Source organism: Massilia brevitalea, assembly GCF_030711405.1.
Lineage (GTDB): Bacteria > Pseudomonadota > Gammaproteobacteria > Burkholderiales > Burkholderiaceae_D > Telluria > Telluria brevitalea.
On sequence record NZ_JAULSI010000001.1, the window covers coordinates 57,672 to 240,469 of the forward strand.

At 66.0% G+C, this 182,798-nt stretch carries 144 protein-coding genes and 2 tRNA genes (1 of these 146 only partly in view); 78 read left to right on the forward strand and 68 right to left on the reverse strand.

Annotation, left to right across the window (positions count from 1 at the left end):
- Together QWL29_RS00190 and QWL29_RS00195 are read right to left on the reverse strand one after the other, a co-directional pair.
- Positions 1-606 carry the beginning of a CHASE2 domain-containing protein gene (locus QWL29_RS00190; protein ID WP_305820869.1) on the reverse strand. Its footprint begins 1,173 nt before the window's first position, so the window shows 606 of its 1,779 coding nt (coding positions 1-606); its start codon is at positions 604-606; the stop codon falls past the left edge of the window.
- Complete coding sequence (locus tag QWL29_RS00195; RefSeq protein WP_305820870.1) at positions 600-1,235, reverse strand: Crp/Fnr family transcriptional regulator; 636 nt, start codon at positions 1,233-1,235, stop codon at positions 600-602. Before QWL29_RS00195 ends, QWL29_RS00190 begins: the two co-directional genes overlap by 7 nt.
- Positions 1,236-1,431: 196 nt before the next feature.
- Here QWL29_RS00195 and QWL29_RS00200 point away from each other — a divergent pair, with 196 nt between their 5' ends.
- The 5 genes from QWL29_RS00200 (at position 1,432) to QWL29_RS00220 (ending at position 8,835) form a co-directional block, all read left to right on the forward strand.
- On the forward strand, positions 1,432-2,262 hold the full coding sequence (locus tag QWL29_RS00200; RefSeq protein WP_305820871.1) for a hypothetical protein: 831 nt from the start codon (positions 1,432-1,434) through the stop codon (positions 2,260-2,262).
- 74 nt (positions 2,263-2,336) lie between these two features.
- Complete coding sequence (locus QWL29_RS00205) at positions 2,337-2,792, forward strand: hypothetical protein (protein WP_305820872.1); 456 nt, start codon at positions 2,337-2,339, stop codon at positions 2,790-2,792.
- 213 nt (positions 2,793-3,005) lie between these two features.
- Entirely contained in the window at positions 3,006-4,757 is a 1,752-nt protein-coding gene (locus QWL29_RS00210) for an ABC transporter ATP-binding protein (protein ID WP_305820873.1), read from the forward strand.
- Positions 4,747-6,555 carry an ABC transporter ATP-binding protein gene (locus QWL29_RS00215; RefSeq protein WP_305820874.1) on the forward strand — a complete coding sequence of 603 codons (1,809 nt, stop codon included), beginning with the start codon at positions 4,747-4,749 and terminating at the stop codon, positions 6,553-6,555. Before QWL29_RS00210 ends, QWL29_RS00215 begins: the two co-directional genes overlap by 11 nt.
- 267 nt (positions 6,556-6,822) lie before the next feature.
- Positions 6,823-8,835: a tetratricopeptide repeat-containing diguanylate cyclase gene (locus QWL29_RS00220; RefSeq protein WP_305820875.1), complete on the forward strand. Its 2,013-nt coding sequence runs from the start codon at positions 6,823-6,825 to the stop codon at positions 8,833-8,835.
- 222 nt (positions 8,836-9,057) lie between these two features.
- On the opposite strand, the gene QWL29_RS00225 is transcribed toward QWL29_RS00220, so the two are convergent.
- The 6 genes from QWL29_RS00225 to QWL29_RS00250 form a co-directional block, all read right to left on the reverse strand.
- Positions 9,058-9,411 carry a hypothetical protein gene (locus QWL29_RS00225; protein ID WP_305820876.1) on the reverse strand — a complete coding sequence of 118 codons (354 nt, stop codon included), beginning with the start codon at positions 9,409-9,411 and terminating at the stop codon, positions 9,058-9,060.
- 79 nt (positions 9,412-9,490) lie between these two features.
- Complete coding sequence (locus QWL29_RS00230) at positions 9,491-10,264, reverse strand: hypothetical protein (RefSeq protein WP_305820877.1); 774 nt, start codon at positions 10,262-10,264, stop codon at positions 9,491-9,493.
- A 74-nt stretch (positions 10,265-10,338) separates the two neighbouring features.
- A complete protein-coding gene (locus QWL29_RS00235) occupies positions 10,339-13,977 on the reverse strand; it encodes a tubulin-like doman-containing protein (RefSeq protein ID WP_305820878.1) in 3,639 nt (1,212 codons plus the stop codon).
- A 13-nt stretch (positions 13,978-13,990) separates the two neighbouring features.
- Positions 13,991-14,440 (reverse strand): hypothetical protein, encoded by a 450-nt coding sequence (locus QWL29_RS00240; RefSeq protein ID WP_305820879.1) that lies wholly within the window; start codon positions 14,438-14,440, stop codon positions 13,991-13,993.
- A 27-nt stretch (positions 14,441-14,467) separates the two neighbouring features.
- Positions 14,468-15,952: a hypothetical protein gene (locus tag QWL29_RS00245; RefSeq protein WP_305820880.1), complete on the reverse strand. Its 1,485-nt coding sequence runs from the start codon at positions 15,950-15,952 to the stop codon at positions 14,468-14,470.
- Entirely contained in the window at positions 15,949-17,442 is a 1,494-nt protein-coding gene (locus tag QWL29_RS00250) for a hypothetical protein (RefSeq protein WP_305820881.1), read from the reverse strand. The genes QWL29_RS00245 and QWL29_RS00250 overlap by 4 nt, the downstream gene beginning before the upstream one ends.
- Positions 17,443-17,641: 199 nt before the next feature.
- On the opposite strand from QWL29_RS00250, the gene QWL29_RS00255 reads away from it, so the two are divergent.
- The 3 genes from QWL29_RS00255 to QWL29_RS00265 are packed head-to-tail and all read left to right on the forward strand — an operon-like array spanning position 17,642 to position 20,820.
- On the forward strand, positions 17,642-18,730 hold the full coding sequence (locus tag QWL29_RS00255; protein ID WP_305820882.1) for a M29 family metallopeptidase: 1,089 nt from the start codon (positions 17,642-17,644) through the stop codon (positions 18,728-18,730).
- Between the two features lie 24 nt (positions 18,731-18,754).
- Positions 18,755-19,945 (forward strand): GAF domain-containing sensor histidine kinase, encoded by a 1,191-nt coding sequence (locus QWL29_RS00260; RefSeq protein ID WP_305820883.1) that lies wholly within the window; start codon positions 18,755-18,757, stop codon positions 19,943-19,945.
- Between the two features lie 35 nt (positions 19,946-19,980).
- On the forward strand, positions 19,981-20,820 hold the full coding sequence (locus tag QWL29_RS00265; RefSeq protein WP_305820884.1) for a phytanoyl-CoA dioxygenase family protein: 840 nt from the start codon (positions 19,981-19,983) through the stop codon (positions 20,818-20,820).
- 203 nt (positions 20,821-21,023) lie between these two features.
- Here QWL29_RS00265 and QWL29_RS00270 read toward each other — a convergent pair whose 3' ends face one another.
- The gene (locus QWL29_RS00270) at positions 21,024-22,274 is read right to left on the reverse strand and encodes a Gfo/Idh/MocA family protein (protein WP_305820885.1); all 1,251 of its coding nucleotides are present in this window, start codon (positions 22,272-22,274) and stop codon (positions 21,024-21,026) included.
- A 212-nt stretch (positions 22,275-22,486) separates the two neighbouring features.
- On the opposite strand from QWL29_RS00270, the gene QWL29_RS00275 reads away from it, so the two are divergent.
- The gene (locus tag QWL29_RS00275) at positions 22,487-23,305 is read left to right on the forward strand and encodes an alpha/beta fold hydrolase (RefSeq protein WP_305820886.1); all 819 of its coding nucleotides are present in this window, start codon (positions 22,487-22,489) and stop codon (positions 23,303-23,305) included.
- A gap of 9 nt (positions 23,306-23,314) precedes the next feature.
- On the opposite strand, the gene QWL29_RS00280 is transcribed toward QWL29_RS00275, so the two are convergent.
- From QWL29_RS00280 to QWL29_RS00290, 3 genes are read right to left on the reverse strand one after another with little or no spacing between them, the layout of a single operon-like run.
- A complete protein-coding gene (locus QWL29_RS00280) occupies positions 23,315-24,649 on the reverse strand; it encodes a VWA domain-containing protein (RefSeq protein ID WP_305820887.1) in 1,335 nt (444 codons plus the stop codon).
- Between the two features lies 1 nt (position 24,650).
- Positions 24,651-25,265, reverse strand: coding sequence for a TadE/TadG family type IV pilus assembly protein (locus tag QWL29_RS00285; protein WP_305820888.1), 615 nt, complete (start codon positions 25,263-25,265; stop codon positions 24,651-24,653).
- The gene (locus tag QWL29_RS00290) at positions 25,262-25,720 is read right to left on the reverse strand and encodes a TadE/TadG family type IV pilus assembly protein (protein ID WP_305820889.1); all 459 of its coding nucleotides are present in this window, start codon (positions 25,718-25,720) and stop codon (positions 25,262-25,264) included. Before QWL29_RS00290 ends, QWL29_RS00285 begins: the two co-directional genes overlap by 4 nt.
- A gap of 135 nt (positions 25,721-25,855) precedes the next feature.
- Between QWL29_RS00290 and QWL29_RS00295 the strand changes: the two genes are divergently transcribed.
- The 17 genes from QWL29_RS00295 (at position 25,856) to QWL29_RS00375 (ending at position 44,567) form a co-directional block, all read left to right on the forward strand.
- Positions 25,856-27,565, forward strand: a complete 1,710-nt coding sequence (locus tag QWL29_RS00295; RefSeq protein ID WP_305820890.1) for a sensor histidine kinase — start codon at positions 25,856-25,858, stop codon at positions 27,563-27,565.
- Between the two features lie 20 nt (positions 27,566-27,585).
- Positions 27,586-28,239, forward strand: a complete 654-nt coding sequence (locus tag QWL29_RS00300; RefSeq protein WP_305820891.1) for a response regulator — start codon at positions 27,586-27,588, stop codon at positions 28,237-28,239.
- A gap of 178 nt (positions 28,240-28,417) precedes the next feature.
- Entirely contained in the window at positions 28,418-28,555 is a 138-nt protein-coding gene (locus QWL29_RS00305) for a hypothetical protein (protein WP_305820892.1), read from the forward strand.
- A 33-nt stretch (positions 28,556-28,588) separates the two neighbouring features.
- Entirely contained in the window at positions 28,589-28,762 is a 174-nt protein-coding gene (locus tag QWL29_RS00310) for a Flp family type IVb pilin (RefSeq protein ID WP_229437149.1), read from the forward strand.
- A 109-nt stretch (positions 28,763-28,871) separates the two neighbouring features.
- On the forward strand, positions 28,872-29,444 hold the full coding sequence (locus QWL29_RS00315; RefSeq protein WP_305820893.1) for a prepilin peptidase: 573 nt from the start codon (positions 28,872-28,874) through the stop codon (positions 29,442-29,444).
- A complete protein-coding gene (locus QWL29_RS00320; protein WP_305820894.1) occupies positions 29,441-30,814 on the forward strand; it encodes a DUF8689 domain-containing protein in 1,374 nt (457 codons plus the stop codon). The genes QWL29_RS00315 and QWL29_RS00320 overlap by 4 nt, the downstream gene beginning before the upstream one ends.
- Entirely contained in the window at positions 30,814-31,665 is an 852-nt protein-coding gene (cpaB, locus tag QWL29_RS00325) for a Flp pilus assembly protein CpaB (protein WP_305820895.1), read from the forward strand. The genes QWL29_RS00320 and cpaB overlap by 1 nt, the downstream gene beginning before the upstream one ends.
- A gap of 8 nt (positions 31,666-31,673) precedes the next feature.
- Positions 31,674-33,137, forward strand: a complete 1,464-nt coding sequence (locus QWL29_RS00330) for a type II and III secretion system protein family protein (RefSeq protein WP_305820896.1) — start codon at positions 31,674-31,676, stop codon at positions 33,135-33,137.
- Entirely contained in the window at positions 33,134-33,397 is a 264-nt protein-coding gene (locus QWL29_RS00335) for a hypothetical protein (protein WP_305820897.1), read from the forward strand. The genes QWL29_RS00330 and QWL29_RS00335 overlap by 4 nt, the downstream gene beginning before the upstream one ends.
- Positions 33,398-33,406: 9 nt before the next feature.
- Complete coding sequence (locus tag QWL29_RS00340) at positions 33,407-34,600, forward strand: CpaE/TadZ family protein (protein WP_305820898.1); 1,194 nt, start codon at positions 33,407-33,409, stop codon at positions 34,598-34,600.
- On the forward strand, positions 34,597-35,940 hold the full coding sequence (locus QWL29_RS00345) for a TadA family conjugal transfer-associated ATPase (RefSeq protein ID WP_305820899.1): 1,344 nt from the start codon (positions 34,597-34,599) through the stop codon (positions 35,938-35,940). Before QWL29_RS00340 ends, QWL29_RS00345 begins: the two co-directional genes overlap by 4 nt.
- A gap of 16 nt (positions 35,941-35,956) precedes the next feature.
- On the forward strand, positions 35,957-36,931 hold the full coding sequence (locus QWL29_RS00350; protein WP_305820900.1) for a type II secretion system F family protein: 975 nt from the start codon (positions 35,957-35,959) through the stop codon (positions 36,929-36,931).
- 19 nt (positions 36,932-36,950) lie between these two features.
- On the forward strand, positions 36,951-37,898 hold the full coding sequence (locus tag QWL29_RS00355) for a type II secretion system F family protein (protein WP_305820901.1): 948 nt from the start codon (positions 36,951-36,953) through the stop codon (positions 37,896-37,898).
- A gap of 247 nt (positions 37,899-38,145) precedes the next feature.
- Positions 38,146-40,545: a M1 family metallopeptidase gene (locus QWL29_RS00360; RefSeq protein WP_305820902.1), complete on the forward strand. Its 2,400-nt coding sequence runs from the start codon at positions 38,146-38,148 to the stop codon at positions 40,543-40,545.
- 291 nt (positions 40,546-40,836) lie between these two features.
- On the forward strand, positions 40,837-43,230 hold the full coding sequence (locus QWL29_RS00365) for a M1 family metallopeptidase (RefSeq protein ID WP_305820903.1): 2,394 nt from the start codon (positions 40,837-40,839) through the stop codon (positions 43,228-43,230).
- Positions 43,227-43,718, forward strand: coding sequence for a DUF6702 family protein (locus QWL29_RS00370; RefSeq protein WP_308634658.1), 492 nt, complete (start codon positions 43,227-43,229; stop codon positions 43,716-43,718). Before QWL29_RS00365 ends, QWL29_RS00370 begins: the two co-directional genes overlap by 4 nt.
- 108 nt (positions 43,719-43,826) lie before the next feature.
- Positions 43,827-44,567: a 2OG-Fe dioxygenase family protein gene (locus QWL29_RS00375; RefSeq protein WP_305820904.1), complete on the forward strand. Its 741-nt coding sequence runs from the start codon at positions 43,827-43,829 to the stop codon at positions 44,565-44,567.
- A gap of 733 nt (positions 44,568-45,300) precedes the next feature.
- Here QWL29_RS00375 and QWL29_RS00380 read toward each other — a convergent pair.
- Complete coding sequence (locus QWL29_RS00380; protein WP_305820905.1) at positions 45,301-45,657, reverse strand: flagellar biosynthesis protein FlhF; 357 nt, start codon at positions 45,655-45,657, stop codon at positions 45,301-45,303.
- Positions 45,658-45,792: 135 nt separating this feature from the next.
- Between QWL29_RS00380 and QWL29_RS00385 the strand changes: the two genes are divergently transcribed.
- Together QWL29_RS00385 and QWL29_RS00390 are read left to right on the forward strand one after the other, a co-directional pair.
- Positions 45,793-47,010 (forward strand): efflux RND transporter periplasmic adaptor subunit, encoded by a 1,218-nt coding sequence (locus QWL29_RS00385; RefSeq protein WP_305820906.1) that lies wholly within the window; start codon positions 45,793-45,795, stop codon positions 47,008-47,010.
- 10 nt (positions 47,011-47,020) lie between these two features.
- Positions 47,021-50,149 carry an efflux RND transporter permease subunit gene (locus tag QWL29_RS00390; protein ID WP_305820907.1) on the forward strand — a complete coding sequence of 1,043 codons (3,129 nt, stop codon included), beginning with the start codon at positions 47,021-47,023 and terminating at the stop codon, positions 50,147-50,149.
- Between the two features lie 206 nt (positions 50,150-50,355).
- Here QWL29_RS00390 and QWL29_RS00395 read toward each other — a convergent pair whose 3' ends face one another.
- The 3 genes from QWL29_RS00395 to QWL29_RS00405 all read right to left on the reverse strand — a co-directional run bounded on the left by QWL29_RS00395 (position 50,356) and on the right by QWL29_RS00405 (position 53,916).
- Positions 50,356-51,291 (reverse strand): hypothetical protein, encoded by a 936-nt coding sequence (locus tag QWL29_RS00395; RefSeq protein WP_305820908.1) that lies wholly within the window; start codon positions 51,289-51,291, stop codon positions 50,356-50,358.
- Between the two features lie 125 nt (positions 51,292-51,416).
- Positions 51,417-52,250, reverse strand: coding sequence for an ElaB/YgaM/YqjD family protein (locus QWL29_RS00400; protein WP_305820909.1), 834 nt, complete (start codon positions 52,248-52,250; stop codon positions 51,417-51,419).
- 463 nt (positions 52,251-52,713) lie between these two features.
- Positions 52,714-53,916, reverse strand: a complete 1,203-nt coding sequence (locus tag QWL29_RS00405) for a hypothetical protein (RefSeq protein WP_305820910.1) — start codon at positions 53,914-53,916, stop codon at positions 52,714-52,716.
- Positions 53,917-54,533: 617 nt separating this feature from the next.
- On the opposite strand from QWL29_RS00405, the gene QWL29_RS00410 reads away from it, so the two are divergent.
- The gene (locus QWL29_RS00410; protein WP_305820911.1) at positions 54,534-56,513 is read left to right on the forward strand and encodes a BCCT family transporter; all 1,980 of its coding nucleotides are present in this window, start codon (positions 54,534-54,536) and stop codon (positions 56,511-56,513) included.
- Between the two features lie 145 nt (positions 56,514-56,658).
- On the opposite strand, the gene QWL29_RS00415 is transcribed toward QWL29_RS00410, so the two are convergent.
- The 3 genes from QWL29_RS00415 to pepN all read right to left on the reverse strand — a co-directional run bounded on the left by QWL29_RS00415 (position 56,659) and on the right by pepN (position 60,508).
- Positions 56,659-56,734 (reverse strand) — tRNA-Thr (locus QWL29_RS00415).
- Positions 56,735-56,832: 98 nt separating this feature from the next.
- The gene (locus QWL29_RS00420) at positions 56,833-57,837 is read right to left on the reverse strand and encodes a class 1 fructose-bisphosphatase (protein ID WP_305820912.1); all 1,005 of its coding nucleotides are present in this window, start codon (positions 57,835-57,837) and stop codon (positions 56,833-56,835) included.
- A gap of 25 nt (positions 57,838-57,862) precedes the next feature.
- On the reverse strand, positions 57,863-60,508 hold the full coding sequence (pepN, locus tag QWL29_RS00425) for an aminopeptidase N (protein ID WP_305820913.1): 2,646 nt from the start codon (positions 60,506-60,508) through the stop codon (positions 57,863-57,865).
- 198 nt (positions 60,509-60,706) lie between these two features.
- Between pepN and QWL29_RS00430 the strand changes: the two genes are divergently transcribed.
- On the forward strand, positions 60,707-61,342 hold the full coding sequence (locus QWL29_RS00430; protein WP_305820914.1) for a DUF4136 domain-containing protein: 636 nt from the start codon (positions 60,707-60,709) through the stop codon (positions 61,340-61,342).
- Between the two features lie 376 nt (positions 61,343-61,718).
- Here QWL29_RS00430 and QWL29_RS00435 read toward each other — a convergent pair whose 3' ends face one another.
- The 4 genes from QWL29_RS00435 to QWL29_RS00450 are packed head-to-tail and all read right to left on the reverse strand — an operon-like array spanning position 61,719 to position 64,173.
- The gene (locus tag QWL29_RS00435; RefSeq protein WP_305820915.1) at positions 61,719-61,862 is read right to left on the reverse strand and encodes a hypothetical protein; all 144 of its coding nucleotides are present in this window, start codon (positions 61,860-61,862) and stop codon (positions 61,719-61,721) included.
- Positions 61,859-62,833 (reverse strand): quinone oxidoreductase family protein, encoded by a 975-nt coding sequence (locus QWL29_RS00440; protein WP_305821007.1) that lies wholly within the window; start codon positions 62,831-62,833, stop codon positions 61,859-61,861. The genes QWL29_RS00435 and QWL29_RS00440 overlap by 4 nt, the downstream gene beginning before the upstream one ends.
- 28 nt (positions 62,834-62,861) lie before the next feature.
- The gene (locus QWL29_RS00445; RefSeq protein WP_305820916.1) at positions 62,862-63,242 is read right to left on the reverse strand and encodes a methylglyoxal synthase; all 381 of its coding nucleotides are present in this window, start codon (positions 63,240-63,242) and stop codon (positions 62,862-62,864) included.
- Positions 63,243-63,252: 10 nt separating this feature from the next.
- Entirely contained in the window at positions 63,253-64,173 is a 921-nt protein-coding gene (locus QWL29_RS00450; protein ID WP_305820917.1) for a DMT family transporter, read from the reverse strand.
- Between the two features lie 209 nt (positions 64,174-64,382).
- On the opposite strand from QWL29_RS00450, the gene QWL29_RS00455 reads away from it, so the two are divergent.
- From QWL29_RS00455 to QWL29_RS00500, 10 genes are all read left to right on the forward strand, one after another.
- Positions 64,383-65,171: a DUF2182 domain-containing protein gene (locus QWL29_RS00455; RefSeq protein WP_305820918.1), complete on the forward strand. Its 789-nt coding sequence runs from the start codon at positions 64,383-64,385 to the stop codon at positions 65,169-65,171.
- Positions 65,172-65,282: 111 nt separating this feature from the next.
- Complete coding sequence (locus QWL29_RS00460) at positions 65,283-66,008, forward strand: YebC/PmpR family DNA-binding transcriptional regulator (RefSeq protein ID WP_305820919.1); 726 nt, start codon at positions 65,283-65,285, stop codon at positions 66,006-66,008.
- 19 nt (positions 66,009-66,027) lie between these two features.
- Positions 66,028-67,293 carry a phosphoribosylamine--glycine ligase gene (gene purD, locus QWL29_RS00465; RefSeq protein WP_305820920.1) on the forward strand — a complete coding sequence of 422 codons (1,266 nt, stop codon included), beginning with the start codon at positions 66,028-66,030 and terminating at the stop codon, positions 67,291-67,293.
- 291 nt (positions 67,294-67,584) lie between these two features.
- Positions 67,585-68,496: an oxygen-dependent coproporphyrinogen oxidase gene (hemF, locus tag QWL29_RS00470; RefSeq protein ID WP_305820921.1), complete on the forward strand. Its 912-nt coding sequence runs from the start codon at positions 67,585-67,587 to the stop codon at positions 68,494-68,496.
- Positions 68,493-69,164 carry a nicotinate-nucleotide adenylyltransferase gene (locus QWL29_RS00475; protein WP_305820922.1) on the forward strand — a complete coding sequence of 224 codons (672 nt, stop codon included), beginning with the start codon at positions 68,493-68,495 and terminating at the stop codon, positions 69,162-69,164. Before hemF ends, QWL29_RS00475 begins: the two co-directional genes overlap by 4 nt.
- Positions 69,164-69,877, forward strand: coding sequence for a ribosome silencing factor (gene rsfS / locus QWL29_RS00480; protein ID WP_305820923.1), 714 nt, complete (start codon positions 69,164-69,166; stop codon positions 69,875-69,877). The genes QWL29_RS00475 and rsfS overlap by 1 nt, the downstream gene beginning before the upstream one ends.
- A 6-nt stretch (positions 69,878-69,883) precedes the next feature.
- A complete protein-coding gene (gene rlmH, locus QWL29_RS00485; protein WP_229437182.1) occupies positions 69,884-70,354 on the forward strand; it encodes a 23S rRNA (pseudouridine(1915)-N(3))-methyltransferase RlmH in 471 nt (156 codons plus the stop codon).
- 10 nt (positions 70,355-70,364) lie between these two features.
- Positions 70,365-70,982 (forward strand): Maf family protein, encoded by a 618-nt coding sequence (locus QWL29_RS00490; protein WP_305820924.1) that lies wholly within the window; start codon positions 70,365-70,367, stop codon positions 70,980-70,982.
- A 285-nt stretch (positions 70,983-71,267) separates the two neighbouring features.
- Complete coding sequence (rng, locus tag QWL29_RS00495) at positions 71,268-72,731, forward strand: ribonuclease G (protein ID WP_305820925.1); 1,464 nt, start codon at positions 71,268-71,270, stop codon at positions 72,729-72,731.
- 7 nt (positions 72,732-72,738) lie between these two features.
- The gene (locus QWL29_RS00500; protein ID WP_305820926.1) at positions 72,739-73,359 is read left to right on the forward strand and encodes an HD domain-containing protein; all 621 of its coding nucleotides are present in this window, start codon (positions 72,739-72,741) and stop codon (positions 73,357-73,359) included.
- A 6-nt stretch (positions 73,360-73,365) separates the two neighbouring features.
- Here QWL29_RS00500 and QWL29_RS00505 read toward each other — a convergent pair whose 3' ends face one another.
- From QWL29_RS00505 to QWL29_RS00530, 6 genes are all read right to left on the reverse strand, one after another.
- Positions 73,366-74,058: an energy-coupling factor ABC transporter ATP-binding protein gene (locus QWL29_RS00505; RefSeq protein ID WP_305820927.1), complete on the reverse strand. Its 693-nt coding sequence runs from the start codon at positions 74,056-74,058 to the stop codon at positions 73,366-73,368.
- Complete coding sequence (locus tag QWL29_RS00510; RefSeq protein ID WP_305820928.1) at positions 74,055-74,762, reverse strand: ABC transporter permease; 708 nt, start codon at positions 74,760-74,762, stop codon at positions 74,055-74,057. The genes QWL29_RS00505 and QWL29_RS00510 overlap by 4 nt, the downstream gene beginning before the upstream one ends.
- A 22-nt stretch (positions 74,763-74,784) precedes the next feature.
- A complete protein-coding gene (locus tag QWL29_RS00515; RefSeq protein ID WP_305820929.1) occupies positions 74,785-75,651 on the reverse strand; it encodes a formate dehydrogenase accessory sulfurtransferase FdhD in 867 nt (288 codons plus the stop codon).
- Complete coding sequence (gene fdhF, locus QWL29_RS00520; protein ID WP_305820930.1) at positions 75,648-78,449, reverse strand: formate dehydrogenase subunit alpha; 2,802 nt, start codon at positions 78,447-78,449, stop codon at positions 75,648-75,650. The genes QWL29_RS00515 and fdhF overlap by 4 nt, the downstream gene beginning before the upstream one ends.
- Positions 78,446-80,161: an NADH-ubiquinone oxidoreductase-F iron-sulfur binding region domain-containing protein gene (locus QWL29_RS00525; RefSeq protein WP_305820931.1), complete on the reverse strand. Its 1,716-nt coding sequence runs from the start codon at positions 80,159-80,161 to the stop codon at positions 78,446-78,448. The genes fdhF and QWL29_RS00525 overlap by 4 nt, the downstream gene beginning before the upstream one ends.
- A 126-nt stretch (positions 80,162-80,287) precedes the next feature.
- The gene (locus tag QWL29_RS00530) at positions 80,288-80,524 is read right to left on the reverse strand and encodes a hypothetical protein (protein ID WP_305820932.1); all 237 of its coding nucleotides are present in this window, start codon (positions 80,522-80,524) and stop codon (positions 80,288-80,290) included.
- 256 nt (positions 80,525-80,780) lie between these two features.
- On the opposite strand from QWL29_RS00530, the gene QWL29_RS00535 reads away from it, so the two are divergent.
- Positions 80,781-83,042, forward strand: a complete 2,262-nt coding sequence (locus QWL29_RS00535) for a family 1 glycosylhydrolase (RefSeq protein ID WP_305820933.1) — start codon at positions 80,781-80,783, stop codon at positions 83,040-83,042.
- A 157-nt stretch (positions 83,043-83,199) separates the two neighbouring features.
- Positions 83,200-83,931, forward strand: coding sequence for a glycosyltransferase family 25 protein (locus QWL29_RS00540; protein WP_305820934.1), 732 nt, complete (start codon positions 83,200-83,202; stop codon positions 83,929-83,931).
- 249 nt (positions 83,932-84,180) lie between these two features.
- Here the strand turns inward: QWL29_RS00540 and msbA are convergent, their stop codons facing one another.
- Together msbA and QWL29_RS00550 are read right to left on the reverse strand one after the other, a co-directional pair.
- The gene (gene msbA / locus QWL29_RS00545; RefSeq protein ID WP_305820935.1) at positions 84,181-85,911 is read right to left on the reverse strand and encodes a lipid A export permease/ATP-binding protein MsbA; all 1,731 of its coding nucleotides are present in this window, start codon (positions 85,909-85,911) and stop codon (positions 84,181-84,183) included.
- Positions 85,901-87,139, reverse strand: coding sequence for an O-antigen ligase family protein (locus tag QWL29_RS00550; RefSeq protein ID WP_305820936.1), 1,239 nt, complete (start codon positions 87,137-87,139; stop codon positions 85,901-85,903). The genes msbA and QWL29_RS00550 overlap by 11 nt, the downstream gene beginning before the upstream one ends.
- Between QWL29_RS00550 and QWL29_RS00555 the strand changes: the two genes are divergently transcribed.
- On the forward strand, positions 87,090-88,382 hold the full coding sequence (locus QWL29_RS00555; RefSeq protein ID WP_502572774.1) for a glycosyltransferase family 2 protein: 1,293 nt from the start codon (positions 87,090-87,092) through the stop codon (positions 88,380-88,382). The two genes, QWL29_RS00550 and QWL29_RS00555, sit on opposite strands and share 50 nt — an antisense overlap.
- Before the next feature lie 311 nt (positions 88,383-88,693).
- Here the strand turns inward: QWL29_RS00555 and dnaE are convergent, their stop codons facing one another.
- Positions 88,694-92,191, reverse strand: coding sequence for a DNA polymerase III subunit alpha (gene dnaE, locus QWL29_RS00560; RefSeq protein WP_305820938.1), 3,498 nt, complete (start codon positions 92,189-92,191; stop codon positions 88,694-88,696).
- A 158-nt stretch (positions 92,192-92,349) separates the two neighbouring features.
- Positions 92,350-93,102, reverse strand: a complete 753-nt coding sequence (locus QWL29_RS00565; protein ID WP_305820939.1) for a PEP-CTERM sorting domain-containing protein — start codon at positions 93,100-93,102, stop codon at positions 92,350-92,352.
- A gap of 272 nt (positions 93,103-93,374) precedes the next feature.
- Between QWL29_RS00565 and QWL29_RS00570 the strand changes: the two genes are divergently transcribed.
- The 14 genes from QWL29_RS00570 to QWL29_RS00635 all read left to right on the forward strand — a co-directional run bounded on the left by QWL29_RS00570 (position 93,375) and on the right by QWL29_RS00635 (position 112,481).
- Complete coding sequence (locus tag QWL29_RS00570) at positions 93,375-95,546, forward strand: glycosyltransferase family 4 protein (protein WP_305820940.1); 2,172 nt, start codon at positions 93,375-93,377, stop codon at positions 95,544-95,546.
- Between the two features lie 87 nt (positions 95,547-95,633).
- The gene (locus tag QWL29_RS00575) at positions 95,634-96,527 is read left to right on the forward strand and encodes a sulfurtransferase (protein ID WP_305820941.1); all 894 of its coding nucleotides are present in this window, start codon (positions 95,634-95,636) and stop codon (positions 96,525-96,527) included.
- Positions 96,491-96,811, forward strand: a complete 321-nt coding sequence (locus QWL29_RS00580; protein ID WP_305820942.1) for a hypothetical protein — start codon at positions 96,491-96,493, stop codon at positions 96,809-96,811. Before QWL29_RS00575 ends, QWL29_RS00580 begins: the two co-directional genes overlap by 37 nt.
- An 8-nt stretch (positions 96,812-96,819) precedes the next feature.
- A complete protein-coding gene (locus QWL29_RS00585; protein ID WP_305820943.1) occupies positions 96,820-99,744 on the forward strand; it encodes a glycosyltransferase in 2,925 nt (974 codons plus the stop codon).
- Between the two features lie 30 nt (positions 99,745-99,774).
- The gene (locus tag QWL29_RS00590; protein ID WP_305820944.1) at positions 99,775-100,803 is read left to right on the forward strand and encodes a hypothetical protein; all 1,029 of its coding nucleotides are present in this window, start codon (positions 99,775-99,777) and stop codon (positions 100,801-100,803) included.
- Positions 100,794-103,844: a glycosyltransferase family 4 protein gene (locus QWL29_RS00595; RefSeq protein ID WP_305820945.1), complete on the forward strand. Its 3,051-nt coding sequence runs from the start codon at positions 100,794-100,796 to the stop codon at positions 103,842-103,844. The genes QWL29_RS00590 and QWL29_RS00595 overlap by 10 nt, the downstream gene beginning before the upstream one ends.
- Before the next feature lie 133 nt (positions 103,845-103,977).
- Positions 103,978-104,751: an ABC transporter permease gene (locus QWL29_RS00600; protein WP_305820946.1), complete on the forward strand. Its 774-nt coding sequence runs from the start codon at positions 103,978-103,980 to the stop codon at positions 104,749-104,751.
- Between the two features lie 9 nt (positions 104,752-104,760).
- Positions 104,761-105,504, forward strand: coding sequence for an ABC transporter ATP-binding protein (locus QWL29_RS00605; protein ID WP_305820947.1), 744 nt, complete (start codon positions 104,761-104,763; stop codon positions 105,502-105,504).
- A 1-nt stretch (position 105,505) separates the two neighbouring features.
- The gene (locus QWL29_RS00610; RefSeq protein ID WP_305820948.1) at positions 105,506-107,350 is read left to right on the forward strand and encodes an FkbM family methyltransferase; all 1,845 of its coding nucleotides are present in this window, start codon (positions 105,506-105,508) and stop codon (positions 107,348-107,350) included.
- Positions 107,347-107,973, forward strand: a complete 627-nt coding sequence (locus QWL29_RS00615) for an acetyltransferase (RefSeq protein WP_305820949.1) — start codon at positions 107,347-107,349, stop codon at positions 107,971-107,973. Before QWL29_RS00610 ends, QWL29_RS00615 begins: the two co-directional genes overlap by 4 nt.
- A 38-nt stretch (positions 107,974-108,011) precedes the next feature.
- Entirely contained in the window at positions 108,012-109,118 is a 1,107-nt protein-coding gene (locus QWL29_RS00620) for a DegT/DnrJ/EryC1/StrS family aminotransferase (RefSeq protein WP_305820950.1), read from the forward strand.
- Positions 109,115-110,149, forward strand: a complete 1,035-nt coding sequence (locus QWL29_RS00625) for a glycosyltransferase family 4 protein (protein ID WP_305820951.1) — start codon at positions 109,115-109,117, stop codon at positions 110,147-110,149. The genes QWL29_RS00620 and QWL29_RS00625 overlap by 4 nt, the downstream gene beginning before the upstream one ends.
- Complete coding sequence (locus QWL29_RS00630; protein WP_305820952.1) at positions 110,146-111,183, forward strand: glycosyltransferase family 4 protein; 1,038 nt, start codon at positions 110,146-110,148, stop codon at positions 111,181-111,183. Before QWL29_RS00625 ends, QWL29_RS00630 begins: the two co-directional genes overlap by 4 nt.
- Positions 111,180-112,481, forward strand: coding sequence for a glycosyltransferase (locus QWL29_RS00635; protein ID WP_305820953.1), 1,302 nt, complete (start codon positions 111,180-111,182; stop codon positions 112,479-112,481). Before QWL29_RS00630 ends, QWL29_RS00635 begins: the two co-directional genes overlap by 4 nt.
- Before the next feature lie 435 nt (positions 112,482-112,916).
- On the opposite strand, the gene QWL29_RS00640 is transcribed toward QWL29_RS00635, so the two are convergent.
- The 10 genes from QWL29_RS00640 to QWL29_RS00685 form a co-directional block, all read right to left on the reverse strand.
- Complete coding sequence (locus tag QWL29_RS00640) at positions 112,917-115,103, reverse strand: glucosyltransferase domain-containing protein (RefSeq protein WP_305820954.1); 2,187 nt, start codon at positions 115,101-115,103, stop codon at positions 112,917-112,919.
- A complete protein-coding gene (locus QWL29_RS00645) occupies positions 115,103-115,540 on the reverse strand; it encodes a GtrA family protein (protein WP_305820955.1) in 438 nt (145 codons plus the stop codon). The genes QWL29_RS00640 and QWL29_RS00645 overlap by 1 nt, the downstream gene beginning before the upstream one ends.
- Positions 115,537-116,310, reverse strand: a complete 774-nt coding sequence (gene rfbF / locus QWL29_RS00650) for a glucose-1-phosphate cytidylyltransferase (protein WP_305820956.1) — start codon at positions 116,308-116,310, stop codon at positions 115,537-115,539. The genes QWL29_RS00645 and rfbF overlap by 4 nt, the downstream gene beginning before the upstream one ends.
- Positions 116,311-116,320: 10 nt before the next feature.
- Positions 116,321-117,304: a glycosyltransferase family 2 protein gene (locus QWL29_RS00655; protein WP_305820957.1), complete on the reverse strand. Its 984-nt coding sequence runs from the start codon at positions 117,302-117,304 to the stop codon at positions 116,321-116,323.
- Positions 117,291-118,136, reverse strand: a complete 846-nt coding sequence (locus QWL29_RS00660) for an NAD-dependent epimerase/dehydratase family protein (protein ID WP_305820958.1) — start codon at positions 118,134-118,136, stop codon at positions 117,291-117,293. The genes QWL29_RS00655 and QWL29_RS00660 overlap by 14 nt, the downstream gene beginning before the upstream one ends.
- A complete protein-coding gene (gene rfbG, locus QWL29_RS00665) occupies positions 118,133-119,215 on the reverse strand; it encodes a CDP-glucose 4,6-dehydratase (RefSeq protein WP_305820959.1) in 1,083 nt (360 codons plus the stop codon). The genes QWL29_RS00660 and rfbG overlap by 4 nt, the downstream gene beginning before the upstream one ends.
- 80 nt (positions 119,216-119,295) lie before the next feature.
- Entirely contained in the window at positions 119,296-119,682 is a 387-nt protein-coding gene (locus tag QWL29_RS00670) for a GtrA family protein (protein ID WP_305821008.1), read from the reverse strand.
- Positions 119,683-119,693: 11 nt separating this feature from the next.
- Entirely contained in the window at positions 119,694-120,980 is a 1,287-nt protein-coding gene (locus QWL29_RS00675; RefSeq protein WP_305820960.1) for an NAD(P)/FAD-dependent oxidoreductase, read from the reverse strand.
- Positions 120,981-121,922, reverse strand: a complete 942-nt coding sequence (locus QWL29_RS00680) for an NAD-dependent epimerase/dehydratase family protein (protein ID WP_305820961.1) — start codon at positions 121,920-121,922, stop codon at positions 120,981-120,983. It lies immediately after the preceding gene.
- Between the two features lie 4 nt (positions 121,923-121,926).
- Positions 121,927-122,574 carry a hypothetical protein gene (locus QWL29_RS00685; protein WP_305820962.1) on the reverse strand — a complete coding sequence of 216 codons (648 nt, stop codon included), beginning with the start codon at positions 122,572-122,574 and terminating at the stop codon, positions 121,927-121,929.
- 77 nt (positions 122,575-122,651) lie between these two features.
- On the opposite strand from QWL29_RS00685, the gene QWL29_RS00690 reads away from it, so the two are divergent.
- The 4 genes from QWL29_RS00690 to rfbA all read left to right on the forward strand — a co-directional run bounded on the left by QWL29_RS00690 (position 122,652) and on the right by rfbA (position 126,192).
- The gene (locus QWL29_RS00690) at positions 122,652-123,482 is read left to right on the forward strand and encodes a PAS domain-containing protein (RefSeq protein ID WP_305820963.1); all 831 of its coding nucleotides are present in this window, start codon (positions 122,652-122,654) and stop codon (positions 123,480-123,482) included.
- Complete coding sequence (locus QWL29_RS00695; protein WP_305821009.1) at positions 123,428-124,120, forward strand: response regulator; 693 nt, start codon at positions 123,428-123,430, stop codon at positions 124,118-124,120. The genes QWL29_RS00690 and QWL29_RS00695 overlap by 55 nt, the downstream gene beginning before the upstream one ends.
- Before the next feature lie 141 nt (positions 124,121-124,261).
- Positions 124,262-125,305: a dTDP-glucose 4,6-dehydratase gene (gene rfbB / locus QWL29_RS00700; RefSeq protein WP_305820964.1), complete on the forward strand. Its 1,044-nt coding sequence runs from the start codon at positions 124,262-124,264 to the stop codon at positions 125,303-125,305.
- Positions 125,302-126,192, forward strand: a complete 891-nt coding sequence (gene rfbA / locus QWL29_RS00705; RefSeq protein WP_305820965.1) for a glucose-1-phosphate thymidylyltransferase RfbA — start codon at positions 125,302-125,304, stop codon at positions 126,190-126,192. The genes rfbB and rfbA overlap by 4 nt, the downstream gene beginning before the upstream one ends.
- 46 nt (positions 126,193-126,238) lie before the next feature.
- On the opposite strand, the gene QWL29_RS00710 is transcribed toward rfbA, so the two are convergent.
- A complete protein-coding gene (locus QWL29_RS00710) occupies positions 126,239-127,714 on the reverse strand; it encodes a DEAD/DEAH box helicase (RefSeq protein ID WP_305820966.1) in 1,476 nt (491 codons plus the stop codon).
- Positions 127,715-128,085: 371 nt separating this feature from the next.
- Between QWL29_RS00710 and QWL29_RS00715 the strand changes: the two genes are divergently transcribed.
- Complete coding sequence (locus tag QWL29_RS00715) at positions 128,086-128,622, forward strand: hypothetical protein (protein ID WP_305820967.1); 537 nt, start codon at positions 128,086-128,088, stop codon at positions 128,620-128,622.
- Positions 128,623-128,650: 28 nt separating this feature from the next.
- Here QWL29_RS00715 and QWL29_RS00720 read toward each other — a convergent pair whose 3' ends face one another.
- The 3 genes from QWL29_RS00720 to QWL29_RS00730 form a co-directional block, all read right to left on the reverse strand.
- The gene (locus tag QWL29_RS00720) at positions 128,651-129,388 is read right to left on the reverse strand and encodes an anti-sigma factor family protein (protein WP_305820968.1); all 738 of its coding nucleotides are present in this window, start codon (positions 129,386-129,388) and stop codon (positions 128,651-128,653) included.
- A gap of 7 nt (positions 129,389-129,395) precedes the next feature.
- A complete protein-coding gene (locus QWL29_RS00725; protein ID WP_305820969.1) occupies positions 129,396-130,016 on the reverse strand; it encodes an LON peptidase substrate-binding domain-containing protein in 621 nt (206 codons plus the stop codon).
- Positions 130,017-130,105: 89 nt separating this feature from the next.
- On the reverse strand, positions 130,106-130,570 hold the full coding sequence (locus QWL29_RS00730) for a cupredoxin domain-containing protein (RefSeq protein WP_305820970.1): 465 nt from the start codon (positions 130,568-130,570) through the stop codon (positions 130,106-130,108).
- 213 nt (positions 130,571-130,783) lie between these two features.
- On the opposite strand from QWL29_RS00730, the gene QWL29_RS00735 reads away from it, so the two are divergent.
- Positions 130,784-133,081 (forward strand): CHASE domain-containing protein, encoded by a 2,298-nt coding sequence (locus QWL29_RS00735; protein WP_305820971.1) that lies wholly within the window; start codon positions 130,784-130,786, stop codon positions 133,079-133,081.
- 40 nt (positions 133,082-133,121) lie between these two features.
- On the opposite strand, the gene QWL29_RS00740 is transcribed toward QWL29_RS00735, so the two are convergent.
- Positions 133,122-134,093, reverse strand: coding sequence for a homocysteine S-methyltransferase family protein (locus tag QWL29_RS00740; protein WP_305820972.1), 972 nt, complete (start codon positions 134,091-134,093; stop codon positions 133,122-133,124).
- Between the two features lie 371 nt (positions 134,094-134,464).
- Here QWL29_RS00740 and QWL29_RS00745 point away from each other — a divergent pair, with 371 nt between their 5' ends.
- The gene (locus QWL29_RS00745) at positions 134,465-135,748 is read left to right on the forward strand and encodes a cytochrome P450 (RefSeq protein ID WP_305820973.1); all 1,284 of its coding nucleotides are present in this window, start codon (positions 134,465-134,467) and stop codon (positions 135,746-135,748) included.
- Between the two features lie 28 nt (positions 135,749-135,776).
- Here the strand turns inward: QWL29_RS00745 and QWL29_RS00750 are convergent, their stop codons facing one another.
- Positions 135,777-137,669, reverse strand: coding sequence for a diguanylate cyclase domain-containing protein (locus QWL29_RS00750; RefSeq protein WP_305820974.1), 1,893 nt, complete (start codon positions 137,667-137,669; stop codon positions 135,777-135,779).
- Positions 137,670-137,900: 231 nt separating this feature from the next.
- On the opposite strand from QWL29_RS00750, the gene QWL29_RS00755 reads away from it, so the two are divergent.
- Positions 137,901-138,269: a YbaN family protein gene (locus QWL29_RS00755; RefSeq protein ID WP_305820975.1), complete on the forward strand. Its 369-nt coding sequence runs from the start codon at positions 137,901-137,903 to the stop codon at positions 138,267-138,269.
- 1 nt (position 138,270) lies between these two features.
- Here the strand turns inward: QWL29_RS00755 and QWL29_RS00760 are convergent, their stop codons facing one another.
- Positions 138,271-138,648, reverse strand: coding sequence for a hypothetical protein (locus QWL29_RS00760; protein WP_305820976.1), 378 nt, complete (start codon positions 138,646-138,648; stop codon positions 138,271-138,273).
- A gap of 105 nt (positions 138,649-138,753) precedes the next feature.
- Here QWL29_RS00760 and QWL29_RS00765 point away from each other — a divergent pair, with 105 nt between their 5' ends.
- Positions 138,754-139,740 carry a ribonuclease Z gene (locus tag QWL29_RS00765; RefSeq protein ID WP_305820977.1) on the forward strand — a complete coding sequence of 329 codons (987 nt, stop codon included), beginning with the start codon at positions 138,754-138,756 and terminating at the stop codon, positions 139,738-139,740.
- Here QWL29_RS00765 and QWL29_RS00770 read toward each other — a convergent pair.
- A complete protein-coding gene (locus tag QWL29_RS00770) occupies positions 139,737-141,875 on the reverse strand; it encodes a putative bifunctional diguanylate cyclase/phosphodiesterase (protein WP_305820978.1) in 2,139 nt (712 codons plus the stop codon). The two genes, QWL29_RS00765 and QWL29_RS00770, sit on opposite strands and share 4 nt — an antisense overlap.
- A 149-nt stretch (positions 141,876-142,024) precedes the next feature.
- Positions 142,025-144,922, reverse strand: coding sequence for a trypsin-like peptidase domain-containing protein (locus tag QWL29_RS00775; protein ID WP_305820979.1), 2,898 nt, complete (start codon positions 144,920-144,922; stop codon positions 142,025-142,027).
- A gap of 394 nt (positions 144,923-145,316) precedes the next feature.
- On the opposite strand from QWL29_RS00775, the gene QWL29_RS00780 reads away from it, so the two are divergent.
- Genes QWL29_RS00780 through QWL29_RS00790 form a run of 3 tightly spaced genes read left to right on the forward strand, consistent with a single transcriptional unit; the run spans position 145,317 to position 151,853 of the window.
- Positions 145,317-150,551: an RHS repeat-associated core domain-containing protein gene (locus QWL29_RS00780; RefSeq protein ID WP_305820980.1), complete on the forward strand. Its 5,235-nt coding sequence runs from the start codon at positions 145,317-145,319 to the stop codon at positions 150,549-150,551.
- The gene (locus tag QWL29_RS00785) at positions 150,548-151,183 is read left to right on the forward strand and encodes a hypothetical protein (protein WP_305820981.1); all 636 of its coding nucleotides are present in this window, start codon (positions 150,548-150,550) and stop codon (positions 151,181-151,183) included. Before QWL29_RS00780 ends, QWL29_RS00785 begins: the two co-directional genes overlap by 4 nt.
- A 55-nt stretch (positions 151,184-151,238) precedes the next feature.
- Positions 151,239-151,853, forward strand: coding sequence for a hypothetical protein (locus tag QWL29_RS00790; RefSeq protein ID WP_305820982.1), 615 nt, complete (start codon positions 151,239-151,241; stop codon positions 151,851-151,853).
- Positions 151,854-151,933: 80 nt separating this feature from the next.
- On the opposite strand, the gene QWL29_RS00795 is transcribed toward QWL29_RS00790, so the two are convergent.
- The 7 genes from QWL29_RS00795 to ybiB form a co-directional block, all read right to left on the reverse strand.
- Positions 151,934-152,012 (reverse strand) — tRNA-Ile (locus tag QWL29_RS00795).
- Between the two features lie 131 nt (positions 152,013-152,143).
- Positions 152,144-154,372, reverse strand: coding sequence for an RNA polymerase sigma factor RpoD (rpoD, locus tag QWL29_RS00800; protein WP_305820983.1), 2,229 nt, complete (start codon positions 154,370-154,372; stop codon positions 152,144-152,146).
- Positions 154,373-154,639: 267 nt separating this feature from the next.
- A complete protein-coding gene (gene dnaG / locus QWL29_RS00805; protein WP_305820984.1) occupies positions 154,640-156,436 on the reverse strand; it encodes a DNA primase in 1,797 nt (598 codons plus the stop codon).
- Positions 156,437-156,537: 101 nt separating this feature from the next.
- Positions 156,538-156,987 carry a GatB/YqeY domain-containing protein gene (locus tag QWL29_RS00810; RefSeq protein ID WP_305820985.1) on the reverse strand — a complete coding sequence of 150 codons (450 nt, stop codon included), beginning with the start codon at positions 156,985-156,987 and terminating at the stop codon, positions 156,538-156,540.
- A 130-nt stretch (positions 156,988-157,117) separates the two neighbouring features.
- Positions 157,118-157,330 carry a 30S ribosomal protein S21 gene (rpsU, locus tag QWL29_RS00815; RefSeq protein WP_005665410.1) on the reverse strand — a complete coding sequence of 71 codons (213 nt, stop codon included), beginning with the start codon at positions 157,328-157,330 and terminating at the stop codon, positions 157,118-157,120.
- A 331-nt stretch (positions 157,331-157,661) separates the two neighbouring features.
- A complete protein-coding gene (locus QWL29_RS00820) occupies positions 157,662-158,870 on the reverse strand; it encodes a BaiN/RdsA family NAD(P)/FAD-dependent oxidoreductase (protein ID WP_305820986.1) in 1,209 nt (402 codons plus the stop codon).
- Positions 158,871-158,998: 128 nt separating this feature from the next.
- Entirely contained in the window at positions 158,999-159,958 is a 960-nt protein-coding gene (gene ybiB, locus QWL29_RS00825) for a DNA-binding protein YbiB (RefSeq protein ID WP_305820987.1), read from the reverse strand.
- Between the two features lie 109 nt (positions 159,959-160,067).
- Between ybiB and QWL29_RS00830 the strand changes: the two genes are divergently transcribed.
- From QWL29_RS00830 to QWL29_RS00840, 3 genes are all read left to right on the forward strand, one after another.
- Positions 160,068-161,129 carry a 3-deoxy-7-phosphoheptulonate synthase gene (locus tag QWL29_RS00830; RefSeq protein ID WP_305820988.1) on the forward strand — a complete coding sequence of 354 codons (1,062 nt, stop codon included), beginning with the start codon at positions 160,068-160,070 and terminating at the stop codon, positions 161,127-161,129.
- Between the two features lie 228 nt (positions 161,130-161,357).
- A complete protein-coding gene (gene tsaD, locus QWL29_RS00835) occupies positions 161,358-162,398 on the forward strand; it encodes a tRNA (adenosine(37)-N6)-threonylcarbamoyltransferase complex transferase subunit TsaD (RefSeq protein WP_305820989.1) in 1,041 nt (346 codons plus the stop codon).
- Between the two features lie 120 nt (positions 162,399-162,518).
- A complete protein-coding gene (locus QWL29_RS00840) occupies positions 162,519-163,361 on the forward strand; it encodes an endonuclease/exonuclease/phosphatase family protein (RefSeq protein WP_305820990.1) in 843 nt (280 codons plus the stop codon).
- A 229-nt stretch (positions 163,362-163,590) separates the two neighbouring features.
- On the opposite strand, the gene QWL29_RS00845 is transcribed toward QWL29_RS00840, so the two are convergent.
- From QWL29_RS00845 to QWL29_RS00855, 3 genes are all read right to left on the reverse strand, one after another.
- Positions 163,591-164,253: a DsbA family oxidoreductase gene (locus QWL29_RS00845; RefSeq protein WP_305820991.1), complete on the reverse strand. Its 663-nt coding sequence runs from the start codon at positions 164,251-164,253 to the stop codon at positions 163,591-163,593.
- 89 nt (positions 164,254-164,342) lie between these two features.
- Positions 164,343-164,963, reverse strand: coding sequence for a glycerol-3-phosphate 1-O-acyltransferase PlsY (plsY, locus tag QWL29_RS00850; RefSeq protein ID WP_305820992.1), 621 nt, complete (start codon positions 164,961-164,963; stop codon positions 164,343-164,345).
- 69 nt (positions 164,964-165,032) lie between these two features.
- Positions 165,033-165,524: an aminoacyl-tRNA deacylase gene (locus QWL29_RS00855; protein WP_305820993.1), complete on the reverse strand. Its 492-nt coding sequence runs from the start codon at positions 165,522-165,524 to the stop codon at positions 165,033-165,035.
- Between the two features lie 39 nt (positions 165,525-165,563).
- Here QWL29_RS00855 and QWL29_RS00860 point away from each other — a divergent pair, with 39 nt between their 5' ends.
- The 3 genes from QWL29_RS00860 (at position 165,564) to QWL29_RS00870 (ending at position 171,578) form a co-directional block, all read left to right on the forward strand.
- Positions 165,564-166,550 carry an endonuclease/exonuclease/phosphatase family protein gene (locus QWL29_RS00860; protein ID WP_305820994.1) on the forward strand — a complete coding sequence of 329 codons (987 nt, stop codon included), beginning with the start codon at positions 165,564-165,566 and terminating at the stop codon, positions 166,548-166,550.
- Between the two features lie 681 nt (positions 166,551-167,231).
- Positions 167,232-168,455 (forward strand): efflux RND transporter periplasmic adaptor subunit, encoded by a 1,224-nt coding sequence (locus QWL29_RS00865; RefSeq protein WP_305820995.1) that lies wholly within the window; start codon positions 167,232-167,234, stop codon positions 168,453-168,455.
- Positions 168,456-168,458: 3 nt separating this feature from the next.
- Entirely contained in the window at positions 168,459-171,578 is a 3,120-nt protein-coding gene (locus QWL29_RS00870) for an efflux RND transporter permease subunit (protein WP_305820996.1), read from the forward strand.
- A 250-nt stretch (positions 171,579-171,828) separates the two neighbouring features.
- On the opposite strand, the gene QWL29_RS00875 is transcribed toward QWL29_RS00870, so the two are convergent.
- From QWL29_RS00875 to QWL29_RS00885, 3 genes are all read right to left on the reverse strand, one after another.
- On the reverse strand, positions 171,829-172,008 hold the full coding sequence (locus QWL29_RS00875) for a hypothetical protein (RefSeq protein WP_305820997.1): 180 nt from the start codon (positions 172,006-172,008) through the stop codon (positions 171,829-171,831).
- 92 nt (positions 172,009-172,100) lie between these two features.
- Positions 172,101-173,003 carry a site-specific tyrosine recombinase XerD gene (gene xerD, locus QWL29_RS00880; protein WP_305820998.1) on the reverse strand — a complete coding sequence of 301 codons (903 nt, stop codon included), beginning with the start codon at positions 173,001-173,003 and terminating at the stop codon, positions 172,101-172,103.
- Positions 172,976-173,500 (reverse strand): methylated-DNA--[protein]-cysteine S-methyltransferase, encoded by a 525-nt coding sequence (locus QWL29_RS00885; protein ID WP_305820999.1) that lies wholly within the window; start codon positions 173,498-173,500, stop codon positions 172,976-172,978. Before QWL29_RS00885 ends, xerD begins: the two co-directional genes overlap by 28 nt.
- A gap of 124 nt (positions 173,501-173,624) precedes the next feature.
- Between QWL29_RS00885 and QWL29_RS00890 the strand changes: the two genes are divergently transcribed.
- Entirely contained in the window at positions 173,625-176,522 is a 2,898-nt protein-coding gene (locus tag QWL29_RS00890; protein ID WP_305821000.1) for an EAL domain-containing protein, read from the forward strand.
- Between the two features lie 485 nt (positions 176,523-177,007).
- Here the strand turns inward: QWL29_RS00890 and QWL29_RS00895 are convergent, their stop codons facing one another.
- The 3 genes from QWL29_RS00895 to QWL29_RS00905 all read right to left on the reverse strand — a co-directional run bounded on the left by QWL29_RS00895 (position 177,008) and on the right by QWL29_RS00905 (position 179,932).
- A complete protein-coding gene (locus tag QWL29_RS00895; protein ID WP_305821001.1) occupies positions 177,008-178,288 on the reverse strand; it encodes a TRAP transporter large permease in 1,281 nt (426 codons plus the stop codon).
- Positions 178,285-178,854, reverse strand: coding sequence for a TRAP transporter small permease (locus QWL29_RS00900; RefSeq protein ID WP_305821002.1), 570 nt, complete (start codon positions 178,852-178,854; stop codon positions 178,285-178,287). Before QWL29_RS00900 ends, QWL29_RS00895 begins: the two co-directional genes overlap by 4 nt.
- An 85-nt stretch (positions 178,855-178,939) precedes the next feature.
- A complete protein-coding gene (locus QWL29_RS00905) occupies positions 178,940-179,932 on the reverse strand; it encodes a TRAP transporter substrate-binding protein (protein WP_305821003.1) in 993 nt (330 codons plus the stop codon).
- 117 nt (positions 179,933-180,049) lie between these two features.
- Between QWL29_RS00905 and QWL29_RS00910 the strand changes: the two genes are divergently transcribed.
- Together QWL29_RS00910 and QWL29_RS00915 are read left to right on the forward strand one after the other, a co-directional pair.
- On the forward strand, positions 180,050-182,065 hold the full coding sequence (locus QWL29_RS00910; protein WP_305821004.1) for a PAS domain-containing sensor histidine kinase: 2,016 nt from the start codon (positions 180,050-180,052) through the stop codon (positions 182,063-182,065).
- Between the two features lie 19 nt (positions 182,066-182,084).
- Positions 182,085-182,666, forward strand: coding sequence for a response regulator transcription factor (locus QWL29_RS00915; protein WP_305821005.1), 582 nt, complete (start codon positions 182,085-182,087; stop codon positions 182,664-182,666).
- Positions 182,667-182,798: the final 132 nt, after the last annotated feature.

Below are 182,798 nucleotides of genomic sequence, written 5' to 3' on the forward strand. Positions count from 1 at the left end.
GCCCGGTTCCGCCTGCTGCCCAAGGCTGGCGGCCAGCCGCGGCGCCAGCAGCAGATCGCTGCGCAGCTCGGCGCTACCTATGCGGCGCAGGACGCCGTCGCGGTCGGCAGGCACCAGCAGCAGGCCAAGGCCGCCCGCTCCCGCCATCGCGGCATACAGGCCGGCTGCATCGCCGCGCGGGCTGCCGGCGCCGGCGTGGCCGAGCACGAGCGGCGCGGCGGCGCGCAGCCGGCCGATGGCCAGGGCCAGGCGCTGCGCGCCGCCCGGCACCAACTGGGCAAACGAAGCGGCAGGAAAGACCAGGTCGACGCCGACCCCGGCGGCCCCGCCGCGGCGCAGGCCATCCAGGCCCAGGGCGAACTCGTCGAGCATGAGCGCGAACGGCTTGCCGCTGGCGTCGATCGAGGCCTGGTCGACGCCGACGATGGCGACCTCGGCCCGGGCCGCTTCTGGCGTCACCTGCCGCAGCAGGCGGAACGAGGCATCCAGCCATTGCAATTGCAGGCGCTCGGCCGGCGCACAGCGGGCAAGCGTCATGCAGGCGCAGGCGATGGCAAGGGGAGCCAGCCAGCGCGCCAGCGCCGGGCGCGCCCTGCCGGCTACCATTTCGCCGGCAGGGTCCGCAGCAGCGTGACCTGCCTGGCCTCGTGGCGCAGGTATTCGCCCTTGACCAATTCCTTGAACAGCTTCGACACCATGTCGCGCGAGGCCCCGATACGGTCGGCGATGTCCTGCTGGCTGAGCGGCTCGGGCACGATGCGCACGCCGTCCCGCGCCACCGCCAGGTCGTCGAGCAGGGCGGCCAGGCGCTGGTAGGCCGTCTGCAGTGCAAGGCGCCGCGCGAAGGTGGTGGTCTGGCGGCTGCGCGCGATCAGCGTCTTGATGAGTTCCATCGCAAAGTCCGGGTCGGCGGCGATCCTGGCCCGCATTGCCGAGATCGGCACGACCGCGCACTGGACATCGGTGACGGCTTCGGCCGATGCGCTGCGCGGCTGTCCATCGAGGGCCATTTCGCCAAGAATCGCGCCGTCTTCAAACATCCCGAAAACGAATTCCTTGCCATCCATGTCGCTGGTGAACACCTTGACCCGGCCGGACAGGATCACGTAGATCGAGGTTCCGGCCTCGCCTTCGGTAATGAAACGGGTGCGCTTCGCAAACCTGCGCACGACGCCGGCGGCGGCGAGCTGGCGCATCGGCAAGGGCAAGTGTTCGGTATTGCTGGGGAAAGTCATGGATGGCCCTGTGATTTCAAACTTGATTATATTTCACGTATTTCCAGATTGCAATTTTCAAGTTTTTGCCAGCGAATATTCGACAAATACGACCCCGCCCCGTCACGGGTCAGGCAAAGGCTTTTTTCCCAGAATGGCGGTACGCCCTGGCTGCAGCACTCGGCCACGCCGACCTACCCCGAACCAAGGAAAACGAATGAAAACTCTTTCGCCCCAGCGCATCTTGTTGCCCGCCCTTCTCACCCTCCCGCTCGCATTGGGCCTTGCCGGCTGTGGCGCCGGCGCCGAGGATGCCTCCCAACCCGTACCCGCACTGGAGACCGGCGCCGATAGCCCGGGCCTGGTGGACTACTGCCGGATCGATACCTCGCGCCCCGGCGGCGGCACGGACCCAAGGAATGGCTGGGTCAACGGCACCGAACGGCTCGGCGGCGGCGACGTCAACCAGGCGGCCACCCTGGTCTCGCACGACGGCAGCGACACCATCTGGGATACCCAGGTTGTATTACGGGTGCCGCTGTTCGATTCGCGCACCATGCCGGCCCAATCGGCGTCGCCGCCCCAGTTCAGTCAGACCCTGGCAATGGGCGCGACCTTCCCCACCCTGCTTCCGAAGGGCGCGCTCGGCTGCGTGACCCAACTGACGAAGTTCCGCTACACGCCGCCACCCAACCTGAACGCCGTTCCCGGATGGGCCAATTCCGGCCTGGAGCTTGCCTGGCAACCGTATTCGTTCAGCTGGAAAAGCTACTGGGACCCGGTCCTGCCCACCGGCAGCCTGCCCGGCGTGCCGGTCGACGGTTTCGAGTTCATCGCCAATTTCACCCCGCGCGAGGGCCTGGCCGTCTTCAACCTCGACAAGACGCGATTCGCCACGACGCAAGGCCTGTCGGTCTGCTTCCTGGCGCCTGGGACGACCACCTGGGACTGCGGCACGCCTGCCTTGTCGGACCTCGGTACTGTCTGGCAGCTCACAAGAAACGGCATGAAGCCTGGCGCCTACTTGCTGGTAGCAACCGCGCAGTAACACGCCGGTCACCGCAGCTTTTCCTTGCATCGCCAGATAAATATTTCTAAAATTCAACTTTCTAAGAGGCCAATATGAACAAGTTTTTCCGCACCCTGTGCATCGCCGCCCTCGCGGCTCCCCTGGCAAGCCTGGCAGCGAACGTCACCAGCGATACCTGGACCCTCGTTCACACCGACGAGAGCGGAAAAAAATATTTCATCATCGAGAAGACCGCCTTTACCCGCGGTGAGCTCAGGAGAATCGACTTCCAGGTGGAGCATCCGAACCTGGTCCCGCTGGAAGCCTTCACTCGTCCCGACAAAAGCCTGAAACACGTCAAGACCTTCACCTATGGCGTCTGGTTCGATTGCAAGAAGCACATGGTGCGGATGTTTAACTTCGCTGCGTACGACAAGGACGATCGCTGGGTCGACAGCTACTACACCGACAAGCAAACAATGGGGCCGGTCAGCAAATCGGGAACCGCCTATCCAGCCATGGTGGCCGGCTGCGCGCTCGCCATCCCGCCCGAGCGCCAGAACCAGTAATCGTCTACTCAGGCAATGCCCAGGCGCCTGATACAGCCTTTAGGGCAAGGCGCAGCGTCGAAGACAGTACGTGAGTACGGCGAGACGGTGCAACGCAGCCATGAAGGCTGTATCAGGCGCCTGGCAGGCGCGCTGCGCCGCTCCGGCAAAGAAAGTAGACTAGCGGGCTTCGGCCCGCTTTCTTTTTCGCGGGCGGCAATGCAAGGAATTCCCATGAGTTTAGCGAGTTTGGTGACCGGCTTCGTACGCCGCCACTGGAAAGCCTACGCGGCATCCGCGGTAATGCTGGTAGGCGTGGCGGTGTGCAGCATCCTGGTGCCGCGCAAGGTCGGCGCCATGATCGACGGCCTGTCCGCCCACACGCTGTCGCGCCACGACCTGATGATCGGCATCGCCGAGCTGCTGGCGCTGGGCGTGGCGATCTACGTGCTGCGCGTGAGCTGGCGCATCCGCCTGTATTCGGCGGCCTACCGCCTCGGCGTGGAGCTGCGCATGCGCCTGTACGCGCGCTTATCAAGCCAGGGTCCGGCGTTTTACCAGAAGCAGCGCACCGGCGACCTGATGGCGCTCGGCACCAACGACATCGACGCCATCGAGATGGCCGCCGGCGAAGCCATGCTGGCAGGTTTCGACGGCACCCTGACCCTGGTGATGGTGCTGGGCGTGATGCTGCTCGGCGTCGACTACCGCCTGGCCCTGATCGCCCTGCTGCCCTTCCCGCTGATGGGCCTGGCCTTCTGGTATATCTCGCGCCACATCCACACCGCCGAAACCGATTCGCTCAAGCGTTTCTCGGACCTGAACGACCACGTGCAGGAATCGCTGTCGGGCGTGCGCACCCTGCGCGCCCTGGGCCTGGAAGCACGCAGCGCAGCGCAGTTCGGCGAACTGGCCGGCAAAGCCTCCGCCGCCAGCATGAGCGCCCAGAAATGGGAAGCGGCCTACGAGCCGGCCGTCGGCCTGACCCTCACCGCGGCCAGCACGCTGACCCTCGGCCTGGGCGGCTACCTGGTCTGGCAGAACCAGCTGACCATCGGCGCCCTGACCAGCTTCACCATGTACCTCGGCCAGCTGATCTGGCCGATGTTCGCGGCCGGCTGGGTGCTGTCGCTGATCGAACGTGGCCGCGCGGGTCTCGCGCGCCTGCAGCCGATGCTCGATGCGCCACTGTCGGTGGTCGACGAAGGCCGCCTCGGGGCCATCCAGGATGGCCCGCTGGTGCTGCGCGATGTGAGCTTCACCTATTCGAACGCCTCCCAACCAGCACTGGATAAAGTGTCGGTGGCCCTGCGTCCCGGCATGACCCTGGGCCTGGTCGGCCCCACCGGCGCCGGCAAGTCGACCCTGCTGCGCGTGCTGCTGCGCCAGGCCGAGCCCCAGCACGGCACGGTCACCTGGGGCGGCCACCCGCTGCCCGACTACAAACTGGCGGCGCTGCGCGCGGCCACCAGCTGGGTGCCGCAGGAATCCTTCCTGTTCTCGGCCAGCATCGCCGAGAACATCGCCCTGGCGCGCCCCGGCGCCAGCCGCCTGGAAGTCGAGGAAGCGGCCCGGATGGCGGCGATCCACGACGACATCCTGCGCTTCCCGCAGGGCTACGACACGCCGGTGGGCGAAAAGGGCATCACCCTCTCGGGCGGCCAGCGCCAGCGCGTGGCGATTGCCCGCTCGCTGCTGGCCGACAGCTCGCTGCTGCTGCTCGACGACGCCCTGTCGGCGGTGGACACCGGCACCGAGACCAACATCCTCGAACACCTGGACGAACTGCGCGCCTCGCGCCCGGAACTGACCGCCATCATCGCCAGCCACCGGCTGTCCGCCGTGGTGAATGCCGATCTGATCGTGGTGCTGAAGAACGGCCGCGTCGCCGAATCCGGCAACCACGACACCCTCTTGACACTGGACGGCTGGTATGCCAGCCAGTGGCGCTATCAACAACTGGAGGCCAGCATCGATGCAAGCTGACAAAACCAAGGAATCCAGGCACGCCGGCCGCGCCGAAGCAAAGCGCGCCGCAGCCCTGCTGCGCCGCGCCGCCTGGCCCGATATCCGGCACCTGAAATGGGCGACCTTCTGGCTGGTCATCGCGGCCGCGCTGGAAGTGGTCGGCCCGATCCTGGGCAAGGCCCTGATCGACGACCACCTGGTGCCGCGCCACGCCGACTGGACCCGCATGTCCCTGCTGCTGGGCGGCGTGCTGGTCACCGGCTGGCTCTCGACCTGGCTGCGCTACCTGCAGCTGGTGCGCCTGTCCGGCCTGGCGATGCGCTCGGTGCAGCGCCTGCGCGAATGGGTGTACGGCCACGTGCTGCGCCTGCCGATGGCTTTTTTCGATCGCGCGATCACCGGCCAGCTGGTCAGCCGCGTGACCAACGACACCGAGGCGGTGAAGAAGCTCTATATCCAGGTGCTGTTCTCGATCCTCGACAGCACCATCGTTTTGCTCGGCACCACGGTGGCCATGGCCTGGCTCGACTGGCGCCTGATGATCATCGTGCTGGCCCTGCTGCCGGCGGTGATCGTGATCGTCTGGCTGTACCAGCGTTTGTCGGGGCCGGCGGTAACGCGTGCGCGCGCCCTGCGCAGCGACATCAACGGGCAGATGGCCGAATCGATCGGCGGCATGAGCGTGCTCCAGGCGAGCAATGCGGCGGGCCGCTTCGGCGAACGCTTCGCGCATACCAACGACGGCCACTACCAGGCGCGCATCGCCGAGATCCGCGTGAATGCCTTCCTGCTGCGCCCCGCGCTCGATTTGCTGAACGTGGCGCTGCTGGCGGTGGTGATCTTCGCCTTCGGGCGGCGCGAGATCGGCGCCGTCGAGGTGGGGATTTTGTATGCGTTCATCAGCTACATCGCACGCGTGGTCGAACCCCTCATCCAGATCACGATGCAGTTCAGCGGACTGCAGCAGGCAGTGGTGGCGAGCGCGCGCGTGGAGGCGCTGCTGGCCGAAGCCGGGGCCGCGGAGCACGCGGCCGGCCGCACCGGCGGCACGCGCATGATGGCATCGAAGGACGCGCCGGCGGTGCGCGTGAAAAACCTGAGCTTTGCCTACGTGCCGGGCCAGAACGTCCTGCACGACATCTCGCTCGACATCCCGCAGGGCGCCTTCTACGGCATCGTCGGCCATACCGGCAGCGGCAAGTCGACCCTGCTGTCGCTGCTGCTGCGCTACTACAGCGCCAACCGGGAAAACGGCGAAGGCAAAATCGAGATCTGCGGCGAGCCGATTGCCGGCATCGACAACGAACGCTTCCGCAACGAGGTCGGCCTGGTGCCGCAAGACCCCTTCATCCTGGCGGCGTCGGCGCGCGAGAACATCGACATGGGGCGCGGCCTGGCGGTCGAGAAGATCGAGGCGGCGGCGCGCGCTGCCCACGCGCACGACTTCATCGCGGCGCTGGAAGATGGTTACGAGACCTCGCTGGGCGAAGGCGGCTCGCGCCTGTCCTCGGGCCAGAAGCAGCTGATCGCGATTGCGCGCGCCCTGGCCGGCGAGCCGCGCATCCTGCTGCTCGACGAAGCCACCTCGCGCATCGACAGCGCCACCGAGCAGGTCGTGCAGCAGGCGCTGGAGGAAGTGCGCGGCCGGGTGACCATCATCGCGATTGCGCACCGCCTGTCGACCATCCGCGACGCCGACCGCATCGTGGTGCTGAACCACGGACGCATCACGGAATCCGGCCCGCACGAGGAGCTGATGGGGATCGAGGGTGGCCTGTACCAGCGCTTGTACCTGTTGCAGCAACTGGCGGTGTAGGCGGTGCGACTGCCTGGCGCGAGCGGGACGTGACTCTTTGTTTCCATGCTGCACTGCCGAATATGCAGCCGCCAATATTGACGTTTTGGCGTCGCATTTTTACGATAGCGGCATAAAAAATTGCTATTGCCACTTAGCAACACGACTATAATCGTCGATGGCGCTCGCAATCACTGCGGGCGCGACGACCAGATCGAGGAAGCTATGCCGGCAGTTTGGGAGACGAAAAAGCCATCGCAGCGTTTGTGCGCACTGCTCGCATCGCTGGTGCTGACATCTCCTTTGGCGCTTGCCGACGCGCCCAAGGCACTGGGCCTGGAAGCGCGCCTGGCCGAGATCCGCGAAATCAACCGCTTCATCCCGGAACGCGCCCTGCCGATGCTGCTCAAGATCGAGGGCGAAGCGCGCGCCGGTTCGGTGGCCGACAAGGCCGACATGCTGGCCGAGCTGTGCGTGGCCTACCAGAAGGTGGGACGCAACGACCAGGCGCTGGCCACCTGCGATGAACTCATCGCATTCGGCCGCCGCGAAAAGAACGACGCCGCCATCGCCAAGGGCCTGGTACGCAAGGGCTACATCAAGTACGCCCAGAACGAACTCGCGCTGTCGCATGCGCTGATCTGGGAGGCCGAGCGCCATGCGCTGTCCACCGACGACGTCGAGGTGCGCGTGCGCGTGGGCGTGTCGGCGTCCGAAGCCTTTGCCGAGGACGGCAACTTCCCGCGCGCGCTGGAAAAGATGCAGGCCGTGCTGGCCTATACGCGCCAGCATGGCGAGCCGGTGCACATGGTGATCGTGCTGAACGCGCTGACCCGCCTGTACGTGCAGATGCGCGAATTCGACAAGGCGTCCGAATCCCTGGCCGAAGCCTATGTGGCGGCCGAGAAGATCAATTCGCCGGGCCGCATGGCCACCCTGAAGGGCACCGAATACGGCCTGGCCATGGACACCGGCCAGATGCAGCGCGCGCTGAAGGCGCAGCTGGCGGCGCTGTCGCTGGAGCGCAGCATTGGTGCGCAGTCGATGGTGGCGCGCTCGCTGGTGAACCTGTCCGACTATTACCTGAAGCTGCACGACTACCGCAACGCCCTCGCCTACGGCACGCAGGCGCTGGATGCGGCGCTCGCCATCAGGGACGAGACCGCGGGCGCCACCGCACGCGTGAACATCGGCCAGGCCTACCTGGCCAGCGGCCGCATCGCCGAGGGCAAGCGCGCTTTCGAGGAAGGCCTGGCGATCTACGAACAGAACGGCGACAAGCCGGAGCTGCAGAGCGTGCTGGCCGAATACGGCGGCGCCCTCGAGCGCGCCGGCGATTATCCGGGCGCCATCAACGCTTACCACCGCGAGCGCACGCTGTCGAACGAGCTGTTCGAAAAGCGCCGCCAGAAGGCCATGCTCGAGCTGCAGGAAAAGTACGACGCCGACAAGCGCCAGCGCCAGATCGAACTGCTGGAGCGCGAAAACCAGGTGAAGTCGGCCGAGATCGACAACCGCCGCCTGCAGCAGCGCATCTGGGGCTTGCTGATCATGGTGTTCGCGCTGGTGACGGTGATCGTCGCCATGCTGTACCGCAAGGTGCGCCATGCGAACGCCCAGCTGCACGAAAAGAACCAGGAACTCAAGCAGCAGAGCGTGCGCGACCCGCTGACGGGCCTGTACAACCGCCGTCACTTCCAGGACTTCATGCGCACCCACCAGCAGCTGGAAAAGCGCGGCGTCGGCACCTCGGGCGACGAGATGGTGAGCGCGCTGTTCCTGATGGACGTCGACCACTTCAAGCACATCAACGACACCTGGGGCCATGGCGCCGGCGACGCGGTGCTGATCAAGATCGCGGCCAGCCTGCGCGAGATCCTGCGCGAGACCGACATGATCGTGCGCTGGGGCGGCGAGGAATTCCTGGCCTTCTTGCCGGCGATCCCGCGCAGCGGCCTGGACGAAGTAGCGCGCCGCCTGCTGGAAGGCATTGCCGAGACCCGCATCGAGTACGGCGGCGAGACCTTGAGCGCCCAGGTGTCGATCGGCTTCGCGCCCTACCCGCTGGCCCCCGCCGGCCAGCCGCTGCCGTGGGAACGCGCGGTGAACCTGGTCGACATGGCGCTGTACATGGCCAAGGGCCACGGCCGCAACCGCGCATATGGCCTGCGCGGCTTCAGCGGCACGACGCAGACCTCGATGGAAGAGATCGAGCAGAACCTCGAGCAGGCCTGGCGCGCGGGGTTCGTGGAGATGTCGATCGTGACGGCGGGGTGGCAGGATTTGCGCGCGAGCGCGTGATCGGGGTTGGGGTTTCGGGGTTTCGGGGTTTCGGGGTTTCGGGGTTTCCGATGTTGGGTTCGTAGGGTGGGCACCTGTGCCCACGCGGTCTCACCGGGTGATTTGACGCGACGTCAAACAACACCCGGGTGATCGAACGTCAACGATGCTCCGCCCGGCATTTCGACATGGACGTGCCGTACCGCGTGGGCACAGGTGCCCACCCTACGAACGGCAAATCGTTTACCGCGCCGATTCCTGCATTTTTTCGCCGGCGCGCTCGACCTTTTCGCCGACCACCGTGCCGGCTTTCTGCAACCCGCGCCCGGCTTCATCGGTCGCATCCTTGATCTTTTCGCGCGCCTCCTCGGTGCGTTCGGCCAGGCGATCGCGCGCTTCGTCGGCGCGTTCGGCTACGCGCCTGGCTGCCTCGTCCGCCTTTTCCAGCGGCGCCCGCAACTCGCGCGCCACCTTGTCGCCGGCGTCGTCGATGGCCTTGCCGGCTTTCTGCGCCGGGCCGGCGTCGTTCTCATCGCGCGGCGAGCAGCCGGCCAGGGCCAGCACCAGCAGCGCACCCAACATGGTCATGGTCTTCATGATCCCTCCTGTGTTCGCGTTTCAGCCAGCATACACCTTGCCGGAATTGCATGGCTCACGGATGAGCAGCATGGCAACATCACCGGCCGTCGGCACGCGGATGCTCGGGGCTGCGCTCCTCGATCCTGTCGTGCAGGGCACGCGCATTGTCGTCGTCGCCCCAGCGCTTGGTGAACGCACGCAGGCGCTGGCGCGCCTTGTCGAACGAGGATGCCGCCAGCGCCGATTCGACCGCCGTCTTCGCTTCGCGCCAGGCCTTGTCGCGCTGGCGCTTGCGGGTGCAGTCGGCGGCGGCGTCGTTCAGCACCTGCTGCACGTGCTGCAGCTGGTCCGGCGTGGCGCGGGTCTTGCGCAGCGCGATCAGTTCATTCTGGGCTTCGCGCGGCTTGCAGGACGTGGCCAGGCCGATTGCCTTGTCCATCTGCGCCTCGACGCGGCGCTTGCCCGGGTTGGCGACCAGCCAGACCACCCACAGCAGGGCCAGGGCCAGCAGCCACCAGCGCAGGCGCACGGGCTTGCGCTGCGACGGTTGCGAGGCGGATGCGCGCACGCCGGGCGCCGGTTTGGCGCCCGGCGGGATCGGCTGCTTTGGCTCCGTACGCGACGTTGGTGCAGGCGTGGAAGTGGATGCGGGCGTGGTGTTCGGCGGCGGCACGGGCGCCGCGGCAGGACTGGCCGCCGTCCGGTCCTCCGCACGCGGCGCGACGGTGCTGGCGGCAGCGGCAACAGGCACGCCATCCTGCACCGGTTTCTCAAGCTGCACGCCCTGCGCGGACGGCTCGGCATGCGCCGCCGCGTCCCCGCGCTCGATACCCTCCTGCTGCGCCGTGCCGCAATACGGACAAAAGTTCACCCGGCGCGGCAAGCTGCGGCCGCACGAGGGTGCAATACAACGATAAAGCGATGCTTCTGCCACAGGCGCCCTTTCTACTGCGGATCCGGAACGCCGTCGTCCGGATCGGGAATGGCGTTCGCCTGCGAAGGGTCGATGCCAGGAATGTCGGCCACGGTCTGCCACTTGCCGAAGCGCGTGTCCTGCGCCATGTTCCAGGCGCGCGTGGCCAGGTCGACCTCGCCGCGTGCGAGCTGCTGCGCAATCTCCTCGACCGCGAACGGCCCGCGCTGGGCGCCCGCCACGAACAGCTTGTAGCGCGGCCCGGCCGCCATGGCCTGCATCGGTACCGGCGCCGCAGCGTGCGTACGCCGCTCGGCCGCCTGCACCGCGCGCGCATCGCTGGCCAGGAACTCGGCCTTGATCACGCGCTTGTCCACGGGACGCTCAACTTCCCAGTTATAGGCGTCGGATGCCGAATCCGGTACCGCCTCGGTCCACTCAGGCAGCGTGGCCAGCGCGGCGTCGATGGCGGCGCTGGTCAGCGATGGATCGGCGGTTGCGGCACGCTGGAACCAGGCGTCATACAGGCGCTTCGCCGTGATGTTCGGCAGCGAAGGCGACGGCAGCTGGGCTCCGGTCTCGTCGACCTCCAGGCGCGGCTCGTACACACGCAGCTGGTAATGGCGCATCAGCGCGGCCAGCAGCACCAGCTGGTGCGGCCCCACCGCCGCCAGGCGCTTGCGCACGGCGGCGATCACCTGCTCGCGGTAATACGGCGGCAGCCCGTTCGAGCGGATCGCGAACTCGTTCCCGATCTGCAGCCACTCGCCGGACCCCGGCTCGACCTCGAACAGATACTGGCCGCGCGGCTGGAAGCTGGCCTCGCGGTCGCCCAGATCGGCTTTTCTCCGGATGACGCCGAGCGCAATCGCCTGCAGGAACCATTCGTAGTCGTCGGCCAGGCGGTTCAGCTCATCCATCGACGGCGAAATCGGATGGCGGAAGCGCGTCGAATCGAAATGCAAATGGGTCGGGATCTTCGGGTTCTCGATCTGGTACGAAGCGCGCCAGGTCGGCACGCCGCGCAGCACCGTCATCGGAATGCCGGACAGTTCGATGTAGCAAACCGCCCGCCCGGCCACACCCGTGTTCACGATCGACACCAGGTCGCCGTGGAAGAAACCGGTCGGCACGGCAGCGCGGATTTCAGCCTCCATGCGGCGCCAGGCGCCCACATCGCCCACTCCAATAAAACATTTAAATTGGTCCGAATTCGGAGTGAATTCGGCCGAGAAGCGCGCGTTCACCCAGGGCATGGCACTGCGTATCCATTCGGCGAAGACGCGCTGGCGTTCCTGCGGCGTCATCGCATTCAAACGGTCCAGCAGCGGATCGGAAGGCTCGGCGCCGAGCTCGCTGCTGGAGAGCTGCGTCTGCGCGCGGCGGAACAGCTTCAGCAGCAAATCGGACCGCATGCGCTCGTCGCCCAGCTGCGGGAACAGCCTGCCCGAGCCGCCGAATTCAAGCAGCACTTCCTCGCTCCACGTGCTGACATCGCTCGTGAGACGCACCGGCGCCGGCTGCACATCGCCGGCCAGCTTGATGTAGGTGGCGTGCTCGTGGCGCGCATCGCTGCGCAGCTGGGCAATGCGGTTGTCGACCGCGTACAAAATCTCCTGCACGTGGCGCCGTCCTTCCTGGAACTCGCCGGCGATGCCGCTCCACTGCGCATTGCCCTGCTCGTCGGTCGATTGCGGGTCGCCCAGCCAGGCCGACATGTTGCGCATGACTTCGATCGACTGCCCGGCCGATACTGCCAGCAAGTGGAAGCGCAAATAATCGGCGATGTCGCGCTTCAGGTGGGCCATGACTTCGCGCGCCTGCGCATCCTTGCCGAACAGGCGGCCGGCGGCCTGGCCCAGGTTGTTCAGCGATTCCTCGACCTGGCGCGTGCGCAGCGCGTCGCGGATGTCGCGGTAGCGGCGGCCATTCTTTTCCGCGCTGATCAGATCGCGCTGCAGCAGGCGCGCCTTGACCTGCTCCAGCAGCGACAGCACGAATTCCAGGCCGCCCTGCTTGCGGTCGTCGAGCAGCGCATACAGGCGCTCGCGCACGCGCGTCTTCAGGCGCCCGGTCAACTCTCCCGTGTGGCGCTTGATACGGTCTTCGCTGGTCTCGGCGGTGGCGCCGGCTTCGCGGATGGCGTCGCGTTCCAGCTGCGGCAGCAGCTCGGCCACCTTTTCGCGCCACAGCTTGATGTCGTAGCCGGCCATGATGCGGTCGATCTCGAGCTGCACCTTGCTCTCCACGCGTTCCAGCAGCGAGCGCCCATCCTTGTCCATCAACAGCTGTTCTGTGAGCGCGTATTCCTGGAAGGGCGTGACGTCCACCGTTCCCTTTTTAAAATCAGGGAATTCGCTGAAGGGACGTTCGCGCATCTCCATCTGCTCGCGCATGAAGCTGTCGCGCTCCGCATCGCCGGCGCGCCGCGCCAAGACGCCGTCGCGCCCCACCAGGCCAAAGAACTCCTTCACCATCAGCGCCGCCAGCTCATAGGCGCGGATGTCTTCGCGCAGGCTTTGCTGGGTGTCGAGCACCGCCTGGCCAAAGGCCGAATACACTTTTGAATACGACAGGCGCATGTCGCCGAAGCGCGCTTCGGGCACGCGCGGGTTGTAGGGGCCGAGCTTGTGCTGCTGCTGGTTCACCGCCACCGAGCGCTTGCGATTGGCGAAATCGGCCGAGGCGAAATCCTCGAACAGGGTGTCGGCCACCATCTGGTAGACGTCCTTCACGTCCTGGGTCGCCTTGTTGGCGAGATTCGCGGTGTCGACGAAGTACACGTCGTCGAAGGGCGCGCCCTTGCCCTGGATGCTGTCCGGGTCCATCCACGACACGCGCGCGTTCATGTCGCGCATGGTGGTTTCCAGCTCCATCATGGTGGCGTACGCGTTCGCCTCGGTGCGCTCCTTGTTCGCCTTTGCAAAACCCGAGGGCATGAACATCACCAGGTCGACCTGGCTGTCGGACACTTCCTGGCGTGCGATGGCTTTCGCCATCCAGCCCAGGTCGATGGCGCTGCCGGCGCCGGTGCCGCCGGCGTTCGAGCCGATGACGACGATGCGGAATTTCGAGGTGTCGACCTGCAGGCCGAGGCGCTGGTAGTTTTCCTTGCGCTCGATGCCGGCATTACTGCTCAAGAAGTTCAGCGCGCCCTTGATGCGGCCGCGCAGCTTGGGATACTTGTCGAACAGGTAGAGGCGCGCCACCGAGCGGATCTGCCCTGCCCCTTTCGACGGGTCGATGCCGAGCGTGCGCAGTTTTTTCGGACGCAGCGGCATCCAGCTTTCGATCAGCGGAAAGCGCGCCAGGCTGTCGTCGGACTCGTGGTACTGCGGCAAATCGAGCGGCTCGACCAGCCGTTCTTCGTCGCTCAGGCGCACCAGTTCGTACCAGGGGTCGGTGCGCTGCGACTTGCCCTCGTCGATGATGGCGTTGTTGTCGAGGTCGAAGTGCAGGAAGCGCGCGACCGGGAAGTCGGCAATCGACTCCACGCGGGTCGGATGCTGCTTGTTCCAGACCGCGGACAGGATGCGGCGGCGGATGCGCATCATGACTTCCATGCCGGTGCCGCCGGCGCCGATGAAGAGGGTCGGGCGCAGGTCGACCTTGAGTTCGGCCCGCGGTTCGAACTTCCTGTTCATGCTTGCTGGGGTGGGGATCTCTGCCATGTGTGTGTCCGTTTCAGCGGCGGCCGATGAAGAGAGCGGCGACCAGCGCCACCGCGCCCACCACCACCAGCGGCGCGGTCACGCCCCAGGTGAGATAACGGCTGGCGTTGATGATGGCCAGCACGGCGGCGGCCGACAGGAAAGCCAGGCCAACGAACAGCAGCCAGCCGGCGCTGCCCGCCGTCGACGGCGCCACGCGGCGCACGACCATATGGTGCACGTAGGCGTTGCGGACAAAGAAGTACACGACCAGCAGTACCACGAACACGGCTGCGCCAATCGACAAGTCGCGTGTGGAGGTGTCGGTGACGGCGGGCGGCAACGGGCCGGGCACGACCTCCACCGGGCCGCCGGCGGTTTCCGGCGTCGTCTGGGGCAGCGCCGGGTCGGGTGCGTTCTTCTCTTCGGGCAGCTTGAAGCCGGGATCGGCCTGGCCGCCGGAGGGAGTTGGGGTCGTTTGCATGGTGGGTTCCTTTTTCTGGGCTCAGGTTCAGCGTCCCAGCCGCACCTGCGCACCTTCGCGCAGGTCCGTCAGCTGGTGGCCGAACAGGGTTGTCTTCAGGCGCGCAACTTCATTGCCCGCCTTGTCGTAAATCGCTTGGTCGGCGCCGGCGCGCGCATGCATGGTGCGCAGTTCGTCCTCGACGGTCACGTAGGCGCGCTGCGGCCGCATCCAGGCGTAAGCTGCGGCGCCGGCTGCCGCCAGCAGGGCCAGCACGCCGCCGCCCACGGCCAGCAGCGGCGCCATCCCGTAGTGCACGCGCACCTCGATCGGCAGCACGGCGGTGGACGCCTGCACCTGGGCCGGCGGCGTGAAGATGTCGGGCAGCGGGTCGCCCGGAAACAGCGCCGCCATGCGCTCGCGGAAGGCGCCGGACAGGTTCAGCTTCTGGTCCGCCAGGTGCACTTCGATGGTCCCGGGCAGGACGTAGGCCGAGCCGGCGGAGCGGATGGCTTCCATCGACCACTGGCTGGGCAGCCGGGCCACCGGCAGCTGCAGGGTCGAGGCCAGCGGCTGCGGCTTGCCGGGAACCAGGGCGTTCACGCGTGCGCTGCCCAGCATGACCGGCTTGTCCTCGCCGCCCAGCTTCGAGCGCGCACTCAGGGTGGCGCTGGCGATGGTATAGGGGTACATCGTGTTCTCGATGTTCCAACTGATCTTTGCGGAGGGCGATACCGCGCCCGAGGCGACGTCGGCGCGCAGCACGCCGCCCTGCCCCATCGAGAAGCTGACGCCCGGCGCATCTTCCACCTTGCGCGGCACCAGGCGCACGGTGTTGCGGTCCAGCGGTTTCAGGCGCGCGGGCGGCTCGGTGATGATCTTCGCGATGCTGCCAGTGGCCAGCAGCCGTTCCAATGCCTGCGCACCTTGCGGGCCAATCGCAAAGGCGTACACCATCAAGCCATTCGCGCGGTAATGCTCGCCCTGCACCTGCATGCGCAAGGGGAAGGCCAGCGCGGTGCGGATCGCGCCGCCACGGTGGATGAGTTCATAGAACTCGCGGTTGCGCTGGGCCGTGGCCTGGTCGTTGTTCGGGCTGTTGCGGTTGTTCGTGACCAGCCAGACGATGCCGTCCTTGCCGCCCAAAGCTTGCGTCATGGCGGCGCTCACGGCTTCGCCGAGGTCGGTATCGGCCAGGGCGCCGCCGGGTTTGCGGGCAGTATCCAGGCCGGCCAGCGCCTTTGTCACCTGGGCGCGCGTGCCCTCGCCTACCTTAGTGGACACCAGCGCTTTCGGCGACGGCGCACCCGGCAGCGACTGGTTGAACGCGGCCAGCACCAGCGCATCGCCGGGCTGCGCCACCGCCAGCGCCAGTTCCGTCACCAGCGGCTTGAAGCGCGATTGCGGGTCGGCGTAGAAGGGTTCCATCCAGCCCGAGTTCTGGACCAGGAAGACCTGCGGCGTGGCGGACGCCGGCAGCGCGCCGCACAGCAGCGCAAGCAGGGCGGCAATTCGCATCAGGAGGCCGCTCACGACAGCTCTTCCAGGCGCCAGCCGCGCATCGCATTCCAGTCGGGATGGTGCAGCCACAGCGCGCCGTCGTACACGAAAGGCACGCATTCGAGCGGACGCGTGAGGCGCGCCACTTCGTCGAGAATCACGTTGCGCTTGCCGATCCATTCGACCGTGGTGCGGGCGATGGTGCGCGCCGCCGTCCCTGCACCCAGCGCTTCCTCGGCGCGGCCGGTGTACTTGTGGAAGCGCAGCACCAGGCCGCTCGGCTGGCTGCGGTTGTTATTAAAGCTGCGCAGCAGCGGCAGGACCAGGGTGTCATCCTCGTGTACGTCTTCCACGTGCTCGGCCGACCAGGGTTCGTCCAGCACCGCGTGGCCGCGGCGGAACAGCAGGTTGGCGAAGCCGAGGCGCGCGCCGTCGATGGCTTCGAGCTGCGGCTGCCCGGTATCCAGTTCGAGGAAGGAGTATGCCTGGCCGTCGTGCCCGATCTGCCACAGGCGGCCGTCGCGGCTTTGCGTGGGGCCGCCGAATTCCAGCTTCGGCGACCAGCCGCCGGGCCAGGGCATCCAGCGCGGCGCCTCGCCCGGCCGCCATGTCAGTTGCCCGCCCTCGTGCAGCCAGAACAGGCGGTTGTCGTAGCCGATCGGACGCATCCAGCCACTCGTTGGCGCGTCGTCGCAGGAAAGGATTTCGCCGTTGGCGACGTCGCTGCCCGTGGCCAGCAATTGCAGCGCGCCGTCCGCGACGAACAGGCAGCCGACCTGCCGGCGCATCGCGCCCGGCGCGGCGGCCAGCGCGCCGGCGAACAGGGGTTCGAGGCGGTAGCTTTCGTTGACCGGGTTGATCCACAGGCGCGCGAGACCGGCGTCCGTCGGCACCACGCCGACTTCGCCGCGCGCCGGGTTCAGGGCCGGCAGCCAGCCGTACTGGCCGGCGCTGAAACGCAGCTCGCTGGCCGTATTCTCGGCCGCCATCACGTGCCACAACTGCGCCAATGGGTCCCAGTACTGCAGCACGCCGCGCGCCGGCGCGATTGCCAGCAGGCGCTGTTCGGGGAAGCCCCAGGTTCCAGCGACGAAGACGCAATGGGCGTTCGGCGGCACCGGCATCGACAACTCGGCGCGGCCGATGGCAGGTGCGGCCGGGCGTTCTTCCAGGCTGTCGCCCAGCGCCAGCGAGGTCACCGGCAAGCCATGCGGCACGTGGCGCGGCAAGGCCTGGTCGCCGGATGCGCCCCACCAGTCGGGCTGAGGGAGGACGCGGCCCGCCAGCTTGTGCAGCGCCTGGCCGCAGGTCGGGCAGAAAGCGAAACCTTCCGGATAGATTGGCGCGCAGGCGCAGGATGCCGGCAGCGAGGCGCCAAGCAGATGGGCGAGATCGGGCAGCCGGCCGCGCGCATGCGCCTGCCAGTCGACGCGACCCAGGCCCTCGGTGGCCTCGAGCGCGAACTGTCCGCTCTTCTCGTCCTCCAGCCAGATGCTGGACGGCGTTTCCCATCTGTATGTCATTGCGCTCCGCCGTCGAATGAATATGTATGTGATTCGGTGTTGATTTCTGTCTAAATCATAACGCTGCCATAGCCGCGGCGGCGCGCCATTCGGCCGGTAGCGCGAGGCGGCACTCCAAGGATCAACATATGCGCTGTTGGTGGGAACTTTGGCGTGGACCGTATAATGAAAAGTCCGAAATACCCTCACGCCGCACGCCATGACTTCCCTGCCCGCTCCTGCCGATATCGATACGCCCGACCTGCCCGCACACGCCATCGATGCCGCCGCCACGCACCTGCGCGACATCCTCGGCTTCGCCATCGAGCACGGCCCGGCGCAGCGCGCGCTGGTGGTCTACGACGAACGCACTCCCCTGTCGCGCGCCCTGGTTGCGGCCTACCGGCGCAACCTGCCGGACGCCGACTTCATCGACTTCGACAGCACGCTGCCGGACGATGTACTCGCCCGCTTCCGCGCGCTGGCGGCGAAGGACTTGGTGGTGCTGGTGCAGTCGACCAATTTCAGGCTGGAGGCCTTCCGTATCCGCGTCGAGCTGTTCAAGCTGGGCCTGAAGGTGATCGAGCACGTGCACCTGTCGCGCATGCCGGGGCCGCAGTCCGAGCACTACATCGAAGCGCTGGCCTACGAGCCGGATTACTTTCGCGGCGTGGGCCGTGGCCTGAAGGCGAAGATCGACAAGGCGCCGCTGGGCCGCGTGGTTGGCGGCGGCGAGGAGCTGGTGTTTGCGTCCCCGTTCGAGCCGGCCAAATTGAACATCGGCGACTACAGCGAGATGCATAACGTCGGCGGCCAGTTCCCGATCGGCGAAGTCTTCACCGAGGCGCTCGACCTGGAAGCGGTGAACGGCCGCGCGCAGATCCACGTGTTCGGCGATACCAACTACCGCTCGAACCGCCCCGACACGCCGGTGACCATCATCGTGGAAAAGGGCCGCGTGGTCGGCACCGAGAACGCGACCCCGGCCTTCCAGCAGGTGCTCGACAACATCCGCATGGAGGAAGGCGAAGTCTGGGTGCGCGAACTCGGCTTCGGCATGAACCGCGCCTTTACGCGCGAGCGCCGCGTGGACGACATCGGCACCTACGAGCGCATGTGCGGCATCCACCTGTCGCTGGGCGCCAAGCACGGCGTGTATCCGAAGCCGGGCTTCAAGCGCAAGGATGCGCGCTACCACATCGACGTGTTCGTGGTCACCGATGCGGTGTATTTGGGAGACGATCGGGTATATGCCGATGGCGCCTGGACCGTCGCCACGCAGTCCGACAGTGATAAAATCCCCGGCTGATACCTTGACCCTCCGGGGAAGCGCATGGCAATAGACCTCCTGAAGCGAGTGGACGAAATCCAGGCCATCGGCGCCGTGCCGAAGATCCTGGAAACCGTGGCCGCCATGACCGGCCTGGGCTTCGTCTGCATCGCCCACGTCACCGACGACGCCTGGGTCACCTGCGCAGTGCTCGACAGGCTGGCGTTCGGCCTGAAACCGGGCGACGAGCTCGATGTCACGACCACGCTGTGCGAGGAAGTGCGCGACACCGCCCGTTCGGTGATCATCGACCACGTGGCCGAGAGCACGCAGTACGCCGGCCACCACACGCCGCGCATCTACGGCTTCCAGAGCTATTTTTCGATTCCCGTGTTCCGCGCCGACGGCCGCTACTTCGGCACCCTGTGCGGCCTCGACCCGAAACCGATCAAGCTGTCGGACCCGGTCACCGTCTCGACCCTGCACCTGTTCGCCGAACTGATCTCGAAGCAGCTCGACGCCGAGAACCGCCAGCAAGCGGCCCGCTCGGACCTCTCGTCCGAACGCGAAACCGCCGAGCTGCGCGAGCAGTTCATCGCGGTGCTGGGCCACGACCTGCGCACCCCGCTCGGCTCGATCGCGCTGGGCGCCGATCTGCTGGCCCTGAAGGTGGCCGACCCGGCCCTGCTGCCGGTCGTCGAACGCATCCGCCGCAGCGCGCGGCGCATGGCCTCGCTGGTCGACGACGTCATGGACTTCACGCGCGGGCGCATGGGCAGCGGCATCCGCCTGAACCTGCGCCGCCACGACAGCGTGCACCTGACGCTGGAACAGGTGATCGACGAAATGCGCGGCCTGCACCCCGAGCGCGTGATCGCCGCCTCCATCCCCGACCTGCTGTGCCTGGATTGCGACCCCGAGCGCCTGGCCCAGCTGCTGTCGAACCTGCTCGCGAACGCACTGGTCCATGGGAATGCCGGCACGCCGGTGCATATCGACGCGCGCCAGCAAGATGGCAAGTTCGTGCTGTCGGTGTCGAACGAAGGCCAGGACCTGGCGCCGGAAATCATCGGCCAGCTGTTCAAGCCCTACTGGCGCGCCGCCTCGCGTTCGGGCAGCGAAGGACTCGGCCTGGGCCTGTACATCGTCGACCAGATCGCGCGTGCGCACGGCGGCAAGATCGACGTGACCTCCAGCGCCGGCCGCACCGCCTTCACGTTCACGCTCGATAACGTGCGGCCAGTGTCGACTTGAATACGCGCCTGCGCCCAACCAACCCTGTAACTACCATGCTGACACCCGAACAGCGCGCCGGCTTCGAGCGCGACGGCTTCATCGTCCTTCCCAACTTCAAATCGCAGGGCGAGATCGCCGCCCTGCGCCGCCGCGCCGAGGAAATCGTCGACGCCTTCGACCCGACCGAATCGCGCGCCATCTTCACCACGCGCGACCAGGAACGCGCCAGCGACGACTGGTTCCTAGGCTCGGACAATACGGTGCGCTGCTTCTTCGAAGAGGAAGCCTTTGGTTCGGACGGCCAGCTGCGCCAGGCCAAGGCACTGTCGATCAACAAGATCGGCCATGCCATGCACGACCTCGACCCGGTGTTCGAGCGCTTTACGCACGACCCGAAACTGGCGGCCGTGGCGCGCGACCTGGGCCTGGCAAAGCCGCAGGTTTACCAGTCCATGTACATTTTCAAGCAACCGGGCATCGGCGGCGAAGTGCGCTGGCACCAGGACGCGACCTTCTTCGACTCCACCCCGATCAGCGTCACCACCTTCTGGTTCGCGCTGGAAGACGCGACCGTCGACAACGGCTGCCTGTGGGCCGAACCCGGCGGCCACCGCGGCCCGCTGCGCGAGCGCTTCCTGCGCGACGGCGACCGCATCCACATGGAAAAGCTGGACAGCACGCCATGGCCGGACGACAGCACGGCCGTGCCGCTGGAGGCCAAGGCCGGCACCCTGGTCTGCTTCCACGGCCTGCTGCCGCACTACAGCGCGCCGAACCGCTCGCCCGTGTCGCGCCATGCGTTCACGCTGCATGCGACCGATGCAAATACCGAATACTCATCGCGCAACTGGATCCAGCGCGATGCCGGTTTTCCGGTGCGTGGGTTCGATTAGCCTGGAACGCCAAGAACCGTAGGGTGGGCACTTGTGCCCACGCGGTACGGGCGTCTCTGACATACGGCAGCCCCGCCGCTTGTACGATCGGTCAGAGATTTCGATAAAGGCATGTGCCTGTAACGCGTGGGCACGAGTGCCCACCCTACGAACTCCAGCGTTTGCGGCTCCGGCAATGCAGCGCAGCGCGACCTGCCAAAACCCTAGCCCTCCTGCGGCTCCGGCCCCCGCGTCTTGCCCGGCGGCGGCGACAGCTTCACCGCCCGCCCGCTCTTCGCCGACGCATAGATCGCCTCGATGATCCGCTGGTCCTGCAGCCCTTCCTCACCCGGCGTATGCGGCTGCTTGTCCTGCCGCACGCACTGGGCGAAGTGGTCCAGCTCCTTGGCGAACTGGTTCTCTTCCTCGACCTGGATTTCCGACGTCTGTTCCTGGCCCCCCTCCTTGCCGCCTTCCACGCGCGAGATGCGCAGCTTGTTGCCGTTGTAGGCATAGGCCGGATTCATCTCCGCAAACGCAGTCGAGCCGTTCAGGCGGAACATCTGCGACTTGTGCGAGGCGTAGCCGGTGCTGCAGCTGGCCACGAAGCCGCTCGGGAAGCGCAGCACGAACTGGCAGGATTCCTCGACTTCCTTGAAGCGCGCATCGCCCGGCGTCGACCAGGTATGGCCGATCACTTCCACCGGCTCCTCGCCGCTCAGGAAGCGCGCCTCGTTGATGCAGTACAGGCCCACGTCGGGGAGCGCGCCGCCGCCGGCCAGGGCGCGCTTCAGGCGCCAGTGCTGGGGGTCGCCCATGTTCTGCGAATTGCACGACACGAACTCGCGCAGCTCGCCCAGCTTCTTCTCGCGGATCATCTTCACCAGCGTGCGCTCGACCGGCGCGTACTGGCGGCGGTAGGCGATCATCAGCCTGCGCTTGGCCTGTTTGCAGGCGTCGATCATGCTCTGGCATTCGGCCACGGTATTGGCCATCGGTTTTTCGCACAGCACGTGCTTGCCGGCGCGCGCGGCGCGGATCGTGTACTCGGCGTGCATGTTGTTCGGCAGCGCGATGTAGACGCCCTGCACTTCCGGCATTGTCGCGAGTTTGTCATACTCGCGGTAGTCGAGCACCGCGCTTTCCGGGATGTTGTACTGGCGCGCGATCTTGAGCGCCTTGGCGCGGTCGCCGCTCACCAATGCCACCGGTTTCGTATGCTTGCTCTGCGCGAAAGCCGGCAGCACCTCGTTCACCGAAATGCGCCCCACGCCGACAATCGCAATGCCGACCCGCTCGTTCATCGGGTCGCCCGGCGGCTCGGTCTTTTCTGGCTTTTCGCTTTTTGCTTCGATCGGCGGGAAGGTGACACGGTCCTTTTCGGCCGCGGCGGCCCCCATGGCGGGGGCGGACAGGGCGGCGATCGTGCCCACGTAGCGCAGGAAGTCCCGGCGCGGCGCTTGGTCGTGCTTCATTCGGTGGATCCTTTCGGCAAGGTCGAGCTGGCTGGAAGTGGATGCCATGCTCGCACAGCCGTTTATATGCCAGCGCTACATTGCCTGTACGCTAGATTCCAGCAATCGCGCTGGTAATCCGTCGCCCCTGCTTGCCATTCGTCGCAAGCGGGGTGACCGGCGCCCGGCCCGGGACGAGGATGAGGTTTTCCATCTCCGCCAAGGACAACGCCATGACGCACTCCACCGCCCGCCTGCCCCTCATTGCCGCGTTCTGCGCCCTCGCCTTCCTGGCGCCGGCGCCAGATGCCGCCGTCGAACTCGCGCGTGTCGACACCGTCGAGGGCCACAAGCTGGAAACGCTCACCATCCGCAACCCGTCTGCCAAGGCAACCGTGGTCTTCGAAAACGGTTCGCGCGCCACCCTCGCCGGCTGGGACAAGGTGCTCGATGGCGTCAAGGGCAGCGCCACCGTGTTCGCCTACAACCGCCCCGGCTACGCCAACAGCGAGGCGACCAGCGCCCCGCGCGACGGCGCCACCATCGTCGAGCAGCTGCGCGCCACCCTGAAGCGCAAGGGCTTGCAGCCGCCCTACGTGCTGGTCGGCCATTCGCTGGGCGGCCTGTACATGCAGCTGTTCGCGCGCCGTTATCCGGACGAGGTGCAGGGTCTGGTGCTGGTCGATGCGCTGTATCCGCGCGTGGTGAAGAAGCCGCAGGAGTTCCCGTTATATTCACGCGCCGGCAAATGGCTGTTCTTCTCGCGCACCGTGGCCGACGAGATCGACCATATCTGGGAAACCGGCGAGATGGTGGCCGCGCTGCCGCGCATCGACGACAAGCCGATCATCCGCCTGGTCAACAAGCCGGTGTCGTCGACCGCGATTGCCGTCGATTTCGGCGCCTTCAACTTCGACGACGACACCCGCGCCTTTGTGAAGGCCCTGTATCCGAAGGCGAAGACGGTGGTGGCCGACGCCTCGCACCAGATGCAGGTAACGCACCCGGAAATCGTCGCTGCCGCCATCCGCGAAATCGTGGCGGCGCACTGACCCCGGCTTTTATTTCGAGATGCGCAGGATCGCCGAGGCCAGGCGCGAGAAGCAGGGCGTCAGGTCGGCGCCGGTGGCGGCGTAGCAGTACATGCCGACCGGCTTGTCCGGGTCGTAGCAACGCGCGGGGGCGTCGGCCACGTTGGCCATGCACTTGAGGACGTTCTCGCCGACTTCCTTGTCGAAGCCGGTCTTGCTCTTGAGCTGCCCCATGCCGAGCGTGAACACATAGATGCCTTCGTCGCGCGCCCTGGCTGCCACGGCTTCGGGCAGGTTGCGCGCGGCGCGGGTGATGTTTCTCCACGCCTCCGTGTCGCTGGCCAGGCTGGCAGTCACCTCGCGCGGCCCGGCCGTCACGATCGGAAATTCCTTCTTGTTGTCGTGCGCATCGTACCAGTCGGGCAAACCCTTGACCGTGGTCTTGATCTTGTTGTTGCTCACGGCATTGCAACCACCGCCAATCGACGTGTTTTCCCTGTCGAGCGCGTACAGGCCGCTGGGCGCCGCATCGTTGTGGGCAAGCACGCCGGGGCGGGGACAATCAGCAGGGTTGTTGAACTTCAGGGCGGAACCAAACGCCGTCGGTGCACCATCCGAGAAGAACACGATCACGCGCAGGCTGGAGCGCGCAAGCAGCGGAATCTTGTTCAGCTCATTGCGTGCATGCCACATGCCCTCGACCGATGCCGTGTTGCCGTTGAACTGGAAGCCGTCGATATTGGCCAGCATGGCGCTGCGGTCGAAGCCGCGTCCCTCGGCATCGATCGGGTTGTCGACTTCGGCGCCGGAGGCGAAATGGATCAGCCCCACCCGGTCCTGGGTCACGTTGAACTTGTTCAGGAAGCTTTTCGCCGACGCCCGCACGGCGGCGGCCGAACCCGACAAGGAGCCCGAGGTATCGACCACGAACGCCATGTCCAGGTCCTTGCGGATGGTCTGTGCATACGCCACCGGGTTGAGCGCCGTGAAGCCCATCAGCTGCATCACCGACACCGGCATCGGCGCTTCGGCATGCACGTCGACGGTCACCTGGCCCTTGTCGAAGGAAACGTCGGTGGAGAGCAGCGCCGGCCGCGACATCAGGTAATTTTCCGGAATGTTCGCGGCGAAGAAAGTGGCAGCGGCGGTCTTGGCGCTGGCAGTCTGCTCGGTCTGGTTCTTGCCGGCCGGGACAGCACGCGCACCGGCCAGGGCGGCGGCATCGACGGCGGCGTTCAGGCGCGCCTTGACCAGGTAGGCCAGGCCGCCGTCGACCACCAGCCCGACAAGGGCCAGCAGGACCAGCATCGCCAGGACGACCATGATGAGAACGGCGCCGCGCTGGCGCTGGTAGGGTGGATGCATGTCAGAAAATCGTCATCGAATACAGGTCGGGCCCGATGGTGGGCAGGCTCAGGGAGTCCATTGCGAACGAGGTCATGAACATATCGAAGCGATAAAAAGTTTCGACCACGTAGACCACTTCGCCGTCGCCCAGCTTGCCGTCCATGATGGTCGAGGCGGGACGGTTCTTGCTGTTGATGCCGCTGCACACCCCGGCGTTCCAGGCCGGGCAGGCGTAGATCCGGCTGGCCGGGGCGTAGCCGCTGGCGCGGTAGCCGAGGTTGCGCGCGGCGTCGTCCCAGCGGTACTGGTCGACCACCACGCTGCGCGACGTGCCGCCGCCGGCCACGCCCATGATGCGCGTGATGTACACCATGCCCTGCTGCTTCACGTTCAGCGGCGGTGCGCTGGCCATGAGTGCATAGATGATGTCCTGGCTTCCGGTCTCGAGCTGGGTGCCGCCGCGCGCCACCAGGTTCGCGCCTTCGCGCCCGATGTTGACGACGATGATGTTGGCCTGCAGCGCGCGGGCGGCGTCGATCATGCCGAACAGCAGCAGCAGCAGCAGCGGCAGCACCAGGGCGAATTCGACGGCGGCCACGCCGCGCTGGCGCAGCAAAGGAAAACGGCGCGTCATGGGAAGTACTCGTTGCGCATGGTGGCGGCCACCGCGAAATGGTATTTGCCACCGCTGAAAAAGCTCGACAGCAACGGCGTGGTCACGACCCAGTTGCAATCGAGCTGCAGCACGATGATGCTGCCCGGTGCGCCGAACATGCCGCTGGTATAGGCGGTGCTGGCATACGACTTGCCGTTCACCGAGATGACCGGCGCCAGCTTGTCGTAGAAGCCCAGCGAGTTATCCTTGATGCTGGCGATGACGGCGGCGTAGCGCTGCTGGCTGCCGGTGTTCGGATCGAGGTTGCGCTGGCCGGTAATCGCATAGCGCGCGCCCTCGCGCACGGCATACTGCATCGTCAGGGTGGCGAAGAACATCATGCTGAATTCAACCAGGGCCAGCAGGATCAGCAAGAACACGGGCGCCACGATCGCCATTTCGACGACTGTGGCGCCAGATTGACGGCGGGGCACCGATAATTTCATTTTTGGCACGGCTTTAGTAGGCTTTTGATTGGGCATGCGCTAAGCTTCTGGATTCTACAGGGCAAGAATTGCTTGCCGTACATTTCTTCTTGCGATTTTTCGCCGCTGTCGGTACAGAACAACATGGGTTGGTTTCAAAGCATTGTTTCTTTCGGCGACCGGGTACCAGATCGTTCCGCGCAACATGCCGCCGCGTCGCCGCAACGTCCGGTCTCGCCCGACGCCGAAGCCTGGATGGTATTCGGCATGCGCCTGCTGCTGGCGCTGTCGGCGCTGCTGACCCTGCACATCGGGGCCGACAGCGTCATCCTGGCCGGCCGCTGGTCGTGGCTGATCTTCGTGGCGTATGTCCTGCACAGCCTGATTTTGCTGGTGGTGGCGCGCTCGCGCGCCGGCTTCTGGCATGGGCCGGTGATCTACTGGGTCGATATCGGCTGGTACGGGATGATGGTGTACGCCAGCGGCGGCGCGCCCAGTCCCTTCTTTTCGTTCTTCTTCTTTGCCATCCTGGCGGCGTCGTTCCGCCACGGCTTCGACGCCGGCGCGCGCCTGACCCTGGGCGCGGTCGCCCTGGTGCTGGCAGCGGTACTAGCCACGCAGGGCCTGCGCACGCTGCACCTGCTGCTGCTGCGCACCACCTTCCTGCTGGCGCTCGGCTACATGATCGCGTTCTGGGGCGGGCTGTCGGTCGACCAGCGGCGGCGCCTGGCGCTGCTGCGCGACGTCAGCCGCCTGTCGAACCCGCGCTTCGGGGTCCAGCACACGCTCGATTCGCTGATGGCGAAGATCCTGCGTTTCTACGGCGGCAGCACCTGCGTACTGCTGATGCAGGACCCGAAAGGGGGCTGGACGCTGCATACCGTGCACCACCCGCGCAGCGGCCGCGCCCTCAGCCGCATGCACACCGACGAGGCCGCGTTGCAGCCGCTGCTGGCGCTGGGCGACGGCGCCACCATCCTGTACCGCGGCAGCGGCCGCCGCTGGCTGCCGGGCGCTGCCTGCGCCGAGCAGCTCGGGCCGGAACTGGCGTGGGAGGCCATCGATCCGGCAGGCTGCAGCCAGGTGGCGGACCTGCTCGATACCGACGCCTTCGTCAGCGCCACCCTGCCGCTGCGCAAAGGCAGCGGGCGCATCTTCGTCACCTCGGCGCCGGGGCTGCGGCGCGGCGACGCGACCTTCCTGAACCACATCGCGCAGCAGGCCTTCCCCGTTATCGAGACCATCGACCTGCTCGACCGGCTGGCCTCGGAGGCCGCCTTCCGCGAGCGCCAGACGATCGCGCGCGACCTGCACGACAGCACCATCCAGCCTTACATCGGCCTGCGCCATGCGGTGGCGGCGATCCGCCAGCAGGCCGGCGACGGCAGCAGCGTCGCGCCCGACCTGGAACGCCTGATGGAGATGTGCAGCGGCGTCATCGGCGACATGCGCGAATTCGCCCAGCGCTTTCGCAACGGCCGCCAGGAAGAGCCGGAACTGCAAATTGCGCTGCGGCGCCAGTTGAACCAGGTGCGCGCCTTCTACGACGTGCATGTTACCCTCGACGCCGAGGACGCGCCCGGCATCAATGATCGCCTCGCGGCCGAAGTGTTCCAGATCGTGGCCGAAGGCGTCAACAACATCTGCAAGCACACGCGTGCGCGTAACGGCCGCGTGCGGATCGGCCACGACGACGGCCTGCTGCTGATCGACATCAGCAATCCGGCCGATGGCGCGGGCGGCGCCGGTTTCGCGCCGCGCTCGATCGCCGAGCGCGTGGCGGCCATGGGCGGCACGCTCGCCGTCGACGCCGGCGCGCAGCAGACCGTGCTGCGCGTGCGCGTCCCGATCTGAACAACGTAAACGGAGAAAGAATGGGTATCCGCATCCTGCTGGTGGATGATCACAAGACCATGCTGTGGGGCCTGGAACGCCTGGTGCAGGCCGAGGGCGCGGCGCTGGAACTGGCCGGCAGCGCCGGCGATCCGGCCCAGGCGCTGGCGCTGTGCGCCGAACTGAAGCCCGACATCGTCCTGCTCGACCTCGACCTGAAAGGCAGCAGTTCGCTCGAGATCCTGCCGAAACTGCTGGCCAACGGCGTCACGCGCGCCGTGATCCTGAGCGCGAACCGCGACCAGGCGACCCTGGCCGCGGCGGTCAAGCTGGGCGCGCGCGGCGTGGTCAGCAAGGAAGCGCCAACCGAGGATGTGCTAGCCGCCGTGCGCAAGGTGCATGGCGGCGAATTCTGGCTCGAACCCGGGCTGATGCAGGCCCTGCTCGGGCAACTCACGGCGCCGGCGCCGCGCCCCGATCCGGAAGCGGCGCGCATCGCCTCGCTGACCGCGCGCGAGCGCGGCGTCATCGGCATGATCGTGCAGGGCAAGGGCGCGCTGAACAAGGAGCTAGCCGAACGCGCCTTCATTTCCGAGCGCACCCTGCGCAACCACCTGACCGCCATCTACGCCAAGCTGGGCGTCGCCAACCGCCTCGAACTCTACGTCTACGCCACCCGCCACGGCCTGTCCTGAATCCTGTCTTTGCGCAAAACGCGGTCGCCTGGGACTTTTGTCCTGGATGGTCCTACCCGGAAGTCCTACACAAAAAGGGAGATTTGACGGATGTGCCGATGGCGGCCCATCCGTATCATTCTTTCCATGCGCTGCGTATCGGTTCATGCGGTACGGCGGCAACAGGACAGGAGCGAAAGTGTACGACCAGGAAGACAGCCCGGAACAACAAGCGTATGACCGTACGGGCACGCCAACCATGTCGTATGTCGTCCTGATCGTCCTGGTCGTGGTTGTCGGCTTCATCGCGGCCATGGCCGCATGGACCAGCGCATAAGACGAGCAACCTTCCAACACCATAGGACCAAGAATGAACTTCATCAAAAACTTCATCCAAGAAGAAGACGGCGTCACCGCCATCGAATACGCCCTGATCGCTTCGCTGGTCGCCGGCGTCATCATCGGTGCCGTTACCCTGCTGGGTGGCAACATCAACACGATGTTCCGCGCCTTGGCCGCCAAGATCTCGACCACCGTCAAGTAATCGCTGTATCGGCGCCCCACGGCGCCAGGGGAATCCGGGCCGGCGCCTGCCCCGGATTCCCGGCTTTCCCGCCCTCCCCGCTTTTCCGTTTTCCTCCCCGGAGTCCGCCTTGTCTTCCCTGTTGCCCATGATGCTGCTGTTTGCGCTGCTCGGCGCCGCCGTCTGGCACGACGTGCGTGCGCGCCGCATCCCGAACGCCGTGGTCTTCCCCGGTGCGCTGGCGGGACTGGCCCTGCACGCCCTGCTGCCGGCCGGCGCGGGCCTGTTCGCCACCCCAGCGGGCGGACTCGGCCTCGTTTCCGCGCTTGGCGGCCTGGGCCTGGGCCTGGCCATCCTGCTGCCGATGTACGCGCTGCGCCTGATGGGCGCGGGCGACGTCAAGCTGCTGGCGATGGTTGGCGCCTTTGTCGGCGCCGGCCAGATCCTGGCGGTGGCCCTGGTGACCCTGGCCGCCGGCGGCATCCTGGCCCTGGCCTTCGCCACCGCCCAGGGCAAGCTGCGCAGCCTGCTCGGCAACGCCTGGCAAATGATGGTGTTTACCGGCATGTCCGGCCTCACAGGCCGCCCCCTGGTGGCTGCCCCGAGCGCCGCCAGCGGGCGCCTGCCTTACGCGGTGGCGATCGCCGCCGCCAGCGTTGCCTGCGTCCTGTGGCTGCGCGCATTCGGAAAGCTGCCACTGTGAGCGACGTTTCCGTGGCGCCGGCCGACGCGCGCGCTCCGCGCACGGTCGAGGAAACCGGCCTGCCCTTCCTGTTCCTGGCCGAGCTGATCGCCAAGGTCCTGCACCGGCGCGGCCAGCTGCGCCTGCCCGAACTTGGTGCGCACCTGAAACTGAACGTCGGCGTGATCGATCCCTTGATCGCCTTCTTGCGCGCCGAAAAACTGGTCGAGGTCGCGCGCCTGGGCAACAGCGGCACCGACGCCGATTTGTCCTACCTGCTCACCGAAGCCGGGCAAGGACGCGCCGCCGCGGTCCTGGCGCGCAATGCCTACGCCGGTCCGGCCCCGGTCACCCTTGCCGCCTACGCCGCCCAGGTGCGGGCCCAGAGCCTGGCCGGCATGCAGGTCACGCGCGCGCACATGAACGCCGCCTTCGAGGGCGTGGTGGTCAATCCGCAGGTGCGCGACCAGCTCGGCGCCGCCATGAATTCGGGCCGCGCCCTGTTCCTGCACGGCTTGGCCGGCAGCGGCAAGACCTTCCTCGCCGAACGCCTGCACGCGCTGCTCAGTGGCGCCATCGCCCTGCCCCACGCGCTGATGGTCGACGGCGAAACGATTCCCCTGTTCGACCCGGTCCAGCACCGCGCACGCGACACCGATGCCGCTGCTGCCGCCGACACCGGCAGCGGCAGCAGCAGTCTCGATCGCGGCAGCGCGCCCGACCTGCGCTGGGTGCGCAACCTGCGCCGCCCGGCGGCACTGGCCGGCGGCGAACTCACGCTCGAGATGCTCGACCTCGGCTTCGACCCGCACACCCGTTTGTATGTGGCGCCGCCGCACCTGAAGTCGAACAACGGCATCTTCATCATCGACGACCTGGGGCGCCAGCGCTGCACGCCGGATGCGCTGATGAACCGCTGGATCGTGCCGATGGACCGCGGCGTCGACTACCTGACCCTGCACACCGGGCACAGCTTCCAGGTGCCGTTCGACGTGATCGTCGTGTTCTCGTCGAACTTCGTGCCGCAGCGCCTGTCGGACGGCGCCTTCCTGCGCCGGCTCGGCTACAAGATCGAGGTGCCGCCGGCCTCGGAAGAGGAATACACGCGCCTGTTCGCCCAGGCCTGCGCGCAAGCGGGCATCCGCTTCGACGCCGCCGTCTTCGCCTGGCTGCTCGACTGCCACCGCACGAGCGGCGTGCCGCTGCTGGCCTGCCACCCGCGCGACCTGGTGCGCCAGCTGCGCGACCTCGCACGCTACGAAGAGCGCGCCCCGGAACTCGACCGCCGCGCCCTGGAATGGGCCTGGAATAACTACTTTGCCGCCGGCGCCCCGTCCGGCTGCCCGTTGCAACTGGAACGCCGCGAACGCGGTACGATGGAGAAAGACTGATGCGTAACTCGAGAGCACTGCTGATTATCGGCGTGGCCCTGTTCCTGGCCCTAGCCTCGGTGCTGGTGGCCGCCAAATGGATGAGCGAACAGGGCGTCGCCGGCACCCGCGTGGCGGTGGCCAGCGCCGACATCGTCCAGGGTTCCAAGCTGGCCGAAGACAGCGTCCAACTGGCCGAATGGCCGGCCGGCTCGGTGCCGCCGGGCGCCATCACCGACCTGAAACTGCTGGAAAACCGCATCGTGCGCAGCGACGTCGCGCGCGGCGAACCGATCCTCGAATCGAAGCTGGCCCCACCCGGCACCACCGGCGGCCTGTCGGCCGTGGTCGCCACCGGCAAGCGCGCCATGACGGTGCGCGTCAACGACGTGGTCGGCGTGGCCGGCTTCGCCCTGCCGGGCAATTACGTCGACATCCTGGTCAACCTCGAAAGCACGGCGCTCGACAACGGCGCGCGCCAGCCGTCGATCTCGAAGATCGTGCTCGAGCGTATCCTGGTGCTGGCCGTGGCCCAGGAATCGAACCGCGACGATTCGAAGCCGCGCGTGGTGAACGCCGTGACGCTGGAACTGGCTCCCGACCAGGTGGAAAAGCTCGATCTCGCGCGCAGCATCGGTTCGCTCTCGCTGGTGCTGCGCAACCAGGTCGATCCGCAGCCGGCCAATACCAGCGGCGCCACCCGCGAGTCGGTCCTCGGCCTGCCCGAGGCGAAGCCGGCGCCGCTTGCCGTGGCGCCGGCGCCGGTCCGGCCTGCAGCGCCGGCCCCGGCGCGCCCGCGCCCTGCCGCGCCACGCAACGAAGGCGTCCTCGTGATCCGCGGCCTCGACGCCGCTCCGCAAGCATCCAACTGAAGAACCCCATGACCTTCCAGACCAACAAGACCCTGCTGGCCTGCGCCCTCGCGCTGGCGGCCAGTGCCGGCCAGGCTGCAAACCAGGCCGCCAGCCAGGCCGCCGCCCCGGCCGGCTGCATCGGCCTGCGCGGCCAGGCCGAGGCGCGCAGCCTCGACCTGGTGCGGGGCAAGTCCGTCCTGAAGCGCTTCTGCAGCCCGGCGTCGCAAGTGACCGTCGGTGCGCCCGGCATCGCCAACGTGGTGGTGCCGAATGCCAGCGAAGTGGTGATCGTCGCGCGCAGCGTCGGCAGCACCAACCTGATCGTCTCCACCCGCGACGGCCGCTCCACCGTGATCGACCTGAACGTCGGTCTCGATACCGCGCCGCTGCGCGCCCAGTTCGACAGCCTGTTCCCGGACGAAAAAGACATCCGCATCGGCACCAGCGGCAATGCCCTGGTCCTGTCGGGCATGGTCGCCGACGCCGCCGTGGCCAGCCAGCTGATCGCCTTGGCGAGCACCTACCAGGAGAGCGTGGCCCAGGCCGCCGGCGCCGGCGCGGGGGCGGGCAGCCCACCGGCAGCCGGGGTGGCCGGCGCCTCTGCCGCCGCACCTGTGGCGGCTGCAGCGCCGACCGTGCTCAACATGCTGGCCATCGCCGCGCCCCAGCAGGTCATGCTGGAAGTGAAGATCGCCGAAGTCTCGAAGTCCCTGGTCGACCAGCTCGGCGCGAATGCCCTGTACAGCAAGATCAACGGCAGCTGGAGCTACGGCATCCTGTCGAACTTCCTGACCGGCGCCGGCGGCAGCCTGGGCGGCAGCAAGAGCACCGGCACCAAACAGCTCCAGATCGACGGCGAGAACCGCGACGGCCTGGTGAAGATCCTGGCCGAGCCGACCGTGATGGCGATCAGCGGCCAGGAAGCAAGTTTCCTCGCCGGCGGCAGGATCTTCATTCCGGTCACGCAAAGCGGCCTGGGCAATGGCGCCGCCATCACGCTCGAGGAAAAAGAATACGGCGTGGCCGTGAAATTCACGCCCACCGTGCTCGGCGGCGGGCGCATCAACCTGCGCGTGGCGCCGGAAGTGTCGGAGCTGAACCGCGAAGGCGTGGGCTTCAGCGCCGGCGGCTCGAATGCCACCTCGATCCTGCCCGCGTTTACCACGCGCCGCGCCACCACCACCGTGCAGCTGCAGGACGGCCAGAGCTTCGTCATCGGCGGCCTGATCCGCAACAACGTCACCAGCAACATCAAGCGCTTCCCCTTCCTGGGCGAGGTGCCTGTGCTGGGCACCCTGTTCCGCAGCAGCGACTTCCAGAACGACCGCAGCGAACTGGTGTTCGTGGTGACGCCGCACCTGGTCAAGCCGCTGCAGGATGTGCCGCGCCTGCCGACCGACGAGTACGTGCCGCCAAGCCGCGCCCAGTTCCTGCTGGGCGGCAAACACGAAGGCAGGGCCCGCCCCGCTGCCAACAAGGACCAGCCATGAACCGCATTCTTCCCATCGCCGCCCTCGCGTTCGCCACCGTCCTTGCCGGCTGCGCCGGCAGCAGGACCGCCGCCACCAGCGGCCAGACCGTACGCGCCGCCTTTGCCAGCCAGGTCCTGCATCCGCGGCCGCAGGCACAGCCCGAGCGCGGCGCCGACGGCGCCGCCGCCGCTGCCGCCTATGCGAATTACCAGCAGTCGTTCGCGACGCCCACGCCGCAGTCCGACAGCCCGACCTTCGGCAGCAGCTCCGGCAAATAAGGAAGCCCCGTGAAAATCGCCATTCTTTCGCGCGACGAGCGCAACCTGATCGACTTGTCGCGCCAGCTGCGCGCGCGTCCGGGTACCGACGAGGTCGACATGATCTCGGGCACGCCCGCCCGGCTGTCAACCCTGGCCGACGACGCCATTCCCGACGTGCTGGTCGTGGACCAGCCGCGCCTCGACGAGGACGACCTCGGCCAGCTCGAACGCCTCGGCCACCTGTTCCCGCGCATGGCCTTCATCGTGCTGTCGGCCGACCTGTCGCAGGACTTCCTGCTGCGCGCCATGCGCGCCGGCGTGCGCGAAGTGCTGCCGGCCACGCCGGGCGCCGCCGCGCTGACCCAGACCATCGACCGCCTCGCCGAGAAGCTGGGCAGCCAGGGCGGCGCCCAGGGCAAGGTGCTGGCCTTTATTTCCTGCAAGGGCGGCAGCGGCTCGACGTTTCTTGCCACCAACCTCGCGTATGCCCTGTCCGCCGGCGGCAGCAAGCGCGTGGCCCTGATCGACATGAACCTGCAGTTCGGCGATGCCTCGCTATTCGTCTCCGACACCAAGCCGCTGGCCACGCTGTCCGACGTGGCGCTGCAGATCCACCGCCTCGATCCTTCCTTCCTGGCGTCGAGCATGGTCGCCGTCACGCCCAACTACGGCATCCTGGCCGCGCCGTCGGACCCGGCGCATGCCAGCGACGTCAAGCCCGAGCACATCGACGCCATCGTCAAGCTGGCGCGCCGCCAGTACGATTTCATCGTGCTCGACGTCGGCCGCAGCCTGGACCCGGTGAGCATCCGCGCGCTGGACCACGCCGACACCATCTATCCGGTGCTGCAGATGACGCTTCCCTACATCCGCGACGGCAAGCGCCTGCTCACCGTGTTCCGCAATCTCGACTACGGCAAGGACAAGGTCGAACTCATCGTGAACCGGCACGACAAGAACAGCGACATCCGCATGAAGGACCTGGAAGCAGCCTTCGACACGACCACCCTGCGCACCGTGCCGAACCACTACGATGCGGCCGCGAAATCGGTCAACCAGGGCGTGCCGGTGACGCGCCTGGCGCCCGACAGCCCCTTGAGCGTGGCGCTGATGGACATGGCGCGCGGCCTGACCGGCGAAGCGGCGCCGGCGCCGAGCGCCAGCCTGGTGTCGCGCCTGTTCAACCGCCGCGCCACCGACAAGAAAGAACTGCCGCGATGAACCTCCCCGCCTATTCGCTGCGCGAACGCCTCAGCAACAGCGCGCCGCAGCCCAACGCCCAGCGCGGCCCGATCGACAACCGCGCTTACCACCAGCTGAAGAGCCGCATCCACGAAGCCCTGCTCGACCGCATCGACCTGGAAAGCATGCAGCGACTGTCGCAGGACCAGATCCGCGCCGAACTGCGCCTGCTGGTCGAGCGCCTGCTGGAAGAAGAGCTGGTCGTCATCAACGACGCCGAGCGCAAGACCCTGACGCGCGACATTCAGAACGAGATGCTGGGCCTGGGCCCGCTGGAGCCGCTGCTGGAAGACCCGACCGTGTCCGACATCCTGGTCAACACGCACAAGCAGGTCTACGTCGAACGGCGCGGCAAGTTGGAACTGACCGACGTTACCTTCACCAACGAAGCCCACCTGATGAAGATCATCGACAAGATCGTCTCGCGCGTGGGCCGCCGCATCGACGAATCGAGCCCGATGGTCGACGCCCGCCTGCCGGACGGCTCGCGCGTGAACGCGATCATTCCGCCGCTGGCGATCGACGGCGCGGTGATGTCGATCCGCCGCTTCTCGGCCGACCCGCTGCGCCTGGCCGACCTGGTGGCCTACGGCAGCATGACGGCCGACATGGCCGAGGTGCTGCAGGGCTTGGGCAAGGCCAAGGTGAACATCCTGATTTCGGGCGGCACCGGCTCCGGCAAGACCACCATGCTGAACGTGATTTCCGGCTTCATCGGCGCCAACGAACGCATCGTGACCGTGGAAGACGCGGCCGAGCTGCAACTGCAGCAGCCGCACGTGGTGCGGCTGGAGACTCGTCCGGAAAACATCGAGGGCAAGGGCGAAGTCACCCAGCGCGCGCTGGTGAGGAACGCATTGCGGATGCGCCCCGACCGCATCATCCTGGGCGAGGTGCGCGGCGCCGAAGCGCTCGACATGCTGGGCGCGATGAACACCGGCCACGAAGGCTCGATGGCGACCATCCACGCGAATACCCCGCGCGATGCCCTGACGCGCCTGGAAAACATGATCAGCATGGCCGCCGGCACCCTGCCGCCGAAGGCCATGCGCCAGCAGATCGCCTCGGCGGTCGGCGTGGTGGTGCAGGTGGCGCGCCTGACCGACGGCAAGCGCCGCGTGCTGTCGATCTCGGAAGTGACGGGCATGGAAGGCGACGTCATCACGATGCAGGAAATCTTCTCGTACAAGCAGACCGGCGTCAGCGACGACGGCACTGTGATCGGCCATTCGAGCGCCACCGGGGTGCGTCCGCGTTTCGCCGAGCGCCTGCGCACCTTCGGCGTGAACCTGACGCCGCAGGTCTTCGAGCCGCGCTGAAGACAGGCCGACGCGCATGGACATCACCTTCCTTCTTTTCGTCGTGCTGCTGTTCGCGGCCGTCCTGCTCCTCATGTGGGGCGTGTATGTGGGCTGGCTGGCGCACCGCAGCCCGGAAGCCGAGCGCATCGCGCGGCGCCTGCGCAGCGTGATCGGCAACGAGACGCGCCAGGACGATATCACCATCGTCAAGGAACGCCGCCTGAGCGACAACCCCGGGCTGGACGCGCTGCTGCGCCGCCTGCCCGGCACGCGCCGCCTGGACCGGATGCTGATGCAGGCCGGCTCGAGCCGGCTGGTGGCGCGCCAGCTGGCGTTCTGCGCGGGCGGCCTGGTGGCCGGGCTGGTGCTGGGCATCGTGCTGGGCCTGCCCGGCATCGTGCTGCTGCCGCTTGCGCTGGGCGTGGCGGCCCTGCCGCTGATGCGCCTGGCGCAGGCGCGCGATGCCCGCCTGGCGCGCTTCGAACTGCAGCTGCCCGACGCGCTCGACATGATGAGCCGCGCGATGCGCGCCGGCCATGCCTTCCCGACCGCGCTCAAGCTCGTGGCCGACGAAGTGCCGGCGCCGCTGGGCGAGGAATTCAAGACGGCCTTCGACGAAGTCAACTTCGGCATTTCGATGGGCGACGCCCTGAATGCCCTGGCCCAGCGCTTGCCCAGCATGGACTTGCAGTACTTCGTGGTGGCGGTGCTGATCCAGCGCGAGAGCGGCGGCAACCTCACCGAGCTGCTGTCCTCGATCAGCGCGATCATCCGCGACCGCCTGAAGCTCGTAGGCCAGGTGCGCGTGCTGTCGGCCGAAGGCCGCATCTCGGCCTGGGTGCTGTGCCTGCTGCCTTTCGGCGCGGGTTCGGTGATGACCCTGGCGAATCCGGAGACGATGAGCGTGCTGGTCACCGACCCGGCCGGCCGCAACATGCTTGGCGCGGCGGCCGTGATGATGGTGGTCGGCGTGCTGGCGATCCGCAAGATCATCCGTATCCGCATGTGAAACAACAAAGGCGACAACCATGACGAAGTCCCAGATCCTGATGCTGGCCCTGATGTTCCTGCTGGTGTTCGGCGGCGCCGTGCTGGCCATGCTGCTGCTCACGCGCGACCCGGTCAAGGCGCGCCTGTCAACGCTCGACGAACGCGAGGCCGGCGCGCATGCCGATGCCGGACCCGGAACCGGCTGGCTGGTGCGCCTGGCGCGGCTGGCCGCACCGCTGGCGCGCCTGTCGGTGCCGGCCGAAGGCTGGGAAGGCTCGCCGGTGCGCCTGCGCTTCATCAATGCCGGCTGGCGCGACCCGTCCACGCCCGGTCTGTTCCACGCCGGGAAGACCGCCCTGACCGTGGGCCTGCCGCTGCTTGCCTTCCTGCTGCTGCCGCACGACCCCGAGCGCCCGCTGGTCTTCACCTTCCTGGCGCTGGTCGGCTCGGCCTCGGTCGGCTACTACGCGCCGGACCTGGTGCTGAAGCGGCGCATCGCGCGGCGCCAGCGCGAGATCTTCGAGACCTTCCCGGATGCGCTGGACCTGATGACGGTGTGCGTCGAAGCCGGCCTGGCAATGGACGCGGCGCTGGGCCGGGTTGGCGCCGAGATCGGCCTGAAGTCGCCGGTACTGGCCGAGGAACTGCAGCTGGTGACGCTGGAAATGCGCGCCGGCAGCGGCAAGGAAAAGGCCTTGCGCAACCTGGCCCTGCGCACCGGCGTCGAAGACGTCGACGCGCTGGTCAAGATGCTGATCCAGGCCGACCGCTTCGGCACCAGTGTCGGTACCGCCCTGCGCGTGCAATCGGAACAGTTGCGCACGCGGCGGCGCCAGCTGATCGAGGAGAGCGCGGCCAAGATCGCGACCAAGATGCTGTTCCCGCTTATCTTCTTCATCTTCCCCGCGCTGCTGGTGGTCCTGCTGGGTCCGGCCTGCCTGCAGATCCTGCGCTCGGTCATTCCGGTGGCTGCGGGCATGGAGTGACGCGCGCGCCGGTGATGCGGCGCCGTGCATGGAGATATGACGGGCAGCGCCCCGTACGGTGGGCACGGAGTGCCTAGCGCGGCCCGGCCCACCCTACGGGCGACGCCAACAAATTCGGAACCGCAGGTGGGAACACCGCGTCGCATCCCCGCCTCATGTATCAGTATTTTTACAAATCAAGCCAAGCTTGCTCGAAAGATACGATTAGAATACTTTCTCCAAATTCCATCATAAAAACAGGGGAAACATGATCCGTTTGCCATTCGCGCTGGCTGCGCTATGCCTCGGCGCGTCCGCCTTTGCGGCCGAACCTTTCGACGACAAGTTCCGCCAGCTCGACGAGCTGCTGCCGACCGCAACGACGATCCGCACCGCTTCCGGCGCCCCCGGCCACGCCTACTGGCAGCAGCGCGCCGACTACACGATCCGCGCCACGCTCGACGAAGCGAACCGCTCGATCCGCGCTGCCGAAACGATCACCTACCACAACAATTCCCCGGACACGCTGAATTACCTGTGGCTGCAGCTCGACCAGAACATCTACAAATCCGACTCCGGCGCACGCCGCTCGGCCACCGTGGTCTCGCGCGAGGCCTGGGCCAAGCCGCGCAGCCCGGAAGAAGGCATGAAGTTCGACGCCCTGCGCACGACCTTCGAAGGCCTGAGCTTCGACGGCGGCTTCAAGGTCACCGGCGTGAAGGCCGGCGGCCGCCAGCTGGCTCACACCATCAACGGCACGATGATGCGCATCGATTTGCCGACGCCGCTGAAATCCGGCCAGCGCTTCAATTTCGACGTCGAGTGGAACTACAAGATCAACGAGCAGAAGGTGCTCGGCGGCCGTTCGGGCTTCGAGAAGTTTGACGAAGACAAGAACGATCTGTTCGAGATCGCCCAGTGGTTCCCGCGCATGGCGGCCTACTACGACGTGTATGGCTGGCAGCACAAGCAGTTCCTCGGCGCCGGCGAATTCACGCTCGAATTCGGCGACTACGATGTCGAGCTGACCGTCCCGGCCGACCACATCGTGGCCTCGACCGGCGTGCTGCAGAACCCGGGCTCGGTGCTCAGCGCCGCCCAGCGCGACCGCCTGGCGCGCGCCAAGTCATCGAAGAAGCCGGTCGTCATCGTGACCCAGGCCGAAGCCGAAGCCGCTGAAAAATCGAAAGCCACCGGCACCAAGACCTGGCGCTTCAAGGCGAAGAATGTGCGCGACTTCGCGTTTGCCTCGAGCCGCAAGTTCATCTGGGACGCCCAGGGCATGAAGAGTGGCGACACCGATGTGATGGCGATGTCCTACTATCCGAAGGAAGGCAATCCGCTGTGGGAGAAGTACTCCACGCACGCCATCGTCCACACCATCGAGCAGTACAACAAGTACTCGTTCGACTACCCTTACCCGACCGCGATTTCCGTGAACGGCCCGGTGGGAGGCATGGAATACCCGATGATCTCGTTCAACGGCCCGCGTCCGACCAAGGACAAGAAGACCGGCGAACTGACCTACTCGAAGCGCACCAAGTACGGCCTGATCGGCGTGATCATCCATGAAGTGGGCCACAACTACTTCCCCATGATCGTCAACTCCGACGAGCGCCAGTGGACCTGGATGGACGAGGGCCTGAACTCCTTCGTGCAGACCCTGGCCCAGGAAGCCTGGGAAGAACAATGGCCGGAAATGCGCGGCGAACCGCGCCTGATCACCGACTACATGAAGAGCCGCAACCAGGTGCCGATCATGACCAACTCGGAGTCGGTCCTGCAGTTCGGGAACAACGCCTATGCCAAGCCGGCCGCCGCCCTGACCGTACTGCGCGAAACGGTGCTCGGCCGCGAACTGTTCGACTTCGCCTTCCAGGAATACGCGCGCCGCTGGAAATTCAAGCGCCCGACCCCGGCCGACTTCTTCCGCACCATGGAAGACGCATCCGGCACGGACCTCGACTGGTTCTGGCGCGGCTGGTTCTACACCACCGACCCGGTGGACGTGAGCATCGACGGCATCAGCGAATACACGGTCAGCTCGCAGAACCCGGAAATCGAAAAAGCCTGGCGCCGTAAACTCCGCGACGCCGAACCGACGTCGCTGACCGACCAGCGCAACAAGGGCATGCCGCGCCGCGTGGACGCGCATCCGGAGTTGAAGGACTTCTACAACGAGCACGACGACTTCACCGTCACGAACGCGGACCGCAACAAGTTCACGGAGTCGCAAGAGAAGCTGGAAGACTGGGAAAAGGCGCTGCTCTCGTCAGGCAAGCACCTGTACCTGGTGGACTTCAGCAACGTCGGCGGGCTGGTGACGCCGCTGGTGCTAGAGATCCAGCTGGCGAGCGGCAAGAAATACATCGAACGTATTCCGGCCGAAGTGTGGCGCTATTCGCCGAAGAAGATCACGAAACTGATCGTCACCGACGAACCGATGACCAGCCTGGTGCAGGACCCGTACTGGGAAACCGCCGACATCGACCAGAGCAACAACGCCTGGCCGCGCAAGCTGACCCCGTCGCGCCTGGAACTGTTCAAGACCGAACGCGGTGGCAATGACCTGATGAAGGACTTCAATACCAAGCTGAAGACCACGGAAGAGAAGGACGCCGCTGCCAAGGAAGAGCCGAAGAAGGAGACGGTGCCGCCGGTGCAGTAAATCGGCTTGTTGGCCGCGCGATCAATCCGGGCCACGGACGCCGACCCGTACGGTGGGCACCCCGTGCCCACGCGGTACGCACGGTTCCGCGAGTCCGCTGCCGCGAGGTGCCGCTCGAAACCGATGCAACGGCCCGCGGCCAAGCTTGATGTTTCGAGCGAGTTATCCCCGCCAACACAAAAATCACACGCACGTAATCGCGTGGGCACGGAGTGCCCACCGTACGGTTTGAACCGGTAGCTGCGCATCGTGCGTGGCTACCGGTTTTGTACCATTCAGAATACCTAATTCATGAACATGAAACACCTCGCGCGCACCATCGCGCTGACCCTCTCTCTCTCCACCGCCGCCCACGCCGCCGACCCGTTCGACGACAAATTCCGCCAGCTCGACGAACTGCTGCCGACGCCCACCACCACCCGCACCGCCTCCGGCGCCCCGGGCCACGCCTACTGGCAGCAGCGCGCCGACTACAAGCTGCGCGCCACGCTCGACGAAACCAAGCGCGCCATCACCGGCGCCGGCACCGTCACCTACTACAACAATTCCCCGGACACGCTGCATTACCTGTGGGTCCAGCTCGACCAGAACATGTTCCGCGGCGACTCGGACAACCGCAACATCTCGACCCTGCCCTCGCGCGACGCCTGGCAAAAGGGCGGCGCCGACGGCGTGAAGTTCGACGCCATCCGCTTCGCCTACGAGAGCCGCGCATTCGACGGCGGCTTCAAGATCGGCAGCGTCAAGTCGGGCGATGGCCGCCCCCTGCACTACGCCGTCAACAAGACCATGATGCGCATCGACCTGCCCCAGCCTTTGGCCCCGGGCGCGAAGGTGTCGTTCGCCATGGAGTGGAGCTTCAACATTCCCGAGGCCAGCGTGATCGGCCGCCGCATGGGCTTCGAGCGTTTCGACAAACAAGACAAGAACGATTTGTTCGAGGTGGCGCAGTGGTTCCCGCGCATGGCCGCCTACTACGACGTGGCCGGCTGGCAGAACAAGCAGTACCTGGGCGACGGCGAATTCACGCTGGAGTTCGGCGACTACGACGTCGAGATCACGGTCCCGGCCGACCATATCGTAGCCTCCACCGGCGAACTGCAGAACGCCGGCGAAGTGCTGACCGCCGCCCAGCGCGCGCGCCTGAAACAGGCACGCACCGCGAAGAAGCCGGTCGTGATCGTGACCCAGGCCGAAGCCGAAGCGGCCGAGAAGTCGAAAGCCACCACCCTGAAAACCTGGCGCTTCAAGGCCCGGAACGTGCGCGACTTCGCCTTTGCCTCGAGCCGCAAGTTCATCTGGGATGCCCAGGGCATGAAGAGTGGCGACAAGGACGTGCTGGCCATGTCCTACTATCCGAAGGAAGGCAATCCGCTGTGGGAGCAGTACTCGACCCAGGCCATCATCCACACCATCGAGCAGTACAACAAGTACTCGTTCGACTACCCCTACCCGGTGGCGATTTCGGTGAACGGCCCGATCGGCGGCATGGAATACCCGATGATCTCGTTCAACGGCCCGCGCCCGACCAAGGACAAGAAGACCGGCGAAGTCACGTATTCGAAGGCGACCAAGTATGGCCTGATCAGCGTGATCATCCACGAGGTCGGCCACAACTACTATCCGATGATCGTGAACTCCGACGAGCGCCAGTGGACCTGGATGGACGAGGGCCTGAACTCCTTCCTGCAGTACCTGGCCGAAAACGCCTGGGAAGAAAACTATCCGGCGCGCCGCGGCGATCCGCGCGACATCGTCGACTACATGAAGAGCCGCAACCAGACGCCGATCATGACCAACTCGGAGTCGGTGCTGCAGCGCGGCCCGAACGCCTACGCCAAGCCGGCCACCGCCCTGAACATCCTGCGCGAAACGGTGCTGGGCCGCGAACTGTTCGACTTCGCCTTTAAAGAATACGGCCGCCGCTGGAAGTTCAAGCGCCCGACCCCGGCCGATCTGTTCCGCACCATGGAAGACGCTTCCGGCACGGACCTCGACTGGTTCTGGCGCGGCTGGTTCTACACGACCGACGCGGTGGACGTGAGCGTGGACGGCATCAGCGAATATACGGTCAGCACCCAGGACCCGGACATCGAAAAGGCCTGGCGCCGCAAGCTGCGCGATGCCGAGCCGGCCTCGCTCACCGAGCAGCGCAACAAGGGCATGCCGCGCCGCGTGGATGCCCACCCCGAGCTGAAGGATTTCTACAACGAGCACGACGACTTCACCGTCACGAATGCCGACCGCAACAAATTCAGCGAGCAGCAGGACAAGCTGGAAGACTGGGAGAAAGCCCTTCTGACCTCGGGCAAGCACCTGTACCTGGTCGATTTTTCCAATGTCGGCGGACTGGTGACGCCGCTGGTGCTGGAGATCCAGCTCGCGAGCGGTAAAAAAACCATCGAGCGCATCCCGGCCGAAGTCTGGCGCTACTCGCCGAAGAAGATCACGAAACTGATCGTCACCGACGAGCCGATGGTCGGCCTGACGCAAGACCCGTTCTGGGAAACGGCCGACATCAACGTCGACAACAACGCCTGGCCGCGCAAGCTGACCCCGTCGCGCCTGGAGCTGTTCAAGACCAACCGCAGCGGGCCGGACCTGATGAGGGACTACAATACGCCGCTGAAAACCAAGGCGGCGCCGGCGAATGGCGTGCCTGAAACGCCAAAGGCTGCGCAATGATGAAAAGTTTGAAGATGCTGCTGTGCGCCGTGCTGCTGTGCGCCAGCGCGGCGGCGTCGGCGCACCGCTTCCACGCGGGCATCGCCGACGTGTCGTTCAACGCCCGCACCGGCAGCACCGAGATCGTGCATACCTACATGGCGCACGACATCGACGCGCTGCTGGCCAACATGTACGGGCGCCAGTTCGACCTGACCGAACCCGACGACCAGGAGGTGCTGCGCAAGTACATCGACTCGCGCTTCTGGGTGCTCGGCCAGGACAAGACGCGCCTGCGCGTGCGCTGGGTCGGCGTGTCGGCCGACGCCGAGCGCGTCACGGTGTACCAGGAGATCGAAAAGACGCCATTGTGGAAGGCCGGCGCCATCCACAACGCCGTGCTGGTCGACTTCCTGCCCGACCAGGTAAACACCGTGAACCTCAACGACGGCAATGCCGTGCGCAGCCTGACCTTCGACCGCGCCAATCCCGACCAGGCTACCCGCTAAGTCGCTCCTGCCTGGCAACAAGGCCTGGCAACAACGGGTGGTTTGACGGAGAGCAGGAGGACCGGCCACCCTTCACTGCCCACCATGAAAGGTGCTACGCTACCGGGCATGATGACCTCCGAACCACCCTACACCGATCCTTCCCGCCTCGCCGAGGCTTTGCGCGGCGACGGCTACGCGCTCGTGCGCCCGGCCGACGTGGCGCGCCTGGCCGGCTGCTCGCTGCCTGAACTGCAGGCGCTGGCGCCGAGCTGGGACCACCTCGAACTCGACAACTACCTGAAGGACGGCGGCCGCTACCGGCGCCGCCGCCACTCCTGCTTCGTCGACAGCGGCGCTGCGCTCGAACAGACCGCGCACCGCGCGCACTGGCAGCCGGTCGAGTACAACGCCCTGCACGGCGGCATGCACCGTTTGTTCGAACCGATCCAAGACGCGACCATCGCCGAACCGGCCTGGGGGCGCCTGCTGCGCGCGCTCGGCGCGGTGTGCTCCGAGGTGAAAGGCGCGCAGCCCTGGTACGTGGAAGCCCACCAGTTCCGCATCGACACCGCCGACGGCATCGGCCGCCCGACGCCGGAAGGCGCGCACCGCGATGGCGTGGATTACGTGGCCGTGATCCTGATCGACCGCGCCGGCATCAAGGGCGGCGAGACGCGCGTGTTCGAGGCGAACGGGCCGCGCGGGCAGCGCTTTACCATGACCGAACCCTGGACCATGCTGCTGCTGGACGACGCGGCCGTGATCCATGAGTCGACGCCGATCCAGCCGCTGGCCGAGCACGGGCACCGCGATACGCTGGTGCTGACCTGGCGCGCGGGGAGTTTCCAAGGCGAGGGCGTCGAATAAGGCAAGCGCCGGCGGTATCCGCGACGTTGACGTCGATGAATGCTGACCTCGACAATATTGGGGACGCCGACGTTGGCAACGTTGCTGACGCTGATCGTACGGTGGGCACTCCGTGCCCACGCGGTTACGTGCCCATGCTTGCACTACGTGCTGTGACTCGCCGCCCGCAAACGCGGAGCTCGGCCCTATCGCCATGCAGGCTTTCCATCCATCGTACACCGCGCGAGCGATACCTCACCGCTGCCGACTGCGGACCCGTGCGTACCGCGTGGGCACGAGTGCCCACCCTACGAGGATGTGAAAAAATCGCCATGGCTGCGTTGCCTCGTCTCGCCGTACGCTCGTACTGTCTTCGACTCGGCGCCTTGCCCTGACAATTTTTTCACATCCTCTACGGTTGGTGCTTCCAGCTTCGGTTACGTCAACGCCACACGGCACGGTCGACGCTACCCGCTTCGTTCACGCCAACGCTACACGCAAAAAAAACGCCCGAGTACCTTGCGGTACCGGGCGGTAATCCAGTATTCGGAGAAAACTGGAGGAGACAGTTCCAATATAACGCGGTTTATTGTGCACCGCAATACGGTAAAACTACGGTATCAATACCGTAGCTCCTCTCGGTAACAGACACCCAGCTGCTGCTCCGGCACCACGTTGACAAGGGTTTATGTCGCAGTGCATCATCAGGGTGCGCATGCGATATGAATTGCACTGTTCTGGTGCAATTCCTGTCTCAGCTCTTCTTCCCATCCTCGGCTGGCGCAATCTGCGTCGCCATCGGCCGGCAAGGCGGCTCGGAATTTTTTTTCACATTTGCGGTCTCCTGGCGCGCATTTACCGCCGCCATCCTGCGCGAGGAAGCCGACTCCACATGCGAGGGCAGCTTGTTCACCGGCGCCACGCTGCCGCGTTCTGGCATGGGCTGGGTGCCGGCACGCGGCGGCAGGGCGGCCGAGGCAGGTGCGTCGGCTTGCGGCTCGGCGCGACAGGGCGGATCGGCAGGTGGAGCAGGGTTCTGCGCCACGGCGTGCAGCGGCAGCGTACAGGACAGGGCCGCGAACGACAGGAATCGTTTCAATCGTTTCATCATCTCCACCTCCATCGCAAAAAAACCATTGTAACGGGATTAGAGGCTGGCCTCGAACACGAGCGGAAATACCTTGCCTTTGCGATAAACTGCTTCGATATTGCCGGCAGCGGCCCAGCAGAAACGGAAACCAAGCACATGCGATTTACGACCACCCGCCTCCCCCTGCGTGCCGGCCCGGCCGCGCTGATCGTCCTGGCCCTGGCGGGCTGCGGCCGCGACGCCGCCAACAAGGGGAAGGACGCCCCGGCCACGCCCGCACTGACCGTCAGCACCGCGCGCCCCTCGACCGCCGAGCTGCCGCTGCGCCTGGGCGCCAACGGCAACGTGGCCGCCTGGCAGGAAGCGGTGATCGGCAGCGAGTCGAACGGCCTGCGCCTGACCGAGGTACGCGTGAACGTGGGCGACGTGGTGAAGAAGGGCGAAGTACTGGCCGTGTTCTCGGCCGACACCGTGAACGCCGACGTCGCCCAGGCGCGCGCGGCGCTGCAGGAAGCGCAGGCGAATGCCGAGGAAGCCGCCGCCAACGCACGCCGCGGCGAAGCCCTGCGCAGTTCGGGCGCGATGAGCGAGCAGCAGGTGGCGCAGTATCTCACCGCCGCGAACACCGCTACCGCGCGCGTGGCCGCCGCCCGCGCCACCCTCACCCAGCAGCAGCTGCGCCTGAAGTACACCACCGTGGTGGCGCCCGACAGCGGCGTGATCTCGGCGCGCAACGCCACCGTGGGCGCCGTCGTCGGCGCCGGCACGGAGCTGTTCCGCCTGATCCGCCAGGGCCGCCTGGAATGGCGCGCCGAGGTGACGGCGGCCGACATCGACCGCATCAAGCCCGGCACGCGCGCGGTTGTCAAGGCGGCCAACGGCAGCGAAGTGACCGGCAAGGTGCGCATGATCGCGCCGACCGTCGACGCGCAAACGCGCACCGCCCTGGTCTACGTCGACCTGCCGCCGGCCATGAGCAGCACCGCGCCGCTGAAGGCCGGCATGTTCGCCGGCGGCGAATTCGAGATGGGCGCCTCGAACGCGCTGACCGTGCCGCAGCAGGCGATCGCCGTGCGCGACGGTTTTAACTATGTGTTCCGCCTGAACGCAGACAGCCGCGTGAGCCAGCAAAAGATCACGACCGGGCGCCGCCTGGGCGAACGCATCGAGGTGCTGGGCGGGCTGGCGCCGGATGCGCAGATCGTGGTCAGCGGCGCCGGTTTCCTGAACGATGGCGACCTGGTGCGGAATGTCCAGCGGGGGGCGCAGGCGCCCGCGGGCCAGCCGGCACCGGCGGCGCCAACGCCGGGCGCGGCGCCGGCGAACATGCCGGCGAATGCGCAGGCTGGCACATCGTCCGCCACTGCGCGCTGAGGGGCCGTCGATGAATTTTTCCGCCCTCTCGATCCGCAACCCGATCCCGGCGATCCTGCTGTTCGCCCTGCTCACGCTGGCCGGCCTGCTCGCCTTCAAGTCGAACAAGATCCAGTTCTTCCCCGATATCGAACTGCCGATCGTCACCGTCACCGCCACGCTCGACGGCGCCGCGCCGGCCCAGCTGGAAACCGAGGTCGCGCGCAAGATCGAGGACTCGGTCGCCACGCTGCAAGGCGTGAAGAACATCTACACGCGCGTGCTCGACGGCGTGGCCACGGTCACCGTCGAATTCATCCTCGATAAAAACCTGTCGGACGCCGTGAACGACGTGCGCGACGCCGTCTCCCAGGTACGCGCCGACATGCCGGCCGAGATGCGCGAGCCGAGCGTGACCAAGACCGCCACCGCCGGCCGTGCGATCCTCACGTTTACCGCCACCGCCAAGCCCGGTGCTGGCGGCAGCAAGGGCAGCCTCGACGACCAGGAGCTGAGCTGGTTCGTCGACAACGCCGTGTCGAAACGCCTGCTCGGTGTGCCCGGCATGGGCGCGGTCAAGCGCGTGGGCGGCGTCGACCGCGAGATCCGCGTCGAACTCGACGACGCGCGCATGGCGGCGCTGCGCGTCTCGGCCCTGGACATCTCGCGCCAGCTGCGCAACGTGCAGAGGGAAGCGCCGGGCGGGCGCGGCGACGTCAGCGGCGCCGAGCAGTCGGTGCGCACGCTGGCCACCGTCGGCAGCGCCCAGGAACTGGCGCGCATGGACATTCCCCTGCCCGACGGCCGCCGCGTGCGCCTCGATGAAGTAGCGAAGGTGATCGACACCGTCAGCGAACCGCGCGCGCTGGCCGAGCAGGACGGGCGCCGCGTGATCGGTTTCGAAGTGTTCCGCACGCGCGGCGCCAGCGAAACCGAAGTCGCCGAAGGCGCACGCCAGGCTGTGCTTGATCTGCAGAAAGCGCACCCCAACGTGATCCTGAAGGAAGTGGTCGACAACGCCGAACCGGTGCAGGAAAACTTCGACGCCTCGATGGAGATGCTGTACGAAGGCGCGGTGCTGGCCGTACTGGTGGTGTGGTGGTTCCTGCGCGACTGGCGCGCGACCCTGGTCGCCGCCGCCGCCCTGCCGCTGTCGGTGATTCCCGCCTTCCTCGGCCAGTATTTGTTCGGCTACACGCTGAACATGGTCACCCTGCTGTCGCTGGCCCTGGTGGTCGGCGTGCTGGTGGACGACGCCATCGTCGAGATCGAGAACATCGCACGGCACCTGCAGATGGGGAAATCGCCGATGCAGGCGGCGCTGGAAGCGGCCGACGAAATCGGCATGGCGGTGATCGCCACCACCTTCTCGCTGGTGGCGGTGTTCCTGCCGACCGCCTTCATGAGCGGCATTCCGGGGCGCTTCTTCAAGCAGTTCGGCTGGACCGCGGTACTGGCGATTCTCGCTTCGCTGGTGGTGGCGCGCCTGCTCACACCGATGATGGCGGCCTACATCCTGAAGCCGGCCAAGCAGCACGAGCAGAAAGACGGCGCGGTCATGCGGCGCTACATGGGCGCCATGCAGTGGTGCCTGCGCCACCGCGGGCTGACCGCGCTCGCCACCGCCGTGTTCTTCGTTGCCTCGATTGCGCTGGTGCCGCTGCTGCCGACCGGCTTCGTGCCGGCCGCCGACCGCGGCCAGACCCTGATCAACGTCGAACTGCCGCCGGGTTCGACGCTGGCGCAAACCCACGCGGTGGCCGAGCAGGCGCGCCTGGCGACCATGCGCGTGGCCGGCGTGACCGGCGTGTTCTCCTCGATTGGCGGCGGCTCCAGCGGCGACGCCTTTGCGCCCGGCGCAGCGGCCGAGGCGCGGCGCGCGGTACTCACCGTGACCACCGTCCACCGCAGCGACCGCGACGTCAAGCTCGACGAGCTGGAGCGCCGCATGCGGACGGAATTGTCCGCCATTCCCGGCGCGCGCTTCAACGTCGGTCAGGCCGACACTGGCAGCAAGATGCAGCTGGTGTTGCGCAGCGAAGACCCGGTCGCACTGGCCGCCGCCGCCCAGCGCGCCGAACGCGACTTGCGCACGCTGCGCGGGATCGGCAACGTCAGCTCCAGCGCCTCGCTGGTGCGCCCGGAGATCATCGTGCGGCCCGACTTTGCGCGCGCCGCCGACCTCGGCGTGACCGCGGCGGCGATTGGCGAAACGGTGCGCGTGGCCACCGCCGGCGACTACGAGCAGTCGCTGGCGAAGATGAATTTGTCCGAGCGCCAGGTGCCGATCCGTGTGAAATTGCCGGACGCGGTGCGCGCCGACCTCGACGCCATCGGCCGCCTGACGGTGCCCGGCAAAAATGGCCCGGTGCTGCTGGCCAGCGTGGCGAGCATCACCATGGAAAGCGGCCCGGCCCAGATCGACCGCCTGAACCGCAGCCGGAATGTGACGCTCGACGTGGAGCTGTCGGGCCGTTCGCTGGGTGAAGTGAATGCCGAGGCGCGCGCCCTGCCCGCCTTTAACACGCTGCCGGCGTCGGTGACGATTGCGGAACTCGGCGACGCCCAGGAAATGCAGGCACTGTTCGCCAGCTTCGGCATCGCCATGACCATCGGCGTGCTCTGCATCTACGGCGTGCTGGTGCTGCTGTTTGCCGACTTCATGCAGCCGCTGACGATTTTGGCGGCGCTGCCGCTGTCGATCGGCGGCGCCTTTGTCGCGCTCCTGATCACCAACAGCGCGCTGTCGATGCCGACCATGATCGGCCTGATCATGCTGATGGGGATCGTGACCAAGAACTCGATCCTGCTGGTGGACTATGCGATCCTGGCGCGTAAGGCCGGCATGGCGCGCTTCGAAGCCCTGGTCGACGCCTGCCACAAGCGTTCGCGCCCGATCATCATGACCACGATTGCGATGGGCGCCGGCATGCTGCCGCTGGCCATGGGCCTGTCGGGCGACCCGAGCTTCCGCTCGCCGATGGCGATTGCCGTGATCGGCGGGCTGATCACCTCGACCTTATTGAGCCTGCTGGTGGTGCCGGCCGTGTTCACCTATGTGGACGATCTCAAGAACCTGATGTGGCGCGGCGTGAACCGGGCGCGCAGGCATCCGCACGCGGCGCCGGCCAAGGCCGGGGAACCGTCGGCGATGAAGTGAGCGCAATACAGCAGGAGTGACGAAGTACAAGGTGAAAACGACAACGCCGGCATGTGCCGGCGTTGTCGTTTCAGGGTGCTGCTATTTAATGCAATGTGCTGTTAGAAAATGATCGCGAGCAGGATGATGATCGGAATCGGTATGCCCAGCAGCCAGAGTAGTATCGAACGCATGGTGTTCTCCTTTCTGATTGATCGATGGAGCGCTCAGTTGTCGCGCAGGCGGCCGCCGATCGTGGCGCACCAGCTGGCAACGAAGGCGCCGATGAACAGGGCCAGGGTCAGCCACAGCGCCGTGCCGGCCGCGGTCTTGCGGGCCTTGTCGGCCGCTTCCTTGGCCGTGGCCCTGGCTTTGGCCGCCGCTGCCGCGCTGCGGGCATAGACGTCGTCGACGCGCCGTTCGGCGGTCACGCGGTCCATGCCGGTACGCTCGGCGATGCGGGTGGCGAGATAGGCGCGGTCCTCGGTCGCCAGGTTGCCGTTCGGCACGCTGTTGGCCAGGATGCGCACGGTTTCGCGGCGCAGGTCGGCGTCGTCGACGGTGCCCGGCTTTTCGCTGCGCAGCATCATGTCCGAGAAATAGTCGAGCGGATTGGCGCCGGCGCTGTTGCCATTGCCGCCGTCATTGTTCGTCACCGCTGCAGTCGCCGCCGCGCCGCTGGCAATCGCTGCCTTGGCGACACCGGCGCCGGCGTCGACGGCGGTGCCGGCCATCTTGCCCATCAGGCCACCGAAGAAGGCGGCGGTCAGCAGCGTGGCCACGGCCCAGGCCAGCATGCCGTGCGCGGTATCGCGGAAGTAGACTTCGTCGGTGCGGACGCTGGCCCATTTCACGCGCAGGCGTCCGGCCAGGTAGCCGCCAACAGCCGAGGCCGCCAGCTGGGTAAAGGAAATCCACAGGATGGCCGAGATGCCGAGTGCGACGCCGGAATTGTCGGCCCAGGGCGAAGCCGCGGCAAAGCCGAGGCCCGAGCCAAGCAGGTAGAGCACGAGGGAGAGCGCAGCAGCAGCCACGGCGCCCGCGAAAATCGCGCCCCACGACACGCCGGAGCGGTGCGCTTCGACGGCGCCGTCAGGGAGGTTTTGAGCCGGGATGCCGCCCGCAGGGGCGTGCGTGGTCCCGCTCACCGAATGAGCTTGCATATGTTCTCCGTTCTGAATGTTTGTAAAGGCTGAATCCCGGCCAGCGTGCTGCGGGCCGGGGCTTCAGGGATGAGGCAACCCGAAGCAGCTCGACGCTGCTTCAGGCGCGATCAGCTCAGTTGCGATCAGTAATCGCGACGGTTGCTGCCGCCCAGCAGCTTGGCGAGGACATAGCCCACGCCGACAGCGATGGCGATGGCGGTGCCCGGCTTGTTGCGGACATACTCGCGGCCCGAATCGGCCAGTTGCTGGTAGGTGTCGTTGACTTGTTCCTTGCGCGAGCCGAAGGTTTCCTGGGCGCTGCTCAGCAGGCCGCTCAGCTTGTCGACGCCGGCGTGGGCGCTGCTGACAACGCGCTCGACCATCGGCTGGGCTGCCTCGGCGGCCTTGTCGATCGACTTGTGCATTTCTTCAGGCTTGACCGACGACAGCACGCTCGCGTCTTTCGACGACGAATCTTTCGACGAATCCTTCGATGCGTCGCTGCCGGTGCTTGCCGACGAACCGCCCATTGCGCCGGTCGAAGCCGACGAACCCGAGCCCGAGGCCGAGCTCGAACCCATGCCCGAGGTCGAACCCGAAGCCGAGCTCGATGGCGAGCTGCCGCTCGACGAGGAGCCCATGGCGCCCGACGAACCCGAGGTGCCGCCGGTCGACGACGACGACGACGACGAACCCATGCTGCCCGACGAACCGGCAGCGCTGCCGCCCGTTGCGCCGGTGTTGCCGCTCGAGCTGACCGAGCTCGTCGATGGGCTGGCGCTCGACGACGAACCGCCGCTCATGCTGCCCGACGACGAACCGGTGCTGCCCGACGAGCCGCTAGCGCCTTTTTGGCTGCTGGCGCCCGATTGCAGGTCCTTGTTCAGGCCCGATTGCTGGTCTTTGCCAATGTTGCTGCCTGCGCCTTGGCGGCCGGCTTCAACGCCTTTACCCTCGCTCGATTTCTGATTATCCATGACTTTGTCCTCGTAAAAAGTAGATCACCGCGGAGTAGACCGATACCGATCCACATTCTCCCCGATTGCGCTCGAAACAAAACGGAGGCGCGAAAATGGACTGCGCTACATCAATGGATCATTCGGATTGTGCCGACCGTCAAGGATTCGCATCGATGACATTTGTCGGCCTCAAAAGTTCCGTCAAAAAATCCCGTCATAGCACGTCACTTTCGCATCCCGTCTCACAGCGTACGCCGGTCTGGCGTACTGCACGATTGCGGTCGTCGGGAAAACCGCGTCGCGATACAAAAGTTATAACAGCTGGGAAGGCGGAACAGTGCGGTGTCTAACAGAGCTGTTAGATCGGCAAACTTTGCGTGAAGATGGGGGGCAAAAGCGCGGTGTACAGGAAAAATCAATTGCTCAGCGCAAAGATCACCGGACCTGCAGTCCGGCGCAATGGCCCGTACACCACTCGTCGTCAGAAGTAGTAACCGGCCTGCAAATTGACCCGGCGCGTGGAACGGCCGTACTCGGCGGGCGTTGCGCCTAGCCCACCCGCATCCGGCGACAGGTAGGGATGGTGCTTGCCGCGCATGAAGTCCATGTAGAACACCCATTTCCCCGACGAGAAGCTCAGGCCGGTGACGTTCTGCACCGAATCCTGGTAGCCGCCGACCTGCTTGTGCAGGATGCCGTAGTCGTTGTAGACCTTGAAGTTGCCGAACGGACCCAGCTTGCCGGGGATGTCGTAGCTGAGGTTGGCGATGTAGATATTTCCTTTCGTGGCCAGCGGATACGGGTAGCCGAAGGCGCCCAGCATCACGAAGCTGTTGGGGTCGAGCCCGCCGTAGGTCTGGCTGGCGTCGTGGGCGGTCCGGTAGCGGTAGCGCAAGGCCTCGAGCATCAGCTTGAACGGGCCCACCGGCCCGGCGTAGTGGACGGCTGCCGCATGGCGCCGGGTCGTGTCGCCGGCGCCGTTGCGGATCTCGCCGCTCAGGCCCGAGATGCCGACTTCGTGGCGGGCGTCCGGTCCGACATGCCAGGCCATGCGCCCGACCAGGGTGTTGCGCTCGCTGTCGTGCTGGCCGGTGCCGAAGCCCTGCTCGTCGTCGTCGGCCACGATGTTGTAGGAATAGCGATTCGACGCGCCGGCTGTGTTGCTGCCGCCGCCGTAGGAGCCGCCGTCGCGCGGGTAAAAGCCGAGCTGCCATTCGAAGGGGCCGGGCCGGCTGGCGTAGGTCAGGCCCAGGTCGTACTTGTCCTCGAAGCCGGCGTAGAACGCGATCGACGAGTAGAAATTGTTGGAGGCAAACGGGTAGAGGCCAAAGACTTGCTTGTCCAGGCCCACGTGCAGCGTGCTCTTGTCGGCGAAGCGCATGCCCACCCAGCCATGGTGCAGGAAATGCTGCCAGTAGCCGCCCTGTCCTTTTGGGTAGTTGTTGTAGCGGTATTCGGCCGAGCCGATCAGGCTACCATCGTCGTAGTCGACGTTCACACGCGCCGTGTCCAGGCCGAAGAAGCCGCTCTTGTAATCGTCCTGCCAGCTCTTGTAGACGTAGTTGAAGCGGACTGCGCCGCCGATCTTGAGCGGCGAGGCGGTGTCGCTTTCGGCATGGGCGGGAGCGCAAAGCAGGATGGTCATGGCCAGGGTAGCGGCGCCCAGGTGTGTGGTTTTCTTCATTGCTTCCTTTCTAGCGGCGTCGAACGGCGCGACGGCTTCGGTCGTCCATGCCGATGCGCAGTGCTGGGACTGCCTGGAGCCTGCGGCAAGACAAAAGGCGCGGCGGCGGCCTGGCGGCAGGCGCGCAGCCGTGCCGGCCGGTGCGCCCGGGCAGCCGCGTGGGCTGCGTCATCGTGGACAATGTTTTCCGGCGGTGGCGGGCGGCGGGGATCGCCGCACCGCCCGGGCCGGATGATCGACCCGGCATCGAGGCCGGACATGGTCCCGGTGCGCGGCGGCGCCGGGGAGCGTGGCATCGGTATTTGTCTGGCGCTCCGGGCCAGGCCGATGTTCGTCAGTTGGAAGTGTCAACTGTGCTGGAGCAGGCAAGATTCTAGCAGGATAGAAACATTTATACAAATATAGATGCTTTTGTTATAATTTTGTATCAACTGCTTTCTGCCGAAACAGCGCGACCGGCAAGGCGACGCCCGCTCGCCACCCGCGATCCAATCGTGCCCTTCATCCTGGCGCCCGGATGTAAGCTCGTCGGCAGAAGCGCATACCATGGCCGGCCGTCGAACCGTGGCGCATTGCCTGCGCATCCGGCCCGCCCATCCTGAAGGAAAACCGAATCGATGACTGACGCCGCCCCGAAACCCACTGCCGCCGCCCGCCCCCGGATGCAGGTCAATCCGCCGGTCTTCTTCATCTCGGCCGGCCTGATCCTTGCGTTTGTCCTGTTCGGCGCCCTGTTCCCGGCCGAGGCCGGCCGTGCGTTCGACGCGCTGCAGGCGAAGATCGTCCACGACTTCGGCTGGTTCTACATCCTGAGCGTGGCCATCTTCCTGATCTTCGTCATTTTCCTCATGCTGAGCCGCTACGGCGACGTCAAGCTCGGCCCCGACGACAGCGAACCCGAATACAGTTACCTGTCCTGGTTCGCGATGCTGTTCAGCGCCGGCATGGGCATCGGCCTGCTGTTCTTCGGCGTGGCCGAGCCGATCCAGCACTATGCCAAGCCGCCCGTGGGCGAAGGCAGCACGGTCGAGGCGGCGCGCCAGGCGATGGTGCTGACCTTCTTCCACTGGGGCCTGCACGCCTGGGCGATCTACCTGGTCGTCGGGCTGGCGCTGGCCTATTTCGCGTTCCGGCGCGGCCTGCCGCTCACCTTGCGCTCGGGACTGTTCCCCTTGATCGGCAAGCATATCCACGGCCCGGCCGGCCACGCCATCGACATCTTCGCCGTGCTCGGCACGATGTTCGGCGTCGCCACCTCGCTCGGCTTCGGCGTGCTGCAAGTGAATGCCGGCTTTTCCCATCTGTTCGGCCTGCCGGTGAACCCGACGGTGCAGATCGTCCTGATCGCCGTCATCACCGGCATGGCGACGTTGTCGGCCGGCACCGGCCTCGACAAGGGCGTCAAGCGTCTTTCCGAACTCAACATCATCCTGGCGATCGCCCTGCTCGTCTTCGTCCTGTTCGCGGGCTCGACCGTGTTCCTGCTGCAGGCCTTTGTCCAGAACGTCGGCGCCTACCTGGGCGCGGTGGTGCAGCGCACCTTCCGCATGTACGCCTACGAGCCGAACGCCTGGCTGGGCGACTGGACGCTGTTCTACTGGGGCTGGTGGATTTCGTGGTCGCCGTTCGTCGGCATGTTCATCGCGCGCATCTCGCGCGGGCGCACCATCCGCGAGTTCATCGGCGGCGTGCTGCTGGTGCCGGTGCTGTTCACCTTCCTGTGGATGACCGTGTTCGGCAATACCGCCATCGCGCTGGATCTGGGCGGCGCCGCGCCCATCGTCCAGACGGTGGCCGACAACATCCCGGTGGCACTGTTCGAGGTGCTGGAACAGCTGCCGTTCTCGACCATCGCATCGGGCCTTGCTACCCTGCTGATCGTGACCTTCTTCGTGACCTCAGCCGATTCCGGCGCGCTCGTCATCGACATGATCACCTCCGGCGCGGCGCCGAATCCGCCGGTCTGGCAGCGCATCTTCTGGGCGGTCTGCGCCGGCGTGGTGGCAGCCGTGCTGCTGCTGGCCGGCGGCCTGCAGGCGCTGCAGACCGCCGCGCTCGCCAGTGCGCTGCCCTTCGCCATCGTGATGCTCTTGATCTGCTACGGCCTGTTGCGCGCCCTGCAGACCGAGGCCAGGGGCACGTCCATGGACTTGTCGATCGCCGCCGACACGCCGCCGGCGACGGGCCTGAGCTGGCAGCAGCGGCTGGCCAGCATCACCGGCTTCTACGACAGGCCGGAGATCGAATCCTTCCTCGGCGACACCGTGCGCCAGGCATTCGAAGCCGTGGCCGCGCAAATGCGCGACAGCGGCCTGGCGCCGGAACTGGTCGTGGGCGAGGACCGGCTCGACCTCGACGTGCCGCATGGCGACCGCGGCGTGTTCCGCTACACGGTCCGTGCGCGCAGCTTCCGCTCGCCCAGCTTTGCCTGGGCCGAGGCGCGCGAGGCGGGCCAGGAGCGCCGCCATTACCGTGCCATGGCCTACAGCTCCGAGGGCGACCAGCAGCACGACGTGACCGGCTACACGCGCGATCAGCTGATCAATGACCTGGTGAACCGCTATGCGGGGTTCCGGCACGTGCGCCGGCTGGCCTGAGCGGCGTATGGAAACTGCCGGGCCGGCGTGGCGAGGAAGCTGCGCCGGTCCGGCGCGCGGGATGTGCGGGATGGCGAAACAGCCGAAAAAAGAAAAAGGGCTGCACGCTTGCACGTACAACCCTTTTATTTTCCTGCTGAATTCCTGGTGCCGCTGACCGGAATCGAACTGGTGACCTTCGCATTACGAATGCGCTGCTCTACCGACTGAGCTACAGCGGCTCTACGCCAGGCTATCCCGGCGAAGAGCCGTATTCTAGCAACAACGTGGCAAACGTGCTAGTCCGGCTCGGCAATTTCGCGCGGGATTTGCCAAAAAATTATTGCTCGGTGTGGTAGCGGGTCACCAGCTCGACTTCTTCCTTCGAACCGAGGAACACCGGCACGCGCTGGTGCAGCTTGGCCGGCGCGATCTCCATGATGCGGTTCACGCCGTCGGTGGCCGCGCCGCCGGCCTGCTCGACGATCATCGCCATCGGATTGGCTTCGTACATCAGGCGTAGCTTGCCCGGTTGCGCAGGGTCGCGCATGTCGGCCGGGTACATGAAGACGCCGCCGCGGTTCAGGATGCGGTGCACGTCGGCCACCATCGAGGCGATCCAGCGCATGTTGAAGTCCTTGCCGCGCGCACCGGTTTTACCGGCCAGCATTTCGTCGACATAGCGCTGCACCGGCGGATGCCAGTGGCGCTTGTTCGACATGTTGATCGCAAACTCTTTGGTCGACGCCGGGATCTGCATGTTGCTCTGGGTGAGGACCCAGGAACCCATCTCGCGGTCCAGGGTGAAGCAGTGCACGCCGTCGCCGGTGGTCAGCACCAGCATGGTTTGCGGGCCGTAGACCGCGTAACCGGCCGCCACCTGCGCCGTGCCCGGCTGCAGGAAGGCCCCCTCGGTCGGTTCGTCCATGCCTTCCGGGGCTTTCAGTACCGAGAAGATGGTGCCGATCGACACGTTGACGTCGATGTTCGAGGAGCCGTCGAGCGGATCGAAGAGCAGCATGTACTCGCCCTTCGGATAACGGTTCGGGATCGGGTGGATGCTTTCCATTTCTTCCGATGCCATGGCCGCCAGGTGGCCGCCCCACTCGTTCGCTTCCAGCAGGATCTCGTTGGAAATCACGTCCAGCTTCTTCTGCACTTCGCCCTGGATGTTCTCGGTGTCGGCGCTGCCGAGGATGTCGCCCAGGGCGCCCTTGCTGACTTCATAGCTGATGCGCTTGCAGGCGCGGGCCACGACCTCGATCAGGAGGCGCAGCTCGGCCGGAATGGTGTTGTGGAGGCGTTGCTCCTCCACGAGGTGTTGCGTGAGACTGACGCGTTTCATGAACTTCCTTCGGTTTGTTGAATCTTTAGTTTGCGAGCGCCTTGCCCACGACTTCGCGTACGTCGTTCGACAGGCGCTGCTGGCCGGCGACCTGCTGCAACGCCTTTTTCATTTGCTCCTGCAACGCAGGCGTATAGCGGCGCCAGCGGTCCATGGCGCGCGCCAGGCGGCTCGCCACTTGCGGGTTCAGGCCGTCGAGGGTGATCACCTGCTCGGCCCAGAAGGCGTAGCCGCTGCCGTCCGGCGCGTGGAACTGCACCGGATTGTTGGCGCAGAAGCTCGAGATCAGGCTGCGTGCGCGGTTCGGGTTGCGCAGGTTGAAGGCCGGGTGGCGCATCAGCTGGCGCACGGCGGCCACGTCGCTCGTGGCGCTCGATGCCTGCATGCCAAACCATTTGTCGATGACCAGGGCTTCGTCCTCGAACTCGTCGTAGAAACGCTGCAGGGCGGCATCGACAGTCGGCACGCGCGCATGGATCAGCGCGCTCAGGGCGGCGACGCGGTCGGTCATGTTGCCGGCGTTCTCGAACTGGTCCTGGGCGAGCTGGATGCCCTCCTCGTCCTGGGCTGCCGTCAGGTAGGCCAGGCACAGGTTCTTCAGCGCGCGCTTGCCGATCGACAGCGCGTCCGGGCTGTACTCGCCCGGGGTGGCGTTCGCGTGGTACTGGGCCAGGAGCTCTTGCTTCAGGCGCGCACCGATGTTGGCGCGCACGAACTGGCGCGCCAGGTGGATGGCCAGCGGGTCGACCACGGCGATCTGCTCGGCCACCATGGTTTCCGACGGCAGCAGCAAAGCTTGCTCGCGGAAAGCCGGGTCGAGGGACTCGTCGCTCAGCATCTTGCCCATGGCCAGCAGGAAGGTGTCGTCCAGCAGCAGCGGCGCGCCGACGCCGGCTTCGCCGGTCAGCTTCAGCAGGCGGCCCATGGCCAGGCGCTGGCCGGCTTCCCAGCGGTTCACCGGGTCGCTGTCGTGGCTGAACAGGTGCAGCAGGTCGGCGTCACCGTAGTTGTAGTCGAGGATAATCGGCGCGGAAAAGTCGCGCAGGATCGACGGAGTCGGCTGTTCCTGCACGTTCTCGAAGACGAAGCTTTGTTCCGATTCGGTCAGTTCCAGCACCGCTGTCGTGCCGGCGTCCTGGCCGTCGATGGTGAGCGGCATGTCCTTGCCGTCCGCACCGAGCAGGCCCACGGCCACAGGAATGTGGAAGGGAAATTTGCTGGTCTGGCCGGGCGTGGCCGGGCAGGACTGGAACAGGGTCAGCGTGTAGGTCTTGGCAAGCTCGTCGTAGCGGGTTTCGGCGCACACCACCGGCGTGCCGGCCTGGCTGTACCAGCGCTCGAAGAGGCTGAGGTCGCGGCCATTCGCGTCAGCCATGGCGCAGCGGAAATCGTCGCAGGTCACGGCTTGCTCGTCGTGGCGTTCGAAGTACAAGTCCATGCCCTTGCGGAAGCCTTCGCGGCCCAGCAGGGTCTGGTACATGCGCACGACTTCGGCGCCCTTTTCGTACACCGTCACGGTGTAGAAATTGTTGATCTCGACAAAGGAGTCGGGACGCACCGGGTGGGCCATCGGGCCCGCATCTTCCGGGAACTGGGCCTGGCGCAAGGTGCGCACCTGGTCGATGCGGCCGACGGCGCGGCCGCTGTCGGTACCGACCATGTCGGCCGAGAATTCCTGGTCGCGGAACACCGTCAGCCCTTCTTTCAGCGACAGCTGGAACCAATCGCGGCAAGTCACGCGGTTGCCGGTCCAGTTGTGGAAGTATTCGTGGCCGACCACGGCTTCGATGCCCTGGAAGTCGATGTCGGTGGCAACGCGCGGATTGGCCAGCACGAACTTGGTGTTGAAGATGTTCAGGCCCTTGTTTTCCATCGCGCCCATGTTGAAGTCGCTCACGGCAACGATCATGAAGCGGTCGAGGTCGAGTTCCAGGCCCCAGCGCTCTTCGTCCCAGCGGATGCTGTTCTTCAGCGACTGCATCGCGTAGTCGGTCTTGTCGAGGTTGCCGTCTTCGACCCAGACCTGCAGCAGGGCGTCGCGGCCATCGGCCAGTCTGAAGGTTTCTTCCTGACAAACCAGGCGCGCGGCGACCAGGGCGAACAGGTAAGAGGGCTTCTTGAACGGGTCTTCCCACTTGGCGTAGTGGCGGCCGTCGTCCAGGTCACCCTCTTCGACCAGGTTACCGTTCGACAGCAGCACCGGGTACTTGTCCTTGTCGGCGCGCAGCATGACCGTGAACTTGGCCATCACATCCGGACGGTCCGGGAAGTACGTGATGGCGCGGAAGCCTTCGGCCTCGCACTGGGTGTAGAAGCTGCCGTTCGAGGTGTACAGGCCGTTGAGCGTGGTGTTCTGTTCCGGCGCGCAGATCGTTTCGATCTCGAGCGTGACTTCTTCGGGCGTATCGGGAATCGTCAGCAGGCTGCCTTCGATGCGGTAATCCTTCTCGCCAAGCTCCTTGCCGTTCATGCGCAGCGCCACCAGCTCCATGTTCTCGCCGTAGAGCTCGATTTCGCGCTGGGCGCTGTCCGGGTTGCGGCGCATCGTCATGCGGTTGGCGACGATGGTGCGGGCGGGGTCGAGGTCGAAGCCGAGTTCGACGGTGTCCACGAGGTAGCTGGGCGGGGTGTAGTCTTTCCGGTAGATCGTCTGGGGCGTATCGGTGCGCATGGGATGGTTCCGAAAAATACGGTCGAAGAAGAAGGGCTTATTCTACCAACAAGGTTTAGGGGTACGCGCTTGAATTCCGTGTATCGGCATGTGTATGGATGTGCAGGCGGTAACTGTGTGTAAATTTATCTGTGAAAATGGAGCCATAGGCGCAAGCTAAGGATAGGCAAAGACCGTCCATAACCTGGAGAGAAACGAATGAAACGCTTGATCATGATGACAGCCGCGGCCGCCATGGCCCTGCTGTTGGGCGGATGCGCGACCACCATCCGCAGCGATGTCACCACCTTCCACCAGTGGCCGGCACAGGTCGAGGACAAGAGCTATGTCTTCGAAGCACCACCCGCCATCGACAACACCCTGGAATACCAGAGCTACCAGAACCTGGTGCGCGGGCAACTGGCGCAACTGGGTTTCCGTGAAGCGCCAGCCGGCCCGGCGGCCCTGAAAGTGGACATGCGCTTCACGACCACCGACGTGCCGGTGCGCGTGATCGAGCCGGCGATGCCGATGTATGGCTACCCGTATTACCGCATGGGCCCGCGTTTCGGGCCGCGCGGGCGCTGGGCGGGCTGGTACCACCCGTTCTACGATCCGTTCTGGAATCCGTTCCCGGCGTATGAAGTGTCGATCCAGCACCAGTACCGGCGCGAGCTGCAGGTGTCGATCAAGGATGCGGGCGACAAGCGGCTGTTCGATGTGACCGTGCACAACATGAGCCGCGAGCTGTCGACGCCGGTGGTGATGCCGGCGCTGGTGCAGAGCGCGTTTGCGGGCTTCCCTGGGCCGAATGGGGGGGTGCGGCGGGTGGAGTTGCAGCGCAAGGATGGGTGAGATGTATAAGTGAGATGCGGGGCCGGTGAAAGCTGGCCTGAAAGAAGTGAAAAGCCGGGCTGATCCCCGGCTTTTTTATTGCCGCTGCTTGCGCTCGCTGCCGGCTGTGCTCGTACGGTGGGCACTCCGTGCCCACGCGGTTACGTGCGTTTGCTGTCGCCTACGTGCGGTGACGATTCGCTCGCACCGGGTCCGCGAGCCGAGAATCGTTCGTGGCACGGTGATATCGCGCGAGCGACAATTCCCGGCACGTGGCCCGAGCATGAACACGTAACCGCGTGGGCACGGAGTGCCCACCGTACGGTTGAGGCCGACGGCCTCCATCACCGCACCATCGAGCCGGGGCCAGCGATGTCAACGAAGGCCTGACCGAACGTTACGAGAAATACGCCTCCGAGCCGAAGGTGATGGCGATCACCAGCAGCACCGCCAGCACCAGCACGATCAATAAACGCCCGAACTTCGGCGTGCCGCCGGCATCCGGCTCATTCGGCTCGCGGTCGTCGCTGAACTCCCTCATGGCAGCAAGATCGTCGAGCCGGTCGTGCGGCGGGCTTCGAGCGCGATGTGGGCCTGGGCCGCATCGGCCAGCGCGAAGCGCTGGTGGATGTCGATCTTCACCTTGCCACTGCTCACCATCTCGAACAGGTCGGCCGCCATCGCTTCCAGCTCAGGACGCGTGGCCGCATACGACCCCAGCGATGGTCGCGTCAGGTATAGCGAGCCGCGCGAAGCCAGTTCGTTCATGGTGAACGCCGCTACCGGCCCCGATGAATTGCCGAAGCTGACCATCAGCCCGCGTGGCTGCAGGCAGTCGAGCGAACGGATGAAGGTGTCCTTGCCCACCGAGTCATAGACCACCGGCACCTTCTTGCCGCCAGTGATCTCCAGCACCCGCGCCACGATGTCTTCCTCGTTGTAGTTGATGACGTGGGCCGCGCCGTGCGCCAGCGCCAGCTCCCCTTTGTCCTCCGACCCGACCGTGCCGATGAGGTTCACGCCCAGTGCCTTCGCCCACTGGCAGGCGATCAGCCCAACGCCGCCGGCCGCCGCGTGGAACAGGATGGTCTGGCCCGCCTGCAACTTGTAGGTGCTGTTGAACAGGTATTGCACCGTCAGGCCTTGCAGCATCATGGCGGCGGCGGTCTCGTAATTGATGGCGTCCGGCAGTTTCACCAGGATATCGGCCGGCATGGTGCGCAATGCGCTGTAGGCGCCGTTCGGCCGCCCGGCATAGGCCACGCGGTCGCCTGGCTGCACGTGGGTCACACCCTCGCCTACCGCCTCGACCACGCCGGCGCCTTCCTGCCCCAGTCCGCTGGGCAAGGGCATCGGGTACAGGCCGGTGCGGAAATACACGTCGATGTAGTTCAGCCCGATCGCATGGTGGCGCACGCGCGCTTCTCCCGGGCCTGGCTCGCCCACCTCGACGTCGACGTATTCCAGCACCTCCGGACCGCCGGTGCGCGTGAGTCGGATTGCCTTGGCCATCATGATCTTGCCTCCTTGTTGTTAGCGTTCATCCGTTTTTGTGTACGAGATTGGATAGGACCAGGTGCGCCGTCGCGAGGTTCGTTGCGCAGGCGACGTTGTGCACGTCGCAGGCGCGCACCAGGGCGTTGATGTCGGGTTCGTGCGGCTGGGGTGTCATCGGGTCGCGCAAAAATATCACGCAGTCGATCTCCCCTGTGACCAGTTGCGCGCCGATCTGCAAATCGCCACCAAAAGGCCCGGAATGCTTGCACTCGACCGTCAGGCCGAGCTCGTTGATCAGGCGCCCGCCGGTGGTGCCGGTGGCGGTGAGCGTGCAGCCGGCCAGGAAATCCCGGTACTCGGCGGCGAGCGCGATCATGTCGTCTTTTTTCTTGTCGTGCGCGATCAAGGCAATGCGAGGCTTCATTCGTCTCTTTCTATTTTTTCAGGGACAACATGTAGATACCTACCAGGACCAGGCCGGTGCCCGCCAGTTGCACCGCCGTGACCGGCTCTCCCAGTAGCAAAGCGCCGAGGAACAGCGTCGACACCGGCCCGATCATGCCGGCCTGAGAGGCGGTGGCGGCGCCGATGCGCCCCACCGCGATCATGGTCATGAACACCGGGAAGATAGTACAGAAAACCCCGTTCACGAGCGAGAGTCCATACACCTCGGGCGGCTGCACCAGCAGCGACGCCGGACGCAGCAGGAAGAACTGCGCAATGCCGGCCACGCTGGAGACGCACATCGCATACGCCACCAGGCGCAGCGAGCCGACGCGGCGCACCATCTCGCCCGAGCCGAGCAGGTAGATGGCATAGGTGACGGCCGAACCGAGCACGAACAGCGAGCCGATCACCGTGCTGCCGGCGCCGCCCGCCAGGTCGTGCACGAACACCAGCACGATGCCGCAGTAGGACAGGGCCAGCGCGCCCCACTCCACGGCGGTGATGCGGCGCTTCAGGAAGATGGCGGTCATCGCCAGCACGAAGGTCGGCGTGAGAAACAGGATCAGGCGCTCGAGCCCGACCGAGATGTATTGCAACCCCAGGAAATCGAGGTAGCTCGACAGGTAGTAACCGATGAGGCCGAGGCCGACGATGCGCCAGCGGTCAGCCCAGCTCAGCGGCGCCTGGGTACGCATCTGCCAGATCGCCACGCCAGCGAACACCGGAAGCGAGAACAGCATTCTGAAGGCGATCAATGTTACTGCATCGATGTGGTAGCGATACAGCAATTTGGCGACCACGGCCTTCGTGGAAAACAGGACAGCGCCAGCAATGGCGATGGTGAGGCCGCCGACAAGGGTCGAGCGTGGTATGGAAGCGGCAGATGTGCCTGGCGCGGACTGGGTCATCCGTCGATTGTACGGCCAAGCACAAAATCGAGCTCGGCAGAAGCCCGGAACGCAAGCCCATGCGATGGGTCGAAGCTCTACATTCACCACTCATGAGAAGCGACAATGCCGAACTGGACCATAGACCGGAAGGCGGCCAGAAAAGCGGACCGGAGAACGACCGTGCCGCCCGTCCGCCCGAGGGAATACCTGCCTCAGGGAGCGCGCCAATGACCGCCCTGATCCGCGTCGACACCCAGCCCGGGCGCGAGCGCCCGCTGGTCATTGCCTGGCTGGCCGGCATCGTGGCGCTGTGCTGGGCCTGCCTGGTATTCCAGGCCCTGCATATCTCCACCGTCGAGCACGCCAACCTGCCGCACAGCGCCCTGCCCCTGGCGACGCCGCCCTACCGCGCCTACGAGCTGGTGCTGGTGCTGGCGATGTGGGGCGCCATGCTGTCGGCCATGGTGCTGCCGGCCGCCACCCCGGCCATCCTGCTGTTTGCCCGCATCAACCGCCTGGCGCAGTCGGTACGCCACCCGAACCTGGCGACGCTGCTGTTCGTGAGCGGCTACCTGGCCGTGTGGAGCGGCTTCGGCGCCCTGGCTACCCTGGCCCAGTGGGCGCTGCACGACGCCGGCGCTCTCGACACCGGCATGGCCGTGATGAACGCCAGCGCCTGCGGCCTGATCCTGGTGGCGGCCGGACTCTACCAGTGGACGCCGGCCAAGCATGCCTGCCTGCAGGTGTGCCGCAACCCGCTCGGTTTCGTGCTCACCGGCTGGCGCTCGGGCCTGCTGGGCGCCCTGCGCATGGGCCTCGGCCACGGGCTCTACTGTTGCGGCTCGTGCTGGCTGCTGATGCTGCTGCTGTTCGCGGCCGGCGTGACCAACTTCGCCGCCCTGCTCGGCCTGGCCGGGCTGCTGCTGGCCGAGAAGCTGTTGCCGGGCGGGACGGTGGTGGCCTGCATCGGCGGACTGGGGCTCGTTGCGTGGGGCACACTCTTGTTGTTTCCATAACGCGGGAGGCAGATTCCGGGGCGGGGTGCATGCTAGAATGTCGGCCACTCTTGCATCAGGGGCTTTTGGTCAAACGGTCGCAAGCCCCGTACCGTCTAAGGAATACTCGACATGGCTGGACACAGCAAATGGGCCAACATCAAGCATAAGAAAGCCGCCACCGACGCCAAGCGCGGCAAGATCTGGACCCGCCTCATCAAGGAAATCACGGTCGCCGCGCGCATGGGCGGCGGCGACCTCGACGCCAACCCGCGCCTGCGCCTGGCGGTCGACAAGGCCGCCGACGCCAATATGCCGAAGGACAACGTCACGCGCGCCATCCAGCGTGGCTCGGGCAGCCTGGAAGGCGTGGACTACGAAGAGATCCGCTACGAAGGCTACGGCATCGGCGGCGCGGCGATCATCGTCGACTGCATGACCGACAACCGCGTGCGGACCGTGGCCGAAGTGCGCCACGCCTTCAGCAAGTTCGGCGGCAACATGGGCACCGAGGGTTCGGTGGCCTTCATGTTCAAGCACACCGGCCAGTTCCTGTTCGCGCCGGGCGTGGAAGAAGACAAGCTGATGGAAGCGGCGCTGGAAGCCGGCGCCGACGACGTGGTGCAGGACGAGGAAGGCGGCTTCGAAGTGCTGTGCGACCCGTTCGCGTTCTCGAACGTGAAGACGGCGCTGGAAGCGGCGGGCTTCAAGGCCGAAGTGGCCGAAGTCATCATGAAGCCGGCCACCGAAACCGTGTTCACCGGCGACGACGCGATCAAGATGCAGAAGCTGCTCGACGCGCTGGAAAACCTGGACGACGTCCAGGAGATCTACACCAACGCCATCATTGAAGAGTAAACAAGCGCGAAAGCCACGTATGAAAATCCTGGTAGTCGGCTCTGGTGGCCGTGAACATGCTCTGGCCTGGAAACTGGCCCAATCCGAACGCGTCCAGATGGTGTACGTGGCGCCGGGCAACGGCGGCACCGCGCTCGATTCGCGCCTGGTGAACCTCGACATCACCGACCCGGCCGCCCTGGCCGACTTCGTGGTGGCCGAGCACGTTGGCCTGACCCTGGTTGGCCCGGAAGCGCCGCTGGCGGCCGGCATCGTGAATCTGTTCCGCTCGCGCGGCCTGAAGATCTTCGGGCCGACGCGAGAAGCGGCGCAGCTGGAAAGTTCAAAAGATTTCGCCAAGGCCTTCATGCAGCGCCATGGCATTCCGACCGCGAAGTACCAGAGTTTTTCCGACGCCACCGAGGCGCATGCCTATGTGGATGCGAACGGCGCGCCGATCGTCATCAAGGCCGACGGCCTGGCGGCCGGCAAGGGCGTGGTCGTGGCCATGACGCTGGAAGAAGCGCATGCCGCGGTCGACCACATGCTGTCGGATAACGCCTTTGGCGACGCCGGCGCCCGCATCGTGATCGAGGAATTCCTGGCCGGCGAAGAAGCGAGCTTCATCGTCATGTGCGACGGCAAGAACATCCTGCCGATGGCCACCTCGCAAGACCACAAGCGCCTGAAGGATGCAGACCAGGGCCCGAACACCGGCGGCATGGGCGCCTATTCCCCTGCCCCGATCGTCACCCCGGCCATGCATGCGCGCGTGATGCGCGAGATCATCAACCCGACCATCCAGGGCATGGCCAAGGACGGCATCCAGTTCACCGGCTTCCTGTACGCCGGGCTGATGATCGACGCCGAGGGCAACCCACGTACGCTGGAATTCAATTGCCGCATGGGCGACCCGGAAACCCAGCCGATCATGGCGCGCCTGAAGAGCGATTACGTGACGGTGCTGGAACACGCCTGCAACGGCACGCTCGACGCGGTAGACCTGGAATGGGACCGCCGTACGGCCGTGGGCGTGGTGCTGGCGGCGGCAGGCTACCCGGACAGCCCGCGCAAGGGCGACGTGATCGAAGGGATTGCGGCCGAGACGGCGGAATGCATCACCTTCCATGCCGGCACCCGGATCGTCGACGGCAAGCTGCAGTCGAACGGCGGGCGCGTGCTGTGCGTCGTTGGCCTGGGCGACAGCGTCAAGATGGCGCAGAAGCAGGCGTACGAGGGTGTGGAGAAGATTCGTTTCGATGGCGCGCAGTTCCGACGCGATATCGGGTGGCGCGGGGTCAAGTAAGCGTTGATCGTGGCGAGTGCATGGGCCGGCGGGCGAATCATCCCCGCCGCAGGCCCATGGACACGTCCGTAACCGCGTGGGCACAGTGTGCCCACCGTACGAGACACGCCGCGATCCGGGTGTAGGGTCGTAGGGTGGGCACTCGTGCCCACGCTGTCTGACCTTTGCACGCTGCCTCCCCCTCTGCACACTGCCGGTCCCACACCACACCCCACCCCACCCGCGCAATTTCAATGTACACACAACGCACAGTGTACAATCGCCACCTATTTCGTTTCGCAAGCTGATCCCATGTCGACCCCCTCCCCTTCCGCCATCAAAGCCTGGCTGCTCGATTTGCAGTCGCGCATCGTCGCGGCCCTGGAAGACGTGGACGGCAAGCCTTTCCTGAAGGACAGCTGGGAACGCCCCGAAGGCGGCGGCGGCATCTCGCGCCTGATCGAAGAAGGCAATGTGCTGGAACGCGGCGGCGTGAATTTTTCGCACGTGATGGGCGCCAGCCTGCCGCCATCGGCCGCCGCCGCGCGTCCGGAACTGGCGGGCCGCGCCTGGGAAGCCATGGGCGTGTCGCTGGTGCTGCACCCGCGGAATCCCTACGCCCCGACCGTGCACATGAACGTGCGCTTCTTCGAGGCCACGGCCGAAGGGCAAGAGCCGGTCTGGTGGTTCGGCGGCGGCATGGACCTGACGCCCTACTACGGCAACGTCGACGACGCGCGCCACTTCCACCGCGTCTGCCACGACGCGCTGGCGCCCTACGGCGACGACCTGCACCCGCGCTTCAAGAAGTGGTGCGACGAGTATTTTTACCTGAAACACCGCAAGGAAGCACGTGGCGTCGGCGGCATTTTCTTCGACGACTTCAACGAGCTGCCTTTCGACGAGGCCTTTGCCATGGTGCAGCAGGTCGGCGACGGTTTTATCGACGCCTACCTGCCAATTTTGAAAGCCCGCAAGGACACGACGTATGGCGAACACGAGCGCGACTTCCAGGCCTACCGCCGGGGCCGCTACGTCGAGTTCAACCTGGTGTGGGACCGCGGCACCCACTTCGGCCTGCAATCGGGCGGCCGCACCGAGGCAATCCTGATGTCGCTGCCGCCGATCGTCAAGTGGCGCTACGACTGGCATCCGGAAGACGGCAGCGCGGAAGCGGCGCTCTACACCGACTTCCTGCCGCACCGGGACTGGCTCGCTTCGTGATTCCCTGCGTCGCCCTGCTGGGGGGCAGTTTCGATCCCGTGCACCACGGCCACGTTGCGCTGGCGCGGCTGTTCGTCGAACTGCTGCAGCCGAGCGAACTGCGCGTGCTGCCGGCGCGGCCCTGGCAAAAGGCGGCGCTGCAGGCGGGCGACGCCGACCGCATCGCGATGCTGGAACTGGCCTTCCGCGACGCTGGCCTGCAGGCCACGATCGACCGCCGCGAAATCGACCGCGGCACCCCGACTTATACCGTCGACACCTTGCGCGGCCTGCGGGCCGAACTTGGCGACGAGGTGTCCATCGTTTTCTTGATGGGCGCCGACCAGTTGCTCAAGCTCGATAGCTGGCGCGACTGGCGTGAACTGTTTGACCTCGCCAACATCGGCGTGGCTGCCCGGCCGGGCTACAGGCTGGAGCAAGACGCGTTGCCGCCGCTGGTGGCCGAGGAAATGGCGCGGCGCCTGGCGCCGCCCGAAGAAGTGCGCACCACGCCCGCCGGGCTGGTGTGCATGGCCCCCACATTGGCCGTGGATATTTCCGCGACCGAGGTCCGGGCACTGCTCAGGCAAGAAGGCGAACCGGGGGGCGCTCCGCAAGAAGCGCCAGCCTCGCTCCTCGCGCGGGTAGTGCTAGACTACATTCAACAACATAATTTATACAAAAGCTAATGGATATCAAAAAACTGCAAACCCTCGTCGTGGACGCCCTCGAAGACGTCAAAGGCCAGGAGATCATGCTGTTCGACACGACCGGGCTGACCAGCCTGTTCGACCGCATCGCCGTCGTCTCGGGTACCTCGAACCGCCAGACCAAGGCGCTGGCCGCATCGGTCCGTGACAAGGTCAAGGCTGCCGGCGGCGACGTCATCGGCATGGAAGGCGAAGACACCGGCGAATGGGTGCTGGTCGACCTGGGCGACATGATCGTCCACATCATGCAGCCGGCGATTCGCCAGTACTACCGCCTGGAAGAAATCTGGGGCGAGAAGCCGGTCAAGCTGGGCGCCGCCAAGCGCAAGTCGACGCCGGAAGCGCTTGAAGCTGCCGAGTCGAAGGTCAAGTCGAAGCACCTGGCCGCAAACCAGGACCAGCCGGAAGTCAAGCCTGTGCGCGAACGCAAAGTTGCGAGCAAAACGTCTGCAACCAAGACCGCTGCAAGCAAGACCGCTGCCGTGAAAGCGCCGGCCAAGAAGCCAGTCGCCAAGGCCGTCTCGAAAGCCGTCGGCAAGACCGTGAAGGTTGCTCCACCAAAAGCCGAAGTCGCCGCCGTGAAAGCGCTGAAGGCATTGCCGCCGAAGCGTACCGTCAAGGCCGCCGCACCGCTTGACGCCGAACCGGTCAAGAAGGTCATCAAGCGCGTGACCAAGAAGGCTGCCGAGTAAGCTTCGATGCAACTGATCATTGCCGCGGTCGGCCACAAGATGCCGGCCTGGATCGAGACCGGCTTTGGGGAATACACGAAGCGCATGCCGCCCGAGCTGCGCATCGTGCTCAAGGAAATCAAGCCGGTCGAGCGTTCCGGCAGCAAGACGGCGGCCACCGCGATGGCGCTCGAACGCGAGCGTATCGAAGCGGTGCTGCCGAAAGGCGTGCGCATCATCGCCCTCGACGAGCGGGGCAAGGACCTGACAAGTGTTGGACTCTCCCAACAATTGTTGAACTGGCAGCAGGACGGGCGCGACACCGCCTTCCTGATCGGCGGCGCGGACGGGCTCGACCCGGAGCTGAAGGCGCGTGCCGAGGGCATGATCCGCATTTCCAGCATGACCCTGCCCCACGGCGTGGTGCGGGTGATGCTGGCCGAACAGCTGTACCGCGCCTGGTCGATTACCCAGAACCATCCGTATCACCGCGTTTGATGTTCGCCTCATGAAATCGCACAACAAGAAGATCTACCTCGCGTCGAAAAGCCCGCGCCGCCGCGAACTGCTGCGCCAGGTCGGCATCGACTTCGATTTGCTGAGCCTGCGCAGCGACCCTGCGCGCGGCATCGACGTGCCCGAGGATGTGTTCGACGGCGAGCTGGCCCAGGACTACGTGGTGCGCGTGGCGCTGGAGAAAGGCGCGTTTGCCTGGCAGGTGCTGCAGCAACGCCGCCAGCCCTTGCGACCGGTGCTGACGGCCGACACCACGGTGACCATCGACGGCGACATCCTCGGCAAGCCGGGCGACCTGGCGGAAGCACGGGCCATGCTCGAGCAATTGTCCGGGCGTACCCACCAGGTGTTGACCACGGTGGCGGTGCACTACACCGACATGGCCGAGCACCTGACCCAGGTGTCGAACGTGCGCTTCGCGAAATTGACTGCGCAACAGATCGCGGCGTATTGCGCCACGAGCGAGCCCTACGACAAGGCGGGCGGCTACGGCATCCAGGGTCTCGCCGCGCTGTTCATCGAGCATATCGAGGGCAGCCATTCGGGAATCATGGGCTTGCCGATCTTCGAGACGGCCGTCCTGCTGCGCAAGGCCGGGTTCCAGGTCTGATTCGGCGGATTGCCGTTCGCAGCGTTCAACTACACCTGCTTTCATCGAAACAGTGGCATTCGTAGGGTGGGCGCCCCGTGCCCACGGGGTGATCGTTACCGATTGCGTTGCGCAACTCGGTGATCTTGCCGATCATAATGAAGCCGGCTGGCTGCATGCGTCACGCGTGGGCACGGGGCGCCCACCCTACATTCTCCAGCTGTAACAATCCTCACCGACCCGCCACGTTCGCGGACCCCAGCGTGTATCATGACACTCTGAACAATATCCTCACGCGTAGCGCTCATGAACGAAGACATCCTCATCAATATCACCCCGCAGGAAACGCGCGTGGCGCTGGTCCTGCAGGGCGCGGTGCAGGAGTTGCACATCGAGCGTACGCTGACGCGCGGCCTGGCCGGCAACGTGTATTCGGGCAAGGTCGTGCGCGTGCTGCCGGGCATGCAGTCGGCCTTCATCGACATCGGCCTGGAACGCGCCGCCTTCCTGCACGTGGCCGACATCTGGGAAGCGCGTCCGCACGATAATTCCAACGTGCCGCCCACGCCCATCGAGAAGCTGCTCTACGACGGCCAGGTACTGACCGTGCAGGTGATCAAGGACCCGATCGGCACCAAGGGCGCGCGTCTGTCGACGCAGATTTCGATTGCCGGCCGCATGCTGGTCTACCTGCCGCAGGACAAGCACATCGGCATCTCGCAAAAGATCGAAAAGGAAGCCGACCGCGAACTGCTGCGCACCCGTATGGCGGGCCTGCTGCCGGCCGAGGAAAAAGGCGGCTACATCGTGCGCACCCAGGCCGAGGAAGCGTCGGACACCGACCTCTCGGCCGACATCGACTACCTGCGCAAGACCTGGGCCGCGATCCAGAACGGCGCCCGCACCCGCCCTGCCACGAGCCTGCTGTACCAGGATTTGAACCTGGCCCAGCGCGTGCTGCGCGACTTCGTGCACGACGAGACGGCGACCATCCAGGTGGACTCGCGCGAAAACCACCTGATGCTGGTGGAGTTTGCGAAGATCTACACGCCGAGCGTGCTGGCGCGCTTGCAGCACTACACCGGCGAGCGTCCACTGTTCGATTTGTACGGCGTGGAAGAAGAAATCCTGCGCGCGCTGGGCCGCCGCGTCGATCTGAAATCCGGCGGCTACCTGATCGTCGACCAGACCGAGGCGATGACCACCATCGACGTGAACACCGGCGGTTTCGTCGGCGGCCGCAACTTCGCGGACACGATTTTCAAGACCAACCTGGAAGCCGCGCACGCCATTGCGCGCCAGCTGCGCCTGCGTAACCTGGGCGGCATCATCATCCTCGACTTCATCGACATGGAGAACAACGAGCACCGCAACGCCGTGCTCGCGGAACTCAAGAAAACCCTGGGGCGCGACCGCACCAAGGTATCGGTGAGCAGCTTCTCGGCGCTGGGCCTGGTGGAGATGACGAGGAAGCGCACGCGCGAATCGCTGGCCCACATCCTGTGCGAGCCCTGCCCGGCCTGCTCGGGCAAGGGGCAAGTCAAAACCTCGCGCACCATCTGCTACGAAATCCTGCGCGAACTGCTGCGCGAGGCGAAGCAGTTCAATCCGCGCGAGTTCCGCATCCTGGCGTCGCAGGAAGTGGTCGACCTGTTCCTGGAAGAAGAGTCGCAACACCTGGCCATGCTGGGCGACTTCATCGGCAAGAAGATTTCGCTGCAGGTGGAGAAGGGTTACCACCAGGAGCAGTACGACGTGATCCTGATGTAAGGCCGCAGTGAACACGCTCGCACAGCGCTGGCAATCCCTGTGGCAGGAATTGGGCAAACCCGCTCCCGGCGGGCTGCTGCGAGCGCTGCTCGATGCCTACAGCGAGCCGCAGCGCCACTACCACACCCTGCAGCACCTGGAAGAATGCTTTGCCCACTTCGACGCGTGGACGCAGCTGGCCGAGCATCCGCTTGAGGTCGAACTGGCCCTCTGGTTCCACGACAGCGTCTATGACGTGCATGCGCGCGACAATGAAGCGCAATCAGCCGCATGGGCAGACACGGCGCTCCATGATGCCGGCCTGTCGATTGAGGTCTGCGCCCGCATCCACGCGCTGATCATGGCCACCTGCCACGACGCCTTGCCCGCCTCGAACGATGCCCGGCTGCTGACCGACATCGACCTCGCCATCCTCGGCGCCGAACCTGCGCGCTTTGCCGAGTACGAGCGCCAGATCCGGCTCGAATACGCCCATGTACCGGAAGCGCTGTTCAACACCAAGCGCAGCGAGATCCTGCAGGCCTTCCTCGGCCGTGCGCGCCTGTTTCATACGCCGGCCCTGCACGAGCGCCTGGAGCCAGCCGCCAGGCGCAATCTCGCACAGGCCATCGCCGCTACGTCAGCCTGAATTCGTTCAGGGCGCAGCGTCGTCCGTCCTGTGCGGGCGATGCTCCAGCCGCCCGTCGCGCAGTTTCAGCCGCTGCACGCCCGGCAGACCGATCAGATCCCGGTCATGGCAGGCCATCACCACCGTGCTGCCCTGCTCGATCAGCGTCGGGATCAGGGCGATCACGCCTTCGCGCGCGCTGCCATCGAGGTTGGCGGTGGGCTCGTCCAGCAGCAGCAGGCGCGGTTGCAGTACGCGGGCGCGGGCCAGCGCCACGCGCTGCTTCTCGCCGCCGGACAGGCGCGCCGGCTCGGTGTCGCGCAGGTAGTCGACGCCGGCCCAGCACATCGCCTCCTCCACCGTCTTCTTCACCACGGCTTTCGATTCGCCGCGCGCCAGCAGGCCGTAGGCGATGTTGTGCCAGACGCTGGTCGAGAACATGATCGGGTGCTGGTGCACGTAGACGATGGCTGTACGCAGCGCCTTTGGATACGGTTGCAGGCTGAACGAATGGCCGTCGAAGCTCACGCTGTCCACCTGGGCCGCTTCCAGCCCGCCGAGGATGCGCAGCAGCGTGCTCTTGCCCACGCCGTTCGCCCCGGTCAGCACATAGGCGCTGGCCGCGTCGAGCATGAATTCGTCGATGTCGAACAACAGGCGCTCGCCGTGCCGCTTGCGCAGGCTGCGTACGGTGAGCAGCGCACTCAAGGATGTGCTCAAATTCGTCCCCCCGCCGTATGCGCCTCGCCCTGCAGCAGCATCAGCGCGCCGTTCATCACCAGCGCCAGCGTCACCAGCACGATGCCAAGCGCGATCCCCTGCGCGAATTCGCCCTTGCTGGTTTCGAGTGCGATGGCCGTGGTGATGGTGCGCGTCTCGCCCTGGATGTTCCCGCCCACCATCAGCGCGCAGCCGACCTCCGAGATCACGCGCCCGAAGCCGCTGATCACGGCCGCCATCACGCCGTAGCGCGCTTCGTGCAGCACGGTCGTCATCACCCGCCAGCGCGAGGCGCCGAGGGCGCGCGCCGTTTCGGCATAGCGCGGATCGAGCGCCTGCACCGCCGCCAGCGTGAACGCCAGCAGCACCGGCATGCCCACCACGAACTGCCCGGCGATGATGCCCGACTGCGAGAACAGCCATTCCAGCGGCCCGAGCGGCCCGCGGCGCGACAGCAGCAGGTAGAGCAGAAGTCCGATCAGCACCGTCGGCAGCGACAGCGCGCACTGCGCCAGCCAGACCGCGATGCGGCGGCCCGGAAAGCGGTGCATGGCAATCGCGTAGCCAAGCAGCACGGCGGGCGGCGTGGCCAGCAAGAGGCCGATGACGCTGGTCTTGATCGATACCCAGACGATGTGCCAGAGCGCTGCATCGCCGGAAAACAGCAGCGCGAACGCGTGCTGCGTCGCTTCCCACAGGGTCATGCGGAACCGATCATTTCAACGTTCATGCACGCACTGGCAGGGGAAGTTCGAGCAACTCGGGCTGGAACACCAGCCGCTCCTGCCCACTCAGGAGCAGGAAGTGGCGCCCGCTGCAGCGCGCCAGCAGCGACATGCCGACCTTTTCCGCCACCATGTGCCCCATCTGCGTGGTGCCCGAGCGCGACAGCAGGAACGGAATACCCATCTGCGCGCCCTTGATCACCATTTCCGAGGTCAGCCGGCCGGTGGTATAGAACACCTTGTCGGCGCCCGTCATCCCTTCCAGCCACATCAGGCCGGCAATCGCATCGACCGCATTGTGGCGGCCCACGTCCTCGACGAAATACAGCAGCTCGCCCGTATTCGAGAACAGCGCGCAGCCGTGCACCGAGCCGGCCTGTTTATAAATCGATTGCTGGGTGCGGATGGTCTCGACGATGCGGTACACCACCGATTGCGGCAGGCGCGCATCCGGCGGCAGGGTGATCTGGTCGACTTCGTCCATCAGCCCGCCGAACACCGAGCCCTGGCCGCAGCCGGTGGTGACCACCTTTTTCGCGGTGCGCTCTTCGATGCCCTGGATGCCGCTGCGCGTGACCACGGCCACCGCATCGACCGACCAGTCCACCTGCACCGACACCACTTCTTCGATGGAACGCACCAGGCGCTGGTTGCGCAGGTAGCCGAGCGTCAGCGCTTCCGGTGCGCCGCCCAGCGTCATCAGCGTGACCAGCTCGCGCTTGTCGACGTAGACGGTGAGCGGGCGTTCGGCCGGAATCGAGAGCGTGGCGCGGCGCCCGCGCTCGTCCAGCGACTCGACCTCGTGCGTGAGGCGGGCCTGGGCATCGGACAGGAGGGGACGGTAGCGTGGCAAGTCGGGACAGTTCATATTGCCAATTGTGCCACGCCGGCGAGAATCTGGCCGCCACCGTAGCTGCCCTGCGCCGCCACCGCCCCGCCCGGCACGACCTTCACCGCGCAGTATTTGAACTCCGGGATCTTGCCGTAGGGGTCGAGCGCCGCATTCGTCAGGCGGTTGATCGCCGCTTCGTAATAGCAGAAAGGGACGAAGATCGCGCCCACCGGCGAGCTGTCGTCGGCGCGCGCCCACAGCACCACTTCGCCGCGGCGCGAGGCAATCGTGATCGCGGCGCCCGGCTCCACGCCCAGGCGCTGCAAGTCCAGCGGATGCACCAGCGCCACCGGATCGGGTTCGATTGCATCGAGCACGCCGGCGCGGCGCGTCATGCTGCCGGTGTGCCAGTGTTCGAGCTGGCGGCCGGTAATCAGGACCATCGGGTACTCGGCATCGGGCCGCTCGTCGGCGGGGATGATGTCGGCCGGGACGAAGCGCGCCTTGCCGCCTTCGCGCGGGAAGGCATCCGTGAACACCACCGGCTGGCCCGGCCCCTCCTCCACCGGGCACGGATACACGACCGCACCTTCGCGTTCGAGCCTTTCCCAGGTGATGCCGGCGATGCTGGGCATGGTCTTGCGCATCTCGTCGAACACCTCGGATACGTGGCCGTAGTCCCAGCCAAGTCCCAGCTGCTGCGCGATCTTCTGGATGATCCACAAATCGGGCTTGGCCTCGCCCGGCGGATCGATGGCTTGGCGGCCCAGCTGCACCAGGCGGTCGGTATTCGTGAAGCTGCCGGTCTTCTCGGGGAAGCTCGACGCCGGCAGGATGACGTCCGCGAGATAGGCCGTCTCGGTCAGGAAGATGTCCTGCACCACCAGGTGCTCGAGCGCGGCCAGCGCGGCGCGCGCGTGATTGGCGTCGGGGTCGGACATGGCCGGGTTCTCGCCCATGATGTACATGCCGCGGATCTGGCCGGCGCAGATGGCGTCCATGATCTCGACCACGGTCAGGCCGGGCTTCGGGTCGAGCGTGGCGTTCCAGGCCGCTTCGAACCTGGCGCGCACGGCCGGATTGTCGACGCGGCCGTAGTCCGGCAGCATCATCGGGATCAGGCCGGCGTCGGAGGCGCCCTGCACGTTGTTCTGTCCCCGCAGCGGATGCAGGCCAGTGCCGGGGCGGCCGATCTGGCCGGTCATCAGCGACAGTGCAATCAGGCAGCGCGCGTTATCCGTGCCGTGGATGTGCTGGGAGATGCCCATGCCCCACAGGATCATCGAACCCTTCGAGGTCGCGTACAGGCGCGCGACGTAGCGGATGGTGTCGGCGTCGATGCCGCAGATCGGCGCCATCGCTTCCGGGCTGTAGCCGGCCACGTTGGCTTCCAGCTCGGCGTACCCAACCGTGCGCGCCGCGATGAAGGCCGGGTCGACCAGGCGCTCTTCGACGATCACGTGCATCAGCGCGTTCAGCAGGGCGACGTCGGTGTCGGGCTTGAACTGCAGGTAGCGGTGCGCGTGGCGCGCCAGGTCCGAGCGGCGCGGGTCGAGCACGATCAGTTTCGCGCCCGCCTTGGCCGCATTCTTGATCCAGGTGGCGGCCACCGGGTGGTTCACCGTGGGGTTGGCGCCGATGACGACGATGACCTCGGCGCGCGTGACGTCCATCACCGGGTTCGATACCGCGCCCGAGCCTATGCCTTCCAGCAGTGCCGACACCGAGGACGCGTGGCACAGGCGCGTGCAGTGGTCGACGTTGTTGGTGCCGAATCCGGTGCGCACCAGCTTCTGGAACAGGTAAGCCTCTTCGTTGCTGCCTTTGGCCGAACCGAAGCCGGCCAGCGCGGCGCCGCCATGGGCATCGCGTATCTGGGCCAGCTTGCCGCCGGCCAGCGCCAGCGCTTCTTCCCAGCTCGCTTCACGGAAGACGTCGAGCACGCGCTCCGGGTCCATGACGAAGTCGCCGGTCTTCGGCATGCCTTCGCGCCGGACCAGGGGTTTCGTCAGGCGGTGCGGATGGTGAGCATAGTCGAAGCCGTAGCGCCCCTTCACGCACAGGCGGCCGTGGTTGGCCGGGCCGTCGCGCCCTTCCACGTACAGGATGCGGTTTTCCTTCACGTGGTAAGTGAGCTGGCAGCCGACGCCGCAATAAGGGCAGACCGAATCGACCTGTTTATCGGGGATGTTCAGCGCCACGCCGCGCGCCGGCATCAGGGCGCCGGTCGGGCAGGCCTGCACGCATTCGCCGCAGGCCACGCAAGTGGAGTCGCCGAGCGGGTCGTCCTGGTCGAACACGATCTTCGCCGCCTGGCCGCGGAAAGCCAGCCCAATGACTTCGTTCACCTGCTCGTCGCGGCAGGCGCGCAGGCAGCGCGTGCACTGGATGCAGGCGTCGAGATTCACGGTGATGGCGGCGTGGGTCGCGTCGAGCTGCGGCTGCGTACGCGTCGGTGCAAAGCGCGGTCTACCCACGCCAAGCTTCTCCGCCCACACATCGACTTCGTTGTGGCGCGTGTACTGGGCTTCCGCCATATCCGACTGCAGCAGCTCGATCACCATCCGTTGCGCAGCCACGGCGCGCGGGCTGTCGGTCGTGACCTTCATGCCGGCCGTGGGCTGGCGGCAGCAGGAGGCTGCCAGCACGCGCTCGCCGGCGATCTCCACCATGCAGGAGCGGCAGTTGCCGACTGCCTCCAGGCCCGGCTTGTAGCACAGGTGCGGCAAATCGATGCCTTCACGCCGTGCCACCTCGATCAGGGTGTCGCCGGGCAGCGCTTCGACCGCACGCCCATCCAGTTCAAAGGCAATCGTCGGAATCGTCGCGTTCATGCCAGCCCCCGCAGGTTCCCCAACTCATGTGGAAAATACTTGATGACGCAGTCGACCGGATTCGGCGCCGCCTGCCCCAGGCCGCAGATCGAGGCATCGCGCATCACCTGCGACAGTTCGCCAAGCAGCGCAGTGTCCCACTGCGGCGCCTGGATCAGGTCCAGCGCCTTGGCCGTGCCGGCGCGGCAGGGCGTGCACTGGCCGCAGGATTCGTCGGCGAAGAAGCGCATGGTGTTGCGCGCCGCCGCCACCGCGCTGTCCTGCTGCGACAGCACCACCACCGCGGCCGAACCGATGAAGCAGCCGTAGGGTTGCAGCGTATCGAAGTCGAGCGGGATATCGCCCATGGCGGCCGGCAGGATGCCGCCTGAAGCGCCGCCCGGCAGGTAGGCATAGAAGTCGTGGCCATCCGCCATGCCGCCGCAATATTCGGCAATCAGCTCGCGCACCGTGATGCCGGCCGGCGCCAGCTTCACGCCTGGCTCGCGCACGCGGCCGGACACCGAGAACGAGCGCAGGCCACGCCGGCCATTGCGCCCGAAACTGGCAAACCATTCTCCGCCGCGTTCCAGGATCTCGCGCACCCAGTGCAGCGATTCGAAGTTGTGTTCGAGAGTCGGCCGCCCGAACAGCCCGATCTGCGCCACGTAGGGCGGACGCAGGCGCGGCATGCCGCGCTTGCCCTCGATCGATTCGATCATGGCCGATTCTTCGCCGCAGATGTACGCCCCGGCGCCGCGCCGCAGGTGGATCTCGGACATGCCCTGCACTGGCGGATCGCGCCGCAGCGCGCTTAGCTCCGCTTCCAGCAGCGCGCGGCAGGCGTGGTATTCGTCGCGCAGGTAGATGTAGATGGCCTCGATGCCGACCGCCCAGGCGGCAATCAGCGCGCCTTCCAAGAAGCGGTGCGGGTCGCGCTCCAGGTAGACGCGGTCCTTGAAGGTCCCGGGTTCGCCTTCGTCGATGTTCACCGCCATCAGGCGCGGACCGGGTTCAAGCCGCACGATGCGCCACTTGCGGCCCAGCGGAAAGCCGGCGCCGCCCAGGCCGCGCAGGCCGGATGCTTCCAGCGTGCCGATCACGGATTCGGCTTCGTGCAGGCCGGCCACGCAGTCGCGCAGCAGGCGGTAGCCGCCGGCAGCGCGATAGGCCGCGTAATCCACGTGAGCATCGGCTGTGTCGACAGCAGCACCCCCGCCAACGCGCGCCAGGATGGACTCGGCGCTTGCCTGCGCCACCGCCTCCTGTCCCACCAGCGCCGCCGGCGCCTGCTCGCAGCGGCCGATGCAGGGCGCGGCCAGCACGCGCACCTCGGCGCCGAGGATGGCGGGCAGCCGCGCCAGCAGGTTGGACGCACCCGCCATCTCGCAGGACAGCCCGGCGCAGACGCGCACGGTCAGCGCCGGCGGCGCCGCCTCGCCCTCGCGCACGACGTCGAAATGGTGATAGAAGGTGGCGACCTCGTAGACCTCGGCCTGGGCCTTGCGCATTTCCTGGGCCAGCGCGGCCAGGTGGCCGGCGGGAAGGCAGCCAAGATGGTCCTGCAGCGTGTGCAGGTGCTCGATCAGCAGGTCAGGCCGGCGCGGCGCATCACCGAGCAGGGCCTGCACCTCGGCCAGGGCCTGCGGATCGACACGGCGGCCCTTGGGCGCCTCGCGCTTGCGCTGGCGGCTCGCCCCAGCGACCGCAATCGGAATGACGGGATGGTTCATGCTTGTCTCCAGGACGGCGCCCTGACCGATGGTCCGGGCGCCTTGTTGTGCTGCCTTGTTGTTCAAGCATATGCCAGTTTCAGGGCCAACTCAATCCGGAAAGCGGCAAACTGGAGACGAGCATCCCTAGCGCCGCCGCTTCTTCCAGTTGTACTCCGGCCCCGTCACGTCCACGCCCGGATGCCCGACCACGTCGGGGTGCTCGGAACACATGGTGACAAAGCGCACGCCCTCGCCGGCGCGCTGGCGCTTGCGCAGCTCCTCCATGAAGCCCATCGCCGCCACCATCTCCTCGGTGCCGAATGCCTGGGCATGCGGGGTAATCTCGGTTTCTTCGACCATGGTCCAGTACACCATATACATCGGCTCGCTCCTTTTGATATGCCCTGAGCATACCGAAAACCCCGCCGAACCGGCAAGGATGACACAATCGCAACCTCTTGTAGATCACAATATTGCACTAATTAGATGCAGATCAATGTTATTTAGCAGAGGAAACGGAAAGGAAGGTAAAAGTAGGACTAGTCCGAAATGTCTCCGTTATGTTCGCCGCTTAACATAACTGCATCTCCGAGGCCGCTAGGCTTAAGCCTGTCTTCACTAAAGCAGGTAAATCCTCATGAACATTGACAAGCAGATCCAGCCAGATACCGCATCCGAGCTGGCGCTTTGGGGCGGACTCGAATGCACGGTCAACCGCGTGCGCGACCAGTACTTCAGCCAGATGGACCGCAACGGCCACGCCAGCCGCCTGCAGGACATCGAACGCTTTGCTTCCCTCGGCATCAAGGCCATCCGCTATCCGGTCCTGTGGGAGCGCACCGCCCCCAACGGCATCGAGACCGCCGACTGGTCCTGGTCCGACGCGCGCCTGCCGGCCCTGCAGCGGCTCGGCGTCACCCCGATCGTCGGCCTGGTCCACCACGGCAGCGGTCCGGAGCACACCAGCCTGGTCGATCCAGCCTTCCCCGAAAAGCTCGCCGAGTACGCCGGTGCGGTAGCAGCACGCTATCCCTGGGCCGAGTACTACACCCCGGTCAACGAAATCCTGACCACGGCGCGCTTCTCGGGTCTGGCAGGCGTCTGGTACCCGCACGGTAAAAGCCACGCCATCTTCGTGCAGGCCCTGCTGATCGAGACGAAAGCCACCGTGCTGTCGATGCGCGCCATCCGCGCCGTGAATCCGGATGCGAAACTGGTCCAGACCGACGATTTGTCGAAGACCTACGGCACCCCGGAGATGCAATGGCTGGCCGACTTCTTCAACGAGCGGCGCTGGCTGGGCTGGGATCTGCTGTGCGGGATGGTCGATCCCGAACACAAGATGTGGAACTACCTGATCGAATCGGGCGCCACGCCTGAGGATTTGCTGTGGTTCCGCGATAATCCCTGCCCGCCCGACATCATCGGCGTCAATTACTACGCCACCAGCGAACGCTGGCTGGATCACCGCACCGAGCGCTATCCGCACGACCGCTGCCACGAGTACGACGGCGTGCCGCATGCCGACATCGAGACCCCGCGCGTGCTGGCCACGCCAACCCCGGGCATCGGGCCGCTGCTGCACGAAACCTGGGAGCGCTACGGCCTGCCGATTGCGATTACCGAAGCGCACATCGACGCCAACCGCGAAGACCAGATGCGCTGGCTGCTCGAAATCTGGAACGCGGCGAAAAAGGCGCGCGCCGGCGGCGCCGACGTGCGCGCCGTCACGGTCTGGGCCCTGCTCGGCTCCTACGACTGGAATTGCCTGGTCACCGAATGCCGCGGCTACTATGAGCCGGGCCCGTTCGATGTGCGCGGCCCGGAACCACGGCCTACCGCCGTGGCGACCCTGATGCGCGAGCTGTCCTCCGGCCGCCCGCTGACCAACCCGGTGCTGCAAGGCCAGGGCTGGTGGCGCCGTCCCGGACGCTTCCTGTGCAAACCGGTCGCCACCCGCACCGCCGTGGCCGACATCGCCGTGCGCGATCCCTTCAAGTCGCAGCAGGTGCAGCCGATCCTGATCGTCGGCGCCACCGGCACCCTGGGCTCGGCCTATGCCCGCATCTGCGAAAAGCGCAATCTGGCCCACCACGTGCTGACGCGCCAGGAAATGGACATCACCGACCCGGCCTCGGTCGAGGCGGCGATCCAGCGCTTCAAGCCCTGGGCCGTCATCAATGCCGGCGGCTACGTGCGCGTCGACGATGCCGAGGCCGAGAGCGAAGCGTGCATGGCCGCGAATACCCATGGCCCGACGGTGCTGGCGCTGGCCTGCATCCGCCACGCGATCCGCTTCATGACCTTCTCCAGCGACCTGGTGTTCGACGGCGCCAAGAGCACGCCTTACGTCGAGTCCGACCCGGTGGCGCCGCTCGGCGTGTACGGGCGCAGCAAGGCCGAGTCAGAGCGCCGTGTGCTGGAAGCTGACCCGCAGGCGCTGGTGATCCGCACCAGCTCCTTCTTCGGCCCCTGGGACGGCCACAACTTCGTCACCCAGGCCATCAATACCCTGCGCAGGGGCCAACGGTTCGAAGCCTCGAACGACCTGGTGGTGTCGCCGACCTATGTGCCCGACCTGGTGAACGCCAGCCTCGATCTGCTGGTCGACCGCGAGCGCGGCATCTGGCACCTCGCGAACGGCGAGGCGATCACCTGGGCCGAGCTGGCCCGCAAGGCCTGCGCGGCAGCCGGCGTCGACGCCAGGGGCCTGGTCGAGCGTCCCGCCGCCGAATCCGGCTACAAGGCGGTGCGTCCTGGCTACTCGGCCCTGGGCAGCGAGCGCGGCCTGCTGCTGCCGTCGCTCGACGACGCCCTGGCGCGCTACATGAAGGCGCTCGAGGAGCACGCCAGCGACGACGGCGAACTGGTGGGCGAAGCGGCGCACTACGCGCGCTGAGTATTTGGTCGTACCGGGCCGCCGTCCGACGCAGCACGCGCCGGGCGGCGGCCGTTTTTTTGCAGCGGCCCCTGCCTGCACGCGACGAGGCCGATGCGGTAACATGCAGCCTGCGCCGGCCTGCCCGGCATTCCCTGCGACTCCTACAGGTTCAGCCTTGAAAATCTTCGTCATCAGTCTGCCGTCCAGCCGCGAGCGGCGCGCCCTCGTCGCGCACAAGCTCGGTTCGCGCAACCTTCCCTTCGCGTTCATCGACGCCGTCGACGGCCGCGTCGACAAGCATCCCTACCTCGCCAACTACGACGAAGCGAGCTTCCTGGTGCACCGCCGCCGCCGCGCCGCGCCGGGCGAACTGGGGTGCTATGTCAGCCATCTGCTGGCCTGGGAAAAGAGCGTGGAACTGAACGAGCCGATCGTGGTGCTGGAAGACGACTTCCAGCTGACGCCGGACTTCGAGGCGGGGCTGGACTATGTAGGCAAGTTTGCAGACCAGGTGTCGTTCGTGCGCCTGGAGCCGCTGGAGAAGCACACGGTGATGACCTCGGATACCAGTGCCGGCTTCAGCCTGGTCAAGCAGCTGGATGTGGGCATGTGCATGACCGGGTATGTGATCACGCCGCAGGGCGCGAAAAAGCTGCTGGCGCATGCGCGCACGATCCGGGCGCCGATCGATTTGTTCCTGAAGTACACCTTCGATCACGGCGAGCTGATTCACGCGGTGGTGCCGCATGGGGTGTATCCGACGCATGAGGATTCGGTGATCGGGATCGATGTGCGCAACCAGCGCGAGAAGGGGTTTGTGCTGGGGCTGAAGCGGTTTGCGTACAAGACGTTTTACCGGTTCGCCAATTTGTTCACCAACCTGGCGAATGGCTTGCGCAGGTTCTGATACGTGGTGCTGTCTGCGCTGGTGGGCGACACCTTGCTGCAGCGGGCTACGGATACGCGCGTAACCGCGTGGGCACGAGTGCCCACCCTACGGTCGCTGCAGCGGGCTACGGATACGCACGTAACCGCGTGGGCACGAGTGCCCACCCTACATATGCTGCTGCCAGCGGCTACAACAACGTAGGGTGGGCACTTGTGCCCACGCGGTGATACGTAGCAGACGATTCATCCGGCACGAAGCCGGAGCCGATCACCCGTTTGAAGCCGCCGCAAACTGCAGCCGGTACAAATTCGCGTACATCCCATTCGCCGCCAGCAGCGCGTCGTGCGTCCCCTGCTCGACGATCCGCCCCGCCTCCATCACCACGATCCGGTCGGCGCGCTCGATGGTCGACAAACGGTGCGCGATCACCAGCGTGGTGCGCCCCGCCATCAGCGTGTCGAGCGCCGCCTGCACGGCGCGTTCGGATTCGTTGTCCAGCGCCGATGTCGCTTCATCCAGGATCAGCACCGGCGCATCCTTGTAGATCGCGCGCGCGATCGCCACGCGCTGGCGCTGGCCGCCCGACAGGCGCATGCCGTTCTCGCCGATGCGCGCTTCCACGCCTTCCGGCAGCCTGGCCACCACGTCGGTCAGGTGCGCCGCCTTCACGGCCGCGGCCAGGCGCTCGTAGTCGATGCGCTCGGCGCCGTAGGCGATGTTGGCCGCCAGCGTATCGTCGAACAGCACCACGTTCTGGCTGACCATCGCCAGCTGGCTGCGCAGGCTGGCCATGGTGAGTTCCTCGTACGGCACGCCGTCGAGCAACACACGGCCCGCTTGCGGATCGTAGAAGCGCGTCACCAGGTTCACAAAAGTGGACTTGCCGCCGCCCGACACGCCCACCAGGGCCACGGTCTGGCCCGGCGCCACGTCGAGCGTGACCTTGTCCAGCGCCGGAGACTGCGCGCCTGGATAGGTAAACGTCACGTCCTGGAACTGCACATGTCCCTGCGCGCGTTCGATGGTGCGCGTGCCCGGGTCGTGCTCGACCGGGGCGTCGATGATCGAGAACACGGTTTCCGCCGCCGCGATCCCGCGCTGCATCGGGCCATTCACTTCGGCCAGCGATTTCAGCGGCGTGAGCAGCATCAGCATCATGGTGGTGAAGTTGGTGAACTCGCCGACCGTCATGTCCGACTGGATCGCCATCACGATCACCACCGACACCGCCACCGCCGTGGCCACCTGCGTGATCGGGGTGGTGGCGGCAAACGCCACCGTCATGCGCTGCGAGAAGCCGCGCATGGCTTCGCTGCGCTGCTCGAAGCGGCGCCGTTCGTAGGCTTCGCCCGAGAACACGCGGATCACCTGGTGGCCGCGCGTGGCTTCTTCCACCACCTGCGTCATTTCCTGGGTCACGCGCTGGTTGTCGCGGTTCAGGCGGCGCAGGCGGCCGGTGGTGGTGCGCACGATGACGGCGGTGAGCGGCACCACGACCATGGCGATCAGGGTCAGGCGCCAGTTCAGGTACAGCAGCGCGCCCAGCAACCCCAGCACCACCAGCACGTCGCGCACGTAGGCCACGAACACCGAGTTGATCATGTCGACCACCTGGCGCACATCGCCGATCACGGTGTTGATGATCTTGCCGGTCGACTCTTCGTGGAAGCGCGCCACCGGCAGGCGCAGCACACGCGAGAAGGCCATGCGGCGCAAATCGTTCAGCACGCGGCTCAGCACCCAGTTGTTCAGGTAGGCGGTGGAAAAGGTGAACACGCCGCGCAGCGCGAAGATCGAGATCAGGATGCCCGGCACCAGCCACAAACTGAATTCCACCTTGTTCGGACCGATGCCCTTGTCGAGCAGGAGCTGGAGCGCCCGGCCCAGCATCGGCTGGGTGGCGGCAGTACCGGCCATCGCCAGCACCGCCAGGAAAGCACGCGGGCGGTAGGGTTTGACGATCGCCAGCAGGCGTTTGACGATGGTGCTAGTTTCCACATTCTTCTTTCTGGTTCAGGCTCAGGCCCATGAGGATGAAAATCATCAGCGCGTAAAAGATGCAGGCCTTGCCGGACCAGAACATCATCTCGGTCAGGCCGAAGGCGAAGTAGCCGAGCGCCACCAGCATGCCGGCCAGGGCCGGCGCATTCGGCGGCCCGCCGCGCAGGGCGGCGAGTTTCGCCTGGCGCGCAAAGAAGGCGAACGGCGCGGCCAGGATGCCGATCAGGGACAATAAACCGAACACGCCGCCGCTGGCCAGCGCCTGCAAGACGTCATTATGCAGGTGCTGGGGCGCCAGCGCCACGTCGGACAGGGTGCCGTCCTTTACCCAGCGCACCACCTGCTCGTGCGCGGTGGATGGGTCCTGCCCCACCCACGGGTGCTGGGCGATCAGCATGCCCGCGCCCTTCCAGAGTTCGAGGCGGATGCCCATGTTGGTGAACTTGTATTCGCCGCTTTCCCAGCGGCGCACGTCGTCGATCCCCTGCTGCACGCGCAGCTGGATCTCGGTGGCCGGCACGAAGTACAGCACGGCGGCCAGCGCCACGCCGGCGCCGATCAGCAGGCGCACATTGCGGCTGCTGCCCAGGTGGGCCAGGCGCATGCACAGCAGGGCCGCCAGCGCCAGCGCAATCCAGCCGCCGCGGGTGCCGGTCATCACCAGCGCCAGGATGCCGGCCAGGCCGCCGAGCAGCGGCCACAGGACGCGCCGGCCTTCACGGCGGAAGTCGATGGTGGCCGCCAGCGCCACCATGCCCATGGCCAGGGCGATGTCGCCGAAGGTGATCGCATTGATCATGCCGCCCGGGCGCTCCATGCCGAGCACGATGCGCTGCCAGCCGACGAAGCACATGGCGCCGAAGGCCCCGGCAATCACGCCCCACCATAGCGCCCGGCGCGGCGGGCGCGCCACCAGCACCACGGCCAGCGCACTGGCCGCGCACAGCATGCGCAGCGGCTTTTCCAGGGAGCTGAGCGGCTGCTCGGGCCGCAGCACGAAGTACAGCAGCACCAGCGCGAAGTTGAACAAAAAGGCCAGCACGACCCAGCGGATGTCGGGCCAGTGGCGGCGCAGCGCGGACCAGGCCGGGCGCGGCATGCACAGGGCGGTGAGAAGGAGCAGGAAACTGGCCAGGCCAATGCCGGGTCCGGTAATCAGGCAAAGCGCGGGCACCATGAAGACAAGGGCGCCTGTCCATAGCCGCGACGGGGCCATCGTTTTCATCAACTTATTGTCCATCAGCTCAGAGGTAGGATATTCTTGCCGGCCCGGCAGGACAGGCGCATCGGACGCTCACCAAGCTGGACGGCAAAAAATTTTCAAATCATTATCGCTGAAGCCGGCGCGCCTGCCAACACACAGCCGCGCAGCGCAGTATAGAAAGAGATCCATCGCGATGAACACGGCACCCAGGCTTTCCATCCTCGTCCCCGCCTACAACGCAGAGCAGCATCTTGGCGCCACCCTGCGCTCGGTGATCGACCAGATGGGGCCCGCGCACGCGCTGATCGTCATCGACGACGGCTCGCGCGACGCCACGCCGCAGGTGGTCGAAACGCTGCAGCAGGCCCACCCGGCGCTGGCGATCCGCCTGATCCGCCAGGCCAATGCCGGCCTGGCCACCACCCGCAACCGCCTGCTCGACGCCGCCACCGGCGAGTACATCCTGTTCCTCGACGCCGACGACATGGTCCTGCCCGGCACCATCGCCGCGCTGGACGGCATCATCGACCAGCACCGCCCGGACGTGATCGCGGTCGACTTCAACGACTGGCACCCGCACAACATGCGCCGCACGCGCCTGATCGAGCGCGGCTACCCGGCCGGCGCCCTGGTGACCGACCGCGAAGCCATCCTGCGCACCTTCTTCATGGACCGCCAGTGCTATGCCTGGGCCAACGTGATGCGGCGCGAAATCTACGCGCGCCAGCCCGATCCGCTCTACCCGCCGGGCCGCACCTTCGAGGACATCACCACCACGCCGCAGCTGATCGCCGACTGCGCCAGCCTGGTCCGCCTGGCCCAGCCCTGCTTCAACTACCGCCAGCATCCGGGCAGCATGAAGCGCGGCCTGTCGCACAAGTGGTGTACCGACTTCGCGCAAGCGGTCCTGCACATCCGCCGCCACTTCGAGACCCTACCCATCAGCGACGCGCTGCGCCTGCACATCGACGCCGCGACCATCCATTTCTATAACGTGATCCTGAAGCGTACCTACGAAATGGGCTGGAGCGAGGGCAAGGCGGCGCGTGCGGACGTGCAGGCGCTGCTGGCGCAGAATCTGTTCAACCCGCTCGATGTGGTGCTGGCGGCGATGGAAGGCACGGTGCTCGACAGCCACGACCGCCGCGCCGACCGCCGCGCCGCCTCGCAGGTGCGCAAGCTGTTAGCGGGGAACTTCGCTTTCGTGCTGGGCAAATTCCTGGCGCGGAAGATCAAGGTCTTGCAGCGCAAGGCGGTGGCCTGACCGGTATTTCCACCAGCACGACCGGAGTTGTTAGCCGCGGAATACGGTAGGGTGGGCGCTCCTGTGCCCACGCGTGAACGATGAACATTGTTGGCCCCCTTTGCGTATCCAAACACGGCCATCATCATGCATGCGTAACGCGTGGGCATGGGGCGCCCACCCTACGAGGATGTGAAAAAATCGCCATGGCTGCGTTGCCTCGTCTCGCCGTACGCTCGTACTGTCTTCGACTCGGCGCCGGTAGGCCGTATCCCTTGCCCTGACGATTTTTTCACATCCTCTACATAGTCACTGCCAACACAGCGACTAAATCAGTACTCGACCGCCACGTCCTTCGCCCCCAGGTTCAGCTCGAGCGCATGCTTGAGCGCATCCGACGGCGCCACGCGCCATTCGTCGCCCAGCTGCAAAATGCATTCCACGCCCTGCGGCTTCACGCGCAAACTGACCGGCAGCCCGTCGGGGTGGCGGTAGGGCGACAGCACCTCGGCCATCTTGGCCGTGCTGATGCCGCACTCGATGTCCATCTCCAGCTTGTGGCCGTAGTGGATGCGGGCGGCGGCGATGTCGAATACTTTTTCGGCCGTGATGCGCAGGCCGCCGTTGAAGCGGTCTTCCGACACCTTGCCGACCACCAGCAGGAATTCGTCTTCCTTGAAGGCGTTACGGTTCTGCTCGAACACCTCGTTGTACACCGTGACCTCGACCACGCCGGTCTTGTCGTCCAGCGCCACGATCAGGATCTTGCCGCGCTGGGTCATCTGGGTGCGCACGCCGGTGATCACGCCGCACAGCATGCGCGGCTCGCGCGACGGCTCCAGATCCTTCAGTTTGGTCTTGGCGAAGCGCCGCACTTCCTGCGAAAAGGAGTCGAACATGTGGCCCGACAGGTAGTAACCAAGCGCGATCTTTTCCTCGGACAGCTTCTGGCGGTCGGTCCAGGGCGTGGCTTTTACATAGTCGGGCGGGGCCACCAGGTCGGAATCGTCACCGCCGAACAGGCTGACCTGGTTGGCGGCGGCCGCGGCCTGGCCCGCCGCTTCCATCGCGAATGCGACGGAGGCCAGCAGGATCGCGCGGTCGACGCCGAAGGCATCCATGGCGCCGGCGCGGATCAGCGACTCGATGGTGCGGCGGTTGATCTGCTTGCGGTCGACGCGCTTGCAGAAGTCGAACAGGTCCTTGAACTTGCCCCCTTCGTTGCGGGCGGCGATGATCGCCTCGATCGCGCCCTGCCCCGCACCCTTCACGCCGCCCAGGCCATAGCGGATGTTCGACACCTGCTTGCCGGTGACGGACCGTGGCGCGCCTTCCGGCGTGAAGCGGAACTGCGATTCGTTGACGTCCGGCGGCAGGATGGTCAGTTTGCAGACATCGATCGCATCCTCGACCAGGATCTTGATCTTGTCGGTGTCTTCCATCGCCAGCGACATGTTGGCTGCCATGAAGGCCGCCGTGTGGTGCACCTTCAGATACGCCGTGTGGTACGACAGCAGTGCGTAGGCGGCGGCGTGCGATTTATTGAAACCGTAGCCTGCGAACTTTTCCATCAAGTCGAAGATCTCGTCGGCCTTTTCGGTCGACAAACCGTCTTTCGCCGCACCGGCGCGGAAGATCTCGCGGTGCTCGGCCATCTCTTCGGCTTTCTTTTTACCCATCGCGCGGCGCAGCATGTCGGCGCCGCCCAGCGAGTAGCCGCCGACGATCTGCGCCATCTGCATCACCTGCTCCTGGTAGACCATGATGCCGTAGGTCTCGGACAGGATCGACTCGGTACGCGGATCGGGATAGTCGAACTTTTCGCCGTGCTTGCGCTTGCAGAAGTCGGGGATCAGGTCCATCGGGCCCGGACGGTACAAGGCGACGAGCGCAATGATGTCCTCGAAGCGGTCGGGACGCGCATCCTTCAGCATGCCCTGCATGCCGCGCGACTCCAGCTGGAAAATGGCGACGGTCTTCGCATCCGACAGCAATTTATACGACGGCCGGTCGGTCAGCGGCAGCGTCTCCAAATTGAAATCGGCGTCCACCGGATCGAGCGCGCGGATGTAGTTCACGGCGCGGTCGAGAATGGTCAGCGTGGTCAAGCCCAAAAAGTCGAACTTGACCAGGCCGACGGCTTCGACGTCGTCCTTGTCGTACTGCGACACCACGCCGGCGTCGCCGCCCTGGGTGTACAGCGGGCAGAAGTCGGTGAGCTTGCCCGGCGCGATCAAGACGCCGCCGGCGTGCATGCCGATGCCGCGCGTGATGCCTTCGACCTGCTGGGCCAGGTCGAGCAGCTGCTTGACCTCTTCCTCGTTCTCCAGGCGCTCCTTGAGCAGCGGTTCTTCCTCGATGGCCTCGGCGATCGACACTGGTTTACCCGGCTTGAACGGGATCAGCTTCGAGATGCCGTCGCAGAAGTTGTAGCCGAAGTCGAGCACGCGGCCAACGTCGCGGATTGCGCCCTTGGCCGCCATGGTGCCGAAGGTGGCGATCTGCGACACCGCGTCGCGGCCATACAGATCCTTCACGTGCTGGATCACCAGTTCGCGCTTTTCCTGGCAGAAGTCGATGTCGAAGTCGGGCATCGAGACGCGTTCAGGATTCAGGAAACGCTCGAACAGCAGGTTGTACTTCAGCGGATCCAGGTCGGTGATCTTCAGCGAGTAGGCGACGAGCGAGCCCGCACCCGAACCGCGGCCCGGGCCGATCGGCACGCCGTTGTTCTTGCCCCACTGGATGAACTCGGCAACGATGAGGAAGTAGCCCGGGAACTTCATCTTGATGATGGTCTGGTTCTCGAACTCGAGGCGCGCCTCGTAGCGCGGGCGCTCGGCCTCGCGCTTGGCCGGATCGGGGAACAGCTGGATCAAACGCTCTTCCAGGCCCTTCTTGGTCTCCGACACCAGGAAGTCGTCGATGGTCATGCCTTCGGGCGTCGGGAAGTCCGGCAGTTGCGGCTTGCCCAGCGTGAGCGTGACGTTGCAGCGCTTGGCGATTTCGACCGAATTGGCCAGGGCGCCCGGCAAGTCCTTGAACAGCTCGGCCATCTCGGCCTGGGATTTAAAGCACATCTCCTCGTTGAAGCGGCGCACGCGCTTGGCATTCGCCAGCATCTCGCCTTCGGCGATACAGGTGCGCGCCTCGTGGGCGATAAATTCGTCCTTGCTGATGAACTGCACCGGGTGCGTGGCCACCACCGGCAAACCGAGACGGCCAGCCAGCGCCACCGAATGGCGCACCTGCTGTTCCTGGTTCGGCTGGCCGGCGCGCTGGATCTCGATGTAGAAGTGGCCGGGGAAGATGCGCGCCCAACGCTCGGCCGCCTTTTCGGCGCGGGCGATGTCGCCGTTGTCGATGGCCTGGCCGACGTCGCCGAAGCCGGCGCCCGAGAGTACGATCAGCGCATTGGCCTGGTTCACCTCGGGTTCCAGGGTCGAGACAGACGTCGCCAGCGCTTCCAGCCACTCGACGCGCAGCTCGGCGCGGCCCTTGTACTGGTTGGTGAGCGAGGCCTTCGACAGCAAATCGCACAGCTGCAGGTAGCCGCTGCGGTTTTTTGCGAGGATCAGGAGGCGGTGCGGCTTGTCGCGGTTGTCGTCGTTGGTGATCCAGGCGTCGACCCCGATGATCGGCTTGATCCCCTTGCCGCGCGCCGCCTTGTAGAAGCGCACCATGCAGAACATGTTGGCCAGGTCGGTGATGGCCAGGGCCGGCTGCTGATCCTTGCTGGCGGCGCCCACCAGATCGTCGATGCGGACCAGGCCGTCGGCGATCGAGTATTCGGAGTGGACGCGGAGATGGGTGAAAGTCGGGGAAGTCATCCCGTCATTTTACCTCGGCAGGCGGGAAGCCGGTGGTCGCCCGGGCGGTTTTGGCAGCGCCTGCCAAGGCCCTGCCTCGCAGCGAGAAGTTGCGGTTTCACAACAACCGCCCATGAAAAAACCCGGCCGCAGCCGGGTTCTCCCGTAACGCGAACCGATCAGCCGCGCTTGCGGCGGCTGGCCAGGCCCAGGCCGGCCAGCGCCAGGCCGAACAGCGACAGCGATGCCGGTTCCGGCACTTCGCTCACGCGCAGGTTGTCGATGCTGACTTTCACGCCGCTGTCGATGTTCACGGTGCGGATGCCGATCTGCGAGACCGACTTGATCTTGCTGGCGCCGGTGGCGACCTTGTCGGCGCCGGTCAGCGAGTTCATTTCGTCGGCAGTCGGGTTCATCCAGGCGGCGAAGCTGTTGTAGTAATCCGAGCCGCCGGTCTTCGACAGGTAGCCCAGCAGGTGGTAGCTCTGGCCGGCGACCAGGTCGCTGCCCAGCAGCCAGGGGCCATCGGTGCCGACGGTGCGCACGTACAGGTCGTTGGTGCAGCTGCCGTTACCGCAATTGGACTTCAGGCCGAAGCTCGGGCCATCCGCATTGCCCAGCCACAGACCCATGAAGTCGTTGTTGCCCAGGGTGCCGGTGTACGAGAAGCTGAAGTCGACGATGATGCCGCCGGTCTGGGTCTCGGCCAGGTTCCAGTAGGCCGCGCGATCCGCGTTGGCGCCGAAGGTCAGCGACTTGTTGCCATTGACGGTGGTGACGGACGGCTTGTTCTTGCTGCTGGTGATGTCGGTGGACCAGCCTGCGTTGAAGCCGGCGTTGGCGCCGTCAAAGTTGTCGTGGGCAACGACGATGCCGGCGTGGGCGCTGGAGGCGAGAACGAGCGAAGCGGCGGTGAGAATAAGTTTTTTCATGGATAGTGAGCGTAAGTCAAAATAAAGAACCGCTGCTCTACAAGCATGAATCATGCCTAAAAGAAAATTCTTAAATGAAACAGCAACTTAGCTTATTTCCATTCTAAAACTAATTGCACAGTGTAAAGTTTTCCGACAATCAATAATCTGGCAATTCGCCCAGAAAGCCCCCGCGCTTATAATACTGTTCACCTTTCCCAGGCTTTCCACTCGCGCCTCATGCACTCCTACCCACTTTGCCCAGCCACCGGCCCCTTGCCGGCCGTTTTCCGATGATCCTGCCCCAGCGCGAAGGCGCCGCCCTGGCCGCGCTGCTGCTTGCGCCGGCCGAAGCGGCCGCCGCGGCCACATCCGGCGCCGCCCCCGCGATCAGCGTGCTGCCGGCACACGCCTGGCCGCCTGCCGGCACCGCCGCTCCCGCAGCCAGGGGGGGCCCTGCGCGCGGGCGCCTCGCCGCGCCGCTGATGCTGGCCGCACGCGCTGTGCTGCGCCGCCCGCGCGTGCGCCAGCTGGCGCTGCGCATCCTGAAACGCTTCCCCGGCCTGTACACGCGCGCCTACCGCATGCTGCTGCAGGGCGGCGGGGTCGGCGCGGCCGGCGCGGCGCCTGGCGATGCGGCGCCGGCGTCGCTGTCGCCGCGCGGCCAGCGCCTCTACCGCCAGTTGCAGCGCATGCAGGCCGCGCCGCGCGCGCCGGCCGTCCCCGGCGCGCGGCGCAAGCTGGCCTTCGTCTGCCCGATGCCGCCGCAGCGCACGGGGATTGCCAGCTATGCCGTCGAACTCCTGCCGGAGCTGATGGATGCCTTCGAGATCGAACTGGTGGTCGACCAGCCGGAGGTGAGTTTGCCGCCGGCGCTGGCCGGGCTGCCGGTACGCCAGGCCGCCTGGTTCGCCGAACATGGCGCGCAGTACGACCAGGTGCTCTACCAGTTCGGCAACAGCCCCTTCCACAGCCACATGTTCGCCCTGCTGGCGCGCCATCCGGGCGTGGTGGTGCTGCACGACTTCTTCCTGGGCGGCGCGCTGGCCCACGCCCAGATGAGCGGCGCCATGCCGAACGCCTGGCAGGACGCGCTGTTCCACGCACACGGTTATGCCGGCATGCGCCGCTGCGCCGCCGACGAAGCGGCCGGCGTCCAGGTGCACAAGGCCTGGCCCGCCAGCCTGGGCGTGCTGGACGCGGCCACGCGCACGATCGTCCATTCGCAGCACGCGCGCCGGCTGGCGCAAGACTGGTACGGGCCGCAGGCGGTTTCGCACATCGACGTCATCCCGCACCCGCGCAAGCCGCCGGCCGTGCACGACCGCGCCGCCGCCCGCGCCGCCCTCGGCACCGATGACGACGTGTTCCTGGTCTGCAGCTTCGGTTTCGTGGCGCCGAACAAGCTGGTGCACGAGCTGCTGGAGGCCTGGCTGGGGTCCAGCCTGGCGCGCGACCCGCGCTGCGTCCTGGTGCTGGTCGGCGCCAACCACGACAGCCCCTACGGCATGCGGGTCGACGAGATCGTGCGCGGCGCCGGGGGTGAAGCCGGCATCCGCATCGCCGGCTGGTGCGACGACGCGCTGTACCGGACCTGGCTGCAGGCGGCCGACGCCGGCGTGCAGCTGCGCGCCAACGCCCATGGCGAAAGTTCGGGCGCGGTGCTCGACTGCCTGAACTACGGCTTGCCGACGATCGTCAACGCCAACGGCTCGATGGCCGAATTCCCGCCCGATGCGCTGTGGCAGCTGCCGGACAGTTTTGCGGTGGCCGAACTCGGCGCCGCGCTGGAAACCCTGCGCACGGACGCAACGCGCCGCCGCGCCATGGGCCAGCGCGCGGTGGCCCTGCTCGACGCCAGCTTCCGCCCGGCGCGCTGCGCGGCCCAGTACCGCGCCACCCTCGACCATGCTTACGCGGACGAGCTGGCGCAGGCGGCAGCGCTGCGTGCGGCGCAGGCCGCGCATGGCGGCGCCAGCCTGGCAACTCTGGCCGGCGCGCTGGTACAGGAGACGGCGCCGGCGCGGACGCCGCGGCGCCAGCTGCTGGTCGACGCCGGCACGCCGCCCCCTGCGCTGGTGGCGGCGCTGCTTGCCGCGGACGGCGGCGGCGTGCGTGTCGAACCGGTGTACTTCGACGGCGCGCAGGACCGATACCGTTATGCGCGCCAGGCCGGCGCGCGCCTGCTGGGCATAGCCGCGCCGCGCGGCGACGACTGGGTGGATGTGGCGCCGGGCGACGCCGTCGTGGTGCTTGCCGAGGCCGTCGCCCAGCTCCAGACTCAGGAGCGCGCTGCCATCCTGGCCGGCTGGCGCGCACGCGGCGTCATCGTCAACCTGCTGGTACAGGTGGCGCCGGCCGATGCGGAGCACGCCGCGGCGCTGCGCGCGCTCGTGGCCGTGGCCGACCGCGTCTTCTGCACCGACGCGGCGCTGGCGCAACAGCTGGCGCGCGAAGTGGCATGAAAACAGCCGCAGCCCGGCCCTGCGGCAGGGCTGCGCAGCCGGGCAGCTTATAATAACGGCTGTCCAGAATTTTGCTTCTTCCACGCCATGCACACCACCACCGACCAGACCGCGCCGGCCGGCACGTCCGCCGCGAGCGGGCGCTACGTCAACATCGCCGCCTATAAATTCATCAGCTTCGACGATACCGAAGCCATGCGCCCGCAATTCCAGGCCCTGTGCCAGGAACGGAATTTGAAGGGCACCATCCTGCTGACGCCGGAAGGCATCAACATGTTCCTGTCCGGCCTGCCGGCCGACATCGACGCCTACCTGGCCTGGCTGCGTTCGGATGCGCGCTTCGCCGACATCGAGGTCAAGTACAGCTACTCGGAAGAGCAGTCGCACAAGCGCATGCTGGTGAAGATCAAGAACGAGATCATCACCATGCGCATGCCGCTCATCAAGCCTGAACTCGGCCGCGCGCCTTCGGTGGATGCGGCCACGCTCAAGCGCTGGCTCGACCAGGGGGTGGACGACAACGGCAAGCCGGTGGTGATGGTCGACACCCGCAACGATTTCGAGGTCGACGTCGGCACCTTCGACAACACGGTCGACTACCGCATCGCCAAGTTCACCGAGTTCCCCGACGTGATCGCCGCGCACAAGGACGACTTCGCCGGCAAGACCGTGGTCACCTTCTGCACCGGCGGCATCCGCTGCGAAAAGGCGGCGATCCACATGCAGAACATCGGCTACGACAACGTTTATCAACTCGAAGGCGGCATCCTCAAGTACTTCGAGGACGTCGGCGGCGCCCACTACAGCGGCGACTGCTTCGTGTTCGACTACCGTACCGCCCTGAATCCGAAGCTGGAACCGACCGTCACCACCCAGTGCTTCGCCTGCCGCGCCGTGGTCACGCCGCGCGAGCAGCTGTCGCCGCAGTACGTGTATGGCGTGTCGTGTCCGCATTGCGCGGACAAGAGCGCGGCTGCCTGAGGATGGCGCGCGGCGCTTCCCTGGTGCGCGGACTCGTCAAGAAGGTCGCGCTGCGCGCGGTCGCCTTCATCGTGGCGCGTCCGCGCCTGGACGACTTCCTGCGGCGCCAGATCTACCGTTTTCCCGGGCTGGCCGGACGCGTGCGCGCGGCCGTGGCGCACTCGCGCCGCGCCGACTGGCAAAGCCTGCCGCCCGTGCTCGCCGACGAGGCCGAGCTCACCGACAGTGCGCGCCAGGTGTTGCAAGACCTGCGCCGCGCGATCGACCGCACCCATACACCGTAAGACTCCCGATGCGCATCATTCTCGACCTGCAGGCATGCCAGGCTTCCAGCATGCACCGCGGCATAGGCCGTTATTCGATGGCGCTGGCCCTGGCCATGGCGCGCAATCCGGGCGGGCACGACCTGCGCATCGTCCTGAACCAGGCCTATCCCGACAGTGCCGAAGCGCTGCGCCAGTCCTTTGGCCGGCTGTTGCCGCAGTCGCACATCACCAGCTTCGCGACGCCGCTGCCGGTCAGCGAAGTCGATCCGCGCAATGCCTGGCGCGTGCGCGCGGCCGAACGGATCCGCGAACACTACCTGGCCAGCCTGCGCCCCGACATCGTCCACGTCGCCAGCCTGTTCGAGGGCCTGAGCGACGACTCGGTCGCCTCGGTCCTGCACGGCGCGGGGCGCGTCAACAGCGCCGTGACGCTGTACGACCTGATTCCGCTGATGCGCAAGGAGCGCTACCTGGGCGACCCGAACGTCGCGGCCTGGTACTACCGCAAGCTCGACAGCCTGAAGCAGGCCGGCCTGCTGCTGGCGATCTCCGGCTCGGCGCGCCAGGAGGCGATCGAGCTGCTGCAACTGCCGGCCGACCGCGTGGTGAACATCTCCTCGGCGGTCGACGCCATGTTCCGTCCGCTCGACCTCGCGCCGGACGCGCGCACGGAACTTCTGCAGCGCTACAAGCTGACGCGCAGCTTCATCATGTACACCGGCGGCATCGACTACCGCAAGAACATCGAGGGCCTGCTCGAGGCCTACGCCATGCTGCCGCCCGCGCTGCGCCGCGCGCACCAGCTCGCCGTCGTCTGCAGCGTCCAGGAAGCCGATCGCCAGCGCCTGCAACGCCTGGCTGCGAAGCTGGGCCTGGCCGGCGACGACCTGGTGCTGACCGGCTTCGTACCCGACGACGACCTGGTGGCCTTGTATAACTGCACGGCGCTGTTCGTCTTCCCCTCGCTGCACGAAGGATTTGGCCTGCCGGCGCTCGAGGCGATGGCCTGCGGCGCGCCGGTGATCGGCTCGGACACGAGCAGCATTCCGGAAGTGATCGGACGCGCCGACGCGCTGTTCGACCCTCACGACCGTGCAGCAATCTGCGCCGCCATGGCGGCCGTGCTGAACGATCCCGGGCGTGAGGCCGCATTGCGTGCGCATGGCCTGGTCCAGAGCACCCGTTTTTCGTGGGATGCCAGCGCGCAGCGTGCATTCCAGGCGTTCGAGGCCTTGCAGGAGCGGCAGACAGGCATGGCCCCGCCCTCCCGTAACGCCGGCGCAGTGGGCAAGCCGCGCCTGGCCTTCGTCTCGCCCCTGCCGCCGGCGCGCTCGGGGATTGCCGACTACAGCGCCGACCTGCTGCCGGAGCTGGCGCGCCATTACGACATCGAGCTGGTGCTGGCCCAGGACGGCGCCGGCGCCCTGCCCTACCCGCAACGCTCGGTCGACTGGTTCGACCAGCACGCCCATGCCTTCGAGCGCATCGTCTACCAGTTCGGCAATTCGGCTTTCCACGCCCATATGTTCGACCTGCTGGAGCGCCATCCGGGCGTGGTTGTCCTGCACGACTTTTTCCTGAGCGGCGTCGTCAGCCATGCCGAATCCGAGCACCCGCTGCCGAATCATTATTGCCGCACGCTCTACCTGGCGCATGGCTGGCAGGCGCTGGTCGAAGAACAGGAACAGGGGCGCAGCGCTTCCTGCCTTGCCTATCCCTGCAACAAACCGGTGCTCGACCGCGCCACCGGCGTCATCGTCCATTCGCGCCACGCCGCCGACCTGGTGCGCCGCTGGTACGGCGCGGACTACGCCGCGCGCCTGCAGGTGCTGCCGCTGTTGCGCCGCGCGCCGGCCGAGCCCGGCCGCAGTGCTGCGCGGCGTGCGCTCGGGTACGCCGACGATGATTTCGTCCTGTGCTCGTTCGGCATCCTGTCCGCGCCCAAGTGCAACGAGCGCATCGTCGAGGCCTGGCTTGCCAGCGATCTGGCGCAGGATCCGCGCTGCCGCCTGGTGTTCGTCGGCGAAACCGCGCCGGGCCGTTTCGGCATCGCGCTGCGCGACCGTATCGCGGCCCACCCGCGCATCGGCATCACCGGCCATGTCGACGAGACCTGCTACCGCGCCCACCTCGCCGCGGCCGACGCCGCGGTCCAGCTGCGCGCGAGCTCACGCGGCGAAACCTCGGCCGGCGTACTCGATTGCCTCGCCTTTGGCCTGGCGACGATCGTCAACGCCCATGGCTCGGCCGCCGAGGTGCCCGACGCCACCTGCCTGCGCCTGGCCGACGCATTCGGCGACGCCGAACTGCGCGCCACCATCGAGACACTGCACGCCGATCCGGCCCTGCGCGCGCGCCTCGGCGCCGCCGCCGCCGCCTTCATGGGGGCGGTCCATGCGCCGGCGCAGGTCGGCATGCTGTACCGCGACGCGATCGAGTCCTTTGCGCGCGACAGCGGCGCCGGCGCCGAACAGGACCTGATCGCCGCCCTGGCCGGCGACCTGCCCGAACCCGACCTGCTGCAGACGGCGGCGGCCATCGCGGCAAATCGGCCGCGGCGCGGTGCGCGCCAGCTGCTGGTCGACATTGCCGGCCTCGGCGAGGAGGAAGATGCACCTGGCCGCGCCTTCCTGCGCGCGCTGATCGCGCAGCCGCCGGCCGGCTGGCGCATCGAGCCGGTGCGGCGCGATGGCGCCCTCTACCGCTATGCGCGCGGCTTTACGCTCGCCCTGATCGGCCGCGCCGACCTGCGGCTCGAGGATGCCGTAGCCGAGGCCGGCAACGGGGACGTGCTGCTGGCCAGTACCGACACGGACAACCGGCCCGGGGCCTGGCGCGCATGCGGCGTGGCGGCGCTGCGCTTCGACCCGCAAGAGGATGTCGCACAAGTGGAGATGCGCTTGCGCCAGGCTGCGGCCGCCGGCCGCCTGGTCTTGCCTGTTCTACTATAATGCGGGCCTGACCGACGCACCGAACCGTTCATGCCCTTTGCCGCAAGCCACCACCCCACTGTCCCGCGTGCCGGCGCCGGCCTGCCGCCGGCGCCCGAGCACAGCGTCCTGTTCGCCGTGCTCGGCTTCGAACCCGGGTTTTATCTCGACGCAGCGGCGCCCGGCGCCCAGCCTTCGCGCCTGGCGCGCGAGTTCGCCGATGCCGGATGGCGCGGCATGCAGATGGCGGTAGCGGGCGACGGCACGCAGGAATGCCTTGGCCGCCTGCTGGCGACAGCAGGCATGCCCGGGGCGCAGTGGCTGGCGCTGCGCGGCAGCGCCGCCCTGCGCGCGCTCGCACACTGGCAGGGCGACGGTTGCCGTCCGCCCGTACTGCTGGTCGAGTCGGGCCAGGCTGCCCTGCCCGCGCCGGATGCGGACTGGCGCGCGGCGCTGTCCGCGGCCGGTTACCGCTTCGTGCTCAGCGCCGACGGGCTGCATTACTTCGTCGGCGGCGACCAGCCGGCGCTCATGCAGCGGGTGGCCGAAGCGGCCAGCCTTGCCTGGCAAGCGCGCCTGCAGGAAGGACGCAAGCTGCTTGCGCACTCCCTGCGCGAGGCCGAACAGGCGCGCGGCGCCCTGCGCGTGGCGCAGTCGGACGGCATGGCCGCCAGCGCCCGCGCCAGCATGCTGCAGCAGCATATCGACGCCATCCTGGCCAGCAGCTCCTGGAAAATCACGAAACCGCTGCGCTGGGCCATGCGGCTGCGGCGCGAACCCGGCCCTGCCTTGCAGCAGCTGCGCCGTGTCGCGCGCCGGCTGGCGCAAGCCTTGCTGGGGCGCCTGGCCGCCCGGCTCCAGGCCAGTCCGGCCCTGGGCCGCCGCGCCGCTGCGCTGGGGCGGCGTTTTCCGGTGCTGGCGCGTCGCCTCGCGGCGCTGGCCGGCCCGGGCGCGGCGCCAGGCGCGGCTCACCTGCTGCCGTTGACTGTCGATCCCGACAACATCGTCGGACCGCAGTTCAAGAGCCTGCTGCTCGAGGAACTGGACGCCACTTCGCCGAGGACTTCCGATTGCGCCTGATTTTCGACCTGTTTCCCTGCCAGACCGATTCGCGCCTGCGCGGCATCGGCCGCTACACCCTGTCGCTGGTCCAGGCCATGGCGGCCGAACGCGGGATGCATGAACTGCGCCTGCTCGCCAACGGCCTGTATCCGGACAGCGCGGCCGGCCTGCGCCATTCTTTCGGCGGCCTGGTGCCCCCCGGCGCCTGCTCGTCGTATACCCACCCGCCGCTGAGCGCCACGGGCATGGACGAACCGCGCGACGAACACATCGCGTCCGCGCTGATCCATGCCGCCTACCAATCCGTCCGCGCCGATGCGATATTGTGCGCCAGTCCCTTCGAGGGCTGGTGCGAGCGCGGCATGGCGGCCCAGCCCGACGGGCTCCTGCCGCAGCACCTGCGCGTCGCCGTGCTGTACGACCTGATCCCCCTGCTGTTTTCCGAACAGCACCTCGACCCGTCGCCGGCCTACGCGGCCTGGTACCGGCGGCGCCTGGCCAATCTCAAGCAGGCCGACCTGCTGCTGGCGATCTCGGAGGCCACCCGCGACGATGCCATCCGGCTGCTCGGCATTGCGCCGGAGCGCGTGGTGAACATCGGCGGCGCCGCCGACGCCCATTTCCGCCGCCTGGAAGACCGCGAGGCGGTCGACGCCGCCGTGCGCCAGCTCGGCATTGTCCGGCCGTTCGTGCTGTACACCGGGAACGGCGACTACCGCAAGAACCTGGGCGGCATGCTGCGTGCCTATGCGCTGCTGGCGCCGGCGACGCGCCGCGGCCACCAACTGGTGCTCAACCAGGTCGGCGATCTCGAACGGTTCCGCACGCTCATGCGTGAAGCCGGACTGGAGGAGGACGAGGTAGTCATCACCGGGCGCGTCGACGAGGACACCCTGGTCTCGCTCTACAATGCCTGCACCGTCTTCGTGTTCCCTTCGCTCTATGAAGGCTTCGGCCTGCCGGCACTGGAGGCGATGCATTGCGGCGCGCCGGTCATCGCGGCCGACAATTCCGCGATTCCGGAAGTCGTCGGCCGCGCCGACGCCCTGTTCGACGCTGCCGAGCCGGCCGCCATCGCGGCCAGCCTGGAGCGCGTGCTGGAGGACCATGCGTGGCGAGCCGAACTGGCTAGCCATGGCCTGACGCACGCGCGCGGTTTCAGCTGGAGCGACACGGCCAGGCGCGCCTGGAGCGCGATCGCGCACGCGCACGCGCATGCATGCGCGCATCCGCACCCGCAGGCCGGAAGCGCCGGCCTGCGGGTGGCCGTCGTCCACGCCGCAGCGCCAAGCGGCCTCGCCGCCGCCGCCCTCGACGCGCTGGCCCGCCAGTGCGACCTGTCCGTCGTCGATGCCGCCGAACTGGCCCAGGCGCGCCCTGCCGAGCGCACGCGCGCCGCCCTGGCAGCGCGCCTGGGGGGTGCCGACGCCATTCTCTACCTGCTGGCGGCCGAGACCCTGAGTCCGGCGCTGGTGCAACTGATGCGCGCCGCCCCTGGAGTGCTGTGGCTTGCCGGCGCCCCCGATGCGGCCCCGGCGCACGCACCCGACCCCGGGCTGCTGCTGCGCGACGCCGGCTTGCAGGGCCTGCATCGCTGGCTGGCGGCAGGCAAGGCGCCGGCGCCCGGCCGCAGCCTGCACGAAGCCCTGTACGGCCTGGTCCTCGACGATGCCGCCACCGTTGCGGCGCTGCGCCAGCGCCATGGCATGGCCCTGCCGCCGCTGGCGCCGGCCGAAGCCGGCCCCGTGCAGCAGGCGGCGCTCCTGGCCGCCATGCTGGGCGCCGCCCATGCGCTCAGCCCACGCCGCGTGGCGGCATGCATCGCCGCCAACCTGCAGGGTGGCCGGCATGCTCCCGCCGCCCTCGATGACCTGGCCGCCCATGCCCAGGCCAACCTCATGAGCGGGCGTGCGCCGCGGCTGCTGATCGACGTGACCCAGCTGGCGCGCACGGATGCGCTGAGCGGTATCCAGCGCGTGGTACGCAACGTGGCGCGCGAACTGTGCCTGCTGGAAGAAGACTTGCCGCCGATCGAACTGGTGCAGCTGGAAGATGGCGTACTGCGCCGCGCCAGCGCGGTCGTGGCGCGCCTGCTGAGCCTCCCGGCCGGCGCGGTGCCCGGCGGCGCCATCGACATCCATCCCGGCGACCTGCTGTTCATGATCGACTCGTCATGGGAGCGCTACCCGGATTTCGCCCCGGTGTTCGAGTCGGTGCGCCGCCTGGGCGGACGCATCGTCACAGTGGTCTACGACCTCATCCCACTGCGCATGCCGCAGTTCTGCAGCGCCGGCCTGGTGGCCGTGTTCCAGCGCTGGTTCGGGCTGGCGGTACGGCACAGCGATATGCTGCTCTGCATTTCCGGCGCGGTGCGCGACGACGTCGCCGCCTACCTCGACGAATACGGCATGCATCCGCCGCACCCGCTGTGCCTGGACTACTGGCGCCTTGGCGCCGACATCGTGCCCGACAGCGCCGACCAGGCGATCCGGCCGGAAGTGGCCGCCATGGCCGCCGACAGCGCGAGCCCGCTGTTCCTGATGGTCGGCACCATCGAGCCGCGCAAGGGCCATGACGCGGTACTCGACGCCTTCGATGCACTGTGGGATGGAGGCAGCCAGGCACGCCTGTGCCTGGCCGGCAAGGAAGGCTGGGAAGTCGATGCCCTGATGCAGCGCATCCGCCGGCATCCCGAGCTGGGGCGGCGCCTGTTCTTCGTCGAGCGCTTCAGCGATGCCGAGATCAACCTGTGCTACAGCCACGCCCAGGCCCTGCTGGCCGCCTCGGTCGCCGAAGGCTATGGCTTGCCGATCGTCGAGGCGGCCCAGCACCGGGTTCCGGCCATCGCTTCCGACATTGCGGTGTTCCGCGAAGTGGCAGGCGCCGGCGCGGCGTATTTCCCGCTTGGCGACCGGCAGGCACTGATGGACCTGGTATTACGCTTCAGCCTGCTCTCGCTGCCCGAGCGCCAGGCGATGGCGGCCCTGGTCGAGGTACTCACCTGGCGCGACAGCGCACGCCAGGCCTGGCGCAAATTGCAACAGGCTTTTTCTTCCTGAAACCAAAAAGCGTTGCTTCTGGAGCAATTGCTTACAGAAAAATTATCCTTATACGAGGTCAGCAGGTTACAATGCCTGCCTTTGATTTGTTGCTTTAATTCTTACAATGAGTAACCGCCCTACTGCGAACGCCGTGCTCGACATTGTCGCGGCCATCCGGCGTCTTCCGCTCGTCGGCATGCTCGGGTGGCAGGACGTGCGCGCGCGTTATCGCCGTTCCGCGCTCGGCCCATTCTGGATCACGCTCAGCATGGGCGTCATGATCGGCACCATCGGCATCGTGTTCGGCCAGATCTTCCAGACCCCGATGCACGAATTCCTGCCGTTCCTGACGATCGGCATGATCCTCTGGACGTTCATCGCCTCCGTCATCACGGAAGGTGCGATCGGCTTCATCAGCGCCGAAGGCATCATCAAGCAGCTCCCGCTGCCGCTGTTCGTGCACATCATGCGCATGATCTGGCGGAATTTCCTGATCCTGCTGCACAACCTCGTGATCTTCCCGATCGTGCTGCTGATTGTCGGCAAGCCTCTCGACTGGACCGCCCTGCTGAGCGTCCTGGGCCTGCTGCTCGACATTCTCAACCTTGGCTGGATGGTCCTGATCCTGGCGATCGTCTGCGCGCGCTACCGCGACCTGCCGCAGATGGTGACCAGCGTCCTGCAGGTGATCTTCTACCTGACCCCCGTCATGTGGATGCCGTCGCTGCTGCCCAAACGTGCGGGAACCTTCCTGCTCGACCTGAATCCGTTCTATCACATGCTCGAGATTGCCCGCGCTCCGCTGCTGGGCCAGGTGCCGGGCACGGAAAACTGGGTGGTCGCCGCCTCAATGGCCGTGCTCGGCTGGGGCCTGGCGATCCTGATCTTCGGTCGCTACAAGCGCCGCATAGCTTACTGGCTGTAAAAACGAACCATGGCGTCTATTCATTTCGACAGCGTCGCAGTCGACTTCCCGATCTATAACGCAAGCGGGCGTTCCCTCAAGAAGCGCCTGATCTCGGTCGCCACCGGCGGCCAGCTTGGCTCCGACCCGATGGGGCGCGTCGTCGTGCGCGCACTCGAAGGCCTCAGCTTCACCTTGCGCGACGGCGACCGCGTGGGCCTGCTCGGCCACAACGGCGCCGGCAAGAGCACGCTGCTGCGCCTGCTCAGCGGCGTCTACGTGCCTTCGGAAGGAAGTGCCCGCATCGACGGCGAGATCGGTTCGCTGATCGATATTTCGCTGGGCATCGACCCGGAAGCGACGGGCCGCGAGAACATCTACCTGCGCGGCGCCCTGCTCGGCATGAACAAGGCCGAACTGGCCGAACGCATGGAAGACATCATCGCGTTCTCCGAGCTTGGCGACTTCATCGACATGCCCCTGCGCACCTACTCGACCGGCATGCACCTGCGCCTGGCCTTCGCGGTCTCGACCACGGTGCGCCCGCAGATCCTGCTGATGGACGAGTGGCTTGCGGTCGGCGACGAGAACTTCAAGCACAAGGCCGAGGAACGCATGCGCACCCTGGTCCAGTCGACCAACATCCTGGTCATCGCCAGCCACGCGCGCGACCTGATCCTGGAAACCTGCAACCGCGTGCTCTGGCTGGAACACGGCAAGATCCGCATGGATGGTGCTGCCGCCGAGGTCGTGGCAGCCTATTTCGGACACTGACATGGAACGACACTATCGTAGCGGACTGGATATCGATGTCGCGTTGAAAACCGCATCGCGGCGTGCGGTGGCGGCATCCGCGATCACCCGGCCTGCCCTGTCCCCGGCCGGCAACCCGGCTGCGTTGCCGGTCCAGCAGGCAAGCATCGACATGACCCGAACCGACCTGCGTGGCCGCGTCAAGCGTTGGCTGCGCCGTCCCGCCGCGATCACCTTCCGTCTGCTCAAGCCTTTCCTGCGCCCGATTGCCTTTCGCACGCGCCGCTACCTGACCGAGACGCTGCACCAGGACACGCTGCGCACGCTTGCAGATACCCAGCGCCAGGTGCAGCACGCATCGGCCGAAGTCCTGCGTGAAGTCCAGTCGGCGCGTGAAATGCTGCGCCAGGAAATCATCGCGATGCAGGGACACTCGGTGCAGGAACAGCAGGTCCTGTTTACGGGGCTGTTGCAGGAGCAGCAGGCGACGCGCGACCTCGTGCGCCGCCTGTTCGCGGAAGACCGGCACAGGATTGCGGCCCTGTTGAACGAGCTGACCGCCAGGAACGATGCAACGCGTCAAACCCTCGCCGACGGGCAGCAGCAACTGGCGCAGATGTTCGCGCACAGGCTGGACACCATGACGGAACGGCTGGAACAGCAGGCAGGCACGCACGATACGGCGCGCCAGGCGCTCGCGGACGAACAGCAGGCGCTGGCGGACAAGCAGCGGACGCTCGCCGAGGAACAGCAGGCGCTGGCGCACATGCTCGCACGGAAGATCGACGAGATGACGGAACTGCTGGACAAGCAGGCTGGCACCCGCGATGCCGACCGCCAGACGCTCGCCGGCGGACAGCAGGAACTCGGCCAGCTGCTCGCACGCAAGCTCGACGGGATTACCGAACTGCTGCAAGAGCAGGCCGGCACCCGCGATACCGCCTTCCAGAGACTCGCCAGTGGACAGCAGGAACTGTCGCAGGTAGTCGCGCACAGGCTCGACCAGTTTGCGCCGCAATTCGACCGCCTCGAACAATATGGCTATGCCAGCGCGCGGCGTGCGCTGATGCACTGCGCGGCCGACGAAGTGATGGTGAAAACGGAAGCCGGCTATGTGATGTGCTCCGATACCGACCTGGCATTGCTGGCGACGCTGATCGACACCGGGGAACTGGAACGCGGCACCCGCCTGCTGATCCAGCAGATCCTGCAACCGGGCGACACCTTCGTCGACGTCGGCGCGAACGTCGGACTGCATACGCTGGCTGCGGGGCGCGCCCTGCAGGGCCGCGGACGCATCGTGGCATTCGAGCCTTTCGAGGGAACGCGCAGGCTGCTCGAAAAGACGCTCTGGATTAACGGCCTGAGCCAATTGACCGAGGTCCACGGCAAGGCCGTCTGGGACCGCGAAGGCGTCAAGACACTGTTCCTTGGCGCCACCAGCGGACACCATTCGCTGTTCGAGCTCGGCAACGGCAACGGCCAGCAGGCTGCGCCGTCGGTCGAGGTGGCCACGGTCACGCTCGAAGCCGCGCTCGGAGCGGCCTGCCAGGTCGACCTCCTCAAGATCGATGCGGAAGGTGCGGAACTCGAAGTGCTGCGCGGCGCCCTGCCGATCGTGCAAGCCAATCCCGACATTGCCCTCATCGTCGAATTCGGACCGTCGCATTTGCACCGCAACGCGCATACCAGCGCCGAATGGCTCGCCGCCTTTACCGGCCTCGGCCTCGAATACCGCGCCATCGACGCGAATACCGGTGCGCTCTCGGAAATCAGCGTGGCCGCACTGGAAGCTGCGGAATCGACCAACCTGTTCTTTTCACGCCCGGGCGCACGGCTCTGGCCCAAAGCCGGGGAAGCCGCATGAACCAGCCCGTCATCATCGTCGGTGCAGGCGGCCACGCCAAGGTCTGCATCGAACTCCTGCAAGCCATGGGCGAGACCGTCCTGTGCTGCGTCGGCGCCAGCGACAGCGCGCCGACCTGCCTGGGCCTGCCCGTTCTCCAGGGCGACCATCACCTGGCCCGCCTGCGCGACGAAGGCCACACGCGCGCCTTCGTGGCGCTCGGACCGAACCGTTTGCGCGCCAGGCTCGGCTGGCAAGTACGCGAACTGGGCTATGAACTGGTGAACGCGATCAGCCCCGCCGCGGTCGTGTCGCCATCGGCCCGGCTCGGCGCCGGTGTCGCCGTCATGGCCGGCGCCGTCATCAATGCCGAGGCAAGCATCGGCGACCTGGCCATCATCAATACCGGCGCCAGCGTTGACCATGACTGCAGCATTGGCGAGGCCGTGCACCTTGCACCGCAATGCGCATTGGCGGGCAACATTACCGTCGGCGCCGGCACTTTCCTGGGCGTGGGCTGCAAGGTTATTCCGGGAATCGAGATCGGCGCGCACGCGACCGTTGGCGCAGGCGCCGTGGTTATCGGCCAGATTCCGCCGGACGTCACCGCAGTGGGCGTGCCCGCCCGCGTCCTGCACAAATAAAGAGAAACAGAGAAAACATTCATCATGGAGCGAAATCAATGAGCCGCATTTCAGTAGCCCAGCCTACCCTGAACGGTAAGGAACGCGAATACGTTCTGGACTGCATCGACACCAACTGGATTTCGTCGAACGGCAAATATATCGGCATGTTCGAACGCGCCTTCGCCGACTTTTGCGGCGTCAAGCACGCAGTCGCCACCAACAACGGCACCACGGCGCTGCACCTGGCGCTGATCGGCATGGACCTGCAGCCGGGCGACGAAGTGATCATCCCGACCGTCACCTACATCGCCACCGCGAATGCGGTGCGCTACTGCGGCGCGACGCCGGTGCTGGTCGACGTGTGCCGCGAGACGATGAACATCGACCCTGCCGCCATCGAAGCGAAGATCACGCCGCGCACGCGCGGGATCATTCCGGTGCACCTGTACGGCCATCCGGCCGACATGGATGCGGTGAACGCCGTTGCCGAGAAGCACGGCCTGTGGGTGGTCGAGGACGCCGCCGAGGCGCATGGCGCCGAAGTGCGCGGCCGCCGCGTCGGCGGGCTGGGCACCTGCGCCATCTTCTCGTTCTTCGGCAACAAGATCGTCACGACCGGCGAAGGCGGCATGATCACGACCAACGACGACCAGCTGGCCGACAAGCTGCGCCTGTTCCGCGGCCAGGGCATGGACCCACAGCGCCGCTACTGGTTCCAGGTGATCGGCTACAACTACCGCATGACGAACATCCAGGCCGCGATCGGTACGGCGCAGATGGAAACCATCGACCGTGCGATCGACGAACGCCACCGCCTTGCCGGCTGGTACAACGAAGCGCTGGGCGGCCTGGCGGACAAGCTCGTGCTGCCCGTCGAGCAGTCCTGGGCCAAGCAGGTGGTCTGGATGTACACCGTCTACCTCGTCCACGGCGACGAAGCGAAGCGCGACGGCATCATGCGCGCCCTGGACGAAGCCGGCATCGAAACGCGGCCGGTGTTCTACCCGATGCACATCCTGCCCCCCTACCTGGAGCAGACGTCCTATCCGGTGGCGGACAGCTGGGCCGGCCGCGGCATCAACCTGCCGACGCACCAGGGGATGACCCGCGACGACGTCAAACGCATCGCCAGCCAGCTGCGCACTCTTCTCGCCGACGCATGAAAATTGCCCTCTGCTCCTCGTTCATCCCCTTTTTGCCCAGTGGCGCGCGCAACATCGTGGAATGGCTGCAGGCCATGCTCGAGAAAGAGGGCCACCAGGTAGAGCGAGTCTATCTCCCGGAAGTGGATACCCCGGACCTGCTGTTCCAGCAAATGGCTGCATTCCGCTGGATCGACCTGTCGGCTGCGGACCGCGTCATCTGCTTCCGCCCGCAGGCGCACCTGATCCAGCATCCCCACAAGATCCTGTGGTTCATCCACCACTTGCGGGTTTTCTACGATCTGTGGGATACACCTTACCGTGGTTTCGAGGACGACCTGCGCCACCGCGGCCTGCGCGATGCGCTGCACCAGGCCGACACGGCCGCGCTGCGTGAGGCGCGTCACGTCTTCACCAACTCGCAGGTGGTGTCCGACCGGCTCACGCATTTTAATGGCATCGACAGCGAGGTGCTGTACCCGCCCGTGATCGATGCCGAGCGCTTTCATTCGCGCGGCCATAACGACGAAATCGTGTATGTGTGCCGTCTCGAGCACCACAAGCGCCAGCATCTCCTAGTCGAGGCGATGGCGCTTACCCGCACGCCGGTCCGCCTGCGCCTGTGCGGCGCCAGCATCAGCAACACGTATCCGGACGCATTGAAGGAGCAGGTCGCGGCGGCCCGGCTGCAGGGCCGCGTGATGCTTGAAAACCGCTGGATCAGCGAACAGGAAAAAGTCGACGTCCTCGCCAACTGCCTGGCCGCCGCCTACTTGCCGCTCGACGAAGATTCCTACGGTTATCCAAGCATCGAGGCGAGCCACGCACGCAAGGCGCTGCTGACGACGAGCGACTCGGGCGGCGTGCTCGAACTGGTGCGCGACGGCGACAACGGGATCGTCGCCGAGCCGACGCCGCACTCGCTGGCCGCCGCGATGGACAGGCTCTACACCGACCGCCAGCGCACCGTGGCGATGGGGGAACGCGCCTATGCCCGGCTCGACGAACTGAACATATCCTGGTCTCACGTATTGAAAAGGCTCCTCGCATGAAGGTGCTCATCGTAAATAACATGGCGCCCTTCGTCTGGGGAGGCGCCGAAGAGCTGGCCGTGCACCTTCAAAAGAACGTCATCGCGGCCGGACACGAAGCGGAAGTCCTGCGCATTCCATTCCAGTGGGAGCCGGCATCGCGCATTCCATCTCAGATGCTGATGGTGCGCGCCTTTGAACTGACGAACGTCGATCACGTCATCGCCCTGAAATTCCCGGCGTACCTGATTCGCCACCCGCGCAAGACCCTGTGGCTGCTGCACCAGTATCGCCAGGCATACGACCTGTTCGACGCCGGCCAGACCAACCTTCCGCCCGGCCCCGCCGGCGAGGAACTGCGCACCCTCATCCGCAATGCGGACAGCGAGAGCTTTGCGGAAAGCCGCAAGATCTTCACCAATTCGGAAGTCACCCGCCAGCGCCTGCAGCACTACAATGGCTTCGACGCCGAAGTCCTGCTGCCGCCCATCAACGATGCCGAGCTGTTCGATGGCGGGCAAGCGGGCGATTACGTATTCGCCGGCGGCCGCATCAACGACATGAAGCGCCAGTACCTGCTGCTGGAAGCCTTGCGTCGCGCACCGCGCAACGTCAAGCTGCTCATTGCCGGCCCGCCGGACCGGCCGGCCGACGGCGAGCGCCTGCGCGCCCTCGTCGAACAGCTCGGGCTGGCGGACCGGGTGCGTCTCGACCTGCGCTTCCTGCCGCGTACGACCTATGCCGAATACCTGAACGGCGCCGCGGCCGTCGCTTACCTTCCGTTCGATGAAGATTCGCTCGGCTATGTATCGATGGAAGCAGCCCTGGCGGGCAAAGCCTTGATCACGACCACCGACAGCGGCGGCATCCTCAGCCTGGTCAAGCACAACGAAACCGGCTGGGTAGCAGAACCGGACGCCGAAGCGCTGGCGTCGGTACTGTCGCAGGCCTGCGACAATCCGCAGCGCGCGGCGGTACGCGGCGCGGCGGCAAAGGCGCTCTGGCTCAGCCTGGGCATTAATTGGCCCCAAACTGTGGAGAAACTGCTGCAATGAAGCTTGTCATGTTCACCCCCGGCCTGCAAGCATCTGCGATTGGCCGGATGAGCACGCTTGTCGTGCATGCATTACGCGCGGCCGGCCACGAGGTCACTGTCGTGCGTTGCGAGCTGGAATCGCTGATGAAAAAGCAGACGCACGATTTCGGCGGCACGGTGCTGTCATGGGCCGACCTGGCTGCCGTCACGGCCGCCGTTGCGCGCTCAGACAGCGTGGTTTACCAGGTCGGCAACAACTACGACTTCCACATCGGTTGCCTCGAATGGTTGCCGCGCGCTCCAGGGATCGTATGTCTCCATGACTTCTTCCTGGGCCACCTGTTCTGGGGCTGGGCGGATCGCAACAGGCCGGCCGCCCACGCCGTACTCCGGTCCTGGTATGGCGCCGCGGTGGCGGAACATTATTTCATGCATCCGGATTCGGATTCGTTCATCGCCAGCACGGTCGACGCTGCACCGATGACCGAATGGATCGGCGGCATGGCTTCCGGCGTCGTTACGCACAGCAATTGGGGCGCGGAGCGACTGTGGCGCAGCTGCGCAGGCCCGGTGCACGTGGTGCCGCTGCCCTACAACGCGCCGGCAGGCAGGGGTGCCGAGGCGCACAGCAACGGCCCTACCTTCTATGTCCTGACGATCGGGCATGTCAATCCGAACAAGCGTGTCGCCAGTGTCATCCGCGCGATCGGCAACAGCCCTGTGCTGCGCGACCATACCGTCTACCGGCTGGTTGGCCGGATCCAGACTGAAACGGTTGTCGCCCTGTCGAGCCTGGCGCGCAGGTATCAGGTCAACCTGCTCATTTCGGACGAGCTCGACGACGACGCGCTGGTCAGCACGATCGATCAGGCCGACGTGGTCACCTGCCTGCGCTGGCCAAGCCTGGAAGCAGCCTCCGCGTCGGCGATCGAAGCAATGTTGTACGGAAAGCCGGTCATTGTTACCGACACGAATTTCTACAGTGAATTGCCGGACGACTGCGTGCTGAAGATCGATCCCGAGAACGAGATCAGCATGCTTCAACAAGCGCTCGAGCAACTCTACCATTCACCGGATATGCGCGGCACGCTCGGAGCACGCGCAAAGGAATGGGCCGGCGCCACCTTCCGCGCCGACCATTATGCCGAAAGCCTCGTCGGGATGACGGCCAACGTCAGCCGGGCGCGTCCGACCCTGACGGCCATCGAACGGCTGACCTCGACACTGGCAGGCTGGGGGGCAAGGTCGGACTGGTTGAGCGGCGAAGAAAGCCGGGCTGCGCTGGATCTCTTCACCATCGGCGGCACCGGCAACTGATCTGCACCCTGCCTTGCTGCGGCATGTGCCGCTATCGGGCTTTGCCCTGCCGACATTCCACTCGCTGGTGCCGGCAGGACAAGCTGGCATCCTGACTCTAGCCGCTGCCGAGGCAGCCGGATCACGCCGCGGACGGTCTTCGACCGGCCGCGGCGCCTTCGGCATCATCCGCCTGCAGCGCCCTTGCCGCCCGTCCTGGGCCGGTAAGTGCCGCGCCTGACCGACTCGAACGCGCTTGCCGCGCGCTCGCCCGAACACCTTCCATTGTGCACCTGAGCGTCGATGCCGGCGCTGGCGGGCGCCTACGCTCCGCCCAGGGGCGCGTGCAGAAGACCTCCTGCGCGCGGAACTCATGGCCGGACTGTGCGCTCACAGGCATCCGGGCCCGATGGCCCGGCATTGCCTGTCTTGCCCTGAATCCGGGCCCTGCGCCGCTTACTGCGGCGCGATTTCGAACCAATCGAGCTGGAACGACAGGCCGTAATACGCCAGGTCGACTGGCGCCCGCAGCGCCAGATCGTTGGCGCCCGGCCGCAGCCAGCTTGCCGGTACGTCGATAGAGAAGCTGCCGTCCGTGCCCGGCTTGAGCGTCAGCGCATGGCCGTTGACGAGTGCGGTGACGTCCTGGCGCACGGCCTCGCTGGCGAACGCGCCGAAGCGCCCGCGCAACACATACGGCCGCGCGACTGGGGCAAGCATAAATTGTATGCCAGCAACCGGCGCCGTCTTCCATGCCAGCGAGACGTGCTCCATTCCCTCAGCCTGCCATTCGACTTCCCGCCAGCCATAGCCACGGGTCGGCTGTTCCAAGCTCCACCAGTCGCCAAAACTCCAGCGGTAGGACGGATTCGGCTGCTCATCGCGGAACATCCCGTGCAGCAGGGTCAAGCCGCCGCCGGGTTGCAGACTGCCCAGCTCACGCGCGGTGCGCGTGGTGTTGGCAGCGGTCGGTGCGGCTGCACCTTCGAGGCGTCCGCGGAAGTCGGCGCCGATCGTGAGAACGATGGCTTGTGCCGCGTCGAGGCGTACCGGCGCAACCGGGTCGGCATAGGCGAACTCTGGCGGACCGGCACGGCCTGCCGGCGTGAATGTCCAGCCGTTATCATCGCGCACGCAGCTGCCGCGGCGTCCGAGGCTGTCGCTATGGACCCACTCGCCTGCCGGCCAGTGGCAAACCTGAACCGTACCGGTAGCATGCCCGTAGAGATAGGCCAGCGTCGGTTCCAGGCTACCTTCCGGGAAGGTCCAGGTGTGGCCCAGGGAATTGCTTTCGTCGAGGACCACCAGGGTCTTGCCGGCAAAGTTACCGTCGAAGTTGCTGACAATGGCGCGCAGTTGCGCCTGCTGTGTGCGCGAAATGTTTTCGTAATGGTGGAACTGGAACAACTGTGCAGCGAAACCGCCCAGCAATAACAGGACCGCCGGGCCGGCCGCGAGCGCCCGGTGCACGCGGCCGAGCAGCAACAGCAGTGCCAGGAAGGCAAGCGCGGCGCCCGGACTGGCCCAGAGGAAGGTCCGTTGGCTGATGACCTGGTGGGTTGGCAACAACAGGAAGGGCGCGTAGCCGAGCGCGCAGGCCACGAGGCCACCGAACATCAGCCACAGCGGGTGCACCTTGTCCGCGTGCCCCTGCGTTCCCTCTGCACTTGCAGCGCTGCTGCGCTTCCATACAAAAAAGATTGCCAGGGCCAGCACAACGGTCACGAAGACGAGGTAGGCGGGATTGGCGAATTCGTCACGGATCATCCGCGCCGCGTCGATCCAGCCGCCAAACAGGGCACGTGCATAGCCGATCGAGAACAGCTTGGGCAGCGATTCGAACAGGACCGCCACGATGCTACGGCCGCCGCCGGCGATCGTGCCCTGGTAGCTTGCGACCTGCCCGGCCACCCATTTCGCGTATCCGAGGTAGAGGAATGCCCCGCCCACGAATATCAGCAATGGCCCCAGTCCGGCGCGCACCCGGGACCAGAATCCGCGCCAGCCCCAGCGCGCCATCATCACCACGAACGGCAGGGGAACCAGGGTCAATGCGGCCTCGTACATGCAGCAGCCGAGGAATAGCAGGAACGCTGCCACGGCAGCCGCCATATACCTGCGGCGGCGCCGCACCCACTCCAGTCCATACAGCAGCAGCGCGCCTGCCAGCAGTGCCAGCGCCAGCGACCAGTTGATGTGCAGCGAGCGGAACGAAAGCTGCATGGTGTCTGCCGGATAAAGAATTACCAGCGGTCCGAACCAGGCGGCCCAGGCAGCCGAACGGGTCGCGCGCCATGCCAGCGCAGCGGCGGCAATGCCCTTGATTGCCAGTGCTGCGATCTGCAGCAGGTGCCAGGCGACGAAGGAATCGGGACTAAGGGCGTGTGCAATCCAGAAGGTCAGCGGCATCAACGGACGGACCGCGTGCGCACCCAGCGGTCCATCGACCCAGGCGACAGGAAGCGCGCCCTGCATGGTGAACAAGCCCAGCAGGCCCCACTCCTCGATATGGCCAGTCATGCCGAAGCCGAATGGCAGCCACAGCAGCAACAAGGTGAGGAGGGTTGGCAGCAGCAGGGGCAGAAGCGGCAAGGCGCGCTGGCTGGAAAGAGGCGATGGTCGCATCGGGAAAGGATTGGTCATTAATTCTTGGAACCGTGGTGCATGCCCACGGGCGGATTGAAACGGTTAACCACGAGCCGGGTCAGTACGAACGTCAATGGCAGGGTGATCACCGACACCAGCAACGGCGCAATCCATGATGGCAGCGCGGTATGCTCGACGAGGAGGCCGAGCACCAGCGCCGATACGCCGTACTGCACGAGATACACCAGCGGAAACACGACCATGCCATGCCACGACATGCGGCGCTTGAACACGACGGTCGAGTTGAAGAAGTAGGAAAACACGATGCCTGCGGCGTATGCAATGAAGAACGCCAGCTGGTAGCTCAGCACTGCGTGCAGTGCGAGATAAACGAGGTAGGTGACAGCCGTGTTCAGGCCGCCGCCGACAAGGAAGCGCAGCACGCGCAGCATGCCTGCGCGCCTGCCGGGGCTTCCATTGCCGGCCTGGATCACTTCCAGCTCCGCCATGGCGCCGCGGCGCCGCTCCACATCGATTCCAGTTCGCGCTTGTCACGCAGGGTGTCGCAAGGCTGCCAGAAGCCCGTGTGGCGGAATGCAGCCAGCTGGCCGTCGCGCGCCAGGTTCGACAGCGGTTCACGCTCCCATGAGGTGGCGTCGTTATCGATATATTCGATAACCTTGGGCTCCAGCACGAAGAAGCCGCCATTGATCCAGCCGATTTCGTCGCTCGGCTTTTCCTCGAAACTCGAGACGCTGCTGTCGCCCTTGATGTTCAGCACGCCGAAACGACCCGGGGGCTGGACCGCCGCCACCGTCGCCAGTTTTCCGTGCTCGCGATGGAAAGCGAGTTCGGCACCGATGTCGATGTTGGACAGGCCGTCACCATACGTCAGGCAGAAAGTCTCGTTGCCCAGGTAAGACGCCACGCGCTTGAGACGACCGCCGGTCATGGTCTCGGGACCGGTGTCGACCAGGGTGATGCGCCAGTTCTCGGACTGGGTATTCAGGATCGTGTGCTGGCCCGTGCCCAGGTCGATCTGCATATCCGACATGTGGCGATAATAATTGAAGAAGAACTCCTTGATCACATAGCCTTTGTAGCCGAGGCAAATGACGAAGTCGTTGATGCCGTGATGCGAGTACATCTTCATGATGTGCCACAGCAGCGGTTTGCCGCCGATCTCCACCATTGGCTTGGGTTTGGTGTCGGATTCTTCTGCAATACGGGTGCCGAGGCCGCCGGCGAGGATGACAGCTTTCATGTACTTTCTCTTATAGCTTGAGTTCAGAGGTATCGAAGTTGATGCTGTTTTCGACAATGGCTATTGGATCTGCACGCAACATGACGTAGATTCGCAGCAGGTATTCGCCGATGATACCCAGCAGGAAAGCGTTCAGGCCAATGCCGAACAGGATCAGAATCTGGGTACTGGCAAAGCCGGGCGGGAGATGCGGCTGGAACAGACGCATGAACGTGTAGTAGACCATGCCGACCATGCTCAGGCCGAGCATGACGCCGCCCAGCAACGAGGCAATGCGCAGCGGCGCTGTCGAATGGTTGAAGATTGCGGTCATCCCCAGGCGAATCAGGCGGCTCACGCCGAACTTGCTCTCGCCTTCAAGACGCGCATCGCGCGCATACTCGACGCCGGTCTGGCGGAATCCGAGGCCGGCAATCATGCCGCGCAGGTAGGGATTGGGCGTTTTGCTGGACGCCAGCGCCTGGACCACGCGGCGATCGACCAGCCGGAAGTCACCCACGTTCTGCGGAATCGGATGTTCGCTGATCTTGTCGATGACCCAGTAACCGGCGCGGCGAAACGTGTTGATCAGGATATTCTCGCGGCGTTTGCGCCGGATACCGTAGACAACGTGATAGCCCTGGGTCCAGCGTTCGAAGAATTCCTCGAGCAGCTCGGGTGGATCCTGAAGGTCGGCATCGATCTGCATGACGGCGTCTCCCCGCGTATGCAGGTAGTTCGCGAGAATCGAGCGCTGGAAACCGAAATTGCGCGAAAAGCGGATCGCGCGCACGCGGGCGTCGGTCTTTGCCAGTTCGCCCAGCATCTCCCAGGTACGGTCGTCTGAATGGTTGTCCGAGAATACAAACTCGAGATCGCAGCGCGACCGCATGCGGTCGGCGAGCGCGGTCAGCCGGGAATAGAGCCGAGCGATATTCCCTTCTTCGTTAAGCACAGGAATCGAAATCGACACCAGCGGGCGGCGCGGTGGAGAAAGCTGCTCAATGGACATCATCAGTGGGAACGGCAGGTTGCAGAATATACGGCTTGAGGTAGTCGACGACACCAGCGGCGGCGTCGCGGAAATAAGCAAGTTCGAGCGCGGCCGGGCGCTCCAGTACCGCGCCGAAATTGTCGCTGGCCGGTTCTGGCAGGGCGCCTACTTCGAGCTGCGCGCGCGCGCCAAACGCCTCGAAAACCGTCTCGGCCAGCGCGCGCAGGCTGAGCGGCGCGCCATGGCTGAGGTCGACAACACCGGACAGGCCGGTTTCTTCGAGGCGCGCCAGCGCGGCCGCATCGTCGTCGACGTGGTGGTATTCGCGCAGCTGGCGCCCGAGCGTCATGCGAAACGGCGCCTGCGCACGCAAGGCCGACAGGATCTGGCCGAGGAACATGAAGCTGGCCGGCTCGCCACCGCCATATAGCGTGTGGATCCGCACATGGGCCACCGGAAGGCCGGACGCAGATGCGGCGGCAATCCGGCGCCCCAGTTCGGCCTTGCTGCGCACGTAGGGGTTCTGGCTTGCCATCAGCGTTTCCATGACGGTGCCAAAGGTGCGCACCTTCAGCCCGAGCGACGCGGCGCCCTCGACGATATTCAGCGGCAGGGCGACATTGACGCGCGCGTGCTCTTCCGGCGCCAGGCGCGGGTCGAGCAGGCCCGAGGTGACGTAGACAACCGAGCCGCTACCGGCCCAGGGAGCGAAATACTCTGCGACCTCGTGGTGCGCGCCGGGTTCACCCCAGTGCGCGTACAGCGCACGCGGCAGCACGGTGACGGATGCGCCGGCATGTTGACGTGCGATCGCCTGCCCAAGGCGGCCGCTACCACCAATGAGGAAAATCATTGTGCCAGGCCTGCACGCCAGGCGGAGATCTGGTCCAGCGTAATCGCGCGTGCCTGCGCCGTATCGGCATAATAATCGCGGTACCAGGTTGCGGTGTAGGCCACCACCTGCTTCGTATCCCAGGCGGGTACCCATCCGAGCAGGTTGCGGGCCAGCGAGCTGTCGAGCGCCAGCGCACCGGCCTCGGGCAGCGGGTTGTCCATGTATTCAAGCTGGGGACGCATCCAGTGGCCGCACATCATTTCCAGCACTTCGCGTACCGAATGCTGTTGCGGATCTTGCGGGCCCAGGTTCCAGGCGCGTGCGAAACGCGCCGGCTGGTCCGACACCAGGCCAGCCATCAGCATCAGGTAACCGTGCACCAGTGCCAGGACGTGCTGCCATGGGCGGCTGGCGTCCGGATAGCGTAGCGTCATCGGCTGGCCGTCGACCACGGCGCGCACGAAATCGGGGACCAGGCGATCTTCCGACCAGTCGCCGCCACCGATGATATTGCCGCCGCGGGCAATGGCGATCGCCGGCCCCTGCCCCTTGGCCGCCGGGTAGGACGCCGCATAGCTCTGGATGACCATTTCGGCCGCGGCCTTCGACGCGCTGTACGGGTCCTTGCCGCCCAGAGGATCGTTCTCGCGGTAAGGCCAGGGCCATTCATTGTTCTGGTACACCTTGTCGGTCGTAATGCACACGACGCCGCGCACACCCGGCACCTGGCGCGCCGCCTCGAGCACATTGGCCGTGCCCTGCGCATTGACGGCAAAGGTTTCGAGCGGTTCACGGTAGGAACGCCGCACCAGGGGCTGGGCCGCCAGGTGCAGGATCAGGTCGGGCCGGAATGCCGCCATCGCGGCATGCAGTGCCTCGTAATCGAGAATGTCGCCGAACGTGGTGTTGCCGTCGGCACGCAGTCCGGTTGCATCGAACATCGACGGCGTGGTTTCCGGCTCGAGCGAGTAACCGGCCACGACAGCGCCGATTTCTCCCAGCCAGAGACTGGCCCAACTCCCGGTAAAGCCCGTATTCCCCGTAATGAAGATGCGTTTTCCCTTCAACGCCGATTCGAAGTTAAGACTGTGAGTCATGGTAAGCGATAAGACTTATTATTCATTCTAGCAGCGATGATAACAGAGGCTCACTGCCTAAGTCATCCATTCCTTGCTTCTTAACGGAAAGTAAAGTGCTTGTGTCCGAGGTAGCTGGTAAACACCGGCGCCATCACCCCGACGGCATGGGCCAGTTCCGGCGCATGGCGTGTCACGCCCAGCGCGGGTAACAGGAAGTGCAGCATTCCGAGGCTGATCAGCCAGGTCTGCAGAACCGCAACCAGGTTCACGGCAGTGAACAGCAGGATGGCTTTGCCCGTACCATGGCTGGGCCTGGAAAACACGAACATCCGTGCAAGTACAAAGGCGGTCACCATCCCGGTCAGGTATGCCAGCACGATCGAGGCCGAGAACGACATCCAGGTGTTGTACAGGATGCGCGAACCGAAGTTGACAGCCGCCGCCGTGCCGCCGGTGAGCAGGAACACCAGGAACTGGCGCGACATGAATTGCCGGATCACGCCGCCGCGTCCTGCGCCATCTTGCGGCCGAAGTCGATACTCTCGGAAATACCGCGGTCTTCCGGATAGTAGTACGACGTATCGGCCACCCACAGGCCCTGCACCGGCAGCTTCGGCGCCGGCAGGCGGTCCAGGTAGCCGGGTTCGCAGATCGGCTGGGCGTAGCGATAGCGGCTGGCGCGCATGTCGAGGAAGTCGGCGTCGGTCAGGGCTGGATTGATCTTTTTCAGGTAGCTACGTACCTTGTCGAGGAAGACCTGGTCGGGCTCGGCGAATTTCGGATGCTCGCCCGGAATATAGAAGGGCACGTAGACCACGTGCTCCTTCAGCGGACGCAGATTCGAATACTCGACCAGGCCAGGGATGTCCATCTCCGGATCGTTGGTGTTGAGCCAGAAGTTCTCCGACACCGGCTTGCGCAGCTTCGCAATCACGCACACGACGGCGATGTTCTTCTTGGAAGCAAAGGCGTCCAGCAGGTCTGGCGGCAGGTCGGGCATCACGCGCGGCACGTACGGCAGCGGAATGGTGCTGATCACCTTGTCGAAGGCCGCAAAGGAGCCGCCGGCCTCGACACCGCGCACTGCGCCCTCCCCGATCACGACTCTGGTGACCGGCGTCTTCAGGCGCAGTTCGCCGCCATGGCGCTCGATATCGGCGCGCATGGCATGCAGCAGGGTTTCCGAGCCGCCGTCGAGGTAGCCGAGTTTTTCCTTGAACAGGCTGTAGCGGGAGCGGCCAATGCGGCGGATGCGGCTCCAGATCCAGGCGGCGGACAGGTTGCTGCTGTAGTCGTAGAACTTGTAGTCGAACAGGCGCCGCCACAGCACTTCCCAGGCTTCCGGCCCCACGGCGCGCTTGATCCAGCCGGTCGCCTCGACATGGTCGAGCGGCTTCCAGTCGTCGCGCCTGGTCGAGAGGAAGGCGTGCAGGCCGTAGCGGAACTTGGCGGCCATGCCCAGGCCCTTGAACTTGAGCAGCGCAACCGGATTGCCCCAGGGTTGCAGCCGGTCCTGGTACCAGTAACCCATCTTCGTGGCGACCCAGTGCATCTTGTGGCCAATGCCGAGTTCGTCGAGCACTTTCAGGAAAGCGTGGTCCGAGATGCAGTGGAAGTGGTAGTAGCGTTCGATCGCGAGACCGGAAAAGTCAAAGGCGGCCGCCATGCCGCCGACCCGGTCGTCGGCTTCGTACACCACCGGATGGTGGCCGTCGCGCGCCAGCTGGTAGGCGACCGCCAGGCCCATGGGGCCGGCGCCGAGGACGGCGATACGTTGTCCCATTCAGAACTCCATGACGATGTGGCTGTATTTCGGATCGTTGAAGGTCTCGTCGATCGCCTCGGCAAACGGCGTGCTGCGCACGCCGAAGATGCCGGGCCAGTCGATCACTTCGAACCTGTCGGGTGCGATCAGGGCGCGCAGCTGCTGGGTGGTGAACGGCGGATTCCGGTCGAACCGGCTCCACAGCCAGATCAAGCCGTAGAACAGGCTGTAGGGAATGCGCACGATCGGCGTGCGGCTGCGCGTGGTGCGCTTGATCTGGCGGATGATGTCGATGTAGTCGACCTCTTCGTGGCCCGAAATGTTGTAGATGCGGTTCTCGACCGGGTGCTCGATGCAGCTGATGATGATGTTGCTGAAGTCGCCCACGTAGAGCGGCTGCCGCATGTAGCGGCCATGGCCCGGAATCGGAAACACCGGCACCTTGCGCATGAAGCGCGACAGCCAGCCCAGGTGCTTGCGGTCGAACCAGCCGAACATCAGCGTCGGGCGCAGTACCGGGCAAGGCACGCCGCTGGCCAGCACCATCTCTTCCTGCGCCTTCTTCGAGCGCGTATAAAAATCGTCGGCAACGGACTTGACCACGGACGAGCTCACGTGCACCAGGCGCACGCCGGGGTGGCGCTTGATCGCGTCGAGGACCAGGCGCGTCGAATCGACGTTGTTGCGCACGAATTCCTGGTAGTCGATGCCGCCGATCTGCGCCTGCAGCATGATCACGACGGCGGCGCCCTCGATGTGGCGCGCCCATTCACCCGGCTCGGCCAGGTCCGCGTACTCGGCCACGATGCCGGGCTGGATCTGGCGCAGCATCGCCAGGTTGGCGCGGTGCTTGTCGAGCACGACGATGTTCGTATAGCCGCGCGCCAGCAGGCGGGCGACCAGGTTTTGTCCAACCAGCCCCGCGCCGCCGGGCAGCAGGATCTTTGCATTCAGGTCCATCGGATTACTTTCGTTCCACGGTAAGTCCAAACAGGCGTACCCCCAGCACCCGTCCATCGGGCGAGACGCCGGCCTGCTTTGGCGAAATCGGGTGCGCCAGGCGCAAGCTGACGGCAACGTCGTCGCTACTGCCCGCAGGGACCACAAACGCCACCTGCTTGCGGTTGTCCTGCTGGGTAAAGGCGGCGGTCGCGACCGCTTTTCCATTCACTTCGATCGTCAACTCCTGGCGGTAGTCCGGACGCGGCAGGAAGGCCGCGAGATCGAGCAACACACGCGTGCCTGCGGCCTGGCCGATGTGCAGACCGAGGTTGGACCTGTCCCCCATCGACCAGACGAACCCGCCCGCTTCGATGGTCGACCAGCCGGTTTGCAGGATGAAGGCGCTGTACCAGGCGGCGCGCTCGGACACGGATACCGGGCTGTAGCCGGCGAGGTCGGGCTTGGCCAGGCGGTAGAAGCCCAGGCCCAGGCCTTCGACCACCGGTGCACCCAGCGCCGGGTCGGGCGCGCCGGCCAGCGGACGCACGTACAGGCGCGGCGCGGAGGTCAGCTCCGCAGGCGTGCAGGCCGCCACGCGGGTGAAGGAAATATGCCAGTTCTGGTTCACGCAGAACAGCTCGGTATTGCGGCGTTTGGCGTACGCTTCCACGCCGAGCACATGGGACCAGACCGTGCCCCAGTCGACCGTGTTGTCGAGGTCGAGGACGATGCGCTGCGGCGATGCCGATGGTGGTCACCGACCCGCGCCAGCCCGACAACCCGATCGTGTTCGTCAACCGCGCCTTCCTCGATCTCACCCTGTACGAGGAAGCCGAGGCCGTAGGGCGCAACTGCCGCTTCCTGCAGGGCCCGCAGACCGACCCGGCGACCGTCGACGCGATCCGCAAGGCCATCGCCGACGAGCGCACCGTGGCCTTCGACATCCTGAACTACAAGGCCGACGGCACGCCGTTCTGGAATGCGCTGTTCCTGGGGCCGATCTTCGACCAGGAAGGCCAGTTGCTCTACTTCTTCGCCTCGCAGATGGACGTGACCGAGCGCCGCGCCACCGAACAGTCCTCGCTGCAGGCGCAAAAGATGGAGGCGATCGGCCAGCTGACGGCCGGCATGGCGCACGACTTCAACAACCTGCTGCAGGTCATCAACGGCAACCTGGAACTGGCGCTGCTGGCGCTCGGCGCCGGCAACAACACGGCCGGCGAATCGATCCGCCGCGCCCAGCGCTCGGCCATAAAGGCCGGTAAGCTGACCCAGCAACTGCTCACCTTCGCACGCAAGCAGCGCCTCGAGCCGCGCCGGGTCAACCTGAACGCCCTGCTGGTGGAATTCTCGGAACTGCTGGTGCGCACCCTTGGCGACCAGGTCGATCTGCACCTGGACCTTAAGCCCGGCCTGCCCGCCTGCACCCTCGATCCGACCCACCTGGAAATGGCGCTACTGAACGTCCTGATCAATGCGCGCGACGCCATGCCGAACGGCGGCCAGTCAAGGTTGCCACGGCGCTGGCGCCCGGCAACCAGCTGGCGATCTGCGTGGCCGACCAGGGCGAAGGCATGACGCCCGAAGTCATGCGGCGCGCGACCGAACCCTTCTTCACCACCAAGGGACCGGGCACCGGGCTCGGGCTGGCGATGGTGCACGGCTTCGTCCAGCAGTCGCGCGGCCGGCTGGACATCGACAGCACGCCTGGCCAGGGCACCACGGTGCGCATGCTCTTCCCGCTTGCCGACGGCGAGACGGCGGCGAACGACCCCGGGCCGGGGGCGGGCCAGGAGGCCGATGGCGAAGACCCGGACGCGGCAACACAGGAGGACGAAAACAGGCCGCGCATCCTCGTCGTCGAAGACAACGAGGACGTGCGCGAACTGGCGGAAAGCATGCTCGGCGCGGCCGGCTATGCGGTGGTGTCGGCACCCAGCGGCGAGCGCGCGCTGGAACTGCTGGAAGAAGAAGCCGACATCGACCTGCTGTTCACCGACGTCATCATGCCGGGCGGCATGAATGGCCTGCAGCTGGCCGAGCAGGTGCGCGCGCGCCGGCCGGAGACGCCGATCCTGATCACCACCGGCTACATGGACGAGCTGCCCGCGCCCACCCCGCGCGCCCAGCCGCTCGACGTGCTCGGCAAGCCTTACCGGCAGGAAGAACTGCTGTCGCGCGTACGCGCCATCCTGCCGGCACGCACTGTTCTGTAAAGTACAATACCCGGGTTCGTATTCGGGCGCATACACGGGCCAGGCAGCGCGCCGCCTTCGCGTTGCCCTCCTGGCCGCGTGCCATTCAATCGCCGGACGTGGCGCAAGCCCGGCATCCGGTGCTACCAGGACACCATTCGCATGATTCTAGTCACAGGGGGAGCAGGTTTCATCGGCTCGAATTTCGTTCTCGGATGGCTGGCACACAGCGACGAGCCGGTCGTGAACCTCGACAAGCTGACCTATGCCGGCAACCTGGCCAACCTGGCCTCGCTCGCCAACGACCCGCGCCACCTGTTCGTCCACGGCGACATCGGCGACAGCGCGCTGGTGGCCAGCCTGCTGGCGCGCCACCAGCCGCGCGCCATCCTCAACTTCGCCGCCGAAACCCATGTCGACCGCGCAATCGCGGGAGCCGGCAACTTCATCGCGACGAACGTGGACGCCACCTTTGCCCTGCTCGAGACCGTGCGCGCCTGGTGGCAGGCGCAAGACGACGCGGCGCGCGCGCGCTTCCGCTTCCTGCATGTCTCGACCGACGAGGTCTACGGCACCCTGCAGCCAGGCGAGGCCGCCTTCAGCGAAACCACGCCCTATGCGCCGAACAATCCGTATGCCGCCTCGAAAGCCGCATCGGACCACCTGGTGCGCGCCTGGCACCGCACCTATGGCTTGCCGACCCTGACGACCAACTGTTCTAATAATTACGGTCCGTATCAATTTCCCGAGAAGCTGATTCCGCACATGATCGCGCAGGCACGCGCAGGCCAGCCCCTGCCCGTGTACGGCGACGGCCAGCAGGTGCGCGACTGGCTCTTCGTGACCGACCACTGCGCGGCGCTGCGGCGCGTGCTCGAGGCCGGCCGCCCCGGCGCAACCTACAACATCGGCGGCAGCGACGAAATGGCAAACCTGGATGTGGTGCGGACCGTGTGCGGTATCCTCGATGAACTGGCGCCCGCAGCGCAAGGCAGCCATGCCGACCGCATCGAGCACGTCACGGACCGCCTGGGGCACGACCGCCGCTATGCCATCGACGCCGGCAAGATTGCACGCGAACTGGGCTGGACGCCGGCCGAGAGCTTCGCCAGCGGCATCCGCAAGACCGTCGAGTGGTACCTGGCGCACGCGGACTGGCTCGATGCGCTGCAGGCCAGCCATGCCGGCCAGGGGGAACGTTCATGAGCACCGCCCCGGCGCGCAAGGGCATCATCCTGGCGGGCGGCGCCGGCACGCGCCTGTACCCGCTCACGACCAGCGTCTCGAAGCAGCTGCTGCCGGTGTACGACAAACCGATGATCTATTACCCGCTCAGCACGCTGATGCTGGCGGGCCTGCGCCAGATCCTGATCATTTCCACGCTCGAGGACGTGCCGCGCTTCCAGGCGCTGCTGGGCGACGGCAGCCAGTGGGGACTCGAACTCGGCTACGTCGCCCAGCCCTCGCCCGACGGCCTGGCCCAGGCCTTCATCCTGGGCCGCGATTTCCTGGGAGACGCGGCGTCGACGCTGATCCTCGGCGATAACATCCACTACGGCAACGACGTGGTATTCAGGCTGCAGGCGGCGTCCGCGCGCGACAGCGGCGCCACCGTGTTCGCCTACCACGTTACCGATCCGGAGCGCTATGGCGTCGTCGAATTCGACGCGGCGCGCCGCCCGCTGAGTTTGGAAGAAAAGCCGCTGCGGCCGAAATCGCCCTATGCCGTGACCGGCCTGTATTTCTACGACAACCAGGTCTGCGACATTGCGGCCAGCCTGAAGCCCTCGCGGCGCGGCGAACTCGAAATCACCGACGTCAACAGCCATTACCTGGCGCGCGGCGCGCTGAACGTCGAGATCCTGGGCCGCGGCACAGCCTGGCTCGATACCGGCACCCACGATTCGCTGCTCGACGCCAGCCAGTTCATCGCGGCGATCCAGAAACGCCAGGGGCTGAAGGTTGCGTGTCCCGAGGAGATTGCCTGGCGCATGGGCTACATCGACAGCGCCCAGTTGCTGCGCCTGGCGGAACCGCTGGCGCGCAGCGGGTATGGAGAATACCTGCTGCGGCTGGTGCACGAAGGGGAATAAGGCCGGCGGCGGTGCGCCGCCGGCCGGGGTGGATCAGGCCTGTAGCTTATGCCTGCGGCTTCGGCAAGCCGCCGAGCAGGACGGCCAGCTTCTGCTTCGGCTTGGCCTGCGTGCCGCCAACGGCCTGGACCGCTTCGCGGCGCGGTGCGCTCGCAGGCTCGTAAGGCTTCAGGAACCACGGATCGATCTTGTCGCGGCGCGGCACCGGACCGGCGCCATAGCTGCGCGGCCCGCGTTCGCTACGTACTTCGCTGCTGCGTTCGCTGCGGCCCGCCTCCACGCTGCCGCCACGCGGACGGCGCTCGGTGCGTTCGGCATCGCGGTCGCGGCTGCGGGCGCGCGGCGTGAAGTTGTTCAGCTCGCCGCGCTGGACGGTCTGCTTGATCAGTTTTTCGATGTCGGCCAGCAGGCGCTCGTCCTTGTCCGAGTACACCGAGATCGCATCGCCCGAGGCGCCGGCGCGGCCCGTGCGGCCGATGCGGTGCACGTAGTCTTCGGCGTTGTACGGCAAATCGAAGTTGATCACGCACGGCAGGTCGGAAATGTCGAGGCCGCGCGCGGCAACGTCGGTCGCCACCAGCACCTCGATCTCGCCCTTCTTGAACGAATCGAGGGCGGCCATGCGTTCCTGCTGGGTTTTATCGCCGTGGATGGCCGAGGCCTTGATGCCGCACTGTTCGAGGTGGCGCGACAGGCGCGAGGCGCCGATCTTGGTGTTCGAGAACACGATCACCTGCTTCAGCTCGCGCTGGCGGATCAGGAACTCGACCACGTCGCGCTTCTGTTCCTCGTCGACCTTGTAGACCACCTGGGTGACCTTTTCGGCGGTGGCGTTGCTGCGCGCCACTTCGATCAGGACCGGCTGGTCGAGGAAGCTGTTGGCCAGCTTCTTGATTTCTGGCGAGAAGGTGGCCGAGAACATCAGGTTCTGGCGTTTCTTCGGCAGCAAATTGATGATGCGCTGCAGGTCGGGCAGGAAGCCCATGTCGAGCATGCGGTCGGCTTCGTCCATGACCAGCATCTGCACCTGGCCCAGGCTGACGTTCTTCTGCTCGATGTGGTCGAGCAGGCGGCCCGGGGTGGCGATGACGATTTCGACGCCGCCCTTCAGGATCACGGTCTGGCCCTTCATGTCCATGCCGCCGAACACCACGGCCGAGCGCAGCGGGGTGTGCTGGGCGTAGGCCTTGACGTTGTCGGCCACCTGCACGGCGAGCTCGCGGGTCGGCGTGAGGATCAGCGCGCGCACCGGGTGGCGCGCCGGCGACATGCTGGTATTCGCATGGGCCAGCAGCAGCTGGATGATCGGCAGCGAGAAGCCGGCGGTCTTGCCGGTGCCGGTTTGCGCGGCGCCCATGACGTCGCGGCCCTGCAGCACGACCGGGATGGCCTGGGCCTGGATCGGGGTCGGATGGACGTAGCCCTGGTCGGCGAGGGCGCGCAGGATCTCGGGCGCGAGGCCGAAATCGGCAAAGCGCACCTCTGGCGTGGCAGCCTCGTTGTTCATCGGTGTTTCAGACATTATTCTTTCCAGGCATGTAATCGTTCCGCTCTACGGCCGCTTCGCTGCCTCGCCCCGGACGCATGTCGACGCGCAAAACGCTGGATGGGCGGGCTTGCCGCCAACTGGTGCGCGGCCCGTGGCCGGCTCGGTAGGCACGCCTCGCAGGCATAAACCGCCGGCGCGAACGTAGAGACACTAAGTAGCATCCTCAAGGTTACCTCAAAAACTCGAAGGTGTATATGGAATCCTGTGTCGATGCGGCCTGCCCATGCCTGTCCGCCCTGCCGTTTTTGCAAGCCCGGGCTTTACCCGGCTTTACATTCCCTGCCCTGTGTTTCGGTTTTGGCTCGCCGTAAATGGAGACAAGACAATCTTTGCAGAGGAAAAAAATGGTTTCAAGTATTGGCGGATCGAGCCTGGCGCAATCGCTGCTGGCGCGTGCCGCAAGCCGCAGCAGCCAGGAAGTGCAGGCTGTGGGCGCCCAGGGTGCGGCCGGCACGGCCAGCGCAGCAGCAAGCACCGAGACCAGCAGCGGCGAGGCGGACAGCGCCGCCGTGACGCGCAGCGCCCTGTCGAGCGCCACCGACCGCCTGGGCGGGCAGCTCAATGCCCAGGCCGATGCGGCGCGCCTGCGCCAGGCCGGCGGCGAGGAAGACACTGCCGATGCCGGCGGTGCAGGCGGCGCCGGCGGCGCAGCATCGGGCAGCAGCGAATCGAGCGACTATATCGCCGAAGCCGATACCAACAGCGACCGCAAGGTCAGCGACGAAGAGCGCGCCGCCTACGAGAAGAAACTGGCGGCCCAGGCCGAAAAAAGCGCGCAGGAACCGCAAGCCGGCGCGCCTGCGCAAGGTTCGCGCGCGCAGGAAGTGCAGCAGGCCTACAACCCGCAGGAAAACGCCGCGCAGCTCGATATCCAGGCGTAACGACGACAAGCCCGCACCGGCACGCCGTTCAGCGCCACCCGCGCGCCTGCACCGTGCGCTCGGCAGCCGAGCTGAGCGGCGTGCCGTCGATGCGGGCGTCGATGGCGGCCAGCACCGCCGGCGGCAGCACGGTGCCATCCATCCAGGCCGCTCCCGCGGCGCCCTGCACCAGCACCGGCATCTTCCATTGCGCGCCGTCGCGGCAGGCCAGCCCGGCGGTGGTGTCCATCACGAAGCTGCGGCAGTAACGCCCGTCCTTGCCCAGGAAACTGATGCCGATGCGTATCCGGCCCGAGGGCCCGGGGCTGGCCAGCTGGGCGCTCAGGGCCTCGGCCAGGCTGCCTTGCGCCACCAGGGCGCCGCTGCCGTCATTCAGCGAAGCGAGCGCGGCATCGCCCTGGAAGGCATGCCAGCCGGCGCCGCCGGCCACCAGGCCCAGCGCCAGCGCGGCGGCCACGGCGCCGAGGTGGCGGCGGGTCCAGGCGGGCGCCGGCGGCGGCGTGGCGAGCAGGCCCAGGCGCGCGGCGCGGATGGTGTCGAGCTGGACCACCTTGGCGCCGCCATGGTGTCCGCCCGCATGGGCATGGCCTGCGCCCTCGCGCCCGCCGGCGACAACGCCATACACGCGGCTGCGCCGGGCCCGGTGCTGGGCCACGCGCGCGGCGATCGCCGGGTCGGCGCGGATGGCGCGTTCGACCGCGGCGCGCTCCGGCTCGGCCAGCTCGCCGTTGACGAATGCAAGTAAGAGTTCGTCGGAGAATTTCATGGGATCGCTAGGATGTGATCAGGCCATGTTCGTCCAGCACGTCGTGCAAGAGCTCGAGCCGGATCACCGGATTGTCGAGCATGAGCAAATTCTGTTTCCCTCCATTCGGCAAGGGCAGCAGCTCGCACCAGCGGTTCGCTACCCAGCCGCAATCGTCGAGCCGGAACGGCGGCTGTACCGGCCAGCGTTCCTGGGGCACGTCTTGCAGGGAACCCAGCACCCGGTCGAGCGCATCGGCCGCACCCTGCAATTCGGCGGGAATGGGCACAGCATGATCGCCCTCGACGAGTTCGACCTCCGCCATCCACAATCCGTTCAATCGTTGTTGCGACGATTTGACCTCGAAGCGTGCGCCGCCGCGGCAGACCACCTGCAGCAGGCCGGGCGTGGTGGCGGTGGTGTCGCAGACGGTGGCCAGGGTGCCGCTTTCGGCAAAGCGCTCGGGCTGGCCGCCGCGCTGGCGCACTTCATGTCCCTCGGTCAGGAGCACCACGCCGAAAGGCGTGTCCTCGGTCAGGCAGCGGCTCATCATGTCGAGGTAGCGCGCCTCGAAGATCTGCAGCGGCAACACGCCGTCCGGGAACAGCACCGTGCTGAGCGGGAACAGGGGTAAGGAAATCGTGGCCATGACCCATGATGACAGAATCGCTTCCCGGACCGCTGCACGATTGCCTGCCCGCCAGATCGTGCCCGGCGTGGCTCCGGATCAACCCCGCGTCAGCCCTGCGGCGCCACCAGCGGCAGGTGGCGCAGGGTCTGGCCGAGCGCTGCAATGCGCCAGCGCAGGCGTTCCCATCCGGGGTCGGGCAGGCGCACCACGCGCACCAGCAGTTCTCCGCCGGCAACCGCCGGGCAGGCATACGCATAGTCGCCCAGTTGCCCGAAAGGCAGGCGGAATTCCTGGCCCGGGCGCAGGTGCAGCGGCCCGAAGACGTGGGCGACGCGGTCGCGGTTGCGCAGCAGCAGCACGTCCTGCACGCCGAGCGTGAGTTGCATCATGCGCGGCAGCGCGGCGCGACGGGCGCCGGGCTGGGCCGCCGGATCGAGCGCATGCGGGGGAATCTCGAACAGGCGTTCGTGGCTGGGGTAGCGCAGCGGCGCCAGCGCGCCCCACAGCAGCGCCAGCAGCACGCAGGCGGCGAGCGCCCAGAGCGGCGCGTAGCGGCGGAATACGGGATGCATCGGTTCCTCATGGACAGCATGCCGGCGACATGCAGCGGTCGATTTTATACCGGGAACATTGATTCCTGTAAAATCCGGCGCGCGGGAAAACCCCTGGCGGCACGCTTTGCCGCCCTGCTTCCGTGCGCCCCGGCGCCCTCGACCTGCGTATGCTGGCGGCACCTACCAACCCCTCGTTCATTTCGTCCAGACGGACGCACGGCCAGCCACTACATGCAGCGTCCAGACCCCGACCAGCCCAGCCCCATCTCCCGCGCGCCGGCGCGCCGGGGATGGGGTCCCCTGGTGCTGGCCGGGCTGGTGTTCGCGCTGTCGCTGCTGGTCACCTGGATTGCCTGGAGCGGTGCGCGGCGCGACACGGCGGCCGACCTGTCCGCCCAGTTCGACTACCGCGCGCACGACCTCGTCACCGCCACGGTGCGCCGCATGGCCGTCTATGAACAGGTGCTGCGCGGCGCGCGCGGCTTCATGCGCGGCAGCGCCGAGGTCGACCGGCAGGAGTTTGCCGATTACTTCCGCCTGCAAAATCTGCAGGAACATTTCCCCGGCATCGAAGCGCTCGGCATCGCCACCATCGTGCCGCCGGCCAGGCTGGCGGCCCACGAGGCGGCCATGCGGGCCCAGGGTTTTCCCGGCTACGCCGTGCATCCGGATGGTCCTCGCCCTGTGCTGAGCTCGGTCACCCACATCGAACCCTTTACTGGACGCAACCTGCGCGCCTTCGGCTACGACATGTACAGCGAACCGGTGCGCCAGCGCGCCATGGCCGCCGCGCGCGACAGCGGCCTGGCGGCGCTGTCGGGCAAGGTGGTGCTGGTGCAGGAAGCGAGCAACCCGCAGGCCGGCGTGCTGATGTACCTGCCGGTGTACCGCGAAGGCATGCCCACCGCCACCGTGGAGGGGCGCCGCGCCGCCATCGTCGCCTGGGTGTATGCCCCCTTCCGCATGAACGACCTGATGCGCGGCGTCGGCGGCGCCCATGCGGCCGACCTGGAAGTGGCGATCCACGACGGTGCGCAGGCGGCGCCGGCGAACCTGCTGTTCCGTACCCAGACCCAGGCCGCCTGGCGCGCCCCGCTGCTGCGGCGCACGCTGCAGGCGACGATCTCGGGCCGCCAGTGGACCATTGAAATCGCCTCGTCGCCGAGCTTCGAAGCCCGGCTCGACACCCGCCGCCCGCACGTGATCGCCGTCACCGGCATCGGCCTGGCTTTCCTGCTGGGGCTGGTGGTCTGGCTGCTGGCCAGCTCGCGGCGGCGCGCGGTGCAGCTGGCGCGCGCCATGACGCTGGAACTGCGCCAGTCCTACGAGCGCATCGCGGCCGAGGAAGCGCGCATGCACGTGATCCTGCAGAACGCCTACGATGCCTTTGTCGCACTCGACGCCGACGGCCGCATCACCGACTGGAATGCCCAGGCCGCCGCCCTGTTCGGCTGGAGCGCGCAGGACGCCATCGGCCAGGATGCGGGCGCCCTGCTGCTGCCGGCGCCGGCGCGCCTGCCCGGCAGCCAGGGCTTTGCCCAGTTCCGCGCTGCCGACGGCGAGCCCATCGTGCCCGGCCAGCCGGCCGAGCTGAACGCCTGCGCGCGCGACGACACCCTCATTCCCGTGGAAATCGTGGTGGCCCTGCTGCCGCTCGAAGTCGGCAAGGGCGCCAGCGCTTTTGTGCGCGACCTGCGTCCGCGCAAGGCAGCCGAAGAACGCGAACGGCTGCGCCAGCTGCGCCTCGACGAAGCGCGCACGGCGCTGGCGCGTTCGCAGAAGCTGGAAGCGGTGGGCAAGCTGACCGGCGGCGTGGCCCACGACTTCAACAATATCCTGCACATCATCAGCGCCAACGTCCAGCTGATGCTGAAAACCGGCGACAACAGCGAGAAGCGCCTGCACGGCATCCTCGACGCGGTCGAGCGCGGCGCCAGGCTGGCGGCGCAGTTACTCGCCTTTGCACGGCGCCAGCCGCTGCACCCGAGCCTGGTCCAGGTCGACCGCCTGCTCGACCGCATGGACAGCCTGCTGCAGCGCGCCGCCGGCGAGGCGGTGGCGATTGACCGCAGCGCCGGCGCGGATGACGGCGACGGCGCAGGCGCCCTGTGGCCGACTTTGGTCGACCCGAACCAGCTGGAAAACGTGCTGCTCAACCTGGTCATCAATGCGCGCGACGCCATGGACGGCCGCGGCCGGGTAACGATCCGACTCGAGAACGCCCGCATCGACGGCGCCGGCCTCGACCCGGAGATCCTGCCCGGCGACTATGTATTGGTGGCGGTGTCCGACACCGGCCAGGGCATGCCGCCCGAGGTAATGGAACGCGCCTTCGAGCCCTTCTTCACGACCAAGCCCGAGGGCAAGGGCACCGGGCTCGGCCTGTCGATGGCGCACGGCTTCGTCAAGCAGAGCGGCGGACATATCCGGCTGGCGAGCGTGCCGGGTGCAGGCACGACGGTCAGCATCTATTTGCCGCGCTGCGCGGACGGGGCCGGTGCGGCTGCTTCGTTACAGCCGCTTCCTTAGCGCCACTTCATAGCCGCGGCGCGCCCGGCTGGCGCCCGCCCTAGACCGGCTGCGGCTGCGGCTGCGGCGCGGGACGCACCAGGCTGCGCGCGATTGCCTCGACGTGGCGCTCGTCGGTGCCGCAGCAGCCGCCCACCACATTCATCTGCGGCAAGAGCGTGCGCAGTTCCAGGTATTCCTCGCCCAATTCCTCGGGGTCGCCGTCGTCGAGCGCCAACGCTTCATCGAGCTCGGCATGGCTGCGGCGCGAGGCGTTCGCGCGCAGGCCATGGATGCGCGCGCGCCAGAGACCCTCTTCCGCCAGCGCGGGTTCGACGTGGCTCGGGTGGGCGCAATTGATCATGTAATAGAGGGGGTAGTCGCCGGTTTCGGCGTCGGTGCGCAGGATGGCGTCGGACAAGGCATCGCCCGACGGCAGGCGGCCGTCGGTCTCGAGGGTGAAGGAAATGGCGATCGGCATGTCGCAGGCCGCGGCGGCGTCGACCACGCCAATCGCCTCCTCGGGGTAGGTCATGGTGAAGGCGCCGAGCATGTCGGCCTCGGTGCCGGCAAACGTGGCGACCTGGGCCAGGTGGTAGTCGCGCGCGTCGCCGGCGGGCATGCGGCGGTCGGCGCGGTAGCCGTCGCCGCGCGGGCCGATGTTGCCGCTGATGACGATCGGGGTGGATGGACTGTCCCAGCCTTCGCGCACCTCGGCCAGCAAGGCGACCGCGGCGCGGTTGGCCTCGGCCAGTTCGAGCGCGTTGTAGCCGAGGGTGCGCGCCCAGTCGCGGTTGGCGCGCCAGGTGGGCGTTTCCAGCACCGCGCCCAGGCCATGCTCGTGGGCCATGCGCGCGAACAGTGCGAAGTAGTCGTGCAGGGCCTGGCGCCCGCGCGCGTCGCGCAGCAGCACGAAGGAGGCGAACGAAGGCAGCGTGAATCCTTGCTGGAAGCTCAGCATCGTTTCCAGCCCGACATCGGACAGGAACAGCCGCCCGCCGAGCTGGGGCAGGCGCTTGCGGTAGCGGCTCATGGGGTCTCCTCGGGAAGAAGTGCTTCATGCTTGGAATGCGCGAGTGCTTGCGTGGTTCCCGCAACCGTGTGGAGCACGGCTGACATTGCGCAAGGTGGCTCGTACGCGTAGGGTGGGCCGGGCCGCGAAAGGCACTTGTGCCCACGCGGTATGGCACCGTTGCGTGTCGAAACGTTTTGCGGAGATCCATATGCTCAGTCGATGGCGCGTTTGAGCACACGGTGAGCCCGCGTGGGCACGAGTGCCCACCCTACCGCCTGGCATCTGTCCGCGAAACCGTTGCGTTCACCCGTCAATCCCGGCCATAAGGGCGCTGGCGCACATTGCGCGCGCCCGGGCTCTGGCACACTCGGCGGGTAAAGGAGAATGCCATGCACGAGCTCAGTCAGCCCGCCTTGCCGGTCCACCGCGCCATCCCCCAGGCAGAGGGCTTCGACAATTCCTTCGCCCTCCTGAGCGAGGGCTACCGTTTCATCGGCAACCGCTGCGACGCGCTGGGGTCCGACATCTTCAGCACGCGCATGATGCTGAAACGCGTGGTCTGCGTGCGCGGCGAGCCTGCCGCGCGCATGTTCTACCAGCCCGGCCGCTTCACGCGCAAGGGGGCGATTCCGCCGACTGCACTGGCGCTGCTGCAGGACAAGGGCGGCACCCAGGGGCTCGACGGCGAAGCGCACCGCGTGCGCAAGGCGCTGATGATGCGTCTGCAGTCGCCCGAGCAGCGCGCGCGCCTGGTAGCCATCATCGAAGCCGAATGGCGCGCCCAGTTCTGGCGCTGGGCGCGCACGCGCCAGGTGGTGCTGATCCAGGAAGCGCAGGCCGTGCTGTGCCGCGCCGCCTGCTCCTGGGCCGGCGTGCCCCTGCACAGCGCAGACGACATGGTGCTGCGCACCGCCGAGTTCTCGGCCATGATCGACGGCGCCGGCGCCGTGGGCCCGCGCAACTGGATGGGCCAGGCCCTGCGCCGCCATACCGAGCAATGGGCCTGCGAACACATCAAGGCGATCCGCCTGGGTGCGCCGATCGACCCCGACAGCCCGGCGGCGGCAATCGCCTTCCACCTTGACGCCGATGGCGAAGTGTTGTCGACCCAGCATGCGGCGGTGGAGCTGATCAACATCCTGCGTCCGGTGGTGGCGGTGGCGCGCTACATCGTCTTCGGCGCCCTGGCCATGCACCAGTTCCCGGAATGGCGCACGCGCCTGGCGAGCGGCGACGATGCGGCCCTGCACATGTTCGTGCAGGAAGTGCGGCGCTTCTACCCCTTCTTCCCGGCCATCGGCGGGCGCGTGCTGCAGCCCTTCGACTGGGAAGGCCTGCATTTCGCGAAGAACGACTGGGTGCTGCTCGACATCTACGGCACCAACCGCCACCCGAGCAGCTGGAGCGACGGCGAGGTCTTCCGTCCGGAACGTTTCGACAGCGGCGCGGAGAATGGCTACAACCTGGTGGCCCAGGGCGGCGGCGATTACGCGAACGGCCACCGCTGCCCGGGCGAAATGGCAACGATTGACATCACGAAGGCGACGCTGCGCCTGCTGGCGGCCGAGATCGCCTACGAGGTGCCGCCGCAAGACCTGGGCATCGACCTGGCACGCATGCCAACCCTGCCGGCCAGCGGCTTCGTGATGGAAGCGCTGCGGCCGGCGCGCTGAGGCCGCACTCCCTGGCCAGGCCCGTGCATCACGCCGCGGAGCGCACCGCAATGCAGGCGCGGCCCTGCAGCTTGGCGTCGTACATCGCTCCGTCGGCGCTGCGCATCAGCTCTTCCGCACTGGCGCCGCTGTCCGGATACACCGCCACGCCGATGCTGCCGGAAATATCGAGCCTCAGGCCGTCGTTGAAGAAGGGGCGGTTCAGCTGCGCGAGGATGTCCTCGGCCACGCCGCGCGCATCCGGCGCCGCGCCGATGCGCGGCAGCAGCACCACGAATTCGTCGCCGCCGATGCGCGCCAGGGTGTCGGACGCGCGCAGCGCCGAGCGCACCCGGGTCGCTACCTGTTGCAGCAGCAAGTCGCCGACCGCGTGGCCATGGGTATCGTTCACCGGCTTGAACTTGTCGAGGTCAAAGAAGAGGACGGCCAGCTTGCCGCCCTCGCGCTCGGCGCCGAGCAGGGCCTGGCGCAGGCGGTCGTTGAACAGCAGGCGGTTCGGCAGGCCGGTCAGCATGTCGTGGTGGGCCTGGTGGCGGATCTCGTCTTCCTGCAGCTTGCGGGCATCGATGTCGGCCACGGTGCCGACGATGCGCAGCGGACGCCCGCCCGGCGCGCGCTCGGCCACGCGCCCGCGCACTAAAATCCAGCGCCAGTTGCCGTTGCCGAGCCGGGTGCGGTACTGGCCGGCGTAGTGCGGGGTGGCGCCCTGCAGATGCTCGTCGAGCCCGCGCAGCACGCCCGCGGTGTCGTCGGGATGGGCCATGCGCCGGAAGGCGGCGCGGTCGAAGGGCTGCAGCACGCCGGGCGCGTCGACGATGCCCTGGGCGCTTGGCGAGAGCGTGACCATGCCGCTGGCAAAGCTGAAATCCCAGACGCCCTCCCCGGCCGCGTTCAGCGCCAGCTGCCAGCGCGCCTCGGCCGCGGCCAGGGCCGCCACGGCGCGGCGCCGGCTGTCGGAGGCCGTCAGCGCGATCCAGGCGCCCAGCACCAGCAGCAGCGACACCGCGGCGCCAACCCGCAGCAGCAGCCTGCGCTGGCCGGCGTAGCGCGCCTGGGCATCCTTCACCGCCTGGCCGACCGTGACCACCAGCCCGTATTCGGACAGCGTGCGCCAGCCATAGTAGCGCTCGATGCCGTCCAGGCGGCTGACGCGGTGGAAGCTGCCATAGGGACCGCTGCCCGGCGCGTACGGCGTGCCCGTCAGCACGCGGCCGCTGTCCTGGGCATGCTGGTTGCGCGTGGTGCGCGCGACCACGATGCCGTCCTTGCGCACCAGCGAGATCGAAGCATCGGTGCCGAGGTCGATGCTGTCGTAAAAGCGCGAAAAATAACTCGGCGCCACGCCAGCGACGATGACCCCGGCCAGGCTGCCGTCGGCACGCACGATGGGCCGCGAGAACTGCACCGACCACAGGCCCGAGATGCGGCCCTTGCGCGGCTGGCCGATGGCCAATTGATCGCGTCCGCCGCTGTCGAGGGCGGCGCGCACGTAGTCGCGGTCGCTCAGGTCGACCGGCGTGGTGAGCTTGCCGGCGCTCGAGAACACGGCCATGCCGCGCGCGTCGGTAACGATCACGTTGACCAGCAGCTGGCCCTGCAAGTGGGTATTCAGCTCGGCGACGATGGCGCCGAACTGGGCCGGATTGCGCAGCCAGCTCAGGCGCAGCTGGCTGAGCGAGAGGTCGATCGAGGTCACGGTCGAGCGCACTTCCTCGGCAAAGGCGTGCGACAAATTCTGAACGTTGCGGCTGCTTTCCTCGTGCGCGGTCGCGCGCAGTTCGACATGGGCGCGGTAAATCGCCAGCCAGGCCAGCGGCAGCGCGAGCGCCAGGAACAAGGCGAGACGCAGCAGCACGCGGCCATGGAAATAGGCGCGCGCGGCGCGGACAAAACGCAGCGAGGTGTCGAACTGGTGGGACATGGCCGGGGAAAACCCGGCGATGGAGGCCGGCTTGACGACTGTTGACGAAAAATTACATAGAAATTTTATAGCTGAAGTATCTGTGCGGCAAGTAAAACCCGCGGTTTCGTTGTTTCACAGCGCCGCTTTATGCTGATTGGGTGAAATATTCTTTCAAACTGCCGGATTTGACGAAATATTATTTCATCGCTATCCGGTCATGCATAATGCGTCCATACCTTCTGCGACCTTATGAAACTGCTCTTCAATATTCTCGGCGTGCTGGCCCTGCTGCTCGGCATCCTGGGCCTGTTCCTGCCGCTGTTGCCGACCACGCCCTTCCTGCTGCTGGCATCGGCCTGCTTCGCGCGCGGCTCGGACCGCCTCCACGGCTGGCTGCTGAACCACCGCGTGTTCGGCGTCTACCTGCGCAACTTCGAGGCCGGCCACGGCATCCCGCTGCGCGCCAAGATCGTGGCCTCGGTGATGATGTGGAGCTCGCTGCTGGTGGCCATCCTGCGCTTCGAGCACCTGGGCCTGCGCGTGGCGCTGGTCTTGATCGGCGCCAGCGTCAGCCTGTATTTGTGGCGCTATTTGCCGACGCTGCGCACCAGCCGCTGAATCACATGCCGGCGTCGTTGTCGGCAATCGACTGCGCCACGCCTTCTTCGACGTCCCTCAGGAAAGCCGCGCCGGCGCTCGACAAGGCCAGGCTGGGCGCGGCCAGTTCCAGCAAACACGCCAGCATCGGCCGGAACCAGGCCGTATCGCTGCCCAGCTCGGGATGGGCATGCGTATCGTTCAGGTAGAGCACGGCGCGCGTGACCATGTTGGGGTCGCGCCCGAGCTGCTGCACGTAGTCGGCGTGGCGCGCTGCGTCCTGCTGCAGGCGGGTCGTGACGGTATCGAGGATGTCGTGCGATACGCTGTTGTGGCGCGCCAGCAGGATGCGCGCCAGCGCCAGGCAGGCCTCGTCGAGTTCGTTGTTCCGTAGATGCATGATTCTTTCGCCGTAGTGAGACACTGCCATGAAGCCAGGCGTGCAAGGCCGCGCCGCCGGTTTTGTCCGATAATCGTAAGCGATATCCACGAACAGCGAGCAGCAATGGAATTCCAGTTTCTCGGCACCTCGGCCGGCACGCCCACGCGGGCCCGCAACGTCACCGGCCTGGCCCTGCGCGCCGGCGCCAGATCCTGGGTCCTGGTCGACTGCGGCGAGGGCACCCAGCACCGCATCCTGCGCACCGGCTACTCCTTGATGAGCCTGACGGCGATCTTCATCACCCACATCCACGGCGACCACTGCTACGGCCTGCCCGGCCTGCTGGCCAGCGCCGGCCTGCTGAACCGCACCGCGCCGCTGCTGATTGTCGGCCCGCCCTCGGCGCGGCGCTTCGTGAACGCGGTACGCGAGACCACCGAGCTGACCCTGCCGTATGCCATCGACTTCATCGACGTCGAGCAAGCGATGGCCATCGACGCCCTGCCCGACCTGGCGGTGCGCACCACCGAGCTGGCGCACCGGGTGCCGACCTTTGCCTACAGCTTCACTGAAAAGCAGGTCGAACGCCGTCTCGACATCGACAAATTGCGCCGCGACGGCATCCCTTCCGGCCCCGGCTGGGGACAACTCCAGGCAGGCCAGGACATCGTGCTGCCGGATGGCAGGCCGGTGCGCAGCCTTGATTACATCCAGCAGCCGCGCAGGCCGCGCAAGCTCATCGTCGCCGGCGACAACGCCACGCCGTCGCTGTTGGCGGACGCGGCAGCCGGCGCCGACGTGCTGGTGCACGAGGCCACCTATACCGAGGCGGTGCTGGAGAAGGTCGGCCCGGCCCCGATGCACAGCTCGGCAAAGATGGTGGCCGACTTCGCCCGCGAAGCGCAGCTGCCGAACCTGGTGCTGACCCACTTCAGTCCGCGCTACCACGAGCTGGGCGAGATCGAACAGGAAGCGCGCGCGGCCTACGGCGGCCGGCTGTTCTTGGCGCGCGACCTGGAGCGTTATGCGCTCGACCGGCATGGCGAACTGACGCTCGTGCCGGCCAGCCCGGCCAGCCCGACGTCCGGCCCGCAAGCAGCGCCGCGTTAATTCCCCGCCAGCCGCAGCCGCGTCGACGGCGCGACAAAAGTACGCAGGTGCGCGCGGCGGCGCCCTTCCATCGCGCGGCGCAATTGCTCGGCGCTGACCGGCGGGCTGTAGAAAAAGCCCTGGAACTGGTCGCAGTCGTGCTCGCGCAGGAAATTCAGTTGCTCCTCGGTTTCCACGCCCTCGGCGATCACCTTCAATTGCATGGTGTGCGCCAGCGCGATCACGGCGCAGACAATCGCCGCGTCGTCGGCATCGGTGGTCAGGTCGCGCACAAACGAACGGTCGATCTTCAAGGCGTGGATCGGAAAGCGCTTCAGGTAGCTCAGGCTGGAGTGGCCGGTGCCGAAGTCGTCGATCGAGAGGCTGACGCCCATGTCGGCCAGCTCCTGCAGGGTGGCGGTGGCGCCGGCCGGGTCCGCCATGACCACGCTTTCGGTGATTTCCAGTTCCAGCTGGGCGGCGTCGCAGCCGGTTTCTGCCAGGATCTGGCCCACCAGCTGGACCAGGTTTTGCTGGTGGAACTGGCGCGCGGACAAGTTCACGGCGACGGTCATCGGCGGCAAGCCCGCCTCGCGCCAGGCCACCAGTTGCTCGCAGGCGGCGCGCAGCACCCAGGCGCCGATCTCGACGATGAGCCCGGTCTCCTCGGCAATCGGAATGAAGTCGCCTGGCCCCACCGGCTCGCCACCCGGCGGACACCAGCGCAGCAGCGCCTCGACGCCGACCTGCTCGCCCGTGGCCAGGTCGATCTGCGGCTGGTAATGCAGCACGAATTCGTGGCGCTCGATAGCACGGCGCAGGCCGCTTTCCATGCGCAGGCGGTCCAGGGTGCGCGCATTCATCTCTTCGGTATAAAACTGGAAATTGCCCCGGCCTAGTTCCTTGGCGCGGTACATGGCGGCGTCGGCATTCTTCAACAGCGCATTGCTGTCGACGCCGTCGCGCGGATAGAGGCTGATGCCGATGCTGCCCACCGGCGAGAATTCGTGGCCGAGCACGTTCATCGGCAACAGCAAGGCTTCCAGCAACTTGGCCGACAGCACGGCGGCGGCGCTGCTGTCGGCGATGTCCGGCATCAGCACCACGAATTCGTCGCCGCCGAGGCGCGCCACCGTGTCGCCCTCGCGCACGATGCCGGCCAGGCGCCGCCCCGCCTCGACGATCACATGATCTCCCGCTTCATGGCCGAGGCTGTCGTTGATGGTTTTAAAACGGTCGAGGTCGATGAACAGGATGGCCACCTGGTGCCGCGAGCGGTGCGCCAGCGCCAGCGCCTGGTCGAGGCGGTCCATCAGCAGGCTGCGGTTGGCCAGGCCGGTGAGCACGTCGTGGCTGGCCATGTGGCGCAACTCGTGCTCGTACTGCTTGCGCCGGGAAATGTCCTCGACCACGATCATGAGGTTCACGTCGGCGCCGCTCGACACCATGCGCGACACCGCCACGTTCACCCACACCGGCTCGCCATCCTTGCGCACGTAGCGCTTTTCGATGGCATAGCTCGGGATTTCTCCCGCCAGCAACAGCCGCAGCGAGGCTTCGCTGGCCGGCATCTCTCCCTCCAGCGACATGTCGCGGAAACTCATGGTTTTCAATTCTTCCTCGCTGTAGCCGACGATCTCCTGGAACTTGCGGTTGGCGCGCAGCCAGCGCCCGTCGCGCGCGGCCTGGGCCAGGCCGACGGCGGCGTGGTCGAAGGCGATGCGGAAGCGCTCTTCGCTGTCGCGCAGCGCGGCCTTGGCGCGCATCGGCACGGTCAGGTCTTCGGCGATCAGGAGCAGCAGGTTCTCGCCGTCGAGCCAGGCGCGCGACAGGGCGCAGCGCAGGTAGCGCGGTTCCAGCGACGCCAGCTCGGCGGGCAGCGTCAGCATCAGCTCCTCGCTGTAATCGGGCGCGCGCAGGCCGACGTCGATGCGCTCGCACAGCTCGGGCAGGTGCAGGAAGTCGCCGACGTCGATGTCCCCGGCCGGCGCCGGTACGCCCAGCATCGCGCACATCGCCGGATTGATGGTGCGCACCTGGCGCGCGGTATCGATCACCATCACGCCGGATGGCAGGCTGGTGAGCACTTGTTCCGCGTAATTCTTCAGGCCCGAGAGTTCCAGGCGGCCGGCCTGTTCGTATTTTTTTCTGGTCATCGGTGGAGGCGTCGGTGGGACGCTGCCTGCATTCATTGAGCGAACGCAAGGATGACGCAGATAATTGAATCAGTTCTTGAGGCAGATCAAAATATTTCCGATAAGCATGCCGCGTTCAGGGTGGACGGCATGGCCGTCCACCCCAAGCTCTACACCGAAATCCGCCACGGCGCCGTCGAATCATAGTCGCTCTTGTCGGCATTGAGCGAAATGTGGACGTGCTTCGTGTGCGGATTCGAGCCGCCGTAGCTGCGCCAGACCCAGGGCGCGACGCTGCCTTGCGCATACGAACTCATGATGCGCCGGTTCCAGATCACGTATTTCACCCGCGGATCGCGTCCCGACTGCAGCGACTGCGCCAGCGTTTCCGCGCTGCAGCCGCCGGCCGCATCGTGGGTGATGTCGACCGCCGACACCACGCCGGTGTTGCCATCCTCGATCCAGGGATTGTGGTCCGAGTCGCGCGAGCGGTGCGCGGCGTCGCCGATGGTGCCGTCGCTCGCCTTGCTGCGGTTCGGCGCCTGGCGGTTGACCTCCTCGCGCAGGGCCGTGATCGCCCGCGCCAGGCGCCACGGACGGGCCGAGTCGACGTAGGAATACGACAGCGGCGCCAATTCAACAGTGGCGCCGGGCGCCATCTCGCCGACATCGTCGCCGATGTTCGGCGTGGGCGTCTCTTCCCGCATCTCCGGCGCGACGCCCTCCTGCGGCATGCGCAGGGCCTTGCGCAGCGTCCCGCCGAACAGCCCGCTCACCGAGGCGAAGCCGGCGTCGGTCGGATGCAGCTCGTCGGCCCAGCGGCCACCGACGGTGCCGCGCACGTCGACGTGCCAGGCATTCCGGAACAGCCCGGTCGGATAGCTGGCCCCGCACAGGCGCTGCAAGACCAGGTTCAGGCGGTCGATCAGCTCGTGCACGATGGCGCGCTGCAGGCCCGGGTCGTCGATGCCGAGACCCTCGCGCATCGGCCGCCCCAGCCATTTGTCGACCGCAGCCCAGCTCGGGTTGCGCGTCTCGCCCGGCGCGCCGCCCGGCAGCGCGTAATCGTAGCCGTGGCAGAGCACCGGCAGCGTGGGAAACTCGCGCGCCACGTTGTCGAGCACGCGGCGGTAGCAATCCTCGATGAAGCGCAGCTTCTGCTCCAGCGCCGGCGTGTCGAGATACCAGCCGGCCGGCTGCCCGGCCTGGAAGCGCTTGAGGATTTGCGTGACCACCGGCTTGCCGCGCCCATCCGCGCCGATGATGTCGTTGCCGCCGCCGGAAAACAGGAAGGCCTTGACGTTGCCGGCGTTGCGGCGCAGCGCCTGCATGTACTCGGCGGAATCGAAGACCATGTTCTGCAGCGTGTCGCCGGCGGCATCCACGCTCCACACGTTGTAGTCGCTGCCAAGCCCGTCGATCACGTCGGACAACAGCACCGGGAACTGGAACCAGGAATCGCCTTCGGACACCAGCACCGGCTTGCGGTCGCCGGTGGCGATGCGCGCCTGGAAGGCAGCCTGGCGCCGCATGCGGCTCAGGCCATTCGCCCAGGACATGGCCATCGCGCCTTCTACGTTGTCGCGCGGCGGGGCGATGTCGACCAGTTCCGGGTTCAGGATGATGCCCGGCGAAAAGGGTTTCGCCAGCTCGGGGGCGCCCTTGAAGTAGGGCCGCAGCTCGGCTTCGGCGATGCTCGGGTCGCGCATCATGTCGGTCAATTCCCGCATCGACACACGCCCGCGCCCGCGCGCCGCCGGCCTGGCGCCGGGCCGGGCCATGGCGCGTTCCTCGGGCCTGCCGATATCGACTTGCGGCAAGCCCTCGACGTCGACCGTGATGCGCAAGTTGATCGGAATCTGCAGCGCGCCGGTGTCGCCCGCCGCCGGCTGGGCAAAGGACGGCGCCGGGCGCGCGGCCCCCTGCCCTTGCGGCGCTTCGAACACCCGGCCTGCCGATTGCCGGCCATCGGCGACAATCCAGGACGGCTGCCAGAGGTCGGTCACGCCGATGCGGCCGTCGAACTGCACGCCGGCATCGAGCACGCGGGCGTCGCGCCCCAGCTCGTAGCTCGGCACCGCATAGTTCGCCTTCAAATATTCGCCGGCGAAATGCAGGCCGATTACGTGGCCGGTGGACACGTCGATCACGGACGAACCCGAGCTGCCGCCCAGGGTCGAGCTGTCGTGCACCATCGCCTGCACCTCGTTCTCGAAGCTGCGCACGCGGGTACGGCGCCGCACCTTGCCCGGCTGCAGGCGCTTGACGTTGTAGACGCCGCCGAAGATACGGTCCTGCAAGGCCAGGTCGTTGCGGTCGTCGCGCGCCGGATAGCCGACCGCCACCATGTCGCGGTTGAGCAGGTCTTCGGGGGCGCGCACCGACAGCGTCAAGGGCTGGGCCGAGGCCGGCAAGCCGCTCACCTGCAGCAGGGCCATGTCCCAGTAGGGATGGATCATCAGCACACGGTCGACCGTGATGTAGGTGGCCTGGGCCGGGTCGCTGTCGACCTGGCATTCGAAGTCGACCAGGGCGTCGCCCGGCCGGTAGATCAATCCCTCCAGGCCCAGGCCTTCGGCAAACAGGCGCGCCACGTGACGGTTGGTCATCAACAGTTGCGGGCCGACCAGGAAGCCGGTGCCGCCATACGGCACCGTATACATGTTCGGCAATTCGATGCGGCCGACCGCGCCCAGCAGCGGATCGATGCGGTTGCGCATCTCCTTGGTGTCGAGCTCGCTCCAGACGCCGCCCAGCTGGTCGTAGGTGCCGCCGCGCACGAACACGGCCGGCCGGTCGTGGGCCAGCACGATGGCCTCGACGCCGAACAATTCGGCGGGGCTGACCTGGTCGTCGCGCTGCTCCTTCAGCTTGCGCATGCCCTCGAGGGCGTCGTTGTAGCCGAACTGCGGCCCGGCGCCGGGGCGGTGGTCGCCACTGGCCTCGAACGGCCGCAGATCGCCGCTCCAGTCGGGTGGCGGGATGGGCAACGAGTCGAGATCGTCGCCCGGGGACAGCTGGCGCAGCATGGCGCGTACCCGGCTGACCCGTTCCATGTGATTCAGCATGATTTCCTCCTGCATGGTTGCTGGTGCAAACAAAAGAGGAGCCCGGGCCGGCAAGGACTTCATCGGTGCCGGGCCGTCGCGCGGTGCTGCGCCGAAGCGTGCACTCGTCGTTATGCGTTGCGCATATGGAGGGTCGGATTAGTCTAGCAAATGGGTGAGATGGAGCAAGGTCGTGCGTTGTAATTTGGGCTATGTATTCGCCTACGACAAGGACGCTTGCGGTGCAGAAATTCAATTTCCTCACCGAGTTGGCGATCGCATGTCTTGCTACACCTAATTACAAAATTGTTACTTGTTTTGTGACAAAGCGTGAATTTCCGGGCAACTTTCTCAGGGTATATTGGCTCGGCTGCAAGCCAGTGCATTTTTCCTGTCGAAAGCCGAGTCTGCTCACATGAAACAATTACTCTCCAGAACGCGCCGTTTTTTCCTTGGAACTTTACTGCTGAGCACAGCTGTCCATGCCCAGATTCCCGGTTTCGAATTGCCGCCCGCCTGCCCGCCGAACTCCAGCTGCGTACCCGGCATCCCTCCGACCCTGCCGCCGGCGCCACCCGGCACCTGCGGCCCGGGCAACGGCGGATCGACCTGCGGCGCCGAAGGCCCCGCCTCGGCCGACAGTTCCGACGGCCTGAACATCGGCGCCGGCAATCCGATCAATATCATCAACGGCAACAAATACCAGCGCGAAATCGACATGGCGGCGCTGCCCGGCACCCTCGGGCTGGAAATCGTCCGCCATTACAACAGCACTTTCAGCCGGCCCAACCACTCCACCAACCTGGTCGGACGCGGCTGGAAACTGTCGTACGAAACGGAACTGCACGTCACCGGCAATGCGTTCCAGGTCATCCAGGCCGACGGCGCCCGCATCATCTTCGAGCGCGACCCGGACAACCCGGCGCTGTGCGCCAGCCGCAACCCGGCGGACGGCCACCTGACCGAAGTGCAGACCAGCCGCGGCAAGGAGTACGTCTGGCGCTGGCCCAATGGCCGCGAACTCAGCTTCGACGCCAAGGGCAAGCTGGTGCAGATCCTCGCACCCGGCGGGCAATTCGTGACCCTGCAATACGACGCCCAGGGCTTGCTGCGCACCGTGACCGATCCGCAGGGACGCAGCCTGCGCCTGCATCACGCCGGCAAGCGCGATGCGGGCGGCAACTTCCGCGGCCTGCAAGCCATCGACAGCCCGGTCGGCCGCTTCGCCTACAGCTACGGCAGCCCGTTGCCGAAAGGAGCGGGCGACGACCCTGCCCTGCTGCGCGCCAACCTGCGCATGGTGAAGTTCCCAGCCGGCGCCAGAACCTACCACTACGAAGACGCGCGCTTTCCCACGCTGCTTACCGGCATCAGCGAACTGAGCGGCGGCGGCGCCGCGCCGCCGCGCTGGCAGCGCATCGCCACCTATGGCTACGACGGCAACGGCAAAGGCAATCTCTCCGTCAGGGGCTTGCCGGCCCGGCTGGCCCGCGCCGCCGACGGCGCCCTCATGCAGCCGGCAAGACTGGCCGCCGGCACCGGTGTAGGCCAGGTCACCCTGGACCACAGCCGTCCGGGCGCCACGGTCGTCACCAACGAGCACGGCCAGCAGACCGTGTTCCGCCACACCGTCAGCGGCGCCGGGTATCGCCTGCTCGAAGTGCGCGGCCCCGGCTGCGCCGACTGCGGCGAAACGAACGTGCGCTACGACTACGACCGCGACGGCCGCCTGACCGGCACCACCACGCTCGATGCGAGCGGACAAGCTGTCGCCTCGACCGAAGCCGTGCTCGACCAGCTCGGACGCACGGTGCGCCTGACCCGCGTCATCTACCGCAACGGCAAGCGGGTGTCCTCGCACTGGCAGCGCCGCTTCGAGTACGCGGGCGCCAGCACCCAGCCAGCGCTGATCGGCCGCCCCAGCGTGATACCGGGCAAGGAACACCTGACCCTGGTGCGCTATGCCGGCAGCGGCCCCGCTGCCGGCCTGCCGGTCGAGGTCACGGAGCGCGGCTTCGCGCCGTCGCCCGATGCGGCCGGTTTCGTGGCGATCGCCCGCACCATGTCCTACCGCTACAACGCGTATGGCCAGCAAACCCTCGCCGACGGCCCGCTGCCGAATGCCACGCGCGGCGCCGGGCCCGCCAACAGCGACATCACGCTCACGGAATACGACCCGAAAAACAAGCTGCCGGTGCGTACCACGCTGCCCGGCAACATGAGGACGGAGGTGCTGGAACGCGACGCCGCCCTGCGCCCGACCGTCGTGCGCACGAACGACGGCACGCTGCTGCGCACCACCACCGTGCGCTACGACTGGCGCGGCCAGCCGCAGGACATCCGCGTCGTCCACGGGAGCGGCGAAACGGCGCTGACCCAGGTCACCGGCTACCGCTTCGACCTCGGCGGCCGCGTGACCGCGATGATCCGGCCTGACGGCAGTACGGTTGCGCCGTCTGCCGCGGAATCGGCCAAAGCAGCGGTCAATGGATCAACCTCAGCATCGAACGACGCATCTGCCGAAGGCGCGGCGCTGCCGGCAGCCCTGCGCGCAGGGAGCGTCGAAACCGACAGCCTGAAACGCCCCGTCGCCTGGACCGATGCCGGGGGCGTGCGCGCCCTGGACGCTGCCTGGGGACCGATCGGCACCGCCGCCGAATCGATGATCCAGGCGTTCAGCGCCAACGGCGCGCAAGCGGTGCGCCTGGTGGACGACTTCGGCCGCGTCAGCGCCATCCGCAACCCGGGCCAGGGCTGGCAGATCGCCACTTACGACGCCGCCGGACGCATCGTCGAACTGCGCGACCCGCGCGGCGCCGTACAAAAGGCGCGCTGGGACAACGCCGGGCGCCTGGAATCGCTGCAACGCTTCCTGCCCGGCGCCACCGCGTCCGAGCAGACCCTGGCCTACCGCTACCAGGGCATGCGCCCGGTTGAGCAGCGGATCGAGGATGCCGATGGCCGGCGCGTCACGCAGACGGCCTACGACGGCCGCGGCCTGATGCTCAGCCGCACCCTGCGCATCGAACCGGCCGGAAAGCTGGCGCTTGCCATGCCGGCGCCTGTCGTCATGACGCAAGGCTGGCGCCATGACGGCCAGGGCCGCTTGATCGCGCAGGTGGTCACGGATCACCAGGGCAAACAGCTCGAACTGCTGCAACAGCTCGACAAGAAAGGCATGCCCGTTGGCCTGTCCACGGGCGGCGCCCTGCCCGCCAGCCTGGGCGGCGGCAACACCGTGGTCGGCAGCATGCGCTGGCAGCAGCAGTTTGCCACCGACATCGTGCACGGCGACGGCAGCGCCGATCATTTCGATGCGCCGCCGCAGGAGGCCGGTGCGCCGCAAGCGGCCAGCCCATTGCGCCAGATTGCGGCGATGGGTGAGGTGCTGGGCGATGCAGCGGGAGAAACCTCCGGCTTGCCCGGCACGCCGGGCGCCGGCGCCGATGCGGCCGGCCTGCCCGCCAGCATTACCACCATCGGGGGACCGCAGCGCCTGACCTGGAACGCCGCCGGCCAGCTTGCCCACAGCGCCAGGGCCGCGGGCAGCAGCAGCTATGTGTACGACGCGCTCGGCCAGCGCGTGGCCAAGCTGGTGACGGATGCGCAGGGCAAGACAGTCGCTACGCTCTCGTTCTACGACAGCAACCGCCTGGTGGCGGAGGCCGACGCCCACGGCGCCATGCGTTACGCCTACGCCTGGCTCGGCTGGCGGCCCCTGGCCCAGTTCGATCTCGGCACGGCATCGCTGTGGCAGCGCTTCAAGAACTGGCTGTTCGGCGCACCGGCGCGTGCCCTGCATACCGACCGCGTCGGCAAGGTGCTGAGCATGTCGGAACACGGCGAGACCGTCTGGCAGGAGCCGCGCCCGGTGGGCAGCCTGATGCAGGTGTCGCTGCAGGCCGGTAGCGCACAGCACCAGCCGCTGCGCTACGTGGGCCAGTACCATGACGACGACAGCGGGCTGGTCTACCACGGCGCGCGTTACTTCGACCCGGCCAGCGGACGCTTCCTCAGTCCCGACCCGGTCGGCGTGGGCGATGCCCTGAGCGGCCTGGCAACGCCGCTGCTGCTCGACCTGTACGCCTATGCCGGCGGCCAGCCGGACGAATACTTCGACCCCGACGGCGCGGCGCGCATCCGCTACTTCGCCATCACCACCGGCGCCAACGGCCAGGCAATCGGCACCGAACAGGGATTCACCAGGGCGCGCTGGGCCTTCATCGTCGACAACGTTGCCGCCGGCCCCGGCCTGAATCCGCTGGGCCAGACCCGCAACACCTACGCGGCCAACCACACGGCCCTGCTGGTCGACGTGGGCGGCAACTTCAATGCGGCGAACCCGGCGCAAACCTGGAATGGCGCCGGCCAGGAAAGCGCCTTCCTCAGCCATTACGGGAATAACCTGATCAGCCTTGCCGAGTTCACGGTCGAGATGGACGACGACAAGGCGGCCAAGCTGATCGCAACCTACATCACCGCCGACCGAACCCGCCTGTTCGGCAATGTCTGTCCCGCCCGCAATCCCCTGCTGCCCGCGATCCGCTTCGCCCCGGGCGAGGCCGACATCAACGTCACACGCCAGGTGGAGCCCGCCGTGGCCGGAACGACCGGTAACCAGGCCAACGTGCAGCGCATCCTCAACTGCAACCGCCCGACCACGGTGCCGGTCACCTACGCCAACGACGCGGAGCGCCGGCGCGTGATGAAGTTCGAAGCCGCGGCCGAGATGCAGGAGTCACCCGCGCCGTCGGCCATCTACCGCGACTGCAGCACCAACAATGGCTGCCGCAGTGCGACCGACATCACGCTGAACGGGCATTCGTATTACGCCAGCTACGGGCGCACCCAGTTCGTGAGCGAAACCTTCCTGCGCACCTTGAACGACCTGGTCCCCCAGCTGACGCCCGCCGAACTGGCCCAGCTGCGCCTGAACACCGCGGTACAGCTACCCAACGGCAACATGGGCACCATGGCGGACATGGCCGAGCTGGCCCAGCGCCGTGCAACAGCAGCCGGCAACGCCTTCCGCGATTTCCGCGCCCGTTTCGGCACAGGCCGGACCACGGCGCAGGCAACCGCGGCATGGAACAGCCTGAGCGCCGCGCAGCGCGCCAGTTTCACGCGCAATACCGGCTTTGGCATGACGGAATTCATCGACATGCTCGCCTTCGTGCCGAGCGGCCGGGCCCGCACCGAGAACGAGGCCCTGAATGCCTTCGGTTCCGAGGCAGCCCGCCGCCTCCTCGACGGCAACGGCGCCACCAGCTTCGGCGACTGGCTGATGTGGCTGTACCAGAGCCAGGACCCGTACAACTTCGTCTCGAAGCGCTTCCTGAAGAGCAATCTCGAAACCATCATGAATACGCCGGCGATCCGCGCCCGCTTCGTCAACAATGAAACGCCGGGAACCGAGGCCTACCGGACCCGCCAGCGCGAAATCGAGAACGACCTGGCGGTGCGTACCGCGATTACCCATAATCGCGGCAGCGGCGGCACCGCGGTGAATATCAACGTGCCCCAGTACGTGCAAGACTACGCGAACGAATTCACGCGCGTGGCCGGCCGCGGCGACTGGCGTTCGCTGCGCTGTTCCGATGAACTGGGCAATACCAAGGGCCTGCAATTCAATAACCTGAACCTGAGATGACGACCATGAAGCTTTACTCAACGCTGTTTGTTGCCATGGGCGTGCTGTTGCCGGTTTGTGCCTGGGCCGACGCTGCGCCGCCGGCTCGCATCGAACTGCGGCCCGACGCGCCTGCCTGCAAGACGCCCAAGGCGAAGCTGCCCAAGCTCGGCGTGGATGTGGCGAACGACATGCCGACCGAGATCAAGGCGGATTTCAATGGGGATGGCTGGTGCGACTATGCATTGGCTGTGCCCTATCCACGCAATTCGCAGATGAATTCATACCGCCTGGACCAACTTATGGCACTGGGGCAGGCCGATGGCTGGAAGCCGGTATTCAACGGAAAGAAAGGATGGGAGCTGGATGCGAATGGGTATGAATATCGGACTTGGCCAACAGACCGTATCGACCTGACCGATATCAGGCTGCTGTTTCCAAAGCAATCGGGTGCGCCCTTTGTGCTGGGGCTGTACGCGGGTGACCCCGACGAAGGAAAACGCAACATGGGGAAAAACTGCTATCAATATCAATCCGTGCATCGCTGGGACGACAAGGTCGGTACCTTCAGAAAGACCGACGATGCAACACGTGACGCGGTGCTGAATTACTTTTATTCGGCGATCGAGAAGCCTTGCAGCGCAAAAAAATAAACTTGCCGCTGATGGCAGCCAGACGATCACATTCCCTCCTCGCCTGTTTCAGTACATGAAGCGTATTCCAGCGTTGGCGATCATGAGTGGAGTGGCGATGTTGGCTTCTTCAAGCGTGCATGCGGCCAAGCCATACACCTTTGAGCTGCGACCAGATGCGCCGCAATGCAGGATGCCTGAAGCGAAACGGCCGAAACTTGGTGTCGACTTCAAGCATGACCTGCCAACCGAGATCAAGGCGGACTTCAATGGGGATGGCTGGTGCGATTACGCCCTGGGCGTCCATTACCCTCTGAATTCCAACATGAATGCCTATGGCCTGGATGAGTTGATGGTGCTGGGTCAGGCGCGCGGCTGGAGGTCTGTTTTCAACGGCAAGAAAGGATGGGAGCTGGAAGACCACGACACCTGGCCGACCTTCCGTGTCGACCTGACCGATATCCGGCTGGTGTTTCCAAGGCAGGGAGGCGCGCCATTTGTCTTGGGGCTCTATGCGGGCGGATCAAACGACGGGACACGCGGCATGGGCAATGGCTGCCAGCAGTACAACTCGGTATACCGCTGGGACGATACGGTTGGCACCTTCAGGAAAAGCGAAGAGGCAACGCGCGATGCCGTGCTGCGGTATTTTTATTCGGCGATTGAAAAGCCTTGCAGCGCACGGGAATAAGACCGAAATGCGGCGGTGGGACGAATGGAATCGGAAAAGCGAAGGCTTACGCAGACTGGGGGCGTAAGCCTTTGTTGTATTGGTAGGCCTCCCCGGAGTCGAACCGGGCACCAACGGATTATGAGTCCGCTGCTCTAACCAAGCATGAGCTAGAGGCCCAGAAATCGGGACAGTGGCTAGAAGAACTCTCGCCACCCGCTCCAACGGCGCGGAACCGTGGAGCAGAGTGGCGAGAGGATATTGCTTTTACACTAGAGCCGTCAAGCTTTAACGAAGACCGCAGCCAACAATCAGCTACTCCCCTCCAGGAAGCTCTTCAGCTTGTCCGACCGCGACGGATGCCGCAGCTTGCGCAGTGCCTTCGCTTCGATCTGGCGAATCCGCTCGCGCGTCACGTCGAACTGTTTACCGACCTCTTCCAGCGTGTGATCGGTCGACATCTCGATCCCGAAGCGCATGCGCAGCACCTTGGCTTCGCGCGGGGTCAGCGAGTCCAGCACGTCCTTCACCACACCGCGCATCGAGGCATGCAGGGCCGCATCCGACGGCGCCAGCGTGTTGTTGTCCTCGATGAAGTCGCCCAGATGCGAATCGTCGTCGTCGCCGATCGGCGTTTCCATCGAAATCGGCTCTTTCGCGATCTTCATGATCTTCCGGATTTTGTCTTCCGGCATTTCCATCTTGATCGCGAGCGTTGCCGGGTCTGGCTCTGCGCCGGTTTCCTGCAGAATCTGGCGCGAGATGCGGTTCATCTTGTTGATGGTCTCGATCATGTGCACCGGAATACGGATGGTGCGTGCCTGGTCGGCGATCGAGCGGGTGATGGCCTGGCGGATCCACCACGTCGCATACGTCGAGAACTTGTAGCCGCGGCGGTATTCGAACTTGTCCACCGCCTTCATCAAGCCGATGTTGCCTTCCTGGATCAGGTCGAGGAATTGCAGGCCGCGGTTCGTGTACTTCTTGGCGATTGAAATCACCAGGCGCAAGTTGGCCTCGGTCATTTCGCGCTTGGCCTTGCGGGCCTTCATTTCACCGGCCGCCATCTGGCGGTTGATGTTGCGCAGGTCCGGCAGCGGCAGCACGACGCGCGCTTGCAGGTCGATCAGGCGTTGCTGCAGTTCCTTGATCGTCGGGATATTGCGGCCGAGGATGGCGCTGTAGGCGTGGCCGGCGCTCACTTCGTCATCGACCCATTCCAGGTTCGTCTCGTTGCCCGGGAACACTTTAATAAAGTGCGCGCGCGGCATGCCGCAGCGGTTCACGGCCACGTCCAGAATCTGTTTCTCGATGTGGCGCACTTCGTCGACCTGGCCGCGCAGGGTGTCGCACAGCTTCTCGACGACTTTCGCCGTGAAGCGGATGCCCAGCAGTTCGTTCGAGATGGACTCCTGCGCCTTGACGTAGGCCCTGGAGTTGTAGCCGTCCTTTTCGTAGGCCTTGCGCATCTTGTCGAACTGCTGTTCGATGGTGCCGAATTTTTCCAGGGCCGAGGCCTTCAGGGCTTCGAGCTGCTCGGCGGAATAGCCGGCCGCGCCGGTGCTGGCGGCAGCTTCTTCTTCCTCGCCCTCTTCTTCGTCCTCGGCGTCTTCTTCCTCGTCCTCGTCGCTGTCGCCAGCGCCCGGGCCAATGGCGCTCGGCGAAGTTTCTTCCGGCGCTTCTTCGTCGACCATGCCGTCGACGATTTCGTCGATCTTGATCTCGTCGGCTTCGATGCGGTTGGCGGCGGAAATGATTTCGGCGATCGTCACCGGGCAGGCGGAAATCGCCTGGATCATGTCGCGCAGGCCGTCCTCGATGCGCTTGGCGATTTCGATTTCGCCTTCGCGCGTTAGCAGCTCGACCGAACCCATTTCGCGCATGTACATGCGTACCGGGTCGGTGGTGCGGCCAAAGTCGGAGTCGACGGTCGAGAGTGCTGCTTCGGCGGCGGCCTCGGCTTCGTCGTCGCTGGTGACGGTGGCAACGTTATCGGACAGCAGCAGCGTTTCGGCATCGGGCGCATGTTCGTAGACAGCAATGCCCATGTCGTTGAACGTGCCGATGATGCCTTCGATCGCTTCCGGGTCGACGATGTTGTCGGGCAGGTGGTCGTTGATTTCCGAGTAGGTCAGGAAGCCGCGTTCCTTGCCGGACTTGATCAGCGCCTTGAGCTTCTGGCGGCGGATCTCGAGCTCTTCTTCGCTCGCTTCGGTATCGGACGAAAACGCGTCTTTCAGCAAGGCTTTTTCTTTGGCCTTGCGGTCCTTGGCCTTGGCCTTGTCGACGGCTTTCAGTTCGGCACGTTCGACGGCGTTCAGCGCAGCGACCTCATCGTTCTCGGGCGTGAATTCCTTCGGCTTGCGTCCGCGCCGCCCGGGGACCTTGACGGTCGGCAGCACGTAGCCCGACGTGTCGATGGCGGCCAGGGTGGCGGCATCGGTGGTCTGGCTGACGACAGGCGCTGCATTCGTGCGAACTTCCGCCTTGTCTTGCGCGTTGTCCGCCTTGGCGGACGCTCTGGTGGTTTTGGCAGCCACTTGGGGTTCGGGTTTCTTGGTTGGCACAGGCGCTTTCGATGTCACGACGACGAACTTTACGATGGTTAAAGATAAAGTTTTATTACCTTACAACACCCTGCAAACAGCGTACAACACTGCTTCGCTAACGGAAACTCCACGCGCCTTTTGACACGAAAATCGTTTCAAAGGTTGCAATAGTTAGCGTTTTATTATAGCACGCACCCCTTATTTTTCCAGATACAAACCGTGCCATCCAGGCAACAGTCTGGCGCAGGCTTGATGAGATCAGCGCGGCGACATGGCTGCTTCTGCCTCCTTGGCCAGGAGGTGCTGCTGGGCTGTAATTTCGCGATAGCGAGTACTGACCTGATCTGGGGTCAAGCCGGAAGAAAACAACTGGTTCAACTCCTGTTTCAAGGCATCCATCTTGATTTGCCTCACAGCACTTACTAGCCAGACACGGTCCGCTTCGCTGTCCGTTTCGGGTTCCGACGCGATTTCCGCGATGATACGGTCGTACTCACCGGTCAATTCTTTCAGCTGCTGGGACAGGGCCGCGAAGGTGCCGTATTCGCCCAGCGCCTGGGCCATTTCCACCAGGTGACGCAAGGCGTCGGCGCTTTCCGGGCCAAAATAGTCGAAGGCATGCAAGGCGCTGTCGTCCAGATGCAGCGACAGCGATGGGTGCGCCACCAGAATACGCAGCATCTGCAATTCCAGGCCCACCGGCTCCGGACGCCCCTGGCGCGGTGGCGCCCTGCGCACCACCGATACCGGCTTGGACAATTCGAACAGCGCCTCGATCTCGGCCGGTGTCGATTCCGTCAGGCTGGCCAGCATGCGCACGATCTGCAGGCGCAGGCTCGAGGGCGTCATCGCTTGCAGCATCGGTTTCGCGTCGAACTGGGTCTTGGCGCGCCCTTCCGGCGTGGACAGGTCGTGCTCGCCCGTCACTTCGCGGATCAGGAACTGCGACAGCGGCATCGCCTCGTTGATTTCCTGGGCGAAGGCGTCGGCGCCGAACTCGCGCACGTAGCTGTCCGGGTCATGTTCTTGCGGCAGGAACAGGAACTGGATGGTCTTGTTGTCGCTCACTTGCGGCAAGCAGGCTTCCAGCGCGCGCCGGGCGGCGCGGCGGCCGGCCTTGTCGCCGTCGAAACTGAAGATGACGTTGTCGGTCTGGCGCAGCAGCTTTTGCACGTGGGTACTGGTGCAGGCGGTGCCGAGCGTGGCCACGGCTTGCGGGAAGCCGAGCTGGGCCAGGGCGACGACGTCCATGTAGCCTTCCGTCACCAGCACGTAGCCGGCGTCGCGAATGGCTTGCCTCGCCTCGAACAGGCCATACAGCTCCAGGCCTTTCTGGAACAGCGGGGTTTCCGGCGAGTTCAGGTATTTCGGCTCGCCGCCGTCGAGCACGCGGCCGCCGAAGCCGATCACCTGCCCTTTGGTGTTCCGGATCGGGAACATGATGCGCTCGCGGAAGCGGTCGTAGCGTTTCTTGTTGCTGCCGTCTTCGTCGACTTTATCGATGACCAGTCCCGATTCGACCAGGGCCAGCGCGTCGTAATCCTGGAACACGCTGCGCAGGCTGTCCCAGCCCGACGGGGCGTAGCCCATGCCGAAGCGGGCGGCAACTTCGCCGGTCAGGCCGCGGTTCTTGAGGTAAGCGATCGCGTTCGGCGCGTTGCGCAATTGCGCACGGTAATAGTCGCAGGCTTGCGTCAGGGCGTCGGTCATCGCCAGCGACTGCGCCTGCTGGGCGGCGCGCTGCATCGGCGGGATCTTGTCGTCGGCGTCGGGCACGACCATGCCGACGTTCTGGGCCAGGTCTTTCACCGCATCGACGAAGCCCATGCCCGAGTATTCGATCAGGAAGCCGATGGCGGTGCCGTGGGCGCCGCAGCCGAAGCAATGGTAGAACTGCTTGGTGGGGCTGACGGTGAAGCTGGGGGATTTTTCGCTATGGAAAGGACACAGCCCCATGAAATTGGCGCCGCCCTTTTTCAGCTGGACGTAGCGCCCAACCACATCGACGATGTCGACACGGTTGAGCAGATCGGTAATGAATGATTGCGGGATCACTTGGTGGTCACAGTGTTTGTCTCAGGTCAGACTATACCGCAGGGCTCGCTACAAATTGATTTGCAACAAGCAGGGGCCGCACAAGACCCCTTTGTGGTACATCAGGCGCCGGACAGCGCTTTTTTGACGAGGTTCGATACAACAGTCATGTCGGCGCGGCCGGCCAGCTTTGGCTTGACGATGCCCATGACCTTGCCCATGTCCTGTGGACCGGCGGCGCCCGAGGCGGCCACGGCAGCGGCGACTTCGGCGGCGATTTCATCATCCGACAGGCCGGCAGGCATGTAGGTGGCCAGCACTTCGAGCTCGGCCTTTTCGATATCGGCCAGGTCGGGGCGATTGCCGGCTTCGAACTGGGTAATCGAATCCTTGCGCTGCTTGATCATCTTTTCGATGATAGCGACGGTTTGCTGCTCGTTTACTTCGATCTGCTCGTCGACTTCCTTGCGCTTGATTTCGGCCAGGATCAGGCGAATGGTCGCCAGCTTGCTGGCTTCCTTGGCGCGCATCGCGGCTTTCATGTCGTTCGTGATTTGTTCTTTCAGGCTCATGGCATCTCCGAGGTGATGATTACAAACAACAAAACCCGCCGCGGTCACAACCAGGGCGGGCTCCAGAGACTTTCGCGGCTACCGGGACGGGCATTGCCCACGTCGCCGGATCATGGCCAGCGGGACAGTCTTAGTACAGTTTCTTAGGCAGTTGCTGGCTACGGATGCGCTTGTAGTGGCGCTTCACGGCAGCGGCGAGCTTGCGCTTGCGCTCTGCAGTTGGCTTTTCATAGAACTCGCGTGCGCGCAGTTCCGTCAGCAGACCGGTTTTTTCGATAGTGCGCTTGAAGCGACGCATAGCGACTTCGAACGGCTCGTTTTCTTTAAGGCGGATAGTGGTCATGTAAAAATCAAACCGTTGGATTTAGGGAAGAACGAAAGTCTAGCAGGTTTTGACAAGTAGGGGAAGAGTTTACCTGCTTGTGCTGAATTTGCTACAGCGCATGGATGGGCAGGGTTTATTGGGCTGTTGCCTGTGCTGTTCGTGGTTTGTTGAGTCCGCGTGGGCACGGAGTGCCCACGCTACGAGGATGTGAAAAAATCGCCATGGCGGCGTTGCCTCGTCTCGCCGTACGCTCGTACTGTCTTCGACTCGACGCCTTGCCCTGACAATTTTTTCACATCCTCTACGGATGAGGTTACTGACTTCGGATAGCAACAACCAATCTCGTTACTTATACGCTCTGGCCGGCGACGAAGCCGGAGGCCCAGGCCCACTGGAAGTTGTAGCCGCCGAGCCAGCCGGTGACGTCGACGGATTCGCCGATGAAATACAGGCCGGGAACCTTGTTGGCCATCATCGTTTGCTGGGACAGTTCGCGGGTGTCGACGCCGCCCAAGGTGACTTCGGCCTTGCGGTAGCCTTCCGAGCCGGTCGGGACGATGGCCCAGCGGTTGATGGCGTCGCCGAGCTTGCGCAGCTTGGCGTCGGCCATGTCGGCCAGGCGGGCGTCAGGGGCGAAGCCGTTGGCGAGCAGCAGGCCTTCGGCCAGGCGTGCGGGCAGCCATTGCGACAGCACGTTGCCGAGTTGTTTCTTGACCGTGGTTTTCGAGCCGATCAGTTCTTCGGCGACGTCCATTTCCGGCAGCAGGTTCAGCACGATCGGCGTGCCGGGTTGCCAGTAGCTGGAAATCTGCAGGATCGCCGGGCCGGACAGGCCGCGGTGGGTGAACAGCAGGTCTTCGCGGAAGTGGCCTTTCTTGGCGCCCTTCCCTTTTCCGGAACCGGTCGACACTTCCACTTCCAGCGCAATGCCGGCCAGCGGCGCGAACGCTTCCCAGCTCGGGCCGTCGAACGTCAGCGGCACCAGGCCCGGACGCGGCTCGACCAGTTTCAAATCGAATTGGCTGGCGATGCGGTAGCCGAAATCGGTGGCGCCGATCTTCGGGATCGACAGGCCGCCGGTGGCAATCACCACGCTGGCCGCTTCGATATCGCCGTGGTCGGTGGCGATGAAGAAACCGTCATCCAGTTTTTCCAACGATTCGATCTTGCACGGCATGCGCCAGGCGACCTCGCCTTTCAGGCATTCCGACTTCAGCATGTCGATGATCTGCTCGGCCGATTCGGTGCAGAACAGCTGGCCGCGGTGCTTTTCGTGGTGGGCGATGCGGTACTTCTTGACCAGCGCGACGAAATCCTGCGCGGTGTAACGCGACAGCGCGCTTTTGCAGAAGTGCGGGTTGTCGGACAGGTAATGCTGGTGCGAGGCATTCACGTTGGTGAAATTGCAGCGTCCGCCGCCGGAAATGCGGATCTTTTCCGCCAGTTTCCCGGCGTGGTCGATCAGCACCACGCGCTTGCCGCGCTGCCCCGCCACGGCCGCAGCCATCATCCCGGCCGCGCCCGCGCCGATTACCGCTACATCGAATTGTTTTGCCATGCTGCTGCCGTGTCCTTCAAAGCGAATCGCCAAACCGGCCATTTTAACGCTTCGCGACAGTAAATCCGAGGGCTGGCGGCAAAAACGCCGCGGCGATGCGACGTTCTTGCCAAGGCATTATCGATACGTCAGCTGCGTAATGCTCGTGAAGCGCGCACGCACTGCGCCACCTGGTTCAGGATGGAACGCGGCACCGGCACCTCGCCGCGCAAGGCGGCGGCGATCCAGCTGGCGGTGGCGGCCGCATCGCGCGCTTCCGGCACCTGCGACAAATCGTCGGTCGGCGCATCGCGTTCGACCAGCAGGGTGCGCGTGCCGGCGTGGAACCAGTCGATCTGCTGGGCGCGGTGCGGGTTGGCCACGGTTTCGCCCTCGGTGCCGCGCATCAGGAAGGCGTCGCCGCGTGCGTGTGGTGCAGCCGTGGTGAAGTATTGCGCCAGGGTTTCCAGGTACTCGGGATGGGTGTAGGACACCAGGCGCAGCGCCGGGCCCTCGAAAGGCTGCAGGATTTTTACCAGGGTGTGCGTGGAATTGCGCACGCCGAGGATGCGGCGCAGCGACAATTGATGGGCCAGCGCCGGCGCCAGGGTCTCGATCGCCATGAAGGCGGGACGATGCGCGGCAAAGGCGTCCTGCAGCTCGGCGCTGGAGCCGGCTTCGGCCAGGCCCATCTCGCCCAGGATCTCGGCGGTGGTTACGCGGCCCGGGTCGGTGCGCACGCCGTGCACCAGCGTCGGCACGCCTTCGCGCGCCAGCAGCAGCGCCAGCAGAGGCGTCAGGTTGGCCAGCTTGCGCGCGCCGTTGTAGCTGGGAATGAGTACCGGGGCGAACTCGCCGGCGGGGCTGGGCAGCGGGGCGAACGAACGCTCGGCGGCATCCATGAAGCCCGCCAGCTCCTCGACGGATTCGCCCTTGATGCGCATGGCGAGCAGGATACCGCCGAGTTCGAGATCGGATACGCGGCCATCGAGCATGGCGCCATACAGAGAAGCTGCGTCTTCGCGCGACATGCTGCGCGCGCCTTTGACGCCGCGGCCGATCTCCTTGATGAAGCGGGCGGCGGGGAATGGGTCGTTGTGAGTTTGCATCGCGATACTTTACACCGATGTGCGGATGGCCCGCTTTTGCGCTGCTTGGTGCACCAATGCATTTTTGGCGCTACACTGGCCGATCCGACTTTTGCCCCACGGACGCATTATGCAGATCACACCAGATATCGAAAATACCAATGTTACCTCGTTCGGGCGCATGCCTACCCCGACCGAGCTGCACGCCAAGCTGCCGCTGACCGAGCGCGCTTTCTCTACCGTCATGGAAGGCCGCGCCGCCTTGCGCGACATCCTCGACCGCAAGGACAAGCGTTTGTTCGTGGTCGTCGGTCCCTGCTCGATCCACGATCCGGAAGCAGGCCTGGATTATGCGCGCCGCCTGAAAGCCTTGCAGGAAGAAGTGGCCGACACGATGCTGCTGGTGATGCGGGTGTATTTCGAAAAACCGCGCACCACTACCGGCTGGAAGGGCTATATCAACGATCCGTTCATGGACGATTCCTTCCAGGTCGACGTCGGCATGGAACGCGCGCGCCAATTCCTGCTGGATGTATGCGAACTCGGTTTGCCGACCGCCACCGAAGCGCTCGATCCGATTTCGCCGCAATACCTGGGCGATCTGATTGCCTGGACCGCGATTGGGGCGCGTACCACCGAATCGCAGACGCACCGCGAAATGTCGTCGGGCCTGTCGACGCCGGTCGGTTTCAAGAATGGCACCGATGGCGATGTGAGTATCGCGATCAATGCGGTGCTGTCGTCGGCCAATCCGCATGCGTTTTTGGGGATTAACGACAAGGGCACGGTGTCGATCGTGCGCACCCGCGGCAACGCCTATGGGCACGTGGTGCTGCGCGGCGGTGGCGACCGGCCGAACTACGATTCGGTGTCGGTGACGATTGCCGAGCAGGCGCTGGTGAAAGCCAAGCTGCCGGCCAACCTGGTGGTCGATTGCTCGCATGCGAACAGCTACAAGAAGCCGGAACTGCAGCCGCTGGTGATGTCGGACGTGATCCAGCAGATCAGGCACGGGAATCGCTCGCTGGTGGGGGTGATGATCGAATCGAATATCGTGGCGGGGAACCAGCCGATTCCGTCGGATTTGTCGCAGTTGAAGTATGGGTGTTCGGTGACCGATGGCTGTATTGGCTGGGACGATACGGTGGCGATGCTGCGTAGCGCGCATAAAGAACTCTTGCAGCGTCCGTAATTCGGCGCACACGGTGTTGATATTGTAGGGTGGGCTCTCGAGCCCACGCGGTTTCACTGGCTGCATATCTGCGGCAATGGCGCGTATTCGCAAACGATGAGACCGCGTGGGCACAAGTGCCCACCCTACGCCCATGCACCGGCAGCGGGCCACAAGACCGTCATCGCAGCATCGTCCGTCTGGGTGCTTTACAATGTCGGATTCCGCTTCCCCCTCCCCTCTGTTCCCATGATTGTTCTCGGCGTCGAATCCTCCTGCGATGAAACCGGCCTGGCTCTGTACGATACCGAGCGCGGCCTGCTGTCCCATGCCCTGCATTCGCAGGTGGCCATGCACGAAGAATACGGCGGCGTGGTGCCGGAACTGGCCTCGCGCGACCATATCCGCCGCGCCCTGCCCCTGCTGGAACATTCATTAAGTAAAGCCGGCATCGCCAAGAACGACATCGACGCCATCGCCTATACCCAAGGCCCCGGCCTGGCCGGTGCGCTGCTGGTCGGTTCCTCGGTGGCCTGCAGCCTGGCCCTGGCGCTGGACAAGCCGGTGCTCGGCGTGCACCACCTCGAAGGCCATTTGCTGTCGCCGCTGCTGGCGACCGAGCGGCCCGACTTTCCCTTCATCGCGCTGCTGGTCTCGGGCGGCCACACCCAGCTGATGCGGGTCGACGGCGTCGGCCGCTACACGCTGCTGGGCGAAACCCTGGACGACGCCGCCGGCGAAGCATTCGACAAATCGGCCAAGCTGCTCGGCCTCGGTTATCCGGGCGGCCCGGCGATTTCGCGCCTGGCGGAATTTGGCGATCCGAAAGCCTATACCCTGCCGCGCCCGATGCTGCATTCGAAGGATTTCAATTTCAGCTTCTCGGGCCTGAAGACGGCGGTGCTCACCGTGGTGAAGAACCACGAGGAAAAGGTGATCGCGAATATCTGCGAGCAGGACAAGGCGAACATCGCGCGCGGGTTTGTCGATGCGATCGTCGACGTGCTGGTGGCCAAATGCGTGAATGCGCTGCGCCACACGGGCCTGAAGCGCCTGGTGATTGCCGGCGGCGTGGGCGCCAACAGGCAGCTGCGCGAAGCCTTGAATGCGGCCGCGGCCAAGCGCAAGTTCCGGGTGTTTTATCCCGAGCTGGAATTCTGCACCGACAATGGCGCGATGATTGCCTTTGCCGGCGCCATGCGGCTGGAAAAGAACCCGGACCTGGCCGTGCGCGACTACGCTTTCAATGTGCGTCCGCGCTGGCCTTTGGACGAGCTGGAAGCGGCCTGAGACGGGTTCTGGAGGCGCGCGGCCGGTAATGAACTTGCAAGGCTGACACCGATCCTACCGTGTGACCGCCGGTTGCCAAAGAATGGCACACTTTGACGGTTCAGTTTTCGGAGGTCCTACATGCGCGTTGTGAGTTGGAACATCCATTGGGGCTGTGGGAAGGACGGGCGCATCCGTATCCACGCGATCATCGATGTGCTGCGCAAGCTTAATCCAGACGTCATCTGCCTGCAGGAAGTAGCAGCGAATCATCCTGAACTCGAAGGAAGCGCGACCGCGAACCAGTTCAAGCAACTGGCCGGCGCTTTTGGCGGCTACCACGCCATCGACTATGCCCCGAGCGAAATCTACCGCAACAACGTTCCCCGCCTGTTCGGCAACCTGATTCTTTCCAAATACCGCATCACGCAGGCGCACCGGCATTCCCTGCCGTGGCCGTTTGATCCTGTGTCGCCGGGCATGCCGCGCGGGGCGATCGAAGTCGTGCTCGATACGCCGCGCGGCAAGCTGCGGCTGGTGACCACGCACCTTGAATATTATTCGGCGCTGCAGCGCGGCGCGCAGGTAGGACGGCTGCGCGAACTGCATGCCCAGGCCTGTGCGCGGGCGCGCGCCTATGTGCCGAATCCCGAGATGGATGCGCCGTTCCAGCTGGGCGAATTGCCGGCGTCGGCGATTTATTGTGGGGATTTCAATTTGCAGCCGGGGGCGGAGGAATACGAGGCGATGCTGGCGCCGCCCTTGAGCGGAGAACTGGCGCTGGTGGATGCGTGGCGGGCAAGGCATCCGGACCATGCGCGCGCGCCGACGGCGGGGCTGCATGGGTTTGCCTGGCCGGAGAAGCCGGATTGCTATGACTATTTCTTTGTGACCGAGGATTTACGGCCGAGGATTGGGGAGGTGGAGGTGCAGTCGGAGACGGGGGTGTCGGATCATCAGCCGATTGTGCTCGATCTGGTGTGAAGCGGTGGGGGTGATCTTCTGGATGCGGTGGCAAGATGCTGGCGGTTCGACCACATCGGAGGCCAACACGATGCGGGCTTCCGCGTGGGCACGGGGTGCCCACCTTACGTGTGCAAACTGTGTTGGCTGGACCATCGTAGGGTGGGCACTCCGTGCCCACGCGGAACGCACCGTCGTGTTGGCCCTGTTTGAATCCCGCTGCCAATCGCCCCGCGGCGCATCCTGAAGATCAGCCGAGCGCCTCCTGCCCCTGCGCCGCAATCTCCCGCAGCGCCCGCTCAAACACCTCCGGCGGCTGCCCACCCGAAATCAGATGCCGCTGGTTGATGATGATCGCCGGCACCGAGCGAATCCCCGCCTTCTGGAAGAAGTGCTCCGTCTCGCGCACCTCGTCGGCATACTCGCCCGACTCCAGCACACGCTGGGCCTCGGTCTTGTCCAGGCCGACCTGCCCCGCCACACTCACCAGCAGCTCGCGCGAGCTCGGGTCTTCGCAATGGGTGAAATAGGCTTCGAACAGCGCCAATTTGAGTGCATGCTGGCGGCCCTGCTCTTCGGCCCAGTGCAGCAGGCGGTGCGCGTCGAAGGTGTTGTAGATGCGGCCGCGGCGCGCCATGTCGAAGGTGAAACCGACCGCTTCGCCGCGCTGGCGAATCTGTTCGCGTGACTGGATCTGCTGCTCGAGCGGGGCGCCATACTTCTCGGTGATGTGCTCGACGATGTCCTGGCCTTCCGGCGCCATGTCCGGGTTCAGCTCGAACGGCTGGAAGTGCAGGTCGACGGTGACGTCCGGCGCCACGCGTTCGATGGCCTGCTCCAGCGACTTGAGGCCGATCGCGCACCACGGGCACGACACGTCCGATACGAAATCAATCCTCAATTGCTTGCCCACGCGACACCGCCTTCCTGAAATGAATACCGGCGCAGGATGCGCCGGCTGTCCACCCATATGGGCATGCTTGCGAGAGAATCAATAGGCGCTTACTTCTTCTTGGCTCCCGCCGCCTTGCTGCCGATACGCGACTCCTTGCCGGCGATCAGGTTGCCGATATTGGTGGCGTGGCGGTACAGCAGCAGCGAGCTCATCGCCACCACCGCGAACAGGATGGCATCGACGCCGAACAGCAGGCCGTAGTAGAACGGCGCAAACACCGCGGCGATCAGCGCGGCCAGCGAGGAATAGCGGAAGGCGTAGGCCACCACCAGCCAGGTAACCAGGGTCGCCAGGCCGAGCCAGACGTTCAGGCCGAGCAGCACGCCGAGCGCGGTGGCCACGCCCTTGCCGCCGACGAAGCGGAAGAACACCGGCCACAGGTGCCCGAGGAAGACCGCGATCGACACCAGCGCAATGCCGGTGTCGTCGATGCCGAAGTCGGGGCCGAAGTGCACCGCCAGGAACACGGCCAGCCAGCCCTTGGCGCCGTCGCCGACCAGGGTGGCGATCGCCGCCTTCTTGCTGCCGCTGCGCAGCACATTCGTGGCGCCAGGGTTTTTCGAGCCATAGGTGCGCGGGTCGGACAGGCCGAACACGCGGCTCATCACCACGGCAAAGGAAATCGAGCCGATCAGGTAGGCAGCAACGACAGCGATCAGTGTATTCATGTTGTCTTTCTATTATTTCTTATATGTAAAACGAGCGTGAATATACACTAGCCGGCCAGGCGGCGATAGTCAGTCGGCCAGCGCACATTGCACCGGCTTTGCGCCGAGCACCTCGACCAGCACCTGCGGCGCAATCCCGACCAGGTAGCCGCCCCGGCCGCCGTTGATGTAGATTTTTTCGATGGCGAGGATGCTCTCCTCCACGTACACCGGCATCGCCTTTTTCGTGCCGAAGGGCGAGGTGCCGCCTACCAGGAAGCCCGAGTGGCGCTGCGCCACTTCCGGTTTGCAGGGTTCGACCGACTTGCAGCCGATCGCGCGCGCCAGGTTCTTGGTCGACACCTTGCGGTCGCCGTGCATCAGCACGATCAGCGGACGCGCCGCCTCGTCCTGCATCACCAGGGTCTTGACCACGTCGTGTTCGGGCACGCCCAGCGCGCGCGAGGATACGGCCGTGCCGCCGTGCTCTTCATAGGCGTAGGGATGCTCGGAAAACCCCACGGCGTGCTTGCGCAGCCAGGCGGTGGCGGGCGTTTCTGAGACGTGCTCTTTCTTGGCCATGCGTGATACGCTAATCACTGGAATAAAGGGGTTTCTATTATGCAGCAACTGAACCAGCAAGAGCGACGTTTTGCGACTTTCAACGTCTGCAACCTGGCGCCGCCGGGCGTGAAGCTCTACGACAACTTGCTGCCCACCACCGAGCAAGAATACGAAGCCAAGCTGGACTGGACGGCGCACCAGATCGACCTGCTCGACGCCGACGTCATCGGCTTCCAGGAGATCTTTTCGCAAGCGACCCTGAAGGAAGTACTGGCGCGCACGCGGAACTACCGCGAAGCCTTCCATGCCGGCTTCGACCCCGACCCGGCCGCCATGCGCCTGACCCCGAGCGTGGCCCTGGTCTCGCGCCTGCCGCTGGTGGTGCCGGCCCAGCCCATGAAGGATTTCCCGCACGGGATCGAACTGCCCCAGGGCAGCCGCGACGCCGCCCGCTTTACCCGCGCGCCGCTGCACGCCATCGTGCAGGTGTCGCCGGATGTGGCGGTGGACGTGGTGGTGGTGCACCTGAAGTCGCGCCGCCCCGACTACCGCACCGGCGACACCGGCGAAGACCCGGCCCTGTACGCCCTCGCCTGCCTGCGCTCGCTGATCCGGCGCGGCACCGAAGCGGCGGCCCTGCGCGTGCTGGTGACTGAAATGGGCCGCGCCAACCGCCGCCCGCGCGTGGTGCTGGGCGACTTCAACGACGTCGCCGATTCGGTCACCACCGGCATCGTGCTCGGCGCCGGCGCGCCGATGGCCGACCGCCTGTACGACGCCAACGAGGTGCAGCGCCGCGTCGACCACGCGCACCATATGGGCTTCTCGTGCGTGCACGAGGGGCATTACTCGACCATCGACCATATCCTGGTGTCGGAAGAGTTCAATGCGGCGTTGCCGGATGCGATTGGCGAAGTGGTCGAGGTGCTGTACCTGAACGATCACCTCGACCTGGCATTGCCGCAAGCATCGGACCACGGCCAGGTGCTGGCGCGCATCCGCCTGTTCGACGACAGCCACGGCCTGCGCGACGCGGGTATGTGAGTAATCGCCATCCCACGGATTCAGCCCGGGTTTGCATGCCTGTTTCATTTGCGGTGCGTGCATTCATGCGGCAGGACCCGTAGGGTGGGCACTCCGTGCCCACGCGGAACGCGCTGCAATGTCAACGGCCTTCTAGCCAGCAATACGCGTCCAGACAACGTATCCAAAAGCGCATCGTTTCAACCAAGCTCGGCCAGGATTTGAGCCGCCGGCATGCCCCAGGATATCGCGCATCCGAGCAAACGGCAACGATGAAAAACGGCCAACACAGCGGCGCGTTCCGCGTGGGCACTTCGTCATTGATGCCCCCGGCATCAATGACCCCACCGTACGGAATCACGCACAGGCCACGCATGCACTCGATCCGGCTTTTCTGCACTTCAGCGCTGCCAAACCACTGCTTGTCGCATTTCGATGGCGGCCGGCGTTGTCAATTTCTATAGTTGCCACCATGCGCTAGTAGCTNAATCACGCACAGGCCACGCATGCACTCGATCCGGCTTTTCTGCACTTCAGCGCTGCCAAACCACTGCTTGTCGCATTTCGATGGCGGCCGGCGTTGTCAATTTCTATAGTTGCCACCATGCGCTAGTAGCTCCGTCTCCCGTTCGAGGTGGAGCACGGGCGCCCCGTTTCTCCGTGCTTCCCAACAATTCGCGAATAATTCAAATACCGGCCGCCATGAAAATCGAGACCTTGCCGCTTACGCCTGCGATCCCCCTCTCCACCAAGCGCCGCTGGCGCAAACCGGCGATTGCGCTGGCACTGGCGGCCGCTGTCGCCGGCGGCTGGTATGCGTTTCAGGGCAAGCCGGCGGCCCCGGCGCCGAAGGCCGAAGCCAAGCCCACCGTCTTCGAACTCTCGCACAGCGACGTGGTTACGGTCGAGGCGCGCGAACTGGCGCGCCGCTTGCCGCTATCCGGTTCACTGGCGCCGCTGGCCCAGGCCACCGTCAAGTCCAAGGTCTCGGGTGTGGTGCTGGAAACCGGCCTGCGCGAAGGCATGAACGTCAGCGCCGGCCAGGTGATCGCGCGCCTCGACGACGCCGACGCGCGCGCCCGCGTGGCGCAGTACGCAGCGGCGCTGAAGGAAGCCAACGCACGCCTGGCGCTGGCCAACAAGAACGAGTTGAACAGTCGCGCCCTGCTGGAGCAGAACTACATCTCGCAGAATTCCTTCGACACCACGCGCAACAGCGTCGAACTGGCGCAGGCCGCGGTCGACGCCGCGCGCGCCCAGCTGGACCTGGCGCGCATCGCCCTGAACGACACCGTGATCCGCGCGCCGCTGTCGGGCGTGGTCAGCAAGCGCTTCGTGCAGGCCGGCGAAAAGCTGTCGCCGGACAGCCCGGTGATGGCCATCGTCGATTTGCAGCACCTGACGCTCGATGCCCAGGTGCCGGCCTCCGACATCCCGCGCATCAAGGTCGGCCAGGACGTGCACTTCCGCGTCGACGGTTTCGATGCGCGCGATTTCACCGGCAAGGTGGCGCGCATCAACCCGGCCACCGAAGCCGGCTCGCGCGCGATGCTGGTGTATATCAGCGTCGCCAACGACGATGGACTGCTGCGCGCCGGGATGTTCGCGAAAGGCCAGATCACCACCGACAAATCCGCCGCACGCCCGATCGTACCGCTGGCCGCGCTGCGCAAGGATGGCGAGCGTGACGTGGTCTACCGCGTCGCCGACGGCAAGGTGGTGGCGCAGCCGGTCACGCTCGGCATGCGCAACGAGGACGAAGGCCTGGCCGAAGTCACGCATGGCGTCGACGCCGGTGCGGTGCTGCTGAACGTGCCGCTCGATGGCGTCAAGCCGGGTGCGCAGGTCAAGCTGGCCGGCACCACTGCCAAGGCCAAGCCCGATGCCAAGGCCACCGACAACATCGTTGTCGCGAAAAAGGACTGAGCCATGTGGATCACCAAAGTCAGCATCCGCCACCCCGTATTCGCGACCATGGTCATGGTCGGCCTGATGGTGCTCGGCCTGTTCTCCTACCGTACCCTGGGCGTGGAGAGCATGCCGAACGTCGACCTGCCCTTCGCCTGGGTCGAGACCCAGTATCCGGGCGCGTCGCCGGAACAGGTGGAAAACGACGTCACGCGGCCGATCGAGGAAGTCATCAACACCGTCAGCGGCGTGAAGACGATCCGCAGTAATTCCTGGGAAGGCCGCAGCGGCGTCTCGGTCGAGTTCCACATCGCCACCAACACCGACAAGGCGATGCAGGACCTGCGCGACAAGGTGGCGCGCGTGCGCCCCGGCTTCCCGAAAGAGGTGAAGGAACCCTTCATCACCCGCGCCGACGGCGAGAACCAGCAGCCGGTGGTGCGCCTGTCGGTGAGCTCGACCGAGCGCGACATGCGCGCCCTGTCGCTGCTGGCCGAACAGGTGATCGTGAAGCGCCTGCAAAGCGTGGCCGGCGTCGGCGAAGTACGTACCGGCGGCGTGGCCACGCGCCAGATCCTGGTGCACGTGAAGCCCGAGCAGCTGCGCAGCCAGAACATCGGCATCGACGAAGTGCTGCGCGCGATCCAGGCGACGAATGCGAATCTCCCGGCCGGCAATTTGCAGTACGGCGCTAGCGAGCGCCTGGTGCGCGTGGAAGGCAAGATGCGCGAGGCGCGCGAGTTCAATAACATCATCGTGGCACGCCGCGCCAGCGGACCAGTGTATCTGTCGCAGGTGGCCGATGTGGTCGACGGCGAGCGCGAAGAAACCTCGATCTCGCGCGTGAACGGCCAGCGCGCCATTTCGGTCGACATCACCAAGGTGCAGGACGCGAACACCGTGCAGGTGGGCACCGGCATCATCAAGATGGTCGAAGAGATGCGCAAGACCTTACCAAGCGACGTCCACTTCCGCGTGATGGACGACCAGTCGACCACGGTCCAGCAGCAGCTCGATAACGTCAAGCGCACCATCATCGAAGGTGCGATCCTGACCATGGTGATCGTGTTCCTGTTCCTGCATTCCTGGCGCAGCACGGTGATCACCGGCCTGACGCTGCCGATCTCGGTGCTGGCTTCCTTCATCGCGATGCGCTACTTCGGCTTCACGCTGAACTTCCTGACGCTGATGGCGCTGTCCCTGTGCATTGGCCTGCTGATCGACGATGCGATTGTGGTGCGCGAGAACATCGTGCGCCACCTGGGCATGGGCAAGTCGCACATGCGCGCCGCCGAAGACGGCACCAACGAGATCGGCATGGCCGTGATGGCGACCACCTTTGCCATCGTGGCCGTGTTCGTACCGATCGCCTTCATGGACGGCATCATCGGGCGCTTCTTCCTGCAGTTCGGCGTGACGGTGGCGGTGGCCGTGATGGTGTCGCTGTTCGTCAGCTTTACGCTCGATCCGATGCTGTCGTCGGTATGGCCGGACCCGGTAAAGGACCGTTTCAAGTACGTGCCCTGGCTGGGCCGCATCATGGCGCGCATCGAGCACGGTATCGAGCACGTGCACACCTGGTACGGCAAGGTACTGGGGCTGGCCCTGCGCTGGCGGAAAGCCACCCTGGCGCTGGCGCTGGCGGTGTTCGTCGGCAGCCTGGCGCTGGTGCCGCTGATCGGCGGCGAGTTTGCGCCGAAAACCGACAACGGCTTCATCGAGATGCGCTTCAAGACCCCGGTCGGCTCCAGCCTGGCTTATACGGACGCAAAGGTGAAGCAGATCGAGGACATCCTGCGCGAGTACAAGGAAATCGACGCTATCAGCAGCGCCATCGGCGTGTACGAAGGCCACAACAGCGCGCAGGTCGTGCTGAAGCTGACCGACGTGAAGAAGACCGGGCGCCGCTCGCAGGAGACCATGGAGTCCGTCATCCGCGAGCGCCTGTCCTCGATTGCCGGCATCACCATGTCGGTCGGTAACAAGCCGATCTTCATTGCGATCCTGGGCCGCGACGAAGCCAAGCTGGACGCCGTGGCGCACAAGCTGATGGACAAGATGCGTGCGATCAAGGGTGTGGCCGACATCGAGTACAGCCAGGAAGGCGCGAACCCGGCCACCGTCATCCGCATCAACAACGAACTGGCCAGCGACCTTGGCTTGTCGGTGCAGCAGGTCGGCGCGGCATTGCGTCCGTTCGTGGCCGGCGACGAGATCAGCCAGTGGCTGGCGCCGGATGGCCAGAACTACCAGGTGAACGTGCAACTGCCGAGGAATGGGCGCCAGAAGGTGGCCGACCTGGCCGATCTGTCGCTGGCGTCCTCGCGCGTGGATGCGGCCGGCAACCCGATCATGGTGCCGCTGCGCCAGGTAGTCGAGTTCGTGCCCTCGTTCAGCCCGCAGGTGCTCAAGCGCCAGGCGCTGGAACGGCGGGTGGCGATCTATGCCGGTGTCGAAGGCCGTCCGTCGGGCGACGTGAACGGCGACATCGACAAGGCGATGAAGGAAATCGAGCTGCCGGAAGGCGTGCGCTTCGACGTCGGCGGCGATGCCCAGCAGATGGCCGAAACGATGGGCAACTTCCTGTCGGCAATCGTGATTGCGATCATCTTCATCTACCTGGTGCTGGCCTCCCAGTTCGGCAGCTTCCTGCAGCCGATCGCCATCATGATGTCGCTGCCGATGTCGCTGATCGGCGTGCTGATCGCGCTGCTGGCAACGGGCAGCACGCTGAACGTGTTCTCGGTGATCGGCGTGGTGATGCTGATGGGGCTGGTGACCAAGAATGCGATCTTGCTGGTGGACTTTGCGAACCACAGCCAGCGTGCTGGCCAGGCGCAGTTCGCGGCGATCCTGGAAGCCGGCCAGGTGCGCCTGCGTCCGATCCTGATGACGACGCTGGCGATGATCTTCGGCATGCTGCCGATGGCGATCGGCGCCGGGGATGGCGGCGAGACCCAGGCGCCGATGGGGCGCGCGGTGATTGGCGGGGTGATTACCTCGACCCTGCTGACGCTGGTGGTGGTGCCGGTGGCGTACAGCTACCTCGACAACCTGGGCAAGCGCGCCAAGCGCTGGTTTGCCAAGGGGCACGAGGAAGTGGGTGAGATTGCACCGGCAATCGCGAAAGAATCGGCATAGAAACCGGAGTCTGCAGCGCGAACCGTACGGTGGGCACTCCGTGCCCACGCGGAACGCACCGCGGTGTTAGCGGTGTTTGGACCGAAATGGATGCATGACGTTAGCGGCTCCTGGGCGGACCGCTAACGCAAAATCGCCCCCCCGGATGTGCCTCTGGATGCCGCACATCTGACTAGGCGGAAACGAAATAATTCCGCCAACAATGCGGCACGTTCCGCGTGGGCACGGGGTGCCCACCGTACGGGAGTCGTTACGACTGCTCTTGGGTTTCCGTTGCCTCGGACTCTACCCCTTCCCCTGCCTCCCCCTCTGAACCTTCCGCCTTCGGACTGCCCTTCGCCTCCAGCTTGCGCTTGGCTTTTTCCTCCGCCTTGCGCTTCTTTTCCAGTTCCCGTTGCCGCTTTTCGTATTGGAAGTTGGTCCTTGCCATGATTTCCTCGTATGCAAGCTGACATGAAAGAATGGTGCCGAACCCGAACCATTATGCGCCAGTTAAGCGACACGAACTTGACCAGTTTCGAACTAGCCACGTGGGTGATGCTGTGCATGCAGGTGCTTCAAACGTTCGCGTGCCACATGCGTATAAATCTGTGTCGTCGAAATGTCCGAATGCCCAAGCAGCAATTGCACCACGCGCAAGTCGGCGCCATGGTTCAGTAAATGTGTTGCAAACGCGTGGCGCAGCGTGTGCGGCGACAAGGGCGCGCGGATGCCCGCCTTCAACGCATGCTTCTTGATGAGTATCCAGAACATCTGCCGCGTCATCGGCCCGCCACGCCCGGTCACGAACAGGGCATCGTCTATCTGCCCGTTGAGAATGATCCCACGCGCATCCTTCAGGTAGCGCTCGACCCAGTTTCGCGCCTCAGCCCCGAAGGGGACGAGGCGCGTTTTACTGCCCTTGCCGGTAATGCGCAGCACGCCATCGTTCAGGCTCAGTTCGACCAGTTTCAGCGCCACCAGTTCCGACACCCGCAGCCCGCTGGCATACATCAGCTCCAGCATGGTGCGTTCGCGCAGGCCCAGCGGCGTGCTCACATCGGGCGCATTCAACAGCGCCTCGACCTGCTCCTCGGTGAGGGTGTGCACGAAGCGCAGCGGCTGGCGCGCCGTGGCCATCTTCAGGCAGGGGTCCTCCGCCACCTGGTTGCGGCGCAGCGCCAGCTGGTAAAAGCGTTTCAGGACCGACAGCCGCCGGTTGGCCGTGCTCGGCTTGGTGTCGGCGTGGCGCTCGGCAAAGTACCCGGCCAGGTGTTCAGCCTGCACGCTCAATAGCCCGCATGCGGGATAACGAGCGTGCAGCCACTGCGCAAACAGGCGCAGGTCGCGCCGGTAAGCGTCGAGCGAGTTCTTCGCCAGGCCGTGTTCCAGCCACAGCGTGTCGCAGAACTCGTCGATCAGTCCCAGATCGACTGCTGCTGCCATGGCGATGCGGTGGCGCCTTCATGGCGCAGGAGCCAGCGCTTGACGGACAGGTGGAAGCCGTTTTCTTCGTCGTGGCTGGCAAAGCCGCCCAGGCCGCGGGCGGCCGTCACGCGGTGGCAGGGAATGACCAGCGGGAACCAGTTGGCGCCGCAGGCCTGGCCCACCGCGCGCGGCGCCGAGCCGAGTTCCTTGGCCAGGATGCCGTAGGTGCGCACGCTGCCGCGCGGGATCGCGCTGATCGCCCCCCACACGCGGCGCTGGAAATCGCTGCCCGCTTCCATCAGCGGCAGGTCGAACACGAAATCGGGGTCTGCCAGGTACTGTTCGACCTGGCGCGCGGCCAGCTCGGCCGTGGCGTCCTGCGCCGCCTTGTCGCCGAAACGCGGCTCGAGGTAGACCAGTTCGCGCACGCGTTCGCCTTCGGTACGGATGCCGATGGCGCCAAACGGCGCCGGCACGATGGCGGAAAACAGCTCGCTGCCTTGTGGAGTATTCATGCCGCGTAGTTTACTCCTCGCGCCCCCGCTCCACCAACTTTTTCGATCGAGCAATTTCTCGTACGTGGCGTCAGTTTATTGCAAAAACGACTATGCTAAAAACAAACACTGACACCGGACGAATATGCCGCGCGTACTCCGCTTCCTGGTTTTCGTTTCACTGCTTGGCTGCCTGGCCCAGGCCGGCGCGCAGGTGTCTGCGCCGCTGCGGATCGGCGTATCGAATAATGCACCGAACCTGTTCATCAATCAGCAAGGCCAGGCCGACGGTATCCAGATCGACCTGCTGCGCGAGATAGCCAGCGCCGAGCTCTGGACGCTGGAATTCGTGTCTTGCGAATGGACCGCCTGCATCGACCTGCTGTCCGAAGGCCGGATCGACCTGCTGCCCGACGTCGCCTGGTCCGAAGAGCGCGCGCGCGTGTTCGCCTTCCACCGCATTCCCGCCGTGCACAGCTGGTCGCAGGTGTATGCCCGCTCAGGCAGCGGCATCCGCGCCCTGCCCGACCTGAAAGGCCGGCGCATCGCGGTACTGTCCAGTTCGATCCAGGCCCAGACCCTGCCCGCCATCCTGGCCGGCTACGGCGCACCGGCCGTCCTGATGCCCTCGCCTTCGCTGGAGCGCGCCTTTGCCCTGGTGACCGAAGGCGAGGCCGACGCCGTCGCCGCCAACCATTTCTTCGGCGACCACGAAGCCGCGCGCCAGGGCCTGGTGGCGACCGGCGCCGTGTTCAACCCGGCGCGCGTGTACTACGCGGCCCTGCCCGGGCGCCAGCAGGCCGTGCTCGACACCATCGACCGCCACCTGGCGGCCTGGCGCGCCGATCCGAACTCGGTGTATTTCGCCACGCTGCGCCAGTGGCAGACCGACGGCCTCAGGCAAACCGTACCGACCAACCTGTGGTGGGCGCTGGCGGCGGCGGTCGGGCTGCTCCTCTCGGCGCTGGCGGTGGCCAGCTGGCTGCGTACCGAGGTCGCGGCGCGCACCCGGGAGCTGCGCGAGAATGAGGAAAAGCTCACTACCATCCTCGACAGCGTCGATAGCCTCATCTACATCAAGGACGAGCACTCCTGCTACCAGTACGTGAACGGCGCCCTGTCGCGCATGCTGGGCAAGCCTCCGGCCGCCATCATCGGCAAGGACGACGAGGCCTTGTTCGGGCCTGCGCACGCGCCGAGGATGCGCGACGGCGACCGCAAGGTATTGTCCAACGGAGAGCGCCATGTGAGCGAAGAACGCATGGACGGCAAAGTCTACCTCACGACCAAGATCCCCCTCAGGCGCGGCGGCGGCCAGGTATATGGGGTATGCGGCATTTCGACCGACATCACATCGAGCAAGCAGGCCGAGGAATCGCTGCGCATCGCTTCCATCGTGTTCCAGTCGGGCGAGGGGATGTGCGTGCTCAGTCCCGAAGCCGTGATGATCGAGGCCAACGAAGCCTGGGGACTCCTGGTCGGCACGCCCGCCGCCGAGCTGCCCGGCACTGCCTTCCCGCCGTTCTCGCTGGAGCAGGACGGCGACGACTACCGCGAGCGCATGTGGAACACGGTGCGGCGCGAGCAGACCTGGCAGGGCGAAGTCTGGACCCGGCGCCGCAGCGGCCAGCCCTATCCGGCCTGGCTGACGGTGAGCGCGGTGCGCGACGCCGAAGGCGTGCTGACCAACTTCGTCTGCACCCAGTCCGACATCAGCGCCCGCAAGCAGGCCGACGAGCGGATCGTCCAGCTGGCCTACTACGATCCGCTCACCAGTCTGCCGAACCGGCGCCTGCTCTACGAGCGGCTCGACCATTGCATGGGCCGGCACGGCCGCAACCGCCGCGTCGGCGCCCTGCTGTTCCTCGACATGGACAATTTCAAGGACCTGAACGACAGCCGCGGCCACGTGGTGGGCGACCATTTGCTGCAGCAGGTAGCGGCGCGCCTGCTGCAGTGCGCGCGCGACAGCGACACCGTGGCGCGCCTGGGCGGCGACGAATTCGTGATCCTGCTGGAAGCGGTCGGCGCCAGCGAGGCCGAAGCACTGCAGCATGCCGACACGGTCGGCCACAAGATTTTGAGCGCGCTGCGCGACCCGTTCGAGGTCGGCGGCGCCGTGCACCACGCCAGCTGCAGCATCGGCGTCACCCTGTGCAGCGGCCACGAGCAGCAGCTCGACGACCTGATGCGGCGCGGCGACCTCGCCATGTACGAAGCCAAGCGCCAGGGCCGCAACACGCTGCGCTTCTTCCACACCTCGATGGAGCAGGAAGTCACCTACCGCACCGCCATCGAGACCGAGCTGCGCGCAGCGTTGCGCGAGCAGCAGTTCGTGCTGCACTACCAGGGCCAGGTCGACGGCGACGGCATGCTGACCGGGGCCGTCGACCTGGTGCGCTGGCAGCATCCGCAGCGCGGCCTGATCGGGCCGGGCGGCTTCATCGCGATTGCCGAAACCTCGGGCCTGATCGTGCCGCTCGGAAGTTGGGTGCTGCGCACCGCCTGCGAGCAACTGGCCGCCTGGGCCCGCACGCCCGCCACGGCGCACCTGACGCTGGCGGTGAACGTCAGCGTGCGCCAGTTCCTGCAGGCCGACTTCGTCGAGGAGACGCTGGCGATTCTGGTTGACACTGGCGCCGACCCGACGCGCCTGAAGCTGGAGCTGACCGAGACCCTGATGATCGAGGGAGTCGAGGAAACCATCGGGAAAATGCAGGCCCTGCGCGAGCACGGCATCTGCTTCTCGCTCGACGATTTCGGCACCGGGTATTCGTCGCTGAGCTACCTGAAGCGGCTGCCGCTGGACCAGCTGAAGATCGACCAGAGTTTCGTGCGCGACGTGCTGGACGACCCGAACGACGCGTCGATTGCGCGCAGCGTGGTGGCGCTTGGGAAGTCGCTGGGGCTGGGGATCATTGCGGAGGGCGTGGAGACCGAGGCGCAGCGTTCGTTCCTGGCGGAGATCGGGTGCGATAACTGGCAGGGGTTCCTGTTCAGCAGGCCGGTGGATGCGAGGACGCTGGAGGAATTGGCGGCCTAGGTTCGTGGCCGCTTGCGGGCGGTGCGGGCGACGAATTTCCGCACGTGTCCGCAATCAGGCGCACGTACCGCGTGGGCACGGGGTGCCCACCGTACGGAACGCCGTGCATACGCATCACGTACCTTGGATGATCCGCCGACCGTACGGTGGGCCCTCCGTGCCCACGCGGTTACGCGCCCATCCATGCACCCGCTGCCGTGACCCATCGCCCGCTACCGCTTCCGACGGCCACTGCCAAAAAAACCCAAAAAAAAAGCGCACCAGCGGTGCGCTCTGAATCATGGTCACGTCCCGGCTACTAGGCGTACCCGCAGCTTCTGTCGAACGTGTGTCTCCTCACATGATCTCCGGTATGGACTACCGGGTTTTTCTTTACTCCCCAAACTGTGTGTCCGGTACCACCGCACTATTTAAGTGCCGGCAGCGCCCCATGATAACGCAACTGTGTCGGCAAAAGAATATTTTTTTATAACGATATGCACCGATCAACCATACACGAGGTTGGGAAGCCACAGCGAGATCGCCGGCACGTAGGTCACCAGCATCAGGAAGCCCAGCATGGTCAGCAGCCAGGGCAATACGGCGACCGTCAATTCCGAAATCCCCATCTTGGTGATCCCCGAGGCCACGTACAAATTCAGCCCCACCGGCGGGTGGCACATGCCCACTTCCATGTTCACCACGATCAGGATGCCGAAGTGGATCGGGTCGATCCCCAGCGCCACCGCCACCGGGAACAAAATCGGCGCCATGATCAGCACGATCGACGAGGGCTCCATCACATTCCCGGCCAGCAACAGCAGGATGTTCACCACAAGCAGGAAGCTGACCACGCCCAGGCCCTGCGCGGTGAGCCAGGCCGCCATCTGCTGCGGGATGTTCTCGCTGGTCATCAGGAACGAGAACAGCACCGCGTTCGTGATGATGTACAGCAGCATCGCCGACAGCGAAGCCGAGTCCAGCAGCACCCGCCCCACCTGGCGCAGCTTCAGGTCCTTGTAGACGAACACGGCGATGATGAAGGCGTACACGGCCGCAATCGCCGCGGCTTCGGTCGGCGTGAATACGCCCGTATAGATGCCGCCCATCACGATCACGATCAGGAACAGGCCCCAGGCGCTTTTGCGGAAGGCTTGCCAGCGCTCGCCCCAGCTGGCTTTCGCCATGCGCGGGTAGCCATGCTTCTTGGCCAGCACCCAGGTCGTCAGGCCCAGCAGGAAGGCCAGCATCAGCCCCGGAATCACGCCCGCCATGAACAGCTTGCCGACCGAGGTATTCGTCGTCACCGAATACATCACCATCACGATCGAGGGCGGGATCAGGATGCCGAGCGCGCCAGAGGTCGTGATCACGCCGGCGCCGAAGCGCTTCGGATAACCCTGCTTGACCATGGCCGGCAGGATGATCGAGCCGATCGCCACCACGGTGGCCGGGCTGGACCCCGACACCGCCGCGAACAGCGCGCAGGCCAGCACGCCGGCCAGCGCCAGGCCGCCGTGCCAGTGGCCGACCATCGAGGTGGCAAAGCGGATCATGCGCCGCGCCACCCCGCCATGGGTCAGGAAATTCCCGGCCAGGATGAAGAACGGAATCGCCATGATCTCGAACTTCTCGATGCCGGTGAAGAGCTTCAGCGCCACCGACTCGATCGGCACCGTGGTCATGGTGAACAGGAAGGTGAGCACGGTGAGGCCGAGCGAGATCGAGATCGGCATCCCGGTCAGCATCAACAGCAGCAGCAACAGGAAGATGATGGCGGCGTTCATGCGGCACCTTTCGAGATCGGCAGGTCATCGTCGTCCAGGCCTTCGACCTGGGCCGGGTCATGGTGCGGCACTTCGCCGGTGCGCAGGAAGTGCACCATCACCTGCAGGAAGCGGAAGCACATCAAATACGAGCCGAGCGGCACCGCCAGGTAGATGGTCCACATCGGCCATTCGAGGTCGGCCGAGGTCTGGTCGGTCTCGGCCATGTGCCAGACGAAGTTCGCACCGAGCGTGCCGACAATCCCGGTGAAGACGGCTCCGGCCAGCAGGCCGAACACGATGAATTTCGCACGCCAAGGCGGGCTGAGACGGTTCACGATCACGTCGACGCCGACGTGGATGCCGGTGCGCACGCCGTAGGCTGCGCCGAACTTGGCCATCCACACGAACATGTAGATGCACAGTTCCTGGGCCCAGCTGGTGTTGACCTGGATGAGGAAGTCCTGCAGTGCCGGAATCGGCAGTCCAAACAAATAGCGATGCACCACCGCGATGAAGATGACGATGGTGGCCGCCGCCATCAGGGTCGCGATGATCCATTCTTCGAGTCGATCGAGGAATTTCATGGATGTCTTTCAGGAGGACAGGCTGAGCGAAGCCATGGCGCGCACGCTGGGTGCGCGGCCATGGCCCGAGACCTTCACATCGTGCTTACTTCTTCGCGGTCTCGCGGGTAATCGACTGGATGAGGTCCTTGCCGATCCGGCTTTCCATCTGGCGCTGCACCGGCTGCAGGGCCGTGCGCCAGGCCGCCTGCTCCTGCGGCGTCAGGTTGTAGATCGTGGTCTTGCCGGCCTTGCGGATGGCTTCCAGCGCCAGATCGTTGTCGCGCTGGGCGATGGCTTTTTCGAAGGTGGTGGCGTCGCGCATGGCCTGCTCGAGCTGGCCGCGCACATCCGCCGGCAGCCCGTCCCAGAACTTCTTGTTGACGATAACGGCGTAGCCCAGGTAGCCGTGGTTCGACACGGTCAGGTGCTTCTGCACCTCATGCATCTTTTGCGTGTACATGTTCGACGGCGGGTTCTCGGTGCCGTCCACCACGCCGGTCTGCAAGGCCTGATAGACTTCCGAGAAAGCCAGCACCTGCGGATTCGCGCCGAGCGCACGCATCTGCGCGTCCAGCACCTTCGAGGACTGGATGCGCATCTTCAGGCCGCGGAAGTCGGCTGGGGCATGCAGCGGCTTGTTGGCCGACATGATCTTGAAGCCGTTGTCCCAGTAAGCCAGGCCGGTGATGCCTTTCGGTTCAAGCTTTTTGAGCAGGCTCTTGCCGATCGGCCCTTCGGTCACCGCGTACAGCGCGGCCTTGGACGGGAAAATGTACGGCAGATCGAAGGCTTCGAATTCCTTTACGCCGAGCGGGCCGAACTTGGCCAGCGAGGGCGCCAGCATCTGCACCGCGCCCAGCTGCAGGGCTTCGAGTTCTTCCTTGTCCTTGTACAGCTGGCTGTTCGGATACACTTCGACCTTGACCCGGCCGCGGGTCAGCTTCTCGGCCTGTTCCTTGAAGCGTTCGGCGGCCTGCCCTTTTGGCGTATCGGTCGCGACCACGTGGCTGAACTTGATGACGATGGGCGCCTGGGCCCAGGCGGCATTCACGGAAAGGGCGACGGCAAAGGCCGCGGCCAGGGCTTTGATCTGCATGGTGTCTCCTCGGGTCTCGATTTTGTAGGTCAAACAGGTCTGCACGACAGCATTTTTTACATTGCTTTTGTGGAATTCCACAATAACATCACTCCAACGACTATTGCACGTTCCAGCATGAAAAATCCCTTTCGCCTGCCGCGCCGCGCCAGCCTGTCCCGTCCCTGGCGCTGGCTGGTGCCGCTGCTGCTGGTGCTGCTGTTCCTGGCGGTGCTGCTCTGGCTGCCCTGGCAGGCGCGCCAGATGGAGGCCAACGAGCGCCAGGAGCAGCTGATCGCCGACACGCTCTGGGTCGAGCAGACCCTGCGCTTCGAGCTGGCGCGCAGCGAGGAAGCCCTGGCCGTGCTCGGCGCCGATTTGCTGGTCAAGCCGCCCGCGCCCGAGCAGCTGCAGGCGCGCCTGGACCAGATGTTCAAGAACGGCCACGAGCTGCGCCGCGTGCTCTGGCTCGGCTCCGACGGCGCGACCCTGGCCCACCACGGCCTGGAACTGCCGCCGGGCGGCCTGGCGTCGGTCGGCGCCGATGCCATGGAAATGGCGCGCCTGACCCGCGCCGGCCGCTACACCGAGCCCTACGGCGCCAGCGCCCACGCCCCCGGCATGATCGACTACTACCTGCCGCTGTTCCGGCGCGGCGAGTACGCCGGCGCTTTGGTGGCCAGCTACAGCCTGAAGGTCCTGCTGGACGAAACCGTGCCCTGGTGGTTTGCCCAGGACAACGCCCTGGCCCTGCTCGACCGCGACGATGAACCGGTGGCCGCACGCGCCGACGGCGGGCCGGGACGCGGCGTCTACACCCACCGCCGCGCCCTCGATTTGCCGGGCAGCTCGATCGTGCTGGCCACCGACAGCGTGAAAGGCTCGCCGCGCCTGCTGCCGAATCTGCTGGTCGGTTCGGTGATCGTGCTGGCGCTCGGCCTCCTGATCAGCCTGATGAGCCTGTGGCGCCACATCTCGCGCACCCTGGCCGCCGAAAGCGCGCTGCGCCAGCAGATGGCCTTCCGCACCGCGATGGAAAACTCGCTCCTGACCGGCCTGCGCGCGCGCGACCTGGAGGGCCGCGTCACCTACGTCAACAAGGCCTTCTGCCAGATCGTCGGCTTGCCAGCGGAAGAACTGCTGGGCAAGAAGCCGCCCATGCCCTACTGGGCGCCGGAAGCCACGCTCGATTACGAAGAGCGCTTCGCCAAGATCCTGGCCGGGACCGTGACGCCGCAATTCGAGACCGTGTTCCAGCGAGCCGACGGCGTGCGCGTGCCGGTGCTGGTGTTCGAGGCGCCGCTGGTCGACAGCCGCGGCAATCAGACCGGCTGGATGAGCTCCATCCTCGACATCACCGACCGCAAGAAGGCCGAGGAACTGAACCGCCAGCAGCAGGAAAAGCTGGAAGCGAGCGCGCGCCTGGCCACCATGGGCGAGATTTCGTCGATGCTGGCGCACGAGCTGAACCAGCCGCTGGCGGCGATTTCCAGTTACACGGCGGGTGCTTTGAACGTGCTGGAACGGGCCGACAAGGGCGTGCCAGTCGAGCCGAACCTGCTGCGCCGCGCACTGGAGCAGGCGCGCCAGCAGGCCCAGCGCGCCGGCCAGATCATCAAGAGCGTGCACGAGTTCGTGAAGAAGAGCGAGCCGCAGCGCGAGGAAGTGGCGATCAGGAGCGTGGTCGACGGCGTGCGCGCCCTGGTCGAACTGCAGGCGCGCAAGTCCTGGGTGACGCTGCAGTTCGCGCTGCCGCCGGCGCTGCCGACCGTGCTGGCCGACCGCCTGATGCTGGAACAGGTGCTGCTGAACCTGACGCGCAACGGCATCGAGGCCATGGCCGAGCTGCCGCCCGAGCGGCGCATCCTGCGCATCGCCGCCGGCTTTGATGCGGCCCAGGTGTCGGTGTCGGTGATCGACAATGGCCACGGCATCCCGCCGGACGTGGCCGAGCGCCTGTTCTCGCCCTTCTTTTCGACCAAGGCCGAAGGCATGGGCATGGGCCTGTCGATCTGCCGCACGGCGATCGAATTCCACGGCGGTACGCTGACCCATGCGCCGAATCCGGGCGGCGGCACGGTGTTTACGTTCAGCCTGCCGCGCCGCGATGCGGCGGCGGCGGCATCTGCAACGGGTGCGCCTGAGCTAAAATAGTGCATTGAGGAGGTATCGCATGCTGCACATCGTCGACGACGAAGAAGTCATCCGTGACGCCCTCGCCTGGCTGGCACAGTCGCGCGGGCTGGCGGCGCGCGGCTATGCGGGCGGCCAGGCCTTCCTCGACAGCGTGGGCGAGCCCGACCTCGAGGGCGACTGCGTGCTGCTCGACGTGCGCATGCCCGACATGAACGGGGTGGCGGTGTTCGACCAGTTGATCGGACGCGGTCTGCTGCCGCGCTTGCCGGTGATTTTTTTGACCGGGCATGGCGATGTGCCGATGGCGGTCGATTCTTTGAAACGCGGGGCGTTTGACTTCTTCGAGAAGCCGTTCAACGACAACCAGCTGATGGACCGGGTCGACCAGGCGCTGGCCGCCTCGCGCGCGGCGGCGGCGTCGGACCAGGTGCGGGTGCGGCTGGCGACCTTGTCGGCGCGCGAGCGCGAGGTGCTGGACCTGATTTTGGCGGGGAAGATGAACAAGGTCGTCGCGGACGAACTGGGCATCAGCATGCGCACGGTGGAGGTGCACCGGGCGCATATATTCGACAAGATGCAGGTGAAGACGGCGGTGGAGTTGGCGGGGTTGTTGAAGTAAGCGGCCACGTCGTTTTCAAAGCGGATTTCCACGTGCGTGGCGCTGTTGCGTGATCCGTTATTGGTGGGTTTGATCCGCGTGGGCACAGGTGCCCACCCTAATGTGATGGACTCCACCCTCCTGATAACGGCA

What these genes read in the sequence shown, in the direction of transcription:
- QWL29_RS00765 (WP_305820977.1), top strand. Translation starts at nt 138,754, where the DNA reads ATGGAATTCCAGTTTCTCGGCACCTCGGCCGGCACGCCCACGCGGGCC.
- QWL29_RS00910 (WP_305821004.1), top strand. Translation starts at nt 180,050, where the DNA reads ATGAAAAATCCCTTTCGCCTGCCGCGCCGCGCCAGCCTGTCCCGTCCC.
- QWL29_RS00890 (WP_305821000.1), top strand. Translation starts at nt 173,625, where the DNA reads ATGCCGCGCGTACTCCGCTTCCTGGTTTTCGTTTCACTGCTTGGCTGC.
- QWL29_RS00405 (WP_305820910.1), bottom strand. Translation starts at nt 53,916, where the DNA reads ATGAAGAAAACCACACACCTGGGCGCCGCTACCCTGGCCATGACCATC.
- QWL29_RS00655 (WP_305820957.1), bottom strand. Translation starts at nt 117,304, where the DNA reads ATGATGTCCATTGAGCAGCTTTCTCCACCGCGCCGCCCGCTGGTGTCG.
- QWL29_RS00785 (WP_305820981.1), top strand. Translation starts at nt 150,548, where the DNA reads ATGACGACCATGAAGCTTTACTCAACGCTGTTTGTTGCCATGGGCGTG.
- QWL29_RS00375 (WP_305820904.1), top strand. Translation starts at nt 43,827, where the DNA reads ATGATGACCTCCGAACCACCCTACACCGATCCTTCCCGCCTCGCCGAG.
- QWL29_RS00790 (WP_305820982.1), top strand. Translation starts at nt 151,239, where the DNA reads ATGAAGCGTATTCCAGCGTTGGCGATCATGAGTGGAGTGGCGATGTTG.
- QWL29_RS00820 (WP_305820986.1), bottom strand. Translation starts at nt 158,870, where the DNA reads ATGGCAAAACAATTCGATGTAGCGGTAATCGGCGCGGGCGCGGCCGGG.
- QWL29_RS00585 (WP_305820943.1), top strand. Translation starts at nt 96,820, where the DNA reads ATGCGCATCATTCTCGACCTGCAGGCATGCCAGGCTTCCAGCATGCAC.
- QWL29_RS00870 (WP_305820996.1), top strand. Translation starts at nt 168,459, where the DNA reads ATGTGGATCACCAAAGTCAGCATCCGCCACCCCGTATTCGCGACCATG.
- rlmH (WP_229437182.1), top strand. Translation starts at nt 69,884, where the DNA reads ATGCAACTGATCATTGCCGCGGTCGGCCACAAGATGCCGGCCTGGATC.
- QWL29_RS00300 (WP_305820891.1), top strand. Translation starts at nt 27,586, where the DNA reads ATGGGTATCCGCATCCTGCTGGTGGATGATCACAAGACCATGCTGTGG.
- QWL29_RS00755 (WP_305820975.1), top strand. Translation starts at nt 137,901, where the DNA reads ATGAAACTGCTCTTCAATATTCTCGGCGTGCTGGCCCTGCTGCTCGGC.
- QWL29_RS00740 (WP_305820972.1), bottom strand. Translation starts at nt 134,093, where the DNA reads ATGAGCCGCTACCGCAAGCGCCTGCCCCAGCTCGGCGGGCGGCTGTTC.
- QWL29_RS00770 (WP_305820978.1), bottom strand. Translation starts at nt 141,875, where the DNA reads ATGACCAGAAAAAAATACGAACAGGCCGGCCGCCTGGAACTCTCGGGC.
- QWL29_RS00490 (WP_305820924.1), top strand. Translation starts at nt 70,365, where the DNA reads ATGAAATCGCACAACAAGAAGATCTACCTCGCGTCGAAAAGCCCGCGC.
- QWL29_RS00440 (WP_305821007.1), bottom strand. Translation starts at nt 62,833, where the DNA reads ATGGCCAAGGCAATCCGACTCACGCGCACCGGCGGTCCGGAGGTGCTG.
- QWL29_RS00200 (WP_305820871.1), top strand. Translation starts at nt 1,432, where the DNA reads ATGAAAACTCTTTCGCCCCAGCGCATCTTGTTGCCCGCCCTTCTCACC.
- QWL29_RS00830 (WP_305820988.1), top strand. Translation starts at nt 160,068, where the DNA reads ATGCAGATCACACCAGATATCGAAAATACCAATGTTACCTCGTTCGGG.
- QWL29_RS00615 (WP_305820949.1), top strand. Translation starts at nt 107,347, where the DNA reads ATGAACCAGCCCGTCATCATCGTCGGTGCAGGCGGCCACGCCAAGGTC.
- QWL29_RS00250 (WP_305820881.1), bottom strand. Translation starts at nt 17,442, where the DNA reads ATGACATACAGATGGGAAACGCCGTCCAGCATCTGGCTGGAGGACGAG.
- rfbB (WP_305820964.1), top strand. Translation starts at nt 124,262, where the DNA reads ATGATTCTAGTCACAGGGGGAGCAGGTTTCATCGGCTCGAATTTCGTT.
- QWL29_RS00280 (WP_305820887.1), bottom strand. Translation starts at nt 24,649, where the DNA reads ATGCATCCACCCTACCAGCGCCAGCGCGGCGCCGTTCTCATCATGGTC.
- QWL29_RS00215 (WP_305820874.1), top strand. Translation starts at nt 4,747, where the DNA reads ATGCAAGCTGACAAAACCAAGGAATCCAGGCACGCCGGCCGCGCCGAA.
- QWL29_RS00270 (WP_305820885.1), bottom strand. Translation starts at nt 22,274, where the DNA reads ATGAAGCACGACCAAGCGCCGCGCCGGGACTTCCTGCGCTACGTGGGC.
- hemF (WP_305820921.1), top strand. Translation starts at nt 67,585, where the DNA reads ATGTCGACCCCCTCCCCTTCCGCCATCAAAGCCTGGCTGCTCGATTTG.
- fdhF (WP_305820930.1), bottom strand. Translation starts at nt 78,449, where the DNA reads ATGAACGCGACGATTCCGACGATTGCCTTTGAACTGGATGGGCGTGCG.
- QWL29_RS00915 (WP_305821005.1), top strand. Translation starts at nt 182,085, where the DNA reads ATGCTGCACATCGTCGACGACGAAGAAGTCATCCGTGACGCCCTCGCC.
- QWL29_RS00855 (WP_305820993.1), bottom strand. Translation starts at nt 165,524, where the DNA reads ATGGCCAAGAAAGAGCACGTCTCAGAAACGCCCGCCACCGCCTGGCTG.
- QWL29_RS00780 (WP_305820980.1), top strand. Translation starts at nt 145,317, where the DNA reads ATGAAACAATTACTCTCCAGAACGCGCCGTTTTTTCCTTGGAACTTTA.
- cpaB (WP_305820895.1), top strand. Translation starts at nt 30,814, where the DNA reads ATGCGTAACTCGAGAGCACTGCTGATTATCGGCGTGGCCCTGTTCCTG.
- QWL29_RS00260 (WP_305820883.1), top strand. Translation starts at nt 18,755, where the DNA reads ATGGCAATAGACCTCCTGAAGCGAGTGGACGAAATCCAGGCCATCGGC.
- QWL29_RS00525 (WP_305820931.1), bottom strand. Translation starts at nt 80,161, where the DNA reads ATGAACCATCCCGTCATTCCGATTGCGGTCGCTGGGGCGAGCCGCCAG.
- QWL29_RS00720 (WP_305820968.1), bottom strand. Translation starts at nt 129,388, where the DNA reads ATGAAATTCTCCGACGAACTCTTACTTGCATTCGTCAACGGCGAGCTG.
- QWL29_RS00515 (WP_305820929.1), bottom strand. Translation starts at nt 75,651, where the DNA reads ATGAACTGTCCCGACTTGCCACGCTACCGTCCCCTCCTGTCCGATGCC.
- QWL29_RS00635 (WP_305820953.1), top strand. Translation starts at nt 111,180, where the DNA reads ATGAAGCTTGTCATGTTCACCCCCGGCCTGCAAGCATCTGCGATTGGC.
- ybiB (WP_305820987.1), bottom strand. Translation starts at nt 159,958, where the DNA reads ATGCAAACTCACAACGACCCATTCCCCGCCGCCCGCTTCATCAAGGAG.
- QWL29_RS00810 (WP_305820985.1), bottom strand. Translation starts at nt 156,987, where the DNA reads ATGAGCCTGAAAGAACAAATCACGAACGACATGAAAGCCGCGATGCGC.
- QWL29_RS00450 (WP_305820917.1), bottom strand. Translation starts at nt 64,173, where the DNA reads ATGACCCAGTCCGCGCCAGGCACATCTGCCGCTTCCATACCACGCTCG.
- QWL29_RS00360 (WP_305820902.1), top strand. Translation starts at nt 38,146, where the DNA reads ATGATCCGTTTGCCATTCGCGCTGGCTGCGCTATGCCTCGGCGCGTCC.
- purD (WP_305820920.1), top strand. Translation starts at nt 66,028, where the DNA reads ATGAAAATCCTGGTAGTCGGCTCTGGTGGCCGTGAACATGCTCTGGCC.
- QWL29_RS00575 (WP_305820941.1), top strand. Translation starts at nt 95,634, where the DNA reads ATGCACACCACCACCGACCAGACCGCGCCGGCCGGCACGTCCGCCGCG.
- QWL29_RS00365 (WP_305820903.1), top strand. Translation starts at nt 40,837, where the DNA reads ATGAACATGAAACACCTCGCGCGCACCATCGCGCTGACCCTCTCTCTC.
- QWL29_RS00385 (WP_305820906.1), top strand. Translation starts at nt 45,793, where the DNA reads ATGCGATTTACGACCACCCGCCTCCCCCTGCGTGCCGGCCCGGCCGCG.
- QWL29_RS00535 (WP_305820933.1), top strand. Translation starts at nt 80,781, where the DNA reads ATGAACATTGACAAGCAGATCCAGCCAGATACCGCATCCGAGCTGGCG.
- rsfS (WP_305820923.1), top strand. Translation starts at nt 69,164, where the DNA reads ATGGATATCAAAAAACTGCAAACCCTCGTCGTGGACGCCCTCGAAGAC.
- QWL29_RS00530 (WP_305820932.1), bottom strand. Translation starts at nt 80,524, where the DNA reads ATGTATATGGTGTACTGGACCATGGTCGAAGAAACCGAGATTACCCCG.
- QWL29_RS00370 (WP_308634658.1), top strand. Translation starts at nt 43,227, where the DNA reads ATGATGAAAAGTTTGAAGATGCTGCTGTGCGCCGTGCTGCTGTGCGCC.
- QWL29_RS00430 (WP_305820914.1), top strand. Translation starts at nt 60,707, where the DNA reads ATGAAACGCTTGATCATGATGACAGCCGCGGCCGCCATGGCCCTGCTG.
- QWL29_RS00885 (WP_305820999.1), bottom strand. Translation starts at nt 173,500, where the DNA reads ATGAATACTCCACAAGGCAGCGAGCTGTTTTCCGCCATCGTGCCGGCG.
- QWL29_RS00380 (WP_305820905.1), bottom strand. Translation starts at nt 45,657, where the DNA reads ATGATGAAACGATTGAAACGATTCCTGTCGTTCGCGGCCCTGTCCTGT.
- QWL29_RS00225 (WP_305820876.1), bottom strand. Translation starts at nt 9,411, where the DNA reads ATGAAGACCATGACCATGTTGGGTGCGCTGCTGGTGCTGGCCCTGGCC.
- xerD (WP_305820998.1), bottom strand. Translation starts at nt 173,003, where the DNA reads ATGGCAGCAGCAGTCGATCTGGGACTGATCGACGAGTTCTGCGACACG.
- QWL29_RS00865 (WP_305820995.1), top strand. Translation starts at nt 167,232, where the DNA reads ATGAAAATCGAGACCTTGCCGCTTACGCCTGCGATCCCCCTCTCCACC.
- QWL29_RS00240 (WP_305820879.1), bottom strand. Translation starts at nt 14,440, where the DNA reads ATGCAAACGACCCCAACTCCCTCCGGCGGCCAGGCCGATCCCGGCTTC.
- QWL29_RS00895 (WP_305821001.1), bottom strand. Translation starts at nt 178,288, where the DNA reads ATGAACGCCGCCATCATCTTCCTGTTGCTGCTGCTGTTGATGCTGACC.
- QWL29_RS00410 (WP_305820911.1), top strand. Translation starts at nt 54,534, where the DNA reads ATGACTGACGCCGCCCCGAAACCCACTGCCGCCGCCCGCCCCCGGATG.
- pepN (WP_305820913.1), bottom strand. Translation starts at nt 60,508, where the DNA reads ATGCGCACCGATACGCCCCAGACGATCTACCGGAAAGACTACACCCCG.
- QWL29_RS00205 (WP_305820872.1), top strand. Translation starts at nt 2,337, where the DNA reads ATGAACAAGTTTTTCCGCACCCTGTGCATCGCCGCCCTCGCGGCTCCC.
- QWL29_RS00435 (WP_305820915.1), bottom strand. Translation starts at nt 61,862, where the DNA reads ATGAGGGAGTTCAGCGACGACCGCGAGCCGAATGAGCCGGATGCCGGC.
- QWL29_RS00710 (WP_305820966.1), bottom strand. Translation starts at nt 127,714, where the DNA reads ATGTCTGAAACACCGATGAACAACGAGGCTGCCACGCCAGAGGTGCGC.
- QWL29_RS00555 (WP_502572774.1), top strand. Translation starts at nt 87,090, where the DNA reads ATGAAGACAAGGGCGCCTGTCCATAGCCGCGACGGGGCCATCGTTTTC.
- QWL29_RS00715 (WP_305820967.1), top strand. Translation starts at nt 128,086, where the DNA reads ATGGTTTCAAGTATTGGCGGATCGAGCCTGGCGCAATCGCTGCTGGCG.
- dnaE (WP_305820938.1), bottom strand. Translation starts at nt 92,191, where the DNA reads ATGACTTCCCCGACTTTCACCCATCTCCGCGTCCACTCCGAATACTCG.
- QWL29_RS00875 (WP_305820997.1), bottom strand. Translation starts at nt 172,008, where the DNA reads ATGGCAAGGACCAACTTCCAATACGAAAAGCGGCAACGGGAACTGGAA.
- QWL29_RS00675 (WP_305820960.1), bottom strand. Translation starts at nt 120,980, where the DNA reads ATGGGACAACGTATCGCCGTCCTCGGCGCCGGCCCCATGGGCCTGGCG.
- QWL29_RS00905 (WP_305821003.1), bottom strand. Translation starts at nt 179,932, where the DNA reads ATGCAGATCAAAGCCCTGGCCGCGGCCTTTGCCGTCGCCCTTTCCGTG.
- QWL29_RS00420 (WP_305820912.1), bottom strand. Translation starts at nt 57,837, where the DNA reads ATGAAACGCGTCAGTCTCACGCAACACCTCGTGGAGGAGCAACGCCTC.
- QWL29_RS00460 (WP_305820919.1), top strand. Translation starts at nt 65,283, where the DNA reads ATGGCTGGACACAGCAAATGGGCCAACATCAAGCATAAGAAAGCCGCC.
- QWL29_RS00670 (WP_305821008.1), bottom strand. Translation starts at nt 119,682, where the DNA reads ATGTCGCGCCAGTTCCTGGTGTTCCTGCTCACCGGCGGCACGGCGGCG.
- QWL29_RS00565 (WP_305820939.1), bottom strand. Translation starts at nt 93,102, where the DNA reads ATGAAAAAACTTATTCTCACCGCCGCTTCGCTCGTTCTCGCCTCCAGC.
- QWL29_RS00210 (WP_305820873.1), top strand. Translation starts at nt 3,006, where the DNA reads ATGAGTTTAGCGAGTTTGGTGACCGGCTTCGTACGCCGCCACTGGAAA.
- QWL29_RS00345 (WP_305820899.1), top strand. Translation starts at nt 34,597, where the DNA reads ATGAACCTCCCCGCCTATTCGCTGCGCGAACGCCTCAGCAACAGCGCG.
- QWL29_RS00630 (WP_305820952.1), top strand. Translation starts at nt 110,146, where the DNA reads ATGAAGGTGCTCATCGTAAATAACATGGCGCCCTTCGTCTGGGGAGGC.
- QWL29_RS00335 (WP_305820897.1), top strand. Translation starts at nt 33,134, where the DNA reads ATGAACCGCATTCTTCCCATCGCCGCCCTCGCGTTCGCCACCGTCCTT.
- rfbA (WP_305820965.1), top strand. Translation starts at nt 125,302, where the DNA reads ATGAGCACCGCCCCGGCGCGCAAGGGCATCATCCTGGCGGGCGGCGCC.
- QWL29_RS00265 (WP_305820884.1), top strand. Translation starts at nt 19,981, where the DNA reads ATGCTGACACCCGAACAGCGCGCCGGCTTCGAGCGCGACGGCTTCATC.
- QWL29_RS00725 (WP_305820969.1), bottom strand. Translation starts at nt 130,016, where the DNA reads ATGGCCACGATTTCCTTACCCCTGTTCCCGCTCAGCACGGTGCTGTTC.
- QWL29_RS00605 (WP_305820947.1), top strand. Translation starts at nt 104,761, where the DNA reads ATGGCGTCTATTCATTTCGACAGCGTCGCAGTCGACTTCCCGATCTAT.
- QWL29_RS00610 (WP_305820948.1), top strand. Translation starts at nt 105,506, where the DNA reads ATGGAACGACACTATCGTAGCGGACTGGATATCGATGTCGCGTTGAAA.
- QWL29_RS00900 (WP_305821002.1), bottom strand. Translation starts at nt 178,854, where the DNA reads ATGAAATTCCTCGATCGACTCGAAGAATGGATCATCGCGACCCTGATG.
- QWL29_RS00625 (WP_305820951.1), top strand. Translation starts at nt 109,115, where the DNA reads ATGAAAATTGCCCTCTGCTCCTCGTTCATCCCCTTTTTGCCCAGTGGC.
- QWL29_RS00860 (WP_305820994.1), top strand. Translation starts at nt 165,564, where the DNA reads ATGCAGCAACTGAACCAGCAAGAGCGACGTTTTGCGACTTTCAACGTC.
- rng (WP_305820925.1), top strand. Translation starts at nt 71,268, where the DNA reads ATGAACGAAGACATCCTCATCAATATCACCCCGCAGGAAACGCGCGTG.
- QWL29_RS00285 (WP_305820888.1), bottom strand. Translation starts at nt 25,265, where the DNA reads ATGACGCGCCGTTTTCCTTTGCTGCGCCAGCGCGGCGTGGCCGCCGTC.
- QWL29_RS00570 (WP_305820940.1), top strand. Translation starts at nt 93,375, where the DNA reads ATGATCCTGCCCCAGCGCGAAGGCGCCGCCCTGGCCGCGCTGCTGCTT.
- QWL29_RS00590 (WP_305820944.1), top strand. Translation starts at nt 99,775, where the DNA reads ATGCCCTTTGCCGCAAGCCACCACCCCACTGTCCCGCGTGCCGGCGCC.
- QWL29_RS00235 (WP_305820878.1), bottom strand. Translation starts at nt 13,977, where the DNA reads ATGGCAGAGATCCCCACCCCAGCAAGCATGAACAGGAAGTTCGAACCG.
- QWL29_RS00775 (WP_305820979.1), bottom strand. Translation starts at nt 144,922, where the DNA reads ATGCTGAATCACATGGAACGGGTCAGCCGGGTACGCGCCATGCTGCGC.
- QWL29_RS00255 (WP_305820882.1), top strand. Translation starts at nt 17,642, where the DNA reads ATGACTTCCCTGCCCGCTCCTGCCGATATCGATACGCCCGACCTGCCC.
- QWL29_RS00310 (WP_229437149.1), top strand. Translation starts at nt 28,589, where the DNA reads ATGAACTTCATCAAAAACTTCATCCAAGAAGAAGACGGCGTCACCGCC.
- rfbF (WP_305820956.1), bottom strand. Translation starts at nt 116,310, where the DNA reads ATGAAAGCTGTCATCCTCGCCGGCGGCCTCGGCACCCGTATTGCAGAA.
- QWL29_RS00355 (WP_305820901.1), top strand. Translation starts at nt 36,951, where the DNA reads ATGACGAAGTCCCAGATCCTGATGCTGGCCCTGATGTTCCTGCTGGTG.
- QWL29_RS00760 (WP_305820976.1), bottom strand. Translation starts at nt 138,648, where the DNA reads ATGCATCTACGGAACAACGAACTCGACGAGGCCTGCCTGGCGCTGGCG.
- rfbG (WP_305820959.1), bottom strand. Translation starts at nt 119,215, where the DNA reads ATGACTCACAGTCTTAACTTCGAATCGGCGTTGAAGGGAAAACGCATC.
- QWL29_RS00295 (WP_305820890.1), top strand. Translation starts at nt 25,856, where the DNA reads ATGGGTTGGTTTCAAAGCATTGTTTCTTTCGGCGACCGGGTACCAGAT.
- QWL29_RS00400 (WP_305820909.1), bottom strand. Translation starts at nt 52,250, where the DNA reads ATGGATAATCAGAAATCGAGCGAGGGTAAAGGCGTTGAAGCCGGCCGC.
- rpsU (WP_005665410.1), bottom strand. Translation starts at nt 157,330, where the DNA reads ATGACCACTATCCGCCTTAAAGAAAACGAGCCGTTCGAAGTCGCTATG.
- QWL29_RS00455 (WP_305820918.1), top strand. Translation starts at nt 64,383, where the DNA reads ATGACCGCCCTGATCCGCGTCGACACCCAGCCCGGGCGCGAGCGCCCG.
- QWL29_RS00510 (WP_305820928.1), bottom strand. Translation starts at nt 74,762, where the DNA reads ATGACCCTGTGGGAAGCGACGCAGCACGCGTTCGCGCTGCTGTTTTCC.
- QWL29_RS00735 (WP_305820971.1), top strand. Translation starts at nt 130,784, where the DNA reads ATGCAGCGTCCAGACCCCGACCAGCCCAGCCCCATCTCCCGCGCGCCG.
- plsY (WP_305820992.1), bottom strand. Translation starts at nt 164,963, where the DNA reads ATGAATACACTGATCGCTGTCGTTGCTGCCTACCTGATCGGCTCGATT.
- QWL29_RS00350 (WP_305820900.1), top strand. Translation starts at nt 35,957, where the DNA reads ATGGACATCACCTTCCTTCTTTTCGTCGTGCTGCTGTTCGCGGCCGTC.
- QWL29_RS00690 (WP_305820963.1), top strand. Translation starts at nt 122,652, where the DNA reads ATGGTGGTCACCGACCCGCGCCAGCCCGACAACCCGATCGTGTTCGTC.
- QWL29_RS00660 (WP_305820958.1), bottom strand. Translation starts at nt 118,136, where the DNA reads ATGATTTTCCTCATTGGTGGTAGCGGCCGCCTTGGGCAGGCGATCGCA.
- QWL29_RS00750 (WP_305820974.1), bottom strand. Translation starts at nt 137,669, where the DNA reads ATGTCCCACCAGTTCGACACCTCGCTGCGTTTTGTCCGCGCCGCGCGC.
- QWL29_RS00550 (WP_305820936.1), bottom strand. Translation starts at nt 87,139, where the DNA reads ATGAAAACGATGGCCCCGTCGCGGCTATGGACAGGCGCCCTTGTCTTC.
- QWL29_RS00640 (WP_305820954.1), bottom strand. Translation starts at nt 115,103, where the DNA reads ATGACCAATCCTTTCCCGATGCGACCATCGCCTCTTTCCAGCCAGCGC.
- QWL29_RS00840 (WP_305820990.1), top strand. Translation starts at nt 162,519, where the DNA reads ATGCGCGTTGTGAGTTGGAACATCCATTGGGGCTGTGGGAAGGACGGG.
- QWL29_RS00330 (WP_305820896.1), top strand. Translation starts at nt 31,674, where the DNA reads ATGACCTTCCAGACCAACAAGACCCTGCTGGCCTGCGCCCTCGCGCTG.
- tsaD (WP_305820989.1), top strand. Translation starts at nt 161,358, where the DNA reads ATGATTGTTCTCGGCGTCGAATCCTCCTGCGATGAAACCGGCCTGGCT.
- QWL29_RS00275 (WP_305820886.1), top strand. Translation starts at nt 22,487, where the DNA reads ATGACGCACTCCACCGCCCGCCTGCCCCTCATTGCCGCGTTCTGCGCC.
- QWL29_RS00680 (WP_305820961.1), bottom strand. Translation starts at nt 121,922, where the DNA reads ATGGACCTGAATGCAAAGATCCTGCTGCCCGGCGGCGCGGGGCTGGTT.
- QWL29_RS00445 (WP_305820916.1), bottom strand. Translation starts at nt 63,242, where the DNA reads ATGAAGCCTCGCATTGCCTTGATCGCGCACGACAAGAAAAAAGACGAC.
- QWL29_RS00730 (WP_305820970.1), bottom strand. Translation starts at nt 130,570, where the DNA reads ATGCATCCCGTATTCCGCCGCTACGCGCCGCTCTGGGCGCTCGCCGCC.
- QWL29_RS00195 (WP_305820870.1), bottom strand. Translation starts at nt 1,235, where the DNA reads ATGACTTTCCCCAGCAATACCGAACACTTGCCCTTGCCGATGCGCCAG.
- QWL29_RS00395 (WP_305820908.1), bottom strand. Translation starts at nt 51,291, where the DNA reads ATGCAAGCTCATTCGGTGAGCGGGACCACGCACGCCCCTGCGGGCGGC.
- QWL29_RS00745 (WP_305820973.1), top strand. Translation starts at nt 134,465, where the DNA reads ATGCACGAGCTCAGTCAGCCCGCCTTGCCGGTCCACCGCGCCATCCCC.
- QWL29_RS00390 (WP_305820907.1), top strand. Translation starts at nt 47,021, where the DNA reads ATGAATTTTTCCGCCCTCTCGATCCGCAACCCGATCCCGGCGATCCTG.
- QWL29_RS00620 (WP_305820950.1), top strand. Translation starts at nt 108,012, where the DNA reads ATGAGCCGCATTTCAGTAGCCCAGCCTACCCTGAACGGTAAGGAACGC.